The organism is Oceanimonas baumannii (assembly GCF_002245495.1).
GTDB lineage: Bacteria > Pseudomonadota > Gammaproteobacteria > Enterobacterales > Aeromonadaceae > Oceanimonas > Oceanimonas baumannii.
The window spans coordinates 1-230686 of sequence record NZ_NQJF01000004.1 but is presented as its reverse complement, the minus strand read 5'-3'; the positions used below and the strand labels follow the sequence as shown (position 1 = coordinate 230686).

The 230686-nt window shown below is 55.8% G+C and carries 206 protein-coding genes, 3 tRNA genes, 1 CRISPR repeat array and 4 riboswitches (1 of these 214 cut by a window edge); of the genes, 131 read left to right on the top strand and 78 right to left on the bottom strand.

All coding sequences use genetic code 11. From position 1 onward, the window contains the following. Nucleotides 1-3017, top strand: the 3' portion of a protein-coding gene (locus tag B6S09_RS06385; RefSeq protein ID WP_094277669.1) for an efflux RND transporter permease subunit. 46 nt of this gene lie to the left of the window's left edge; the window shows 3017 of its 3063 coding nt (coding positions 47-3063); its start codon lies beyond the left edge, outside the window; it ends in the stop codon at nt 3015-3017. Between the two features lie 93 nt (nt 3018-3110). Here the strand turns inward: B6S09_RS06385 and B6S09_RS06380 are convergent, their stop codons facing one another. The 3 genes from B6S09_RS06380 to B6S09_RS06370 form a co-directional block, all read right to left on the bottom strand. Beyond that, a complete protein-coding gene (locus tag B6S09_RS06380; RefSeq protein WP_094277668.1) occupies nt 3111-4151 on the bottom strand; it encodes a PLP-dependent cysteine synthase family protein in 1041 nt (346 codons plus the stop codon). A gap of 159 nt (nt 4152-4310) precedes the next feature. Then, nucleotides 4311-4931: a trimeric intracellular cation channel family protein gene (locus tag B6S09_RS06375; RefSeq protein WP_094277667.1), complete on the bottom strand. Its 621-nt coding sequence runs from the start codon at nt 4929-4931 to the stop codon at nt 4311-4313. Nucleotides 4932-5052: 121 nt separating this feature from the next. Then, nucleotides 5053-5142, bottom strand: a riboswitch (glycine riboswitch). Nucleotides 5143-5201: 59 nt separating this feature from the next. Continuing rightward, on the bottom strand, nt 5202-5942 hold the full coding sequence (locus B6S09_RS06370; protein WP_243832753.1) for an AraC family transcriptional regulator: 741 nt from the start codon (nt 5940-5942) through the stop codon (nt 5202-5204). Nucleotides 5943-6110: 168 nt separating this feature from the next. Between B6S09_RS06370 and B6S09_RS06365 the strand changes: the two genes are divergently transcribed. Next, nucleotides 6111-7097, top strand: a complete 987-nt coding sequence (locus B6S09_RS06365) for a bile acid:sodium symporter family protein (protein WP_208321666.1) — start codon at nt 6111-6113, stop codon at nt 7095-7097. Here the strand turns inward: B6S09_RS06365 and B6S09_RS06360 are convergent. Together B6S09_RS06360 and B6S09_RS06355 are read right to left on the bottom strand one after the other, a co-directional pair. Next, nucleotides 7069-8007 carry a class I SAM-dependent methyltransferase gene (locus B6S09_RS06360; RefSeq protein ID WP_094277664.1) on the bottom strand — a complete coding sequence of 313 codons (939 nt, stop codon included), beginning with the start codon at nt 8005-8007 and terminating at the stop codon, nt 7069-7071. The genes B6S09_RS06365 and B6S09_RS06360 overlap by 29 nt on opposite strands. A 104-nt stretch (nt 8008-8111) precedes the next feature. Further along, entirely contained in the window at nt 8112-9275 is a 1164-nt protein-coding gene (locus B6S09_RS06355) for a Na/Pi symporter (protein WP_094277663.1), read from the bottom strand. Nucleotides 9276-9637: 362 nt separating this feature from the next. Here B6S09_RS06355 and osmY point away from each other — a divergent pair, with 362 nt between their 5' ends. From osmY to B6S09_RS06335, 4 genes are all read left to right on the top strand, one after another. Further along, nucleotides 9638-10261, top strand: coding sequence for a molecular chaperone OsmY (gene osmY, locus B6S09_RS06350; protein ID WP_094277662.1), 624 nt, complete (start codon nt 9638-9640; stop codon nt 10259-10261). 62 nt (nt 10262-10323) lie between these two features. Next, the gene (locus tag B6S09_RS06345) at nt 10324-10485 is read left to right on the top strand and encodes a DUF1328 family protein (protein WP_094277661.1); all 162 of its coding nucleotides are present in this window, start codon (nt 10324-10326) and stop codon (nt 10483-10485) included. Between the two features lie 87 nt (nt 10486-10572). Continuing rightward, the gene (locus tag B6S09_RS06340; RefSeq protein WP_243832754.1) at nt 10573-11388 is read left to right on the top strand and encodes a CLCA_X family protein; all 816 of its coding nucleotides are present in this window, start codon (nt 10573-10575) and stop codon (nt 11386-11388) included. Between the two features lie 38 nt (nt 11389-11426). Further along, nucleotides 11427-13148 carry a potassium/proton antiporter gene (locus B6S09_RS06335; protein WP_094277659.1) on the top strand — a complete coding sequence of 574 codons (1722 nt, stop codon included), beginning with the start codon at nt 11427-11429 and terminating at the stop codon, nt 13146-13148. Between the two features lie 3 nt (nt 13149-13151). On the opposite strand, the gene B6S09_RS06330 is transcribed toward B6S09_RS06335, so the two are convergent. The 3 genes from B6S09_RS06330 to B6S09_RS06320 form a co-directional block, all read right to left on the bottom strand. Continuing rightward, entirely contained in the window at nt 13152-13550 is a 399-nt protein-coding gene (locus B6S09_RS06330) for a rhodanese-like domain-containing protein (protein ID WP_094277658.1), read from the bottom strand. A gap of 155 nt (nt 13551-13705) precedes the next feature. Continuing rightward, nucleotides 13706-14155 carry a YtoQ family protein gene (locus tag B6S09_RS06325; protein ID WP_094277657.1) on the bottom strand — a complete coding sequence of 150 codons (450 nt, stop codon included), beginning with the start codon at nt 14153-14155 and terminating at the stop codon, nt 13706-13708. A gap of 85 nt (nt 14156-14240) precedes the next feature. Continuing rightward, on the bottom strand, nt 14241-15338 hold the full coding sequence (locus B6S09_RS06320; RefSeq protein WP_094277656.1) for a PQQ-dependent sugar dehydrogenase: 1098 nt from the start codon (nt 15336-15338) through the stop codon (nt 14241-14243). A gap of 179 nt (nt 15339-15517) precedes the next feature. On the opposite strand from B6S09_RS06320, the gene B6S09_RS06315 reads away from it, so the two are divergent. Then, nucleotides 15518-16525 carry an amino acid ABC transporter substrate-binding protein gene (locus B6S09_RS06315; protein WP_166670251.1) on the top strand — a complete coding sequence of 336 codons (1008 nt, stop codon included), beginning with the start codon at nt 15518-15520 and terminating at the stop codon, nt 16523-16525. 35 nt (nt 16526-16560) lie between these two features. Further along, nucleotides 16561-18246 (top strand): GGDEF domain-containing protein, encoded by a 1686-nt coding sequence (locus B6S09_RS06310; RefSeq protein ID WP_094277655.1) that lies wholly within the window; start codon nt 16561-16563, stop codon nt 18244-18246. A 4-nt stretch (nt 18247-18250) separates the two neighbouring features. Here the strand turns inward: B6S09_RS06310 and B6S09_RS06305 are convergent, their stop codons facing one another. Both B6S09_RS06305 and ppnP read right to left on the bottom strand, forming a co-directional pair. Further along, the gene (locus tag B6S09_RS06305) at nt 18251-19756 is read right to left on the bottom strand and encodes a Na+/H+ antiporter NhaC family protein (protein WP_094277654.1); all 1506 of its coding nucleotides are present in this window, start codon (nt 19754-19756) and stop codon (nt 18251-18253) included. 212 nt (nt 19757-19968) lie between these two features. After that, nucleotides 19969-20295 (bottom strand): pyrimidine/purine nucleoside phosphorylase, encoded by a 327-nt coding sequence (ppnP, locus tag B6S09_RS06300; RefSeq protein ID WP_094277653.1) that lies wholly within the window; start codon nt 20293-20295, stop codon nt 19969-19971. Between the two features lie 180 nt (nt 20296-20475). Here ppnP and ovoA point away from each other — a divergent pair, with 180 nt between their 5' ends. Then, nucleotides 20476-22590, top strand: coding sequence for a 5-histidylcysteine sulfoxide synthase (gene ovoA / locus B6S09_RS06295; RefSeq protein WP_094277652.1), 2115 nt, complete (start codon nt 20476-20478; stop codon nt 22588-22590). A gap of 35 nt (nt 22591-22625) precedes the next feature. Here the strand turns inward: ovoA and B6S09_RS06290 are convergent, their stop codons facing one another. The 3 genes from B6S09_RS06290 to ppsR form a co-directional block, all read right to left on the bottom strand. Next, on the bottom strand, nt 22626-23225 hold the full coding sequence (locus tag B6S09_RS06290; RefSeq protein ID WP_094277651.1) for a hypothetical protein: 600 nt from the start codon (nt 23223-23225) through the stop codon (nt 22626-22628). Nucleotides 23226-23528: 303 nt separating this feature from the next. Next, nucleotides 23529-24947: a uracil-xanthine permease family protein gene (locus B6S09_RS06285; protein ID WP_094277650.1), complete on the bottom strand. Its 1419-nt coding sequence runs from the start codon at nt 24945-24947 to the stop codon at nt 23529-23531. Nucleotides 24948-25220: 273 nt separating this feature from the next. Continuing rightward, the gene (ppsR, locus tag B6S09_RS06280) at nt 25221-26033 is read right to left on the bottom strand and encodes a posphoenolpyruvate synthetase regulatory kinase/phosphorylase PpsR (protein WP_094277649.1); all 813 of its coding nucleotides are present in this window, start codon (nt 26031-26033) and stop codon (nt 25221-25223) included. Nucleotides 26034-26216: 183 nt separating this feature from the next. Here ppsR and ppsA point away from each other — a divergent pair, with 183 nt between their 5' ends. The 6 genes from ppsA to B6S09_RS06250 all read left to right on the top strand — a co-directional run bounded on the left by ppsA (nt 26217) and on the right by B6S09_RS06250 (nt 32296). Continuing rightward, nucleotides 26217-28592, top strand: a complete 2376-nt coding sequence (ppsA, locus tag B6S09_RS06275) for a phosphoenolpyruvate synthase (RefSeq protein ID WP_094277648.1) — start codon at nt 26217-26219, stop codon at nt 28590-28592. Between the two features lie 160 nt (nt 28593-28752). Then, entirely contained in the window at nt 28753-29454 is a 702-nt protein-coding gene (gene queC, locus B6S09_RS06270; RefSeq protein ID WP_094277647.1) for a 7-cyano-7-deazaguanine synthase QueC, read from the top strand. Beyond that, nucleotides 29454-29810, top strand: coding sequence for a 6-carboxytetrahydropterin synthase QueD (queD, locus tag B6S09_RS06265; protein ID WP_094277646.1), 357 nt, complete (start codon nt 29454-29456; stop codon nt 29808-29810). The genes queC and queD overlap by 1 nt, the downstream gene beginning before the upstream one ends. After that, the gene (queE, locus tag B6S09_RS06260; protein WP_094277645.1) at nt 29807-30523 is read left to right on the top strand and encodes a 7-carboxy-7-deazaguanine synthase QueE; all 717 of its coding nucleotides are present in this window, start codon (nt 29807-29809) and stop codon (nt 30521-30523) included. The genes queD and queE overlap by 4 nt, the downstream gene beginning before the upstream one ends. Nucleotides 30524-30615: 92 nt before the next feature. Next, nucleotides 30616-31416 (top strand): MetQ/NlpA family ABC transporter substrate-binding protein, encoded by an 801-nt coding sequence (locus B6S09_RS06255; protein ID WP_094277644.1) that lies wholly within the window; start codon nt 30616-30618, stop codon nt 31414-31416. Further along, nucleotides 31409-32296 (top strand): alpha/beta fold hydrolase, encoded by an 888-nt coding sequence (locus tag B6S09_RS06250; RefSeq protein WP_094277643.1) that lies wholly within the window; start codon nt 31409-31411, stop codon nt 32294-32296. The genes B6S09_RS06255 and B6S09_RS06250 overlap by 8 nt, the downstream gene beginning before the upstream one ends. Nucleotides 32297-32420: 124 nt before the next feature. Here B6S09_RS06250 and B6S09_RS06245 read toward each other — a convergent pair whose 3' ends face one another. Genes B6S09_RS06245 through B6S09_RS06235 form a run of 3 tightly spaced genes read right to left on the bottom strand, consistent with a single transcriptional unit; the run spans nt 32421 to nt 35382 of the window. Continuing rightward, nucleotides 32421-32681, bottom strand: a complete 261-nt coding sequence (locus B6S09_RS06245; RefSeq protein WP_094277642.1) for a DUF1289 domain-containing protein — start codon at nt 32679-32681, stop codon at nt 32421-32423. A 49-nt stretch (nt 32682-32730) separates the two neighbouring features. Beyond that, entirely contained in the window at nt 32731-34005 is a 1275-nt protein-coding gene (locus tag B6S09_RS06240; RefSeq protein WP_094277641.1) for an NAD(P)/FAD-dependent oxidoreductase, read from the bottom strand. Between the two features lie 15 nt (nt 34006-34020). Further along, nucleotides 34021-35382: a glutamine synthetase family protein gene (locus tag B6S09_RS06235; RefSeq protein ID WP_094277640.1), complete on the bottom strand. Its 1362-nt coding sequence runs from the start codon at nt 35380-35382 to the stop codon at nt 34021-34023. Nucleotides 35383-35580: 198 nt separating this feature from the next. On the opposite strand from B6S09_RS06235, the gene B6S09_RS06230 reads away from it, so the two are divergent. The 7 genes from B6S09_RS06230 to B6S09_RS06200 all read left to right on the top strand — a co-directional run bounded on the left by B6S09_RS06230 (nt 35581) and on the right by B6S09_RS06200 (nt 43100). After that, the gene (locus B6S09_RS06230; RefSeq protein ID WP_416240419.1) at nt 35581-36939 is read left to right on the top strand and encodes a glutamine synthetase family protein; all 1359 of its coding nucleotides are present in this window, start codon (nt 35581-35583) and stop codon (nt 36937-36939) included. Between the two features lie 23 nt (nt 36940-36962). Then, on the top strand, nt 36963-38345 hold the full coding sequence (locus B6S09_RS06225) for an aspartate aminotransferase family protein (RefSeq protein ID WP_094277639.1): 1383 nt from the start codon (nt 36963-36965) through the stop codon (nt 38343-38345). Beyond that, complete coding sequence (locus B6S09_RS06220; RefSeq protein WP_094277638.1) at nt 38338-39444, top strand: extracellular solute-binding protein; 1107 nt, start codon at nt 38338-38340, stop codon at nt 39442-39444. Before B6S09_RS06225 ends, B6S09_RS06220 begins: the two co-directional genes overlap by 8 nt. A 231-nt stretch (nt 39445-39675) precedes the next feature. Beyond that, nucleotides 39676-40797 carry a putrescine ABC transporter ATP-binding subunit PotG gene (potG, locus tag B6S09_RS06215; RefSeq protein WP_094277637.1) on the top strand — a complete coding sequence of 374 codons (1122 nt, stop codon included), beginning with the start codon at nt 39676-39678 and terminating at the stop codon, nt 40795-40797. 10 nt (nt 40798-40807) lie between these two features. Then, nucleotides 40808-41698: a putrescine ABC transporter permease PotH gene (potH, locus tag B6S09_RS06210; RefSeq protein WP_094277636.1), complete on the top strand. Its 891-nt coding sequence runs from the start codon at nt 40808-40810 to the stop codon at nt 41696-41698. Between the two features lie 3 nt (nt 41699-41701). Then, entirely contained in the window at nt 41702-42547 is an 846-nt protein-coding gene (gene potI, locus B6S09_RS06205; RefSeq protein ID WP_094277635.1) for a putrescine ABC transporter permease PotI, read from the top strand. 10 nt (nt 42548-42557) lie between these two features. Then, nucleotides 42558-43100, top strand: a complete 543-nt coding sequence (locus B6S09_RS06200; protein WP_094277634.1) for a cupin domain-containing protein — start codon at nt 42558-42560, stop codon at nt 43098-43100. A gap of 1 nt (nt 43101) precedes the next feature. On the opposite strand, the gene B6S09_RS06195 is transcribed toward B6S09_RS06200, so the two are convergent. Next, nucleotides 43102-43647, bottom strand: a complete 546-nt coding sequence (locus B6S09_RS06195; RefSeq protein WP_094277633.1) for a cupin domain-containing protein — start codon at nt 43645-43647, stop codon at nt 43102-43104. Nucleotides 43648-43808: 161 nt separating this feature from the next. Between B6S09_RS06195 and ald the strand changes: the two genes are divergently transcribed. Genes ald through B6S09_RS06175 form a run of 4 tightly spaced genes read left to right on the top strand, consistent with a single transcriptional unit; the run spans nt 43809 to nt 47660 of the window. Beyond that, on the top strand, nt 43809-44930 hold the full coding sequence (gene ald / locus B6S09_RS06190; protein ID WP_094277632.1) for an alanine dehydrogenase: 1122 nt from the start codon (nt 43809-43811) through the stop codon (nt 44928-44930). Nucleotides 44931-44938: 8 nt separating this feature from the next. Beyond that, entirely contained in the window at nt 44939-45655 is a 717-nt protein-coding gene (locus tag B6S09_RS06185) for a glutamine amidotransferase-related protein (protein ID WP_094277631.1), read from the top strand. 2 nt (nt 45656-45657) lie between these two features. Next, nucleotides 45658-46353 carry a glutathione S-transferase family protein gene (locus tag B6S09_RS06180; RefSeq protein ID WP_094277630.1) on the top strand — a complete coding sequence of 232 codons (696 nt, stop codon included), beginning with the start codon at nt 45658-45660 and terminating at the stop codon, nt 46351-46353. Nucleotides 46354-46376: 23 nt separating this feature from the next. Then, on the top strand, nt 46377-47660 hold the full coding sequence (locus B6S09_RS06175) for an MgtC/SapB family protein (protein WP_094277629.1): 1284 nt from the start codon (nt 46377-46379) through the stop codon (nt 47658-47660). A 287-nt stretch (nt 47661-47947) separates the two neighbouring features. On the opposite strand, the gene B6S09_RS06170 is transcribed toward B6S09_RS06175, so the two are convergent. The 7 genes from B6S09_RS06170 to argA all read right to left on the bottom strand — a co-directional run bounded on the left by B6S09_RS06170 (nt 47948) and on the right by argA (nt 55625). Beyond that, nucleotides 47948-48748: an ABC transporter permease gene (locus tag B6S09_RS06170; RefSeq protein ID WP_208321661.1), complete on the bottom strand. Its 801-nt coding sequence runs from the start codon at nt 48746-48748 to the stop codon at nt 47948-47950. A gap of 45 nt (nt 48749-48793) precedes the next feature. Further along, entirely contained in the window at nt 48794-49870 is a 1077-nt protein-coding gene (locus tag B6S09_RS06165) for an extracellular solute-binding protein (RefSeq protein WP_094277627.1), read from the bottom strand. A gap of 13 nt (nt 49871-49883) precedes the next feature. Then, on the bottom strand, nt 49884-50897 hold the full coding sequence (locus B6S09_RS06160) for an ABC transporter ATP-binding protein (RefSeq protein ID WP_094277626.1): 1014 nt from the start codon (nt 50895-50897) through the stop codon (nt 49884-49886). Next, nucleotides 50894-51685: an ABC transporter permease gene (locus B6S09_RS06155; protein ID WP_094277625.1), complete on the bottom strand. Its 792-nt coding sequence runs from the start codon at nt 51683-51685 to the stop codon at nt 50894-50896. Before B6S09_RS06155 ends, B6S09_RS06160 begins: the two co-directional genes overlap by 4 nt. Further along, entirely contained in the window at nt 51685-52335 is a 651-nt protein-coding gene (locus B6S09_RS06150; protein WP_094277624.1) for an SLOG cluster 4 domain-containing protein, read from the bottom strand. The genes B6S09_RS06155 and B6S09_RS06150 overlap by 1 nt, the downstream gene beginning before the upstream one ends. A 308-nt stretch (nt 52336-52643) precedes the next feature. After that, nucleotides 52644-53981 carry a lysine-sensitive aspartokinase 3 gene (gene lysC, locus B6S09_RS06145; protein WP_094277623.1) on the bottom strand — a complete coding sequence of 446 codons (1338 nt, stop codon included), beginning with the start codon at nt 53979-53981 and terminating at the stop codon, nt 52644-52646. A gap of 66 nt (nt 53982-54047) precedes the next feature. Beyond that, a riboswitch (Lysine riboswitch) is annotated at nt 54048-54219 on the bottom strand. A 77-nt stretch (nt 54220-54296) separates the two neighbouring features. Next, nucleotides 54297-55625 carry an amino-acid N-acetyltransferase gene (gene argA, locus B6S09_RS06140; RefSeq protein ID WP_094277622.1) on the bottom strand — a complete coding sequence of 443 codons (1329 nt, stop codon included), beginning with the start codon at nt 55623-55625 and terminating at the stop codon, nt 54297-54299. Between the two features lie 318 nt (nt 55626-55943). Here argA and nhaD point away from each other — a divergent pair, with 318 nt between their 5' ends. Then, a complete protein-coding gene (gene nhaD / locus B6S09_RS06135; protein ID WP_094277621.1) occupies nt 55944-57389 on the top strand; it encodes a sodium:proton antiporter NhaD in 1446 nt (481 codons plus the stop codon). Nucleotides 57390-57443: 54 nt separating this feature from the next. On the opposite strand, the gene B6S09_RS06130 is transcribed toward nhaD, so the two are convergent. From B6S09_RS06130 to nagB, 5 genes are all read right to left on the bottom strand, one after another. Continuing rightward, the gene (locus tag B6S09_RS06130; RefSeq protein WP_094277620.1) at nt 57444-58007 is read right to left on the bottom strand and encodes a TMEM165/GDT1 family protein; all 564 of its coding nucleotides are present in this window, start codon (nt 58005-58007) and stop codon (nt 57444-57446) included. A 19-nt stretch (nt 58008-58026) separates the two neighbouring features. Then, a riboswitch (yybP-ykoY riboswitch) is annotated at nt 58027-58207 on the bottom strand. A 45-nt stretch (nt 58208-58252) separates the two neighbouring features. Further along, complete coding sequence (locus tag B6S09_RS06125; protein WP_094277619.1) at nt 58253-58570, bottom strand: translation initiation factor; 318 nt, start codon at nt 58568-58570, stop codon at nt 58253-58255. Further along, complete coding sequence (locus B6S09_RS06120; RefSeq protein ID WP_094277618.1) at nt 58567-59781, bottom strand: ROK family transcriptional regulator; 1215 nt, start codon at nt 59779-59781, stop codon at nt 58567-58569. Before B6S09_RS06120 ends, B6S09_RS06125 begins: the two co-directional genes overlap by 4 nt. Further along, nucleotides 59778-60920 carry an N-acetylglucosamine-6-phosphate deacetylase gene (nagA, locus tag B6S09_RS06115; RefSeq protein ID WP_094277617.1) on the bottom strand — a complete coding sequence of 381 codons (1143 nt, stop codon included), beginning with the start codon at nt 60918-60920 and terminating at the stop codon, nt 59778-59780. Before nagA ends, B6S09_RS06120 begins: the two co-directional genes overlap by 4 nt. A gap of 4 nt (nt 60921-60924) precedes the next feature. Next, nucleotides 60925-61719, bottom strand: a complete 795-nt coding sequence (nagB, locus tag B6S09_RS06110) for a glucosamine-6-phosphate deaminase (RefSeq protein WP_094277616.1) — start codon at nt 61717-61719, stop codon at nt 60925-60927. A gap of 58 nt (nt 61720-61777) precedes the next feature. On the opposite strand from nagB, the gene nagE reads away from it, so the two are divergent. Further along, complete coding sequence (gene nagE, locus B6S09_RS06105; protein WP_243832755.1) at nt 61778-63304, top strand: N-acetylglucosamine-specific PTS transporter subunit IIBC; 1527 nt, start codon at nt 61778-61780, stop codon at nt 63302-63304. Between the two features lie 242 nt (nt 63305-63546). Further along, nucleotides 63547-63729: a hypothetical protein gene (locus tag B6S09_RS06100; RefSeq protein ID WP_094277615.1), complete on the top strand. Its 183-nt coding sequence runs from the start codon at nt 63547-63549 to the stop codon at nt 63727-63729. 67 nt (nt 63730-63796) lie between these two features. Here B6S09_RS06100 and B6S09_RS06095 read toward each other — a convergent pair. After that, nucleotides 63797-63872 (bottom strand) — tRNA-Asn (locus tag B6S09_RS06095). Nucleotides 63873-64012: 140 nt separating this feature from the next. Between B6S09_RS06095 and uvrB the strand changes: the two genes are divergently transcribed. The 3 genes from uvrB to B6S09_RS06080 all read left to right on the top strand — a co-directional run bounded on the left by uvrB (nt 64013) and on the right by B6S09_RS06080 (nt 67858). Then, complete coding sequence (gene uvrB, locus B6S09_RS06090) at nt 64013-66013, top strand: excinuclease ABC subunit UvrB (RefSeq protein WP_094277614.1); 2001 nt, start codon at nt 64013-64015, stop codon at nt 66011-66013. 66 nt (nt 66014-66079) lie between these two features. Next, nucleotides 66080-66880, top strand: a complete 801-nt coding sequence (locus tag B6S09_RS06085; RefSeq protein ID WP_094277613.1) for a helix-turn-helix domain-containing protein — start codon at nt 66080-66082, stop codon at nt 66878-66880. A gap of 51 nt (nt 66881-66931) precedes the next feature. Continuing rightward, nucleotides 66932-67858, top strand: a complete 927-nt coding sequence (locus B6S09_RS06080) for a TlpA family protein disulfide reductase (protein ID WP_094277612.1) — start codon at nt 66932-66934, stop codon at nt 67856-67858. 60 nt (nt 67859-67918) lie between these two features. Here the strand turns inward: B6S09_RS06080 and B6S09_RS06075 are convergent, their stop codons facing one another. Continuing rightward, a complete protein-coding gene (locus B6S09_RS06075) occupies nt 67919-68386 on the bottom strand; it encodes a CreA family protein (protein WP_094277611.1) in 468 nt (155 codons plus the stop codon). Nucleotides 68387-68569: 183 nt separating this feature from the next. On the opposite strand from B6S09_RS06075, the gene nrdG reads away from it, so the two are divergent. After that, on the top strand, nt 68570-69025 hold the full coding sequence (nrdG, locus tag B6S09_RS06070; RefSeq protein ID WP_094277610.1) for an anaerobic ribonucleoside-triphosphate reductase activating protein: 456 nt from the start codon (nt 68570-68572) through the stop codon (nt 69023-69025). Continuing rightward, complete coding sequence (gene nrdD, locus B6S09_RS06065; RefSeq protein WP_094277609.1) at nt 69022-70794, top strand: anaerobic ribonucleoside-triphosphate reductase; 1773 nt, start codon at nt 69022-69024, stop codon at nt 70792-70794. The genes nrdG and nrdD overlap by 4 nt, the downstream gene beginning before the upstream one ends. Before the next feature lie 47 nt (nt 70795-70841). Here nrdD and corA read toward each other — a convergent pair whose 3' ends face one another. Further along, complete coding sequence (corA, locus tag B6S09_RS06060; protein ID WP_094277608.1) at nt 70842-71789, bottom strand: magnesium/cobalt transporter CorA; 948 nt, start codon at nt 71787-71789, stop codon at nt 70842-70844. A 179-nt stretch (nt 71790-71968) separates the two neighbouring features. Here corA and B6S09_RS06055 point away from each other — a divergent pair, with 179 nt between their 5' ends. After that, on the top strand, nt 71969-72466 hold the full coding sequence (locus B6S09_RS06055) for a DUF922 domain-containing protein (RefSeq protein WP_243832756.1): 498 nt from the start codon (nt 71969-71971) through the stop codon (nt 72464-72466). A gap of 128 nt (nt 72467-72594) precedes the next feature. Here the strand turns inward: B6S09_RS06055 and mnmC are convergent, their stop codons facing one another. Next, on the bottom strand, nt 72595-74586 hold the full coding sequence (gene mnmC / locus B6S09_RS06050) for a bifunctional tRNA (5-methylaminomethyl-2-thiouridine)(34)-methyltransferase MnmC2/FAD-dependent 5-carboxymethylaminomethyl-2-thiouridine(34) oxidoreductase MnmC1 (RefSeq protein WP_094277607.1): 1992 nt from the start codon (nt 74584-74586) through the stop codon (nt 72595-72597). A gap of 107 nt (nt 74587-74693) precedes the next feature. Between mnmC and fabB the strand changes: the two genes are divergently transcribed. After that, a complete protein-coding gene (gene fabB / locus B6S09_RS06045) occupies nt 74694-75908 on the top strand; it encodes a beta-ketoacyl-ACP synthase I (protein ID WP_094277606.1) in 1215 nt (404 codons plus the stop codon). Between the two features lie 161 nt (nt 75909-76069). On the opposite strand, the gene B6S09_RS06040 is transcribed toward fabB, so the two are convergent. After that, entirely contained in the window at nt 76070-76828 is a 759-nt protein-coding gene (locus B6S09_RS06040; protein ID WP_094277605.1) for a phosphatase PAP2 family protein, read from the bottom strand. A 114-nt stretch (nt 76829-76942) separates the two neighbouring features. Here B6S09_RS06040 and B6S09_RS06035 point away from each other — a divergent pair, with 114 nt between their 5' ends. The 6 genes from B6S09_RS06035 to B6S09_RS06010 all read left to right on the top strand — a co-directional run bounded on the left by B6S09_RS06035 (nt 76943) and on the right by B6S09_RS06010 (nt 84086). Beyond that, complete coding sequence (locus tag B6S09_RS06035; RefSeq protein ID WP_094277604.1) at nt 76943-78073, top strand: 4-phosphoerythronate dehydrogenase; 1131 nt, start codon at nt 76943-76945, stop codon at nt 78071-78073. Nucleotides 78074-78190: 117 nt separating this feature from the next. Beyond that, nucleotides 78191-80398 (top strand): FimV/HubP family polar landmark protein, encoded by a 2208-nt coding sequence (locus tag B6S09_RS06030; RefSeq protein WP_244900100.1) that lies wholly within the window; start codon nt 78191-78193, stop codon nt 80396-80398. A gap of 105 nt (nt 80399-80503) precedes the next feature. Further along, a complete protein-coding gene (gene truA, locus B6S09_RS06025; protein ID WP_094277602.1) occupies nt 80504-81295 on the top strand; it encodes a tRNA pseudouridine(38-40) synthase TruA in 792 nt (263 codons plus the stop codon). A 76-nt stretch (nt 81296-81371) separates the two neighbouring features. After that, nucleotides 81372-82235, top strand: coding sequence for an acetyl-CoA carboxylase, carboxyltransferase subunit beta (gene accD, locus B6S09_RS06020; protein ID WP_094277601.1), 864 nt, complete (start codon nt 81372-81374; stop codon nt 82233-82235). Further along, a complete protein-coding gene (gene folC, locus B6S09_RS06015; protein ID WP_094277600.1) occupies nt 82235-83491 on the top strand; it encodes a bifunctional tetrahydrofolate synthase/dihydrofolate synthase in 1257 nt (418 codons plus the stop codon). The genes accD and folC overlap by 1 nt, the downstream gene beginning before the upstream one ends. A gap of 1 nt (nt 83492) precedes the next feature. Continuing rightward, the gene (locus B6S09_RS06010) at nt 83493-84086 is read left to right on the top strand and encodes an SPOR domain-containing protein (RefSeq protein ID WP_094277599.1); all 594 of its coding nucleotides are present in this window, start codon (nt 83493-83495) and stop codon (nt 84084-84086) included. A 64-nt stretch (nt 84087-84150) separates the two neighbouring features. Here the strand turns inward: B6S09_RS06010 and B6S09_RS06005 are convergent, their stop codons facing one another. The 3 genes from B6S09_RS06005 to B6S09_RS05995 all read right to left on the bottom strand — a co-directional run bounded on the left by B6S09_RS06005 (nt 84151) and on the right by B6S09_RS05995 (nt 87407). Next, nucleotides 84151-84480, bottom strand: a complete 330-nt coding sequence (locus B6S09_RS06005; RefSeq protein ID WP_094277598.1) for a TusE/DsrC/DsvC family sulfur relay protein — start codon at nt 84478-84480, stop codon at nt 84151-84153. A gap of 25 nt (nt 84481-84505) precedes the next feature. Further along, nucleotides 84506-86641 carry a YccS family putative transporter gene (yccS, locus tag B6S09_RS06000; protein ID WP_094277597.1) on the bottom strand — a complete coding sequence of 712 codons (2136 nt, stop codon included), beginning with the start codon at nt 86639-86641 and terminating at the stop codon, nt 84506-84508. Between the two features lie 106 nt (nt 86642-86747). Then, entirely contained in the window at nt 86748-87407 is a 660-nt protein-coding gene (locus tag B6S09_RS05995; RefSeq protein ID WP_094277596.1) for a Bax inhibitor-1/YccA family protein, read from the bottom strand. 195 nt (nt 87408-87602) lie between these two features. On the opposite strand from B6S09_RS05995, the gene B6S09_RS05990 reads away from it, so the two are divergent. From B6S09_RS05990 to B6S09_RS05965, 6 genes are all read left to right on the top strand, one after another. Beyond that, nucleotides 87603-87693: transfer RNA gene (locus B6S09_RS05990), tRNA-Ser, on the top strand. 63 nt (nt 87694-87756) lie between these two features. Next, nucleotides 87757-88401, top strand: coding sequence for a TIGR01621 family pseudouridine synthase (locus B6S09_RS05985; RefSeq protein ID WP_094277595.1), 645 nt, complete (start codon nt 87757-87759; stop codon nt 88399-88401). A gap of 50 nt (nt 88402-88451) precedes the next feature. After that, nucleotides 88452-89141 carry an SDR family NAD(P)-dependent oxidoreductase gene (locus tag B6S09_RS05980; RefSeq protein ID WP_094277594.1) on the top strand — a complete coding sequence of 230 codons (690 nt, stop codon included), beginning with the start codon at nt 88452-88454 and terminating at the stop codon, nt 89139-89141. A gap of 240 nt (nt 89142-89381) precedes the next feature. After that, complete coding sequence (ptsP, locus tag B6S09_RS05975) at nt 89382-92207, top strand: phosphoenolpyruvate--protein phosphotransferase (RefSeq protein ID WP_094277730.1); 2826 nt, start codon at nt 89382-89384, stop codon at nt 92205-92207. Beyond that, nucleotides 92204-93151 carry a 1-phosphofructokinase gene (pfkB, locus tag B6S09_RS05970; protein ID WP_094277593.1) on the top strand — a complete coding sequence of 316 codons (948 nt, stop codon included), beginning with the start codon at nt 92204-92206 and terminating at the stop codon, nt 93149-93151. Before ptsP ends, pfkB begins: the two co-directional genes overlap by 4 nt. Continuing rightward, nucleotides 93151-94866, top strand: coding sequence for a PTS fructose-like transporter subunit IIB (locus B6S09_RS05965; RefSeq protein ID WP_094277592.1), 1716 nt, complete (start codon nt 93151-93153; stop codon nt 94864-94866). Before pfkB ends, B6S09_RS05965 begins: the two co-directional genes overlap by 1 nt. A gap of 160 nt (nt 94867-95026) precedes the next feature. Here the strand turns inward: B6S09_RS05965 and ribA are convergent, their stop codons facing one another. Further along, entirely contained in the window at nt 95027-95626 is a 600-nt protein-coding gene (gene ribA, locus B6S09_RS05960) for a GTP cyclohydrolase II (protein WP_094277591.1), read from the bottom strand. Nucleotides 95627-95829: 203 nt separating this feature from the next. Between ribA and cmk the strand changes: the two genes are divergently transcribed. From cmk to B6S09_RS05925, 7 genes are all read left to right on the top strand, one after another. Next, the gene (gene cmk, locus B6S09_RS05955; RefSeq protein ID WP_094277590.1) at nt 95830-96510 is read left to right on the top strand and encodes a (d)CMP kinase; all 681 of its coding nucleotides are present in this window, start codon (nt 95830-95832) and stop codon (nt 96508-96510) included. A gap of 108 nt (nt 96511-96618) precedes the next feature. Further along, complete coding sequence (rpsA, locus tag B6S09_RS05950) at nt 96619-98292, top strand: 30S ribosomal protein S1 (protein ID WP_094277589.1); 1674 nt, start codon at nt 96619-96621, stop codon at nt 98290-98292. Between the two features lie 67 nt (nt 98293-98359). Further along, entirely contained in the window at nt 98360-98641 is a 282-nt protein-coding gene (ihfB, locus tag B6S09_RS05945) for an integration host factor subunit beta (RefSeq protein ID WP_094277588.1), read from the top strand. Between the two features lie 90 nt (nt 98642-98731). After that, nucleotides 98732-99019, top strand: coding sequence for a LapA family protein (locus B6S09_RS05940; protein WP_094277587.1), 288 nt, complete (start codon nt 98732-98734; stop codon nt 99017-99019). An 8-nt stretch (nt 99020-99027) separates the two neighbouring features. Next, nucleotides 99028-100197, top strand: coding sequence for a lipopolysaccharide assembly protein LapB (lapB, locus tag B6S09_RS05935; protein WP_094277586.1), 1170 nt, complete (start codon nt 99028-99030; stop codon nt 100195-100197). A gap of 65 nt (nt 100198-100262) precedes the next feature. Next, complete coding sequence (pyrF, locus tag B6S09_RS05930; RefSeq protein ID WP_094277585.1) at nt 100263-100979, top strand: orotidine-5'-phosphate decarboxylase; 717 nt, start codon at nt 100263-100265, stop codon at nt 100977-100979. Then, nucleotides 100972-101211, top strand: coding sequence for a DUF3820 family protein (locus B6S09_RS05925; RefSeq protein WP_094277584.1), 240 nt, complete (start codon nt 100972-100974; stop codon nt 101209-101211). Before pyrF ends, B6S09_RS05925 begins: the two co-directional genes overlap by 8 nt. Nucleotides 101212-101262: 51 nt before the next feature. Here B6S09_RS05925 and B6S09_RS05920 read toward each other — a convergent pair whose 3' ends face one another. Beyond that, a complete protein-coding gene (locus B6S09_RS05920; RefSeq protein WP_094277583.1) occupies nt 101263-101673 on the bottom strand; it encodes an H-NS family histone-like protein in 411 nt (136 codons plus the stop codon). A gap of 370 nt (nt 101674-102043) precedes the next feature. Then, a riboswitch (Lysine riboswitch) is annotated at nt 102044-102217 on the top strand. Between the two features lie 71 nt (nt 102218-102288). Here B6S09_RS05920 and B6S09_RS05915 point away from each other — a divergent pair. Beyond that, on the top strand, nt 102289-103839 hold the full coding sequence (locus tag B6S09_RS05915) for a Na+/H+ antiporter NhaC family protein (protein WP_094277582.1): 1551 nt from the start codon (nt 102289-102291) through the stop codon (nt 103837-103839). A 153-nt stretch (nt 103840-103992) separates the two neighbouring features. Here the strand turns inward: B6S09_RS05915 and B6S09_RS05910 are convergent, their stop codons facing one another. The 5 genes from B6S09_RS05910 to B6S09_RS05890 all read right to left on the bottom strand — a co-directional run bounded on the left by B6S09_RS05910 (nt 103993) and on the right by B6S09_RS05890 (nt 109783). Beyond that, nucleotides 103993-105228 (bottom strand): EAL and HDOD domain-containing protein, encoded by a 1236-nt coding sequence (locus B6S09_RS05910; RefSeq protein ID WP_094277581.1) that lies wholly within the window; start codon nt 105226-105228, stop codon nt 103993-103995. 112 nt (nt 105229-105340) lie between these two features. Then, the gene (locus tag B6S09_RS05905; protein WP_094277580.1) at nt 105341-106642 is read right to left on the bottom strand and encodes an outer membrane protein transport protein; all 1302 of its coding nucleotides are present in this window, start codon (nt 106640-106642) and stop codon (nt 105341-105343) included. A 184-nt stretch (nt 106643-106826) separates the two neighbouring features. Further along, the gene (putP, locus tag B6S09_RS05900; RefSeq protein ID WP_094277579.1) at nt 106827-108290 is read right to left on the bottom strand and encodes a sodium/proline symporter PutP; all 1464 of its coding nucleotides are present in this window, start codon (nt 108288-108290) and stop codon (nt 106827-106829) included. Between the two features lie 259 nt (nt 108291-108549). Then, entirely contained in the window at nt 108550-109275 is a 726-nt protein-coding gene (locus B6S09_RS05895; RefSeq protein WP_094277578.1) for a DUF3379 domain-containing protein, read from the bottom strand. Beyond that, nucleotides 109268-109783 carry a sigma-70 family RNA polymerase sigma factor gene (locus B6S09_RS05890; protein WP_243832758.1) on the bottom strand — a complete coding sequence of 172 codons (516 nt, stop codon included), beginning with the start codon at nt 109781-109783 and terminating at the stop codon, nt 109268-109270. The genes B6S09_RS05895 and B6S09_RS05890 overlap by 8 nt, the downstream gene beginning before the upstream one ends. Before the next feature lie 224 nt (nt 109784-110007). On the opposite strand from B6S09_RS05890, the gene fadI reads away from it, so the two are divergent. Both fadI and fadJ read left to right on the top strand, forming a co-directional pair. Continuing rightward, the gene (fadI, locus tag B6S09_RS05885; RefSeq protein WP_094277577.1) at nt 110008-111324 is read left to right on the top strand and encodes an acetyl-CoA C-acyltransferase FadI; all 1317 of its coding nucleotides are present in this window, start codon (nt 110008-110010) and stop codon (nt 111322-111324) included. After that, nucleotides 111317-113425: a fatty acid oxidation complex subunit alpha FadJ gene (gene fadJ / locus B6S09_RS05880; protein WP_094277576.1), complete on the top strand. Its 2109-nt coding sequence runs from the start codon at nt 111317-111319 to the stop codon at nt 113423-113425. Before fadI ends, fadJ begins: the two co-directional genes overlap by 8 nt. An 84-nt stretch (nt 113426-113509) precedes the next feature. Here fadJ and asnS read toward each other — a convergent pair whose 3' ends face one another. Further along, the gene (gene asnS / locus B6S09_RS05875; RefSeq protein ID WP_094277575.1) at nt 113510-114910 is read right to left on the bottom strand and encodes an asparagine--tRNA ligase; all 1401 of its coding nucleotides are present in this window, start codon (nt 114908-114910) and stop codon (nt 113510-113512) included. Between the two features lie 113 nt (nt 114911-115023). Here asnS and B6S09_RS05870 point away from each other — a divergent pair, with 113 nt between their 5' ends. From B6S09_RS05870 to maiA, 17 genes are all read left to right on the top strand, one after another. After that, nucleotides 115024-115368, top strand: coding sequence for a hypothetical protein (locus B6S09_RS05870; protein ID WP_094277574.1), 345 nt, complete (start codon nt 115024-115026; stop codon nt 115366-115368). Between the two features lie 63 nt (nt 115369-115431). Beyond that, nucleotides 115432-116733 carry a L,D-transpeptidase family protein gene (locus B6S09_RS05865; protein ID WP_094277573.1) on the top strand — a complete coding sequence of 434 codons (1302 nt, stop codon included), beginning with the start codon at nt 115432-115434 and terminating at the stop codon, nt 116731-116733. Between the two features lie 394 nt (nt 116734-117127). Continuing rightward, a complete protein-coding gene (locus B6S09_RS05860; RefSeq protein WP_094277572.1) occupies nt 117128-117343 on the top strand; it encodes a Flp family type IVb pilin in 216 nt (71 codons plus the stop codon). Nucleotides 117344-117361: 18 nt separating this feature from the next. Beyond that, nucleotides 117362-117907 (top strand): A24 family peptidase, encoded by a 546-nt coding sequence (locus B6S09_RS05855; protein WP_243832759.1) that lies wholly within the window; start codon nt 117362-117364, stop codon nt 117905-117907. Between the two features lie 76 nt (nt 117908-117983). Beyond that, a complete protein-coding gene (locus B6S09_RS05850) occupies nt 117984-119219 on the top strand; it encodes a DUF8689 domain-containing protein (protein WP_094277571.1) in 1236 nt (411 codons plus the stop codon). A 44-nt stretch (nt 119220-119263) separates the two neighbouring features. Then, complete coding sequence (gene cpaB / locus B6S09_RS05845) at nt 119264-120067, top strand: Flp pilus assembly protein CpaB (RefSeq protein ID WP_094277570.1); 804 nt, start codon at nt 119264-119266, stop codon at nt 120065-120067. Between the two features lie 32 nt (nt 120068-120099). Further along, on the top strand, nt 120100-121509 hold the full coding sequence (locus B6S09_RS05840; protein ID WP_094277569.1) for a type II and III secretion system protein family protein: 1410 nt from the start codon (nt 120100-120102) through the stop codon (nt 121507-121509). A gap of 22 nt (nt 121510-121531) precedes the next feature. Beyond that, the gene (locus B6S09_RS05835; protein ID WP_094277568.1) at nt 121532-121801 is read left to right on the top strand and encodes an addiction module component; all 270 of its coding nucleotides are present in this window, start codon (nt 121532-121534) and stop codon (nt 121799-121801) included. Between the two features lie 39 nt (nt 121802-121840). Then, the gene (locus B6S09_RS05830; RefSeq protein ID WP_094277567.1) at nt 121841-123166 is read left to right on the top strand and encodes a pilus assembly protein TadG-related protein; all 1326 of its coding nucleotides are present in this window, start codon (nt 121841-121843) and stop codon (nt 123164-123166) included. Continuing rightward, entirely contained in the window at nt 123163-123624 is a 462-nt protein-coding gene (locus B6S09_RS05825) for a TadE/TadG family type IV pilus assembly protein (protein ID WP_094277566.1), read from the top strand. Before B6S09_RS05830 ends, B6S09_RS05825 begins: the two co-directional genes overlap by 4 nt. 8 nt (nt 123625-123632) lie before the next feature. Continuing rightward, nucleotides 123633-124094 (top strand): TadE/TadG family type IV pilus assembly protein, encoded by a 462-nt coding sequence (locus B6S09_RS05820; protein ID WP_094277565.1) that lies wholly within the window; start codon nt 123633-123635, stop codon nt 124092-124094. An 11-nt stretch (nt 124095-124105) separates the two neighbouring features. Next, nucleotides 124106-125314: a CpaE/TadZ family protein gene (locus tag B6S09_RS05815; RefSeq protein WP_094277564.1), complete on the top strand. Its 1209-nt coding sequence runs from the start codon at nt 124106-124108 to the stop codon at nt 125312-125314. A 20-nt stretch (nt 125315-125334) separates the two neighbouring features. After that, on the top strand, nt 125335-126642 hold the full coding sequence (locus B6S09_RS05810) for a TadA family conjugal transfer-associated ATPase (protein WP_094277563.1): 1308 nt from the start codon (nt 125335-125337) through the stop codon (nt 126640-126642). An 11-nt stretch (nt 126643-126653) separates the two neighbouring features. Next, nucleotides 126654-127622 carry a type II secretion system F family protein gene (locus B6S09_RS05805; RefSeq protein WP_094277562.1) on the top strand — a complete coding sequence of 323 codons (969 nt, stop codon included), beginning with the start codon at nt 126654-126656 and terminating at the stop codon, nt 127620-127622. A 2-nt stretch (nt 127623-127624) separates the two neighbouring features. Continuing rightward, the gene (locus B6S09_RS05800; protein ID WP_094277561.1) at nt 127625-128563 is read left to right on the top strand and encodes a type II secretion system F family protein; all 939 of its coding nucleotides are present in this window, start codon (nt 127625-127627) and stop codon (nt 128561-128563) included. A gap of 98 nt (nt 128564-128661) precedes the next feature. After that, entirely contained in the window at nt 128662-129603 is a 942-nt protein-coding gene (locus tag B6S09_RS05795; protein WP_094277560.1) for a tetratricopeptide repeat protein, read from the top strand. Between the two features lie 506 nt (nt 129604-130109). Further along, nucleotides 130110-130748: a maleylacetoacetate isomerase gene (gene maiA / locus B6S09_RS05790; protein ID WP_094277727.1), complete on the top strand. Its 639-nt coding sequence runs from the start codon at nt 130110-130112 to the stop codon at nt 130746-130748. Here the strand turns inward: maiA and bioA are convergent. Continuing rightward, complete coding sequence (bioA, locus tag B6S09_RS05785; RefSeq protein ID WP_094277559.1) at nt 130742-132010, bottom strand: adenosylmethionine--8-amino-7-oxononanoate transaminase; 1269 nt, start codon at nt 132008-132010, stop codon at nt 130742-130744. The genes maiA and bioA overlap by 7 nt on opposite strands. A 108-nt stretch (nt 132011-132118) precedes the next feature. On the opposite strand from bioA, the gene bioB reads away from it, so the two are divergent. From bioB to B6S09_RS05705, 17 genes are all read left to right on the top strand, one after another. Further along, on the top strand, nt 132119-133150 hold the full coding sequence (gene bioB, locus B6S09_RS05780) for a biotin synthase BioB (RefSeq protein WP_094277558.1): 1032 nt from the start codon (nt 132119-132121) through the stop codon (nt 133148-133150). A gap of 680 nt (nt 133151-133830) precedes the next feature. After that, nucleotides 133831-134973 (top strand): 8-amino-7-oxononanoate synthase, encoded by a 1143-nt coding sequence (gene bioF, locus B6S09_RS05775; RefSeq protein ID WP_094277557.1) that lies wholly within the window; start codon nt 133831-133833, stop codon nt 134971-134973. A 164-nt stretch (nt 134974-135137) separates the two neighbouring features. Beyond that, nucleotides 135138-135893, top strand: coding sequence for a malonyl-ACP O-methyltransferase BioC (gene bioC / locus B6S09_RS05770; RefSeq protein ID WP_094277556.1), 756 nt, complete (start codon nt 135138-135140; stop codon nt 135891-135893). Next, nucleotides 135886-136569 (top strand): dethiobiotin synthase, encoded by a 684-nt coding sequence (gene bioD, locus B6S09_RS05765; protein WP_094277555.1) that lies wholly within the window; start codon nt 135886-135888, stop codon nt 136567-136569. The genes bioC and bioD overlap by 8 nt, the downstream gene beginning before the upstream one ends. Nucleotides 136570-136644: 75 nt before the next feature. Next, nucleotides 136645-137520 carry a protease HtpX gene (gene htpX, locus B6S09_RS05760; RefSeq protein WP_094277554.1) on the top strand — a complete coding sequence of 292 codons (876 nt, stop codon included), beginning with the start codon at nt 136645-136647 and terminating at the stop codon, nt 137518-137520. Between the two features lie 342 nt (nt 137521-137862). Further along, complete coding sequence (locus tag B6S09_RS05755) at nt 137863-138699, top strand: helix-turn-helix transcriptional regulator (RefSeq protein WP_094277553.1); 837 nt, start codon at nt 137863-137865, stop codon at nt 138697-138699. A gap of 96 nt (nt 138700-138795) precedes the next feature. Continuing rightward, on the top strand, nt 138796-141516 hold the full coding sequence (locus tag B6S09_RS05750) for a CRISPR-associated helicase/endonuclease Cas3 (protein ID WP_094277552.1): 2721 nt from the start codon (nt 138796-138798) through the stop codon (nt 141514-141516). 368 nt (nt 141517-141884) lie between these two features. Beyond that, a complete protein-coding gene (locus B6S09_RS18730; protein WP_279586623.1) occupies nt 141885-142016 on the top strand; it encodes a hypothetical protein in 132 nt (43 codons plus the stop codon). Between the two features lie 60 nt (nt 142017-142076). Continuing rightward, on the top strand, nt 142077-143669 hold the full coding sequence (gene casA / locus B6S09_RS05745; protein ID WP_094277551.1) for a type I-E CRISPR-associated protein Cse1/CasA: 1593 nt from the start codon (nt 142077-142079) through the stop codon (nt 143667-143669). Continuing rightward, nucleotides 143669-144280, top strand: a complete 612-nt coding sequence (gene casB, locus B6S09_RS05740) for a type I-E CRISPR-associated protein Cse2/CasB (RefSeq protein ID WP_094277550.1) — start codon at nt 143669-143671, stop codon at nt 144278-144280. The genes casA and casB overlap by 1 nt, the downstream gene beginning before the upstream one ends. Nucleotides 144281-144294: 14 nt before the next feature. Next, on the top strand, nt 144295-145329 hold the full coding sequence (cas7e, locus tag B6S09_RS05735) for a type I-E CRISPR-associated protein Cas7/Cse4/CasC (protein ID WP_094277549.1): 1035 nt from the start codon (nt 144295-144297) through the stop codon (nt 145327-145329). 9 nt (nt 145330-145338) lie between these two features. Beyond that, entirely contained in the window at nt 145339-146073 is a 735-nt protein-coding gene (gene cas5e / locus B6S09_RS05730) for a type I-E CRISPR-associated protein Cas5/CasD (protein ID WP_208321662.1), read from the top strand. 1 nt (nt 146074) lies between these two features. Continuing rightward, nucleotides 146075-146896, top strand: coding sequence for a type I-E CRISPR-associated protein Cas6/Cse3/CasE (cas6e, locus tag B6S09_RS05725; protein ID WP_094277547.1), 822 nt, complete (start codon nt 146075-146077; stop codon nt 146894-146896). A gap of 27 nt (nt 146897-146923) precedes the next feature. Next, the gene (gene cas1e / locus B6S09_RS05720) at nt 146924-147841 is read left to right on the top strand and encodes a type I-E CRISPR-associated endonuclease Cas1e (protein WP_094277546.1); all 918 of its coding nucleotides are present in this window, start codon (nt 146924-146926) and stop codon (nt 147839-147841) included. Between the two features lie 2 nt (nt 147842-147843). Beyond that, on the top strand, nt 147844-148137 hold the full coding sequence (gene cas2e, locus B6S09_RS05715) for a type I-E CRISPR-associated endoribonuclease Cas2e (RefSeq protein ID WP_094277545.1): 294 nt from the start codon (nt 147844-147846) through the stop codon (nt 148135-148137). A gap of 84 nt (nt 148138-148221) precedes the next feature. Continuing rightward, nucleotides 148222-150934: a CRISPR direct-repeat array (repeat unit 29 nt; unit sequence CCGTTCCCCGCAGGCGCGGGGATAAACCG). A 134-nt stretch (nt 150935-151068) separates the two neighbouring features. Continuing rightward, nucleotides 151069-151389 carry a DUF4144 family protein gene (locus B6S09_RS05710; protein ID WP_094277544.1) on the top strand — a complete coding sequence of 107 codons (321 nt, stop codon included), beginning with the start codon at nt 151069-151071 and terminating at the stop codon, nt 151387-151389. 19 nt (nt 151390-151408) lie between these two features. Beyond that, nucleotides 151409-151801, top strand: a complete 393-nt coding sequence (locus tag B6S09_RS05705; protein ID WP_094277726.1) for a septal ring lytic transglycosylase RlpA family protein — start codon at nt 151409-151411, stop codon at nt 151799-151801. On the opposite strand, the gene B6S09_RS05700 is transcribed toward B6S09_RS05705, so the two are convergent. The 3 genes from B6S09_RS05700 to cobT are packed head-to-tail and all read right to left on the bottom strand — an operon-like array spanning nt 151779 to nt 154137. Beyond that, nucleotides 151779-152327: a histidine phosphatase family protein gene (locus tag B6S09_RS05700; protein ID WP_094277543.1), complete on the bottom strand. Its 549-nt coding sequence runs from the start codon at nt 152325-152327 to the stop codon at nt 151779-151781. The genes B6S09_RS05705 and B6S09_RS05700 overlap by 23 nt on opposite strands. Then, nucleotides 152324-153088, bottom strand: coding sequence for an adenosylcobinamide-GDP ribazoletransferase (gene cobS / locus B6S09_RS05695; RefSeq protein WP_094277542.1), 765 nt, complete (start codon nt 153086-153088; stop codon nt 152324-152326). The genes B6S09_RS05700 and cobS overlap by 4 nt, the downstream gene beginning before the upstream one ends. Continuing rightward, nucleotides 153085-154137 carry a nicotinate-nucleotide--dimethylbenzimidazole phosphoribosyltransferase gene (cobT, locus tag B6S09_RS05690; protein WP_094277541.1) on the bottom strand — a complete coding sequence of 351 codons (1053 nt, stop codon included), beginning with the start codon at nt 154135-154137 and terminating at the stop codon, nt 153085-153087. The genes cobS and cobT overlap by 4 nt, the downstream gene beginning before the upstream one ends. Before the next feature lie 81 nt (nt 154138-154218). Here cobT and B6S09_RS05685 point away from each other — a divergent pair, with 81 nt between their 5' ends. Then, nucleotides 154219-155235, top strand: coding sequence for a metal-dependent hydrolase (locus B6S09_RS05685; RefSeq protein ID WP_094277540.1), 1017 nt, complete (start codon nt 154219-154221; stop codon nt 155233-155235). Nucleotides 155236-155275: 40 nt separating this feature from the next. Here the strand turns inward: B6S09_RS05685 and B6S09_RS05680 are convergent, their stop codons facing one another. Further along, nucleotides 155276-158383: a transglycosylase domain-containing protein gene (locus B6S09_RS05680; RefSeq protein WP_094277539.1), complete on the bottom strand. Its 3108-nt coding sequence runs from the start codon at nt 158381-158383 to the stop codon at nt 155276-155278. A gap of 193 nt (nt 158384-158576) precedes the next feature. Here B6S09_RS05680 and B6S09_RS05675 point away from each other — a divergent pair, with 193 nt between their 5' ends. Then, nucleotides 158577-159128, top strand: coding sequence for a peptide-methionine (S)-S-oxide reductase (locus B6S09_RS05675; RefSeq protein WP_243832760.1), 552 nt, complete (start codon nt 158577-158579; stop codon nt 159126-159128). Here the strand turns inward: B6S09_RS05675 and mobB are convergent. Continuing rightward, nucleotides 159097-159642, bottom strand: a complete 546-nt coding sequence (mobB, locus tag B6S09_RS05670; protein ID WP_094277538.1) for a molybdopterin-guanine dinucleotide biosynthesis protein B — start codon at nt 159640-159642, stop codon at nt 159097-159099. The two genes, B6S09_RS05675 and mobB, sit on opposite strands and share 32 nt — an antisense overlap. A 102-nt stretch (nt 159643-159744) precedes the next feature. Here mobB and tamA point away from each other — a divergent pair, with 102 nt between their 5' ends. The 3 genes from tamA to B6S09_RS05655 all read left to right on the top strand — a co-directional run bounded on the left by tamA (nt 159745) and on the right by B6S09_RS05655 (nt 167128). Continuing rightward, complete coding sequence (tamA, locus tag B6S09_RS05665; RefSeq protein ID WP_094277724.1) at nt 159745-161460, top strand: autotransporter assembly complex protein TamA; 1716 nt, start codon at nt 159745-159747, stop codon at nt 161458-161460. Further along, the gene (tamB, locus tag B6S09_RS05660; RefSeq protein WP_243832761.1) at nt 161457-165149 is read left to right on the top strand and encodes an autotransporter assembly complex protein TamB; all 3693 of its coding nucleotides are present in this window, start codon (nt 161457-161459) and stop codon (nt 165147-165149) included. The genes tamA and tamB overlap by 4 nt, the downstream gene beginning before the upstream one ends. A gap of 161 nt (nt 165150-165310) precedes the next feature. Continuing rightward, nucleotides 165311-167128 (top strand): PglL family O-oligosaccharyltransferase, encoded by a 1818-nt coding sequence (locus tag B6S09_RS05655; RefSeq protein ID WP_094277536.1) that lies wholly within the window; start codon nt 165311-165313, stop codon nt 167126-167128. A 3-nt stretch (nt 167129-167131) separates the two neighbouring features. Here B6S09_RS05655 and B6S09_RS05650 read toward each other — a convergent pair whose 3' ends face one another. Together B6S09_RS05650 and B6S09_RS05645 are read right to left on the bottom strand one after the other, a co-directional pair. Beyond that, on the bottom strand, nt 167132-167524 hold the full coding sequence (locus B6S09_RS05650) for a hypothetical protein (RefSeq protein WP_094277723.1): 393 nt from the start codon (nt 167522-167524) through the stop codon (nt 167132-167134). 153 nt (nt 167525-167677) lie between these two features. After that, nucleotides 167678-167754, bottom strand: a tRNA-Pro gene (locus tag B6S09_RS05645). Between the two features lie 219 nt (nt 167755-167973). Here B6S09_RS05645 and hinT point away from each other — a divergent pair. From hinT to alr, 6 genes are all read left to right on the top strand, one after another. Beyond that, nucleotides 167974-168324: a purine nucleoside phosphoramidase gene (gene hinT, locus B6S09_RS05640; protein WP_094277535.1), complete on the top strand. Its 351-nt coding sequence runs from the start codon at nt 167974-167976 to the stop codon at nt 168322-168324. Between the two features lie 9 nt (nt 168325-168333). Continuing rightward, nucleotides 168334-168933 (top strand): LpoB-related protein, encoded by a 600-nt coding sequence (locus B6S09_RS05635; RefSeq protein WP_094277534.1) that lies wholly within the window; start codon nt 168334-168336, stop codon nt 168931-168933. Next, complete coding sequence (locus tag B6S09_RS05630; RefSeq protein ID WP_094277533.1) at nt 168923-169735, top strand: choline/ethanolamine kinase family protein; 813 nt, start codon at nt 168923-168925, stop codon at nt 169733-169735. Before B6S09_RS05635 ends, B6S09_RS05630 begins: the two co-directional genes overlap by 11 nt. Nucleotides 169736-170291: 556 nt before the next feature. Beyond that, on the top strand, nt 170292-171284 hold the full coding sequence (gene nagZ / locus B6S09_RS05620; protein WP_094277531.1) for a beta-N-acetylhexosaminidase: 993 nt from the start codon (nt 170292-170294) through the stop codon (nt 171282-171284). A gap of 138 nt (nt 171285-171422) precedes the next feature. Further along, complete coding sequence (locus B6S09_RS05615; RefSeq protein WP_094277530.1) at nt 171423-172715, top strand: NAD(P)/FAD-dependent oxidoreductase; 1293 nt, start codon at nt 171423-171425, stop codon at nt 172713-172715. Nucleotides 172716-172936: 221 nt separating this feature from the next. Continuing rightward, entirely contained in the window at nt 172937-174169 is a 1233-nt protein-coding gene (alr, locus tag B6S09_RS05610) for an alanine racemase (RefSeq protein WP_094277529.1), read from the top strand. Nucleotides 174170-174510: 341 nt separating this feature from the next. Here alr and amaA read toward each other — a convergent pair whose 3' ends face one another. The 4 genes from amaA to amaB form a co-directional block, all read right to left on the bottom strand. After that, the gene (amaA, locus tag B6S09_RS05605; protein WP_094277528.1) at nt 174511-175791 is read right to left on the bottom strand and encodes an L-pipecolate oxidase; all 1281 of its coding nucleotides are present in this window, start codon (nt 175789-175791) and stop codon (nt 174511-174513) included. A 77-nt stretch (nt 175792-175868) separates the two neighbouring features. Next, a complete protein-coding gene (locus tag B6S09_RS05600) occupies nt 175869-176162 on the bottom strand; it encodes a DUF8026 family protein (RefSeq protein ID WP_094277527.1) in 294 nt (97 codons plus the stop codon). Beyond that, entirely contained in the window at nt 176159-177610 is a 1452-nt protein-coding gene (locus B6S09_RS05595) for a sodium-dependent transporter (RefSeq protein WP_094277526.1), read from the bottom strand. Before B6S09_RS05595 ends, B6S09_RS05600 begins: the two co-directional genes overlap by 4 nt. A 71-nt stretch (nt 177611-177681) precedes the next feature. After that, nucleotides 177682-179175, bottom strand: a complete 1494-nt coding sequence (gene amaB / locus B6S09_RS05590) for an L-piperidine-6-carboxylate dehydrogenase (protein ID WP_094277525.1) — start codon at nt 179173-179175, stop codon at nt 177682-177684. A gap of 127 nt (nt 179176-179302) precedes the next feature. Between amaB and gcvA the strand changes: the two genes are divergently transcribed. The 6 genes from gcvA (at nt 179303) to B6S09_RS05560 (ending at nt 185722) form a co-directional block, all read left to right on the top strand. Continuing rightward, nucleotides 179303-180241 (top strand): transcriptional regulator GcvA, encoded by a 939-nt coding sequence (gene gcvA, locus B6S09_RS05585; protein WP_094277524.1) that lies wholly within the window; start codon nt 179303-179305, stop codon nt 180239-180241. A 153-nt stretch (nt 180242-180394) separates the two neighbouring features. Next, nucleotides 180395-181648 carry a 2-aminoadipate transaminase gene (locus tag B6S09_RS05580; RefSeq protein WP_094277523.1) on the top strand — a complete coding sequence of 418 codons (1254 nt, stop codon included), beginning with the start codon at nt 180395-180397 and terminating at the stop codon, nt 181646-181648. A 175-nt stretch (nt 181649-181823) separates the two neighbouring features. Further along, a complete protein-coding gene (gene lhpI, locus B6S09_RS05575) occupies nt 181824-182801 on the top strand; it encodes a bifunctional Delta(1)-pyrroline-2-carboxylate/Delta(1)-piperideine-2-carboxylate reductase (RefSeq protein WP_094277522.1) in 978 nt (325 codons plus the stop codon). Between the two features lie 136 nt (nt 182802-182937). Next, on the top strand, nt 182938-184467 hold the full coding sequence (locus B6S09_RS05570) for a cobyric acid synthase (RefSeq protein ID WP_166670252.1): 1530 nt from the start codon (nt 182938-182940) through the stop codon (nt 184465-184467). A 10-nt stretch (nt 184468-184477) separates the two neighbouring features. After that, nucleotides 184478-185095, top strand: a complete 618-nt coding sequence (cobO, locus tag B6S09_RS05565; protein WP_094277521.1) for a cob(I)yrinic acid a,c-diamide adenosyltransferase — start codon at nt 184478-184480, stop codon at nt 185093-185095. A 129-nt stretch (nt 185096-185224) separates the two neighbouring features. Continuing rightward, on the top strand, nt 185225-185722 hold the full coding sequence (locus B6S09_RS05560; protein WP_094277520.1) for a TIGR00645 family protein: 498 nt from the start codon (nt 185225-185227) through the stop codon (nt 185720-185722). A gap of 60 nt (nt 185723-185782) precedes the next feature. Here the strand turns inward: B6S09_RS05560 and B6S09_RS05555 are convergent, their stop codons facing one another. Both B6S09_RS05555 and B6S09_RS05550 read right to left on the bottom strand, forming a co-directional pair. Continuing rightward, nucleotides 185783-186010, bottom strand: a complete 228-nt coding sequence (locus B6S09_RS05555) for a hypothetical protein (protein WP_094277519.1) — start codon at nt 186008-186010, stop codon at nt 185783-185785. Between the two features lie 277 nt (nt 186011-186287). Further along, nucleotides 186288-186533 (bottom strand): hypothetical protein, encoded by a 246-nt coding sequence (locus B6S09_RS05550; RefSeq protein ID WP_094277518.1) that lies wholly within the window; start codon nt 186531-186533, stop codon nt 186288-186290. A gap of 276 nt (nt 186534-186809) precedes the next feature. Here B6S09_RS05550 and B6S09_RS05545 point away from each other — a divergent pair, with 276 nt between their 5' ends. Then, on the top strand, nt 186810-187085 hold the full coding sequence (locus B6S09_RS05545) for a hypothetical protein (RefSeq protein ID WP_094277517.1): 276 nt from the start codon (nt 186810-186812) through the stop codon (nt 187083-187085). Here the strand turns inward: B6S09_RS05545 and B6S09_RS05540 are convergent. Genes B6S09_RS05540 through B6S09_RS05530 form a run of 3 tightly spaced genes read right to left on the bottom strand, consistent with a single transcriptional unit; the run spans nt 187082 to nt 188405 of the window. After that, the gene (locus B6S09_RS05540; RefSeq protein ID WP_094277516.1) at nt 187082-187549 is read right to left on the bottom strand and encodes an HIT family protein; all 468 of its coding nucleotides are present in this window, start codon (nt 187547-187549) and stop codon (nt 187082-187084) included. The two genes, B6S09_RS05545 and B6S09_RS05540, sit on opposite strands and share 4 nt — an antisense overlap. Before the next feature lie 20 nt (nt 187550-187569). Next, nucleotides 187570-188178, bottom strand: coding sequence for a PepSY domain-containing protein (locus tag B6S09_RS05535; protein ID WP_094277515.1), 609 nt, complete (start codon nt 188176-188178; stop codon nt 187570-187572). Between the two features lie 32 nt (nt 188179-188210). Beyond that, nucleotides 188211-188405 (bottom strand): hypothetical protein, encoded by a 195-nt coding sequence (locus tag B6S09_RS05530; protein ID WP_094277514.1) that lies wholly within the window; start codon nt 188403-188405, stop codon nt 188211-188213. A 485-nt stretch (nt 188406-188890) separates the two neighbouring features. Between B6S09_RS05530 and B6S09_RS18430 the strand changes: the two genes are divergently transcribed. Then, nucleotides 188891-189046 carry a hypothetical protein gene (locus B6S09_RS18430; protein ID WP_166670253.1) on the top strand — a complete coding sequence of 52 codons (156 nt, stop codon included), beginning with the start codon at nt 188891-188893 and terminating at the stop codon, nt 189044-189046. Here B6S09_RS18430 and curA read toward each other — a convergent pair. The 3 genes from curA to B6S09_RS05515 all read right to left on the bottom strand — a co-directional run bounded on the left by curA (nt 189043) and on the right by B6S09_RS05515 (nt 191672). After that, nucleotides 189043-190089 carry an NADPH-dependent curcumin/dihydrocurcumin reductase gene (gene curA, locus B6S09_RS05525; protein ID WP_094277513.1) on the bottom strand — a complete coding sequence of 349 codons (1047 nt, stop codon included), beginning with the start codon at nt 190087-190089 and terminating at the stop codon, nt 189043-189045. The genes B6S09_RS18430 and curA overlap by 4 nt on opposite strands. Before the next feature lie 90 nt (nt 190090-190179). Then, nucleotides 190180-190764, bottom strand: a complete 585-nt coding sequence (locus B6S09_RS05520; RefSeq protein WP_094277512.1) for a TetR/AcrR family transcriptional regulator — start codon at nt 190762-190764, stop codon at nt 190180-190182. Between the two features lie 86 nt (nt 190765-190850). Further along, entirely contained in the window at nt 190851-191672 is an 822-nt protein-coding gene (locus B6S09_RS05515) for an AraC family transcriptional regulator (protein ID WP_094277511.1), read from the bottom strand. A gap of 115 nt (nt 191673-191787) precedes the next feature. On the opposite strand from B6S09_RS05515, the gene B6S09_RS05510 reads away from it, so the two are divergent. After that, the gene (locus tag B6S09_RS05510) at nt 191788-192609 is read left to right on the top strand and encodes a sulfite exporter TauE/SafE family protein (RefSeq protein ID WP_094277510.1); all 822 of its coding nucleotides are present in this window, start codon (nt 191788-191790) and stop codon (nt 192607-192609) included. 228 nt (nt 192610-192837) lie between these two features. Here the strand turns inward: B6S09_RS05510 and B6S09_RS05505 are convergent, their stop codons facing one another. The 5 genes from B6S09_RS05505 to B6S09_RS05485 all read right to left on the bottom strand — a co-directional run bounded on the left by B6S09_RS05505 (nt 192838) and on the right by B6S09_RS05485 (nt 200251). Further along, a complete protein-coding gene (locus tag B6S09_RS05505; RefSeq protein WP_094277509.1) occupies nt 192838-193116 on the bottom strand; it encodes a DUF4242 domain-containing protein in 279 nt (92 codons plus the stop codon). 104 nt (nt 193117-193220) lie between these two features. Beyond that, nucleotides 193221-194465 carry a DUF3422 family protein gene (locus B6S09_RS05500; protein ID WP_094277508.1) on the bottom strand — a complete coding sequence of 415 codons (1245 nt, stop codon included), beginning with the start codon at nt 194463-194465 and terminating at the stop codon, nt 193221-193223. 204 nt (nt 194466-194669) lie between these two features. Next, nucleotides 194670-196115: an FAD-dependent oxidoreductase gene (locus tag B6S09_RS05495; RefSeq protein ID WP_094277507.1), complete on the bottom strand. Its 1446-nt coding sequence runs from the start codon at nt 196113-196115 to the stop codon at nt 194670-194672. Nucleotides 196116-196250: 135 nt separating this feature from the next. Next, nucleotides 196251-199688: a transcription-repair coupling factor gene (gene mfd / locus B6S09_RS05490; protein WP_094277506.1), complete on the bottom strand. Its 3438-nt coding sequence runs from the start codon at nt 199686-199688 to the stop codon at nt 196251-196253. After that, nucleotides 199685-200251 carry a PilZ domain-containing protein gene (locus tag B6S09_RS05485; protein ID WP_094277505.1) on the bottom strand — a complete coding sequence of 189 codons (567 nt, stop codon included), beginning with the start codon at nt 200249-200251 and terminating at the stop codon, nt 199685-199687. The genes mfd and B6S09_RS05485 overlap by 4 nt, the downstream gene beginning before the upstream one ends. 92 nt (nt 200252-200343) lie before the next feature. On the opposite strand from B6S09_RS05485, the gene B6S09_RS05480 reads away from it, so the two are divergent. Genes B6S09_RS05480 through lolE form a run of 3 tightly spaced genes read left to right on the top strand, consistent with a single transcriptional unit; the run spans nt 200344 to nt 203469 of the window. Beyond that, nucleotides 200344-201555 carry a lipoprotein-releasing ABC transporter permease subunit gene (locus tag B6S09_RS05480; protein WP_094277504.1) on the top strand — a complete coding sequence of 404 codons (1212 nt, stop codon included), beginning with the start codon at nt 200344-200346 and terminating at the stop codon, nt 201553-201555. Continuing rightward, nucleotides 201548-202228, top strand: coding sequence for a lipoprotein-releasing ABC transporter ATP-binding protein LolD (gene lolD, locus B6S09_RS05475; protein WP_094277503.1), 681 nt, complete (start codon nt 201548-201550; stop codon nt 202226-202228). The genes B6S09_RS05480 and lolD overlap by 8 nt, the downstream gene beginning before the upstream one ends. Then, nucleotides 202228-203469, top strand: a complete 1242-nt coding sequence (gene lolE, locus B6S09_RS05470; protein ID WP_094277502.1) for a lipoprotein-releasing ABC transporter permease subunit LolE — start codon at nt 202228-202230, stop codon at nt 203467-203469. Before lolD ends, lolE begins: the two co-directional genes overlap by 1 nt. A gap of 445 nt (nt 203470-203914) precedes the next feature. Here the strand turns inward: lolE and B6S09_RS05465 are convergent, their stop codons facing one another. Together B6S09_RS05465 and B6S09_RS05460 are read right to left on the bottom strand one after the other, a co-directional pair. Next, entirely contained in the window at nt 203915-204394 is a 480-nt protein-coding gene (locus B6S09_RS05465; protein WP_166670254.1) for a DUF2062 domain-containing protein, read from the bottom strand. A gap of 26 nt (nt 204395-204420) precedes the next feature. Beyond that, nucleotides 204421-204933 (bottom strand): DUF2062 domain-containing protein, encoded by a 513-nt coding sequence (locus B6S09_RS05460; RefSeq protein ID WP_094277500.1) that lies wholly within the window; start codon nt 204931-204933, stop codon nt 204421-204423. Nucleotides 204934-204960: 27 nt separating this feature from the next. Between B6S09_RS05460 and B6S09_RS05455 the strand changes: the two genes are divergently transcribed. The 6 genes from B6S09_RS05455 (at nt 204961) to fbp (ending at nt 211950) form a co-directional block, all read left to right on the top strand. Further along, nucleotides 204961-207165 carry a DNA internalization-related competence protein ComEC/Rec2 gene (locus tag B6S09_RS05455; RefSeq protein ID WP_094277499.1) on the top strand — a complete coding sequence of 735 codons (2205 nt, stop codon included), beginning with the start codon at nt 204961-204963 and terminating at the stop codon, nt 207163-207165. Nucleotides 207166-207192: 27 nt separating this feature from the next. Next, complete coding sequence (gene msbA / locus B6S09_RS05450; RefSeq protein WP_094277498.1) at nt 207193-208944, top strand: lipid A ABC transporter ATP-binding protein/permease MsbA; 1752 nt, start codon at nt 207193-207195, stop codon at nt 208942-208944. Nucleotides 208945-208947: 3 nt separating this feature from the next. Further along, nucleotides 208948-209910 (top strand): tetraacyldisaccharide 4'-kinase, encoded by a 963-nt coding sequence (gene lpxK, locus B6S09_RS05445; protein WP_094277497.1) that lies wholly within the window; start codon nt 208948-208950, stop codon nt 209908-209910. Beyond that, nucleotides 209900-210088, top strand: coding sequence for a Trm112 family protein (locus tag B6S09_RS05440; protein ID WP_094277496.1), 189 nt, complete (start codon nt 209900-209902; stop codon nt 210086-210088). Before lpxK ends, B6S09_RS05440 begins: the two co-directional genes overlap by 11 nt. Continuing rightward, nucleotides 210085-210825 (top strand): 3-deoxy-manno-octulosonate cytidylyltransferase, encoded by a 741-nt coding sequence (gene kdsB, locus B6S09_RS05435; protein ID WP_094277495.1) that lies wholly within the window; start codon nt 210085-210087, stop codon nt 210823-210825. The genes B6S09_RS05440 and kdsB overlap by 4 nt, the downstream gene beginning before the upstream one ends. Nucleotides 210826-210930: 105 nt before the next feature. After that, a complete protein-coding gene (gene fbp / locus B6S09_RS05430; RefSeq protein WP_094277494.1) occupies nt 210931-211950 on the top strand; it encodes a class 1 fructose-bisphosphatase in 1020 nt (339 codons plus the stop codon). Nucleotides 211951-212068: 118 nt separating this feature from the next. Here the strand turns inward: fbp and B6S09_RS05425 are convergent, their stop codons facing one another. Beyond that, nucleotides 212069-213268 carry an IS4 family transposase gene (locus B6S09_RS05425; RefSeq protein WP_094277493.1) on the bottom strand — a complete coding sequence of 400 codons (1200 nt, stop codon included), beginning with the start codon at nt 213266-213268 and terminating at the stop codon, nt 212069-212071. Between the two features lie 156 nt (nt 213269-213424). Beyond that, nucleotides 213425-214009, bottom strand: coding sequence for a TetR/AcrR family transcriptional regulator (locus B6S09_RS05420; RefSeq protein ID WP_094277492.1), 585 nt, complete (start codon nt 214007-214009; stop codon nt 213425-213427). A 133-nt stretch (nt 214010-214142) separates the two neighbouring features. On the opposite strand from B6S09_RS05420, the gene B6S09_RS05415 reads away from it, so the two are divergent. After that, complete coding sequence (locus tag B6S09_RS05415) at nt 214143-215351, top strand: MFS transporter (protein WP_094277721.1); 1209 nt, start codon at nt 214143-214145, stop codon at nt 215349-215351. 71 nt (nt 215352-215422) lie between these two features. On the opposite strand, the gene B6S09_RS05410 is transcribed toward B6S09_RS05415, so the two are convergent. After that, a complete protein-coding gene (locus B6S09_RS05410; protein WP_094277491.1) occupies nt 215423-216712 on the bottom strand; it encodes a citrate synthase in 1290 nt (429 codons plus the stop codon). Between the two features lie 408 nt (nt 216713-217120). Between B6S09_RS05410 and sdhC the strand changes: the two genes are divergently transcribed. The 8 genes from sdhC (at nt 217121) to sucD (ending at nt 226589) form a co-directional block, all read left to right on the top strand. Then, nucleotides 217121-217510, top strand: coding sequence for a succinate dehydrogenase cytochrome b556 subunit (gene sdhC / locus B6S09_RS05405; RefSeq protein ID WP_369329050.1), 390 nt, complete (start codon nt 217121-217123; stop codon nt 217508-217510). Continuing rightward, the gene (gene sdhD, locus B6S09_RS05400) at nt 217504-217848 is read left to right on the top strand and encodes a succinate dehydrogenase, hydrophobic membrane anchor protein (protein ID WP_094277489.1); all 345 of its coding nucleotides are present in this window, start codon (nt 217504-217506) and stop codon (nt 217846-217848) included. Before sdhC ends, sdhD begins: the two co-directional genes overlap by 7 nt. A 1-nt stretch (nt 217849) precedes the next feature. Continuing rightward, on the top strand, nt 217850-219616 hold the full coding sequence (sdhA, locus tag B6S09_RS05395; RefSeq protein WP_094277488.1) for a succinate dehydrogenase flavoprotein subunit: 1767 nt from the start codon (nt 217850-217852) through the stop codon (nt 219614-219616). Between the two features lie 12 nt (nt 219617-219628). Continuing rightward, a complete protein-coding gene (locus B6S09_RS05390; protein ID WP_094277487.1) occupies nt 219629-220345 on the top strand; it encodes a succinate dehydrogenase iron-sulfur subunit in 717 nt (238 codons plus the stop codon). Between the two features lie 94 nt (nt 220346-220439). Continuing rightward, on the top strand, nt 220440-223253 hold the full coding sequence (gene sucA / locus B6S09_RS05385; protein WP_094277486.1) for a 2-oxoglutarate dehydrogenase E1 component: 2814 nt from the start codon (nt 220440-220442) through the stop codon (nt 223251-223253). Between the two features lie 19 nt (nt 223254-223272). Further along, nucleotides 223273-224475: a 2-oxoglutarate dehydrogenase complex dihydrolipoyllysine-residue succinyltransferase gene (gene odhB, locus B6S09_RS05380; RefSeq protein WP_094277485.1), complete on the top strand. Its 1203-nt coding sequence runs from the start codon at nt 223273-223275 to the stop codon at nt 224473-224475. Between the two features lie 70 nt (nt 224476-224545). After that, nucleotides 224546-225712, top strand: a complete 1167-nt coding sequence (gene sucC, locus B6S09_RS05375) for an ADP-forming succinate--CoA ligase subunit beta (protein WP_094277484.1) — start codon at nt 224546-224548, stop codon at nt 225710-225712. Nucleotides 225713-225716: 4 nt separating this feature from the next. Then, a complete protein-coding gene (sucD, locus tag B6S09_RS05370; RefSeq protein WP_094277483.1) occupies nt 225717-226589 on the top strand; it encodes a succinate--CoA ligase subunit alpha in 873 nt (290 codons plus the stop codon). 630 nt (nt 226590-227219) lie between these two features. On the opposite strand, the gene B6S09_RS05365 is transcribed toward sucD, so the two are convergent. After that, nucleotides 227220-227720 carry an aminoacyl-tRNA deacylase gene (locus B6S09_RS05365; RefSeq protein WP_094277482.1) on the bottom strand — a complete coding sequence of 167 codons (501 nt, stop codon included), beginning with the start codon at nt 227718-227720 and terminating at the stop codon, nt 227220-227222. Between the two features lie 201 nt (nt 227721-227921). Between B6S09_RS05365 and B6S09_RS05360 the strand changes: the two genes are divergently transcribed. Next, the gene (locus tag B6S09_RS05360; protein ID WP_094277481.1) at nt 227922-229586 is read left to right on the top strand and encodes a methyl-accepting chemotaxis protein; all 1665 of its coding nucleotides are present in this window, start codon (nt 227922-227924) and stop codon (nt 229584-229586) included. A 170-nt stretch (nt 229587-229756) separates the two neighbouring features. Here B6S09_RS05360 and B6S09_RS05355 read toward each other — a convergent pair whose 3' ends face one another. Both B6S09_RS05355 and B6S09_RS05350 read right to left on the bottom strand, forming a co-directional pair. Then, complete coding sequence (locus B6S09_RS05355; RefSeq protein WP_134113951.1) at nt 229757-230227, bottom strand: hypothetical protein; 471 nt, start codon at nt 230225-230227, stop codon at nt 229757-229759. Between the two features lie 39 nt (nt 230228-230266). Beyond that, nucleotides 230267-230686, bottom strand: a 420-nt coding sequence (locus B6S09_RS05350; RefSeq protein ID WP_141201987.1) for an ISAs1 family transposase, incomplete at its 5' end; no start/stop codon positions are given.

The window sequence follows — 230686 nt, the reverse complement described above, 5'->3', positions numbered from 1 at the left end:
TGTTCGCCTTTATTTTATTGCTGGCAGGGGGAGTGGGCGCGTATCTGGTGATCCCGAAAGAAGCCAATCCGGATGTCACCATTCCCATGATGTATGTGTCCATGGCACTGGAGGGCATCAGCCCGGAAGACGGAGAGCGGCTGCTGGTCCGGCCCATGGAGCAGGAGCTGCGCACCCTGGAAGGGGTGAAAAAAATGACCTCCACCGCCAGTGAAGGTCATGCCTCCGTGATGCTGGAATTCGATGCTGGTTTTGATCCGAAACTGGCACTGCAGGAAGTGCGTGAAAAAGTAGACTCGGCGCGGAGCGAGTTGCCTCAGGAAGCGGATGAGCCGATAGTGCATGAGATCAACGTGGCGTTGTTTCCGGTGCTGTCGGTGGCGCTGTCGGGTCCGCTTGCGGAAAGCGAGCTGGTGATGATTGCCCGCAGGCTGAAAGACGAAATTGAAGGCATTGCCGAAGTGCTGGAAGTGGACATTGGCGGCGATCGGGAAGACTTGCTCGAAATCCTGGTCGATCCACAGGTGCTCGACAGTTACGGCATTGACTATACGCAACTGTTTAATCTGGTCTCCCGCAACAACCGGCTGGTGGCTGCAGGCAGTCTGGACACGGGAGCCGGCCGCATGGCCATTAAGGTGCCCGGCGTTATCGAGGATCTGGATGATGTGCTGGGCCTGCCACTCCGGGTCAGTGGCGACAGAGTGGTGACCTTTGGCGATGTGGCCACTATCCGTCGTACCTTCAAGGATCCGGCGGGCTTTGCCCGTATTAATGGTCAGCCGGGTCTGGTGCTGGAGGTAAGCAAGCGCGCCGGTGCCAATATTATTCAGACCATTGAGCAGGTCAAGACACTGCTGGCTCAGGCACAGCCCTTGCTGCCCGCCGGCGTGGAAATTGACTATATCATGGATCAATCCACCCAGATTGAGACCATGCTGTCGGATCTGCTTAACAATGTGCTGACCGCCGTGGTGCTGGTGCTCATTCTTATTCTTGCCACCATGGGCGTACGCTCGGCGGTGATGGTAGGGCTGACCATTCCCGGGGCCTTTTTTGCCGGTATCCTGATCATCTGGGGTATTGGCTTTACCATGAACATTATCGTGCTGTTTGCGCTGATCCTGGTGGCGGGCATGCTGGTGGACGGGGCCATTGTCGTGAGCGAGCTGGCGGATCGCTATCTGCATGAAGGTCAGTCGACCAAAGAAGCCTGGATCAATGCGGCACACCGTATGAGCTGGCCAGTGATCGCTTCTACCATTACCACGCTGGCGGTGTTTATGCCGTTGCTGTTCTGGCCAGGTGTGGTCGGGCAGTTTATGCAATATCTGCCTGCCACTGTCATTATCTGCCTACTGGCATCGCTGGCCATGGCGCTGGTGTTTCTGCCCACCATGGGAGGGCTGGGCCGGGAGGGCCGTCAGCCCAGAACTCCGGTCGTGGTACCCGGTCTGGCGTACTACCGCAGACTGCTGGCCTGGTTGTTGCGCCGACCGGGGCTGACGCTGCTGGGCACATTGGGGCTGATTGCCCTTATTTATGCCGGTTATAGCCGCTTTAACCACGGAGTGGAGTTTTTCCCAGATATCGAGCCAGACAGTGCCCAGTTGCAGGTACGGGCCAGAGGGGATTTGTCTGTCTATGAAAAGGATGCGTTGCTGCGGGAAGTGGAAAGCCGGCTGACCGGGCTGACCGAGGTGAAGGCGCTTTATGCCCGAAGTTTTGCCATGGCGGATGGCCAGATGGGCAGTGATGTGATTGGCGTGTTGCAGTTTCAGTTTATTGACTGGTATCTACGCCGCCCTGCCAGAGCCATCCGGGAAACCATGCTGGCGCGTACCGCTGACATTCCCGGTGTTGTGCTGGAGTTTCGTGAGCAGCAGATGGGGCCTGGAGGCGGCAAGCCAGTGGAAATCCGCTTGTCAGGCAACGACGATCAACAATTGGGGCTGGCGACAGAGCAGTTGCGCAGCGCCATGAGTCAGCTCGGCGGTTTTACGGATATTGAGGATGATCGCAGCCTGCCGGGCATTGAATGGCGGCTGGAGGTGAACAGAGAGGCCGCCGCGCGGATGGGGGCGGATGTGCTCAGTGTGGGCAATGCGGTACAACTGGTGACCAATGGTCTGCGCCTGGCCAGCTACCGGCCGGAAGATGCCAGCGATGAGGTGGATATTCGTGTGCGTCTGCCTCGCCACTGGCGCTCGGTAGATCAGCTTTCCCGTCTCACGCTTCATACCCCCCGTGGTCAGGTACCTCTGAGCGAGTTTGTGGCCCTGACTCCGGCCCCCAAGGTGGGCACCTTGCACCGGGTTAATGGCCGGCGCACCGTTACCGTCAGGGCCGATATTGCCGAGGGTTTCCGGCTGGACGAACGGCTTGGTGCCCTGCAGCAAAGCGGCGTGGAGTTGCCCGAGGGGGTGGTGTTAACGCTGGCCGGGGAAAATGCAGATCAGCGGGAAGCTGCGGCATTCCTGAGCACCGCCTTTGTGGTGGCCATTTTACTGATGACGCTGATTCTGGTCACCCAGTTCAACAGCCTGTATCAGACCGCACTGGTGCTCTCGGCCATCGTGTTTTCTACCGCCGGTGTACTGATGGGGCTGTTGCTGAATGGCCAGTCTTTTGGGGTGGTGATGGTGGGCATGGGCATTATTGCGCTGGCAGGTATTGTCGTGAACAACAACATTGTGCTGATCGATACCTTTAACCAGTTGCGGGCCGATGGCATGAGCCCGGCACAAGCCGCGCTGGAAACCGGCTGTCTGCGCTTGCGGCCGGTGTTGCTGACGGCCATTACCACCATACTGGGGCTGATGCCCATGGTGTTGGGGGTGAATGTGGATTTGCCGGCTCCGGCACTGGGCATCGGTGCTCCCTCTACGCAGTGGTGGACTCAGCTGTCCAGCGCCATTGCCGGCGGACTGGCCTTTGCCACCTTGCTCACACTGCTGCTCACTCCCTGTATGCTGGTACTGAGGGCGGAGCGGAAGCCCTCTTCGAGGGAACGTTAAGCGGTCAGCTCCACGGATGGGCTTGAAGCGTGTCGGCGGAGTGCAACCGCACTGATGCTTCGCATGGTGCTCTCTTTGACGATCTGTGATTGGCTAGCCCAACCGCGCCAGCTGCTCGCTCCAGGGCGTGATATCGCCGATATGTTCGGCCACCCAGCCGGCGTTGTAGTAGGTGTCCAGATAGCGCTCGCCGCCATCGCACATCAGGGTGACCAGGGAGCCGGTTTTGCCGGCTTTTTGCATTTCCTGTGCCAGTTGCAGCACCCCCCACAAATTGGTACCGGTAGAGCCACCGGCCTTGCGCCCCAGTATCTGCTCCAGCCAGTGAATGGTGGCAATGCTGGCGGCATCGGGTACTTTTATCATGCGATCAATGACTTCTGGCAGAAAGGATGCCTCGACTTGTGGACGGCCAATGCCTTCAATCCGGCCGCTGGCCTGGCTGGTCAGTGTGCTGTCCCGTTGCTGGTAACTGTCATAAAACACCGAGTTTTCCGGATCCACCACTACCAGTTGCGTATTCAGGCCAGCGTAGCGGATATAGCGACCAAGGGTCGCGGAGGTACCGCCGGTACCGGCACTCATCACAATGGCTTCAGGCTCTGGATGAGGCTCTTCGGTCAGCTGGCGGAAAATGCTTTCGGCAATATTGTTATTGCCGCGCCAGTCGGTAGCCCGTTCGGCATAGGTGAACTGATCCATATAGTGGCCCCCGGTTTCCCGTGCCAGCTGTTCGGCAGCAGCATACACCTGAGCGGCGTGATCCACAAAATGACAGCGGCCACCTAACCGCTCGACCTGGGTGATTTTACTGCGGGTGGTGGACGCAGGCATGACGGCGGTAAAAGGCAGACCAAGCAGCTTGGCAAAATAGGCTTCCGATACCGCCGTGCTGCCGGACGATGCTTCCACCACATGGGTTCCCTCACGAACTTTGCCACTGCAGATGGCATGCAGAAACAGCGAGCGGGCCAGCCGGTGTTTAAGGCTGCCGGTGGGATGGGTACTTTCATCCTTCAGATAAATATCAATGCCTTGCAGGGCAGGGATATCCAGCCGGTACAGGTGGGTATCCGAGGTGCGCAGTTGATCGCTGGAAAGAATTTTAAGGGCGGTGCGGGTCCACTGGCTCATATGCAGGATTCCGTGAAACTGAAGTAATAATCACAATGGCATTTTCAGCCGAGAAAATGTTGCTGTAAAAGGTCGGTGATCACCCCGGGAGGTTACCGGACATCACCGACCGTCGTGTCTGTCGAGCCAACGCAAGTTCATCTGAGGAGGGTAGCGGGCTCATCCATGCCAGCGCTCTGGTGAATAGGAAAATACCGGCAGTGACCATCCCCACCGAATGGCACTTAATCTGATGGCCAGACCCACGCCAAACGAGATGAGTATATTGATGTTTTCCTCTATGCCAAGATAGCACAGCAGCAGATAGAGCAGGGCGACCAGCAGGGATACGCTGGCGTAAAGCTCATGGCGCAACACTTGGGGCGTGCGGTTACATAGCACATCACGCAGTATACCCCCGAAAATACCTGTGGTAATGCCGGCCATCACCACAATCGGCAGTGAATAGCCCAGATCCTGCGCGACATTACAGCCGATAATGGTAAAGGCAATAAGGCCGGCGGCATCAAGCAGCAGGAACAGCCGGTGCAGCCGGTGCATGATGCGGGCAATGGGAATCGTTGCCAGGCCGGCACCAATGGTGAGGTAAATATAGCCGGGGTGCTGGGTCCAGGTAATAGGAAAATTGCCGAGCATGATATCGCGTACCGTACCGCCGCCCAGTGCGGTCAGAAAGGCAACCAGGCTGACACCGAACAGATCCATATTGCGGCGTCCCGCGGCCAGTGCGCCGGACATGGCTTCGGCAGTGATGGCAATCAGATAGACAGAAATAAGCATCAGGGGTCCTGCATAGAATAATTGCCCCTCCCCCTGTCCTCTGAACCTGAGAGTTTATGCGGTGAGTGCCGCTTGCTCCTTCGGTGGGTTGCTGTTGGCAACCGCTCTCCAGTGGGCTTGTTGATGAACTGCAGTTCTTTTGCCTGAGCGTTTATGGGAGTTTGCGCCTTCGGCGGAAGCCTGACTGACTTCTCTCTCCTGCAGAGCGTGAATTGTACCAAATAGCGAGAAGGTTATGGAATAAAATATTAGGTCATATCTTGTCATCTTTTATTTATTATCGGCTCTGTGCTCTTTTCTGGACATAAAATCGCCGGGTGTGCAGCCCAGCAGCTGGCTAAAGGCGGCAATAAAGGCAGACAGACTGTCGTAGCCGCATTCCAGAGCCACGTCGGTAATACGTTGTCTTTTCTCCAGCAGAGGCAGGGCGGCCAGCAGACGGGCACGCTGACGCCACTGACGAAAATTCATGCCGGTATCACGCACAAAATAGCGACCAAGGGTCTTGTCACTGACGCCAAGCTGACGACTGAAATGCTGCATGGGCCGGCGGCAGTCCGGATGCTCGGCCAGGTAGTGGCAAATGCCGGCCAGCTTTTTATCTGCCGGCCAGGGCAGCATCAGCGCACAGGCCGGAGCCATGGCCAGCCTGTCCAGCAGCACGGACACCAGCCGGCCTTCAGCACCGGCTTCATTGTATTCCTCCTCGAAATGGCTGAACGCCAGGATAAGCTCTCTGAGTAAGGGGCTGATGTGTACCACTTCGCAAGGACGGGGAGGGATGGCGGCAGGCGCAATATACAGGCTGCGGATTTGGGTGCCGGTGGCACACTGCACTCCGTGGGTCAGACCCGGCGGGATCCACACAGCCCGGTTGGGCGGGGCCACAAAGCGCGCGTGCGGGGTGTCTACCATCAGTACGCCTTCGGCAGCATAAGACAGTTGTACCCAGGGGTGGGCGTGCTGGGTGTGAATGGCCTGATTGGGCAGAGACCACCGCTGCCCCAGCACGGGCCTGGGTAACTGCTCCAGTTGAGCAAGCTGATCAAGCAGTTGTTGCTGGATGTCCTTTTCGCGATATTTAATCTCTTTTTACCGATAAAATTACATTTATTCCCGGATTATACTGTGCATCGTATTTGCCACAACCGGGATGTTGAAATGCTCAGAGCCTTACGTCTGTTGTTTGATAACTTTACTCTTATCCTGCTGGGCGTGGTGGCCGTGGCTACCTTGCTACCGGCACAGGGGCAGGGTGCGGTGTTTTTTGATGTGCTCACCACGGCGGCCATCGCCCTGCTGTTTTTTATGCACGGAGCCAAATTGTCCCGGCAGGCCATTGTGGCCGGTGCTATGCACTGGCGCTTGCACCTGCTGGTGTTTGGCTGCACCTTCGTCATGTTTCCGTTAATTGGCGTATTGTTAAAACCGATGCTGCTTCCGCTGCTGGGTGAGCCGCTTTATATCGGCATGCTGTTTTTGTGTGTGCTGCCGGGCACGGTGCAGTCCGCCATTGCCTTTACTTCTCTGGCGGGAGGGAATGTGCCTGCAGCTGTTTGCAGTGCTTCTGCTTCCAGCATTATCGGTATTGTACTGACCCCGCTGCTGGTAGCCGCCTTGCTCAATATGCAGGCCGGTGAGGTGGTATCTCCGCTCGATTCCATTCTGTCCATCAGTGCTCAGCTGCTGCTGCCTTTTATGGCCGGTCATCTGCTGCGCCCTGTCATCGGTGGTTTTGTGGATCGTAACCGGGGCTGGCTGGGCCGGATTGATCAGGGCTCGATTCTGCTGGTGGTCTATACGGCACTGAGTGCGTCCGTGGTGGATGGTCTGTGGCAGTCGGTATCGGTGTCAAAACTGATGGTGTTAACCGCCGTATGCTGCATGCTGCTGGCGCTGGTGCTGTGGCTGACCGCCTGGCTTGGCCGGAGCCTGGGCTTTAGCCGGGAAGATTGCATCACCATTGTGTTTGCGGGCTCAAAAAAGAGCATGGCCACGGGGGTGCCCATGGCCAAGGTACTGTTCAGCGGTGCCATGCTGGGGCCGGCACTGCTGCCGCTGATGCTTTTTCATCAGATTCAGCTGATGGTATGCGCCGTACTGGCACAGAAATATGCTCGTGAAGGAGCAGCTGTCCTTAACCCCGGGCGAACACCAGTGCCTTGAGGCCGGACTCGGAGTGAATATCGGCAAATTCGGGCGGGTTGTTCAGGCGCTCTGTAAAGCGCAGTTCGGGAGCCTGCTCCTGCATGCCATCGATCAGAAACTGGCTGTCGACATCCGGATCGTTTACGCAGGCCAGCACGATCCCCTGGCTGGTCAGCAGTTCCGGCAGACGGCGCAGAATTTTGCCGTAATCTCTGGTCAGGACAAAACTGCCTTTCTGGAATGAGGGCGGATCGATAATGATCAGCTCATAAGGCCCCAGCTTGCGTACTTTGCCCCAGGATTTGAACAGCTCGTGGCCAAGAAAGCTGACCTTGCTCAGATCATGCTGGTTTAACCGGTGGTTATCCCGTCCCCGGGCCAGAGATGATTTGGCCATGTCCAGATTCACCACATGCCCGGCACCACCGGCGAGGGCGGCTACGGAAAAGCCGCAGGTATAAGCAAACAGGTTCAGCACCCGCTTGCCTCTGGCTTGCTCTTTTACCCATTGCCGGCCCAGGCGCATATCCTGAAACAGGCCATTATTCTGATTGCGGCCCAATGTTAACTGATATTTGAGCCCGTGCTCGCGTACGACCGGGTTGGGCGTCAGTTCTCCCCAAAGCACTTCCAGAGGGGAACCATCACGGCCACGGTGTTGCAGCAGCAGGGAAGTGGCCCCGCTCTGCTGCCAGGTCTGAGTCGTGACCAGCTGATTTAACAGGCTCTGTAATTCGTTGAGAAAAGCAGGCTCTGGTTCACGGAACAGACTGATCAGTAACTGCCCATCGAGCCAGTCGGCGGTTAATTGCTCCACCCCCGGCCAGCACCGGCCGCGGCCATGAAACAGGCGGCGGACTTCGGCTGGCAGGTTTTCAACGGCAGTGTGCAGATGAGCCTGAAACTCAGGCAGGGCGGAGGAGTCCATAGCGTATTGTCCGGCAATAAAAAAGCAGGCGCCATTCTAGCCGCCTGCTTTTGATAACGCCACAACCCCGGAGAGGAGTCAGAGGCCTGGGCGAATTTAAAGGCTTACAGCCATTGGCTGAGACCGACCAGACCCAGGGGCAGGACGAAGAATACGCCGCCAATATAGGCTGCCACATAAGCCTTATTACGCTGCGCCTGGGTGGCTAGCAGTTCGGCCATGTGCATGGGCAGGGCACGCAGCACGGGCAGTACATAAATCAGGGCAATGGCCAGGACATTAAACAGCAAATGTACCAAGGCAATCTGCAATGCGACCATGGCTGCATCACCGGTAATGGCAGTGGCTGCCAGCAAAGCGGTAATGGTAGTACCGATATTGCTGCCCAAAATAAAGGGGTACACCTGTTTCAGGCTGAACATGCCAGAGCCGGCCAACGGTACAATCAGGGATGTGGTGGTTGAAGAGGACTGCACCAGTACGGTAACCAGGGTGCCAGACGCCATACCTGAGACCGGGCCTCGACCCACAGCGGTGCGCAGAATACCCATGGCTTTACCTTCCATCAGGGTGCGCAACACGTTACCTATTTGAGTCACAACCATCAGAATAATGCCAATACCGAGCAGGATCAGCGCCACGCCTGACCAGACTCCCGGTAGCCAGGCAACGCTTTCCTTCATTAAGCCGGTAGCGGGAGCCAGCAGGGCTTTCATGAAGTTTATGTTGCCCATGCTCATGCTGGCATCACTGACCAGCAGACCGGCCAGCCACTCGGAAGTGCGGGCCAGCGGCTGAAACAGCAGTTCCAGGGGCAATACGATCGCGACGGCCAGCAAATTGAAGCTGTCATGGACGGTGGCGGCAGAAAAGGCACGGCGGAACTCGTCACCATTGCGCACATGTCCCAGGCTCACCAGGGTGCTGGTAAGGGACGTGCCTATATTGGCTCCCATGACCATGGGAATGGCAATGGCTACCGGCAGGCCACCGGCTACCATGCCCACAATAATGGAGGTGACGGTACTGGAGCTCTGGATCAGTGCGGTGGCAACCACACCGATAATCAGGGAAATAAGTGGATTGGAGGCAAATTCAAACAGTGCTTTGGCATTGTCACCAGCGGCTGATTTAAAGCCGGCACCAATGGCACCTACGGCCGCCAGCAGCAGGTAAACCAGTGTTGCGACCAGTAACCAGGATAGCCAGCGGGAAGTTCCCTGTACTTGCTGGGGGGAAGTGGGCAGGGCAGTGGTTTCGGTGCTCATGATATATCCTCATCATCATAATGCGCGCACTATGCCGCTTTTATGTGACGTTTTTATTACAGTCTGACAGCTCAGTGACCTGTCATCAGGCAGGTGGGTGACTATGTTTGCAGTCGAGATATTATGCTCCTTCTTAACCGGCTGATAATAAAGGCTTTTTATTTTATTTTTTGGTGTTTTAGACAGTATTAAAGAGATTGTCGTCATCATATCCCGTCAGTCTGTTTCGCAGCCGTCCTGCTCTTCCTTGAAATGATGGCGCCGGGATTTAATAGTGATAGGCACTTGGTGCAGGTGGTCATGATCATTTGCATCAATGACAAGCCCCATGGGGCAATCACGTTTACTACCGGAGGATAAGCATGAAAAAGTCTATTTTTTCTCGTTCCGTACTGGCTGTAGTGATGAGTTCCGCCATGGTGGCAGGGAGCGCCCTGGCAGAATCGTCGCTGGCTGCGAAAATGGAAGACACGGCAGAGCAGACACAGCAGAAAGCCGAGCAGGCCGCCGCTAAAGCCGGCAGTTATATGAATGACAGTGTGATTACCGGCAAGGTCAAGTCGGCACTGCTGAATGATGAAGGCGTATCCAGTGTGGATATTTCAGCTGAAACCAAAGAAGGCAAGGTGACCCTCAGTGGCTTTGTGCCGTCGCAGGAGCAGGCCGAACGTGCAGTGGAAGTGGCCGGTAACATTAAGGGAGTGACATCCGTGGATGATCAGCTTCATGTTAAAGCAGGTGGTGTTGCAGAAAAGGGTTCTCTGGCTGGCCTGGCGGGTGATGCGCTGATCACCGGCAAGGTCAAGGCTGTGCTATTGGCCGATGGCGTGGTAGCGGGCACGGAGGTCGGTGTGGAAACCGATAACGGTGTGGTGCACCTGAGCGGTGAGGTAGAAAGTGCCGAACAGGCTGAGCAGGCGGCACTGCTTGCCGGTCAGGTGGAGGGTGTCAGCACGGTGAAAAACGATCTCAAAGTGGTGAACTGAGGCAGTGGCCACCCGTTTGACGGGTGGCCACAATCATTGACAGACACCATGGGAGAAACGTTATGTTCAGCTGGGGAATTACTTTTCTGATTATTGCCATTCTTGCTGCTCTGCTTGGATTTACCGGTGTGGCCGGTACTGCCGCCGGGGCTGCCAAGCTGGTATTTGTCGTGGGCATTGTATTGTTTATTCTCAGCTTGTTTACCGGACGCCGAGGGCCCTGAAACGGGTTTTTGTCTCCGCTGTGTTGAAGCGCAGATATTTGCAGTATGCTGGTCTTATCGTCCGTAGCGCGAGAAAAGGCCGGTTACTTGCAGCAACACCCTTTTTACCGTAATGGCCCTGATCACACTCAGGGAGAGCCGGTGGATTTTGTATTGATCCGCCGGCGTTTTGATTTTCGTCGTATTGAAATCGGTCGCTGGGTTACCCGGCCTGAACGCGACGCTGCTGCCAGTCACTTTTATCATGCCCTGTGTGACCTCATGCTGATTTTGCAGGGGCCGGAGCTGCTGATCTCTCTGCGTGGCTCCCTTTCATTGCAATATGGTATCGGGGGGCGTCCGGGGATCAGTGCCCATTACCGGCCGGCTACCCGAAGCTTTGCTCTGGCAAAAAACGCCGGTCCAGGCAGTATTGCGCATGAATGGTTTCATGCTTTTGACCATTATATTTGTAGTCATGCCTTTGATGGCCTCGGCAGCAATGCATTTGCATCACATGCCTGGCTGAATGGCGCCAGTATGGTGTCTCATCCGCTCAATGATTTGCTGTTTAATTGTTTCACTGCCGTGCTGCTGGACGAAGAGGGCTGCCGGCCAAGCCCGTTGTTTCGGGCCTCTGCCGAGATGGACAAGCACCACGGCATACTTTATTACAGCCAGCCCGAGGAGCTGTGTGCCCGGGCTTTTGAAGCGTTTGTGCAAGACGCAACGCTAAAAAACAGCTTTCTGGTTAAAGGCACCAAAGCCTCTCGGGAGGCTGAGCTGGGACTGTATCCGGAGGGAGCGCAGCGTGCCCGTTGCAACGCTGCCTTCAGCCGTTATTTTTATACCCTGGGAGCAGCATTGCGCCGACAGTCGGCGCCGGTGCAGAAAAACACGGATCCTTGCCAGCCTCGGCTGTGATATAACATAACTATATAAAAAATACTGGAATCACTGTATTGGATAATATCGAACATCTGTTTCTTCTGGCCGGCGTTCTGCTGTGTCTGAGTGTACTGGCTACTCTGGTGTCGGCACGCTCCGGTATCCCCATTCTGCTTATTTTTCTGGTAATCGGCATGCTGGCCGGTGAGAGTGGCCCCGGTGGGATCAGGTTCGAAAGTTATTCTCTGGCTTATTCGGTGGGCAACCTGGCGCTGGCCATTATTTTGCTGGATGGCGGCATGCGAACGCGGATGGAGACGTTCAGGGTTGGTCTGAAGCCGGCGCTTAGCCTGGCAACTCTGGGGGTCCTGATCACCAGCGGTATTACCGGTGTGCTGGCGGTATATATTCTTGACCTGGGCTGGCTGCAGGGGCTGTTGCTGGGAGCCATTGTAGGGTCTACCGATGCGGCTGCGGTATTTTCTCTGCTGGGAGGCAGGGGAATGCAGCTTAACCAGCGGGTGGGTGCCTCGCTGGAAATTGAATCAGGCACCAACGATCCCATGGCCATTTTCCTTACCCTGACGCTGATTGCGCTGATTACCGGTGAAATGAGCGGCCCTGGTGAGGCGCTGTTGTTTTTACTGAGCCAGCTGGGGATAGGGGCTCTGGCAGGGCTACTGGGGGGGCAGTTGCTGGTGCAACTTATTCGCCGGATCAGCCTGGCATCGGGGTTATATCCGCTGCTGGTGACCGGGTTTGGCTTAACCCTGTTTGCGGTGACTGCTCTTTTGCAAGGCAGTGGTTTTCTGGCGGTTTATCTGGCAGGGCTGGTACTGGGCAATTCCCGGTTGCGTAACCTGGAGTCTATTTTGCCGGTATTTGATGGTCTGGCCTGGCTCAGCCAGATTGGCCTGTTCCTGGTGCTGGGGTTGCTGATTTCACCCACCGACATGTGGGCTATGGCCTTGCCTGCCAGCCTGATTGCCCTGGCCATGATTTTTATTGCGAGACCGGTAGCAGTATTGGCATCGTTGCTGCCATTTTTTCGTTTCAATGCCCGGGAGCTGGGATTTATCTCTTGGGTGGGGCTGCGCGGTGCCGTTCCGATTGTTCTGGCCATATTCCCGCTAATGGCCGGCATTGAGGAAGGCGGCATGCTATTTAATGTAGCTTTCTTTGTGGTGCTGATTTCGTTGCTGGTACAGGGCTCCAGTCTGCCGCCCATGGCCCGCTGGCTGGAAGTGGAAGTACCGCCCGAGCCGGCTCCCAAACGTCGCTCCATGCTGGGTATTTTTAAGGAAGATGACTTTGAAATGTTTCTCTATCAGGTGGAAAGTCAGTCACTCGACGGTATCGTGGTGCGCCAGCTGACTTTTCCGCCTCATTGCCGGGTCGCAGCGGTTTTTCGTGGAGAGCATCTGCTGCCTGCCTCGGGTAGCACCCGACTGGCGATGAATGACGTACTTTGTGTGATTGGGCGTAGTACCCATCTGAAAACCCTGAACAATATGTTTGGTGGCGATCTGGATGTGGCCCGGGAAAAAGCCCGTGCCTTCTTTGGTGACTTTATTCTGGATGCCGATGCCCGCATGGGAGATGTGGCGCTGATGTATGGCGTGGACGTCTCTGCCGCCGAAATGAACATGACCCTGGGTGAATTTATGCTGACTTACAGCAGTGGTCACCCGGTGGTGGGGGATCACTTTGAACGTTATGGCATGGTATGGACGGTGGCCGACGTGGACGGAGACCGTGTGCTGAAAGCCGGCCTGCGGGAGTTTGAAGCGGGTTAAGGCTTACTCGCCGGTAATATGGTGGCTGACTGTCTGCAACACGGCAGCCGGGGCTGGCTCAATACCACGAATGGTGTTCAGACTGCCAAAATCCTCCACCCGGTTATAGCCCAGGGCCTGCAGGGCTTCCATGGCCATACGTGAGCGGGGGCCGCCGGCACCATAAAGGTTAATGGGGGTGTTCCGGTTCGGATAGTGTTCGCTGACTCCCCGGGCAATGCGAGTGTGGGGGATCAGCACGGCACCTGGCAGGTGATCCTGCTGATATTCTTCCGCACTTCTCACATCTATCCAGACGGAACCATTACCGGTACGAGCCTGCTGCGCAGGCTCGCTGTGGACCAGGGCTGGGACCATCAGCGGGCTGGCCAATGTAAACAGTAGCACGGCAAACCGGATCATTTTAGATGCCTTCTTTTTCTCAATAGATTCATTGTTAAGTGTAAGGCAGAAGAGAAAGGAAAAAGGCAGATACGGTATACACACCGACAAAACCCGGCACATGGAAATAAAAACGGAGCCATTAAGGCTCCGTTTGGATACGATCTACGCAAAAATCAGGACATCAGGTAAGCCAGAATGTCCACCACCTGTGCGGGATGACGACAGGTTGCCTTGGCGGCTTCGTCGACTTCTTTCAGCGGGTGATCATTTTCCGCATCGTGCAAGGTGATAATGGGAACACCGGAAGCCACGGCAAAGCCGGCATCAAAGGCGGCGTTCCATTGTTTGTATTTGGGGCCAAAGCGAACCACGACCAGATCTGCTTCCCTGATGTGAGTTGAAGTACGAATACTGTTAATTCCGGAGGACTTGCGGTCACGCCAGAAGTTATCTTCTTCAGAGCCCAGAATGTTGACACCGACCATGTCGCTGGCATCGTGATCGGTTACGGCGGAGCTGAAGCGTACTTTCAGACCTTTGGTTTCACAGCCTGTTATAATTTGTTCGCGCCAGTCAGTATGGATTTCACCGGACAGATAGACATTCCAGATCTTGTCGCTCATATTGTCTTCCTTATTGTTTACAAAGGTAACCGAAATAAAAAACAGTTGTTACAGGTTACCCCATTTTACGTTCAAGGTCAGCCCTTCACCTGTCCGGCAGCAGCTTAAGCAGGCGGCCATTGTTTTCGTCGGTCAAAATATAAATACCGCCGTCTGCCGCCTGCAGCAGAGCCCGAATACGTGCATTCAGTTCTGTCAGTAAATGATGTTCGCCAGTGATCTGGTTTTTGTTCAGCTCCAGTCTGAGCAGTTTTCGTCCGGCCAGTGCGCCGATAAACAGGTTACCCTTCCACTGAGGAAAAGCGTCTCCGGAATAAAACAGCATGCCCGAAGGAGCGATAGAAGGAACCCATACCCAGAGCGGATCCATCATGCCGTCCTTGCGGGTCCCTTCGCCGATGCTGCCCCCGCCATATTCTTTACCGAAGGTCACCACCGGCCAGCCATAATTGCCCGCTTTCTGAATGCGATTGACTTCATCCCCTCCCTGGGGGCCGTGCTCGTGGATCCAGAGTTGGCCGGTCTCGGGGTTAATCGCGGCTCCCTGCACATTGCGGTGGCCCAGACTCCAGATTTCCGGTTGTGCTCCGGGCGTATCAACAAAAGGGTTATCGGCTGGCACGCGGCCATCATCGTGCAGGCGGATCACCTTGCCGAGGTGGTTGTCGAGTGCTTGTGCCTGCCCGCGACTGTGATAGCGATCGCCCGTGGTAATAAAAAGATAGTGCTCGTTATAAAAGCTAAGACGTGAGCCAAAGTGAGCCCGGCCATGGGTTTTGGGGACCTGCTCAAACATGATGCGCAACTCGCTTAACCGGTGCTGATGAAATTTGCCCCTGGCTACAGCCGTACCGGCTCCCCCCGGACCTGGTTGACTGAAGCTGAAATAGATCAGCCTGTTTTCGCTGAAGGCAGGGTGCAGCACAATGTCCAGCAGTCCGCCCTGACCTCCGCTGGCAATCTCCGGAAGGCCACTGACATACCTTTGCCTGCCCTCTGGCGACAGGTGCAGCAAGCGGCCTCTGCGCTCGGTGATCAGCAGGCTGCCATCGGGCAGCTCAGCCAGTCCCCAAGGGTGTTTAAGTCCTTCAACCAGGGTGACGGTTTGCCATTGTGCATTGAGCGGTACTGATATGACCCATCCTGACAACAGGATCAACAGACCTAATAAAAATCGTAACATGGTGTGGCTGCTCCTTCGCAACAGACCATGTTCAGTATGGTGGCTATTGTTTTTTTTGACAGTCATGGTGTGGCCGGGGGCCCTGCGGTCTCAGATCATAAATAACGGCAATCCTGCGTTTTTCTGTCATCATAAAATATGCAGGTGCGAGTTAATGGACGACGATATCAGGATGAAAAATGATAATAAGAACAATGGTTAGTGCTTTACTGGTGTTGATAGGTACGTGGGTTGGCTCTGTACAGGCCGGTACACTGGAGGAAGTGATGCGCCATGGCGATATTCGCTGCGGGGTGTTTCCTGACGATCCCGGGCGCAGTGCCATTGATGAAAACGGCGTCTGGCGCGGCTTCTATGTAGACTTCTGCCGTGCCGTCGCAGCGGCCCTGTTCGGTAATCCCGAGCGAGTACAATTTGTGGAAGTCGATGCCACCAGCCGCTTTACCACACTGCAACAAAAACGCAGTGATGTAGTTATGTACAGCGCGACCTGGACCCTTGAACGGGAGGATGCATATCAGGTGGCCTTCCCGGCTGTTTATCTGTTTGATGGGCAGGCGCTGATGGTACGCAAGGATTCAGACATTACCGGGCTTGCCGACCTGAATGGCAAAGCCATCTGTGTTACCGAAAACACCACAACTCACAGTAACCTACTGTTTTTGCTTAACAAGTATCAAATTAATGCCCGGGTTCAGCCGTCCAATGGCGATGCGTTTTTCAGGGGGAATTGTGAAGTTTACACTGCCGATCGTATTAATCTTGCCATTAACCGGGCACACCGGGCTGACAATCCTGATAACTATCTTATTTTGCCCGAACTGTTCTCCCGTGAGCCCATTGGCCCCATGGTGCGAAACGACGATGCCCGCTGGCAGCGGGTAATTCGTGCTGTGGTGCATGCCCTGATCCTGGCGGATGAGAAAAACATTACGCAGAAAAGCGTTGATGCTGAAGCCAGAACCAGTCCCGACAGGGAAATTCGGAACCTGCTGGGTACTGATGGTGCCTTGGGGAAGCATCTGGGGCTGCCCGCCGACTGGGCGTTGCAGGCGATTAAAAGTGTGGGAAATTACAGTGAAATCTATCAGCGGCACTTTGGCCCGGGTACGCCGGTTAACATACCGGCCGGGCTGAATCAGCCATGGTCCCGTGGGGGGCTGTTGTATGCACCCTTGTTTCGTTAACAAGGTGGCAGCGATGTGGAAGATCAGGGGGAGCGATGAGAGGTAGTCTGGGACGAAAGCTTTCTCTGGTGATTATGCTGGTCTTTGGCTTGTATCTGCTTCTGGCATCGGTATTCGTATACATTATTTACAGCCAGTATATAACCCTCAGCAGGACCATGGTCAGCCATTTTGAACGGGCGATGATTGCCGGTGAACTTACCCGGGATGCAGAAACCATTGCCGGTGAAGTCTATGAACTGCTGGTGGGCAATGATCGCTCGGTCAGTGCCGGTAACAGCCGGGTGGCGAACCTTGCCAGTCTCTATCAGGCCACCCGTGAACGGCTGGAATGGCAAGGCGGTGCCCTCAGTGAACAGGACGCCATGGCGCTGGATCGCTGGCAAACGCCTTTTTTCAGCAGTCTGGACCGATTGAGTGACCGGCTTCGCGCTGAGCAGGAGCTGGAAGCCGAACAGCTGAAACAAATGGATGAGCTGTTCCTGCTGTTGCGGCTGGTCACCGAGCTTGAGGCCGGGGCACATGATTTGTCAGGGCCGGAGCAGCGGTTTATCGGGCCGGCACTGGCGGCATTGGGCTATGCGGCGGCAGCCTTCAGTGCCGAGCGACCCGGTCATCTGGATCGTCTTGAAGCGTATTGCAGGGCACGCCTGGACGAGCTGGCGCAATTACCGCTGACGCTGGCATCTGCCACGGCATTGCGAGCCCGTATGGAGCAACAGCTGCCGGTGATTTTTAAGCGCCGTCTGCCGTTGCTGCAACATACCCGGGCCACGCTGGCCACGGCTCGTCAGACCCGGGTACTGGCGCAGAAGCTGACCAGTGCGACATTCGAGTATCATAAACGGATCAAAATATCTGCCGAACAGGCGCTGCAGCAGCAGCAGTCATTAATACAGCACTCCATCACCGGCCTGCTGGCGGCATCGGTGTTGTTGCTGCTAATCACGCTGGGTGCACTGTTCTATATTCGCCGTTCTGTTATTCAACGGATTAATGAGCTTAGCCGGTCCATGCAGGAGCACAGCAAGGGAGTATCTGTGCCTATTCCGGTGAGTGGCGATGATGAAATCAGCAGAATGGGTAAGACCTTCGAGTTTTTTGTCAATGCCAGAAGCAGAGCGGAGCAGCAACTGGCGCTGGCGAATAAGGAACTGCAGAGTATGAATCATTCTCTGCAGCGGTTAAGTGAGGTGGATGAGCTGACTCAGGTGCCAAACCGGCGATGTTTTGATCGGCATCTGGAATCGGAGTGGCGCCGGGCGCTGCGCGAACAGCGATCTCTGGGGCTGATAATGGGAGATATCGATTACTTTAAGCGCTTTAATGATGAATATGGCCATCAGCAGGGAGACGAATGTCTTCATCTTGTTGCTCAGGCGCTGGCCAGTCAACTGCACCGGGAAGGGGACATGGTGGCACGGTACGGGGGAGAGGAGTTTATCATTTTGCTGCCGGAGCAGGACCTGGGGCAAACCCGCCATGTGGCCGGGCGCCTGCTGAACGCTGTCCGTGAACTGAACATTGCACATACCCGTTCTGATCATGAAAGAGTCACTCTCAGTCTGGGGGTAGTGGCCGGCATTCCGGCTCAGCAGGACAGAATTGAGTGGTTTGTAGGAAAGGCCGACAAGGCACTTTATGCGGCCAAGGAGCAGGGGCGCAACCGCCTGTGTGTTGCGCCTCCGGAGTGTGAGGCCGGCTGCAGCCGGCCCGGTTAACCTATCAGGCTGTCTGTTGCTGCAGGCGCACGCGTTGCTGCCAGGCCAGCAGGCTGACCAGTACCAGCTGGGCCACTACGGCCGCGGCCAGGATCATCGGGCTGGCGATAAAACCAGCCAGCACGAAGCCGCCCAATGCAATGCTGCCATTGAGCAGAGCGTAGGGCAGCTGGGTACGGAAGTGCTCGAATTGATCACAGCCTGACCCGGTGGATGACAAGATGGTGGTTTCCGAAATCGGTGAGCAGTGGTCACCAAACAAGCCTCCCGACAGCACGGCACCGATGCAGGCGTAGAGCGGCGCATCAATCGCAATGGCTGTGGGAATTACCAGCGGCAGCATAATGGCAAAGGTCCCCCAGGATGAACCGGTTGCAAATGAAATGATGCCCGACAGTAAAAATGCCACTGCTGGTACCAGCCAGGCAGGAAAGCCGGCCTGGGCCTGTTCGGCAATGTAGGCGGCGGCTCCAAGCTCCTTGCCCACACTACTCAGGGTCCAGGCCAGGATCAGCACAATCGCAACCTGCATCATATTCCCCATGCCTTTGAGGTAGACAGCAATACCATCGCTGACCCGGCGTACGCCGTAGACTGCCATCAGGCTGATAAGGGTGACTGCCGCCATAAAGTAAGCGGTGGAAAGAGCGGCGCGAAATACAGATCCCGGTACTTTTTCAAAGGGAAAGCCCAGTGGCCCCAGCATGGCGGCCAGTACCGACCCCATTACCAGCAGCGGTGCCCATACAAAGCTGGCACGGGCATTGTCGTGAGTAAAGGGAGTGATGTCGAGCTGAGGGCCTGCGGCAATTTCGCCTCTTTCGGCGGCGCGTTCGGCGTCAGCCATGGGGCCGAAATCCAGCTTTTTGAAGGCGATAAGCGGCACCATGGTGACCGCCAGAACGGCATAAAACTGGAACGGAATGGCCGCAATAAAGGCTTGCCAGTCGTTCAGATCCAGCTCAAGGGCGGTAAATTCTTTTTGCAACAGGCCCATGATATAGACGCCCCAGCCAATAAAGGGCACCAGTATTGCGACCGGTGAGGCGGTGGAGTCGATAATAAAAGCCAGTTTCTGGCGGGACAGTTTGAGCTTGTCAAACAGTGGCCGGAACACGGGACCAACAATCAGTGGCGTGCCCAGATCGGAGAAGAAGATCACAATGCCACCCAGCCACGCCGATATTTGAGCACGGCACTTGCTGCTGACCCAGTGAGTAACCCGGCGGGCAAAGGCCTGCCCGCCGCCAGATTGTTCCATCAGTGCCACAAATCCACCGATAAATACCAGCAGTACCAGTACGCCGGCGTTGTAGCTGTCGGTCAGCTGGCCCACCAGGTGGTCTTTGACCAAAATGCCAAAACTGTCCAGAGGATGAAGCCAGTCGTTCAGCATGACCACGCCGCTGAGCACACCGGCAAACAGGCCAATAACGACATTACGGGTGGTAAGTGAAAGCAACAGGGTCAGAAAGATGGGGATGAGTGAACTGATATGCGGGCTGTCCATAGAAGGGGGTTCCTTTAGCTAAGGTCATCCGGACCTTGAGATACAAAGCGGAAAACTCTAACCAAGGCTGACGATGGTCGCAAGGCAAAAAGGGGGGGGAATCCGTATTTTTTGCGTTTTCACAGGAAGGGATTATATTTTTATAGATATAAAATCTTACTTTATAGATGTTTATTCTGAAAGGGCGGCAGGCACCGCCCTGTGCACGATGGTTAGCTGAAATAAGAACAGCAGTAGTCCACCAGCGTGTGAACTTTGAGATTGAAACTGGCGTTGGCCGGAACCTCAAAAGACTGGCCGCCTTGAATGCGTTGCCATTCATTGCTGCCGGGCAGTTGTACTTCCAGATCACCCGCGGTGATCTCCATCAGCTCGGCGGCGTCGGTGCCAAAGGTGTATTCACCCGGCAGCATAATGCCCAGGGTTTTGTGGCTGCCGTCGGCGAATTTGACAATCCGGCTGGTAACCTTGCCATCGTGATAAACATTGGCCTGCTTGATGACGGTAACGTTGTCGAACTGGGTATCGGCGTGAGACATGGAACTTCCTGTAAATGAGTAACAAAGAGAGTGGGTTATAGCACAGGGGCGGGCTTCAGAAAATGATTCCTGAAAAGTGAAATAAATGAGCCGCAGCCGGGTCTCGTACTGCAGCGTCAGGTTTCTTATTTGGCGTACCTCAAGGTAACGTGAACAATAAATGTGTTCAGGGACAGGTTCATGCATGCATTGTCAGATATCGTGACGAAAACGCCTTTGCTGACCGGCACGGAACCGGAGTTAAAGCGGGAAGAAATACGCCGTTATTTTCATCAGACCTATGACCTTTACGAGGCATTATTCGACTGCATCACCACGGCTGATGCTTACTATGCACGGCCCGAGCCCCTGCGTCATCCGCTTATCTTCTATTTCGGCCATACTGCGGTTTTCTTTATCAACAAGCTGGTGCTGGGTAAATTTTTGCCCGAACGGCTGGATGAGCGGCTGGAGTCCCTGTTTGCCATCGGCGTAGATGAAATGTCCTGGGATGATTTAAACGACGTTCATTATGACTGGCCAGACCTGAATCATACGCGGGACTATCGTCAGCAGGTGCGGAAAACGGTGGACACCTTTATCAGCGATATGTCGCTGACTCTGCCCATTACACCTGACAGCCCGGCCTGGATTGTGCTGATGGGCATAGAGCACGAGCGTATTCACCTGGAAACCTCATCGGTGATTATGCGCATGCTGCCGTTATCGCAGCTGCAGTCTCATCCGCTTTGGGCTGCCTGCAGCGAGCATGGCCCTGCTCCGAAAAACAGCCTGCTGCCAGTCGAAGGGGATACCATTACCCTGGGCAAACCGGCGGATGCTGCCACTTACGGCTGGGACAACGAATACGGCAGTAAAACCGTAGAGGTGCAGCCTTTTCGGGTATCGCAATATCTGGTTTCCAACGGTGAGTACCTGGCCTTCGTGCAGGATAACGGTTACCACCGGCCTGAATTCTGGACCGAAGAGGGCCGCCAGTGGCTGAATTATACGCGAGCCACCATGCCGCGGTTCTGGCTGTTAAAAAATGGTGAATATTATCAGCGCAATTTGCTGGAAGAAGTGCCTTTGCCACTGAGCTGGCCGGTGGAGGTCAACTACCTGGAGGCCAAGGCGTTCTGTAACTGGAAAGCGGCACAAACCGGCACTCATATACGGTTGCCTACAGAGTCGGAGTGGACTGTGCTGCGTAACCGCATCGACACCGATCAACCCCACTGGCAGCAGGCCCCGGGCAATATCAACCTGGAGCACTTTGCTTCTTCCTGTCCGGTAAACCGCTTTGAGCATGACGGCATTTACGACATTACCGGCAACGTCTGGCAGTGGACCGAAACGCCCATAGACGGCTTTCCGGGTTTTGAGGTGCATCCGCACTATGATGACTTCTCTACCCCCACCTTTGATAACCGGCACAACCTGTTCAAGGGCGGCTCCTGGATCTCTACCGGCAATGAAGCCACCCGTTATTCCCGCTATGCCTTTCGCCGGCATTTTTTTCAGCATGCGGGCTTTCGCTATCTTGAGTCCGACAACCCGGAGGTTCCAGTGGAGCCAGTAAATACCTATGAAACCGATGAGCTGGTCGCTCAGTATCTTGAATTTCACTATGGCGACAGTTATTTCGGTGTGCCCAATTATCCGGTGGCCTGTGTCAATACGCTGCTGGAAAAGCTGCCCGAGCTGAACCGGGGTAAAGCGCTGGATCTGGGCTGCTCGGTAGGGCGGGCCAGTTTTGAGCTGGCCCGGCACTTTAAGCAGGTAGACGGCATCGACTTCTCCGCCCGCTTTATTCAGCACGGCTTTCAGCTCAAGGAAAGCGGCCACACCCGTTTTGCCATTCCTACTGAAGGGGAGCTGGTGGAGTTCAAGGAGGCCTGCCTGGCTGACATGGGCTATGCCGAAGTGGCAGAGCGCATCGAGTTTGTGCAGGGCGATGCCCATAATCTCAAGCCGCGCTTCAGCGGTTACGATCTTATCTTCTGCGGCAACCTGATAGATCGCTTGTATGATCCGGCCGGCTTTCTGGCAAGCATTCATCAGCGTCTGAATCAGGGCGGTTTTCTGGTGCTCACCTCACCCTACACCTGGCTGGAAGAATACACGTCCAAGGAAAAATGGCTTGGCGGGGTCAAGGTCAACGGAGAGAACTACAGCACCCTGGATGGCCTGAAAGCCACGCTGAATGAACGTTTTGAACTGGTGGGGCAGCAGGATATTCCCTTTGTTATTCGGGAAACCCGGCGCAAGCACCAGCATACGGTTGCCGAAATGACCCTCTGGCGACGCAAGTAACCGACAAAGCCCGGCCAGTGCCGGGCTTTTGGTTATCAGAGAAACAGGCTGACCATAAAGGCAAAAAAGGTAATGACCAGTGCCACCAGGCCAATGGTTATCACCAGACAGCCGGCAATGGCCCCTTTGTTTACCGGAGCCTGGATCTGTGAGGGGGTTATAATCTGATTTCTGGCTCGTTCCTGCTCTTCCCAGGACTCCCAGACCATTTTCCCGGCGTGCTCCAGCATGGTGCCGGCGTGTATCCAGACACCGGTATAAAGGCTCTCGGGATAATGGATGCCGCTGGCGGGAAGTCGATAGACGCTGTCTGAAAAGAGATGGAGTGTGGCCGGGGGAGCCTGCTCATCAAGGGGCTCACCAAACAACGCTGCGTATTCGTAAGACACCTCTTGGCCTTCGAGCAGCATGCAGACCATGGTGTCTTGCTCTTCCTTCAGCAGGATCACCGGTATGCTCAGTTCGTTATGGCTGAACCGGGCCAGACAAGGAAAGCGGTTGTCTTCAAGCGAGGGGCTTATCGGCTCAACGTCAGGTTTAATCTCCAGAATAAAATTCCATTTATACAGAGAACCCATGGGAGTCAGGAGATCCCCGGCCCGGTAAAATTGGTACCATGAGAGCAGGTTTATCATCCACCTCTTCCTGCTGCGGCTCCTCCAGCCCGGTGAGTTCTGCCTTCAGTTGCTGCAGAGCCGGATCATGATATATGTTCATTTTATCCTTATGCTTTTGTCATTATTGATATTTTTGGCAAGGCCATGGTAAGGGAAAAGCAAGGATAATTATATTGAACTCAGGCGCTTCAAGGTTTGGCCTGGCTTTACACGATGGGGTCCGAATGAAGCTGTCGTATTTTGTTGCCGTCAATAAAAAAGCCGGTCCATGACCGGCTTTTTTCACTGTGGATTATCATCCTTACCCGAAGGCTTACCCTTTCAATTGTTGGCGTTGGCTTCACGCAACTGGGCATTGTCGCTGTCAGATTTGGCCGTGTCCGAGCCCTGGTTCATCTGACGTTCAATTTCTTCGCGTTCACGGGCTTCATCCTGCAGCGACTTTCTGGGCAGCAGCATGTTCAGGGTAAAGGCAACCGAGGCAGCCACAATCACCGGAGAGCCGATCAGCATGCGGGCAGTGTCACCCAGCTGGGCAATGGCTTCTGGCACGGCGTTAATACCCATAGCCAAGGCCACGGACAGTGCAACAATAGTAATGTTGCGGGAAGACAGTTCGTCTTTCACCAGTAGCTGAATACCGGTCATGGTGATCATGCCGAACACAATAATGGTGGCACCACCCAGCACCGGATAGGGGATGGTGGTCATAACGGCACCAAACTTGGGCAGAAGGCCGGCAATGATCAGGAACACGGCAGCAATGCCCAGTACATAACGGCTGATCACCTTGGTCATGGCTACAATACCGACGTTCTGGCTGAATGAAGCAGTGGGCAGAGCACCAAAAATGGATCCAATCAGTGTACAAAGTCCGTTACCCAGCAGGCCGCCGGACAGTTCTTTATCTTTCAGCTCGCGGTTCATGCCGCCCACGGTGGTGGCAGACAAGTCGCCGATGGTCTGTACCGAGTTCACAATACAGATGACCACCATGGAAATAACCGCAGACGCGTGGAACTCAATGCCCATGGAGAAGGGGGTGGGAACAATGATCCAGGGCGCTTCATGCAGACTGGTAAAGTCCACCATACCAAAGGTAAAGGCCATCACATAACCCACAAGAATACCCACAATAATGGCGGCCAGGCGCAGATAGCCCTTACCAAACTGAGAGCACAGCAGCACCACGGCCAGGGTGGTCAGACCCACCAGCCAGTTCATGCCGCTGCCAAAGCCTTCGGCGCTGGTATTACCGCTTCCGGCCATATATTTGATGGCAATGTCGTACAGCGACAGACCAATCACCAGTACCACGGTACCGGCAACAACGGGCGGGAACAGGTGGCGGATTTGCTTGATGAACAGGCCCACCACGATCATGGCGATACCGCCGGCAATCTGAGCTCCCAAAATACCGGGAATACCATAAACAGAGCCCACGGCAATCAGGCTGGGCACATAGGCAAAGCCCACACCAAAGATGGTAGGCACGCCGGCACCAAAGCGGCCAACAGGATACAGCTGAAGCAGGGTAGAGATGCCCGAGAACAGAAGAGCAAGCTGAACCAGCATCATGGTTTCTTGGCCATTGGCCCCAGCCACACCGGCAACAATAAGCGGCGGCGTCACTGCGCCCATAATCATTGCCAGAATATGCTGGAAGGAGAGCGGCAGTGCTTTACCGAAAGACGGCTTGCCGTAGTAATCGAATACCGATTTGCTTTGGCTATGTTTCATTACAGTAAGTCCCTGAGGGTTGCTCAAGTTAAATGGTTGCTAGCTGTCAGCCTTGTTATCCGTTTAGTACGGCTGGCAGAACCACATCGCAGTGTATGAGCCCTGGTCAGGGCTCAAAAGGTAACCATGTTCCGGGTTGTTTGGCCCAATGGTTAATTACAGGGACTAATGTATACATTTTTGTAAACACTAAATCAATATTTTGTTCATATTTGATGGTGTATGTGCGCGGCAGGCTACAGTTTATTGTACTGGTAGGTGCCTGCTTTTGTTTTAGTAAATCCTGCGTCTGATGCCGGTTCGTTCCAGAATTTTCACCGAAATTTCTTCAACCGAGTGAAATGTGGTGTCGATAAAAGGGATCGCTTCCATGCGGAACAGGCGTGCGACCTGGTCCAGTTCGTAGCGACACTGTTCAATGGCTGCATAGCGGCTGTCGGCACGGCGGCGCTGACGGATTTCCTGCAGGCGGCCGGCGTCAATGGTGAGCCCGAACAACTTGTGCCGGTTGGCCTTGAGGGCCGGAGGCAGGCTCACTTGTTTCATGTCCTGATCAATGAAGGGATAGTTGGCGACCCGAATGCCAAACTGTAGTGCCAGATAGAGGCTGGTGGGTGTTTTGCCACAGCGGGACACGCCCACCAGTATGATGTCGGCTTCATCATATTCCTTGGTGGTCACGCCGTCGTCGTTATCCAGTGCATAGTTGACGGCATCAATTCGCAGATCGTAATTGTGCTTGTTACTGATGCTGTGGGCCTTGTGTGCGCTGGGCTCGGCCTTTACTCCCAGCTGTTGCTCAATGGGAGCCACGAAGGTGTTAAGAAAGTCGTAGCACATGGCCTCGCTGTCGATGATGATATTGCGCAGCTTGTCATCAATGATGGTATGAAAAACCAAGGGGCGTTTGCCACTCTGGTGAAAGCTGTCGTTGATGCGGTCGCGGATGGCCCGCGCCTTCTCTTCATCCTCGACAAAGGGAAAAGTTATTTGCTCAAAGGGCAGGGGAAACTGGCTCAGCACTGCATGACCGAATACCTCGGCTGTGATCGCCGTCCCATCAGAAACATAAAAAACCGTGTGCACAGGGCCTCCAGATCTCACTTTCGCGTATTGGAGCGGGTAAGACGTTTACCCGCTTTTCCGGGCCATTGTAGAATCAAAACCGTGTACAGGCCCATATCATTACAACAATATCAAAGGTCCTGACCCTACACAGAAATCTGATGAGATACGGATATCCCAACCCCTTTTTGTGGAGACGTGGCAGTGCAGGAATATGTGATTTGGTATGAACAACTCGGCATGAACGATGTAGACCGGGTTGGTGGCAAGAATGCCTCCTTGGGCGAGATGATCAGCCAGCTGGCCGGTGCCGGTGTATCGGTACCCGGTGGCTTTGCGACGACCGCCTATGCGTTTAACGAATTTCTTGAGCAGAGCGGACTTAATGATCGTATTCACGATCTGCTCGACAAACTCGATGTGGACAACATTGCTGCTCTCGGTGAGGCAGGCAAGTCCATTCGCCAGTGGGTGATTGACACTCCTTTCCAGCCTGAGCTGGAAAACGCCATTCGCGATGCTTATGCGGAGTTGTGTGGCAAAGCCGGTGACGCTGCCTCCTTTGCGGTGCGCTCTTCTGCCACCGCCGAAGACATGCCCGACGCCTCTTTCGCAGGTCAGCAGGAAACCTTCCTCAACGTCCGCGGCCTGGATGCGGTGATGGAAGCCATCAAGCATGTGTTCGCCTCTCTGTTTAATGACCGGGCCATTTCTTACCGTGTGCACCAGGGTTATGACCACAAAGGGGTGGCACTGTCTGCCGGTATTCAGCGCATGGTGCGCTCCGACATTGCTGCCTCTGGCGTCATGTTCACTCTGGACACCGAGTCCGGCTTTGATCAGGTGGTGTTTGTGACTTCCGCCTGGGGTCTGGGTGAAATGGTGGTGCAGGGTGCTGTGAACCCCGATGAGTTTTACGTGCACAAGCCGACGCTCAAGGCCGGCCGCCCTGCGGTGGTGCGTAAAACACTGGGTTCCAAGCTGCAGAAAATGATCTACGCCGGCGGTGCCGAACTTGGCAAGCAGGTGGATATCAAGGAAACCAGCCGGGAAGAGCGCCGTCAGTTCTCCCTCACCAATGACGAAGTGATGGAGCTGGCCAAGCAGGCCATGATCATCGAAAAGCACTACCAGCGTCCGATGGACATTGAGTGGGCAAAAGATGGTGCAGACGGCAAGCTTTATATCGTACAGGCCCGTCCGGAAACGGTACGCAGCCGTCAGGATGCCAATGTGCTGGAGCGTTTTGCACTCAGTCAGCAGGGCGATGTGATTGCCGAAGGTCGGGCCATTGGTCACAAGATTGGTGCCGGTACTGCCAAGGTTATCGACTCCATTGATCAGATGGATGAAATCAAGGCCGGCGACGTTCTGGTGACTGACATGACCGACCCGGACTGGGAGCCGATCATGAAGCGGGCCGCCGCCATCGTCACCAACCGGGGTGGACGTACCTGCCATGCCGCCATTATTGCCCGTGAACTCGGTATCCCCGCTGTGGTGGGCTGTGGCAATGCCACCGAACTGGTAAAAGACGGTCAGCTGGTCACGGTTTCCTGTGCCGAAGGCGACACCGGTTTCATCTACAATGGCAAGCTGGAGTTCAGCGTGAACACCTCTGAAGTAGGCTCCATGCCTGTTTCTCCGGTGAAAGTGATGATGAATGTGGGCAACCCGGACCGGGCGTTTGACTTCGCGCAGCTGCCCAACGCCGGCGTGGGCCTGGCTCGTCTGGAGTTCATCATTAACCGCATGATTGGCGTGCACCCCAAGGCGCTGCTGAACTATGACGGTCAAAGTGCTGATCTCAAGCTCAAAATTGATGAAATTATCGCCGGTTATGACAGCCCGCGGGAGTTCTTTGTCGCCAAGCTCACAGAAGGTATCGCCACACTGGCCTCCGCCTTCTGGCCGGAGCGGGTGATCGTGCGTATGTCCGACTTCAAGTCGAATGAATACGCCAATCTGCTCGGTGGCGATGCCTACGAGCCGGATGAAGAAAACCCGATGCTGGGCTTCCGTGGTGCTTCCCGCTATATCTCCGAAGATTTCCGGGACTGCTTTGCCATGGAATGTGAAGCCATGAAGCGGGTACGCGAAGAGATGGGCCTGACCAACGTCGAGATTATGATCCCCTTCGTGCGTACACTGGATGAAGCGGCATCAGTGATCGATATCCTGGGAGAAAATGGTCTCAAGCGCGGCGAGAACGGCCTCAAGGTGATCATGATGTGCGAACTGCCGTCCAACGCCCTGCTGGCCGATAAGTTCCTGGCTCACTTTGACGGTTTCTCCATCGGCTCCAACGACATGACCCAGCTTACCCTGGGCCTGGATCGGGATTCGGGTCTGGTGGCCGGCTCCTTCGACGAGCGTGACGAGGCGGTCAAGGCACTGCTGGCCATGGCCATTCAGGCCGCCCGCAAGGCTGGCAAGTACGTGGGGATCTGCGGTCAGGGACCTTCGGATCATGCTGACTTCGCTGCCTGGCTGGTGGAGCAGGGTATTGATTCGGTCTCCCTTAACCCGGACACCGTCATCGACACCTGGCTGTACCTGGCGGAGCACGCCAAGCACTAATCCATAAAGTGGATTCAAAGGGCGCTTCGGCGCCCTTTTTTGTGGCCAGCTTCCAGCGAAACCATCTTCAGATAAAACTAGACATGTGTTACCGGACCGTTACAATGGCCTCCGATTTTTAAGCCGGTCGCAGCCTACCCGGACAAAACAAGGACACAATATGAAAGCACTGTTGATCTGCTCCGGTGGATTCGACTCCGTTACCCTGGCCTGGCGGCTGGCGGCGGAGCAGTCCCTCGGCGCTCTGCTGACCTTCGACTACGGTCAGCGTCATAAAAAAGAAATCGAGGCCGCCCGCCTGTGTGCCGAGCGCCTCGGTGTTCCTCATCTGGTTATGGACATCGCTCATATCGGTCGCCAGCTTTCCGGCTCGGCACTCACCGATGACATTGATGTGCCCCACGGTCACTACAGCGAAGAAAACATGAAGGTTACGGTGGTGCCCAACCGCAATGCCATCATGCTGACCATCGCGTTTGGCGTGGCTGCCGCCCGCGGCCTCGATACGGTGGCCCTGGCGGTGCACGGTGGCGACCATTTCATCTATCCCGATTGCCGGCCCGACTTTATCCGCCTGTTTGGCGAGATGCAGGCCCGGGCCCTCGACGGCGTGGCCGAAGTGGCGTTGCTGGCACCTTATGTGGACACCGACAAAACCGAGATCGCCCGCGATGCAGCCCGTTACCGTGTACCGGTAGCCGAGACCTGGTCCTGCTACGAAGGTGGCGAAGTGCATTGCGGCCGCTGTGGTACCTGCGTGGAGCGCATTGAGGCCATGGTGCTGGCGGGGGTGGCCGATCCTACTCCTTATAAAGACGAACAATACTGGCGCGATGCGGTGGCCAGGGTGAAGGGGGCTTAATGTACACCATTAAAAAGGAGTTTCATTTCTCCGCCTCCCACCAGCTCAAGCAAATGCCCGACTGGCATCCCTGTGCCCGGCTGCACGGCCATAACTATGTGGTGGTGATCGAGCTGCAGAGCGAACAGCTCGATCAGTACGGCTTTGTGCGTGACTACCTCGAGCTCAAGGCGTTTAAAGAGTATATCGACGACAAGCTCGACCATCGTCATCTCAACGAGGTACTGGGGAACGAGTGCACTACTGCCGAACGGCTGGCCCGGCACCTGTATGACTGGGCGAGCGTGCGCTGGCCCGAGGTCAGTGCCGTGGCGGTGTCGGAAACCCCCAAAACCTGGGCAGAGTTCCGGCCATGATTGCCATCAGCGAAATCTTTGGCCCCACCATTCAGGGGGAAGGGGCCCTGACCGGGGTTCCTACCGTCTTTGTGCGTACCGGTGGCTGTGACTTCCGCTGCAGCTGGTGCGATACCCTGTATGCGGTTGAGCCCCGTTTCAGGGCTGACTGGACACCGATGAGCGCCGGAGCGGTACTGGCTGAAGTGGAGCGTCTGAGCGGCGGCCGGCCGCTGCTGATTACCCTGTCCGGTGGCAATCCGGCGCTGCAGCCGCTGGGTGACCTGTTGCAACTGGGGCATGACAAGGGTTATACCTTTGCCATTGAAACCCAGGGCAGCAAAGCGCAGAAGTGGTTTGGCCAGCTGGATCACCTGACCCTGAGTCCCAAGCCTCCCTCGTCCGGCATGGCCTTCAGCCAAAGCAGGTTCGGTGAATGTCTGGCCGCAGCCGGTGAGCACACCCGTGTGACGCTCAAGCTGGTGATCGCCGACGAGACCGATTACCGGTGGGCGCGGGAGTTTGCTGCGCAGTACCCGCAACTGCCGCTTACCCTGCAACCCTGTAATCCTGTACCGGCTACCCCGGACGAGCCGGAGCGGGAAACCGATCTTGATGCCCTTAATGCCAGGCTGCGCTGGCTGGTGGATAAAGTAACGGCCGACGGCTGGTTTGAGGCCAGGGTGTTGCCTCAGCTGCATGTGATTATCTGGAACAATGAGCGGGGCGTTTAGCCAAGAAATCCATTGCCTGTTTGAATCCGCTTTAATATTATGGACGTCTAAACGTCTGTTTTTTGCGTTATTCAATTGCCAAAGGAGTGCTCATGTCCCGTCTTTCCCTCGCTCTGCCGTTACTGGCCCTGTGCTCTTTTCCGCTGTTGGCAGTGGACGAGAGCAAAAAAGAAATTGTGATCGGCACCACAGTGGGTGACTTTGCCGACATGGTGACCGAGTCCATCAAGCCTCAACTGGAAGCGCAGGGATACACGGTGAAGCTGGTGGAGTTCACTGACTATGTCATGCCCAATCTGGCTCTCGCTGAAGGCTCGCTGGATGTGAACTGCTTCCAGCATAAGCCTTATCTGGATACCTTCAGTCAAAGCCGGGGACTGGAACTGAGCCCCATTACGCAGGTGCCCACCGGCCCGATGGGGCTCTATTCCGGCAAATCGGACTCACTGGAACAAGTGACGGCAGGCAGCACGGTAGCCATTCCTAATGACCCCACCAATCAGGCCCGGGCGTTGCTGATGCTGGAAGAAATGGGCTGGCTGACGCTGAAAGAAGGTATTGACCCCCTGAAAGCCAGCGAGTTTGATGTGGCCGATAATCCTTACGGCATCAAGCTAATCATGCTGGAAGCGGCCCAGCTGCCGCGTTCGCGTCAGGATGTGGACTTCTCGGTGATCAACGGCAACTATGCGGCGTCGAGCGGCATTCCCTTCAGCGAAGGTTTGTTTCTCGAACGCAGCTATGACTTTATTAACTGGGTAGTGGTGCGCGGCGAAGACAAAAACAAGGATTTTGTGCAGGACGTTATTGAGGCTTATAACAGCGAGTCATTCAGAGACTATGCGGTAAAACGTTTCGAAGGCTACAAATATCCTGAATCCTGGCATGACTGAGCCTCGGGAATACCACATAGACCTTGATGGCCGCCGGCTGGCGGTCATGGAGTGGGGCAAGGCCGATGGAGTGCCGCTGGTGGCGCTGCACGGCTGGCTGGATAATGCGGCCAGCTTTACCCTGCTGGCACAGCTATTACCCGAGGTGCGGCTGATTGCACCGGATCTGGCCGGACATGGCCGCTCGGATCACCGTGCTCCCGGGCAACCCTATTACATTTGGGACAACGTAGCCGATGTGCTGGCCCTGCTCGACGCCCTGAAGCTGCAGACCGTGGCCTTGCTTGGGCATTCCATGGGGGCCAGTGTGGCCACCCTGCTGGCGGGGGCTTTTCCCGAACGGGTAAGCCGCTTGTTCCTGCTTGACGGTCTGGCCCCGCGCACTTATGCCGCTGACACGCTGCCCGAGCAAATGGCGGCGGCGCTGAAAAAAGGCAAGCGCATTCGCCGTCGCGGATGGCGGCCTTATGCCAGCTTCGACGATGCCTTACAGGCACGCATGAGCGGGCGTTACCCGGTGAGCAGGGAGGCGGCGAAATGGCTGCTGGCCCGCAGCCTTAAGCAAACCGCGGACGGCTGGTGCTGGCAACATGATATTGCGCTGTCGCAGCCGTCGGTAGTGCGCCTGTGTGACGAGCAGGTTGCGGCGTTTTTACAGAGGCTGAGCATGCCGGTGCTGCTGCTGATGGCCAAACACGGCAATGAGCTTGAGGGTGTCCGGCCGTTGCTTGATCTGGTGCCCGATCTCACCTTACAGGTGCTCGATGGTGGCCACCATATGCATCTGGAGCATGAGCCAGCGGCAAGCATTGCCGGGCTGATAAGTGAGCGTTTGGCCGTCACTCCCGTCAGCACCTTCACGAGGATGACATTGCTTTGATATCCGTCATTCCCGTGCTGACGGGAACCCAGAAACACGGCGTCTTACGGTCGAATTATGCCGGGCCATGCATGGACTCCCGTCAGCATCTTCGCGAGGGTAACAATATGCTATACGGTTCATATTACAGTGGCAGTGTGTCCTGAGGCGGTGCATTCTGCTGCTCGAGTTCCAGCTCCAGCTGTTTCTTGCGGGCGGCAGCCAGTACCCGGCGTTTGCGATCCTGACACAGGCGGATCACGTCCCGGCGCTGGGCGGGTGTATATTTCAGCCAGTTGAAGCGCTCGTCCCGGCTGCGGAAGCAGCCTTTACAGTAGCCCCTGTTGTTAACCTGGCAGACGCCAATACAGGGGCTGGGTACATCAAAAAACTCCAGTTGCTCCATCAGGCCGCCTCCTTGTTCCTGTCTTCACTGGAGCATATTCCGCTCACATTTACAACAGATCCCGCAGCCGGTACCAGGCCATGGCCAGTACCAGTGCCGGCGTGCGCAATAGCCGGCCACCGGGAAAGTCCCGGTGCGGAATGCGGGAGAACAAATCAAAGCGTTCGGCACTGCCGGCGATAGCGTCGGCCATCAGGCTGCCGGCCATACCGGTGAGGGCGATGCCGTGACCGGAGAAGCCCTGGGCAAAATAGACGTTACCATTCAGCCGGCCGAAGTGAGGTGCCCGGTTCATGGTGATGCCCACGTAGCCCCCCCAGGTGTACTGTTGTTTTACCTCCGTCAGCTGAGGGAACACATGACGCAGACGCTTGCCCATGGATGCCGCCAGGTTCACCGGATCCAGCCCGGAGTAGCTGACCCGTCCGCCGAACAGCAGCCGGTGGTCGGCACTCAGGCGGAAATAGTCGAGCACAAAGTTGATGTCGGCCACCGCCATGTTATTGGCAATGAGCGATTTGGCCCGTTGCTCACCCAGGGGCTCGGTGGCGGTAATGTAGGTGCCAACCGGCATGATTTTGCGTTCAATGTCCGGGGCGATATCTTCCAGATATGCATTACCGCATAACAGCAGGTGGCGGCAGCGCACCAGACCATGAGGGGTATGTACCACCGGATGTTCACCCTGTTCAATGCGGGTTGCGGGGGTGTATTCAAAAAAGCGTGCACCGGCCTTTGCCGCCGCACCTGCCAGCCCCAGCGTATAGTTAAGCGGGTGCACATGGCCACTGGCAGCGTCATAGAGGCCGCCAAGGTAGGCATTGCTGCTCATCTGCTCCTGTACCTGCTCCCGGCTCCACATCTGCAGCGAGTCATAACCGTAATCCCTGCGCAGGCTGTCAGCCCAGCTTTCCAGCTCTTTCATATGCCGTGGCTTGACTGCAGCATGCAGGTGGCCGTTGGCCAGATCGCACTGAATATTATGCTGTTTAATGCGCTGGCGCATTTGCTGCAGGGCTTCGGTGGAAATATCCCACAGTTGCCGGCTGACTTTGTCTCCCACGAGTCTGGTCAGAGTGGCTTGCTCACAGGCATAGCCAAAAATCATCTGGCCACCGCTGCGCCCGGAGGCCCCCCAGCCGATCCGGCGACTGTCCAGCATCGCCACACTGTAACCTCGCTCGGCCAGGTTGAGTGCGGCGGCACAGCCGGTGATTCCGGCCCCTACAATGCACACATCCACCTCCAGGTTATCGTGCAGGGCAGGGTACTCCGGCGCCGGGTGGGCAGAAGCGGCATAATAGGAATCGGCGTGAGGCTGCATAAAGGCTCCTAAATCTTAAACCAGGTGCTGATACCACTGGTATTCCAGCGGCGTGACGTGTTGATCGAACTCGGCCAGCTCAAAGCGCTTGTTGATAAGGTAGGCCCGGTGAAACTCCTTGCCCAGATATTGCGATAACCGGTGTGACTGGGCAAATCTGTCCAGGGCGTTTTGCCAGCGGTAGGGCAGCAGCGGAAGGTCCAGTTTATTGGCATCGCCCTGGATGGGGGCTGGCGGATGTAACTGTTCACTGAGACCATGATCCACCGCGGCGAGAATGGCGGCGACTACCAGATAAGGGTTGGCATCGGCACCGGCCACCCTGTGCTCCAGCCGGGTACTGGCCGGATCACCTGACGGAATACGCACCGCCACGGTGCGGTTGTCAAAGCCCCAGCTGGCGTGCAGGGGTACAAACATATGCGGCTGCAGCCGGCGAAAGGAGTTGGCATTGGGCGCAAACAGCGCCATGGATTCGGGCAGCATACTGAGGGTACCGGCAATGGCCTGGCGCAATAGTTCGTGATCGCCGGCAAACACATTATTTCCGTCGTCGTCGAGCAGGCTGACATGAATATGCATACCCGAGCCGGCCTGACCGTTGTAGGGCTTGGCCATAAAAGTGGCGTACATGCCTTGCTTGATGGCAATGGCCTTGATCGCCCGTTTGAGCAGAATGGCCTGATCGCAGGCCGCCACGGCATCGTGCTGATGGGTCAGGTTGATTTCAAACTGTCCCGGAGCATATTCGGCCACGGCGTTGTCGGCAGGGATGTGCTGCAGTTTGCATACCTCGGCCACCTGTATCAGGAAGTCTTCCCAGCTGTCGAGATCGTCGAGAGAATACACCTGAGTGTCGTGCATGCGTTCGTCGGTACCGGGCAGAATGGGGGGCTGGGGCAGGCCGTCGGCGCCTTCCTTCTGATCAACCAGATAAAACTCCAGCTCTACCGCCACGCAGGGATGCAGGCCTTTGGCTTTCAGCCGGTCCAGGACCTGCTGAAGGACATGGCGGGGATCGGCAAAGAAAGGGCTGCCATCGGTGTCTTCCATGGTCATCAGAATTTGCCCGGAGGGAATTTTATGCCAGGGGACGGGGGCCAGGGTGTGGGGCAGCAGCCGGCAGACCCGGTCGCTGTCGCCCTGTGCCAGGCCCATGCCGGTTTCTTCTACTGTCTGTCCGGTAATATCGAGGGCAAATACCGATGCGGGCAGGCTGATCCCCTGTTCCAGCGCTTTTTCAAAGGCACTGGCCTGAATACGTTTTCCGCGAATAACGCCGTTGATGTCACACAGCATTAAATCAACGGACTGATAATCAGCCCAGGGCGGGGTGTTCTTGTCAGCGGCCTTAGGCCGGTTGCGGGGTTTGGTCATGAGTGTGTCCTTAAACGATCCATCCTTGAAACTCAGCCTGTTTAATATCCATGAAATTTTGTTAAATTGTAAAGCTGCATGCACTACATGTGATTAACATTGGTTTTTTTCTTGCTCGTTAGCTATGTCTATGTCTAGCATACTTTTACATCAATATGGACTATGCTGACGAATGTGTTTTTCACCCAGAGCGTCATTATGAGTGTTCAAGATCCTGAAAATCGCGATATGGCTTGGCTGCGTCAGTGGATGCAGCAGCATGCCATCACAGAGGTTGAGTGCCTGTTACCCGATTTTACCGGTAATGCCCGGGGCAAAATATTGCCCGCCAGCAAGTTTCTGAAAGAGGGTGGCATGCGTCTGCCCGACAATATTTTTCTGCAAACGGTGAACGGCGACTGGCCCGATGATGAGCATATCGACTGGACCGAGCGGGATATGGAGCTGCATGCCGATATCAATACTCCCCGTTTAGTGCCCTGGGCCAGTGAGCCCACGGCTCAGGTGATCCACGATTGTTTTGACGCCGATGGCAACCCGGTAGAAATGGCTCCCCGCAGTGTGCTGCGCCGGGTGCTGCAACTTTACGAGCGGGAGGGCTGGCGGCCGGTGGTGGCACCGGAGCTGGAGTTCTTCCTGGTCAAGAAAAACGAAGACTGGGACTATCCGCTGGAGCCGCCTATTGGCCGCAATGGCCGGCCTGAAACTGCACGGCAGTCGTTCAGCATTGATGCGGTCAATGAATTCGATCCGATTTTTGAAGAAATGTACGACTTCTGCGAGGCGCAGGAGCTGGAGGTGGATACCCTGATCCACGAGTCGGGTGCAGCCCAGATGGAAGTCAACTTTATTCACGGTGATGCGCTGGATCTGGCCGATCAGGTGTTTTTGTTCAAGCGCACCATGCGTGAGGCGGCCATGCGGCATAATGTGTACGCCACCTTTATGGCCAAGCCGATGAAAAATGAGCCTGGCAGCGCCATGCATATTCATCAGAGTCTGGTAGATGCCAGCGGCAACAACCTGTTTGCCAACCCTGATGGCAGTCACAGTGAGCTGTTTCTGCATTTTATCGGTGGCATGCAGCGCTATATTCCCGCTGCCGTGGCGCTGTTTGCACCCAATGTTAATTCCTACCGCCGGCTGGCCTTTGGCGACTCGGCCCCCCGCAATATGGCCTGGGGTGAGGATAACCGTACCGTGGGGCTGAGGGTGCCTCGTTCGGGTCTTGCTGATCGGCGCATTGAAAACCGCTTTGCCGGTGCCGATGCCAACCCCTACCTTGCTCTGGCGGCCAGTCTTGCCTGCGGTTATCTCGGCATGAAACAGCGTATTGCACCCACGGAGGAAGTCGTTGGCAATGCTTACGATATGCCCTTTGGCCTGGCCCGAAATCTGGAAGAGGCCTTGCAGGAACTGGAGCAATGCGAGGAGTTGCGTGACATTCTGGGATCGCGTTTTGTTCAGGCCTTTATTGCGGTCAAACGCAAGGAATATGAGGCCTTTTTCACCGTGATCAGCGCCTGGGAGCGGGAGTTTCTACTGCTCAACGTATAAACAACAAGCACAGGGAGTGAAGCATGGCGGAGTTCAGCAGGGAGTCGTTACAACAACTGGATGCAGCCCATCATCTGCATCCCTTTACCGACAGCGGGGCGCTGCATCAGAAAGGTGCCAGAGTCATAGAGCGGGGAGAAGGGGCATATTTATGGGACCTTGACGGGCACCGCCTGCTCGATGGCATGGCCGGACTCTGGTGCGTCAACCTGGGTTATGGCCGGCAGGAGCTGATTGCCGCCGCCAACGCCCAGTTGCAGCAACTGCCTTACTACAATCTGTTTTTTCAGACCACGCATCCGCCGGCGGCCAAGCTTGCCGCAACCCTGGCGGAGATTCTGCCCGGTGATCTGAAGCACCTGTTCTTTACCGGCTCCGGCTCGGAGTGCAACGACACCGTGGTGCGTATGGTTCGCCACTTCTGGGCGGAGCAGGGCAGGCCGGAACGCACCGTTATCATCAGCCGTCACAATGCTTATCACGGCTCCACCCTGGCCGGGGCCTCCCTTGGGGGCATGAAGCCCATGCACCGGCAAGGCGGGCTGCCGCTGCCGGATATAGTGCATATTGATCAGCCCTATCACTTTGGTGAAGGGCAAGGCGTTGATCCCCATGCCTTTGGTCTGGAGCGGGCACAGCAACTGGAGCAGAAAATTCTGGAGCTGGGCCCGGAACGGGTGGCGGCCTTTATCGGCGAGCCGGTGCAGGGTGCGGGTGGTGTCATTATTCCCCCCGACAGCTATTGGCCGGAAATTCAGCGTATCTGCAAAAAATACGATATTTTGCTGGTGGCTGACGAAGTCATTTGCGGCTTTGGCCGAACTGGCCACTGGTTTGCCAGTGAGCATTTCGGCATCGTTCCGGACTTGCTGTGCATGGCCAAGGGAATTACCTCCGGCTACATTCCGCTGGGGGCCGTGGCAGTGAGCGGGCGAGTGGCGAACACCCTGATTGCCGGCGGCGAGTTCTTTCATGGCTTCACTTATTCCGGCCATCCGGTGGCCTGTGCAGTGGCGCAGGCCAATATAGCAGTGATGCAAAAAGAGCACATAGTGGAACGGGTGCATGAAGATATCGGCCCCTATCTGCAACAGCGCTGGGCAAGTCTGGGTGATCATCCTCTGGTTGGCGAAACCCGGGGCCTGGGGCTGGTGGCAGCCCTGGAGCTGGTGGCGGACAAAACCAGTCTGACCCGCTTTCCTGAAGAGGCCGGTGCCGGCCTTGTCTGCCGTGAACACAGCCTGGACTCTGGCCTGATCATGCGTGCCGTGGGCGACACCATGATTATTTCACCCCCCCTGATTATTACCCGTGAGCAGGTGGACGAACTGATTGAAAAGGCGCGTTGCGCCCTGGATCTGACCCTGACCACCCTCAGTAACCGACAAGGAAAGCACCATGGCTAAACACCCTGTTTTTAACACTGGCCTGCTGGCCGCCGGCGTAGCGCTGGCTCTGAATGCTCAGGCATCGGAGCCGGCCCAGGTGAATTTTTATAACTGGTCTGATTATATTGCCGAAGACACCCTGGCCAAGTTTACCCAGGCCACCGGCATTGCGGTCACTTATGATGTGTTTGACTCCAATGAAGTGCTGGAAGCCAAGTTGCTGGCAGGGAATACCGGTTTTGATGTGGTGGTACCTACCGGTGACTTTATGGGCCGGCAAATTCAGGCCGGGGCTTTTTTGCCACTGGATAAGTCCAGGCTGAGCCATTATGACAACCTGGATCCGCGCATTATGGCGTTGCTGGAAGAAAAAGATCCCGGTAACCAGTATGGTATTCCCTACCTGTGGGGGACCACCGGCATTGGTTATAACGTCGACAAGGTAAAAGAGGCATTGGGTGAGGATGCACCGGTAGATTCCTGGGATCTGGTGATGAAACCGGAAAACCTGGAAAAACTCAGCCAGTGTGGTGTGGCCTTCCTGGATGCGCCCACCGAAATCTTTGCGGCCGCGCTGAATTATCAGGGGTTGGATCCAAACAGCACCAATGCTGCGGACTATAACGGCCCTGCTACCGAGCTGATGATGCAGCTTCGCCCTCATATCACCTATTTCCATTCGTCCAAATACATCAACGATCTGGCCAATGGCGATATCTGTGTGGCGGTGGGTTGGTCCGGCGACATACTGCAGGCGCGGGACAGAGCCGATGAAGCCGACAGGGGCGTAAAGGTGGCTTACCGCATTCCCAAAGAAGGTGCCCTGATGTGGGTGGACATGCTGACCATCCCCAAAGATGCCAAGCATCCGGACAATGCCCATGCGCTGATTGATTACCTGCTGAAGCCGGAAGTGATCGGTGATATCTCCAACTATGTGGCTTATGCCAACCCCAACAAAAACGCCAATGAGTTTGTGGATGACGACATCCTGAATGATCCGGGTATCTACCCCAGCCAGGAAGTCGCAGACAAGCTCTATACCGCCAAGCTGCTGCCACAAAAGGTAAACCGGGTGATTACCCGCGCCTGGACCCGGGTGAAAACCGGAAAATAAGCAAACGGCAGCGTTGTTTTCAGAATGAACTCCCGCCTGCGCGGGAGTAACGGGGGCTGAGTCTGTGCAACAGGCCCTTATTACACAATTGTCTGCATTGTGACGGAAGCGGCAACAGCAGGATTGCCGGATTTGACGAACGTTCATTGAAGCGTGTCGAAGGAGGCTGCCCTGCTGGTGCTGCTCGCGGAGCTGCAGGGTTCACGCTGAGCAAGCAACACGGAGACAAGCATGCCAGAGCAGGAACAAGCTATTAGTGCGGTGACAGCGCCGTTTCTGAATATTCGCGGCGTCAGCAAATTTTACGACGGTCAGCCGGCGGTGGATGACGTGAGCCTGGAAGTGCAGCGGGGAGAAATTTTTGCTCTGCTCGGTGCTTCGGGCTGCGGTAAATCTACTTTGCTGCGCATGCTGGCGGGGTTTGAGCCGCCCAGCAAGGGAGAAATCTTTCTCGACGGTGTCGATATTGCCGATGTGCCGCCTTATGACAGGCCCATCAATATGATGTTTCAGTCCTATGCCTTGTTTCCGCATATGACGGTGGAAGCCAATATCGCCTTTGGCCTGAAGCAGGACAAGCTGCCCGGTGCCGAAATTGCCGAGCGGGTGGCGGAAATGCTGAAGCTGGTGCATATGGAAGACTACGCCAAACGCAAGCCACATCAGCTCTCCGGCGGCCAGCGTCAGCGGGTAGCGCTGGCACGCAGCCTGGCCAAGCGACCCAAGTTATTACTGCTGGACGAACCCATGGGCGCGCTGGACAAAAAGCTCAGGGAAGAGATGCAGCTGGAGCTGGTCAACATTATTGAAAAGGTGGGGGTGACCTGTGTGATGGTGACCCACGACCAGGAAGAGGCGATGACCATGGCCGGCCGCATTGCCATTATGAACAAGGGCCGGCTGGTGCAGGTGGGTGAGCCGCTGGATGTGTACGAATATCCCAACTGTCGTTTCAGTGCCGAATTTATCGGCTCGGTGAATGTGTTTGACGGCGTATTGGAAAGCAATGAGGCCGACAGCGCCCTGATCCGTTGTCCTGATGTGAAGCGGCCGCTGCAAATTGAGCATGGCGTTTCCATTGGTGAGGGGTTGCCGATCATGATAGCGGTGCGTCCGGAAAAAATGCATTTATCCTTTGATGAGCCGGAGCAGCCCTATAACCGTTTGCGGGGGACGGTAGACGAAATTGCTTATCTGGGGGATGTGTCCATCTACCATGTGCGCCTGCCTTCGGGCAAACGCATTCTGGCCACCCTGCCCAATGTTGAGCGTCACCGCCGTAACAGCCCCACCTGGGGTGATCATGTGTTTTTGCGCTGGGATGCAGACAGCTGCGCCGTGCTCATGACCTGAGGAGCTGACCATGAAAAAGGTGAAAACCGCCACCGGCCAGCGGCTGGTGATTGCACTGCCCTATACCTGGTTGCTGCTGTTTTTTCTGGTGCCTTTTTTGATCGTGTTCAAGATCAGTCTGTCGGAAGCGGCGCTGTCCATTCCGCCTTACAGCGAGGTGCTGAGTTTTGCCGATGAACAGCTGAAAATTGTGCTTAACTTCGGCAACTATCTGTTCCTGCTCAGTGACAGCTTGTATATCCAGTCGTACCTGCAGTCGCTTAAGGTGGCGACCATCTCGACCCTGCTTTGTCTGCTGATTGGCTTTCCCATGGCCTGGGCCATTGTTCATTCCAAACCCTCTACCCGCAATGTGTTACTGATGCTGGTGATTTTGCCATCCTGGACCTCGTTTCTGATCCGGGTATATGCCTGGATGGGGATCCTCGGCAATACCGGCTTCCTGAATAATGCCCTGATCTGGCTGGGCGCCATTGAACAGCCGCTGCAGATCCTTAACACCAATACCGCGGTTTACATTGGTATTGTGTATGCCTATCTGCCTTTTATGGTGCTGCCGTTATATACCGCGCTGATGCGGCTGGATTATTCACTGGTGGAAGCGTCTGCCGATCTGGGGGCCCGGCCGGTAACGACCCTGTTTACGGTCATCGTGCCGCTGGTAAAAGGCGGCATTATTGCCGGTGCCATGCTGGTGTTTATTCCGGCGGTGGGCGAGTTCGTGATCCCCGAGCTGCTGGGTGGCCCCGATACCTTGCTGATTGGCCGGGTGCTGTGGCAGGAATTCTTCAATAACCGGGACTGGCCGGTTGCGGCGGCAGTGGCCAGTGTGATGCTGTTGCTGTTAATGGTGCCCATTATGTGGTTCCACCGTATTCAGCGCAGAGAAATGGAGGGCTGAGCCATGAACAATATTCCCGTCAGCCGTTCCCGCCTGCGACCGCTTATTCTCTGGCTGGGGTTTGGCTTTCTGTATGCGCCCATGTTGCTGCTGATCATCTATTCCTTTAACAGCTCCCGGCTGGTGACCGTGTGGGCCGGCTGGTCCACCAAATGGTATGGTGAGTTGCTGGCCGACGACATGATGATGCAGGCGGTGGGGCTTAGCCTGACCATTGCCTTTTTTGCCGCCAGCACCGCCGTGGTGCTGGGCACGGTGGCAGGTTTTGTGCTGACCCGCATCGGCCGGTTCCGGGGGGAGGGCGGCTTTGCCTTTATGATCACAGCGCCGCTGGTTATGCCGGAGGTGATCACCGGTCTGTCACTGCTGTTGCTGTTTGTGGCCATGGGTGATCTGGTGGGCTGGCCGGCGCAGCGGGGGATCAGCACCATCTGGATTGCGCATGTCACCTTCTGTACCGCTTATGTGGCCGTGGTGGTCAGTTCCCGGCTGCGAGAGCTGGACCGTTCACTGGAAGAAGCCGCCATGGATTTGGGGGCGCGGCCGCTGAAGGTGTTTTTTGTGATCACCCTGCCGATTATTGCACCGGCCATTATTGCCGGCTGGTTGCTGGCGTTTACCCTGTCGCTGGATGATCTGGTGATTGCCAGCTTTGTCTCCGGGCCCAATGCTACTACCTTGCCGATGGTGGTGTTCTCCAGTGTCAGGCTGGGGGTGAGTCCCAAGATCAACGCACTGGCCACCATTATTATCGTGATTGTATCTCTGGTGACTTTTATCGGCTGGTGGTTGATGGCCCGTTCGGAAAAGCGCCGGGCACAGGAAGCCGCCGCCGCCCGGGCCGGCTGAGGAGCAGATCATGGACCTGCCTGAACGTCTGAAGTGGCTGCGCAACCAGCACGGCCTGACTCAGCGGGAGCTGGCCAAGCGGGCCGGGGTGAGTAACAGCCTGATTTCACAAATAGAGCAGGCAGCGGTCAATCCGTCGGTGGCAACGCTCAAGCGGGTACTGGATGGCTTTCCCATTTCCATGGGCGCTTTTTTCAGCCTGGAGCAGCGATCCGGACGGCGTGTGTTTTTCCATGCTGATGAACTGGTGAAGTGTGGCAGCAACGGGGTCACCATGTGGCTGGTGGGGCCGCTTGACGGTGATCGCCGGCTGGCGCTGCTGAAAGAGTGTTATCCGCCCGGTGCCGACACCGGCCCGGATATGCTCAGTAACGAAGCGGAGGAAGCCGGCCTGGTGCTGAGCGGGGAAATCGAGATTACCGTGGGGGAGGAATGCCGGGTGCTCAAAGCCGGTGACGGTTATTACTTTGATACCAACCAGCCCCATCGTTTTCGAAATCCGGGTACGGAAGTGTGCGAACTGATCTCGGCGGCCACGCCGCCGACATTTTAGCTCAGCGCCCCTGGGGCTGACTGGCAGAAACGATATGCAGCTCGGTATCGCCGATATTAACAAAGCGGTGGGGTTCGGTACTGTCAAAGTAATACCCGTCCCCCGGACTCAGTTCAAAGCGGCGTTCACCGACCAGCAACAGCAGCCGGCCTGCTATGACCACGCCGCATTCCTGGCCGGGATGGCTGAGCAAATCATGGCCGGTATCGCCATTTACCGGCATGGTTTCCCGCAGCAAGGTAATGTTTCGCTCGGGAAAGCCACTGCCAATCAGGCGGTAGCTGATATCGCCGGTACCCCGCTCGGGCTGCTCGCTGGCAGGGTAAATAACGGGTTTGGTGGTTTCGCTCTCTTCTTCGGCAAAAAAATCCGCCAGTGTCATGGGAAAACCATCCAGCAACTTTTTCAGTGAACCGATAGACGGACTGACCTGGTTCTTCTCAACCTGGGAAATAAAGCCGTTGGTCACGCCGGAGCGTTTGGCCAGCTCACGCTGAGACAGCTTTGCCTGCAGGCGAATGGTTTTGAGACGAAGGCCAATATCCATAATGGCGGTGTTCCTCCTGTAAGTTTCATTTGAACCTTAATTGTCGCGCAAGCAGAATGTTGCTCGGGCTTCTGTAACAGAAGAGACGATACTACATAATACAGGCGGCCGTGTTATGACGGCATTCTACTCTAAAACACGAACGCACACAGGGGGCGAACATGGATATCGCAGTACCCAAAGAAATTAAAAATCACGAATACCGGGTGGGCATGACGCCCGGCGGTGTTCGCGAGCTGGTCCGCGCCGGACATCGGGTTCGGGTGCAAACCGGTGCCGGAGACGGCGTGGGGTTCAGTGATGAGCAATATGTTGCTGCCGGTGCCGGACTGGTGGCCGATGTCGCTGAGTTATTTGCCGGGGCTGAGCTTATCGTTAAGGTAAAAGAGCCTCAACCCGAAGAGTATCGACGGCTTAAGCCTGGCCAGGTGCTGTTTACCTATTTGCATCTGGCCCCCGACGAGGCTCAGACCAAAGGTCTGCTGGCATCGGGCTGCACCGCCATTGCTTATGAAACCGTGACCGACGCGCAGGGCGGGCTGCCGTTGCTGGCACCGATGAGTGAAGTGGCCGGCCGCATGGCGGTGCAGGCTGGTGCCCATTGTCTGGAAAAAGCACAAGGGGGCAGAGGCGTGCTGCTGGGTGGCGTGCCCGGTGTGCCACCGGCACGGGTGCTGGTGCTGGGGGGCGGTGTGGTCGGCATCAACGCCGCGCGTATGGCCATGGGGCTGGGTGCCGATGTGACCATCTTCGACAAGTCGCTGCCGCGGCTGACCCAGCTGGACGCCATGTATGGTCCCGGCATCAAGACCCAGTATTCCACCGCCGACGCCATTGAGGCCGAGCTGTCCTGTGCAGATCTGGTGATTGGGGCTGTATTGATACCCGGTGCGTCGGCACCCAGGCTGGTGACCCGTGACATGCTGAAAAAGTTGCCCCAAGGGGCGGTACTGGTTGATGTGGCGATTGATCAGGGCGGCTGCTTTGAAACCAGCAGGCCGACAACTCATCAGCAACCCACCTTTGAGGTGGATGGCATAGTGCACTACTGCGTGGCCAACATGCCCGGCGGCGTGGCCCGTACCGCCACCCTGGCCCTGACCAACGCCACCCTGCCGTTCGTGCTGGCTCTGGCCAACAAGGGCTGGCGCCGGGCGTTGAACGAGGATGCGCATCTGGCCCATGGCCTGAATGTGCATAATGGCAAGATCATGTACCAGGCGGTGGCCGAGGCCCATGGCCTGGTACACACACCGCTCCAGCAGGCGCTGGCGAAACCCTGACGAGGACAATGATGCAGCTCGGCTTACTTTTGTGTGATCACATAGATCAAGGATTCAGGTGCACGGGGGGAGACTATCCGGAACTGTTTCTGGCGCGCATTCGAGAGGTGGTTCCGGAAGCGCAGCTGACGGTATTTGATGCCGAAGCCGGCGAGCTGCCGGCCCCGGATACCCGGATGGATGGCTGGATTATCAGTGGTTCCCGTCATGACGCCTTCGGTGATTATCTCTGGCTTACCCGGCTGAAGACCCGTGTCGCCGGCCTGCTGGCCGAAGGCCAGGCGGTGGCCGGGGTTTGCTTCGGCCATCAGCTGCTGGCCCTGATGCACGGGGGCAAGGTAGGCCGGGCACCGGCAGGGTGGGGGATCGGGGGACATCACTATCGCTGGCAGTCTCATCGTCATCCGTTGCCCGATTACCGGCTGCTGGTGAGCCATCAGGATCAGGTGCTGTGTCTGCCCGAAGGGTCCCGGCTAGTGGCCGGCTCGGCCTTTTGCCCTCATGCCGCCTTTACCTTGGGTGAGCGGGTGATGGGCGTGCAGGGGCACCCCGAATTTACCCCCGATTACGCCCGCTTTCTGATCGAGCAACGCCGGGAGCGGTTTGATGAGCCGCTGTACCGGCAGGCACTCGACTCCCTGTCCGCTCCTCATGACGGTGCCGCCGTGATGGGACTGATACTCGATTTCCTGCGCGGCCGGCCCTGGCCGGCACCCAAGGAGTGAGCATGCAACTTTATATTGCCAACAAGAATTATTCGTCCTGGTCACTGCGTCCCTGGCTGCTGCTGAGTGAACTGGGGATCCCGTTTGAGGAACGGCTGGTGCCCTTCGGGGAAGGCTCGAGCTGGGGCGAGTTTCGCCGTTTTTCACCGACCGGTCTGGTGCCCTGCCTGGTCGACGGGGAGCTTACGGTGTGGGACTCGCTGGCCATCACTGAGTACCTGGCCGAGACCTGTCCGGCGGTGTGGCCGGCGGCGCGGGAGGCCCGGGCCTGGGCCCGCTCGGCGGCGGCAGAAATGCACTCGGGGTTTATCGCCCTGCGCAGCTGCTGTCCGATGAACTGCGGGCTGCACATTGCCGTGTCGACGCCGGATGCAGCCTTGCATAAGGATCTGGCCCGGCTGGAAGAACTCTGGCTGGAGGGACTGACCCGCTTTGGTGGCCCCTTCCTGGCCGGTGAGCGTTTCTCCGCCGTGGATGCCTTCTATGCCCCGGTGGTGTTCCGGGTGACCAACTACCGGTTGCCGCTGACACCAAATGCTCAGGCTTATACCGAACGGATGCTGGCATTGCCCGGCATGCAGCAGTGGCTGGCGGCAGCGCTTAAGGAACCCTGGCGTGAGCCGGGGCACGAGCAGGAGTGCCGGCAGGCCGGCACCCTGCTGGCCGATCACCGGGAAGGTACGACGGATGAGGCCTGACTGGGTGGTGGCAAGGGGGTGCCATGAATGAGCTGGCCGCCGAACTGTGGCGGGATCACCAGGCGCTGGTGCGGCTGGGTATTGCTCTGCTGCTGGGGGCGCTTATCGGTATTCAGCGAGGCTGGCAGTGGCGTGATGCCGAGGCCGGACAGCGTATTGCCGGTGTCCGCACTTATGCACTGGTGGGGCTGCTGGGCGGGCTGGTCGCGTTGCTGGGCGAAAGTCTGGGGCAATGGCTGGTTGCCGCCGGCCTGCTGAGTGTGGTGGCGATAAGTCTGGTGGCCTACCGGGCTCAGGTTCGTATCCTGAATGATTTCAGCATTACCGGCAGTATCGGACTGTTGCTGACCTTCTGCTTTGGTGCTTTGGCAATGGCCGGCAGCCCGGCCATTGCTGCTACCGCAGCGGTGATTACCGTCTTTATTCTGGATAACAAGCGGGAAATACATGATCTGCTGCGTAAGTTGCAGGAACATGAGCTGGATGCCGGTCTGAAACTGTTATTGATCTCGGTGGTGATGCTGCCTTTGTTGCCCAATCAGCAAATGGGACCGGGGGGGGTGGTGAACCCCTTTGAAATCTGGTGGATGGTGGTACTGATCGCTTCTATCTCCTTTCTGGGATATTTCGCCATACGGGTGGGGGGAACCGAAAAAGGAATCCTGTTTACCAGCTTGTTTGCCGGGCTGAGCTCGTCTACCGCCCTGACCCTGCATTATTCCCGGCTGTCTCGGAGTACACCTGTGCTGTCGCCCCTGCTGGCCGCCGGGGTGCTGCTGGCCTGCGGCACCATGTTTCCCCGTATTCTGGTGTATTGCGCCCTGATAAATCCGGACCTGCTGCCGGTGTTGGGGCCACCTGTACTGGTGATGACGCTGCTGCTCTATGCGCCGGCTGCGTTTATCTGGCTACGCCACCGGACGCGGATTAATGTGGAGCAGCCCAGTCTCAATATGAACCCGCTGGACCTGAAAGCGGCGCTGCTGTTTGGCGGCCTGATCCTGCTGATTATGGTGCTGGGAGAATGGCTTGAGCAGGCGCTGGGCGATGCGGGAGTACTGCTGCTGGCGCTGGTCTCCGGGGTGACGGATGTGGATGCCATTACCCTGTCGTTAACCCGAATGTCTCAGGACACGCTGGCGCCGGGCACCGCTGTACTGGGGATTGTACTGGCGGCGTCGGTCAACAATCTGGTGAAAACGGGCATGGCATTCAGCCTGGGTGACAAGGCATTGGGCCGGCGTGTGGCCTGGCCGATGGCCGTTTCTTTGCTGGCGGGGTTGCTGACCGCCTGGGGACTCAAGTGAAAGCTTTAGGCCGTAAGCTTCCTGTCGACGCTGGTGTGCTTAGCCCTGCAGGGCATTATGCATATGGTTTGAACACATGGGGGCATCATGCAATTAGTATATGCACAGAGAGGAAACGCAGTCGATTATGCATATATTTGCATGATGAGGTACAGCCCATTATTTTGCCGTGATTAGAGTGATGCAACGGGTAAGTCCCCCATGTTAATTGATTCTTTTAATATGGGGGACTTACTCGTTTTTTCTGTATTGGACACCGCGATCCCGGCAGCCAGTAGGCTTTGGGCTTAATGGACGGTAGTAGTATCGGCTCTTGCTTTCAGCCATTCACTGAGAGCAGTTATCAGCAGGCATACGGTCAGCAAAATAATGGAGATGAGCGCCACGACAGGAAAGTCGGAACCCGCATCAGAAATACGGCTGTATAGCAGCAACGGTAGTATATTGACTTGGGTACCGGTCAAAGCCAAGGCGGTGCCATAGGCGCCGAAAGCCACGGCAAAGGTTATGCAGATAGAAGTGCCAAGTGCCGGAGCTATCTGAGGCAACAGTATGTCTTTAAATGCCTGCCAGCGGCTGGCTCCCAGACTGTAGCCAGCCAACAACTGCTTGTGGTCAAAGTTGACCAGTATAGGAAGCAGCACAAAGATGGCTCTGGGGGTCAGGTAATAACAGTAGGCAAAAGCCAGCCCCGCTGGGGAGTAGATAAAACCGCCCAGCCACGCGGGGTCTATGCCCAGCTTTGACATCAGCATGGTTACAGTGCCGGCTCGACCGAAGGCCAGGATAAACCCATAGGCGACAATCAGTCCGCTAAATACTAGGGGTAAAGAAACTAAAAACGACCAGAGCATGCGTAGTTGCGCTGGCTGTTTTGCCAGGTAGATAGCAATCATCAGCCCCACAGCTACGGAAACACCGGAGGCCATGATGGCCAGTACCAGGCTGCCAAGCAGACTTTGCCAGAAGGCGTTATCGGATATCAGCCGAGAAAGGGCCGATAGGGGTTCTTGCAGAGCTTCACCAAAGATAATGAACAGCGGCAGGAAAAAGAACCCTGCCATTAGCAGCAGGGTTGGTAGCGTCATTATCAGGCTGCTCAGGTGGTATCTCAAGAGGCCTGTCATTAAGGTTTATCCTTGTGTAAGAACTCGCTGGGTCCAGGCTGCATCAATCTGTGCCTTGCTCTGTCCGGCCTTGAGCAGATCCACAGGCTGGATCTGTGGTGCCGCTTTCAGCTTGCCGGCCACGCTCTGGGGCATAGGGGTATCTGTCAGCACGGGGCGTACAAAGCCTTCGGCAAAAGTCTGCTGACCTTCGCTGCTCATGATGTAGTTCAACCACAGTTCGGCGGCGTTAGGGTTAGGGCCGTTCTTCACTTTGGAGATAGCGTAGGGCGCAGCAGCAGAGGCCTCCTTGGGAATAACAACAGCGATATCCTCCTGCATGCCGTCGTTGACCATGGCCTTGAATCCGTCATTTTCGTAGCCGATCCAGATGGGGATTTCGCCTTTTAAAAATTGTGCATAGGGTGTGGTGCCGGTGATGCGTAACACATTACCGTTGCCGTGCAGCTTGGCCAGATATTCTATGCCCGGTTCAAAGTTGTCCATATCGCCACCAGCGCCGAAGTTGGCGGCCAACACGACGACCTGGCCTTGGCCAGTAGAGCGGGGATCCTGATAGACGATGCTGTTTTTATATTCCGGCTTGAGCAAGTCAGCCCAGCTTTCCGGCACGTTGTCGACCAGCTTCTTATTGACCAGGAAGGCCATGTTCAGAGTGTGGATAGTAAACCACTGACCGGTTTCGTGCTGGAACACGGACGGAATTTTCTCTGCGTGCAGAGGATTGAAGTCAGCGGTGAGTCCTTTGTTGGCTGCATCAATGCCAGAAGAGGCAAAATAGTAGGCGGTATCAGCCTGAGGGCGACGTTTGGCTTTATCCAGAGCCACCACCGTGGCTGCTGAACCCAGATCGTTATAGACAATATCCATGCCCTGGTAACGTTCTTTGAAACGCTTGAACATGGTGCCCCAGTTGGCCCAGGTTGGTCCTGTGTCAAATGACACGACGAGACCTTCCTCAAGGGCAGCTTCATAGAGTGTTGCCTCTCCCGGATACAGCTCGGTCCCCGGAAGTTTGGCGGCGTAGGTCATGCTCGGCAGCAGCAAGCTGAAGGCGATGGCAGAGGTAATTTTTTTAAGCATGTTGATGTCGCTCCTAAGAGATGAGATGAATGTGTTCGGGGTGAATTGATAGATGAGTTGGCGCAGTGTGGAACCGGCCTTCGGCCTTGATGACAGTGCCGTTGATCATCACTGTGGCCTGACAGCTTGGGCCCCAGAACACAGTGTTGAGGTGTTCAACAGCAAAGGTGTTGTATTCGTCCGGTATGGGGCGCCAGTGTTCGGGGCGGATCATGATATGTAGCGGCTGCCCAGCCTTGAGTTCGGGGGCATGAACCTGTAGCTGTCCCAAGGCACATTCAATTCGATGTGCTCCTAGCGCCATGGCCGGTAGGATATTCGCTCTGCCAACAAAATTGGCAACATCCACTGTTTTGGGCTTGTGATAGAGGTTGGTTGGATGGTCGACCTGTAACAGGCAGCCGTTTTTCATTACTGCAACCTGATCGGCCATGGACATGGCCTCTTCCTGATCATGAGTGATCAGTATGGTGGTGATACCCAGCTGCTGTTGCAGCTGACGGATTTCCTGACGCATCTCCTCTCGTAGTCCGGCATCCAGTGCAGACAGGGGTTCATCGAGCAAGAGCGCTGCCGGCTCAAAAATCAACGCACGGGCAAGAGCGACTCTCTGTTGCTGACCACCGGAGAGGTTGGCAGGGCGCATCTGCTCCTTGCCCGAGAGGCCGGTTTTCTGCACCATGGCTGCAGCCCTAGCCAACCGGGAATCCTTATCAATATTTTTCAGTTTCAGCGGGTAGGCGATATTTTCCAGAACCGTCATATGAGGAAAGAGCGCATAGTCCTGAAAAACAATGCCCAGATTGCGTTGCTGGCAGCTTAATGGGGTGATGTCTTTGTTATTTACTCTGATAATGCCACTGTCCGGCTTTTCGAATCCGGCTATCAGTTTTAACAGGGTCGTTTTACCTGAACCGCTTTGACCAAGTATTGCCAGCAATTCCCCCTTGTTTATCTTCAGATTTATGTCATTCAGCCCGCTGTTCGAACCGGGGTAACGGAAGGATATATTGTTGAATTCAATCATGACACTGGCTCTGGATGCTTGGAAGAGGAGGTCAGTAGTTGTCTGGAGGTGGACAGCAGCGCAAACAGTATCGCCAACAGGAGTAGGATAACCGTTGCCGCGCAGGCAAAACCGGCTGCACCATAAAACGCCTGCAGAAGAACTACTGGATAAGTACGAGACATAAATCCGGCAATCAGATTGCTGAGCTGGAACTCACCGATGGAAATGGCAGCCACGGTAATCAACCCGGTCAGCAAAGACTGACTGACGAGGGGCAGGTAAACGTCAAAGAAGCTATGCAGCGCATTTCCGCCCAGGCTTCGAGTCACCTGATCCAGACGGAAGAGTGAGGACTTTTCCAGATCGGTAAGGATGTTGTAAACAAGGTAGGGCAGGGTTATGACAATATGCCCCATAACCAGCAGCCAGCTGTTGCCCAGCCAAGGCAAAGTATCGCTACTGAAGACCAGTATAAAGCCAAACCCCAACACCAGCTCCGGCACGGCAATCGGCAGCATGATCAGCAGACGTGACGCTACCTTGCCTCTGCGAGACATCTTGATATGCACTGCGTAGCAGAAAGGAAGGGCGAGGAGAGCACCGGCGACACAGGTTAAAAAGGTGACCCAGATGCTGGTTTTAAAGGCTCGAATAAAGCTACTGTCAGTCCAAACCTGATGGTACCAGTCCAGTGTAAATCCGGATGGGAATAGGGTGTTGGTCCAGGCTTCCCCGAAAGAGCCGATAAACAGCAATATGATCGGCGTTAAAAGGTACAACAGATATAACCAGGCGGTGGCGCGCATTAACTCTGTACCTCGAGTCCAAAGAGGGCTGCTGCCACTGCGGCCAACGCATCGTCAACGCTGGCGAGCCGCAGGCATCCGGGGATCTTAGGGTAGTCGGACAGGGTGAATACCTGTTTGTCGTAATGTTTGCCAAAGGCCATCTCGGTCATGGTGCCGTGACTGCCACCGATCGCAACCAGACAGGCTGCTGCTTGAGCAATGATGGAATTTCTAGCCTTGCCGATACCGGTGGCGATGACGGTGGTGATCCAAGGGTTGGCGTGGTGCGCTTCCTCATCGGGTAACAGGCCTATAACCTGTCCAGCCTTGATGGCTGCGCCCTTGGCTACTGCCTCCATAACGCCGGTACGTCCTCCACAGATAATCGGGATACCGTACCCGGCCAGAGCCTTACCCAGATCCTCGGCCAGCTTATATTCCTCTTCCGTTGCTATATTTGGGCCGATAACCGCGACTGGAGAGCGCTGATATATCTCCCCGCTGGCGGCCAGCAAAGTCAATGCTGTCAGTGGAGTGAGGGTTTGGCCGATAAGCGAGTCCGGCCAGCATTGATCAGCTAGTGGCCGGATAGCAGATGGCAGAAGGTGGCTATTACTGTCTGTGACCTGTCGGTCATTGAAAGTGATTTTCTGTTCAAAAAACGTCATGGATTCATGTTCTTTTTCAAGTTGGCGCTGAATGCTTTACCGATGTGCGTGCCGCCAAAGCTTTCAGACATCCTTCTTTTCAGAGCTGGCTGATGCATCTCGGTAAACAGCTTCTAATAAGCCGGCAAGTTAATGAATACATATGACATTACGATGACGAAAAACTGGAAGTGAAGTATTGAAGAGAGCTAACGACGCTCTCAAATAGATAGAGGGAACAAACGTTACTCGATGTTCTGAAAGAAAAAGCAGCGTTGATGAGTGCAACGCTGCTTCTTAAAGTTTTATAGCTCCGGCCGAAGGCCGGGTTACGCCGGCAACAGTTCCTTATGCAGATCGGCAATCACCTGATTGGCGTTCTCTTCGTCTACCAGGAAGCAGAAGTTGTGCGGGCTGGCACCGTAGCAGATCATGCGAATATTGACGTCATTCACCGCCTGGAACACCCGAGTAGCGGTGCCGCCGGCTTCGCTCATGCGGTTGCCAATCAGGGCCACCAGCGCCAGACCGTCTTCCACCTTGAGGTGGCAGTGCCTGGCCAGTTCATCCTGAACTTCCTGGGTCAGCAGCTCGGCACCGGCGTCCAGGGTCAGGGATACACTGATCTCTGAGGTGGTGATCAGATCCACTGAAATTTTGTGCTTGGCCAGAATGCCGAACACTTCGGCCAGAAAACCGTGGGCCTGGAACATACTCTGGCTGGTCAGGGTCAGCAGCACCTGGTTACGGCGCAGGGCCAGAGCCCGGAACAGCGGCTGGCTGGGAGTGCTGTTACGGATCCAGGTGCCACCTTCTTCCGGTGCCCGGCTGGATCCTACGAACACCGGGATCTGACAGCGTACTGCCGGCTGCAGGGTGGCAGGATGCAGCACCTTGGCACCAAAGGTGGCCATTTCCGAGGCTTCGCTGAAGCTGATTTCGGGAATGGCGCGGGCATCGCTGACCAAGCGCGGGTCCGTGGTGTAAATGCCGGGTACGTCGGTCCAGATCTGTACGGCAGCGGCGCCCAGGGCCTCTCCCAGCAGCGCGGCGGAGTAGTCGCTGCCACCCCGGCCCAGGGTGGTGGTGCGGCCATCGGGCGCGGCACCGATAAAGCCTTGGGTCACCACCAGTTGCTTGTCGCACAAGGGGGCCAGCTCTTTTTCCACTTCTGCCTTGAGGGTGGCCAGATCCGGGGTGGCACGACTGAAGCGGTCGTCAGTGCGCATGACCTTGCGGATATCAAACCATACCGCGTTAGTGCCCCGGTGGCGCAGCAGCTCCACAAACAGGCGGGTTGACATCAGTTCGCCCTGGGCCACTATCTCGTCGGCGAGGGCTTTAGTCGGACTGATGGCTGCGCTGTCGGCCAGTTCACGAATGTGACCCAGAATATCTTCAATGTGTCGGGTCAGCATCTCGGGCCGCTGCAGGCTGTCGAGAATGCCGTGTTGAATGTGGGTCAGCTGTTGCAGCATCTGTTCACGTTCTTCCGGGCCATGTGTGCCCGAGGCCAGTGCCACCAGCAGGTTAGTCACGCCGGAGCTGGCGCTCAGTACGGCCAGACGGGTATCTGCATTTTGCTCAAGAATAGCGGCACAACGGCTCATGGCTTCGGCGTCGGCAACACTGGTTCCACCGAATTTGGCTACAACGGGTTGGTTCAAGGCAAGCTCCTTGCTTTGCTTATTAGTTCAAATTTCAGGGGGAACGGCTGAGAAGACATGGAAAGGTCATCAGGAAGCACTCCACCCAACAGGTGACAGCCCGAAGGATTCAGCCTTCGCAGCCGACAACTACCGCAACGCCCACGATAATCGTCTCGGCATTGTTCCCCTGACCGGCGATCATCGGAGTGGCGACTCCTGCTGCCGGCTGCCTGAACAACGCGCCTCTTCTTGTTGCGCCAGCACATTGTACTGGCGCGGCCCTATAACTACTGACTTATGGCATTACTGTCAACGATTATAAGGTGAAATCGTTCAGTTAAGCGCCTTAACCATAATTTTGGAACGGCGTTGAAAGTTATACAGCTTTTGTTTACTCATGGGCAGGGCATTCACATCGTCCGGCTTAAACCCCCGCTCCTGAAACCAGTGAATAGAGCGGGTGGTCAGAATAAACAGCCGGCTCATGCCGCGCTGGCGGGCCTGCTCTTCAATTCTCTGCAGCAGCATATCGCCCCGGCTGCCCTTGCGGTAGTCGGGATGAATGGCCACACAGGCCATTTCTGCCATGCCTTCTTCAGGAAAAGGATACAGGGCCGCGCAACCGATAATGGCACCGTCTTTTTCTATGATGGTGAACTGATCGACTTCCATTTCCAGCTGCTCGCGGGAGCGGCGTACCAGCACACCTTCTTCCTCCATTGGCCGGATCAAATCGAGAATGCCGCCGATGTCATCGATCCGTGCCTGACGGGCCTGCTCGGCGCTCAGACTGACTATCTGGGTGCCCAGACCATCGCGGGTAAACAGTTCCTGAATAAGGGCACCGTCTTCCCGGTAACTGACCAGATGACTGCGGGGTACACCGCCCCGGCAGCTGGAAATCGCGGCACGCAGATAGCGGGCGGTGCCCGACAGGCTTTCGCCATCTTCCAGCAGTTGTTGCAGATGTTCTTCTGCCTGCTCCGGGAACAACTCGGCGATGGCCTCTCCGTTCTCGCTCAGCACGCCGCGCTGGGAACAAAAACCAATCAGCTTATCGGCCTTGAGCTCCACGGCCAGCCGTCGTGCCAGCTCTTCTGAAGACAGGTTAAAACTTTCTCCGGTCACCGAAAAGCCAATGGGAGAGATCAGCACGGTGGCACCATTGGCCAGCTGATGATGAATGGTGTCGGTATGAATGCGACGTACCCGGCCAGAGTGAATGTAGTCAACGCCATCGTCGACCCCCAGGGGCTGGGCGATAACAAAGTTACCGGTCACGACGTTAATACGGGCATTTTGCATGGGGGTGTTTACCAGTCCCATGGACAGGCGGGCAGTAATGTCCATCTGCAGTCCGCCGCAAACGTCTTTGATCACCCGGAAGCTGGGCTCGTCAGTTACCCGGGTATGTTTGTGAAACACGCCACTTAGGCCGGCTTCTGTCAGGCCGCGATCAATCTGGGGGCGGGCACCGAACACGATGACCAGACGGATCCCCAGGCTGGTCAGCAGTGCAATATCACTGATGATGTTGGGAAAGTTGTCCTGATCAATGGCTTCGCCACCCAGCATAATGACAAAAGTAGAACCACGATGGAGATTCACATAAGGGCTGGATTGACGAAACGCCTTGACCAGGGCGGCATCATTTTCGCGCACGGGCTTGTCCTTGCTTGCCTGAAAAACACGGCTTCATCATCGTGAAAATTAATGCAAAAAACAAGACTAAATATACACTTTGTGTCATTCGCTATGATTTATTATTCCGCTTGTATTTATGATGCGGAAAAAGCATGACAGTTGTACGGTCGATCCTGCTGTCCGGGACATAAGGTGCTGCTTTTATGCAAAACTGAGAGCCAGGTCGGCAAACGGATCCGCGCATGACACCCTGCTTTATGTTAGCCTTTTTAAAGAGCTTTGCTGTCGGTAAAAGCTCGTAACTATAGCCAAAACAATATAAAAGCGAGAATAACAATGACAAGGAAACTGTGCCTGTTAACGGGCGGTCTGGCGGCATTTGCGAGTGCCCCGGCCTTTGCGGCCGCCACCGGACAACTGGATCTTACCAGCTCCGGCGTGGGTGTGTTTGCGGTGGCCATTTTTGTGGTGGCCTACCTGCTGGTCATGGGTGAAGAATATCTGCATCTGCGAAAGTCCAAGCCTGTTCTTATTGCCGCTGGTGTTATCTGGACCGTTATAGGCTGGACCTATATGAATAACGGTATTCCCGGTGTTACGGAAGCAGCATTCCGGCAGAATTTGCTTGAATATGCAGAATTGCTGTTGTTCCTGCTGGTGGCCATGACCTATATCAACGCCATGGAAGAGCGGCGGCTGTTCGATGCGCTGAGAGCCTGGATGATACGCCGGGGGTTCAGCTATAAATCGCTGTTCTGGCTGACCGGTTTTCTGGCATTTTTTATCTCCCCTATCGCCGATAACCTGACTACCGCGTTGTTGATGTGCGCTGTGGTCACCAAGGTGGCGGAAGGAGACAGGCGCTTCATCAATTTGTGTTGTGTGAATATCGTGATTGCCGCCAATGCCGGCGGTGCCTTCAGTCCTTTTGGTGATATTACCACTCTGATGGTGTGGCAGGCCGGCATCGTTAAATTCAACGAGTTTTTCATCCTGTTTATTCCCTCTCTGGTTAATTACCTGGTGCCAGCACTGGTAATGAACTTCTTTATTGAAAATCGTAAGCCGGCCGCTCAGTATGAAGACGTAGAGCTGAAGCGCGGTGCCATCCGCATTGTGATGCTGTTCCTGCTGACCATTGCTTCTGCGGTGGCTTGTCATAGCCTGCTGCATCTGCCGCCAGTACTTGGCATGATGACCGGTCTGGGTTATCTGCAGTTTTTCGGGTATTACCTGCGCCAGACCTTGCCGGGCTCACTGGCCCGCAAACGGGCCATGGCTCGCAAGCGTGGCGATGACGAAGCCCTGAAGCGACTGGGCAGCGTGGTGCCCTTTGATGTATTCAGCCGGGTTGCCCGGGCCGAGTGGGATACGTTGTTGTTCTTCTACGGCGTGGTGATGTGTGTCGGTGGCCTGGGGTATATGGGCTACCTGGCGCTGGTCTCTGATTTGCTTTACACCAGTTGGGATGCCGTTTACGCCAACATTACTCTCGGTGTGCTGTCGGCGATTGTGGATAACATTCCGGTGATGTTTGCGGTGCTGACCATGCAGCCGGAAATGTCTCATGGCAACTGGTTACTGATTACCCTGAGTGCCGGTGTTGGCGGCAGCCTGCTGTCCATTGGCTCCGCTGCCGGTGTGGCACTGATGGGGCAGGCCAGAGGCATGTATACCTTTGCCGGCCACCTGAAATGGACCCCGGTGATTGCCTTGGGTTATGTGGCAAGTATTGTGGTGCATCTGTGGCTGAATGCAGGCAGTTTTAATATATACGGCTGATTGCAAAAGGCCCCGCTTGGCGGGGCCTTTTCATCACAGCGGTCCAAAGACTGCCTACCATGGCCACCATAAAGTGCTGATGCCCAGAGCCAGAAAAATGAGTGCACTGATGCCGTGAACCCAGTGCATCGGAATGCGACCGGCCCCTTTGTGACCGATCAGCACCGCCGGCAGGTTTGCAATCATCATGCCCAGTGTTGTACCGGCCACCACCCACCAGAAGTCATCCACAAAACGCGCGGCCAGCAAGGTGGTCGCAATCTGTGTTTTATCGCCAATCTCAGCAATAAAGAAGAGGATAAAGGTCGCGACAAACGGCCCCAGACGATAGAAGCGGTTATCTTCATTGTCGGGTTTGTCGGGGATCATCATCCACACCGCCATGGCGAAGAAAGAGGTCGCCAGCAACCAGCGTAACCAGCGCGGATCCAGCCAGCCTTGTAGCCAGACACCGACACTGCCAGCGAGAGCATGGTTGATGACGGTGGCCAGAAAAATACCGGCAATAATAGGCACCGGCTTTTTAAACCGGCAGGCGAGAACCAGTGCGAGCAGCTGGGTTTTATCACCAATCTCGGCAATCGAGACGGCGAAGGTTGAAGTGGTCAGAGCTTCCAAAGTGATACCAGAGGGGGACAGGTTTGATGATTACCAATGAGCAGACAAGCGGCCGCCCGTCCCCGGTATCGGCTTTTGTCTGTCAAAGGTCTCGTCAAGTCTGTATCAGACCACGGCCACCATGGTGATTTTGCACCAAATATGTTGATGACCGTCTTCGGGCTGGTGCCCGACAGCGACTACTCCCCCTTGAGCAGGGAATGGGTATTCTAGTGATTTGAAGAGCAAGTTCAAGCCGGTTATGTTCAGCCTCCGGCCTGCTTCACATTAAAACCGGCTTTTTCCAGCCATTGTTTTATCTGGTCAAGGCGATCGCCCTGAATTTCGATAACGCCCTTTTTAACCGCACCGCCCGTGCCCAGTTGCTTTTTCAGCTTTTTGGCAACGTCTCCTACCTGGTCAGGGCCAATGCCATATACGCAAATTACCCCGGCTCCTTTACGGCCTTTGGTTTCCCGACGTAAACGTATTATGCCATCGTCAGGAAAGAGGCTGTTCTGCTGACGGTCATTATCCTGTTCCGGCTGCCAGCCGGGATCGGTACTGAATACGATATGACTCATTTTTTATTCTCCAGAATACGTTGTAATAACTCACCTTCCAGCAGCGCGCGTTTGACCAGTGCCAGACCGCCAATGGTCTGGTCATGCTGAAAGCAGGCGCGGATAATGGGCTGGCCCTGATGAAACCCCGGTAAGGACTGATGGGTGATGGCCTGGTTAATAATGGGAAAGACAATGTCTTCTGCGTTGCACAGGGCACCGCTAAGCAAGACTCGCTGAGGGTTGAACAGGTTCACCACGATGGCCAGTGCCTGGCCCAGTCGCTCGGCGGCCCGGCGTAAAATGGCAAGGGCCAGCTGATCGCCTTTGTTTGCGGCTTCACACAGGACATCCATGGTCAGTGTCCGGCCGGCCAGGGTGCTGCAATAACCCTGATCCAGCATCCGGCGGGCCTGACGCAATAATGCGGCATCGGCCACCATGGTTTCCAGGCAGCCGACGTTGCCACAGTCACAGCGTTCCCCCAGCGGGTCTACGTGAATATGACCAATCTCGGCTACATCACGGCCCTGGCTTTTAAAAATGCGGCCCTCGGTGACAATGCCGGCGCCGACACCGTGGTGCACCCTTACCAGCACGGAATCCAGACAATCTTTGGAGGCCCCGAAATAATGCTCGGCCAGGGCCTGAGCCCGGGTGTCGTTACCAATAAAAACGGGTAGTCCGAGCTGACTGCCAAGCTGGCCGGCCAGCGGCACATCGGCCAGTGGGTAGCTGGGATGATAGATAACCCGGCCGTGTTGGGCATCTGTCAGCCCGGGCATGATGACCGCGACGGCCACAATACGGCGCTCGCCGCCGGTTTCTGCGATAAAGTCGGCAATGTGGTGGTGCAGCGCCGCCAGCAGGTTATTCAGTTCACGACGGGGGAAAGGGAGTATCTGCCGGCCGAATTCCTGCCCTGCCAGATTATACAGCGTCAGCCTCAGCTCTTCGCGGCCCAGTTTGACCGACACCAGATAAAAGGGCTGAGTGACTGTGGCCAGCGAAATGGCCCGCCGGCCACCGGTGGAAGCCTGGTGCGCCAGCTCTTGTATCAGTCCTTGCTCCAGCAGGGCCCGGGTAATTTTGGTTACGCTGGCCGGAGCCAGGTGACTGAGTTCGGCAATGCGTACCCGGGAAATCGGGCCAGCATGGTCAATCAGCCGGTATACGGCGGCACTGTTGACCTGCTTAACCAGATCAACGTTGGCAATTTGTCCCCGGGTCATAATGAAAGTCGTCCGTGCTCAATGGTGTTTAATACCCGAAACTGGCTGTCGAGGGCAACCAGATTGGCAATGCGGCCGGGCAGGGCCAGACCAATCTGTTGCTCAAGTCCCAGTACCCGAGCAGGGTTGCAGCTTGCCATGGCCAGGGCATGACCTACAGAAAAACCTGCGTGCTGCACCAGGTTTTTCACCCCTTCCGCCATGGTCAGTGACGAGCCTCCGAGGGTGCCGTCAGCATCCACGCATTTGCCGTTCTGCAAGTACACGGTGGCACCGCAAAAGCTGAACTGGTTAAAACCGTCAGGTGCACCGGCAGCGGCGGTGGCATCGGTTACCAGACACAGTCGATCGCCCAGTACACGATGAGCCAGCCGTACATTGGCATAGTGCACATGGTGGCCGTCCGCGATAATGCCGGCCGCCACACCGGGGGCGTCATATACGGCTCCCACGGCACCGGGCTGGCGGCCGTTGGCGGTGGGGGTCATGGCATTGTAAAGATGAGTGGCAAAGGTGATGCCCGCATCAAAGCCGGCCATGGCGTCGTCATAACTTGCGCCGGTGTGGCCCATCGACAGCCGGATGCCGGCCTGCTTCAGCCGGGTCAGGGTGGCCGGCGGATTCACTTCCGGCGCCAGGGTCAGCATGGCGATAGTGGCGGCGTTATCACATAAAAACGTCAGCATTTCCGTGCTCAGCGGCCGGATCTGTGCTGCCGGGTGAATGCCTCTGCGGGCCTCATTGGTATAGGGGCCTTCCAGATGCAGGCCCGGCACCCGCAACGGATGACGGTAGCGGTACGCGGCCACCATCGATACGGCCTGGCGCATATCCCGGTCGGGGCTGCTGATCAGTGTCGGTAAAAAGGTGGTGGTTCCGGATTTAAGGTTGGTGGCGTGCATATGATCCAGCGTCTCTGCACTGATGTCGTCATTCAGCATGACACCGCCACAGCCATTCAGCTGCAGATCAATAAAGCCGGCACACAGCAGGGCTCCCGGCAAGGCGATTTGTTGTATATCCGCATCCAGATCCTGTTCGGGCAGCAGGGCGTGAATGTGCTCGCCCTGAATAACCACAGCGGTGTTCCGGTGCAGGGCCGTGCCATCAAATACCGTGCATTGGGTCAGGGCATACATATGTTCAGGCTCCGGCTTGAGATTCACGCTGCTGAAAATAACGCAAGGTGCCGACTTTCAGCTCCAGGGTGGCGTCGTCGTCACAGAAGATCAGGCTGTTCGGATGCAGTTGCAGTGCCGATACGGTCCAGAGGTGGTTGACCGGTCCTTCTACTGCGGCCTGCAGGGCCCGGGCCTTGTGGGCCCCGGTGACCAGCAGCACGATTTCTTCCGCTTCAAGCAAATTGGCCACTCCCACGGTTAGTGCGCTGGCGGGCACCTGATCCGGGTCATTATCAAAAAAGCGGGCATTGGCCCGGCGGGTGGAATCGGTCAGTGCCATGACCCGGGTGCGCGAGGCCAGTGAAGAGGCGGCTTCGTTAAAGGCAATATGGCCATCACTGCCCACGCCGCCGAGGAACAGATGTACCGGCCCGTATTGGGCCATTTTTTCCTCGTAGCGGCGGCATTCTGCCGGCAGATCCGGTGCCATGCCATCCAGCAAATGGATGTTTTCCGGCGCAATATCAAGGTGCCGAAACAGATGCTCATGCATAAAGGCATGATAGCTCTGCGGATGTGACGGAGGCAGGCCGGCATATTCATCCATATTAAAGGTGATCACATGACGAAAACTGACCTCACCGGCCCGGTACAGGCGGACCAGCTCGCGGTAGGTGCCGAGCGGAGTGCTGCCGGTAGGTAACCCCAGCACAAAGGGGCGATCTTCGGCAGGAGCAAAACGGTTAATGCGGTCAACAATATAGCGGGCGGCGCGTTGGCCGAGTTGTTCGGGGCTGGCCAGGGGGATCAGGCGCATGTTTAAACCTATAGTGATGGTGTTGTTTCTATCATAAAAAAAGTGTCGTTTTCTTACCATGGCCAATCGTCTGGCACCGGAATATCGGGAGAGCACCATGATGGGATATCTGCAAACCCTCGGAAAAGCACTGATGCTGCCCATCGCCACCTTGCCGGTTGCAGCATTGCTGCTGCGTCTGGGCCAGCCGGATCTGCTGAGTATACCTTTTATGGCCGCCGCGGGCGGCGCCATCTTTGATCAGTTGCCGCTTCTTTTTGGCCTGGGCATTGCCGTGGGGCTGGCCAAGGATGATGCCGGCTCGGCCGCGCTGGCAGGGGCGGTGGGTTACTTTGTGCTGACCGGGGCTGCGGTCACCATTAATGACGCGCTGGATCTGTCCTTTTTCGGCGGCATTATGGCCGGCGTTATCGCCGGGCACAGCTATAACCGTTTTCATAAGGTGCGGCTGCCGGATTACCTGGGCTTTTTTGGCGGTAAGCGACTGGTGCCGGTGATGACCGGCCTGTTTTGCCTGCTGGCAGCCTTCATTGTCGGCTATGTGTGGCCGCCGGTGCAGCAGGCCATCGATACCTTTGGCCATGGCGTGGCGGACTCCGGTTCACTGGGGCAGTTTGTGTACGGGGTGCTGAACCGGGCCTTGATCCCGCTGGGGTTGCATCATGTGCTTAACTCACTGTTCTGGTTCGGGCTGGGTGAGTGCGTGAAGATCAGCTATGAGATGGCCGGCAGTCTGCACAATATTTGTCTGGCCCCGGCGCTGGCGGACACGTTCAGGGTGGGAGGGGCCGTTCCCGGTGTGAGCGGCGGCACCATTACGCAGATTGCCGCTGAGGTAACCCGGGGAGATCTGAACCGTTTCTTTTCCGGCGACCCGATGGCCGGGGTGTTTATGTCCGGCTTCTTTCCGATCATGATGTTCGGGTTGCCGGCAGCGGCGCTGGCCATGATAGCGGCCGCTCCCAAAGGAAAGCGGGCCCGGACCGGCGGCTTGTTGCTGTCGTTGGCATTGACCTCGTTTCTGACCGGCATTACCGAACCACTGGAGTTTACCTTTATGTTTCTGGCTCCGGTGCTTTATGGCATTCACGCCCTGTTGACCGGGTTGTCGCTGGTGGCGGCCAATGCGCTGGGCACATTGCATGGTTTTGGTTTTTCCGCCGGCCTGTTCGATCTGGTGCTGAACTGGGGGATGGCTACCCACCCCTGGCGTCTGCTCGGACTGGGGCTTGTCAGCGGTGTGGTGTATTTCACTGTCTTTTACGTGGTGAGCCGCCGCCTTGGTCTGGTAATGCCCGGACAGGAGCCTGCTGCTGCTGATCAGCTGCCGAGCCGGACCGGCTGCGAGCAGGCCGACGCTTTCATTGCTGCCCTGGGCGGTGCCGGTAATCTGGAGCATGTTGAGGCCTGCATTACCCGGCTGAGACTCCGGCTGAAAGATCCGGCTCTGGTTAATGACAGCAGGCTGAAAGCGTTGGGTGCCCGGGGCGTTATTCACCTTGGCGGGCAGGGAGTGCAAGTGGTGCTGGGAGCGCAGGCCGAGCCGGTGGCAGCGGCAATCCGCAACCGGATAACATCAACATAATGATGTTTTTGAGTATTTGAGCAGGCATTGCATCTCAACTGGAGGAAATTACGTATTATGTGGGCGTTTCCAGTGCCGGAAGGTCCATTATGTTTGTTAAAAGACAAGAATTATTCTTCCGTTTTTGGCGGCATCACCAGTGGAAAATCTTTGTTCCGTTCGGCGCTCACTGAAACCCGGGTTATGCACAGCGCCCGGAAGCCTTGTACTCACAGGGGTCGCGAAGGTTATCCACGGATTCTGTGGATAAGGTTGTGGATTTTATGATTGAAACCGGTGAGAAGCCAGACAGGGCGCGGCTTTCAATTGAAGCGGTAAAAAAACAGTCAAAAAATAAATTGAGTAAAATCAAGGGTTTAATTAATGCAGCAAAAAAATCCCGCTCGGTTTTTAAGCACCGGCGAGGATTGGAGCAAAAGCACTAGCATGTGGTTTTTGCAAATAAAATCGTGTTGATGAAGTGGATAACTCAGGTGCCCTGGAGGCAGAAGTTGGCTCCCCCTGCTGGACTTGAACCAGCGACATACGGATTAACAGTCCGCCGTTCTACCGACTGAACTAAGGGGGAATCTCGTGAAGAGGACGCGAATAATACGCTTCCGATTTGTCAGGGTCAAGCCCCCGAATGAATTTTTAGGTTCGGGGCTGCTTTTTGCCTGAAACCTCGGTTCAGAGGTACACTGAACCGGCATTCGAGGAGGCAGGCACATGAGTAAAACATTTCAACTGGTGAGCGATTATCAACCCGGCGGTGACCAGCCTGCCGCCATTTCACAGCTGCTTGACGGCATCGAGTCCGGGCTGGCGCACCAGACCCTGCTGGGGGTCACCGGCTCGGGCAAAACCTTTACCATGGCCAATGTGATTGCCACTCTTAACCGGCCGACCATGGTGCTGGCGCCCAACAAGACGCTGGCGGCCCAGCTCTACGGTGAGATGAAAGAGTTTTTCCCCCATAACTCGGTGGAGTATTTCGTTTCCTATTACGATTACTACCAGCCCGAGGCCTATGTGCCCACCACCGACACCTTTATTGAAAAGGACGCTTCGATTAACGATCACATCGAGCAGATGCGGCTGTCGGCTACCAAGGCGCTGATGGAACGGCGTGACGTGATTATTGTGGCCTCGGTATCGGCCATCTATGGTCTGGGGGATCCCCAGTCTTACCTCAGCATGATGTTGCACCTGCGCACCGGTGATGTGCTGGAGCAGCGGGACATGCTGCGCCGGCTGGCGGAGCTGCAATACAGCCGTAATGACGCCGCTTTTCAGCGCGGTACCTTTCGTGTCCGTGGCGAGGTCATCGACATCTTTCCTGCCGAGTCTGACGATCAGGCGGTGCGGGTGGAATTATTTGACGACGAAATCGAACGCATCAGCCTGTTCGATCCGCTGACCGGTGCCGTGTTGCAGACGCTGGCACGCTTCACCATCTACCCCAAAACCCACTACGTGACCCCGCGGGAAACCCTGATGGCGGCCATTGAGCACATTAAAACCGAGCTAAAGGATCGCAAGGCACAGTTGCTCTCGGCCAATAAGCTGCTGGAAGAGCAGCGCATCAGCCAGCGAACCCAGTTCGATATCGAAATGATCCAGGAGCTGGGCTATTGTTCCGGCATCGAGAACTACTCCCGCTATCTCTCGGGCCGGGCCGAAGGTGAGCCGCCGCCGACCCTGTTTGACTACTTGCCGGGCGATGGGCTGCTGATTATTGATGAGTCCCATGTGACCGTGCCCCAGATAGGGGGGATGTACAAGGGCGACCGCTCGCGCAAGGAAACCCTGGTGGAATACGGCTTCCGGCTGCCGTCGGCGCTGGATAACCGGCCCCTGCGTTTTGAAGAATTCGAAGCTTTGATGCCGCAAACGGTGTTTGTATCGGCCACCCCTGGCCCTTATGAGCTTGACAAATCCGGCGATGATATCGCCGAGCAGGTGGTACGGCCTACTGGCCTGCTCGACCCTGAACTGGAAGTGCGCCCGGTGGCCACTCAAGTGGATGATCTGCTGTCGGAAGCCAGGCTCCGGGTGGAACGGGGAGAACGGGTACTGGTGACCACACTGACCAAGCGTATGGCAGAGGATCTTACCGAGTACCTGAATGAGCACGGCGTCAAGGTGCGCTACCTGCACTCTGATATTGATACCGTGGAGCGGATGGAGATCATTCGCGATCTGCGACTGGGTGAGTTCGATGTGCTGGTGGGCATCAACCTGCTGCGGGAGGGTCTGGACATGCCGGAAGTGTCCTTGGTGGCCATTCTCGATGCGGACAAAGAGGGCTTTTTACGCTCCGAGCGCTCCCTTATTCAGACCATCGGCCGGGCTGCCCGAAACCTCAACGGCAAGGCGATTCTGTACGCCGATCGTATTACCCGCTCCATGGCTGCCGCTATCGGGGAAACCGAACGCCGGCGGGCCAGGCAGCAGGCCTTTAACGAGGAAAACGGTATCGTGCCGAGGGGGCTCAATAAACGCATCACGGATGTGATGGATCTGGATGGCACCAAACGGGTGGGATCCAAACGGGCGAAAGAGAAAACGCCGCTGCCGGAGCACCTGCCCAGCGCCAAAGAGCTTAGCCACCAGATTGATGAGCTGGAACAGCAGATGCTGGCTCACGCCCAGAATCTGGAGTTTGAGCAGGCGGCCGACATGCGGGATCGTATTCATGCATTGCGCGAGCAGTTAATACGAAGCTGAGCGGTACATTCATGAAATGGAGCCAGTCCCTGCCGGTGGCCCGTACACCGGGCAGGGTAACCAATAATGCGTGAGCAGCGGCAGCAGGCCTTTCGCTACCTGGGCTTTCGGCGCTTTTTGCCAGCCCCGGGATTGAGTGACTGGGTAGCCTGTTTCTGGGCCATCGGGGAGGGAAGCGATTTTCCTTATGGCTCCGTTGAAACCACCTATCCGGATGGCGGTTGCAGTCTGACAGTGATCCTGGACGGTCCTCAGCGTGGTGCCCGGATCGAGTTCAATCGTCAGACCGAACGCTCGCTGTTCCTGGCCGGCCCCCGCTGTATCAGTGCCCGGCTCAGGCCCGGTGCGCTGTTTCACCTGTTTGGCGTATCGCCCACCGAGTTGCCCACGGGCACGGTGGATGCGTGCCAGTTGTTGCCTTTGGCCGCCGGGGCCCGGTTGAGCCGGTTACTGGCGATGATGTCAGGCCTGGCTGTGGTCCCGGCTATCGCGCTGCTGGAGCAATGGCTGAGTGGCGAAGTGCAGCGGGCGGGCTGCCTGCCGCGCACGGCCCAGGTGTTGTCCTGGTTGCAGCAACCGGATATGCGGGTGGCTGAGGTGGCATGCCGGCTCGGCCTCAGCAACCGCACTCTGGAGCGGCGAATGATGCAGCAGGTTGGGCTGACCCCGGGATTTTACCAGCTGTGCCTGCGTATGCTGGCGGCGCGGCAACAGCTGGCCCGGCCGGACACGCCGTTATCGCAGGTGGCACTGACGTGCGGTTATTACGATCAGGCCCACTTCACCCATGCTTTTCGCCGTTTTACCGGCAGTACTCCGGCCGGATACCGTAAGCGCAAGTTGTCGCAAATTTACAAGGCACCCTGATGGCGTTCGTTCACACTCAGCGTGAACGTATCACCACGGAGAGTCTTTGCAATGACAGCTACCCTCGCGCGCCTTTGTCTGGCGCTTTGTCTGACCTTGTCTTTACCCGCCTGGAGTCAGGTTCCGGACTATCAGCATATCGAACTGACCGATTTTGCCACCGGGACGCCAGCCCGTCTGGCAGAGCTGGATTCTGACAAACCCCTGTACATCAAGCTTTGGGCAACCTGGTGTCAGCCCTGCATGCAACAGATGCCCCATTTTGAGGAGCTGCAAAAGCGCTTTGGCGAGCAGATCAACTTTGTGGCGGTGAACATCAATATCAATGAGCGGCCGGGCCGGATAAAAAGCGTGATCAGCAAGTTCGGGCTGACCATGCCGGTCTGGCTGGATAAAAAAGGCCATCTGGCGCTGGCATTGGGACTGGAAGGAACACCTTATTCGGTATTGCTTAACACCCGGGGAGAGACCGTGTACACGACCCATGAGTCGGATGCCGCGCTTGATGATGTCCTTGCGCAACTGGCGGACGGACAGCCTTTGCCTGCCGTCGCCACCGGGGTGATTGACGCCGGGCAAAAGGCGCGTCTGCTGACACCCTGGCAGCAGGGGGAACATCTGGTGTTTTTTAGCGCGACCTGGTGTGACTGGTATCTGGAAGCATCACGACCCAATATGGCACAGCGTTGTAAGGTGGTGCAGCAAGGGCTGAGTGAACTGGTGCAGCAATTGCCCGATGCGTCCTGGCAGGGGGTGGTGAGTCATCTGTGGACCGATGACAAAACGATGAACGATTTCGTGGCCCAGTATCAAATGACGATCCCCTTCCTGATCGACCACCATGGTGTGCTGTTTCATGAATTTGGCGTGCGTGAACTGCCGGTATTGTTAAAAATACGGGACGGTAACGTGGTGGCCACCGTTGATGATTTCTCCTCCATCGCAGCGATCAGGGAGCAGCTCGCGACATCTCGGTAGGCACCAGGCCAGGGTGCGCCACAGTGGATTAACCGGGGGCCGTTGGCCCCCTTGTGATGTTCAGGGGGTAACGGGGGGCTGGTAGGCCGCAGTACCCCACAGGGGCACAGTAGACATGGAATGCTTGTAGCTGCCGCTGGTTTCCTTGGTGCTGTAGGCGATATACAGCAGACTCTGGCTGGTCTCATCATAGATCCGGCGAATCTTCAGGCTTTTCAGAAAAATACTTTTGGATTTTTTGAAAACGATTTCACCGCTTTTGGAGCGATCAATGCCGGCAATCATGGCCGGTGTGACTTCCCCGGTCTGACGGCAGCTGATGGACATGTCGGAGGGATCAGCCAGATCCAGGTCGGCCACGATGTTGGACATATGGCAGGTCACACCGGGCACCTGCGGATCGGTCAGTACCTCTATCTTGATGTCTTTGGTGGTAAACAGCCCCAGCGACACGTCACCCACCTCGTTGTTATCACAGCCGGACAGCCCCAGCGCCACTGCCAGCACGGTCAAATATCTGTATTTCATGCCATTTCCTGTTGGTAATGATAGTGACTTGATAACACATGAGCGGCTTGTGGGCCAGCCGCTCGCGTTACTGTACAAGCTTGATCCAGATCAGTGAAAGGAAGGATCGCATTATTGCGGAATTACAATATGTAGTGTGTTGGGTTATGTTTCTGGCACAACATATAGTTATTTGGGCAATTTATGCTGAACGCTTTTGAACCCAGAGTGGTCCTGCAGGAAGTGCCGGGGGAAGTCAGCCTGGCCTGGCTGGTGACCGGCTGTCCGCTGGCCTGCCCCGGCTGTCACAGTCAGGACAGCTGGGATCCCGGAGCCGGCACGCCATTAACACCGGAGCGGCTGGATTACTGGCTTGAGCATTATCGTTCCCTGGTGAGCTGTGTGTTGTTCTTTGGCGGAGAATGGGATCGTCACGCTCTGCTGGCGTTGCTACGGCAATGTCGCAGCCAGGGGCTTAAAACCTGTCTTTATACCGGTAAGGAACATGTATCCGGCCTGCTGATGGCCGAGCTGGATTACCTTAAAACCGGTGCCTGGCAGGCGGAGCTTGGCGGACTTGGTTCTCCTGATACCAATCAGCAACTGCGCTGCCTGAACAGCGGCGAGTTGCTTAATCATCATTTCCGGAGAGCACCATGATCCGTCTGCAACCCGAGCAGCTGCAAGGCAAACTGGACAGTTTTTATCGTTATATGATGGCGGCCAATGCCGCCGATGCATCCGGCATGGATCCCAATGCCAATGTGACCCACAAGAATATTGCCACTGCCGAAGCAGAGCTGATGAAGGACTTCTTTGTGCAGGTAAACCGGGGGCTGGTGAAGAACAAGATTGCCGCCTTGTTCGGCGAGGCGCTGGCGGCCGAGTATGAGCGTCAGATTGAAGACCACGAAATCTACGTGCATGACGAAACCAGTCTCAAGCCTTACTGCGTGTCCATGACCATGTATCCCTTTTTGCTTGATGGCCTGACCAGGCTGGGCGGGGAAAGCCGGGCACCGCGCCATCTGGAATCCTTCTGTGGTGCCTTTGTGAATCTGGTGTTTGCCGTCAGCGCCCAGTTCGCCGGTGCGGTGGCCACGGTGGAGTTTCTTGCTTATTTCGATTATTTCGCCCGCAAGGATTACGGTGACGATTACCTGAACCAGCATGCAAAGGCCATCGATAATCACCTGCAGCATGTGGTGTATGCGATTAACCAGCCGGCGGCGGCCCGGGGCTACCAGAGTGTATTCTGGAATATCTCCCTGTTCGATAAAGACTATTTTGCCAGTCTGTTTGAGCATTTTGTCTTTCCTGATGGCACTGCACCCGATGCCGGCTCGGTGCGGCGGTTACAGGCTTATTTTCTGAACTGGTTTAATGAGGAGCGCCGGCGGGCTGTGCTGACCTTTCCGGTGGTCACCGCCGCCATGCTGACCAGAGACGGTGCACCCGCTGACGATGAGTTTGCCGCTTTGTGTGCCGGGGAAATGAGCCGGGGGAACAGCTTTTTTATTTACATGTCGGACAGCGCCGACTCGCTGGCATCCTGTTGCCGGCTGCGCAATGAAATGAGTGACAACACCTTTTCCTACACCCTGGGGGCCGGAGGAGTGGCCACCGGCTCCATTAATGTGATCACCCTGAACATGAACCGGCTGGAGCAGGATGATCGAGATCTGGATACCGAGGTACGGAAAATTCAGCGTTATCAGGTGGCCTATCGCCGCTTGATGGAGGAGTTTCAGCAGCAGGGGTTGCTGAGCGTGTATGACGCCGGTTTTATCAGCCTCGACAAGCAGTTTCTGACCATTGGCGTAAACGGCATGGTGGAAGCGGCGGAGTTCCGGGGGATCCGTGCCGGCAACAACCCCGGGTACCGGACGTTTGTGCGGGAGCGGCTGAAAGTGATCTATGACGCCAACCGGCAGGCGCGGCAGGAATACGGTTATCTGTTTAATACCGAATTTGTACCCGCCGAAAATCTGGGGGTGAAAAACGCCAAGTGGGACAAAGCCGACGGATATGTGGTGCCCCGGGATTGCTACAACTCTTACTTTTATGTGGTGGAAGATGATGACACGCAGGTCCCTGACAAGTTTGTGCTGCATGGCAGCGAGCTGGTGCAGTTTCTGGATGGCGGCTCTGCGTTACACCTGAACCTGGATGAACACCTGTCTCAGCAGGGGTATTTGCAGCTGTACCGGCTGGCGGCACAAACCGGCTGTCATTATTTTACCGTGAACGTGCGCAGCACCCTGTGTAATGACTGTGGTCATATCAGCAAGCATACCGACTGGGAGTGCAGCGAGTGCGGCAGTCACAATATTGATCATGCTACCCGGGTTATCGGCTATCTGAAGCGGGTGTCGGCCTTCAGTACCGGTCGCCAGCAGGAGCACGGCCGTCGCTTCTATCACCTATAAGGCGAAGGCCGGGGAGATGTGGTCATCATGCTCCCCGGCCCGTGTCGTCAGAGCCAGCCTTTGCGTTTAAAGAAGTAATAGGTGCCGCAGGCCGACAGCAGCATCAGCACCAGCGACATCGGGTAACCGTATTTCAGCGCCAGCTCGGGCATAAACGCAAAGTTCATGCCGTAGATGCTGGCAATCAGGGTGGGCGGCAGAAACACCACCGCGGCCACCGAGAAAATCTTGATCACCTTGCTTTGCTCCAGGCTGGTGAAGCCCATGGCTGCTTCCAGCTGGAAGTTGATCTTGTCGAACAAAAACTGAGTATGAGGCAGCAGCGACTCAATGTCGTAGAGCAGCTCGTCTATCCATCTGCGCTGTTCGTCGCCCGCCAGCTTGCGTAATGAACGGCGGATAAAACGCAGTGCCCGACGGGTGTCATACAGTGCCAGACGAATATGCCCGTTGCCGTCTTCCTGCAGCATCAGGTTCGACATGGTTTCACGCAGATCTTCAACGTGCAGCACTTCCTTGGCAGTGTCTTCCAAGGTTTTGTAGCCGTCTTCGATCAGGTCGGAAATATACTCGATTTTCAGCTGAAAAATTTCCAGCAGTAAATCGAGGGCATCTTCTACTTCCAGCCGGTCGTGGCGCATGTAATGGCGCAGCAGTCGCATCAGGCCCAGATCGTCTTCCCGGAAGCTGATCAGCATGTTCTGTCGCAGCGTGAACAACACGTTAATGCCATCAATTTCCTTGCCCAGCCGCTGAGGAAACAGGGAATGAATGTGCAGGCCGTCTTTATCGCGATAAAAACGGGCCGACGCTTCAATATCATCCAGTTCGTCAAGCTCGGGCACTTCTTCCACGAACAACTGCTTCATCCAGCTCTGTTCTTGTTCATCGGGCTTGTGAATATCCAGCCACAGGGTATTGGCCGGCGGTTTGTCGCTCAGGCTCAGAGGCTGAATTTCAAGGGATTTACCATTCAAGGTATAGGCTGTGATCATGCAGTACTCCAACCAGTCATACTTGTTTGCACTATATCGGGCTGTGCGGTGCTTGTCAGGCTGAGGACACAGCCGGCACCGTCAATTGCGGTCTTTTCGACCGTAGACTCAAATGACTTGAGACGTCAGCGGGTTTATAATCATCCTATCCGTTTCTGCGCCGTACGGGAGAAAGCGTGGTGAAAGTCGTTTCTTTTGCGTTGCTTACATTGCTTGCCTTGCCGGCGTTTGGTGCCATGGAGCTGAAGGCCCGGCAAACCGTGGACGTATACGGTTCAGCAGCGCTGCAGCCCAGTCTGGCTGATGTAGATTACAGAATGTCGTGGCAGCTGAGCGGAGAGCAGTATGAAGCGGGCTGTGTGCCGTCTCAGGTGCTGGTCTCACTGACCGCGACCGTGACCGAACCGCTGGAATGGCCTCAAACGCCCGAATGGCAAAACTACCGGCTGGCGCTGACTGCCTACGAACGGCTGGTCCGGGAACGCGCCTTGCTGGCGGCCGAATGGCTTGAGCGCTCCCTGTTTGAGATTGCCCCTCAGGCCGATTGTGCACGACTGCACCAGGTGGCCGACAATGTGGGCTACCACCAGCTCGGTATTGCTCAGAGCCTGCTGCAGGACTTTCAGCGCCGGCACGACTTTGGCCGTCAGCTCGGCCTGATCCGCCCGGCAGAATAACCCCTTCGGGGAGCTGTAAGCCGGCTTGTCTATGGTTGGTTGGCGATGAGCGAAGCGAATCCCAACATTGGCACCGGCGCGGGCAGCAAGAATGTTGGGACAGGTCCCAACCTACCCGCTTACAGCTTTTATAAAGGTTTTCCTTTCAGCAATTTTCGCAGCCAGTGCCGGTTCGGGTTAAGCGCATCCAGCACATGGCGGCCCAGTGGCAGGGGCTCATTTAACAGTTGTGAAGCCAGCAACTCTGCCAGCAAGGGGGCCGAACACAATCCCCGGGAGCCCAGACCGGCCAGTACATACAGGCCGGCATGATCCACTGCCAGAGGGAACGCCTGATCCGCCCGTTTGGGCATATCTTCATAATCAGCGAGATGGGCCAGGTGGTCAGGAGCGGCACCGGCCAGCGGCAGGTGATCCCGGCAGGCGGCACGAATACCCACCCGGCCGGCACCGGGCAGTGCCTTGAGATCTGCCAGGGCGGGCAGGGTGGCACGCAGTTTTTCCAGGTTATCGGCTTCATCGTCGTCACGGTAATCGAGCCCGGCATCACGGCGATCGTAGCTGGCACCCACGCAATGCATGTCTTGCCAGGCAGGGGTAAGGTAGCCTTCATAGCACACGACGGTATTCAGCCCCTGCAGTGAAGGGGCCGTGGGCTGATGGTTGACCTGACCGCGCACCGGATAAAGTGCCAGTGCCGCAGTTTGCTCAAGGGCGGTCAGGGCATGGCCATTGGCGAGCACCACATTGCCGGCACTGAATGTCTGCTCGCCGTCTGCTCCGTGCGCCTGCACAAGCCAGCCGGTCTCCGTGCGCGCAAGACGGGTGACGGTGGTATTGAAATGGCATTCAACATTATCGGCATCTGCCAGCAGGGCGCCAGTCAGTTCATAAGGGCACACCCAACCTCCCAGCGGATAGTCCACACCACTCAGGTTGGCCTTGATGCCGGTGCGGGCATTGACCTCGTCTGCAGATAGTGAAGTGACCAGTTCATCCGGAAAGCCTCCTGCCATCAGCTTGTCGATTTTTTTACCGCTTTTATCATCGTGAGACAGTTGCACTACGCCGCACCAGTCGTGGGTAAAAGGCTGGCGCTGAGCCAGGCGCTCAAGTTCGCGCCGGCCATAAAGAAACGCGGGCAGATAGAATTGGCTCAGGGTGTCGTGATCACCATTTAATAAAGGATAAATGGCACCCTGCCTGTTACCCGAGGCTCCCTGAGCGGTTTGGCTGGCCTGTTCCAGCAGGGTCACTCTGTGACCGCGGCGAGAGAGTGTGCGGGCCAGCGCCGCTCCGGCCACGCCGGCACCCACAATCAGCGTATGCTCACTCTGGCCGGGTCGCCGCCAGTACCAGGGAGCAGGGCAGGGCAGGCGCGGGTTGGTACGGCGATAACCGGCCAGCATTTCCCGTTTGCGGCCAAAGCCTTTTACCCGTTTTACATCAAACCCGGCTTCAATCAGCCCCCGACGTACAAAGCCCGCTGCGGTAAACGTGGCCAGTGTTGCGCCGTTGCGGGCCAGTCTGGCCAGCTCGCCAAACAATTCGGGGGTCCACATGTCCGGATTTTTCCCCGGGGCAAAGCCATCCAGGTACCAGGCATCGACTCTTCCGGCCAGGCCGGCATCCATTTGTGGCAAAACGTCGGCCACATCGCCCAGCCACAGATCCAGGCAAACATCACCCGCAAGCTGCAATCTGTGACAACCGTCAACTAGCACCGGATATTCAGCTAACATATGTTCACTTAAAATGGTAAGCTCTGGCCATTGGCGCAGGGCGAGCTGCAAATCGTCGCGGGAAAGCGGAAACTTTTCTACGCTGATGAAGTGCAGCCGGCGTGTACGACCCTGAGGATGCTGCCGTTTGTAGTCGGTAAAGGCTTTCCAGGTTGCCAGGAAATTCAAGCCGGTCCCGAAGCCGGTTTCCGCCACCACGAACAGGTCGCGGTCGTGGCTGGCAAAGCGTTGTGGCAAGCCGTTATTACCAATAAACACATAACGGGTTTCAGCCAGGCCGTTATCGTTGGAAAAATACACATCGTCAAAGGCGGTGGCGACCGGGGTTCCCTGGTCATTCCAGTCGAGATGGGCGGTGGTAATAAAGCGGTGAGACACTGAGCGCTCCGGGGCCGGAAAAAACGGTCATTTTATGTGAAAGCTGACCAGTTTGGCCATGCTTTGTGGTTAGAATTGGCACCAAATTGAAACAGTAGGAACGATAGATGAGAAGAGCAGTCATTACCGGTATCGGTGTGGTCTCCAGCATTGGTAACAACAAGGAAGAGGTGCTTGAGTCTCTCAAAGCCGGCCGCTCCGGCATTTCTTTTTCCCAGCAGTTTGCCGACCATAAACTGCGCAGCCAGGTCTGGGGCGACATCAAACTGAACCCGTCCGAACACATCGATCGTAAAGTGATGCGCTTTATGGGCGACGCAGCCGCGTTTGCCTACCTGTCCATGGAACAGGCTATTGCCGACGCTGGTCTGGACGAAACTCAGGTGTCAAATGAACGCACCGGCCTGGTCACCGGCTCCGGCGGCGCATCCTCCAAAAACCAGATTGAAGCCTGTGACATTCTGCGTGAAAAAGGCGTACGTCGTGTGGGTCCTTACATGGTACCGCGTACCATGTCGTCCACCACCTCGGCCTGTCTGGCTACTCCCTTCAAGATCAAGGGTATCAATTACACCATCAGTTCCGCCTGTGCTACTTCCGCGCACTGCATTGGCCATGCGCTGGAGCAAATCCAGATGGGCAAACAGGATGTGGTCTTTGCCGGTGGTGGTGAAGAAGTAGACTGGACCCTGGCTCTGCAGTTTGACGCCATGGGTGCTCTGTCCAGCAAATATAACGACACTCCCGAGCTGGCTTCACGTACCTACGACGCCGGCCGCGACGGTTTTGTTATATCCGGTGGCGGCGGCATGGTTGTTGTGGAAGAACTGGAGCACGCGCTGGCCCGCGGTGCCAAGATTTACGCTGAAATCACCGGCTACGGTGCCACTTCCGACGGCTACGATATGGTGGCTCCGTCCGGCGAAGGTGCAGTACGCTGCATGAAGCAGGCCATGGCGACGGCTGCTCATCCGGTGCAATACATCAACACGCACGGCACCTCTACTCCGGTAGGCGATGTCAAAGAGCTGGAAGCCATTCACAGCCTGTTCGGCGACAAGGCTCCCTACATCTCTGCTACCAAGGCCATGACCGGTCATGCTCTGGGTGCTGCCGGTGTGCACGAGGCGGTTTACTCTCTGCTGATGCTGGAGCACGGCTTTATCGCGCCGAGCATCAACATCACCGAGCTGGATGAAAAGGCCCAGGGGCTGCCCATTGTTACCGAATATCAGGAAGCCGAGCTGGATACCGTGATGTCCAACAGCTTTGGTTTTGGCGGTACCAACGCCAGCCTGGTGTTCAGCAAGTACAAGGGCTGAGCCCTGCAGTCATAAAAAAGCGCCTGCGGGCGCTTTTTTATTTTTCGTGATTAAGCGATGAATGCTAAAAGGGTTGGGACTCGTCCCAACACTGCGCCGATGTTGACTGAAGCAACAGTGGGGATTGCCGAGCGTCCCAGGGGGGCTCGAAGCGTGTCGGCTTAGCGCGCGTTCTCAGGCTGACTGCTCAGCCGCTTATCCAGCACCACAAAGGCCCAGGCGCCGGCACTGCCGAACAGCACACCCAGCACGCTGCTGGCAAGAATATCCACCGGCCAGTGCAGGCCCAGCAGCAGGCGTGAATAACAGACAGCAACGGCCCAGCCGGCAAGGGTGAGCATCATCCAGAGCGGTTTATGGCGATAGCCCAGCATCAGGCAAAAAAAGCCGGCAATGGTCATGGCCGCAATGGAGTGGCCGGAAGGAAAGGAATAGTTGACCTCTTGCTGCCAGTGATGTTTCAGCCAGCCCGGTATCTGGGCTTCACTGACGTTGCTCAGGCTTTGCTGGAGTTGTTGTTCCCGCTCTGCTTCGGGGCTGGCATAAAAACGGTTGCTGTCGGCCAGTTTTCCCTGTTGCACCAGCCAGAGTACATAGGGTCTGGGCTCTTTAAAATAAAGCTTGGCGGCGGTCTTGGTCACAAAAGCCCCGCCCAATGCGGCAAACAGGCAGAAAAAAAACACCAGTAGTTGCCTCGGCTGGCTGCGCCAGCGGTGTAATATCAACACACTCAGCCCAAGCAGGGTAAAGCCAATGCCCAGCTTGCCTACGGTCAGGGTCATGGCGTAGGCGAGCAAGGCAGGCAGCTCGTCCAGATCCAGCAGCGGAAACCAGTGCCATTCCCACTGCCAGGCAAGGCTGGCCAAGGCTACCGGCAGAATCAGCAATACGGCAACATACAACAGCAAACGCAGAGTCATTGATGAACCTCAAAAAAATGCAGGGCAGCAGCTTAGCAGAAAGCCGTGAACGGTATCAGTGAAGCGGTATCAAGGACAGAGTACAATGGCCTCGGATTTGACAAGGAGATAACCATGAGAGTGCTGGCCGATGAAAATATGCCCTTTGTTCAGGAGCTGTTCGGGGAATGGGCCGAGGTAATAACGCGTCCGGGGCGACAGCTGCAGGCGGCCGACTTGCATGATATTGATGCCTTGCTGGTGCGCTCAGTCACCCATGTCAATGAAGCGCTGCTGAGTGACGCCCGCCGGTTGTCGTTTGTGGGCACGGCTACCATTGGTTGCGACCATATTGACACCCACTTGCTGCAGCAAAGGGGCATTGTCTTTGCCAGTGCCCCAGGGTGTAACAAAGTTGCCGTGGGCGATTATGTGCTGGCGGCGCTGTTGCGTATTGCTACGCATAAAAACTGGCAACTGAAAGACAAAACTCTGGCGGTGGTGGGGGCTGGTAACACCGGCTCAGAAGTGGCACGCCGGGCGGAAGGGCTGGGTATGCGGGTATGGCGTTGTGATCCGCCCCGGGCCGATGCCGGTGCGTCGGGTCTTGTCGATTATGCACAGGCGTTAACCGCCGATGTCATCAGTTTTCATGTGCCCATTACCCACGAAGGGCCTTACGCTACACACCATTTGCTGAATGCGCAGCACATTGCCCGACTGAATGAGCATCAGGTGCTGATTAATGCCTGCCGGGGGGATACCTGGGACAACCAGACGTTGCTTGCGCGCCAGCAAGGGGAAAAGCCCCTGACGCTGGTGATGGACGTATGGGAGCATGAGCCCAGGCTGCTGGCTGAGCTGGTGCCGCATGTGCTGATAGCCACGCCCCACATCGCCGGTTATAGCCTGGAGGGCAAGGCCCGGGGCACGTTTGCCCTCTACCGGGCCCTGTGTCAGCATATCGGGCAACCTGAACGGCACTCGCTCAGTGACTTGCTGCCGCCGCCGGGCGTCCGTGCCGTCAGCTTGCAGGCCGCGCCGGAGCAGCACCGGCTGGAGCAGCTGGTGCGACTGGTCTATGACATTGAGCTGGATGATCGCCGCTTTCGCCGTGGCCTGGCCTCGGGGCACGCAGGCTTTTTTGATCAATTACGCAAGGAATATGCGGAGCGCAGGGAGCTGGGATCCTTGTTATTAAGCGATGGATGGGTGGATGCACGCCTGGGATTTAAGACTTTGGCGTCAGCGGCCGATAACCATTAACGTAATATGCTGACAGATAAGTTCCTATTGGCACTGTTTTTTTCTACACTTGTGCCATGGTCAGCCGGGTAGCTCTTCATGCCGGCCAGAGTCAGAATAAGGGATATCAACGATATAATGAAAAGACGCCGACCACCGCTTTATTCCGTGCTGGCCCTGTGGCTGTGCTGTACCCTGCCGGTAACAGCACAGGAATTTTATATTGAGCTCAGGGGCCCCGAAACACCAGTGGCGCAAACTGCCGCTGAGACGCCTGCAGCGCCAGTGACGGTGCAGGCCCGCCGGCACGGGCCTATCCGCTCCACCGATACGCTCTGGTCTATTGCTGCTCAGCATACGCGGGCACCAGCTACTGTACAGCAGACCATGGTGGCACTTTACTACCTTAATCCCGGAGCCTTTGTGCGAGGGAACATCAATTACCTGCAGCGGGGGGCAATGCTCACTTTGCCCACGCTCAGCCAGGCACAGCAACGCTCCCCCCGTGAAGCAGAAACCGAATTTCGCCGTCTGAGTCGCCAGGGTAACCGTGCCGTTACCCGGGCACCGGTCAGTGAGTCCAACACCAGAGCCGCAGCTGCACCGAAAGAAGCCAAACCGGCCCCGTCGCCTGCTCCGGCCACTGCACCAGCAGTCGCTTCCCCCCCGGTGGTGGCGAAAAACGCCCCCCAGCCAGCTGACAATGGACTGAGCGAGCCCCGTGCGGCCAGCCCTCGGGCACCGCAGCAAACCACGGCGGAGCAAGCGCCATCCGAGACGGTGCTCCGGCAGGCTTCTGCTCCTGTTACAGAAGATATGCCGGCGGGTAACCCGGAGCGGTCCGAGCAGGTTGCGCTGGAGCGTTTGCAGGCGCAACTGCTGGATGAGCTTCGTGAGCAGGTGGCCATGTCCAATGAACAACTGGCTGAGCTTGCCGATAATAATCAGGTATTGCGCCGGCGTCTTGGGCAGCTCACTGCCGAGGTAAATGAGCTGAAACTGACCAGAGTCGATGAAGCCGCAGCCCCGGCAGTTGCGACTGGGGAAAGCGCTGGCTGGCTTTCCCAGATCCTGAAACAGCCGGTCAATCTGGCCATGCTGCTGACCTTGCCGGCCTTACTGCTGCTGGCGCTGTTTACCCTGTGGTGGCGCAAGCACACTAAAGAGGATCTGGCAGAGCAGGAAAAGACGTCTTCTGAGCTGATGATGGATGAAGACAATAACGACTTTGACGATCTGTTCGCGGTTGATTTCAACACCGATGAGCAGCAGAAGGAGAAAGACGCCGAACTGCAGTCTGAACCCGAAGCTGAAATTGATGAAGATGCTTTTGCCCGTTTTCTGGAAGAGCAGCAACAACTGGAAGAGCAGGAAGCGGCAATGGGGCAGGTGGCTGAGCCGGCTGAAGAGGCTCTGTCTGATGAGATAAGACCGGAGGATGAGCCCGAAGCACTGTTCGATGATGCGGCCAGCGGCGAACAGGCCGATGCGCTGTTTGATGATGCGGCCAGCCGTGAGCAGGCCGATGCGCTGTTCGATGATGCGGCCCGCCGTGAGCAGGCCGATGCGCTGTTCGATGATGCGGCCAGCGGCGAACAGGCCGATGCGCTGTTCGATGATGCGGCCCGCCGCGAGCAGGCCGATGCGCTGTTCGATGATGCGGCCAGCCGTGAACAGGCCGATGCGCTGTTCGATGATGCGGCCCGCCGTGAGCAGGCCGATGTGTTGTTCGATGATGCAGCCGGTCGTGATCAGACCGAGACCTTGATGGATGATCAAACCGTCCAGGATGAAATGCTCAGCGACGACAAGCCGTTATCGTCAGAGCTGGCCAACGACGTGGCGGACTTTTCCCGGGCCGGTGACAATATCACTTCTGATGATATTAATGCCGCCTTTGATAACGAGCTGTTTAATCTGGATGAGACGGCAGCGGTGCCTGCAAGTGAGCGCCCTGCACCGGACTCTCTGGCCGGGCAGGGAGCTTTCAGTGATTCCGTGGCCGGTGATTTTGACGATATCCTGGCTGAAACCCTGTCAGACAGGGAAGCCGACGCCTTGTTGTCGATGCAGGCCACGGATAATGGCACGACGTTAACACCGCAGCGGGATCCCATGCTGCGTCAGGAGCTGGATGATTACGCCGATCTGCTGGGGAACGCCCAGGGTGTGGATATCGACGTTGATGAAGGGGGCATGGGTGCCAAGCTGGATCTGGCCCGGGCCTACATTGAAATCGATGACTTCGACAGTGCCCGTGAGCTGCTTAACGAAGCGCTGGAAAGAGGCAATGAGCAGCATCAGAGTGATGCCCGCAAACTGTTGCAGCGCCTGGACAAGCGCTGAGTGGACAGGATGATTTAATGCTGACGCTGCCGGCCGCTTGCGGCCGGTTCTTCATTTTGCGGTAGCAACGGTTATAATTGTCCTCTTTTTTTCTTGGAACTGAATATGCGCATCGCCCTTGGCATAGAGTACGACGGCAGCCGTTATTACGGCTGGCAACGGCAGCGGGAAGTTCCCAGTGTCCAGGAAGAGGTGGAAAAAGCCCTTTCAAAAATTGCCGATCATCCGGTAGAGGTGCAATGCGCCGGACGCACCGATGCCGGCGTGCATGGCACTGCGCAAGTGGTGCATTTCGATACTCGCGCCAGCCGTCCTGATGGTGCCTGGACTCTGGGGATGAATGCCAACCTGCCGCCGGACATCGCCGTGCGTTGGGTAAAGGCCGTACCCGACGATTTTCACGCCCGCTTCAGCGCCACCGCCCGTCGCTATCGCTATATTATTTTCAACCATAATATGCGTCCGGCCATTCATGGTGCCGGCGTCAGTCATTATGCCGGTCATATTGATGCCGGCAAGATGCATGAAGCCGGTCAGTGCCTGCTGGGCGAACGGGACTTCAGTGCCTTCCGGGCCGTACAGTGTCAGTCTAAAAGTCCGTTTCGCAATATTATGCACCTTAACGTGCAGCGCTTTGGCCACTATATTGTGCTCGATATCAAGGCCAATGCCTTTTTGCATCATATGGTGCGAAACATTACCGGCACCCTGCTGAAAGTAGGCATGGGTGAAGCCGATGGTGCCTGGGTACAGCAGGTGCTGGAAGGGCGTGATCGCAATCTTGCCGGGGTCACGGCCAAGGCCGGTGGCCTCTATCTGGTAGAGGTGGATTACCCGGCGGAGTTTGCGCTGCCTGCGGCCATTCCCGGGCCGTTGTGGCTGCCGGACCAACTGTAATTTTTATCAACCCGCAGCCAAATGTATGATTTAATGACCGCTGCGCGACAACCACGAACCATGATTAAGGATTTCCATGAGCTGGCTTGAGAAAATTCTCCCCAAGAACAAGAACATCGGCGTTCGTCGCCATAATATTCCGGAAGGAGTCTGGACCAAGTGCGCCCAATGTGAGCAGGTACTTTACCGTGCCGAGCTGGAGCGCAATCTGGAAGTCTGTCCCAAATGTGATCACCACATGCGTATCAGTGCCCGCAACCGCCTCGACAAGTTTCTTGATCAGGACGGCCGGGAAGAGCTGGGGGCCGAGCTGGAGCCTCAGGACATTCTGAAGTTTAAAGACTCCAAACGTTACAAAGACCGCATTTCTGCCGCGCAGAAGAGCAGTAATGAAAAAGACGCCATGGTGGTGATGAAGGGTACGCTGCGTGGTCTGCCGGTGGTGGCCTGCTCCTTCGAATTTGCCTTTATGGGGGGCTCCATGGCTTCTGTGGTAGGTGCCCGTTTTGTCAAAGCGGTTGAGGCTTGTCTGGAAGAAAACCGTGCCCTGGTCTGTTTTTCTGCCTCCGGCGGTGCGCGTATGCAGGAAGCCTTGATGTCGCTGATGCAGATGGCTAAAACCAGTGCAGCCCTTAACCGGCTGTCTGCCGCAGGCCTGCCTTATATTTCGGTACTGACCGATCCCACCATGGGAGGCGTGTCTGCCAGTCTTGCCATGCTGGGGGATGTTAACGTGGGCGAGCCCAAAGCCCTGATCGGGTTTGCCGGTCCCCGGGTGATCGAGCAGACCGTGCGGGAAAAACTGCCCGAAGGCTTTCAGCGCAGTGAGTTTTTGCTCGAGCATGGTGCCATCGATATGATCATTGATCGCCGTGAAATGCGTGATCGCCTGGCCGGACTGATTGGCAAGCTGATGAACCAGGAGCCGCTGGAAATCTGATGTCACACTCCGTCGCCAAGCCGCACAGTCGGTCGCTGGCCGAGTGGCTGCATGTGCTCGAGAACCTGAATATGGCTCACATTGAGCTGGGGCTGGAGCGCATGCAGCAAGTTGCAGCCCGGCTCGGCTTACTGTGCCTGCCGTCCTATGTGATCACCGTCGGTGGGACCAATGGTAAGGGCTCTACCTGTGCGCTGCTTGAAAGCATGCTGCGGGCGGGCAGCCATAGTGTCGGCGTCTATTCTTCCCCTCATTTGCTCGACTACCGGGAGCGGGTGCGCATTAATGGCCGCTTTCCTGAAGAGCAGGCCTTTTGCGATGCCTTTGCCGCTGTGGAAGCCGCCAGGGGTGACATTGCGCTCACCTACTTTGAATTTGGCACGCTGGCGGCACTCTGGTTGTTTCGTGCCGTGCAGCCCGATGTGGTATTGCTCGAAGTGGGGTTGGGGGGCAGGCTTGACGCGACCAATGTGGTGGAGTCGGATCAAACGGTAATCACCACCATTGCGCTTGACCATACGGACTGGCTGGGCAGTGATCGTGAAGTGATCGGTTTTGAAAAAGCCGGCATTCTGCGAGCAGGCAAGCCCGCCGTTTGTGGGGACCCCGATCCCCCTGCCAGCATCGCCAGACAGGCTGACAGGCTTGGCACGCCGATGGCGTTCAGTGGTCGTGATTTTCACTGGCAACGGCAGGGTGAGCACTGGTCATTTACCAGCCCGCAAGGGACGCTGCAGCACTTGCCGGTACCCGGGCTGCCACTGATGAATGCCGCCACGGCGTTGGCCACCCTGGCCGCTTCTCCTTTTAAGTTGGGGCAGGATGCCATTGCTGAAGGCTTGCGGGAGGCCAGACTTGCCGGCCGGCTGACTGAGCTTGAACCCGGCTTGTGGGTGGATGTGGCCCATAACCCCGAGTCGGCAACTTATCTGGCATCGCAGTTGCCTGGCGGAAAAGGCAACATTCATGCTGTGGTGGGGATGCTCAAGGACAAAGACATGACGGCAACACTGGCGGCATTGCAGCCGCTGGTAACGCACTGGTATCCGGCCTCTCTGACAGGCCCGCGTGGGGCCAGCGGTACAGAACTGGCCACGCTGCTAAAACGGGAGCATCATCATTTTGACTCGGTGACAGCAGCATTGCAGGCAGCGTTGGCGGCCCGAGCCCCCGGCGACAGCGTGATTGTGTTTGGTTCGTTTTTTACCGTCGCCGAGGCTCTGGCCTGGCACGGTACTCAACAGAAGGAGTGCTGAGGTGGCAACACAGTTTCAGCATCGCCTGGTGGGTACCATTATTCTGGTGGCACTGGGGGTTATTTTTTTACCTGATCTGCTGGATGGCAAGCAGCCGGACATGCCTGAAGAAGTGGTATCCATTCCGTTGCGGCCGGAGCTTGAACCAGCACAAGCTGTGGTGGCCAAGCCTGCTGCCAGCGCTGAAACCTGGACACTGGAAGAGGTCAAGGAAGCACCTCCCGAGCCGCCTGCTGTTGTTGAGCCGCCGCCAAGAGTGGTACAGGTTACTCCACCGGCTCCGGCAGCGGAGCCCGTCAGACCTGCACCGGCACCCAAACCCGTGATTGAGAAAACACCTGCCCCGGCCAAGCCGGCACCTGCGGGTGGCGACTTTATTGTGCAATTGGGTGCGTTTCGCAATGCCGATAATGTAAACGCGCTGGTGCGGAAGCTGAAGGCTGCCGGCTACCGGGTGCAGACTGCTCCTGCCGTTCCCCGCCAAGGGGAGCTGAACCGGGTATGGGTGGGGCCGGATGCCAAAGCCAGGTTGGAGCAGCAGTTGCCGGCACTGGAGCGTCTTACCGGGTTGAAGGGAAGGGTGATGGCCAAATAAACCGGCCTGGTCAGTATTGTGACTCCGGCTTGTCAGCCGGGATCACGATACTGATACCCGTCACTTATATACACTTCACCGGTTTGGGCAGACCGGCCAGCTTGGTTGCCTGCTTGGCAGGGCCTTTGGGAAATAACCGGTATAAATAACGACTGTTGCCTTTATCTTCCCCCAGCTCTTTGGCCATGGCTTTAACCAGTGCCCGAATGGCCGGCGAGGTTTTGTACTTCAGGTAAAACTGACGCACAAACAGGATCACTTCCCGGTGCTCCGATGTCAGGTTAATCCCCTCGGCTGCTGCCAGCAGCTCAATCATGGCAGGGCACCAGTCTTCATGGTTTTTTAAATAGCCCTGCGTATCAGTTTCAACAGGGCGGCCTTCAAATTCAAACATGCAGTCTCCTTTTTCCGGCATTATTTTACCCGGACAGGCGGGGTTGTGCATCCTGCTCCACACTTTCTGCCAGCTGATACAAATCGTTCACCAGCAGCACCATATTGTTATGCAGTTGCCTGGCCAGAATGTCCTGCTCTTGCTCTCCTTCTATTGCTATTACCGGCAAGGGGGGCTGCTTTAACAAGCCGTTTTTATTTGCAAGGGCGTCGGCTGCGGCACACAGTCTTCCGTTCAGCTCGTCAACAAAGCGGGGAGGCAATACCAATCCCTGATCCCGGTGCACACCCAGCGTGGATAAATAGGACAGCAAGGTATGATTGCGATAGGCAATTTCAAAACAGGCATTCAGCCAGTGCCGGGATACCGGCTCCACCCGGATGTTTTGCCAGGCCTGAGCCAGCTTATTGTCAGCGAGATGTGCTTGTTTACGGGCAATACGGTAAGACAGGCTGTTTTTGTGCTCGCCAGGGGAGTGCTGGCTGATGGCGTTAAGGTAACCTGCATTGGCCCGCATGGCCTCGGCCAGCAGCTGAGGCAGGTGCCGGCGTTGCCAGTCGGGCCAGATATACCATACCGCCAGATAAGCCAGTGCACAGCCAGCCAGAGTATCAAGAAGTCGGGGGAGCAACACCGGTGCGCGTTCGGTTCCTTGCAGGTTGAAGGCCAGCAGTACAAACAAAGTAATAAAGAAGACGGCCCAGCTGTAATGCACTCTGACCTGGGTAAAAAAGACAAAGGCGCAAACAAGCAGAATCACCAGCTGGCTTTCTACTGATGGGAACAGCCATAGCAACGGCAGCGCCGCGACAATGCCGGCCAGTGTGCCCAGAGTTCGCTCACTGAGACGCTGACGAGTGGCGCTGAAACTGGGCTGACAAACAAACAGGCTGGTCAGCAATATCCAGTATCCTCGCTCCAGCTCAAGGATGGTGATCATGGCGTACCCCAGTGCAACGCACACGCTAAGGCGGACGCCGTGACGAAACAGAATGGCATTGGGATTTAATAATGCCCGGAGTCGCTCGCCAAGAGGCTGTTGCACCGGGCGAGCCAGCTCAACACCGGCACTGCCGGCATCAGCGGAGGGGGGGCGGGCTGTCAGTGCCTGAGCTTGCAACAACGCCTGATGAACACGCGCCATATTGCGGGTTAAAAAGCGCAGCGGGCTCATCAGTTCGGAAGAATAGTGGCGACGTAAATGACTGTAATCGAGCTGATCTCTCAGTGCTGACAACTCCCAGCCGATGCGTTTTCCGGCGTCATAAGGACGATGGGTAAGAATAGCCAGACCCAGTCGGTAACAGGCTTCGCCCAGCTCAGCCAGCAACACCTGGTAGCCGGTCAGCACTTCTGCTTGGCTCAGGGCGTGATTCAGTTGGCGGTAAGAATAATGACTGGAAGCAGCCTGCTCGTGCATGCTTTGTACCAGTAAGTATAAATCCAGCAGTCGTGCCAGCTCAGTGTCTTCCTTGTCCTTTTGTAAACGCCGGTTCAGCATCTGCTTGGTCAGTTCCAGGCTATTTACCAGCTGAATGTTGAGTTGTGCCAGCTGGTGACGAAGCCCCTGATGCAACTCATCCGGGCTGTCAAAAAAGCGTGATTTGGCCAGCAAATAGCGGGAGAGCGCAAAATAGCATTGTGCCAGTTGTTCATGGACTGGCTTGTAGGGGAGCAGTATCAGGATCAGCCACGATAATATTCCATACCAGGCTGCACCGGCGGTAAGCAACAGCGGCTGATACCAGAAATAGGGGCTGTCTATGTGTCCCTGCATGGCATAAATGGATACCAGCAGGGTACCAAAACCGAGTTTGCCTGCTGCCTGGCCCCAGGCACCGGCCAGGATCAGGCAAAAGGTGGCCAGTACCAGTACCGGACCAAATAGCCAGGGAATATCAATCAGCACGGTAACTCCGGTTACGGCGCCAAAAAAACAGAGCAGTCCCACTGTCAGCTGAGCCAGTCTTGGCCCGGGGCGGTGATCGATTTCGCTCAGGGCTCCGGCCATGGCCCCCAGGCTCAGAGTGACTGCCGCCGGGACCTGTTCTAACCACCAGCCGCCCAGCAGCAAACTGGCCATTGCCAGCATCACCTTGAGAGCAAAGAAAAAATGACTGTCGGTAAAGATGCGTCTCAGCCATTGGCTGAAAGAGGGCATGGTATGTCTCTAGTAAAAAACCAGCTTTAATTATACTGGATTGTCCGGTGAAACGGAGGGATAAAAAAGGCGGCTTACGCCGCCTTTGATGGTTCTGGCCGGAGGGTTAATCGCGGCTCATACCCAGCAGTTGCAGCAGGCTCAGGAAAATATTGAAAATGGACACGTACAGGGTCACTGTGGCTGAAATGTAGTTTTGTTCACCGCCATGGATAATGGCGCTGGTCTGCATCAGAATGGCACCAGATGAGAACAGAATGAACAGGGCGCTAAGGGCCAGGCTCAGTGCCGGTAGTGCCAGGAATATATTGGCGACAAAGCCGACCAGAATAACAACAAAGCCGGCCATCATCATGCCACCCAGAAACGACATGTCCTTTTTGGTGGTCAGCACATAGGCCGACAGCGCCAGAAAGGTAAGTGCGGTGCCACCCAGGGCCAGCATCACGGTTTCGGTACCCGTACTGGTACTCAGGTAATAATTAAGGATAGGGCCAATGGTGTAACCGGTAAAAGCGGTAAAAGCAAAAATAAACAGAAGGCCCAGACCGCTGTTGCGGTTGCGCTCAGTCAGGTACATCAGACCGTAAAACCCGACCAGGGTAATAATCAGGCCTGGGTGCGGCAGGTTCATCATGGCGCTGATGCCTGCAGACAGAGACGCGACCACCAGGGTCATACCCAGCAGCATGTAGGTATTGCGTAATACCTTGTTGGTTTCCAGAGCACCGCTCTGAGTGCGGGAAAGGGTATTGTTGTAACGCATGATCCAGACTCCTTACGTATCTGACTCAAAGTAACTCAAATGAATTTGCTCTATTCTGGACATATTATGACCCGAATGTCGAGTCTTCTGTTTCACTACCACCTGGTATTCTGGTGGTTTATTGGGCACTTGAGCAGAATAACACATATAACAGTTTACAAGGTTTTTAAGGCCCAGTAATATTGGCGCCCGTCAGGAGGGGTGGCAGAGTGGTTGAATGCACCGGTCTTGAAAACCGGCGTAGGTTAATAGCCTACCGTGGGTTCAAATCCCACCTCCTCCGCCATACACGAAAAGCCCGCTGCATTTGCAGCGGGCTTTTTTGCTTTATTGTCTGCCGGAATCCGCCATGACTATTTTACTTGAGCACGCCGACTTTTATGTGATCAATAAGCCCGCCGGCATCGGCATGCATCAGGAAGGAGAGGAGCCCGGTCTGGTACGTGTGCTCAGCGAGCGGTTGAATGAACCACTTTATCCGGTGCACCGGCTCGACAAGATGACCACGGGTGCCTTGTTGCTGGCTCGTAACCCAGACGCCAACCGGTTGCTCAGTGCCCAGTTTGCCGAACGTACCACCCGCAAATGCTACCTTGCCTTAAGTGATCGCAAGCCGCTTAAAAAGCAGGGGCTGATTAAAGGCGGTATGGAAAAATCCCGCAATGGTAGCTGGAAACTGACCCGAGACACCCGGTATCTGGCGGTGACCCGGTTTGTCAGTACCTCGCTTGCCCCCGGGTTGAGAGGCTTTGTACTGCAACCGCAAACCGGCCGTACTCATCAGTTGCGAGTTGCCCTGAAAAGCATTGGTTGTCCTATTATCGGTGATGTCCGCTATGGCGGCACGGTCGCCGAGCGGGGGTACTTGCATGCCTGGAAGCTTGCTTTTGACTGTCAGGGAGAGCGCATTGAGGTGACAGCTCCGGCAACTGAAGGCGAGTTGTTTGTGCAATGGTATGCGGCTCTGGCCCAATGGGGGAAAAGCTGTAAGTAAATGTGTTTTTAATCGGTCCCGATCCTGACTGTTTTTATCAGGGGAACTGTATGCAGTATTGGATCATGGGCGGAGGCGGTATTGGCCGGGCGCTGGCAGCGGAGTGTATCGGGCGGGGCGATGAAGTAAGAGTGTTTAGTCGGAGTAACCCTGAGCTTGCCGGCGTAGCCTGGCATGAACTAGACAATACTGATGACGTGGCTATGCATGAGGTTTGTGCCAGGCTGTCGTTGCCGGATCGGGTTATTAATACCGTAGGGATGCTGCATAACAGTCATCACCAGCCGGAAAAGCGCATAGAGCAGCTCTCTGGGGAGATGTTATCTGAACATATAAAAGTGAATACCTGGCCCACGCTGGCGTTGGCAAAGCTGTTATCCTCTCGCATGATGCGGCATCAGCCGCTACTGTTGGTCACATTATCGGCGCGGGTAGGCAGTATCAGTGATAACCGCAGCGGTGGTTGGTACAGCTACCGCATCAGTAAAGCAGCACTGAACATGGCTATTAAAAACCTTGGTATAGAATGGGCAAGACGCTTTCCGGCCGCTTGTGTAGCTGGTTTACATCCGGGCACGGTGGCTACTGGGTTGTCGGCTCCGTTTCGTGCCGGGCTGCCTTCTGGCCAGCTTCAGACACCGGAACAGGCGGCCGGGCACTTGCTTACGCTGCTCGGTACGCTTACACCGGAGCATTCCGGACGCCTTTTTGCTTGGAATGGCAGGGAATTTGCTCCTTGAACGAAATGATGGTTTGCGGCACTGATGCGGCTTTGAGGGCGCCATCATGATTTCACTGATTTTAACATCTCTACTCAGCTCATCAGAATGTGCAGTGGATCATCCTGTTGAAACAACAGTTAGCAAGGCGCTTGTTTGCGTAACTAAAACGATTCAGCATAAATGTATCGGGTAAACAGCTCCGTTTGACCCGGAAGGAGGGTAGGGGTCGAATACCCTGATTTGCTGACAGGTGATGCCATGTTTCCCATGACCACGCAAGATATAAAAATGAACCAGACCCTGGCCAGCAAACAGGCGGCCATTGTGGCACTTTCCCGGTGGCTGGAGCAGGATGGTTATGTGAAGGCGGGTTATGAAGCCGGTATGCTGGAGCGGGAAGCTCAGGCCGCCACCTATCTTGGGCAGGGCATCGCCATCCCTCACGGCACCCGGGAATGTCGCCATCTGGTCCAAAAAACCGGCATCAAGGCACTGCACGTCCCCGAGGGCATTGACTGGGATGACGGTGAAAAAGCGTACCTGATCCTGGGGATTGCTGCGAGCTCCGGTGAACACCTGGCTCTGTTGCGCCAGCTGGCCCGGGTACTGTCACGGGACGATCTGGCGGAGACGGTGCGCAAGGCACAGCATGGCGAAGATATTTTCAACTTACTGCATGAGTATCCTGTTTCACCGTTGCTGGCGTGGCACAGCGATGCCATCTATATACAGCAGCCGGCAGCCACGATGGATGAGTTGCTGCACGCGGCAGCAAGGCGGTTGCAGGCCTCGGCGCAAGAGCTGGAGCAGTTACAGAACAATATCTTGCACCTGGGGCAGGGCTGGTGGCTGAGCGAGAGCGTTACCACGGACATACCCCGGGCGGCGGTGTTGACGACCACCGGCTTTGAATACCGGGGGCAGCCGGTTAGAGCGCTGCTGGCCCTTAAAGCCCGTGGCCGCGATCATAAAAAACTATTGGTACAGCTGGCCGACTGGCTGGTAACGGGTAAGGCTGCAGAACTGACCACACTGAATAATGCCCAGGCTCTGCAACAGGCACTGAGCCGCGGACCACGGCCGTCTGGAGAGCCCACCAGCAACCAGTGCCTGGTGACGGTACGCAATCATCAGGGGCTGCATGCCCGGCCAGGTGCTTTGCTGGTGCAGGCTGCCAAGGCGTTTGACGCTGATATCCTGGTGCGTAACCTGGACGGAGACGGGCATGATGTGAACGCCAAAAGCCTGATGAAGCTGATAAGCCTGGGAGTGCGGCCCGGCCACCGTTTGCTGTTTACCGCCACCGGTCCCGATTCCGGGGCTGCTCTTGCCAGGTTACAGGCAGTGATCAATGAAGGACTGGGAGAGCTGGTTGCCCCGCTGGTCCCCATTGCTGCAGCCAGTCATCCGGAGCCGGTGGGGCTGTTGAAAGGAGCCAGCGCCTCGCCAGGTATCGCCATTGGTCCCCTTTATGTTGAAGCACCGGTCCATTTTGACTACGCCGATGTGGCCTGCGATGCCGTTGCCGAGCAGCGACGGTTTGAACAAGCACTGCAACTGGCAGACTGTCACCTGGCTGACGCTGCTGCGCGAGCACAAGGCCAGGCGCAGGAGATCCTTGGCATGCACCGTGAATTGCTCAAAGACCCGGGATTGACGGAAAACGTATTGCAGCGGGTGCGGCAAGGCGTATCGGCCCCGGCCGCCTGGTGGGCGGCAATCGACTCTGCCGCCACCCGGCAGGCGTCCAGCGACAATAGCACACTGGCGGAGCGAGCTGCCGATATTCGTGATATTGGCCGGCAGGTGATGGCCATTTTGTGTAATACGGCGCTGCCTGACACACCGGAAGCCCCCTATATCTGGGTAGCGGAAGACATTGGCCCCTCTGATATCGTGAATATGGACACCGCTAAGGTGCTGGGGCTGGTAACGGCCGGTGGTGGTGTCTCGTCTCACAGTGCCATTCTGGCGCGGGCGTTGGACATCCCTGCGCTGGTGGCCATGGGAGGGAAGGTGATGGCGCTGAAAACCGGTACCTGCGCCATTCTCAACGGAGACACGGGCACTCTGCATGTTGATCCCGGCGAGGCGGTGCTGAGCCGGGCCCTGGAAGTACAGCTGCGGGAGCGTGAACTGGCATGGCAGGCCTGGGAGCAGCGAATGCAACCGGCCATCACCACCGATGGTTACCGGCTGGAGGTGGGGGCCAATCTGGGGGATGCAGGTCAAGCCGCTGAGGCCATGGCTGGCGGTGCGGAAGGTGTCGGATTGCTGCGTACCGAATTTGCCTTTATGGGCCACAGTCAGTTGCCCGCTATACAGCAACAAATAGAAGAATACCAGCATGTGTTCAGCGCATTGGGCGGCAGACCACTGGTCGCGCGGACGCTTGATGCAGGCGGCGATAAGCCACTGTCTTACTGGCTGCGTCCGAAAGAAGATAATCCTTTTCTTGGTGTGCGAGGCATCCGCTTATGCATGCAACAGCCTGAACTGCTGGAAACCCAGCTTCGCGCACTGCTCGCTGCCGCCGGCGACCAGCCCCTGCGCATCATGTTTCCCATGGTGGCCGACTGGTCAGAATGGCGTTTTGGCAAAGAGATGTTCGATCGCATTCAGGCCGATATACAGGCTCCTGATGTGCAACTGGGGATGATGGTTGAGGTCCCTTCGGCGGCGCTCAATGCGCGCCAGTTTGCCAGAGAGGCCGACTTTTTCAGTATTGGCACCAATGATTTAACGCAATATACCCTCGCCGCCGACAGGGGCAACGGTGAGCTGGCGGCACTGTCCGACGGCCTGCACCCTGCCGTGCTGAGGTTGATTGCCATGACCGTTGAGGCTGCCCATGCCGAGGGCAAGTGGGTGGGTGTATGTGGTGAACTGGGGGCGGATCCACAGGCGTTACCCGTGCTGCTGGGGTTGGGCATAGACGAAGTGTCGGTCAGCCCAAAGCGAATACCTCTGGTAAAGGCCCGGGTACGAGAACTCAGTCTGGCTAAATGCAAACAACTGGCCGGCCGCGCGCTTGAAGCAAGCTGTGCCGGGGCGGTGCGGATCCTGGCAGGAGAAAAACAATGAGTGTGTTAACCCTGACCCTGAACCCGGCACTGGATTTGACGGTATCGCTGCCGCAACTGAACGCCGGCCAGGTCAATATCGCCAGTGCCGGCCAGCTGGGAGCCGCCGGCAAAGGCATCAACGTGGCCCGTGTGCTGGCAGATCTGGGCCACAGGCCTTATGTGAGCGGCTTTCTTGGTCTGGATAATGACGCGTCCTTTCGTACGCTGTTTGACCGTTATGGCATTTATGATGATGTTGTGCGCCTGCCCGGCAGTACCCGGATAAATGTGAAGGTCAGTGAAACGGGAGGACGCGTTACCGATATTAATTTGCCCGGCCTGAAAGTCGGCAAGGGTGACTGGGCCCGGTTGCTGGCCAGACTGGAAACGCTGGCGGGCCGGTTTGACTACCTCATCGTGGCAGGCAGCTTACCTCCCGGGGTCAGTCCGGCGCAGCTGGAAGGCATGCTCGAAATGTGGCGGGACCGGGGCAAGCGGGTTTGGCTTGATACCAGCGGAGAGGCACTGAGCGCCGGGATCCGGGGGATGCCCGAGCTGATTAAGCCGAATCTTGCAGAGCTGGAAGAACTGACTGGCTCAGCCATTAACGGCGAGCAGGCCCTTGCCGGCTGTGTTGGCCAGCTGCAGCAAAGCGGCATTGCGCAGGTGGTGGTGTCTGCTGGTGCCGGGGGAGTGTACTGGTTTGGCCCGGAAAGACACTGGCGTGCCCATGTCCCGGCGGTGGAGGTGATTAGCACTGTCGGTGCCGGTGATTCGCTGGTGGCAGGCTTGTGTGCTGGTATGCTGGAAGGTTTGAGTGCCCCCGACAATCTTCGCCGGGCGGTGGCCTTGTCGTTGATGGCGGTCACGCAAGTTGGGGTGGGCATCTATTGCCGGAAAACCCTGGAGGTATTTCAGCAGAAGATTCATATAGAGCCTCTGGTGCTCGGGGGAGCGCAATAATGAAGGTGCTTATCATCACTGCCAGCCCCGATGGTATGTCCGGCAGCTACATGGCTGCGCGGATGCTGGAGCAGGCAGCGACGCTACTGGGCTGGCAGGTTGCGGTGGAGTGCCATAGCGAGCTGGCGCCGGTGATCCCTTTTACCCAGACGCAGGTCGCAGAAGCCGGGCTGGTGGTAGTGGCTGCCTGTCATCTCCCTGAGTTGTCCCGGTTTGCCGGTAAGCCCTGCTTTATAGGGGAACTTGAAGACGCACTGAATGATCCGCAAGGCTGGCTGGAGCGGGCATCAGCTGACGCCGTACCGCTGGAAATACCCGCTCATGGCCCTGGCCAACCGGCACGGCTGGTCGCGATTACCGCCTGTCCGACCGGGGTGGCGCATACCTTTATGTCGGCAGAAGCACTCATCGGCGCGGCGAAAAGACTGGGGCACAGTATCAAGGTGGAAACCCAGGGCTCGGTCGGGGTCCAGAATACCCTGACGGCCACCGACATTCGTGAGGCTGACTGCGTGATTGTGGCCGCCGATATCGAGGTTAACCTGAGCCGTTTCAATGACAAGCGGCTGTATCGCACCGGCACCGGAACCGCACTCAAGCACCCCCGGGAAACCATCGAAACAGCCTTGAATGAAGCGGCGGTTTGGCAAGATCACAGTGAACAATCCGGAGATAGCGGTGAACAGGCTCCCGGCCCCTATCAGCACCTGCTGACCGGGGTGTCTTTCATGTTACCCATGGTGGTGGCCGGTGGTCTGATTATTGCGCTGTCATTTATGTTCGGTATTGAGGCATTCAGGGAAGAAGGCACACTGGCGGCGGCTTTGATGAAAATTGGCGACAACGCGGCTTTTGCCCTGATGATCCCGGTGCTGTCAGGTTACATTGCTTACTCCATTGCCGATCGTCCCGGTATTGCGCCGGGTATGATTGGCGGCATGCTGGCCAGCTCGCTGGGAGCGGGGTTTATCGGTGGCATAATTGCCGGGTTTCTTGCCGGTTACAGTGCCGTCTTGCTTGCCCGTCGTCTTCCCATGCCCAAAAGCCTGGCATCATTAACTCCGATCCTGCTAATTCCCTTACTTGCCAGCCTGTTTACCGGTCTGGTGATGATTTATGTCGTGGGTGAGCCGGTGGCCAGTATCATGACGGTGATGACCGGATTTCTGAATAACATGGGATCGGCCAATGCGGTGTTACTGGGGGTTATTATCGGAGCCATGATGTGCTTTGACATGGGCGGGCCGGTCAACAAGGCCGCCTATGCTTTTTCCGTGGGGTTACTGGCGTCACAAACCTACGCTCCCATGGCGGCCGCCATGGCGGCGGGCATGGTGCCGGCACTGGGAATGGGCATCGCCACCGTGCTGGCCCGGCGCAAGTTCAGCGTCAGTGAACAGGAAGCGGGTAAGGCTTCTTTTGTGCTGGGGCTGTGTTTTATTTCCGAGGGCGCCATTCCCTTTGCTGCCCGGGATCCGCTCAGGGTGATCCCAAGCTGTATGGCTGGGGGAGCGCTCACCGGCGCGCTCTCAATGGTGTTTGGTGCCAAGCTGCTGGCCCCTCATGGCGGGGTGTTTGTATTGATGATCCCCGGTGCCGTTCAGCAACCGGGCTGGTATGGATTGGCCATTGCTGCCGGTGCACTGTTGACCGGGCTGGTCTATGCCGTGCTCAAACGAGGTAATGTTCATATGTTGGCACAGGCGGGTAGCTGAGAGTCGGCATGTGGGAATCGCCCTCTGAAACAGAGGTTGTTAATACAAAGCTGGGGTATTTGGATAAAGGCATGGGCCATGTATTGCACTGCGCTGCAGTACCATGGATTCCGGCCTTAAGGCCGGAATGGCGACATCCTTTGTCTGATGTAATTAAGGGTCAGTCCTGCTCTTTCAGCATATGACCCAGTTTACCGGCCTTGGTATCAAGGTAATGTTCATTGAAGGGGTTGCGGCCTTCCTGCAGAGGCAGGCGTTCCGTCACCCTGATGCCAAAGTTTTCCATTGCCTTTACTTTGCGCGGATTGTTGGTCATCAGCTTCAGCCCGGTTACCCCCAGGCTGTGCAGCATATCGGCACAGATAGTGTAATCGCGCATATCGGCGGCAAAACCCAGCTCTACGTTGGCTTCCACCGTATCCTTACCCTGATCCTGCAAATGATAGGCATGAATTTTGTTCAGCAGGCCGATGCCACGACCTTCCTGGCGTACGTACAGCAGAACGCCCCGGCCTTCCTTGGCAATCCGCTCCAGCGCTGCCTGTAACTGAAAACCGCAATCGCAGCGCAGGCTGAACAGGGCATCACCGGTCAAACACTCGGAATGAATGCGGGCCAGCACCGGTTCGCCGTTCTCAATATCACCCATTACCAGAGCGGCATGATCTTTCCCGGTTCCCTTTTCTTCAAACCCGACCAGGGTGAAAGTGCCCCAGGGCGTTGGCAGTTTGGAGTTTGCCATACGGGTAACACTGCTCATGGCCTTCCTCTTTTAAGTTATTTATCAATAAAAAATGGCCGTTATTGTAAAGCGGATGTGCTGGCAGGTATAGGTTCAATAGAAAGGGAATGTTTTGTTAAATGTTTGTAATGCCTGTCTTTGACCTTCAACTTGGTTATAATGCCCGCCGCAAGGCAACCGCTTCGGCGGTGTGTCCGGACTTATGATTTACCGGAGGATGTATGTCTGAACAAGCTCCCGTCATTACTGTTGATGGCCCGGGCGGGGCTGGCAAAGGCACCCTGTGCCAGCTGCTGGCCGAGCAACTGGAGTGGAATCTGCTCGATTCTGGTGCCATCTATCGGGTGCTGGCACTGGCTGCTCTGCACCACAATGTGGATCTGAATGACGAAGCGGGCCTGATGCCTCTGGCAGCTCATCTGGACGTGCAGTTTCCGACAGCGGGTGGTGAAATCCGCGTGATTCTGGAAGGCGAAGACGTTTCCCGTGATATCCGTACTCAGCAAGTCGCCGATGCGGCCAGCAAGGTGGCGGCCTTCCCCAGAGTGCGCGAAGCACTGCTGCGTCGCCAGCGCGCCTTTCGCAGCAAACCTGGTCTGATTGCTGACGGCCGTGACATGGGTACGGTGGTATTCCCGGATGCCGAGGTCAAAATTTTTCTTGATGCCAGTGCCGAAGAGCGGGCCAGCCGGCGCTTTAAGCAGTTGCAAGAAAAGGGTTTTGATGTTAGTTTTGACCGCCTTTTAAGCGAAATACAGGAGCGTGACGACCGGGATCGCAACCGGGCCGTGGCGCCACTCAAGGCGGCCGAGGATGCCTTGGTAATTGACTCTACCGATCTGACCATCGCTGAAGTGCTGGACAGGGTGCTGAGTCATACTAAGGTTAAACTTGGTCGTTAAGCCATTTGGCAATGCCGCCTTCAGGGAAGAAGCGCGGAATGTGTTAGTCACCCCACGAGTGCCGGATTGCCCCGTGGATGTTCAACTTAAACAGTGTATTCATTAAACATGACTGAATCTTTTGCTCAACTCTTTGAAGAGTCTCTGAAAGAACTCGAAACCCGTCCGGGCTCCATCGTCAAGGGCACCGTTGTTGCCATCGAGAACGGTATCGTTCTGGTTGACGCCGGCCTGAAATCTGAGTCTGCCATTCCTGCCGAGCAGTTCAAAAATGCCCAGGGCGAGCTGGAAATCAGCGTTGGCGACGAAGTAGACGTAGCGCTGGATGCCGTAGAAGACGGCTTCGGTGAGACTCAGCTGTCCCGTGAAAAAGCCAAGCGCCATGAAGCCTGGCTGCAGCTGGAAAAAGCGTACGAAGACGAAGAAACCGTCATCGGCGTTATCAACGGCAAAGTTAAGGGTGGTTTCACTGTAGAAGTGAACAGCATCCGCGCTTTCCTGCCGGGATCTCTGGTCGACGTGCGTCCGGTTCGCGACACCACTCACCTGGAAGGCAAAGAGCTTGAGTTCAAGGTTATCAAGCTGGACCAGAAGCGTAACAACGTTGTTGTTTCCCGCCGTGCCGTGATCGAAACCGAAAACAGCGCCGAGCGTGAGCAGTTGCTCGAGAACCTGCAGGAAGGCCAGGAAGTTAAAGGTATCGTTAAGAACCTGACTGACTACGGTGCTTTCGTAGACCTGGGCGGCGTAGACGGCCTGCTGCACATCACCGACATGGCCTGGAAGCGCGTTAAGCATCCTTCCGAGATCGTGAACGTAGGCGATGAAATCAACGTTAAAGTCCTGAAGTTCGATCGTGAGCGCACTCGTGTGTCTCTGGGTCTGAAGCAGCTGGGCGAAGATCCGTGGGTAGATATCGCTAACCGTTACCCGGAAGGCACCCGTCTGGCCGGCCGTGTAACCAACCTGACCGACTACGGCTGCTTCGTTGAAATCGAAGAAGGCGTTGAAGGCCTGGTACACGTGTCTGAAATGGACTGGACCAACAAGAACATCCACCCGTCCAAGGTTGTATCCGTGGGCGACAACGTAGATGTAATGGTTCTGGACATCGACGAAGAGCGTCGTCGTATCTCCCTGGGTCTGAAGCAGTGCAAATCCAACCCGTGGCAGCTGTTTGCTGAAACCCACAACAAGGGCGACCGCGTTTCCGGTAAGATCAAGTCTATCACTGACTTCGGTATCTTCATCGGTCTGGACGGCGGCATCGACGGTCTGGTTCACCTGTCCGACATTTCCTGGAACGCCAACGGTGACGAAGCCGTTCGTGAGTTCAAGAAAGGCGAAGAAATTGAAGCCGTGGTTCTGCAGGTTGACCCTGAGCGCGAGCGTATCAGCCTGGGCGTGAAGCAAATCGACGAAGATCCTTTCAATAAGTACCTGTCTGACAACAAGAAAGGTACTATTGTTAAGGGTACCATCACTGCTGTTGACGCCAAAGGTGCCGTGGTTGAGCTGGAAGAAGGCGTGGAAGGTTACATCCGCGTTGCCGACATTTCCCGCGACCGCATCGAAGACGCCTCCACCGTGCTGAATGCCGGTGAAGAAGTTGAAGCTCGCTTCATGGGCATCGATCGCAAAAACCGTACCGTCAGCCTGTCTATCCGTGCGAAAGACGAAGCTGAAGAGAAGGCAGCCATCGACACCCTGAACCAGCAGCAAGACGAAGTTGTTGGTCTGAGTGCCATGGCCGAAGCATTCAAGGCGGCCAAAGGCGAATAAGCCAAGCCGTATTGAAACAAGGGGCCTTCACGGCCCCTTTTTGTTTTGTATTGCGGAGACTTGAATCATGACAAAATCCGACCTGATTGAACGTATGGCCGAGCAGTATGCCCACCTTTCCGCCAAGGAAGTGGAAAACGCCATCAAGGAAATTCTGGAACAAATGGCGTCTACGCTGCAATCGGGAGATCGCATTGAAATTCGTGGCTTTGGCAGCTTTTCACTGCACTATCGGGCACCGCGCCAAGGGCGAAATCCTAAAACCGGCGAGAAAGTCGAGCTGAACGGAAAATATGTACCGCACTTTAAGCCGGGCAAGGAATTGCGTGAACGGGTAAACCCGGCGTAAGTTCACTTTTCCCATGGGCTACGGTGGCGCAACCGGTGCTTTTTCGGGATAATGCCGAATACTCAAAAATCAGGATGTTGAGAGGATAAGGTGAAAATAATTTTTGGCCTGATTATTCTGGCGATCCTTTTTGCGGTGGGTCTGACATTGGGCTCCCAGAACGATCAGCTGGTACACGTTAATTATTTACTGGCACAAGGCGATTATCGTCTTTCTTCCTTACTGGCCGTGGTATTTACGGGTGGTTTTCTACTGGGCTGGCTGGTGTTTGGCCTGGTTATGCTGCGCCTTAAAATGTCCAACAAGGGCCTGAATAAAAAGGTGGCACGTCAGCAGCGGGAACTGGAAGAGCTCAGAGCGCTGCCGGTTAAGGATTAACATACTTCATGCTGGAATTGTTGTTTCTGCTGCTTCCGGTGGCAGCGGCCTACGGCTGGTATATGGGGCGCCGAAGTGTGCGTCAGGATACGCAGAAACAATCCAGTCAGTTCTCCCGGCAATATGTTGCCGGGCTGAACTTTTTGCTTTCCGATGAGCCTGATAAAGCCGTTGATCTTTTTATTCAGCTGCTACAGGTAGACAGTGAAACCATAGAAACCCATCTGGCTTTGGGGAACCTGTTCCGCTCCCGCGGTGAGGTCGACAGGGCTATACGCATTCATCAAAACCTGATTGCCCGTACTAATCTGTCCCTTGAGCAGCGCCATCTTGCCATGCTTGAGCTGGCCCGGGATTTTTTTGCCGCCGGTTTGCTGGACAGGGCCGAGCAGATTTTATCCGAACTGAAAAATGATCCCGACTATGAGCAGGATGCGCTTGAATTACTGATGATCCTTTATCAGCAATTACGCGACTGGGAGCAGGCTATTGCGGTAGCCGGGCGTCTTAAAAAGAAACCGGATACCAAAGCGCTGGTGCCCATGGGGCATTTTTATTGTGAACTTGCCGAGCAAAAATGGAAACGGCAAGACAGTAAAGGTGCCGTTAACGATTTAAAAAAAGCTCTCAGGGCCGATCCGGGGTGTGTACGCGCCAATATACGTTTGGGTGCCATTTATATGGCAAACGGTGAATGGCGTCATGCGGCAGCCTGTTTGCAGGATGTGGCAAAGCAGGACAGAGGCTTTCTCAGTGAAGTGCTGTCCGATTTGCAACACTGTTATCACCAGCTGGGGCAGGATGATGCCTTTACTGCCTTACTTGAACAGTGGGTAGCCGAAGACAGTGGTGCCAGTGAGGTATTAATGCTGGCCGACCATATCGCCGCCCGGGAGGGGCAAGTCAGTGCCGAACAACTGGTGCTGTCTCATCTGCAGCGTCATCCCACTATGAAAGGCTTTTACCGGCTGATGTCCTATCATTCGGCGAATGCGGGCCAGGGCAGGGCCAAGGCCAGTCTCGAAATGCTGAAGGCGCTGGTTGCCGAGCAGATCAAGGCCAAGCCTAGTCACCGGTGTGGCCACTGTGGTTTTTCTTCCCGTAGCTTGTTCTGGCAGTGTCCATCATGCAAGCAGTGGGGTACCATCCGGCCAGTGCGAGGACTGGATGGCGAATAATGTAAAGCCAGGATGAAATACTGGCTGACAGCGGCGTTATAAAAAGAACTTAAGGTAATCATTCAATGCAACAGACAACCCACAATGACGATCCCAAAATACTGATCGCGCTCGACTTTGCTAATGAACAGCAGGCCAAGGCCCTGATAGTACAGCTGGACCCGGCCTGTTGCCGGCTGAAAGTGGGCAAAGAAATGTTCACCCTGTTTGGCCCGGAATTCGTACGTTATCTGGTGGCTCAGGGTTTTGATGTATTTCTGGATCTCAAGTTTCATGATATACCCAATACGGTTGCCAAGGCTGTGGCTGCAGCCGCTGAGCTGGGGGTGTGGATGGTCAATGTTCACGCCAGCGGTGGCAGCCGCATGATGGAGGCGGCCAAAGCCGCGCTGGGACCTTACGGCGAGAAGGCCCCCTTGCTGATTGCAGTGACCGTGCTGACCAGCATGACCGCTGATGAGCTTAATCAGACAGGTGTTCTGCGCTCTCCTGCTGAGCAGGTGCTGGCGCTGGCCAGACTCACTCAGCAGGCCGGGCTTGATGGTGTGGTGTGTTCGGCTCAGGAGGCCAGTCTGCTGAAAAGTGAACTGGGTCCGTCGTTTAAACTGGTTACGCCGGGTATTCGTCCGGCGGGCAGCGATGCTGGCGATCAGCGTCGTATTATGACGCCTGAGCTGGCTCTAAAAGCAGGCAGTGACTACCTGGTTATCGGCCGTCCCATTACCCAGGCAGAAGACCCTGCTGCGGCGTTAAAAGCCATTAACGCCAGCTTACATGGCTGAGTCAGGTTTTCCCGGCCTGGATCAGGCCGGGTTGCTGCGTATTATTCGAAAACCCATGCCCTATGGTAAATACCGGGGGCAGCCATTGCTGCGGTTGCCTCTGGCATATTTATGCTGGATGGAGCGGAAAGGCTGGCCGGAAGGCACCCTGGGAGCAGAGCTGGCACTGATATATGAGCTTAAACACAATGGTCTTGATCAGCCGTTATACGGTCTGTTAACGCCAGTCTAAATAAAAAAACGGGGCTATTAGCCCCGTTTTTGGTCGTTGTGTAATTCTTCATTACTTGTTGATCAGGAAGTCTTCCAGCGTTTTGCCTTCATTTTCAATGGCGTGTTTGATGGTAGAAGGCTGACGGCCCTGGCCAGTCCAGGTTTTCCATTCACCACCATCCTGATATTCATATTTGGGCGGACGCTTGGCACGCGGAGCGGAGGACTTTTTGGCTGCGGGCTCAACGGCTTCGAGCAAATCGCTTAATTCAATGCCATCTGCGGCCAGCATATCAGCATATTCTTTCAGCTTACGTTCTTTTTCAGCCGCTTTGGCACGTTCTTCGGCTTCTGACTCACGGCGCTCTTCAACAACGACAGTGAGTTTGCTCAGGCCTTCTTCGAGCTGTTCCAGAGACAGTTCACGACCAGCAGCGCGCAGGCTGCGAATATTGAGCAGAGTTTTCAGAAAGTCAGACATTGTGTTCACCTGTAGTATCTTTGATTTTGTTTTAATAAATTAAATTTACAACCTGAATTGCAGGGTTGCAAGTAAATTGACATATTTATCATTCATTCGACTCAATAATGGGAGGCTTACCTGATATCAAGGTCAAACTGTTTTCGCATTTTGCAATAATATTCTTTTCGCGCAACTCAAATTAAATCCTTACGAATACTAAGCAGAACGCAGAAGCGTTTAAAAGCGCTCTTTAACTTTATCAATAATAATGTCGCTGCCAGCACAGGGTTTACCAAATGTTGAGAACAATGATGTCAACCTAACAAAATAGCAACATAACAGATGAATGTGTTGATCTTTACGTCTGAGGCAGTAAAATCCACCAACTTACCTGCGTAGAGGCGCAGCGCTTATCAGTAAGCCGGAACAGGGTGATACCAATGACCCCGGCCTAAAGGAAGTGCTGCCGAAGCTGTGGTTCTTATCAACAGACCATGGCTGGGATCAGTACCTAAAGGGCTGATACTGTCGCGATTTGCTATCGCGATGCGCTACTGCTGGGAAAGAAAGGATAAGTCTGTGCTGCTTTCCTGCTCCTGGTAGTTTTTTATTACTTAACATTCAGGTGCCGCTGTGGAAGCTCATCCGTTTATTCAGACTTTCTGGTCAGTATTGCCCCCGCTAATAGCCATTGTGCTGGCTATTGTCACTCGTAAAGTATTGTTATCATTAGGTCTGGGCATTGTGCTGGCTGCGCTATTGTTGCAGCAATTCAACCCGTTGACTTCCCTGTCACATCTTTCCTCTAAAGTGTTTTCACTGTTCTGGAGCGAAGGTGCGCTCAATGAATGGAATGTAAATATATTGCTGTTCCTGTTGTTGCTGGGCTGCATTATCAGCATGCTGAGCAAGGCAGGGGCGACCCATGCTTTTGCCGAATGGGCGCAGGCGCGCATTAAGAGCCGGCGCCAGGCCAAGGCCATGACCGGTTTGCTGGTATTTGTTTTTTTTATCGATGATTACTTTCACAGTCTGTCGGTAGGTACCATTTGTCGCCCGGTGACCGACCGGTTTGGCATATCCCGCGCTAAACTTGCCTATTTACTGGATTCTACTGCCGCTCCTATTTGCGTATTAATGCCGGTATCGTCATGGGGGGCGTATATTATTGCCCTGATCGGTGGCATTCTGGCTGGCTATGGCATCACCGGACAAAGTCCGTTAGCGGCTTTTATCACCATGGGAGCGATGAATTTCTATGCCATTTTTACACTGTTAATGGTGATTCTGGTGATCCGCGGCGGTTGGGATTTGGGATTAATGCAACAGCATGAAAGCCGGGCACTGCAGGGTGAGCTGTTTGATAAAAGCAAGGGCACCCCTCCGGGGGTGCATGATCATGAAGTAGCCGGTGGCCGTGTTACCGATCTGCTGTTTGCTATCGGTGGGCTGACGTTGGTGACTGTAGCAGGCCTGCTTTGGACCGGTACTCAGGCTCTGAATGAAGCGGGAGAGTCGTTTAGCCTGCTGGGAGCACTGGAGAATACCAATGTGGGCCGCTCATTGGTGGCTGGCGGTGTGGCCGGACTACTGATCTGTGCAGGTGCGCTGATACGCGAACGTACTTCCGCTGCCGGCTGGGCTCATACCATTATGGTGGGTCTGAAGGGTATGTTGCCTGCCATTTACATTCTGTTGTTTGCCTGGACCATTGCCGGGCTTATCAGTGAGCTGGAAACCGGCAAGTATCTGGCGTCATTGGTACAGCAGAGCCTGCCGCTTTATCTGTTACCGGCCATTTTGTTTGTACTGGCTGGCGTGATGGCATTTGCCACCGGTACCAGTTGGGGGACGTTTGGCGTTATGCTGCCCATTGCTGCCGATATGACCATGGCGATAGACCCACAAATGCTGCTGCCCGGCATGGCGGCGGTGATGGCCGGTGCCGTCTTTGGTGATCACTGCTCACCCATCTCCGATACCACCATTCTTTCTTCTACCGGGGCGTCCTGTCATCATATTGATCATGTGATGACTCAACTACCCTATGCGCTTTCAATGGCGTTGGTGAGTATTGCCGGTTTTCTTGCGCTGGGAATTACCACCAGCTTGTTGACAGGGCTTCTGGTATCGGCAATCACATTTGCTGCCGTTCTGGGATTCTGGTCGTTGTTCCGCCGTTAAGCCTATTTGCCCGGCGGGAGCCGGGCTTAAAGGCCGGAGCCGACTGGAGGAGCGCTCAGAGTCTGCTGAGCGGCTTCGTAGCGGTCATGCTGAAGGTGACTTGGTCCCGGCGTGATGCTGCTGACAGTTTTCCGTTTTAATGGAGAAAAATATTTACGGGGTGTTATTGCGGCTGGCCTCAAGCTGGTTACTCCAGCAGATGGCTTTTTCATAACAGTCGGCGTTTATCTTTTCTTCCATCCCTATAAAATCGAGCCGCTGTTTCAAATTGTTCCAATTGGCTCTTTCATGATTGTCCATTAAGCCCAGCAGAAAACCAAGTTGACCTTTGCCCTGTCCCAGGGCCTGTTTTACTTCTTCTGAAACAGGAAGTTGTGGCAAAATTTCGGCAATAGGGCGTTCCAGCAGTACATCCAGTAATGAAAATAACCCACACATAAATGCATCGTTAGTCATACTGTTATTCAGCTGCTCTGCCAGCAGTTCACACCAGCGGGCGCGGACAATGGACAGACGATACAGCTCACGGTTTTTCTTCTTGCTGATATAAGCGGTCATCACCATGGCGGTAAACCGCTTCAGCTGCTCCTGGCCAAGATAAACAATGGCATTGCGCAGGTTTTCGATACTCTGGCGTTTATAACCAAGGTGCAGGCTGTTTACATAGCGCAGCAGGTTATAGGTAAGCGGCAGATCCCGGCTGAATAAGGCGGTGAGCCGGTCGTAGTCGATATGTTTCTCGCTGACCGCTGATAACAGTTCAAAAGCGGTCAGTTCGTCAGTGGTCAGCAGACGGCGTTGAATCACCTGAGGTTGCTGAAAATAGTAGCCCTGAAAATAGTCAAAACCCGCCTCCCGGGCCGCGTTGAATTCTTCCCGTGTTTCTACTTTTTCGGCAATAAATCGTAAAGCAGTGTATTCTGTACACTGTTCAATAATAGAGCGGCATTCATCCAGTGGCAGATGACGCAAGTCGAGTTTGATAAAGTCAACATATGGAAAAAATGCACTCCAGCCCTTACCGGGCACATGATCATCCAGTGCTACTTTAATGCCGGCAGCTTTCAGCTTTTTCACCTGTTCCAGCAATTGCGGAGTGGGCCGGGCATCTTCAAGAATTTCAATGACCATGTTTTTGTGGTTCAGAGCCGTTGCCAGCCCTTCTTCCAGCAGCGTGTCAGGAAAATTCACAAAACACATGGCGGAGCCGACCAGATCGTCGATCTTATCGCTTAAAAATTGCTCTGCGATCAGCCGGCGGGTAGCTTGCTCGGCATCAATATCGGGAAAGCGATTTTCAAGTCCAAGCCGGAACAGCAATTCATAGCCCAATGGGACACCATTTACATCAAGAATGGCCTGGCGTGCGACAAAGCTGTATGCGTTCATGAAAAAACCAACAAAAAACTGGTCAGGGTAATATACAGTAATCGACCGGAGCGGGCCAAACCTCAAAGGCAAAATAAAAGCGCCGGGTGGCGCTTTATTGTCATATTCAGGGTCAGAACCGGTAGTTCATTTGCAGGCCCATCAGCCAGGCATCGCCACCGGATGAAAACTGGTAGGGGGCTTCATTAACATCTACCTTGCCACCATCCAGAAACGCCAGCGCGGCGTCCAGACTCAGGTTCTGATTAACCGCGTAAGTGGCTCCCAGGGTATACCAGGTACGATCCACATCAGGTATGGAAATACTGCGGGTGGCTTCCGGCACCGGTGATTCATCATAAGCCAGGCCACCACGTACTGCCCACTGATCGTTCAGCTGGTGGGTCAGCCCGGCACTGATCCGCCAGCTATTATTAAATTTTTCATCTTTCTGGAACAGGGTGTTGCCATCCGTGCCCAGCGCCCGCAGCTCTTCAAAGCTGCTCCACTCGCTCCACATAATGCCGTAATGCACAGACCAGGCCGGGGCTACCTGATGAAAGCCTGATAATTCGGCAATGGCTGGTAGGGTCAGATCCAGGCTGCCGGGTTTCACCATGCTGCCGGTGCCGACCGGTAAGCCGGGCTGCACCGGCATATTACCGGGCAACTGGGGCAGGGCGCTGGAATAATGTCCTTCCAGAGACAGTTCCACTTCAGAGCGGTAGGTCAGAGCCCACCGGTTATGCTCATCGGCTTCCAGCAGCAGACCAATGTTCCAGCCATAGCCCCAGTCGTCGCCGGTCAGTCGAACAAATTCAGAGCCCGGTTGCAGCCCTAATCCCGGAGTCAGTGCGGCAACGCCTGAGTGTCTGATTAACTCTGCATCGGCATACACCGCATTAAAGCCGGCACCCAATGACAGATGCTGATTAATCCGGTAGGCAATACTGGGATTAAGGTTAATGGTTGTCAGTGCTGTTTTGCCTGCTACCGGTCCGGCATAGTGATTATCCTGGTAGGTCGTTGACAGTCCATAGTTGGTAAATATGCCGAGGCCGGCAGCCCACTGCTCATTAATGGGTTGTACATAATAGAAGAACGGCACAATAGCATCGTTAGCAATATCATCTGACTGAGTGGGCAGACCGGCCATATTGGCACCAGCGGCCTGCATGGCGGTGGGTTTGCCTTCAACGTCTACTTTCGGGTTGACATAGACGGCACCGGCCGACAGTGACGTTTGTTCAAACAAGGTCATGGCGGCCGGGTTGCGGCCCAGCACTGCGGCATTGTCGGCGGCAGCACCTTCGCCAGCGTAGGCCCGTCCCAGGCCGGAAGTGCTCTGTTCTGCGAGCTGAAAGGCAGCAGCCTGTACCTGGCTTGTGGTGATGGCAGCAGCCAGCATTGACAGGGTCAATGTCTTTTTGTTCATAGATTCCTCTCATGTGTCCGGGAGACAAGGGGCGAGACAACATAACACCGCCGGTATAAAGACGAAGTGTCTCCGGAAGATTAAAAATAAGTCACTAAAAAGTAAAACAAGTGTTTCAAAAAAAGAGGCCTTACGGCCTCTTTTGTGAAAAAATCAAAACGTAAGCAGGTATACCCGCTTCGGATTACAGCTCAGACTCCATGCGGCGGAAACCCAGCTCCACAGATTTAGAGGGGGCCTTGTCATAGCGGCTGACGAGGATACAGGCCAGGCCGCAAATAATAAAGCCGGGCACAATTTCGTAAAGGTCAAACAGGCCACCTTCCAGTTGTTTCCAGCCAATCACGGTTAAGGCGCCCAGAATAATACCGGCAAGGGCCCCGTTACGGGTAAGGCGTGGCCAGAATACCGACAGAATCATCACCGGGCCAAAGGCCGCACCAAAGCCGGCCCAGGCGTAACTGACCAGATCCAGTACCGTCGCATTTCTGTCGGTGGCAATGATCAGTGCCAGCACCGCCACAGCCAACACGGCAAACCGGCCTACCCACACCAGCTCATAGTCACTGGCCCGGGGGCGCAGCCAGCGTTTATAAAAGTCTTCGGTAATGGCCGAGGAGCACACCAGCAGCTGTGAGTCGATGGTGCTCATAATGGCTGACATAATGGCGGCAATCAGAAAACCCGCTACCCAGGGGTTAAATATTGCATTGGCCAGTGCCAGGAATACCGTTTCGGAATTTTCCAGCGGAGCATCGGTGAAATAAACGGCTCCGGACAGGCCCACGCCGAGCGCACCAATCAGAGACAAGATCATCCAGCTCATGGCAATACGGCGCGACAGCGGCACCGACTTCGGTGAGTCGATGGCCATAAAGCGGGCCAGGATATGAGGCTGTCCAAAATAACCCAGACCCCAGGCCAGCAGGCTAAGACCGCTCAGCAGTGAAAAGTCATGGAAAAGATCCAGTTTGTGTTCGCCCATGGCATCCAGTGTGGTCAGGGTCTGCTCAACACCACCAAGCTCGTTCATTACTGCCCAGGGCATAACGATTAATGCCAGCAGCATCAGAATACCCTGGAAAAAGTCAGTCCAGGACACGGCCAGAAAGCCACCCATAAAGGTGTAGGAAACAATGACAGCACCACCAATAAACAGGGCGGTCAGATAGGGCAGGCCAAAGACTTTTTCAAATAAAATGGCACCACCTACCAGGCCTGATGATGTGTAAAACACAAAAAAGATCAGAATGGTCAGTGCCGAGATTGCCCGGATAAGTCCGCTGCGATCGTCAAGCCGGTTTTCCAGAAAGTCGGGCAGGGTTAATGAGTCGTTGGCCTGTTCGGTATATACCCGCAGGCGCTTGGCCACAAACAGCCAGTTAAGCCAGGCACCCAGCACCAGCCCGATGCCGATCCATGCCTGGTTCAGGCCATACATATAAACCGCACCGGGCAGTCCCAGCAGCAGCCAGCCGCTCATGTCCGAGGCTCCGACACTCAGTGCCGCCACACCGGGCCCGAGGCGGCGGCCACCCAGAATGTAATCACTCAGCGAGCTGGTTGCTTTATAAGCCACCACACCAATCAGCATGGTCAGCACCAGATAGCCGACAAAGGTTATTAAAATAGGGAGTTCAATGGTCATAGCGCGTTCCTGTCGTTGCAAACAGCATTAATGGCTTCCGTGTAATCAGGTCAGGATCTTACACTAAAAGTGCTTACAACTCTTATAGTAGATGGTGCCGAACGGGAGCGGAGCTGAAAACCGTGAAGTATCATGTGATGACTGAAGCGATACCGCTATTTCCGCGACGGAGCGTCATTTTCGCGAAGGCGGTGTCCATAGTGCAGCTTTCAGAGGTGGCTGGATGCCCGCTTGCGCGGGCATGACGGTGATTGAAGGGTTAAATCGACTTTTCCAAAGACGCCTTAACCTGCTCGGCCATGCGGCTTACGTTTTCGCTGCGATCGCTGACGACTACCAGGCGGTTGTAACTCATGGACAGCACCTCGCCGTGAAGGTTGTCTTCACTGAAGCGATCCTGCAACCGCAGGGCACGCTCCATGGGCACCAGAAACACATGTACCCGTTCGTGCTCGCCCTGTATCACCAGGTGGGCCGCCGGACCGCCGGCAAACATGCAATGGTTGGCATAATACACTTTACCAAGGCTGTTCAGGCTCTGCAGCCGGGTGCCATAAGGGCGCAGTTTGGCGTTCACCGTGTTCAGCGTTACCTCTTCATCCACGTAATGTGTGAACGGTATTTCCTGCAGCACATGGCTGACTGCCACCTGAGCCACCGACGGCGGCTCGGCAACCGCCTGGGGTGAAAAGGTAATAAAACGAGTGGCAAACCCCAGAGCAAAGGCGACTGAGGCCGCCACCGCCAATGGCTGCCAGCGCCGTGTTTCTCTGTCGGGCTGACGCAGTAGGTGAGACAGCATCAGCTTGTCGGGCAGGGCATCAGGCACCGGTTCTTCCAGAGCCTTGCTCAGCTTGTGGTTAAAGACTTTCAGCTCATCCAGAAACTGACGGTTGCTCAGGCAACTGGCAGAGGCAGAGAGAAATTCGGGGCTTTTGTCATCAGGATCCGCATAGGCCCGCCGGCGGAACTCCAGATCATCCATTACTGCGACCTCTTGGTGAGTTGTTTTGCTCCATCGCCTCTTTAAGCTGATTACGGGCGCGAAAGAGGCGGGTCATCACGGTGTTCTTGTTCAGATCCAGTATTCCGGCAATTTCCTCTCCGCTGAAGCCACCTATCACCTGTAATAACAGCGGCTCCCGATACTCAGGGGCCAGGTCGGCAATGTGCCGGCGCAGCCACTCATTTTCCATGTTCTGCTCGGGGCCCGGTGATTTTTTGTCGGGCACGGCAGTGGTTTCCACATCGACCAGATCGAACTGCTTGCGCTCAAACCGGCGGGCATTTTCCCGGCGCAATATAGTAATAAGCCATGCCTTGGCGGCTTTCTCTTCCTTAAGGCTGTCGAGCGCCTTCCAGGCACGCAAAAAGGTTTCCTGCACCAAATCTTCAGCCACCTGCCGGTCGTGGCACAGCCAGAAGGCATAGCGAAACAGGTCACCATGCAGGGCATACACCAGCGCCTCATAACGTTTTTGTTTTATCATCATGTCTTTAGAGACCGTTGGCTGCCCTTGTTGCTTTCGCTTAAATATGGAAATCATCATTTTCCCCAGATGGGCATCTGCTCTTCAGTCTAACCATTGTTGCCACTCGCTGCGACTGCGGTGTATTGATATAGCTACCGGTAAAAATTTAATCGCCTGTTTGAAACCTAGAATGCCATTGCTACTATGCATGCAGGTCCGACCTCTTGCTGATCCAAGGAGCGTTCATGTCACCGACATTTCCTCTCGCTACGCCCCGGGGTGATCGCATTGCCTTCGTTACCGGGCTGCGCACTCCCTTTGCTCGTCAGGCCACGGCCTTTAAGGACATGGCCGCGCTTGATCTGGGCCGTATACTGGTCTCTGAACTGCTGGCGCGCGCGCCGGTAGACGCCGGCTGCATTGAACAACTGGTATTTGGTCAGGTGATTCAGATGCCCAGTGCCCCTAATATTGCCCGGGAAATCGTGCTGGGCACCGAGTTGCCCGTCAGCACCGATGCTTACAGTGTTACCCGAGCCTGTGCTACCAGTTTCCAGGCCGTGTCGAGTCTTGCCGAGTCCATGTTGGCGGGCAGGGTAGAGGTGGGTATCGCCGGAGGGGCAGATTCTTCTTCCGTACTGCCCATCGGCGTATCGCGGCACCTGGCTGCCGCACTGCTGGAGTTGAGCAGGGCGAAAAGCCTGAAACAAAAGCTGACGATTTTGCGGAAACTGAAACTGAAGGATCTGGCTCCGGTGCCGCCGGCGGTGGCGGAATATTCCACCGGTCTCACCATGGGACAAACCGCCGAGCAAATGGCCAAAAGTTACGGCATTTCCCGCCGGGATCAGGATGAGTTTGCCCGCCGTTCGCATCAGCTTGCTGCCAATGCCTGGCAACAGGGCTGGCTGAATGACGAAGTCATGACCGCCTTTGTGCCGCCTTTTAAGGAGCCGTTCGGGCAAGACAACACCTTGCGTGCCGATACTCGTCCAGAAGACTATCAACGCCTCAGGCCCGCTTTTGATAAACGCCATGGTACCGTTACCGCTGGCAACAGCTCGGCCCTGACCGACGGTGCCGCCGCTGTGCTGATGATGACCGAAAGCCGTGCCAGGGCGCTGGGGTTAGCCCCACTTGGCTATCTGCGCAGCCATGCCTATGCTGCCATTGATGTGCATCATGACATGCTGCTGGGACCAAGTTATGCCAGCCCCAAGGCGCTGGCGCAGGCGGGCTGCACGCTGGCAGACATGGATCTGATCGACATGCACGAAGCCTTTGCGGCTCAGACACTGGCCAATATTCAATGTTTTGAAAGCCGGCACTTTGCCGAACATGAGCTGGGCCAGGACAAAGCCATCGGCAGTATTGATATGAACAAATTCAATGTACTGGGCGGCTCCCTGGCCTTTGGTCACCCCTTTGCCGCCACCGGCGCACGGATGATTACCCAAACCCTGAATGAGCTTAACCGCCGGGGCGGCGGTCTGGCCCTGGCCACTGCCTGTGCCGCCGGCGGTCTGGGCGTAGCCATGGTACTGGAGGCCGCTGATGACTGAAGCAACTTTTAGCCTGAGCATGGATGACGGCATTGGCATTATCACCATAGACGTGCCCGGTGAGCGCATGAATACATTGCGCGAGAGTTTTGCCGGCGAATTGCGGGCACTGCTGGCTGACATTCGCAATAACCCCGCCATTCAGGGGCTGGTGCTGCGCTCGGGCAAGCCCGGCTCCTTTATTGCCGGAGCCGATGTGCGCATGCTGGACAGCTGCACCAGCGCCGGAGCGGCAGAAGCGCTGGCCCGTACCGGTCAGCAAATATTCAGTGAGCTGGAAAGTCTGGAGCTGCCGGTTATTGCTGCTATTCACGGCCCTTGTCTGGGTGGCGGGCTGGAGCTGGCGCTGGCCTGTCATGGCCGGGTGTGCAGTGATGCCGATATTACCCGTTTAGGGTTACCCGAGGTGCAACTGGGGCTGATCCCTGGCTCTGGAGGGACTCAGCGCCTGCCACGGCTGGTGGGGCTGATGCGTGCCCTCGATATGATGCTGACCGGCAAGCAGCTACGACCCAAACAGGCACAAAAGGCGGGGTTAGTGCACGACTGTGTGCCCGAGAGCATTTTGCTGCGTACTGCCGTGGCCATGGCTAAAAAAGGCAAGCCAGCCAACACCCGTAAAACAGATCTTAAAACCCGTGTTCTTGAGGGCAATCCGCTTGGGCGCAAACTCATTGTTGATCAGGCTCTCAGTAAATTGCGCCGCAAAACCCAGGGTAATTATCCGGCCCCGGAAAAGTTGCTGGAGGTGGTGCATACCGGCCTGGAGCACGGCAGTGAGGCCGGTTACAACGCAGAGGCTGCGGCGTTTGGCGAGCTGGTGATGACGGCGGAGTCTGCCTCTTTGCGCCGGCTGTTTTTTGCCACCACCGAAATGAAAAAGGAAACCGAGTATCAGGGAGTCGAACCTGGCCCGCTGCACCGGGTCGGGGTGCTGGGCGGTGGGCTGATGGGCGGGGGCATTGCCTTTGTGACGGCCACCAAAGCCGGTTTTCCGGTGCGTATCAAAGACATTAACCATAAGGGCATTAATCAGGCCATGGCCACTGCCCACCGTTTGCTGAATGACAAGGTAAAGAAAAAGCACCTGAGCAGAATGGCCATGAACCGGCAACTGGCCGGGCTCACCGGTACCCTGAATTACAGCGGCTTTGAGCGGGCAGACGTGGTAGTGGAAGCGGTCTTTGAAGACGTTAACATTAAACGGCAGATGGTGGAGCAGGTGCAGGCTAATTGCCCGGTGCACACTATTTTTGCTACCAACACCTCGTCCATTCCCATTCACCACATTGCCGAAGGTGCGGCCGATCCTTCCCGGGTAGTAGGGCTGCACTATTTCAGCCCGGTAGAGAAAATGCCGCTGGCCGAAATCATTCCCCATGCCGGCACCAGTGCAGTCACGGTGGCGACAGCGCTGAAACTGGCCCGGGCCCAGGGCAAAACACCCATTGTGGTAAAAGACAGTGCCGGCTTTTATGTAAACCGTATTCTGGCACCTTACATCAACGAAGCGGCTCGTCTGCTGCTGGAAGGTGAGCCCGTTGAATCTATTGATCGGGCGCTGGTGAAATACGGCTTTCCGGTCGGGCCCATTACGCTGCTGGATGAAGTGGGCATTGATGTGGCGGTAAAAATTGCCCCCGTGCTGGAGCAGGAGCTGGGCAGCCGCTTTAAGGCGCCTTCAGCCTTTGGCAAGCTGCTGGATGACAAGCGTCATGGCAAAAAGAACGGCCGCGGTTTTTATGCCTTCAATAAAAAGGGCAAGCCTGCCGATCCCGATATGTATCGCTTGCTTGGCATTAGTCCGCAAGCACGGCTGCCGGCCCAGGACCTTGCCGAGCGGTGTGTCTTGTTAATGCTGAATGAAGCGGCGCAGGCGCTGCACGATGGTGTGGTGGCATCTGCTCGCGACGGTGATATCGGCGCGGTGTTTGGTATTGGCTTCCCGCCCTTTACCGGTGGCCCTTTCCATTATATGCATCAGCAGAGCATCGCTAACATAGTGGCGAAGATGGAAGAGTACTCGCGCAAATACGGCGAACGCTTTAAACCCTGTGAACCGCTGCTGGAAATGGCAAAGCAAGGCCAGAGTTATTATTAACAGCTGACAGGTGTGCCTGGTTGTTGCCGGGCTTACACAAAAAAGCCCCGGTCCCGGGGCTTTTTTATCGTTGCTGGCCAGTCATTAAAACTCGGCGTGGCGCGGGGTGCGGGGGAAGGGGATAACATCACGCACGTTGCCCATACCGGTGACATAGGCCACCAGGCGCTCAAATCCCAGGCCAAAGCCGGCGTGCGGCACGGTGCCGTAACGGCGCAGATCCCGGTACCAGCCGTAATCCTCCTTGTTCAGGCCCATTTCTTCCAGACGGGCGTCCAGCACTTCCAGCACTTCTTCACGCTGGGAGCCGCCGATGATTTCACCAATGCCGGGAGCCAGTACGTCCATGGCAGCCACGGTTTTGCCGTCGGCGTTCAGCTTCATATAGAAGGCTTTAATGTCTTTCGGATAGTTCTTCACGACAACCGGAGCCTTGAAGTGTTCTTCCGCCAGGTAGCGCTCATGCTCGGAGGACAAATCGATACCCCATTCCACCGGGAACTCAAAGGTTTTGCCGGATTTCAGCAGAATGTCTACCGCATCGGTGTAGTCCACCTGGGCAAAGTCTTTCTCAACAAAATCCTGCAGGCGGGTAATGGCGTCTTTATCTACCCGCTGGGCAAAGAAGGTCATGTCGTCCATGCGCTCTTCCAGCACAGCGCGGAATACATATTTCAGCATGTCTTCAGCAAGCTTGGCGGCATCGTCCAGATCGGCAAAGGCCAGCTCCGGCTCTACCATCCAGAACTCGGCCAGGTGGCGGCTGGTGTTGGAGTTTTCGGCGCGGAAAGTCGGGCCAAAAGTGTAGACCTTGCTCAGGGCACAGGCATAGGTCTCGGCGTTCAGCTGGCCAGACACAGTAAGAAAGGCTTCTTTACCGAAAAAGTCTTCATCAAAGTTGACATCACCCTTGTCGGTACGGGGCAGGTTTTGCAGATCCAGGGTCGATACCCGGAACATCTCACCGGCACCTTCACAGTCGGAGGCGGTGACGATGGGAGTGGCTACCCACATATAGCCGTTTTCATGAAAGAAGCGGTGCAGCGCCTGAGACAAGCAGTTACGCACCCGGGCCACGGCACCAATCAGGTTGGTACGCGGGCGCAGATGAGCGTATTCTCGCAAATATTCAATGGAGTGGCGTTTGGCGGCCATCGGGTAGGAGTCGGGATCGTCCACCCAGCCAACGACCTTAACCGCAGTGGCCTGCAGTTCAAAATCCTGGCCCTGACCCTGAGACTCGGTGACGGTGCCGGTGACTTCCACCGAGCAGCCGGTGGTTACACGCACCACTTCAGACTGATAATTCGCCACGCTGTTGGGCACCACGGCCTGCACCGGATTAAAGCAGCTACCATCGTGAATGGCCAAAAACGAAATGCCCGCCTTGGAGTCACGGCGGGTGCGAATCCACCCCTTTACAGTGAGGGTGGTGCCAACGGCATATTTGCCAGCCAGCACATCTGTTACGGATGCGTGGGTCATGTAAATCGCTCTCCAGCTTTGAACTAAACCGGCCCTTGGCCGATACACTATATGTAGGGGAACCAATGTTACCCTTGTGGTTTCAGGACTCAAGCAAAAGATGGGAGGCGGCCATGGCGAAACACCGTAAAGACCCCTTTGGGGCCCTGCTTTCGGCCCTTACCGCCGGTGGCTGGACACTTTATGCACTGCTGCTCATCTTGTTTCATTACGGCCGGCCCGAGCAGCAATATGGTTATATGCGCTACCTGGAGGTAGAAGTGCGCACCGGCTGGCTGACCCTGCCGGCGCTGTGGTTTCATCTGGGAGTCTGGGGAGCCCTGGGGCTGGCGGTGACGACCTTAACCCTGGTGCACCTTAAAGGCCGCCGGCAAAGCCAGTATCTTAAAACCTATCTGGCCATGCTGGCCGCCACTGCCGTACTGACGCTGCTGTTGTTTTACTTTTATCCGGTTTGATACCGGCGCTCTGTATTCCTTGACCCATAATGATTAAAAGCATGAGCCAGGGAGGGAGCCCATATGCGTGTGCTGCTATTGCTGTTTTCACTGTTCAGCATGCCGGCCATGGCCGAGTGGTTATGGCATCATAACCAGCAACTGAACGAAGCCGGACAACAACTGCAGCAGCTGCTGTTGCCGGATCAACACACTTTTAATGCCATGAGCACCAACGAGCGAGATGCCTGGTTAACGCAACAATGGCGGCAAGTATTAACCGAGCGGGAGCGTTTTGCCCAATATACGCTGCCTGCACACTGGCGCACTCAGGGCTTTGAACAGGCCATCGCGCAGCAGAGCCTGGCGGCCTACATGGCGGGTCAGGTACCTGACTATAACGGTTATCGTGAGTTGTACCGGCATTACCAGCGGCTGAGTAACCAGCCGGCTTACACGCCGCTGCCTGCCGGACCGGCCATACGCCCCGGCGAGCGTGATGCGGCCATTCCGGCATTACGGGCAAGGCTGACTGAGCTGGGCCGGGCGGTGCCGGCCCCGGTGGGGCGGCCCGATGTGCTGGACCCTCCGCTGGCAAACCAACTGAAAAAACTGCAACAGGCCGGCGGCCTGAATGTGACCGGCGAGCTGAACAAGCCCACCCGGACTTTGCTTGATCGCACCCCAGCCGGAGTGAGACAGGAAATAAAAACCAACCTGCACCGCTGGCTGTATTTACCCCCGGCCACGGCAAGCTATGTGCTGATTAATATTCCTTCTTATCGCCTTACCCTGGTGCGCAACGACCGGCCGCAACTGGCCATGAAGGTCATTGTTGGCCGGCCCGACTGGCCCACGCCTGAACTGGCTACCCATATCAGTGCGCTGAAAGTGAATCCGGACTGGACACCCACCGCCAACATCATGCGGGAAGAATTGCTGCCGGCACAGCGCAAGGACGGCGGTTTTCTGGATCGCAATGGTTTTATGGCCTGGCTGCCGGGCCAGAGTACGCCGGTGCTGCCATCCAGTGTGAACTGGCAAAGCCCGCCACCCGGGTTGCGCCTGGTGCAGCAGCCCGGTCCTGCCAATGCTCTTGGCAGGCTCAAGTTTGAAATGCAAAACCGCCACAGTGTGTACCTGCACGATACCCCCGACAAGGCTTTGTTCAGCCATGATCAGCGTGCGCTCAGCCATGGCTGCGTGCGCCTGGCCGAGCCGGAGGCGCTGGCCACAGGCCTGGGCTGGCAACTGCCGGAACACAAGCATACCCAAGTGTTGCCGCCGCCGGAACGACTGCCGGTGTATATGGTGTACTTCACCACCTGGACCGAGGGCAACAGCCTGGTGTTTGCCCACGATATCTATCGAAAAAACAGAATATAGCCAAGGGAAAAGGGCGAAAACGTTCGGAAACTTGCATGCATAAAGTACTACCTACCGGCTGAAACTGAGCTATAAATAATAATAAGCAGATTGCTTAAGGCCCGGCACTTAAAACTTAAAGTGTTAAAGTAAGTACTGAACGTAAGTACTTAACGTAAAAGCTTACAGTAAAGGCTTGCAGTAACAATTTACAGTAAACAAAGTGGCGGAACATATAATCGAGCAGAAAGGAGGCCGCGCGACTATATGACTGAATCAGGCACAGGCAGTGCCGCAAGTAAAAGCAAATGTAAATTTTTTGCATAAAGTAGGCTTTTATTTGTAATTGCTATAACCAGGAAGGTTTTCTGTAAAACAGGGACCTGAAAACACAAGCAAGGAAGAGGGTTTTCTTATGTTTATTGCCAAAGAATTACTGCGTCTGGTAAATGATGAAGATGGTCTGACTATTGTGGAATATGCAATAGCAGGTGGTTTGGTTGCTGCAGGGGTTGTGGCAGCATTTACCAATTTAGGTACTAACGTTGATACTGTTATCACTGGTCTCTGTGATGCTGTTGGTGATGGTGCTGCAAATGTTTCCGGTGGCTCTAAGACTGCTTGTTCGTGATGTTTTTTTGGCGAGCATATGCTCGCCAAATTTAATGGTGATGCTATGGAACAGCTACCACTGATAATATTTTTGATGGCGGCATGCTGGATGGATCTGGCCCGCCAAAAAATTCCCAACTGGTTAACGCTAAACTTTATTATTCTCGCACTGGCTTATCATGGAGTAGTTAACGGAGATGTCGCCTTTGCATTAACCGGCCTTGTTTATTCCTTTCTTATTCTTTTCCCATTTTTTGTGCTTCGTTTTCTGGCGGGTGGTGATGTTAAGTTGGGTATGGCTATTGCCACTTTTACCGGCTGGCAGATATTTCTGGAAGGGCTACTTTACGGGTTAATCATTGGTTTGCCGCTGGTATTGCTACTGGCCTGGCGAAAAGTGGGTTGGCAGGGGGTTAAAGCCAGCTTTAACCGTTACGTAATAATATTAGGTTCCCGCCGTTATCTGGCACCGGCAAAAGGTGAGCTGGCCGGCTTAAAGGTGCCCTACGGCCCGGCTTTGGCTATGGGGGCGGCATTGGCGGTAATTCTGAATGAATTCCAGATATTTACCCTGGTCTCCTGATAATCAGCTATCAGGCAGTGTTGTTTAATTTACAGTTGACAGCTTAAAGCTGGCGGCTAAACAGGGGGTAACAAGGATGTTTCTGCCCAAACCCAAAACCCTGGCCGATACCGGCCTCTCCAAAGAACTGTTGTTCCGTCTGGTGTTGCGCCATTTACAGGAAGAGGCCTCATTATCGTTGCCAATGCTGGCTGAGCGTTTGTGCTTGCGTGGCAGCATTGTGGAACCGCTGCTGCAGGAGCTGAAAAGTCTGCAACTGGTTGAGGTGCGGGCCTCCGGACGAATGGACGAGCCCATTCGTTTTGCTCTTACTCAAAAAGGCCAGTACGAAGCCCAGGTACTGAATGAACGTGATGGCTATATCGGCCCGGCACCTATTCCGCTTGCCGATTATAACCGGCTGGTGCTGGCACAGTCGTTGGGTGAGCGTAGTATAAAAAGGGAGCAACTGGAAACCGCGCTTTCCGATATGGTGATAAGCCAGGAGCTGGTGAATGCTCTGGGGCCGGCGCTTAACTCACGCCGGCCTTTGCTTATTTATGGTCATGCCGGTACCGGTAAAAGTTTTTTGTGTCATCGCTTTAATAAAGTGTTTGATGAAAATATCTTTGTGCCCCACGCCATTGCGGTGCAGAACACCATTATTCCCTTGTTCGATCCGCTCTATCACTGGCGAGTAGAGCATAATACTGAAGATCAGGATGCCCGTTATATCCCTTGTAAACGCCCGTTGGTGATGGTAGGTGGCGAGCTGAAGCTTGATATGCTGGAAGTACATTTTGACCGGCAGTCCCGGCAATATAGTGCCCCCTTACAAATGAAAGCCAATAATGGCGTGTTTCTTATTGATGACTTGGGCCGGCAGAGTTTTTCCGCTGACGAATTGTTTAACCGCTGGATTGTGCCGATGGAAGAACGGCGGGACTTTCTTTCACTGCCCAATGGCCTTCACTTTGATATCCCCTTTGAACAGATACTGGTATTTTCCACCAACCTGGACCCCGAAACCATTGCCGATGAGGCATTTTTACGCCGGCTGGGCTATAAGCTGCATTTAAGTGCCATGCCGGAAAATTTGTACCGGGATATATGGAATATGAACCTGGATAAATACCAGTTGTCCGCAGATGAGTCTGTATTCAGATTTATGATAGACAAATTGCATGGCGGAAGTGACAAGCCGCTTATTGCCTGCTACCCACGCGATATTCTGGGTATTGCCCGGGATATTATGCATTTTAATGGTCAGGCCGGCATGCCATTAAATGAAGAAATTCTCGATAAAGCCTGGCGCATGTATTGTGTGCACTGACTATACTCCCTTTATGGAGTTAATCGTTAACCAAGGATCAGGTTATGAAAACACGCACATTATTACTGTTTGTTCTTTCGGTTGTATTTGGCGTGGCTGCGGCTTATATGGCCAATAACTGGCTTAGTCAGCAAAGTCAGGCCGCCAAGGCACAGGCCGAAGGAAAAACCACACAAGTGGTAGTGGCCGCTGTGGATCTGACTCCCGGTGCCCCCATCGAGCCCATTCATGTGCAGCTTAAAAACATAGATACCCGCCTGGTGCCGCCCGGGGCGCTTACCAGTCTGGAGCAGGCCCAGAGCATGGTGGCCAAAAATAACCTTTACCGGGGTGATGTGCTGCGCATAGAGCGACTGGCCCCGGCCGGAGAGGGCAGCACCTTGTCTGTGTTGCTGGAGCCAGGTATGAGAGCGGTGACCGTTCGGGTAAACGACGTGATCGGCGTGGCCGGTTTTCTGCTGCCGGGTAACCGGGTTGATATTTTGTTTACCGAAGGCAGCAGTACCCGCACTGTGCTTAAAAACCTGAAGGTACTGGCCGTAGACCAGACCCAGCATACCGATGAAAACCGCCCCAAGTTGGTGCGAGCCGTCACCCTTGAGGTAAACCCCGAGCAGGCCGAGCGGCTGGTAAACGCCAGCTCCAATGGCCGCATTCAGCTGGCATTGCGCAACCCCAACGACGAACAGGATCCGGTTATTGAAACCACTGTGGCGGCGGTGGCCGAGCAGCCGAAGCCTGAAGTGACTGAACCGGAGCCGGCCCCTAAACCGGTGGTGCGCCCCCGAGCCTCCACCATTGATCTTATTAAAGGTACCAGTCAGCAACAGGTGCCGGTAAAAAGCTGATAAAACCCGATTTTAGTGCACAGGAGGTGGCTATGAAAACCCTGACAGGATGTATTCTGGGGTTAACGTTACTGGCAGCAACCGGCCCGGTCATGGCCGGTGGCAGCCTGAACCGGGCGGGCAACGAAATGCAGTTGCCTATTCATAAATCCCGCTCGATGATGCTCGACCGGCCAGCCAGCCGGGTCTCGGTGGGTAACCCTGCCATCGCAGACGTGCTGGTGCTGCAGGATCGTGAACTTTATCTGGTGGGCAAGTCGCTCGGCCATACCAACCTGATGGTGTGGGACATGAACGACAATCTGATGCAGGTTTACGATATTGAAGTCAGCCATGATCTGCAGGGCCTTAAAGAGCGGCTTTATCGCTTTCTGCCCAATGAACCCATTCAGGTACATACCTCCCAGGGCCAACTGGTGGTCAGCGGTGAAGTATCCAACCTCGACCGGCTGAATGCCGCTTATGAACTGGCCCGGGGCTATGTGGTGGCCGCCGAAGGGGGCGTGGCCCGCTCCGAAGTGATGAACATGATGAGTGTGGGCGGTGGCCAGCAGGTGATGCTGGAAGTGACCGTGGCCGAAGTGGCCCGCGACACCTCCCGCAGTTGGGAATCGGCCTTTGAGTTGCTCGAAAGTTCCGGCAACTGGGGGTTTTCATTACTGCGCGACAGCGTAAGCCAGCTGCAGAACTTTGGTACCAATACCATTATTGGTGGTTTTGCCAGTGCTGACACCGTGTTTAATGTGGCACTCGATTTGGCCAAAACCCGGGGCCTGGCCAGAGTGCTGGCTGAGCCGCGCATTACCGCCATTAGCGGTCAGTCGGCCGAGTTTCTCTCCGGCGGGGAATATCCTGTACCGGTGCCCACCGAAGACGGCATCGCCATTGAATTCAAGGAATTCGGCGTGGGGCTCAAGTTTACCCCAGTGGTGCTGGGCAGTGGAAAAATCAATCTTAATCTCAATGTCAGCGTCAGTGAGCCGGTGGTGGCCAATTCTGCCAATGTACCGCTGTTCGGTGACATCACCGCACTCAGCAAGCGCAGCGCTGGCACCACGGTAGAGTTGGGTGATGGCCAGACCATCAGCATTGCCGGCCTGCTGAGTGAAAGCACTCGTGAGCAGGTAAGTCAGCTGCCTTTTGCCGGCGACATCCCCATTCTGGGCAACCTGTTCACCAGCCGTAGCTTTGCCAAAGGTGAGTCGGAACTGGTGATTATGGTGACGCCACGGTTGGTACGCCCTTTCAACAGGCAGCATGTGTCTTTGCCCACCGACGGATTTATAGAGCCTAATGATCTTGAGTTTTATCTGCTGGGCCGCATGTCGCAGCGGGCCCGTGTTACCGATGAAGCTCCGGCAACAGAGCAGAGCAATAACAGCGGTGTTAACCCGGCCATGAACGAAGGTGGCATGGAACAGACCTATGGCCAGTCGCTGTAGCAGCAGAATAAGGAGAAACATAATGAAGTTACCACTACTGACCCTGCTGGCTGCCGGCTTGCTCACAGGCTGTGCCAATGAACTTCACTACGGTTTTGATATGGGGCAGGACACCCGTCAGCTCGACACCTTGCAGGTGCTGGACCCCGGCGCTGCCGAACGGAGTGACGGCAAGCTGACAGCTCTCACTCTTAACGGTGAATATGGTGTGTCGCTGCACGATAAATACGTAAAAGGGGCTGAAACGCCAAGTGAGGGGAAAACCCAGGTCACTCTTAACTTTGGTGATTAACCCGAATAGATCAATGAGTATGTAAACGAGGACAACATCATGAAAGCGCTGCCAACCCAAAGGAAACAGAAAGGAGCCGTACTGATCCTGGTGACGGTAGCGCTCTTTGTCTTACTAGGCTTTACCGCTCTGGCACTGGATGGCGGGTATTTATTGTTAAACAAGAGTCGCCTGCAGGATGCGGTGGATGCGGCGGCGTTAAGTGGTGCTAAAACAATGTCCTCGGATGATGCCAGTATCAGCACTCATGCCAATGCTGAAGCGGCTGCACTGGATACATTGCAGTTAATTTTATCTAAAGACGGTTATGGTTTTATTAATGTGGATACCACCGCATTAGCGGCAGCCGTAGTGGTTGAATTTTCTGATGATCCTGTTCCCTTTCAGCCCACGAATAACCCCGGTGCAGAGTATATAAGGGTAAGAATGGAGTCGGTTCCTGTAACCCAGTTTCTTTCTCAGATAGCTACTAATATCTGGCAGGTTAGGGTCTCTGCTTTAGCCGGGCCATTGGCACCGGAAAACTCAAACAAAGTTTGTGATGTGATCCCACTTTTAATGTGCGCATTAAGTGATGCCGATAATTTTGGGTATACAGCGGCAGATGTAGACAATCTGGACGACGATAGTAAAAATAAAGGTGATGTTATCGTTATCAAATCACCGGCTCCGGGCTCCAGTGAAATGGGACCCGGTAATTTTAAAGCCATCAGAATTGGAGACTCTAAAGGTGCTGACGATTTTAGAGATGGACTAGCAGGTGGCCATTGTATTGAAATAGGAGAGACTCCTGAGTTTGAAGTTGACTCTACTGAGCCGGGTAATATACATGGTCCAACAAAGCAAGGTTTGAATTCTAGGTTTGGTATTTACAAGGGGAAGATAAAAGAGCCTAATGCGCCTCCGCCTGGGGTTAGTGGTGATTACTACTCTGATGGAATATTGTCGAGCCTGCCAATTGTTGATTTTTCAAAAACACCTCTGGATGATGGCGAAAGCATTAAGTTGAGCCCTGGTGATTTACTCGATAATGATGGAAATCAGACATTGCAGATGTATAAAGATTATGTAAAAAAAGACTTGGGTTATGGATATAAAGCTGCTTCTGGATATTCAATAGATAACCGCAGGCTGGTAAAAGTTCCGGTTGCAAACTGCTCTGATGCCGGAGGTAATGCACCAGTTGAAACAGTGGGTGTTGCCTGTATGTTTCTAAACCAAGAAGCAGATGGAAAAGGTAATGATATGTATATTGCCGCAGAATTTGTCAGTAAGTGCCCATCAGGAGGATCTGGTAGCGGCGGTACTGGGGGTGAGAACTTCAGGCTGGTATTGTTTGATGACTCAGATAGTGGAGACTCATGATGAAAAAGTATCAAAAGGGTCTTGCTGCTGTTGAAGCAACCATTGTTCTTCCATTTCTGCTGTTGTTAATGTTGGCATCAGGGGAGTTTGGCAGGGCTTTATATCAATATTCAATGCTTTCCAAGGCAATGAGAGCTGGCGCGTTATCTATAGAGCGATCCGGAGATTTTTACAGTAACTCTGGCTCCAGAGCTCAGCGTGAGAGCGAAGCCAAAAACCTGATTGTGTACGGAAGTACGAGCGCGGCAGGAAGCTCAGTGTTGCCAGGTTTAACGACCAGCGATGTAACCATTGTCACCGATTATGAATATCCTTTTGGAAGTGGGAATTTTTATACTGAACTGATGGTGGAGTATGACTGGACGCCAGTGTTTGGTGATAACTTTAATACCTTTTTTGGTAACTCGCTATCACTGAACTTTCCCATGAGAACCAGCATGGTTGTAAGAGTAATGTGAGGCAGTGTATGAGCACCTTAAAAAACGGGCAGAAGGGTACAACAATAGTTGAGTTTGCTATTGTCGGCGCTGTAGTTTTTTTTGTGTTGTTTGCTGTTATAGAAATCAGCAGGTTGCTCTACACTTGGAATATTCTTAATGAAACGACCCGGCAAGCAGCCAGAGTAGCTGCTGTATGCGCACCCGGTGAAAGTGCGGATGTTGCCAGTGATGTCGCTGCCAGGTTAGGGGGAAGTATACCGGGGTTTTCCGGAAGCAATATTGGTATTGAATATCTCAAGGATGATTTTTCACCGGTAACAGGCACCGAAGTCCCTTTTTACATCAGAGCCGGCATTATCAACTTTCAGTTTGAAATGATTTTGCCTCTGTCCATCGACCTTTCCATGTTCAGTCCGGATTTCTCAACCGTAGTCAGAGCTGAAAGTTTGGGAGAAACACCAGACGGTGTCGTGCCCTGTTTCCCTTAAATGGAGTTGCTATGACCGATGCAAAAATAGTAGATCTGGAGCGAGAGAGCATGCAAACATTGCCGGCACTTTCCTGCCCCTTGCTGCTGAATGTAATGGACCCGGACGAGCAGTTATGGCCTTTGCTTAAAATAAAGCTGCATAACAGCAGTCAGCTGCAGTTAAAAAAACTGAGCGATCAGGATTTACTACCCAAAGGGGATAGGCAGGTGCTGCTGCTGGTCGATCACCCGGTAGTGGCCCCGGTGTATGACGAGCTGGAACGCAAAGCCGGTGAAAGCCGCCACCTTATCTTTATGGGAAACCCGGCCAACACTGGTTTGGTACGCCGGGCCATGCGTATGGGAGCGGCCGACTTCTTGCCGCAAGACAGCGAACTCACCGAGTTGTGGAGTGCCTTGGTGCGCATTTCTGCCAGTGTGTCGGCCAGCATCAGTCTGGCACCGGTCACCGTGGTGGTCAATGGCAAAAGCGGCTCTGGTGCCAGCTTTGTGTGTGCCAACCTGGGCCATGCCTTTCAGGCAGATCATGAGAAGGTGCTGCTGCTGGATGCCAACCGTCACTATGGCTCACTGGCCGACTATCTCAATATCCGGGAAAGGCAGGGTGGTCTTACCGATGCATTGCTTAAATCCAGCGAGATGGATGCCATGGCGCTGGCCGGCATGGTCAGCAAGGCTCGGGATGGCATGGATGTGTTGCCGGCGTCAGTTGTCCAGTTGCACGATGAAAGTACCGTGACTGCCCGCCAGTGTGCCCAGTTGCTGCATCTGGTGCGGGGGCAATATCAGCGGGTGGTGATTGATATGTCACGCGGCCCTGAAACCTGGAGTTTACCCCTGCTGGAAAATGCCGGCCAGGTGGTGGTGGTGATGCAGCAAAGCCTGAGTGCGCTGCGCGAAACCATTTTTCTGTTGCGTCAGTTGCGCCACGAACTGGGCATGGGCAAAGACCGCATTCTGTTGTTGGTGAACCGTTACGATAAAAAAAAGGATGTGTCGCTTCAGGAAATTGAAAAAGCCACTGAAATTAAAAATATAGCAACTTTACCTAATGACTTTAGCATGGCTGAAACCTGTACCGATCTGGGCCGTCTGGTGGCAGAAGAAAAGCGTAACCACAAGCTGGTATCTGCGTTTAATGAGTTGAGCAATGCACTGCAACCCGAGGCAGATAAACGCAAACAGCCAGGATTATTCAAGCGACTGTTCGGTCACTGACCGGGCAAAGGGGGTCATGGATGAACCTTGAAGACTATATCCTTAATCAGGAAGAGCAGAACCACAAACAGCGTTTGCACGAAAAACTGATGGACATGCTCGACCTGCCCATGCTGCAAACCGTGTCTGTTGATCAAGCCAGCGAGCAGATTGAACGGCTGGCGCATCAGTTAATGCAAGACTCGCCGGTGCCGCTTTCCATGAGCTCGCGCCAGAGAATAGTGCGGCAAATTCTGGATGAAGTGCTGGGCTTGGGGCCACTGGAGCCCTTGCTGGCTGATGCCGGCATTGCCGATATCATGGTGAACGGGGCCAAAAGCATTTATGTCGAGCGCCGTGGCCGCATTGAGCGGGTGCCGCTTACCTTTACTGATGACGAACACCTTATGGGAGTGATTGAGCGTATTGTGTCGAGTGTGGGCCGGCGCATAGACGAGCTTTCTCCCATGGTGGATGCCCGCCTTAAAGACGGCTCCCGGGTGAATGCCATTATTCCGCCGCTGGCTCTGAACGGCCCTACCTTGTCCATTCGTCGTTTTACCGTGGAAAAACTGGCTGTAGACACCCTGATCGACTTTGGCACTATTACTCCGGCCATTGCCGAGGTCATGGAGGCGGTGGTAAAGGGCAAGCTGAATATTCTGATTTCTGGCGGTACCGGTACCGGTAAAACCACCTTTCTGAATATTTTGTCCAGCTTTATTCCATCCAATCAGCGCATTATCACGGTGGAAGACTCCGCCGAGCTGCAATTGCAGCAGCCCCATGTGGTACAGCTGGAAAGCCGCCCTTCCAACATAGAAGGCAAAGGGGAGATAAGCCTGCGCGATCTGGTAAAAAATACCTTGCGTATGCGCCCCGACCGAATTGTGGTAGGGGAGGTGCGTGGTGTGGAAGCCTTCGACATGCTTACTGCCATGAACACCGGTCATGAAGGCTCGCTGACCACCATCCACGCCAACACCCCGCGGGATGCGCTGGGCCGTCTTGAGAACATGGTGTCCATGACCGGCTTCGACATGCCGGTAAAAAACATTCGTACTCAGGTAGCTTCGGCGTTGGATCTCATTATTCAGCTGGAACGTCAGGAAGACGGCAAGCGGCGGATGATCAGCATGCAGGAAGTACATGGCATGGAAGGTGAAACCATTACCATGTCAGAAATTTTTACCTTTGAGCGCACCGGCATAGACAGTGAAGGCAATGTGACCGGCCGGCACAAGGCGACCGGCGTTATGCCCAACTTTTATGACAGGCTGGCCCGCCGGGGCATGGTGTTGCCCCGCAGCCTGTTTGGTGACGATGAACTGCACAAGGGCATTTTTTAAGGGAGGCGCTTATGAATATGCTGATTTTTCTGGCGCTGGTGGGGCTGGCCGTAGTGTGTCTGAGCATGGCCATGTTTGTGCCCATCAGTCAGCCCCGCCTTAAATATTCCGCCATGCTGAAGCGCCGGGTACAGGCTCTGGCCGATGAAAACCGCGAACAGGCACAGGCATCCATTTTTCGTACCAAAAAGCTGGATGCCCTGTCGCCGGCTCTGCGCCGCATAGAAACCCTGCCTGCAATGGAGCGGGTGGCGTTTTCACTGGAGCTGGCTGGCTCCAGGCTGTATGCCTATCAGCTGGTATTTAGGGTGGGGATTATCACGTTGCTATTGGCAGGAGGAAGCTGGTTGTGGCTGCACAACCTGTGGCTGAGTTTAATCATGCTGGTAGTGCCGTCTCTGATTGTATGGCTGAAGTTACGGCGTAACTACCTGCAACGGCTGGCACTGTATGAACAGCAAATGCCCGAAGCACTGGACATCATGAAACGAGGGTTGCAGGCAGGTTATTCTTTTGCCGATACCATCAAGCTTATCAGCGAACAAATGCCGGATCCCATTGGCCGTGAATTTGCACTGGTGTTTGCCGACATTAACTACAGGAAAGATGTGCGCAAGGCCATGACCGGCCTGCTGGAGCGGGTGCCCAGCATTTCCAATATGGCGCTGGTCAGTGCCGTACAGGTGCAGCGGGAAACCGGCGGTAACCTGGTAGAAAATATCGATAAGCTGGCGAAAATTATTCGGGATCGCTTTAAGTTTAACCGCCAGTTACGCACCCTGTCGGCAGAAGGGCGCATGTCGGGCTGGGTACTGGTGCTGACGCCGTTTGCCTTGTTTGCCGTGATATTTTTAACCACGCCCAGCTATATTGTTGAACTGGTGAACACGGCTGAAGGGAACAAGCTGCTGATTGGCGGGGCCATAGGCATGATCTTGGGCACCTGGTGGATCAGCCAAATCATCAAGATAGAGGTGTAGCCATGGACACACTCAGTCAATTGCTGGGCCAGATGTTGGCCGATCCGCAAATGCGCCAGTGGGTGCTGGTGGGCGGGGTGGCGCTGAGCGTGATGACCCTGTTCTGGGGCGTGACTCTGGTCGCCAGCGGAATGAACAGTCCTTACCGTCGTCAGTTGAAAGATATTCAGCAAGAGGCAGAAGACGAGCAGTCACTCGAGCAGCGCCTGGTACTGGCTAAAAAACATGGCAGCGGCTTTAATGGCCACCGCATTCGTACCCTGCTGGTACATGCCGGTTTTCAGAAAGGATCTGCCTACAGTGTGTTTACCGGCATTCGTGTGATAACGGTGCTGGGCTCGCTGCTGGTGGTATTTGTGGTCTTTAACCTGTTCACTCAGCTACCCCTGAATATGATTTTAATGGTGCTGCTGGGTGTGGGCTATATCGCCTATATTGTGCCGGTCTTTATACTGGAGCGGCTGGCGAAAAAACGCATGACCCGGATGAAACTGGCCATGCCCGATGCCCTCGATTTATTGGTGGTGTGCACCGAAGCCGGTCTGGGCTTTAAGGCAGCCTTGCAGCGGGTGGCCGGAGAAATAAGCATGAGCCATGAAGAGTTGGCAGAAGAGCTGAACCTGATTTCTGCCAAACTCAGAGCCGGTTTTACCATGCAGCAGGCGTTTGATGAATTTATTCTGCGCACCGGTCTGGAGGATTTTCGCAGCCTGAACGTGGCCATTAACCAGTGTATTCAGTTGGGCACCAGTATTGCCGAAACCCTGCGGGTGTATGCCGATGAATATCGTATTAAGCGCAAGCAGGAGGCGGAAGAGCTGGCTGCCAAGGTGGGCACCAAAATGATCTTTCCGTTGGTACTGTTTATCTGGCCGTCTTTTTTTATTGTGGCCATAGGCCCTGCTCTTATTAAGATATTTCGGGTATTCAGCAATATGTAGTTTATCTATCGGAGCTGGCTCGAATGAGGCACACCTACTAGCATAAAAGTACCAAGAACGCTTTCTTACGCCACGGATACGGCATGAGGATAAACAAGATGAAACACATTGTACTGGCATTAACATTGGTGTTGCTGTCCGGCTGCTCGGCCATGTCCGGCTCAGGCGACGAAGAGCCGGGCCCGGTTAACACGCCGGGAGCCGGCGCCATTAAACCCACCAACGGCCAGGAAGCTCAAATGCTGATTGCCCAGTCGCAAACTTCCGGTGATATCGATGCCATGGTATATGCATACACCCAGGCACTGGCATTTCGTGAGTTTGAACCGGGTGAGCTGTACCTCAATATTGCCGGGCTGGAACGTCAGCGAAATAACAACTCCCGGGCAGAGCAGGCCTATCGCAGTGCCTTGCGGGATGCTCCAAACCGTCTGGAGGCCAAAGAAGGGCTGGCGTTGCTGTTAATTGACATGAAACGCCATCACGAGGCTGAAACTCTGCTACAGGAAGTGATTGCGGCTGACAGAAGCCGTCTTGGCCAGCCGGCTACCGGTGAGTGCATGACCGATGCTAAATCACCGTGGCGCAGTTACAATGGCCTTGGCTTGCTGGCCGATATTCTTGAACAGGGCCCGCTGGCCCGGGAATATTACCGTTGTGCACTGCAGGTGCAGCCAGGTCTGGCCATGTTGCATACCAACCTTGGTTTTTCTTATTATTTGCAGGGGGAATATCCCCAGGCCGAGCGTGCCATGTTGCGGGCCGTGAATCAGGAGCCGGAATATGAGCGTGCCTGGAGTAACCTCGGGTTGTTGTATTATCGCTGGGGCCGGAACTCGGAGGCCTTGATGGCTCTGCGCAAGGTGATGCCTCAGGCTGAAGCGCTGAATGATTTGGGCTATATCGCGCTGATGGAAGGGGAATATGAGGCGGCACAAAGTCTTTTTCAGCGCGCCATTGATGCTTCCCCCCGTTACTACCCCAAAGCGGTAGAGAATCTTAATCAGGCCAAATCCATGCAGTCGGCAAACAACCGGTAGGGTATCGTCACTCCTGCGTTATAAATCCGTCACTCCGGCGCAGGCCGGAGTCCATTCAGCAGGCTACGGCGATGTTTGCGGTATGGATTCCGGGTTAAACCCGGAATGACGTTGGTACGTTTTTGTAGGCCGTGCTTTATGTGGGGCAGGGTAAACAATTAACCCTCTCTTCATTTCGGCGCTATAACTCGTCACTCCGGCGCAGGCCGGAGTCCATTCAGCAGGCTACGGCGATGTTTGCGGTATGGATTCCGGGTTAAACCCGGAATGACGTTGGTACGTTTTTGCAGGCCGTGCTTTATGTGGGGCAGGGTAAACAATTAACCCTCTCGTCATTTCGGCGCTACAACTCGTCACTCCGGCGCAGGCCGGAGTCCATTCAGCAGGCTACGGCGATGTTTGCGGTATGGATTCCGGGTTAAACCCGGAATGACGTTGACATGTTTTTGCAGGCCGTGCTTTATGCGCGGCAAACCCATTCTCGGTCAAAAAAGGAATTCAGCGCCATGCAGCTTTACAGCTTTTTTAACAGTTCCACCTCTTATCGGGTACGTATTGCGCTGGCCATCAAGGGCATTGATGTTGACTATTTTGGGGTAGATCTGCGTGCAGGCGCACATCGGGAGCAAAGCTTTAAGGCGCAAAACCCTGCCGGTGGCGTCCCTATGTTAATAGACAACCAGGGCAATGCGTTGGGTCAGTCCTTGGCCATTATGGATTATCTTGAATGCTTGCATCCCGAGCCTTCCTTGTTTCCCGCTGAGCCTTTGCTGCGGGCACGGGTGCTGGAGCTGGCCAATCTGGTTGCTTGTGATATGCATCCGCTTAACAACCTGCGGGTACGCAACTATCTGGCTAATGAGCTGGCACTGAGTGACGAGCAACAGCAGAGCTGGATCCGTCATTGGACGGCCGAAGGCCTGAGTGCCGCCGAAACCTTGCTGAACCGGTATGGTTTTGGTGATTACTGTTTTGGTGATTCGCCCACCTTGGCCGACTGCTGCCTGGTACCTCAGGTGGCCAACGGAATTCGTACAAACTGCGATCTTACGCCTTATCCCAGGGTGATGGCTGTATATCACCACTGCCAGCAACAGCCCGCTTTTCAGCAGGCTGCCCCGGCCCGGCAACCGGATTATCAATAACCTTTACACACCGCTACCATAGCCGACGTTAACCTGCTCAGCTCTTCCGGTTGGATGATATACGGCGGCATAATGTAAAACAGCTTGCCAAAGGGGCGGATCCATACGCCCAGGTCCACCAGCTGTTTTTGTACATCGGCAACGTTCAACGGCTGGTGCAGTTCAATCACGCCAATGCCGCCCAGCACCCGTACATCAGCCACCGCATCAAGCTCACATGCCGGTGTCAGTTCGCGCTTCATTTGCTCTTCTATGGCGCTGATACGCTGTTGCCAGGGAGAACAGAGCAGTAACTTCAGGCTGGCCAGTGCTACTGCACAGGCCAGGGGGTTAGCCATAAAAGTGGGGCCGTGCATCAGTACGCCGGCAGGGCCATTACAGATGGTGTCGGCCACCGCTTTTGTGGTAACGGTAGCGGCCATGGTCATATATCCACCGGTAAGGGCTTTGCCAATGCAAATGATGTCCGGCGAAATACCGGCCCACTCGCAGGCAAACAGCTTGCCGGTGCGGCCAAAGCCGGTGGCAATTTCATCGGCAATCAGCAGCACGCCATAGCGGTCGCACAGTTCCCGGGCTCCTTTAAGGTAGTCGGGGTGATAAAAGCGCATGCCGCCTGCTCCCTGAACCAAGGGCTCCAGAATAAACGCAGCCAGCTCCTGATGGTGTTGCTCAAAGACCGCTTCAAGGGCGAGCAGATCAGCCGGATCAAATTCTCCGTCAAACCGGCTCTGGGGCGTGGGCACAAAAATATGCTCCGGCAAAAAACCTTTGTAGAGGCTGTGCATTCCGCCGTTAGGGTCGCATACGCTCATGGCACCGAAGGTATCACCATGATAGCCACGGCTTAATGCTGCAAAACGGGTTCTGGGAGTGCCTTTGCCATGCCAGTACTGAATGGCCATCTTTAATGCCACTTCTACCGACACCGAACCTGAATCCGCCAGGAAAAACCGATCCAGCCCCTCGGGTAGAATGTTGCTGAGTGCAGCGCACAGCTCAATGGCTGGTTCGTGCGTCAGGCCGCCAAACATCACGTGCGCCATTTTGCCAAGCTGGGCAGAGGCGGCAGCGTTCAGCTCCGGCACATTATAGCCATGCAAACAGGCCCACCAGGACGACATGCCATCCACCAGGCTACGACCATCTTTTAGCTGCAGGTATACGCCGTTAGCGCTTTCCACTTCATAGCAAGGGAGGGGACGGGTCAGGGAAGTGTAGGGATGCCACAGGTGATGCAGGTCAAACTCTTGGTTGTTCATAAAACAATCTAATGTAAACCTTTGGTGTCTTTTATGATTGACAGGCTAACACTGGCCTTTAAACTTGGCCAGCAAACGCCGAATCACTTTTAATAAAAAGGCCACCTTATGAGCCGTACTCTCTGGACTCGCGAGCAGGTGCTCGAGCTGTTTAACCGTCCGTTTTTTGATCTGCTGTTTGAAGCCCAGCAGGTGCACAGAGCCAACTTTGATGCCAATGAAGTGCAGGTGAGCACCTTGCTGTCCATTAAAACCGGTGCCTGCCCCGAAGATTGTAAATATTGCCCTCAGAGTGCCCGTTACAGCACCGGGCTGGAAACCGAGCAGCTGATGGAAGTGGAAAAGGTACTGGAGCGAGCCCGCGAGGCGAAAAGCAACGGTTCCAGCCGGTTCTGCATGGGGGCGGCCTGGCGCAACCCCAAAGAGCGGGACATGCCCTATTTGCTGAAAATGGTGCAGGAAGTCAAAGCCATGGGGCTGGAGACCTGCATGACCTTGGGGATGCTTAATGCCGACCAGGCCGGCCGGCTGGCTGAGGCGGGACTTGATTATTACAACCACAATCTCGACACCAGCCCAGAGTTTTATGGTGACATCATTACTACCCGTACCTATGCCGACCGGCTCAATACCCTGGAAAATGTACGCGAAGCGGGGATGAAAGTGTGCTCCGGCGGCATTGTGGGTTTGGGAGAAAGCCCGGAAGATCGCGCCGGCCTGCTGCTGGCGCTGGCCAACCTGCCTCGCCAGCCCGAAAGCGTGCCCATTAATATGTTGGTTAAGGTAAAAGGGACGCCACTGGAAAACCAGGAAGAACTGGACGATTTTGATTTTATTCGCACCATTGCCGTGGCCCGTATTCTAATGCCCCAGAGCCATGTGCGGCTTTCAGCCGGCCGTGAAAAAATGAACGAGCAAATGCAGGCCCTGTGCTTTATGGCTGGTGCCAATTCCATCTTTTATGGCTGCAAGCTGCTTACCACCCCTAACCCCGATGAAAACAGCGACATGCAGTTGTTCCGGCGTCTGGGCATTCGCCCCAGCGGTGTAAGCCAGAAACCCGACGAAATGACGGAAATAGAATTGCATGAGCAGATAGCCGAGCAGAATGCTCCCAAACCGCTTTATTACCAAGCCTGAATATTCATCGGGAAGTTTTGCTCTGAGTGCCCGTTATTTCACGACTTTCCGGTCATCTTGCGAGCTTCCCGTCATCCCGCGACGTTCCCGTCACCTCGTGACTTACCCGTCTTCCCGCGACTTTCCCGTCATCCCCGCGAAGGCGGGGATCCAGAGGCAGCCGGCTCGGTATATAGCGGATTCGGTTCGGTAATGAAGGCGCAGACTGTGAGTGCAAATGGACTCCCGCTTGCGCGGGAGTGACGAAGTATCGGGTAGTGTGCCTGGGCTTCTGCTTGCGCGGGAGTGACGGGGTGTGGGGCAGATGTGTCTTCCCGTCTTCCCGCGACTTTCCTGTCATCCCCGCGAAGGCGGGGATCCAGAGGCAGCCTACTTGGTATATAGCGGATTCGGTTCGGTAATGAAGGCGCAGACTGTGAGTGCAAATGGACTCCCGCCTGCGCGGGAGTGACGGAGTATTGGGTAGTGTGCCTGGGCTCCTGCTTGCGCGGGAGTGACGGAGTATCGGGTAGTGTGCCTGGGCTTCTGCCTGCGCGGTAGTGACGGGGTGTGGGGCAGATGTGTCTTCCCGTCTTCCCGTCTTCCCGCGACTTCCCCGTCATCCCCGCGAAGGCGGGGATCCAGAGGCAGCCAACTCGGTGTGCAGCAGATTTGATTCGGTATTTTAGGAGAGCACCATCATGCCCTTTAACCTGAGCCTTGCCGAGCGTGAACACGCCGGCCTGAAACGTGTTTTGCCGGCCATCGACCGGGTGGACGGTCGATGGCTGCATGCGGGGGGCAGACAATACCTCAATTTTGCCGGTAATGATTATCTGGGACTGAGTCGCGCACCCGAACTGCTGGCTGCCACCAGCCAGGCGGCACGGGACTATGGTGCGGGGGCAGTGGCTTCACCGTTGGTGGCAGGTCATCAGACCATACACCGCCAGCTTGAGCATGAGCTGTGTGACTGGCTGGGGCTGGAGGCGGTGATGCTGTTCAGCTCGGGCTTTTCTGCCAATCAGGCCGTGATCAAGGCATTAGCCGGCAAGGAACACACGCTGTGGCAAGACAAGCTGAACCATGCATCGTTGCAGGAAGCGGGGTGGCTCAGCCCGGCGCGCATGGTGCGATTTGCCCATAACGACATGTCCGCGCTTGAGAAAAAACTGAAGCCAGCAGCGGGACTGATTATCTCGGAAGGGGTGTTCAGCATGGACGGCGACACCGCCCCCTGGCCCGGGTTGGTGGAGCTGGCAAGGCAAACCGGCAACTGGCTGATGATTGACGATGCTCATGGCTTGGGCGTGCTGGGCAGTGAGGGCAGAGGAACGCTGGATGAGCAGGGGCTTGCTGCCAGCGATGTGAATATTTTTATGGGGACCTTTGGCAAGGCGCTGGGAGTCAGCGGGGCCTTTGTGGGCGGCAGCCGGGCGCTGATTGACTATTTGCACAACCTTGGTCGCAGCTACATTTACAGTACTCACCTGCCGCCCCCCCAAGCCGCCGCTGTGCTGGCCGCCGTGCGTCTGGTGCGCAGTGCCAATGACCGGCGCGAACATCTGCGCGCACGGGTCGCTCAGTTTCGAGAGGGAGTGGCGGCACTGCCGTTACAGCTGTTGCCTTCCGCCACCGCCATTCAGCCCCTGGTGGTCGGGGAGGAAACCGCAACCCTCCGGCTTGCCGCTGCTCTTAAAGAGCAGGGACTGTGGACCGGTGCCATTCGTCCGCCCACGGTGCCCAAGGGATCTGCCCGGCTGCGCATTACCCTGAGCGCAGCTCACACCCGGGCAGACGTACAACGGCTGCTCGACACCCTGCACTGTGTCTTGCAGGCATAACAGCGTTACTCCCGCGAAGGAACGTCATTCCCGCGAAGGCAGGGACGGGGGCCGCAGCAAGAAGCACGGTATAAGGTGGAATGCACCGCCGCCCGCAGAATGGATTCCGGCTCAAAGGCCGGAATGACTTTACTAACAGTTGACAGCCGACTTCCGGAGAATCCATGCAACAGGTCGACAAACATAAAGTGGCCCGGGCTTTCAGCCGCGCGGCGCTCAGTTATGATCGCCACAATACACTGCAACGACGCACCGGTGAGGCTTTGCTGGCGTATTTGCCTGACCAGGCCCGTACCGGGTTGGATCTGGGGTGTGGCAGTGGCTGGTTTATACCTGCACTAAAACAGCGTACGCAGCAGTTACTGGCGCTGGATCTGTCTACGGCCATGTTGCAACAGGCCGCCAGCCGGGCCGATATCATGCCTTTGTGCGCCGATATGGACGCGCCTCCTGTTGCCGAGCACAGCCTTGATTTTATTTTTGCCAATCTGTGCATGCAGTGGAGTAACCATCCTGCGGCCTGGCTGAGCAACTGGAGCCAGAGGCTTAAACCCGGCGGTGTGATGGTGTTTTCCACTTTGCTCAACGGCAGCCTGGCGGAGCTGGCTGAAAGCTGGCGGACCCTTGATAATCATCGCCATATCAATCGCTTTACCGAAACGCCTTTGCTGCAGCAATACCTCGCTGCCACCAACCGGCGCTGGCAACTGCATACCGCCACCGAGCAATTGTTTTATCCCGAGCTGAAAGCCCTGCTGCAGGATCTTAAAGGCATTGGTGCCAACCAGATCAACGACAACCGGCGCACGGGGCTGCTGGGTAAAAATGCCTGGCAGCAGCTTAATTTCATCTATCCTAAAAACCAGCAGGGCCAATGTGTGGCGACCTACCGGCTGGCATATGGAGTAATTCATGGCTAAAACCTTTTTTGTGACCGGCACGGATACCGAAACCGGCAAAACCTTTGTGACCCGTGCTTTGATGCGGGCTGCTAAAGAAGCAGGCAAACAGGTACTGGGTTATAAGCCGGTGGCCTCGGGATGTGAGCTGATAAACGGTGAGCTGAAAAACGAAGATGCCCTTACCCTGAAGGCGGAATCCAGCATTGAGTTGCCTTACTCTATGCACAACCCCTATGCATTTGCCCCTGCCATTGCTCCTCACATTGCTGCTGAACAGGCCGGTGAAGGTATCGAGTTGCCTCGCATTGCCGAAGGGCTGGCACGTCTGCAAGAAACCTCTGCCGACTGGATTTTTGTGGAAGGAGCCGGCGGCTGGCGGTTGCCTCTGGGGCAGGGGCGGTTTTTATCCGACTGGGTAAAACGAGAACACCTGCCGGTTATTCTGGTGGTAGGTGCGCGCCTGGGCTGCATTAATCATGCACTGCTTACTCTGGAAGCGATTCGTCATGATGGCCTGGTGGTAGCTGGTTGGGTACTGAATCGGGTAGATGCTCACATGAGTCACTATGAAGAGAACGCAGTCACTCTTAAACAGCTTATCCGCGCTCCCTTCCTGGGAGAGGTGCCAAGGCTGACGGAAGGCGAAGCAGAAACGGCCGAGAGCTTTATTGATCTGGCTCCCCTGCTTAAATAATTCATCATCAGCACCTTGAAATTCCCATCGCCAGACATATTATGTCTGTAGTTCCCTGATGTAAGGAAAGGTTTGATGAAACGCGTATTGTTGTTTATTGCCACCAACCTGGCTGTGGTGCTGGTGCTGGGTGTGGTGCTGAACATCGTATTTTCCGTGCTGGGTATCAACAGCCGCAGCATTGGCGGCATGCTGGTATTCTGTGCCGTATTTGGTTTTGGCGGCGCTATTATTTCGCTGCTTATCTCCAAGTGGATGGCCAAGCGCAGCTATGGCGTGCAGGTGATTGAACAGCCCCGCAACGAAATGGAGCACTGGCTGCTTTCTACCGTACAACGTCAGGCACAGCAGGCCGGTATTGGCATGCCGGAAGTGGGTATTTACGACTCGCCCGACATGAACGCCTTTGCTACCGGAGCAAGCCGTAACAACTCGTTGGTAGCGGTGTCTACCGGGTTGATGTACAGCATGAGCCGGGATGAAGCCGAAGCCGTACTGGCGCACGAGGTAAGCCACATTGCCAACGGTGATATGGTCACCCTTACTCTTATTCAGGGTGTAGTGAACACCTTTGTTATGTTCTTCGCCCGTATTGTGGCCAACGTGATCAGCGGCTTCTTCAGTAACAGTGAAGAGGAAGAAGGCGGTGGAATGGGTGGCATTGCCTACTTTATTACCGTGATGGTGCTCGAGATGCTGTTTGGTATTCTGGCTTCCATTATTGTGATGTGGTTCAGCCGCCAGCGTGAATACCGTGCCGACGAAGGCGGTGCCCGCCTGGCCGGCCGTGAAAAAATGATCGCTGCCCTTGAGCGTTTGCGCCATGGTCATGAATCTCAGCTTGAAGGCTCTCTGGCCGCTTTTGGTATTAATGGCAAGCAACAAAGTGAACTGCTGATGAGCCATCCGCCGCTGGAAAAACGTATTCACGTGCTGCGAACCCAGCGCTGATTGTTGCAATAACCCTGTAGTTTGGTCTCTTTAACCCCGGCATGCCGGGGTTTTTTTATTGGAGCGCAGGCGGCTCGCCTGAAAATTGGCGCGAAGCGGCAACCCAGGGCCACGCCTAAGCGGGATAACCTTTAAAAAGCGTTATTATTGCGTCATCTCCGCGCAGGCGGAGATCTAGGGCATAGTGCACCGGGGGCATCCTTCAGGTGGCCAAAAAAGTGATGGACTACCAGCATCCTTAATCAAGCCCATTTTTTAGTAGTTTCGCCCTTCCTGAAGAAGAGTCTTGTTATTTCCGTGCTAAATGCTTCTAATGATAAAAAACTAAAAAGCACGGACGTTATGATAAAACCCGAACTTTATCGCCGCTATTGGCTGACAGAGCTTATTTGTTATTGGGAAGGCAGGCTCACCACCAACCATTTACAGCAATTTTTTGGTCTGAGCCGGCAGCAGGCCAGCAAAGCCATTAATCAATATCAGCAAGAGTATGCCGGCAACCTCATTTACAGCCCGTCACGCAAAGGCTATTTACCCTCCGAGAATTTTCATCCTGCTCATATTTCTGCTGATGTAACCGAATATCTCAACTGGATGACCGGGCAAAGTGCCCGTGCCATGCCCGCCGAACCAGGCTACCGGCTGGAACATGCCATTCTGGCTCTGCCGGCCCGGCAGGTGGATCCCGGGGTTATTCAGCAACTAGTGCGGGCACTGCGCAACAATGAGCGGCTGGATGTGGACTATGGTGCGGTAAGCAATACCGATCGGGACGGCCGTATTATTGTTCCGGTGCGCTTTGTTAATACCGGCAGTCGCTGGCACCTGCGTGCCTGGTGTGAAAAAGCGCAGGATTACCGTGATTTTGTGCTAAGCCGCTTTCACGGCACGCCCGTACCGGAAGGTAAACTGCTGGCCCCACTTCCTCCCGACACGCGCTGGAATACGCATATCACTCTCACCATCAAACCCGATCCCCGTTTAAGCCCCGAGCAACAACAAGCCCTGATCCACGACTACGCCATGGAAAACGGCCAGCTGAAAATAAATGTCCGCGCCGCCCTGGCCGGATATTTACTACGGGAAATGCAGATAAACACCAAATGGCTCGACGGCAATCCCGCCGCCCAGCAGTTAATTCTGGCTAATTACGATGTGGTGAAGGAATGGTTGTTTTGAGCTCACCTGTAAAGTGAGGCGACATGTTTTTTGTACAGGGTTGGCTGAAGAGCCGGAATGCACCAGAGTAAGCGCAGTCAACAAAAGGAAAACAGAATGAATGCTAGTTATTTTCTGTATTGGGGCAAGGCCAGTAAGGATGAAAAAAAGTCCGGGGCAGAGTATCACTTGTTGCCTTATCACTGCCTCGATGTAGCAGCGGTGGGCTGGTGGCTGCTGGATGAACACGATCCCCTTACCAAAAGCCTGGCGGATTTCCTCAATATTTCTCCCGCGCAACTGCGGCTGCTGTTTACCTTTTTTCTCATGCTGCACGATCTTGGCAAGTTTGCATCGGCATTCCAAAATCTGGCCGATTTCCCAGATTCTCCGCTGGTTAACCATCAACCAAGGTTTGGTTATGACAGCCATCAGGCCAGACACGACAGGCTGGGTTATTTTTTCTGGTTGCAGGCCAGCCGGGGCAGGCATTTATCAGGCACCGAGCTTGGACTTAAGCAAACCGAACTTACTCAAGTCAGTCCGGCTCTGGACAGCCTGAACGCCATGTTTGATGTGGTATTTGGCCACCATGGTTACCCCATTAACCGGAGCAACCAGACGAGGGCGATGAAAAACTACTGTCATGAGGAAGATATCAGCGCAGCCTGTGACTTTATTCGGGACTGTGCGGCATTGCTGCAAGTTGAGTGGCCGGAGCAGCAAATGGCCGATAAAGAGTGGCTGGCACGCTTTCGGCAGGTGAGCTGGCACTTATCCGGCCTGGCTATTTTAAGTGACTGGATTGGCTCCGACACAAACCATTTTGAGTATCAAACCGGTGGTTATACGCTCGAGGAGTATTGGCCTGTTGCACAGGACAAGGCCCGGCAAGCACTGGCGGCAACGGAGCTGAACCAGCCTGTTAGTGTACAGCCGTTTATCTCTGTCCAGTCTCATTTTGGTTTTGAACCGACCCCTTTGCAGGCATGGGCAGAGTCGGTGCCTCTGGCTGCCGGCCCCCAGTTATTTATTCTTGAAGACGTAACTGGCGCTGGCAAAACAGAGGCGGCACTGGCCTTGACCCACCGGTTGTTGCAGCAGGGTGAGGCTGATGGTTTTTATTTTGGTTTGCCCACCATGGCGACTTCCAATGCCATGTTCTCTCGCGTGGCTGGCCACTATCTGCAGATGTTATCGGTGCAAGACAGTCGCCCCAGTATAGTGCTGGCCCATGGTGCCCGAGAAATGAACGAGCAATTTCAGGAAGCCTTGCTCCCCGCTGACAAAGCCGGCACTCCTTATGCGCAAGGCGACGATACCGCCAGTCTGTATTGTAATCAGTGGCTGGCAGACTCCCGCAAGAAAGCGCTGCTGGCCTCGGTGGGAGTGGGCACTATTGATCAGGCGTTAATGGCGGTGCTGCCACGCAAGCACCAACCCTTAAGGCTGATAGGGCTGCACCGGAAAGTGCTGATTTTTGATGAGGTGCATGCGGCCGACGCCTTCATGTTTGAATTGCTGGATGACTTGTTACAGGTTCATTTGCGCCAGGGGGGCAGCGTCATCCTGCTCACTGCCACCTTGGCACAGCAACAACGGGAACGATTGTGCCGGATCTGGCAACAAGCTGGGGGGATTGCTCCTTTGCTGTTGCCGGAGAAAGCTGATTTTCCCTTGGCGACACACATTAGCTTTGAGCAAGGCCTTAAAGAAACACCGGTTGCCAGCAGAAAGTCAGTTAGCCGGGAGCTGAACGTTGCCTTTGTGCATAGCGAACAAGCCTGTGCCGAAAAAATTCTGAATGCACACAAAAGTGACCAGTGTGTGGTGTGGATTCGCAACTCGGTGGACGATGCCATCCGTGCCTATCAAATGCTCGCTGAACAACTTGGCTCTGATGAAGCGCTGACACTGTTTCACAGCCGTTTTACCTTGAAGGATCGCAAAGCGATAGAAAACAGGGTGCTGGCTATCTTCGGTAAACAGGGCGGTCAGGATGTTCGGCAGGGGCAAATCCTGATTGCTACCCAGGTTTTTCAGGAAAGTCTTGATGCAGATGCCGACCTGATGGTTTCCGATCTGTGTCCTATTGATGATCTCATTCAGCGAGCCGGCCGGCTTCATCGTCATATTCGGGACACATGGGGTAATCGCACAGATAAAACTCAGGATGAGCGTTCGTCTCCACTTTTGTTGGTTCATGCGCCTGAGTGGCAGGAACAACCCAATGCTGACTGGCTGCTCAATCATTTGCCCAATACCGAATACGTTTATCGCTCTCCCGGCAGGCTGTGGCTGGGCATGCAGATATTGCGCAAGCAGGGAGCGATCCGCATGCCGGGTGAGGCAAGAACATTAATAGAAGCGGTTTATGACAAAACCGCATTTGAGCGTATGCCACCAGCGCTGCAGAAAAAGGAAGACCAATATTTTGGTGAAATGCGTGGTCAGGCTGCCCGGGCCAAAAGCCAGTTAATTGAGTGGAATAAAGGTTACAACCAGACCAGTGCCAAAGCCTGGCACGACGACAACATCGAGATCAGCACGCGTTTTTCGGACAGAGAAACCGTTCAGGTGTTGGTGTTCAGGCTCGATCCCTATGGCCGGATTCAGTTGTGGGCAGAAGGTGAGCCTTATGCCTTGCAGAATAGTGTGGTGAAGCTTGCCAAGCATCGTTTCGCCGACAAGCTGGCAGCTTTGCCTGGTGAGTTTGTCGCAGACTTTGAGAAGCTGACACAGCGCTATCCCCAGGCAAAGTTTCTGCAGCCCTGGTTGCCGGATAGCGATCAAGGATTTGGGTACTGTGCTCAGCTGGGAGTGGTAGAGAAGAAGTAAATCCCCGCCGAAGCGGGGAACAGAATAGAACCGAGGGAGCAGTCTCTCTCTAGAGTGGTTCATCTCCGAGTGTCGGAGAAACAGCGCGGAGAGTACGTGAGTTTGAGGGGGATCGCCAGTTCTGAAAGAGAGCTTTCGATAAATCAATTTTAACAGTTTCTCTGTAGAGCTTTTATTTTTTGATATTCTTGTTTGGGTGTGGTTTACTTGAGTCCAGTATTGAATCCATCAGAGGAGGTGGGCGTAATTGAGGCAGCGAACTACTCCCAATACACCCGAGCGTAGCAACGAGGATGGTATTAGGGTTCGGTACTGGGCGCAAGAGCGTTCTCTGATGAAGTGCCTCATCAATGACGCGAGGAATGACCATGTCAGATCAACCCGAGCAGGACTATGTTGTGATTTTCCGGCGGTTCATCAAAGGAAAAGACGGCCGTCTGCTGGATGCAAGGCAGTATGGGAAGAAGGCTTGGCCGATAAAAGTACCGGCGAAAAAGTAAGCTCGAGGGGCGACTTACGCCCCTCATTCTCATATTTTACGAAATTAAGGAGCAATATTGATGAATCTGTTAACCGCTCCCTGGCTGAGCTACCGGTTCAGGGATGGCAGCGAGGAGCAGTTGCCACTCACTGCCATTGCCAACCCTGATGTGGTGGACTTTGCCTTGCCAAGGGCTGATTTCCATGGTGCCGCTTACCAGTTTGCCATTGGCTTGTTACAAACCGTTCTGGCACCGCAGGATAAAGATGACTGGCACAAACAGTATCTGTCGCCGCCCGATGAGGCCGAGCTGGCCGCCGCGTTTGCCAAGGTAGAGCATGCTTTTGAGCTGAACGGAGACAGTCCGCGCTTTATGCAGGATTCGGATCCGCTGGATGCCGCCAGTCCTGTTCCGGTTTCCGGCCTCTTGATAGAGGCGCCGGGCGGCAACACCCTGAAGCTGAATACTGATCATTTCATTAAACGCGGTATTGCGGAAACGCTGTCGCCGGAAATGGCTGCGCTGGCGCTGTTTACCCTGCAGATCAATGCCCCATCGGGTGGCCAGGGACACAGAACCGGCCTGCGAGGTGGAGGCCCGCTGACCACCCTGGTGTTGCCTCATGAAGATGACGCCAGCTTGTGGCAGAAGCTGTGGCTGAATGTTCAGAGTCGTGAGTCTTGGACGTATAAAGACCCCGATTATCACAGTGCAGAGCTGTTCCCCTGGCTGGGAAAAACACGCATTAGCAAAAACAAGGGCAGTGACATCTATGCACACGATGTGCATCCGCTTGCCATGTTCTGGGCCATGCCGCGACGGATCCGGCTGCTGTTTGAACAGCAGGAAGGCACTTGCCAGTTAAGTCTTAAAGCATGTTCCTCTGTTTGCCGGCAATACCGTACCAGCAATTACGGCAATAACTATGTGGGCACCTGGCTACATCCGCTGACCCATTACCGCTCTAACCCCAAAAAGCCGGATGAGGATTATCTATCCACCAAAGGGCAGCCCGGCGGAATTCAGTATAAGCAGTGGCACAGCCTCAGCTTTGTCGATGCTGCGGAAGGCAGTCATCCAGCCCAGGTGGTACAGGACTTTCTTCTTCGCAAGTCTGAATATTTCGATGTGAACTGGGGGGAAGCCCCCAGATTGTGGGCCTTTGGATTCGATATGGACAATATGAAAGCCAGAGGCTGGTACAACAGCGAATTTCCGCTGATTCGGCTGGAACCCGAGCTCAGGGATGAGCTGCTTCATGAGATCAAGGCCATGCAAACTCTGGCGCAAGAAGTGCTGTGGCACTGCCGGACCCAGATAAAGGCAGCCTGGTTTGACAAACCCGCCGATGCCAAAGGCGATACCAGTCACATCGACTTACAGTTCTGGCAGCGAACACAAAATGACTTTTTCCAGATGGTGGCAGCGCTGCTGAATGCACCGGATGGCCGGTTAACACCGGAAGCTGCCGCGCGCTGGCTGTGGGCATTGTCCCGGCATGCCAGGGCTTTGTTTGACGATCTGGCACTGTCCAATCTGTATCCCGACCGGAAAATGTATAAAAAAATCCGAGCCCGCCGTCAGCTCACAGGCTGGCTGGCTGGCAGCAAACGTATTCGGCAATTCAGTCAGGATTACCGACTCGACACCTTAACCGAGGAGCTGGCGTGATGACAGACACAGAGCAAGCCGTAACACCCAAAGCACTCTTTGCCGGCGAGGGTGCATTAATGCGCTGGTGGCAAGCAATGATGTTGACCGAGCAGGAACTCAACACATTGAATATTCGGCCCGCGCCCACAGTGTATCGAGCCGAGCTGAAATGGGCCGGCACACCGGAAGCAGCCTTGATGACCCAGGGGTTCAGAGCCTTGTGGCTGGCGCTGCCGGATTCGGCCCGGGAGCGTAAACCCTGGAGCATGCTTGCATGGGCTGCTCTGGCAGGCGTGCTGAGTCATGTAAAACAGCAGGATGACAGCAGGAGTTTTGCGGCGTCACTGGGCAAAATTAATCCCGATATCGATAAACCCAAAGTCAGTGAATTGCGCTTTCAGCAACTGCAGGGGGCGAGAACCCCGGAGGACTTTTACCGTCGCCTGCACCGCTTGATAAAGCAGGTAAATGGTAAAACCCATGTGGCTTCTCTGGCCAGAGGCATACTCGACTGGTTTGATGAACATCATGGCCAGCAGGCAGTGCGTCCCGATAAAAAAATCGCCGTACGCTGGGCAATGGATTACTACCAGGCCGCCGAGCCGGCACTGGCAAAAAACAAGGATTAAACAAGGAGATTATGATGAGCAAATTTATTCAACTGCACCTGCTGACCTCTTATGCCCCCTCCAATCTTAACCGTGACGATCTGGGCCGGCCTAAAACCGCCCGTATGGGAGGAACTGAACGTTTACGAGTCAGCTCACAGAGTCTGAAGCGTCATTGGCGTACTTCCGATGTGTTTGAACAGACTCTGGGCCAGCATATTGGTACCCGTACCAAACGCCTGGGCGTGGAAGTATTTAATCAGCTGTGTGAGCTGGGCGTGTCTGAGAAGCAGGCCAAAACCTGGGCAATAGCCATTGCGGGTGTGTTTGGTAAAGGCAAAAAAGACAGTCTGGAAATTGAACAGCTTGCCCATATCAGTCCGGAAGAGCTGGCAGCAGTAGATGCCTTGGTGAAGACCCTGGCTGCAGAAAACCGCGCGCCGGAAAAAGATGATCTTGCCTTGTTGCGCCGGAATGCCGCAGCAGCCGATATTGCCATGTTTGGTCGTATGCTGGCGTCCTCCCCTGAGTTTAACTGTGAAGCTGCCTGTCAGGTTGCCCATGCCATCAGTGTGCATGGCGTTGCGGTAGAAGAAGATTACTTTACTGCCGTGGATGACCTTAACCGGGGCGACTCGGATCTTGGTGCGGCGCATATTGGTGAAGCGGCCTTTTCTGCTGCCTTGTTTTACAGCTACATCTGTATCGATAAAGAGTTGCTCGTCAGTAATCTGGGCGGTGATATTGAACTCGCCAATAAAGCCATTACAGCATTGGTAGAAGCTGCGGTGAAGGTGTCTCCGAAAGGTAAGCAGAACAGCTTTGCTTCCCGTGCTTATGCCTCTTATGTGCTGGCCGAAAAAGGTGATCAGCAGCCTCGTTCTCTGTCGGTCGCCTTTCTGAAGCCCATTATCGGTGAAAACCAGGCGGAAGACGCGGTTAAGGCACTGCAGCGGCAGGTTGAAAATTTTGACAAGGTGTATGGAGCCTGTGCCGATGACCGCTACTCCGTTAATGCGCTGGAAGGCGAGGGCAGCTTTGAGCAGTTAAAAGCATTTGCCGCAGATTAAGGAGGCATTATGCAATATCTGGTTTTTCGGCTTTATGGTCCCATGGCCAGCTGGGGAGAAGCCGCAGTGGGTGGAGACAGACCTTCTGGTCTGACTCCCAGTCGCTCTGCAGTGCTGGGGTTGCTTGGTGCCGCGCTGGGTATTAAACGAGACGATGTGAGCAGGCTTGAAGCGCTGCGGGCCGCGGTGGGGATCGCTGTTAAGGCTTATTCCTGCGGCAGCCTGATGCGGGACTATCATACTGCTCAGGTACCTTCACAGGACAGAAAGCGTACATTTTACAGCCGAAAAGATGAGCTGAGTGTAGACAAAGACAAGCTGAATACGGTCTTGTCCAGCCGTGATTATCGCAGTGATGGATATTGGATAGTGGCAGTGTGGTTGTGGCAGCAAAGCGAGTTCACGCTTGAGATGCTGGAAGCTGCATTAAAAAAACCGATATTTACACCGTATCTTGGGCGAAAGGCCTGCCCGCTGGCCCTTCCCGTAACTCCACAATTAGTTGAGTCTGAGTTAAAAGAAGCGCTCGATACGCCATTCCCGCCGATTTTATTCAGCCATGAGCAGGATCGGCGCTGGCTTGGCCTGGGTAACACCGTCACTTATCTGTGGCAGGGAACGGCCGGTGACTTGGGCGAATCTGAAAGTGTGCAGAGCAGCCAAGTATGGGATGAGCCGATAAGCAGGGAGCCCTGGCAGTTTTCGGCACGGCAGGTGCATCAGCTGACTCTGGTGGAGGAATAACATGTATTTATCCCGCGTAACCCTGGCTGATGCACCATCGGCCAGAGCCGAGTTAATTAAGTCCATGCACAAAGGTGTGTATGGCTATCATCAGCTGCTGTGGCGGCTTTTCACCCAGCAAAGTGAACGCAGCTTTTTATTTCGTCACGAGCAGAGTGATGGTCGTCTGGTCCCTCAGGGAGAGCCTGTTTTTTATGTGCTTTCCCGCGAGCAGCCTGATAATGCCGAGCAGCTGTTTCAGGTGGAAAGCAGGCCATTTTTACCTCAGCTTAAGTCAGGAGAACAACTTGGCTTTCAACTCAGGGTAAACCCAACGGTGTGCCGTAACGGAAAACGGCATGATGTTTTGATGGATGCCCAGCAGAAATGGCTGTATCAGGAAGCACAGTTGCTGGAGTTGTCCACTGAGGGTACCAAAAAAAACCTGAAGCACCGGTTGCTGGATATGGCGACAGATGAAGATATTCATCGCTGGAATACAGTGATTGAAAACGGTCGCTATTGTGGCGAGCTGGAAGCGAGATTGGGCAGAAGCTCAGCGCTTGAACTGGCATTAAAAACCATATCCGAGCGGGCTTTACTGACCTGGTGGCAACAGCGTAGTCAACAAATTGGTATTCAGTGCTCTGATGATGCCATGCAAGCCGATGGATATTTGCAGCACCATATCAAGGGCAAAGGTACTGGTGCCATGTTCAGCTCAATTAACCTCAGCGGTTCTCTTACTGTTGATAAACCGGAAACTTTTATTGAGAGTCTTGCGAGAGGAGTCGGAAGATCCAAGGCCTTCGGCTGTGGCCTGATGTTAATTCGAAGGATTTAATTCGCGGAACTTTTAGGGAGCTGATGCATGGCCTTTATTCCCCTCAAACCGATACCGCTTAAAAACAGAGCTTCCATGATCTTTCTGCAATATGGACAGATTGATGTGATTGACGGTGCCTTTGTGCTGATTGATAAAAGTGGTGTGCGCACTCACATTCCCGTTGGCTCGGTGGCTTGCATTATGCTGGAGCCCGGCACCCGGGTTTCTCATGCCGCTGCCAAATTGGCTGCCACTGTCGGGACCTTGTTGGTATGGGTTGGCGAAGCGGGTGTACGTCTTTATGCCTCCGGGCAGCCAGGCGGAGCCCGTTCCGATAAGCTGTTATATCAGGCCAAGCTGGCCCTGGAGGAAGATCTTCGTCTTAAAGTAGTGCGTAAAATGTTTGAGTTGCGCTTTGGCGAAGAAGCACCCAGCCGCCGTTCCGTGGATCAACTCAGGGGCATTGAAGGCAGTCGGGTACGGGCTACTTACGCCATGCTGGCAAAACAGTACGGCGTTAAGTGGAACGGTCGCCGTTATGATCCGAAAGACTGGTCTAAAGGTGATAAGGTTAATCAGTGCATCAGTGCTGCCACCTCCTGCCTGTATGGCATTACTGAGGCCGCCATTTTGGCGGCCGGATATGCACCGGCGATTGGGTTTATTCATACAGGAAAGCCATTATCTTTTGTGTATGACATCGCTGATATCATCAAATTTGATGATGTGGTTCCCAAAGCCTTTGAGATAGCGAGCAAGTCTCCTGCCAGTCCCGATAGAGAAGTACGAATTGCCTGCCGGGATATTTTTCGAAGCAGCAATACGCTGGGAAAGCTCATCCCTCTTATTGAAGAAGTGCTGGCCGCTGGTGAAATAGAGCCACCGCCGCCTCCAAAAGATGCTCAGCCCATTGCGATTCCCGAGCCAAAGCCGTTGGGTGAAGAAGGACACAGGAGTGGCTGATAATGAGCATGCTAGTGGTGGTTACTGAAAGTGTGCCCTTCCGTCTCAGGGGCCGGCTTGCCGTCTGGATGCTTGAAGTAAGGGCGGGAGTGTATGTGGGTGATGTATCCAAGCGGATCAGAGAAATGATTTGGGAGCAGATCACCGAACTGGCTGAACAAGGCAACGTGGTAATGGCCTGGGCGACTAACTCAGAGTCGGGATTTGAATTCCAGACCTATGGCCAGAATCGGCGCATGCCGGTGGACTTGGATGGGCTGCGCTTAGTGTCTTTCTATCCTGTTGAAAATCAGTAGGTTATAGATCTTTAAAAACATGGAATAGTTGGTGGCTTTTTCATGCCTGGAAAAAGTCATCTAAATCAGTAATATACGTTTAGTCCGTTCCCCGCAGGCGCGGGGATAAACCGACTACGATGAATCTGAATGGAGCATCTGTCAGCCGTTCCCCGCAGGCGCGGGGATAAACCGGATTGAATGAGGAGGACGAGCGTCTGCGTAAGCCGTTCCCCGCAGGCGCGGGGATAAACCGGTAACTCCCAAGCCCGAACTGCACTCAGCCTACCGTTCCCCGCAGGCGCGGGGATAAACCGCACAAGGCGCGCACCGCCCAGTTCCGGCGACACCGTTCCCCGCAGGCGCGGGGATAAACCGCGGCAGCAGCTTCGGCATGCTCACCCCCCTGTCCGTTCCCCGCAGGCGCGGGGATAAACCGTAGGCCGCCCACTCTTTTGCCTCAATACTTTCCCGTTCCCCGCAGGCGCGGGGATAAACCGATAATATCAATTGGGCGGTGGACTTCATTGAACCGTTCCCCGCAGGCGCGGGGATAAACCGCAACTGTGCGTAAGAACACAACCGAATGGCTACCGTTCCCCGCAGGCGCGGGGATAAACCGAACTACGGCCTGCTTAATGACCCGTCGCTGAACCGTTCCCCGCAGGCGCGGGGATAAACCGGATACAGATGCCCGTTACGACACCCGGGACCACCGTTCCCCGCAGGCGCGGGGATAAACCGTTACTTACTTTCGCAGTGAAAGGTACAACCGCCCGTTCCCCGCAGGCGCGGGGATAAACCGTGGAACTGGGACGCTACAGTAAGTCATCAGGCCCGTTCCCCGCAGGCGCGGGGATAAACCGGACTTTGATGCCTGGATGCAGAACGGCACCCTCCGTTCCCCGCAGGCGCGGGGATAAACCGGCCTGCTGCCGGCTCAGGTGGCTGACTACCTGCCGTTCCCCGCAGGCGCGGGGATAAACCGCATTACCGCTACCCGCACCTTTAAGCGCCAGGCCGTTCCCCGCAGGCGCGGGGATAAACCGCAGGGTGGGTTTATTCATCCAGGCCCCCCATGCCGTTCCCCGCAGGCGCGGGGATAAACCGGCGGTATCGGCATTTATTATTGATGCCATGGTCCGTTCCCCGCAGGCGCGGGGATAAACCGGGTGACTCGCCAGCCAGTTTCCCCGTTTTCGTCCGTTCCCCGCAGGCGCGGGGATAAACCGACGGCAACATTGTGGCCAGACTCAACAAAATGCCGTTCCCCGCAGGCGCGGGGATAAACCGCCTCGATAAACTGTTCACCAGCCTGAAGGGTGCCGTTCCCCGCAGGCGCGGGGATAAACCGTGCGTGTCCATGCGGCTGTTTGAGGGGCTGGACCGTTCCCCGCAGGCGCGGGGATAAACCGGCTCGGGCAATCAGCTGGGCGTGGGTGGCAGCCCGTTCCCCGCAGGCGCGGGGATAAACCGCCACAAGGTCTGGTCGCGAACAGCTCAAGCAGCCGTTCCCCGCAGGCGCGGGGATAAACCGGGCGTGAAAATGTGGCAACGGTATATCTTGGGCCGTTCCCCGCAGGCGCGGGGATAAACCAGCGTCAGGGCGTCGCCTTCTTGTACGTAGTTCCCGTTCCCCGCAGGCGCGGGGATAAACCGCCACCTGCGGTTAGCCAGATTCTACTGCCCGACCGTTCCCCGCAGGCGCGGGGATAAACCGCAGCCAGCGTTCTCGGGAAATATTTCCGAATCCCGTTCCCCGCAGGCGCGGGGATAAACCGGTAAAAAAATAGTGGTAGCTCGTCGTCGGGTCCCGTTCCCCGCAGGCGCGGGGATAAACCGCTGCCCTGCTCTACGACGTATGCTGTGGCTACCCGTTCCCCGCAGGCGCGGGGATAAACCGGGATATGCACCAACCGGAAAGGATAGGGGCAACCGTTCCCCGCAGGCGCGGGGATAAACCGACGTGGGATAGCTTCGTTCCGGGCCCTGCAACCCGTTCCCCGCAGGCGCGGGGATAAACCGGCCGCGCCGATTACCCGCTGTGGGTGAAGGACCCGTTCCCCGCAGGCGCGGGGATAAACCGGCAGAGTCCGTCGAGATAAAGGGCATCAAAGGCCGTTCCCCGCAGGCGCGGGGATAAACCGGGCGAGTGAAGTAGGTGCCAAAGAAACAACTACCGTTCCCCGCAGGCGCGGGGATAAACCGCGGGCTATCTAACCCCGGAGCTGCGTCCCGAGCCGTTCCCCGCAGGCGCGGGGATAAACCGGACTTTCCCGAGTGGGCCCCGGAGCTGCTGCCCCGTTCCCCGCAGGCGCGGGGATAAACCGGCCGACTGCTTCGCCATCTGCCTGCAGGCCATCCGTTCCCCGCAGGCGCGGGGATAAACCGATGTGTCGGACAAGTTCGGTGATTACCTGGCCCCGTTCCCCGCAGGCGCGGGGATAAACCGGCCGGCCTGTGCCGCTGTGTTACGGCGAGATGCCGTTCCCCGCAGGCGCGGGGATAAACCGCGTCCAGCGGCGCAGCAGGTCACGCTTCAGCGCCGTTCCCCGCAGGCGCGGGGATAAACCGAATGGCGAATCGACGTGTTCCGCACGCACGGCCCGTTCCCCGCAGGCGCGGGGATAAACCGGTTGTCGTAATTGATATTACAGATCCTGGCAACCGTTCCCCGCAGGCGCGGGGATAAACCGGTCGTGTCTGCCAGAGGATCCGCCGCCGGTTCCCGTTCCCCGCAGGCGCGGGGATAAACCGGGCTGATGGACGACAAGCTGACGCACCGACCTCCGTTCCCCGCAGGCGCGGGGATAAACCGTGAGCGCCGCGTTCACCACAGTTGCACTTATCCCGTTCCCCGTAGGAATTACCGGGTCTTCCTCCGTGGCGGCCCTTCTTACCTGCTTTCCTGCCTGCTATAGTTCCGCTTTTGCACCGTACCGTGGTTTATCTATGAGCTGCCAGTTTCCTGCTATTGTCTATTGCACGGATACCCATGATTTTATTCATATTACTGAAGCCGAAGAGCTGAATGAGCATCACTGGCATGCCGGAGATCGGCTTATCGACAGTGCTGGTCGGGTGCATGTTTTATCGCAAAATGAACAGCTGGGGCTGTACTGGAAGGGGCTGCCGGATCTAATATGCCTGTCGGAACTGAACGCCGGCCTGCGCCAATTTGCTGCGGGGCTGGGTATTTGCTGCATTCCCAAACTGACAATCCGCTCGGCCAAAGAGGCGGTGGCGCTGGTCGTCTGGTTGGAAATGCAATAATTAACGTGGTGATATGATCATGCGTTTATTCTTGCGTTGTTGTTTGGTGTTTTTATTGCTGGGGGTGTCGGCGTGTGCCTCCCAGTCCGGTGCCAGCTCGCCGTCATCGCGGCAGGTGATGCTGCTGGGTGAGGGCAAGGCATCCTATTATGGTGGGCGTCATCATGGCCTGAAAACAGCCAGTGGAGAACGTTTTAATAAAAACGATCTCACCGCTGCCCATAAAACCCTGCCATTTGGCACCCGGGTAAAGGTGACTAACCTGAACAATAACCGGGTGGTGGTGGTGCGTATTAACGACAGAGGCCCCTATGCCCACGGGCGGGTTATCGATCTGTCCGAACGAGCGGCTCGGGAAGTGGGCATGCTCAGGGCCGGAGTGGCATCGGTCAAGCTGGAGTTACTGAAATAACTATTTGCTGCCGGTAGGCTACCGATGCTGGCCAAAGAGATGGGCTGTCCGGAGTATGGTGGCCCTGAGCCAACAGGCGGGCGGCGTTCATCCAGCCGGCATGTCCCACCGCCAGTACTGGCTTATCCGGCAGTTGGCTGAGCCAGCTGCTTACTCTGCCAAATAGCTGCTGCAGGCTTTCGCCGCCGGTCGGTGCAAAGCCTGCAAAATTGTTACACCAAGCGTCAATTTCCGTTTTTTCTATTTCATTCCAGGGACGGCCGTCCCAGTGGCCGAAATTGATTTCTTTTAACTCTGTTACTGAATGCCATTGCCATCCTTGTGCCGCCAGCAAGGTTCCCACCCCGGCTGCACGTTGCAGCGGACTGGTGTAAATGACTTTAGGCAGCCGGTGCCGGCGGGCAAACCGCTGGATCTGACCTGCCAGCCGTTTTAGTTTACGCTGTTCAGCGGGGGCATCGGTATGGCCAAGGCAAAGGCCCTGAACATGTAACGGTTTGGGATGACGCCAGATGTAGAGTGTCATAGCTGTGCTGCCAGCCCGGCATAAATAGCGATTTCTGCCAGTTGCTGGGTGGCGCCAAGTCCGTCCCCGGTATAGCCATTCAGCCGGCGTTTAAGCAAACGATACATATAGGCGGTGGCCAGGGCAGCTAGCAGAACGGCCAGCACTATCTGCACAGAGTCAAATACCGGGCCAAGCAGCCACAATGGTGGCAGCAGCCACAGGCTGGCCATTCCCCACTGAAAAGGCGTTAACCGCTGTGCCATGGGTTTGGCTTTGGCATGCTCAATGTCTCCGCCATAGGGTAACAGGGTGATCAAACTGATACAGGCCAGCCGCGATCCGCTATGGGCCAGCATCAGTGCTGCCATGGCCGCTACCGGTATCATGCTGGCCAGCAGCGCTATTTTTAATAGCAATGCCAGAACCAGTCCCAGGGTACCAAAGGTTCCCAGGCGCGAGTCTTTCATGATGGTCAGGGCCCGAGCCTTGGTGAGACCGCCGCCCAGGCCGTCGCAGGTGTCGGCCAGGCCATCTTCATGAAAGGCTCCGGTAATATAAATGCCAAAGGCGGTACTGAGCACAGCTGCCGGCACGACACCCAAAGCGAGGTCCGCCAGCCAGTAAATCAGGGCGCATAATGCGCCCACCAACAACCCTACCGCCGGAAAATGCCGGCTGCTCTGATGCAGCCAGTCGGGGTTAAAGTGCTTCAGTGCCGGCAGTGGCAGACGAGTCAGAAACTGGGTGGCCACCAGCAGCAGGGTCAGTTCGTGCTTCATGAGCTGGCTCCGCTGATGCCGGCATCTTCAAAGCTGGCCATTTCGTTTATAAAAGCACAGGCAGACTGCAACAGCGGGTAAGCCAGGGCGGCACCGCTGCCTTCGCCAAGGCGCAGGTTCAGTTCGAGCAAGGGGGTGGCGTTCAGTAATTGCAGCACATAACGATGGCCGGGTTCGGCTGAGCCATGCCCGAACACGGCATAGTCGCAGGTGCCCGGTGCCAGCCTGTTGGCCACCAGTAGGGCCACACCGGCAATAAAGCCGTCCATCAGTAAAATGCGCCGCTCCGCTGCCCCCTGGATCAGAGCCCCGGCCATCATGGCAATTTCCAGCCCGCCCAGCGCAGTCAGTACGTCGAGTGGAGTTTGTGCGCTGGCATGGCGGCTCAGCACTGCCTGAAGCACCCGGGTTTTATGGTGCAGGCCGTTATTATTCAGTCCGGTACCGCGGCCGGTACATTTCGCTACCGGCAGTTTGCCTAGCCGTGCCAGCAGCAAGCTGGCGGACGAGGTATTGCCAATGCCCATTTCACCGGTCAGCAGCAGGTTACCGGGCAGAGTTTGCACCAGCTCCATGCCAGCTTGCAGGGCCTGGATACATTCGTCGCGGGTCATGGCCGGCGTATGCAGAGCATTGCGGGTGCCTTTGCGTACTTTTTTATCGATAAGCCGGGCATGGGGAGTAAAATCGGCGTTAACTCCGGCGTCCACGGCTTGCAGCGCCAGGTTGTGCTGGCGGGCAAATACATTGATGGCGGCACCGCCTTGCAAAAAGTTATGCACCATCTGAGGGGTCACAGCGGCAGGAAAGGCGGAAACGCCTTCATCGGTGAGGCCATGATCGGCGGCAAATACTGCTACCTGAGGATGATGAATGGCGGGTGTCAGGCTTTGCTGAATCAGCCCCAGCCGGATGGCCAACGACTCCAGTGTGCCGAGGGAACCGGGTGGTTTGGTTTTGTTACTGACCTTTTGCTGCAACTGTTGTTGCAGGGCAGGGTTGGCAATGAGGGGAATGGCAGGCAGAGTAAGCTGGCTGGTCACTGGCATGGCGATGAGTGCATAAAAATCAAGGACTCACATGCTATCAGACTGTATGGTAAAAACTGATTTTATTTCGGATGAGGCAGCATGGACTCGGTTTCTCAAATAGCATTGGGCGCTGCCGTAGGGGTGGCCGTGATGGGACGGACAGTCGGCATGGGCAGAGCGGCGTTGGCCGGTGCGGCATTTGGCACCTTGCCGGATCTGGATGTCATCTTTGATTATGGTGACCCCGTCAGCAATATGACCAAACACAGAGGGGCCAGCCATGCACTGTTTTATCTTACCTTGTGTGCACCTGTGTGTGGCTGGTTGCTGGGCCGGCAGGCGCACTGGCAACGCTGGACGCTGGCCATCTGGCTGATATTAATGACCCATGTGGGTATTGATTTTATGACGGTATACGGCACCCAGCTGGGGCAGCCGTTTACCTATTACCCCTTCGGGGCCGGCAGCATTTTCATTATAGATCCGCTTTATACCTTGCCATTACTGGCGGGGCTGTGGTTTGCCCTGCGCCGTAAAAGCACCAGCGCCAACCGGCTGGGGCTGGTGGTCAGCACGCTCTACCTGGGCTGGAGTCTGGTGGCACAGGGGCTGGCGGAGGAGAAAGCCCACACTCTGCTGGCACAGCAGCAGGTTGCTGCAGAGCGGGTGCTGGTAACGCCGGCACCGCTTAATACCCTGCTGTGGCGGGTGCTGGTCATGACCCCGGACGGATATTGGGAAGGACATGTGTCGTTGCTGGATACCGAGCCCACTCCCTTGGTGTTTCATACTGTGGACTCGATCCTGCTCAGGGAATGGCAAACCCAGCCATATGTGGCACGTATGATCTGGTTTACCAAAGGGTTTTTCCGGCTGAGTGAACACAATCATGAGCTGGTGGTCACCGACTTGCGCATGGGGCAGGAGCCGGGGTACGTGTTTAACTTTGCGGTGGCCCGGCGTAATACACAGGGCGAGTGGCAGGCCCTTGATGTCCCCCGTCAGTTCAGTGAAGGCCATAACAGCACCGCGCTTTCCTGGTTGTGGCGGCGGGCTCTGGGTCAGCCGGTTATGCCACCCGGCGTCTCAGCGGTAACGGTTAACGCACTGCGTTGACCCTGCTTAAACCATATGGTTTACCGCTTATCGCCTTGTATTACCCCTCATTGCGCGGGACATGTTCACTGGCAGCAAATTGTTGGTGGCACAGTGTTTGTGCACCGGGTTGCAGGTAGGGACGCAGAATGGGCTCCATGCCTTTCAGCACCTGTACCGGCAGGGCGGAGGTAAAGTGGAAGTTGTCGGCCTGCTCACCTGGCACATAGGCGGTGAGGGTGCCAAAGTGGCGGTCTCCCAGATAAAACACAAAGGTAGCAGTGCGGTTGCGGGCTTCGGACTTGATGACCTGACCATAGCGGGTCACGGTTTCTATGCGGTTGTCGCCGGTGCCGGTTTTTCCGCCCAGCACCAGTGGCGAGCCATCGGTCAGGCTGAAGCTGCCCTGCAAGCGGCGGGCGGTGCCGCCTTCAACCACCTGAGACAGGGCATAGCGCAGGGCGGTGGCGACCTCGGCTGGCATCACCCGCTGCCCACGATTAGGGTCCGGACCAAGGTGGACCTCATAGGGGGTACGATCGGCAAAACGCAGTGAGTTAATGCGCACCACCGGCACACGCACGCCATCGTTTAGAATAATGCCAATCAGTTCGGCCAGGGCGGCAGGTCTGTCACCCGAGCTGCCAATGGCGGTGGCCAGTGAGGGCACCAGCTGATCAAACGGAAAGCCCAGTTGTTGCCAGCGTTCATGGATTTCACTGAACACTTCAATTTCCAGCATGGTACGCATCCGGCTGTCCCGGGCACTACGGTGTCGGGTTTTAAACAGCCAGCCATAAACTTCCTGACGGGGCTCGGCACTGGCGGCCACTGCATCACTGAAACTGGCCTCTGGGTGCTGACGCAAATAGCCCAACAGCCACATTTCCAACGGGTGCTTACGGGCAATATAGCCCTGATCAGGCAGGCTCCATGCGCCGGGACCATGCTGGTGATACAGTTTTTCTATCCGGCTGTCGGTCAGTTTATGATCCAGGGGCAGTTGCCTGCGCATAAAGGCATTGAACTCATCCAGGCCGGCTTCGGGCTGCAAATAGCGGTGCGCGGCGGCCATCCGGCTGCGCAGAGGGCGTACACTGGCAAAAAAGGCGTCGAGCCGCTCTTCATGAGTTTTGTTCTGATATTTATTCCAGAAACGGCGCAGAAATACGGTCCCCTCTTTATCGGCAAACTGTCGTAAATAGGTGAGCCGTTGGGGGTCTTTGTCATCACTTAGTAATCGTGCCCTTTGCTCGTCCTGGTAAAGAGCGTGGCGCACCAGCTCGCGCATCAGGCGTATAAAGGGCAGGTTAATCGATTCACGCAGGGATTCAATCATGGTCGGACGCCGGCCATTGTCCTGTTTACGGAAGTTGGCAAAGGTGTGCAGGCCGCCACCGGTAAAAAAGCGTTCATGGGGGCTGGCTGAAAAGCGCCGCTCCAGTGCCGCGGCCAGCATGCTGTTCAGGTCGCGATCAGCATGATGACGCATCAGATAATCAAGGGCCCAGCGGCTGAGGGTGTCGTTGCGGTGAGGCGTAAGCTCTTTGAGGGCTGGCAGGGTTTTGTCGGCATGGAGCCGGTGTAATTCGGCCACCATTTGCAAATAGGTGGTCAGCACTCTGAGTTTGGCGGTAGAGCCCAGCTCCAGCTTGCTGCTGTCATTAATATCAAATGGCTGGCCGGTATTGTCGGTCTGTACCCTGACATTAAAGCTGTGTTCACCCCGTTCAAACAGCGTAAAACTGTAACGTACATCGGCGGTTTTTTCCGGCGAGAGCAGGCGCTTGCCATAAAGTCCGGCAGTGCGCGCCACCTCCGGATCGGCCAGCTCGTTCAGATAGCGGCTGACTTTTTGTTGCAGCTCGGCATTCAGGGTGGTTTCTGCCTGCAAATCGAGCCGGTCCAGCTCGTAGTAGCCAAGGCCCAGCAGGCCCGCCAGCCGGCCGCGGGATGCATGCAGCAGCTTGCTGCCTTCAACCCGCTGCAGCACCGGATTGTCACTAAAGTCGCGAAAGTGCAGCTGCCTGGCCAGCGCGGCATCGCGCAGGGCGGGTGTAATTAACCCGGCATCGGCCTGCAGTCGTAAATAGCTGTCGGTGATGCTTTCCAGCTCATTGCGGCCGGCGAATAAATAATATGATGGCCGGCGCTGGGCAATCATTAATGCCATGACCCGGCGCAGGGCCAGTCCCTGTTCGTCCATAGGCAAACCGGCATTCTGTGCAGGATCAAGCAGAGTGTTTACCCGCTCAAGACGGGTGTCGAACCATACCCATAAGCCATCGCCCAGACCATGCACCTCACCATGACCGGGGGCGGCTGCCAGCGGAACTGAGTTCAGGTAAGACAGGGCGACCCGCTGGCGGGCAGCCAGGGTTTCGGGGCCTTGTTGATAGGCGCGGACGCTGGCCGAGATCATCTGACGTAATTTCTCACTGGCGGAGTGAGTCAATCCCCCGGGAGAATGACGGAACTTTTCAATTTGCGTGGCCAGGGTGCTGCCGCCGGCGGAGTCATCCTGTAACGCGAGTGCCCGGCCTAGTTGCGACAGCGCCGCTTTTACAAAGCGGGGCCAGTCTACTGCCGGATTGGCCAGCGGTTGCTCGGTGTTCAGCAGCGCCCGGTTTTCAATAAACAACAGGGTATTCAGAATTTGCGGTGCAATGTCGTGGAAGTGAGCAAAATGGCGCTGCGGATAAAAATGCTCATAAACAGGTTCGGCCCGGCAGTCGCTCAGACCCAGCCCGGCCCGGTGTTTTTCGGGGTAAGGAATGAAAAAGCCGCGCTGGCTGTAGCTGAGCAGGGCGTTTGAGAACTGGGTTTGTTGCTCCACCACAAAGTGCTGCTGTTCCAGCCTGGCCAGCAGTGCCGGCAGCCGGGTGTAGCCCAAGCGCTGGTCAAAGGGGCCGTCTTGCGGAAATTGCACTGTCTGGCTCGGTCCCGGTTCCAGCTGATAGGTCAGTGTGGCAGCGTAGCGGGAGAGTTCCCGGCTTTGCAGGCGGGATGTGCGCAATTCATCAAGCACGGCCAGTGTTAAGGCACCCAGCAGCATGAATAAAAAAAGCCACAACATCCAGCGCCAGCGTCGCCTGGCGGTATGCTGTACCTCGGGCTGCTGATCCGTCAGACGGCCCGGAGAATGTTCCGAGTGCGGTATCACATCCATAATCTGCCTCTGCGCCCCGTTTCAGGGGTTCTTATGTAAACAGTTTAGCTGCACCGCCATGGTTTTGTGTTTGCGCCGTTATTATTCAGGCCAAGTTTTATTACCATCATAAGTCTTGGGGTTTTCAAATGGTTTCAATCGGTTAGCATAGTAGCCTGGAAAAAGAGGCTGAAACGTCAGAAAAAGGAATGGTGTGTCTCGATTTGTAATGCTGATGGTTATTTCCATTTTGCCTGTTTTTTATACCCAGGCGGGCACGGCTGTGTTTGGCGGTGGCAGTTTCTGGGTGATGGAGTCCCTGTTTGCCGGCCGGCCCGGCATTGAACGTGTCGAGCCGGGCTGGATGCAGGGGGAGACCCGGCAACCACGGCGCCAGGTAGTGCGGGTGCACTATGACCATAAGGTGCTGACCTATGGCGATTTGCTGACCCTTTACTGGCAGGCAGTGGATACAAAAGACAGCACGGGCCAGTTTTGTGATCGCGGTCAGGAATACAGCCCGGCACTGTTTGTACAGGGTTCACTGCAGTTAAAGTGGGCCAGACAAAGCCGCTCACGACTCTGGCTGGAACAGAGCCAGTCGCTGGCGGTGCGTATTTTACCGGTGAGCCGGTTTGTGCCGGCTGAGGCACGTCACCGTCAGTTTTATCAGCAGCATCCCTTGCTGTTTTTTGCTTACCGAAAGGTATGTGGTTATCCGGACGGAGCCGGGCTTAGCATGCAACCACTGTTAGCCGGCCGGTAGTGAGCCAGTCGAGAATACAGGCAGTAATCATGTGAGGCTGGTTCAGGTCAAGCAATGGCACGGGGGCCGGTAAGGCAGGATCGTCGGTGGCAACGGCCAGGATATGCCGGTCGTGCTGGCATAACAGCGGCTTTTGATGGGCGGGGCGGTGAATTTCCAGCTTGCTCACCGGTTCATCACGAAAGCCTTCTACCAGCACCAGATCGAGCACGGAAGTATCAAGCATGGCCAGTGATGCCGTCAGGGTTGGCTCCTGCGGCCGGGGGGACTCAAGCGTTAAAATGCTGCGTTCAGGGCCGGCCAGTAAGGTCTGCGAGGCACCAGCATGGCGCAGCTCATAGCTGTCTTTGCCCGGCGTGTCCTGCTCTACGTTGTGGTGCGTATGCTTAATCACTGCCAGACGAAGGCCCTCGGCACGCAACTGAGGAAGCAGCGCTCTGAGCAGGGTTGTTTTGCCGCTGCCGCTGAAACCGGCCATCCCCAGCAGATGGCAGGGTGTTGAAACAGAAGACATAGATTGGCTCCGGCCATGATAAAAGAATGCGCAAGTGTGCCATGTTTGGGGCAGTTCGCCGATGCACAGGATAAATAATTAATGAAAAAAGCGGGTGGCGCTATGAAACGAGCAAGTTGGGGGCTGGCGGCGCTGATGTTGCTTGTCCTGCCGGCGCAGGCCGATGAGGTGGACTTGCGCCTGCGTGGTCTTGAAGGTGAGCTGAAAGACAATACGCAGATCTACCTTGATCAGTTGCCGGACATCGAAGTGGAGCAGTTGTCCCGTTTTCGCAAGCAGATTATGGGTGCGGTTACCGACAGTTTGCAGGCGCTGGGCTATTACAATCCGGAAATAGAGCTGGAGCAAAGCGAAGAAAGCCCAAAAGACGTGACCGTACAGGTCAGGGCCGGCGAGCCGGTGCGCATCCGCTCATTAAATGTATTGCTTCACGGGGATGCCGAAACCGATCCGGCCTTTGCCGAATTGCGGCAGAACTTTGCCATCAAGGAAGGCGACATACTGCATCACAATACCTATGAGCAGGCCAAGGGCAGCTTGCTCAGTCTGGCCCTGCGCCGGGGGTATTTCGATGCCGCTTATCGTGCCAGCCAGGTAAAAGTCATGCCTTGGGACAAGGCCGCCGAGGTGGTGCTCGATTTTGATTCCGGAGCGCGTTATCGCTTTGGTGAACTGGAGGTCGATTCCGACAGACCGGCCGATCGGCTGATTGAGCCGCTGATCACATTACATGCCGGCGAGCCTTATCATGCCAATAAACTGGCAGAACTGAGCCGTTCGCTGTCGTCTACCCGCTATTTCAAACAAGTAGAAGTGTTGCCCAGGGTAGCCGACGCCGATGAGCAGAACCAGGTGCCCTTATCGGTATTGCTGCAGGCCAGAGCCGATAATGAAGTGGAGCTGGGCCTGGGCGTGTCTACCGATGAAGGGCCCCGGGCGTCGGTGACCTGGGAAAAACCCTGGATTAACAGCCTGGGCCACAGCCTAAGCACCAGTCTGAAAGTGTCGGCACCATCCCAGGATGTCACCTTGGTATATAAAATTCCTCGCGGCCATCCACTGGAAGAGTATTACACCATTCAGGGGGGCTATCAGCGGCTGGATCAGAACGACACTGAAAGTGACCGGCTGGTAGCAGGGGTGCATCGCTGGAATATTGATGACAACGACTGGACCCGCGATGTGTTTCTGCGTACCGAGTATGAGTCATATACCCAGGGCAAGCAGGAAGACTCCAGCTTTTTGCTGATCCCCGGCGCTACCGTCAGCCGTACCCGTCTTCGCGGCGGCATAGATCCTTACTGGGGTGACAGTCAGAGCCTGACCCTGGAGTTTTCCGAGCCGTGGTGGGGGTCCGATACCCGCTTTGTACGTTTCTGGGGGCGCAGCAAATGGTTGCGGACCCTGGCGGAAGATCACCGCTTGCTGGCCCGGGCCGAGCAAGGAGCAGTGTGGGTGGACAGTGTTAACGATCTGCCACCGTCATTACGGTTCTTTACCGGTGGCGATACCACGGTGCGTGGGTACAGCTACGAGTCGATTACACCGCTGGATGAGAACGGTGACCGGCTGGGGGCCAAATACAGTACGGCGCTGAGTCTGGAATATGACTATCGTTTTGCCCCCAAATGGCGGGTGGCTACCTTTGTTGATGCCGGTACCGCCACCAACGATTATCAGGATGACTGGAAAATAGGCACGGGACTTGGGTTACGCTGGCTGACCCCGGTAGGCCCGGTGCGCCTGGATGTGGCGTTTGCGGTGAGTGAAGAAGACACTCCCTGGCGTCTGCACTTTACACTTGGACCGGAATTATGATGCGACTGAAACGCCTGCTGCTGGGGCTGTTGGTTACGGTTTGCCTGCTGTTGATGCTGGTGGCCAGTTTATTGTTTACGCACACCGGTAACCAGTGGCTGTGGGGCATGGCCAAAAAGCAGCTTGCAGGGCTGGAAGGCACCATGGTATCGGGCCAGCTGCTGAGTGGCTGGACATTTTCCGAGCTGGCTTATGAGCAGGACTCGCTGGCGTTTCGTGCCAGTCAGGTCACACTTGACTGGCAACTGGGCAAAATGGTGGATGGCCGTTTCTGGCTGCGTCGGCTGGACGCCGCCGATATTGAAGTAGAGGTGCGGGACGTGGCTGAGAGTGATCCGGCTGCCGACAGCGAACCGCTGACCAGCCTGAGCCCGCCGTTTACTATCGATCTGGATGAAATAAACGCTGACCGGGTCAATATTGTGTTGCCCGGTCAGCGCATTGGCTGGCAAAGCCTGAAGGTGGCAGCCCACTGGAACGACGATGGCATGGTGATTACCGGACCGCAAATGAGCGGCCTGCGTATTGAAATGACCCCGGTGACGGGTGCCGATGACACCCCGCCGGCACCGGCCGCCGAAAAGCAGGCCATTGTACTGCCGGAAATCGTGCTGCCATTTCCGGTTAAGATTGAGCAGCTGGCGCTGACCGACAGTACCCTGGTGCAGAGCGGTCAGACACAGGACATTCATCGGCTGGCCGTTGAGCTGGAAGGTGAAGGCAGTGTGGTGCGGATAGCGCAGCTGGAGCTGGCTCATCCTTTTGCCGATGCCAGCCTGAGCGCAGAAGTTACCTTAAACGGGGACTATCCGCTGGCTGCGACCCTGAATGCCACCCTGCACGAACCTCTGCTCGACGGCCAGCTTAATGGCCAGCAGGTAGTGCTTTCGTTACGGGACAGCCTGGCCAGGCTGGCCGCTGAGCTGACCCTGAGTGGGCCGGTCACCGCCGAGGCCACCGTGCAGGCTGAGCCATTGAAACCGGAATTGCCCCTGAGCGTGAATTTAAGCTGGAAGCAGCTGGGCTGGCCCCTGACAGTGCCGGAGTGGAAGTTAACGGAAGGTAACCTGGCACTGACCGGCGCGCTGGAGGATTACCGGATGACATTCAGCTCAACCGCCAGTGGGCCGGGAGTACTGCCACTGGGGCTGGATCTGAATGTCAGTGGTAACCTGGAGCAGGCTCGTATTGAACCACTGACGGTGACCCTGCCTCAGGGGGAAACCCGTCTGACCGGTGAGATCGGCTGGAGCAATGGGGTACGCTGGCAGGGTGAACTGGCGCTGAATGAGCTGGATCCGTCGGCCTTTGCGGAAGGCTTTGAAGGCCGGCTTAACGGTGCCATTGCCAGCCGGTTTGAGCTCAGCGGTGAGCAGTGGCAGCTGACCGCCACTCCCGATATCACCGGTGTTCTACGCAATCATCCTCTGTCGCTGACCGGTGCACTGAACCTGAATCAGGATCTGGAAGGTGATATCAACAACCTGGTGCTGGCCAATGGTGATAACCGGTTAACGGCCAATGGCCGTATTGATCAGAACTGGGCATTGGATGGCAGTCTGACGGCTCCCAAGCTGGCGGTGTATGCGCCCGGGTTGTTTGGTGATCTTAAAGGAAACTTCAAGGTCAGCGGCGCGCGCACGGCACCGCAGGTACAGGCCAGTTTCAACAGTGAACTGGCCGGTTTTAATGAAACCAAAGCCAGCAGACTGGCGCTGAAGGCTAATATGGTGCTGGGAGAGGCACCAGCCGGGGATCTGAGCCTGACGGTGAATAAACTGAATGCCGGCACCATGCAGTTGTCCGATATGGCCCTGAACGCCGGTGGTAACCAGCAGTCTCACCGGCTGACCCTGACCGCTGATGGCGAACCGCTGGCGCTTGAGCTGGCGCTGGCTGGTGGCCTGAACGACAGTGGCTGGCGTGGCCAGCTGCAGCAGGCTGAGCTGAACACGCCACTGGATAGCTGGGCGGCTTCCGGCCCGGTGGCACTGGCCTGGCGTCAGGCCGAAGGTCAGTTTTCCGCGGCTGCGCATTGCTGGCGCTCACTGGATGCGTCTGTGTGTATCAATGAAGTCCTGGCCGGCAGTAAAGGCGGGCAGGCCGGGCTGTCCATTCAGGACTTTGATCTGGCGCGTCTTGAGCCGTTTTTCCCGGATGACTTTGCCTGGGAAGCCATGCTGGAAGGTCGGGTAAACGCCAGCTGGAAAACAGGTGAAGCGCCAAGGGTGAATGCGGACATCGGCACCACGGCGGGCACTTTTGTCAGCGGTGACACTCGTCTTGGCTACGAACGGCTGCAGTTGCAGAGTGAGGTGGTGAATAACCGGCTGATCAGTGAAATTGACTTTGACTCTGAGCCGTTGGGCCGGCTGCGTCTGGATGCCCGGGTCAGTGCGCTGGACGGTGCCCGCAACCTTGAGGGGAATCTGCGTATCAGTGAACTGCAGCTGAACTGGCTGGTACCCTTGTTGCCGGAAGTGGCTCGGCTGGAAGGCGCACTGGCCGGTGATGTGCGTCTGGCAGGCACCCTTGATCAGCCGCTGATGTATGGTGATATTGCTCTGACCGGGGGCGAGGTGGACACCTATGCCGACATGGTAAAAGTGAGGGATCTCACTACCCGGCTGTCGGTGCAGGGGAGCCGGGCGGCTCTTGACGGCAGCTTGCTGGTCGGCAAGGGGCCACTGAATATCGGCGGCGAGCTGGACTGGAGCGCCATGCCGGTCAGCGGGGAGATTCGTCTGAAAGGGGATGGACTGGAAGCGGGTTATCCGGGGATGGGACGGGTGCGAGTCAGCCCGGATCTGCAGATTACCCTGGGGGAGCAGGCAAAGGTACGGGGTGACATTTTCATTCCCTGGGCGCGCATCAAGGTGAAAGAGCTGCCTGCCAGTGCCGTGTCCAAATCATCGGATGTGGTGATTGTGCAGCCGTCGGGCACCATTCCTGAAACCGGTCCCTCCCTGCCGCTGGATATTCGTTTGCGGGTGCGGTTGGGTGACAATGTGCGCTTGCAGGCCTTTGGCCTTAATACCCTGCTGGCAGGCCAGTTGCGGGTCGTGCAGCCTCCCGGGCGGATTATGCGGGCCAACGGTGAAATTCGTCTGGAGGAGGGGAAATTCCAGTCCTATGGTCAGAGCCTGCTGATCCGCGACGGCAGTATTTTGTTCAGCGGCCCGCTGGATCAACCTAACCTGCGGGTGGAAGCGATCCGTAATCCGTCCAGTATGTCGGACAGCAGTGTGGTGGTGGGGGTACGGGTAACCGGCAATGCCTCGCAGCCCGAGCTGGAGGTATTCTCGGAGCCGGGTATGCCTCAGGCCGAACAGCTGTCCTGGCTGCTACGCGGACGCGGACTGGAAGGAGGCGACGGCAGTGACGGCAATGCGCTGGTGCAGTCCATGTTGCTGGGAGCCGGAGTAGGGCAAGTAGGTGGCCTGGTCAGTGGTGTTGGCGAGGCGTTGGGATTGCAGGATGTAGCGCTGGATACCAGCGGCTCGGGAGAAAGCACCGCGGTAAACATCAGTGCTTATGTTCTGCCAGGCCTGCAAATTGGCTACGGTGTGGGGGTCTTTTCCTCTATTGGTGAGCTGCGCCTGCGCTACGAGCTGCTGCCACGGCTGTATCTGCAGGCTACCAGTGGCTTGAGCCAGGCGATTGATCTGTTCTATAAGTTCGAGTTCTGAGCGACGAGTGGAGTTCATGATGGGCCGGAGACACTCCGGCCCATTTGTTTTTGCGCCGGTTTTTGCCCGTCAGTCACCGTCAGCATCATGCTTTTTCAGGTGCGCTTGGGTAAAGTAGGGAATCTGTTATCGCTAACCGGTTCGCGAGTGTCTGCCCTTTGATGAAGTATGTGCAACTGCTTAAGCAAGAGCGTCTGGCCAAGACCATGCTGGTGTGCATGGCGGTATTTACGCTGGTTGGTATGCATCTGTATTTACCTCATCTGTTTGGCACCGGGCTACAGCTGCCGTTTAATATTGCCGGTTGGTTTTTTGTTGGCCTGATGACCACGCTGGGGCTGTGGAACTGGCACCGGAGACGCCTGCTCACCAGCCGCTTCTGGCTTGGGCTGACGGCCTCCAGCCTGTTGCTGTGGCTGCCATTTTTTTACTGGCACAATAATTCGGTGGCGGGCCAGGCGTTGCCACGCATGCTCGGACTGACCGGCGGATTACTGTTCTTTCTGGCTTTGCAGCAGTGCCGTTTCAGTGAGCGGGGACGTCGCTGGCTGCTCTACTGTCTGCTGCTGGCCATCAGCATGGAAATGCTGCTGGGGCTGGTGCAATTCTTTGTGCTGGAGCCGGGCAATGTCTTTGGTTACAACACCGATGTCCGCTCTCCCTACGGTATTTTCCAGCACCGCAATGTGATGGCCAGCTTTGTGGCGACGGGCATGATACTGGCGGTGTATTTATGGCTGAATGAGGCCAAGTATCCGCGTCGTCCGTTCTTGCTGAAGTCGTGCTGGTTTGCCGTGGTATTAGGAGCCGGTGCCATGCTGGTGGTGTTGCTGCAGTCCCGGGCCGGGCAGCTGGGGTTGTTGCTGGGGCTGTTGTTGCTGTTACCGCTGATCTGGCAAACCCTGTTGCGCAGCCGCTCCAAACGACTGCTGGCCAGTCTGTTGCTGATACCCCTTGGGATCGGCGTGGGCGTATTCGGACTCGATATATTCGACATGAGCAAGCGCAGCCTGAATATTTATACTCAGGTGGATGGTCGGTTTGATATTTATGCCCATGGTTTACGTATGTGGCTGGAGCAGCCGCTGGCGGGGTATGGCTATGGCAGTTTTGAGTCAGCTTTTTACCGGACTTATGCCGACTGGCGTGAGCTGACCCCTGATGCCCTGCCGCTGTTTACCGAGATGGGGCATCCTCATAATGAGTTTTTGTTATGGGCAATTGAGGGGGGAGCCGCCCCCTTACTGGGGTTAATTATCATGATCTGGCTGGCCATGCGTTTGTTAAGCCAGGCTCCCTTTGCCCAAGCGCTGGCCTGGACGGGCATTCTGATGCCGGTGTTTGTACACAGCCAGACCGAGTTTCCCATGTATCACTCGCTGCCGCACTGGTTTATGGTGCTGGTACTCCTTTATGTCATTGATGCCGGGCACGGCCGGCGAGTGATGTTGCCGGCACCACCATCCTGGAGCCGCTGGCCGGTGAGAGCCTGGGGGCTGGGTGTTATGCTGTTTATGGCAACCGGCTTGGTTGCCAGCCAGCAGATTACCGCTTATGCCCAGTCGCCGGAACGGGAGACATCGTCACTCCGGCATGTGCTTAATCCTCTTATCTGGCACGACAGGACGGCGTTTTATCGTCACCATGCCGAGCTGGAAAAGGCGCTGCAGAGCCGTGATCGGGAAGCACTATTGGATTATGCCGGCTGGGCCAGACGTTTTCTGCTGCATACGCCCAGATCGGGCATTTATTACAATGCTTACCTGGCGTTAATGCGGGCAGATGAGCAGGAGAGGGCAGCTCTGGTGCTGACTGAAGCGAGGCGGATCTATCCCAACGTGTTGTTGTTGCGTAAGGCCAGCATCAGCCGGGCACTTACGCATCTTGAACAAATTAACCAGAGTATGAGCAGCAGTGAACTGAACAAGTTCATACCGCTGTATGACAATTTACGGCCTGCTATTGGCGGCGCTTATTAAGGTTCAGCCTTGTGCTGGCATCAGTTCAAAGCCAGCGAACGCATCATGGCTTTGCAGCGAGGTGATGGTAATGTCCTGTTGTGACCAGTCTACCTGCTTGCCGGTGGCGGCGTAGAGGATGTTATTAATGTTGTCGGGGGTCAGCTCGGGTTGATGTTCGGCCCGTCCACCTGGCAGATAAATGGTACCGTTGGTAAAATCCACGGCAAAGGCGATGACCCCGGGTACCAGGAAGAATAACAGCCCCACGCCGTTGGCGATGGCAACCACAGGATCGATGCGGCCACTGTGCTGTCCTTTGCGCTCCGGATAGAACACGGTGCCACAGGCGGCCAGTTGTGTGGTGATGATGCCGGCCAGTGCCAGCGCCAGGGTTTTGCGTCTGAATGTTGTCATGGACGTTGCTCCGTCAGTGAGACCAATACACAGAAGTGTATAGAATAACGGAGCAGACTGAATCTTAATGGTGATGGTAACGGACAGAGACTGGCGAATAGAAATGCCGAAAAACAAAAAGCCCACCATAAGGTGGGCTTTTTGAGGATGATTTGGTCGGCGTGAGAGGATTTGAACCTCCGACCCCTGACACCCCATGACAGTGCGCTACCAGGCTGCGCTACACGCCGAGAAGGTCATTCGTGATGACGGGGCGCATAATAGATAAAGGCGGGCGGTGCTGTCAATATGGATTATGGATAAGTTATTTCAAGTGCTGCTAATTTGTTCGTTTTGGCCCGTTCTGTACGTTATGCATCAAGGGGTTACCCATTCACTTGTGGGCATGGCAGGCTATAATGTCTGGTCTGCCCACCTTTTGGCAGGCCATTTATTGAAGGAGACAGGCAATGGCAGAAGAGACGATTTTCAGCAAAATTATCCGTAAGGAAATTCCCGCCGATATTCTGTATCAGGATGAGCTGGTCACTGCATTCCGGGATATTTCTCCCAAGGCTCCCACTCATATTCTGATCATTCCCAATGTGCTGATCCCGACGGTGAATGAGGTAGAAGCCGAGCATGAGCTGGCTCTGGGCCGGTTATTTACCGTTGCCCGCAAGCTGGCTGCCGACGCCGGTATTGCCGAAGACGGCTATCGTCTGCTGGTAAACTGTAATCGTCATGGTGGTCAGGAGGTATACCATATTCACATGCATTTGCTGGGTGGCCGGCCACTGGGCCCCATGCTGGCGCAATAAGGAGCAGAAATGACCGCTTTTCGCATTGCTACCCTGGCGACTGCGGTGCTGGCACTGAGTGCCTGTACCCTGCCAAACCCGTATTCTTCCCAGCCAGCTCCGGTCAGGCCAGCGACGCCTCAACCTCCGCCTGTGCAGCCGTCAACACCGACGCCACCGCCGGTCATCGATTTACCTGAGCCGCCGCCGGCTCCGATGCCGGAAGTCAGCAATGCGACCATGCAGCGGCTGGCCGACAATCTGGCGGCACGGCTTAAGTCCAGCCCCGCCATAAGTGAAGTGAACGGCCCTGTGCTGCTGGATGATATCCGTAACCAGGCCGGCAGTCCGGTAGATACCCGGGGCCTGACCGAACGGCTGCAGGCACAGCTGAGTGACTCGGTGAACTTTGTGTCTGGTCCTCAGGTCAACAGCCTGCGGCAACAGCTGGCGTTTCAGCACGGACGGGCCGACATTGCCTCGCTGGTACGGCTGGGCAAGCAAAGTGGTGCCGCCTATCTGTTGTCCGGTAACCTGAACCGTGCCGGCAGTGGTTTTAAATTGCAGGCTCAGCTGATGGAGCTGGCCAGCGGTGAAGTGCTGTGGTCCGATAGCGTAAGTGGACGCTGAGCAGTTGCTGACCAGCCTGCCGCCGGTATGGCACGGCAGGCTGGTTGCACTGAAGGGTGGCCAGACCAATCATTGTTTCCGGCTGGAGACCGGGCAGGGTTGTTACTGGTTGCGGCTGGGCTGTCAGACACCTGCCCGCCTGGGCATTAACCGCCATCACGAGCTTATTATTCATCAGGCCGCCTCCCGCGCCGGGCTGGCGCCGCTTATCCGTTATTCCGATACCCGCACCGGCCTGCTGATCCTTGACTGGCTGAGTGAGCCTGACTGGCGGCAAACGCCGGGCTCGCTGACGGCACTGATGAACAGGGTGGCCCGCCTGCACCGGCTTGAGGTACGAGGCCCGGGGCGGCTGAACCTCCATCATCGGGCGCAGCACTATCTTGAGCAGCTGACTCACCAGCCGGCCTGGCTCACGGCGACCCTTGCCCAGTTCAGCCAGCCGGAACTGAACCCTGATTTTACCCCTGTGCTGTGTCATTGCGACTTAACTGCCGGCAACCTGATGGGGCCTCGCCCCTGGTTACTGGACTGGGAATATGCCTGTCTGGCCGATGCGGCCTTTGAGCTGGCGGTTATCGCCGATGACAGAGCGCTGGACGATAACGGCTGTGCCGCCTTGCTGGCTGCTTATAATGCCGCCGGTGGTCAGGTCAGCCTTGCCCGTCTGCGGGCCCGCTTGCCCTGGGTGCAGTTACTGACCCTGCTGTGGGCCATGGTGCAATATCAGCATACGCAAAAGGCATCATACCAGGTGTGGCTGGAGTCGGCGCGGGCGAAGCTGACGAACAGACTTGGGTAGCATTTGCACTGCCACTCAGAGCGGGATGACGGATCAGGGGCATTCCCACCAAGGTGGGAATGCAGCACAGGGCGCAAGATACGAACGGCAACGCCTGATCCGCAGAAGTGCATGGACCCCGTTCCCGCGCGGAATGATGGTGCGGTGGTCATTCCCACGAAGGTGGGAATCCAGCACAAGGTGCAAGATTCGAACGGCAACGGCTGATCTGCAGAAGAATATGAACCCGCCCCCGCGCGAGATGATAGTGCGGTGGTCATTCCCACGAAGGTGGGAATCCAGCACAAGGTGCAAGATTCGAATGGTAACGGCTGATCTGCAGAAGAATATGAACCCGCCCCCGCGCGAGATGATAGTGCGGTGGTCATTCCCACGAAGGTGGGAATCCAGTACAGGGCGCAAGATACGAACGGCAACGCCTGATCCGCAGAAGTGCATGGACCCGCCCCTGCTGGGGATGACGTTCCTTCACGGGGTGACGTTTTTTGGCGGCAATATCGTATTCTGACAATGATAAATACATTCAACACGGCCGCAATGCGGCTCCGGAGCAAACATGGGACCTTTTCTTCTTGATGTAAACGGCTGTGAGCTGGATGCCGAAGAGCGAGAGCTGCTGGCACACCCCACGGTGGGCGGGGTGATTTTTTTCGCCAGAAATTATCATGATCGCCGCCAGCTCAGTGCCCTGGTCAAGGCCATCAGGGCCGTCAAACCCGGCTTGCTGCTCACGGTGGATCACGAGGGCGGCCGGGTACAACGTTTTCGTGATGGCTTTTTTCCGTTGCCGGCACCGGGCCGGCTGGCCGGACTCGCTCATCCCGAGCGGCAGCAGTTGCTGGCCGACGCCGGCTGGGTGATGGCAGCCGAGCTGCTGGCGCATGACATTGATCTCAGCTTTGCCCCCGTACTGGATCTGGAGCGGGGCAGTGAAGTGATTGGTGATCGTAGCTTTGGTTCCGATCCCGAGCCGGTGATCGCGAACGCCGGGGCTTATATCAGCGGCATGAAAGAAGCAGGTATGGCGGCGGTGGCCAAGCATTTTCCCGGCCATGGCAGCGTACGTGCCGATTCGCATAAAGAAAGCCCGGTTGATGAGCGGCCACTGGCAGACATTGAACAGGCTGATATGGTGCCTTTTAAAGCCCTGATTGCGCAGGGGATCATCCAGGGAGTGATGCCGGCGCATGTGATTTACAGCCAGGCAGACGAACGTCCGGCGGGTTTTTCCGAGTTCTGGTTAAAACACGTGCTGCGCCGGCAGCTGGGATTTAATGGCATTATTTTCAGTGACGATCTCACCATGGAAGGGGCTGCAGTGGCCGGCGGCTACGCCGAGCGTGCCGCACAGGCCCTGGCAGCCGGTTGTGATCTGCTGCTGGCCTGCAACAACAGGGCCGGGGCGGTCAGCATTATCGACAGCCTGCCGCATGATCTGCAGCGCGATCTGTCCGTATTGCGTAAAAAGGATAATGCCGGCCCCGATCATCTTTACCACAGCCGGCGCTGGCGTGACGCCGCAGATCGCCTTCAGCGCACTAGCCTGTAGTTATTTTTATGTAAAAATAAAGTTGTGGATTCGCTTACAACTTTTACAATGGTGACGCCTCAGTTGAGGCGTCACTACAAGAGTCTTCCGCTATGGACAGGCCATAGCCGCAGACTTTTATTTTTACGAGGTTAAGGAATGACACGCATCATTGTAGTTGGTGGAGGTGCCGGCGGACTTGAGCTGGTGACCAAACTGGGCCGGCAGCTGGGTCGCAAAGGCAAGGCGGAGGTGATCCTGGTAGACCGCAACCGGACTCATCTGTGGAAACCTTTGCTGCATGAAGTGGCCACCGGTGCCATGGATACCGGTATCGACGGACTCAGTTATCGCTCTCAGGCCCATAACCATGGTTTCAGCTTTCACCTTGGCACCCTTACCGATATTGATCGGGAGCAGAAACTGATCAGGCTTGCCCCGCTGGCCGATGACAACGGCAAGCCGGTGGTGGGTGAGCGCACCCTGAATTACGATATTCTGGTGATGGCACTGGGCTCAGTATCCAACGACTTCGGTACTCAGGGTGTGAGTGAACACTGCATTTTCCTGGACAGTCCGCAGCAGGCCGAACGCTTTCACGATGAGCTGATGAACCGTTTTCTGCAATATGCCGAGAGCGACACCGTGGATGAAAAAGTGGATATCGCCATTGTGGGCGGTGGTGCTACCGGGGTGGAGCTGTCTGCCGAGTTGTTCAATGCGGTGGAGCACCTGAATGCCTATGGTTTCAAAAAACTGAACCGCAACTGCCTGCGGTTGACCCTGGTCGAAGCCGGGCCGCGTATTTTGCCGGCGCTGCCGGAGCGGATTTCTGCCATGGCGCACAAAGAGCTGCGTGCACTCGGGGTAGATGTCCGGGTGGGCACCATGGTGGTGGAAGCCACCGACAAGGGCCTTAAAACAAAAAGTGATGAACTGATCCCGGCGGATCTGATGGTGTGGGCGGCAGGCATTAAAGCGCCTGACTTTATGAAAGACATTGCCGGGCTGGAGACGAACCGTATTAACCAGCTGGTGGTAAAAGACACCCTGCAGACTAGCCGGGATGACAGTATATTCGTGATTGGTGATTGTGCCTTCTGTCTGCAGGCTGACGGCAAGCCGGTGCCGCCCCGGGCGCAGTCGGCTCACCAGATGGCAAGCCTGGCTTTTGACAACATCATCGCCAGCCTCAATGGCAAGCCCCTTAAACCCTATGTTTATAAAGATCATGGCTCACTGGTGAACCTGAGTCGCTACAGCACGGTGGGTTCACTGATGGGCAATCTGATGCGTGGCTCCATGATGGTGGAAGGGCGCATTGCCCGTACCGTGTATGTGTCGCTTTACCGCATGCACCAGGTGGCGCTGCACGGTTACACTCGTACCGGCCTGATGATGCTGGTGGGCCGCATCAACCGCTTTCTGCGACCGCGACTGAAGCTACACTGATGGCATAACAATGTAGCGCTGCGTCGCTGATGATCCGATGGCCGGCATTGCCGGCCATTTTTTTGCTTAAATATTCTGGTTGTAACCATTTATATTCGGGATTTGTGCTGAGTGTTTAATGTTCGGTAGAGTTTAATTTTAACAAAAAATTAATATTTGCTATTAAGTTTTTTACTTCTCCTTGTATAGTCGGGTTTCATCTCATAACAAGGAGTATCTTGATGAAAACGACCCCTACCTTGCTGGCCCTGTCGCTGGCTGCCTGCCTCAGCCAGACCGCCACCGCTGCCCCCGAACTGCCGGTGACCGGCCTGAACACCAGTCATGCCATTCAGCAAACTACCAATGCCTGGGTTGAAGTGGATCAGGCTGCTTTTGAACACAACGTGCGTACCCTGCAGGCCCTGCTCGACGGCCAGTCACAGATCTGTGCCATCATGAAGGCCGATGCCTATGGTCACGGTATTGCCAACCTGATGCCTTCGGTCATGGCCGCCGGCATTCCCTGTGTGGGCATTACCAGCAACGAGGAAGCCCGGGTAGTACGCGAAAGTGGCTATGAGGGTCGTATTCTGCGGGTGCGCAGCGCCACGCCGGCGGAAGTACGTGATGGCCTGCAATATGATATGGAAGAGCTCTTTGGCGATGTGACGGCGGCACGGGAAGCGGCCGCGCTGGCGCGGGCCGAGGGCAAGATCCTGCGCTATCACCTGGGGCTGAATGCCGGCGGCATGAGCCGTAACGGTCTGGAGCTGGCGAGTGAGGCCGGCAAGCAGGAAGCGCTCGACCTGCTGGCGGAGCCAGATCTGGAACTGGTGGGCATCATGACTCATTTCCAGTTTGAGGACGCTGACTTCGTGCGTGCCGGCCTGGCCAAATTCAACGAGCAGTCGGCCTGGCTGATTGAGCATGGCAAGCTGGATCGCAGCAAGCTGACCCTGCATACCGCCAATTCGTTCACCACCCTGGAAGTGCCGGAAGCCCGGCTGGACATGGTGCGTCCGGGCGGCATCATCTATGGCGATACCCTGCCCAGTTACACCGAATATAAAAAGGTGATGTCGTTCAAGACCCGGGTGGCCTCGGTAAACGATTACCCGGCGGGCAGCAAAGTGGGCTATGACGGTACCTTTACCCTGGAGCGTGATTCCCTGCTGGCCAACCTGCCCATGGGCTATTCCGACGGCTATCGCAGGGTGTTTACCAACAACGCCCATGTGGTGGTAAACGGCCACCGGGCACCGGTAGTGGGTAAGGTGTCGATGAACACCACCATGATCGACGTTACCGACATTCCCGGTGTAAAACCCGGTGATGAAGTGGTGCTGTTTGGCAAACAGGGAGAGGCGGAAGTGACCCAGTCCGAGCTGGAAGACGCCAACGGTGCCCTGCTGGCGGATCTCTATACCGTGTGGGGCAACTCCAACCCCAAGGTCCTCAAGCGCACCAACTAAGTAATGTTGCATGGCCGATGTGGCTCTATCGTCATTCCCGTGCAGACGGGAATCCAGGGCTGGTTACATAGAATGTGCAAACTACAGAGAGCTTGCAAAGACACTGGCTCCGCCTTTGCGGGGGCGACGGTAAAGGCAAGCCAGCCTCATAACATTAGTTACAGTATATGATTTAAGCGGGAAGGGCGACCTTCCCGCTTTTTTGTTTGTCCAGCGGCAGGTCTGAAGGAAGCTATAGGAGGTCAGATGTAGTGGTCAACTAAGTCTTGGCCCAGGAAGCGCGTCAGTGATGAAGGTTATTTCCCCAATACTGCGAGTATATCGGGGAAATAGGTGTAGGGTTATGCCAGTAAACGCAGGCACTGTCCGGTGTGGTAGAGTGTAAATCCGCTTTCGTATCCGGCTGCCCATAGCGACTTGGCCTTGATGGGGGAGTGAGAGCGTATTGGCATGGGCAGCAAGGCATCGTCACCACAAGTGAGGTACCTGGCAAAGCCTTTGCCTACTACTGTACCCGTGGTAACTCCCCGACCGTTATAGCCCGTTACCGCCACAATTCCCGGGGCAGGCTCGAATAAGCGGCAGGTATTATCCGGTGTAAAAGCGATGCGCCCTGTCCAAGTGTACTGCCAGTCTATTTTACCCAACTGCGGGAAATAGTATTGCTGCACACGATTGGCCCAGCAGCGAATATAAGACAAGGGCTTGCCTTCTCCTTTACCCAGACTACCCAGCAACAAGCGGCCATGAGCGTCACGACGTATGCTACTTAGAACAGTACGGGTATCCCAGGCACCTTGTTTTCCGGGCAAGATATCACCTGCCACCTTATCGGGCAGGGGAGGTGATGCCACCTGAAAATAATGGCCGGCGAAGAAATGCCGGCGTACCTGATTCCAGTCACTATCGGTATAAGCATTGGTCGCTAGCACGACTCGTGAGGCTTTTACACTTCCTTTGGGTGTCATGACCTGCCAGTCATCGCCTTGGCGGATGACGCCGGTGGCGGGAGTCTGTGTATGCATTTTTACGCCAAGGCCATGAGCGGCTCTGGCCAGACCGCGCGTATAGGAGGTGGGGTTGATGGTTCCGGCACGGCGATCGAGCAGGGCTTTTTTTATACGTTGTGTGCCTACATGCTGATGACACAGATCGTCTTCCAGCAGTTCTACCGGCGCGCCTCGGCGTTGAAACTGTTCGACACGCCTTGCCAGCTCTTTTTCACCCTGGCGGTTATGCGCTAAATGCAAGGTGCCGGTGCGGGTGGCGTTACAGTCAATGTCATAACGCTCAATCAGCGAAAATACCTCTGCGGGCGCATCGCCCAATAGCGTATTCACCCGTTCGCCATCGGCTTTGCCCAATGCATTGACGATGTCCTCCGGCGGAATCCATAGCCCCGCATTAACAAAACCGACGTTCCGGCCAGAACCACCACTGGGTATATCTCCCGCTTCAATGAGCGTGACGCTGACGCCAATTTCCGCAAGATGCAAGGCGGTGCTTAATCCGGTAATGCCGCCGCCAATAACGACGACTTCGCAAGTATCGTGTCCCTCAAGTTGCGCTAACGGTAATGCCGGCTCGGGCGACGTGTCGTACCACAAGCATCTTTTCTGCATGATGTCTCCTTGTCTTGCCCCCTCACATCAATGTGAGAGGCAAGTTTTTATGCGTTTATACAATGCGTAATCGACATTTACTTTTTATGTTCCGACCAATCATAGAAGTATTCGGGGTGTTTCTGCAGAGCCTGATTTTGCATGGCCAATAGCGCTCGCATCTCTTCAGCATGTTCGCTGGATGGATTGTTTTTGAGCCAGTTCTCAATGTCGTTTTGGGCAACAGGAGAAAACGGCTCAAATCCATTCTGCTTTTGTACCAGCTCCAGTTTATAATCTTCTTTTCTCATAGAGTACACTAACGCAGTAGTAGCGACACCCCATAATGCGATCATAGACATGACCATGACAATAATAGCGGCAATGCTCATGACGTTTTCTCCTCATAAACGTAATTTTCATTCATGTTTATTTCGCGCTTGTTCATGATCCACATGCACAAGGGGATGGTGAGCGTCAGTACTATTAAGCCACTGATGGTTTTCCATGGTGAATCGCTGAGGTTGCTGTATAGGAAGTAGCTCATTATACCCAGCATAATCAGCGGTATTTGATAGCGAATAACCGACTCCCAGATACTGGGGATATAAAGGTCTGCACCACGATTCAGGCTGACAAGACGCAATCGCTTGGCATCGAACTTCCAGCCAATGGTAACCATGATTATAAAGGTTGCCAGCGGCAGTCCCCAGTTCCCCAGTACAAAATCCAGGTAGCCTAAAATGTCGGCATTCATCGCGCTGGGAATACCTAACAGCCACACAATACCGCAAATGGTTAGAACGGCTTTGCTTCGAGAGGTATTACGCTCTTCCTTATAGGTTGTAACACCGACTTCGGTAATGGCAATGGCGGTAGTCATGTTGGCGAAGAAGAAACCAATAAAGAATAACAATGCCCAGAAGTAACCACCGGACATGTTGCCAAAGGCACTCGCCAACGCCACAAAGGCTAGGGCTGGGCCTGAGGTCGGCTCTATACCGTAGGCAAATACGATAGGAAAGACAGCAAAAATGGCGAGTAGACCAAAGCTGGTATTTCCCACGGCAGTAAAGATGCCGCCGCCCAAAGGCAAGTCATCGTTACGGCCCAGGTAACTGCCATAGGTAAGGGCGATACCCCAACCCAGGCCGGTAGAAAACAAGGCTTGGCCCAAGGCGGCAAGCCAGGTTTCTCCACGCGCCAAATACTCCCAGTTGGGTGAAAAGCTGAACTCAAGTCCGGCCATGGCTCCAGGCAAGGTTAATCCTCTAATGGCGATAGCAATCAAAGACAGGGTGAGAATGGGCATCATCCACTTAGATAAACGCTCAATACCATTTTTAATGCCAAATAGCAGGGTGCCGGTGATCATTAACATGGAAAGAGTATGCATGCCTACATTAAGCGTCTTATTTTCACTAAAAGCTTGCCATAAAGCGGCAGTATCAAAGCCGGTCTGGGTGAAAGTGCCAACTATCGCGTGATAGGCATAATAAATAGTCCAGCCTACCACCGAGGAATAGTAGGACATCAATAAAACATTGAATATTACAATGGCCAGCCCCAGCCCAACCATTTTATTGTTGCCGTAAATTTTTCTAAAAGTACCGAGCAAACCCTGGCGGGTATAACGGCCCAGGCTGGTTTCTCCCATCAGACCTGGTACGGCAATCAGGTAAAGTAGCAAGAAGTAGGCAATAAGAAAGGCGCCCCCGCCGTTTTCTCCGGTAACATAGGGCATTCGCCAAATATTACCTGCACCGACCATGGCGCCAATAACGGCCATCAGGTAGCCAAAACGGCTACCCCACTGTTCGCGGGAAATAGTTGCTGTCATTCCATGACTCCTTAACGGAAGTTAAGAGAAACTAATGAAGCCGCCACCCGGCAGGGTGGCGGTTATTATTGTCAATCAAATTTTATACCCTGAGCCAATGGTAGCTCGCGAGAATAGTTTACGGTGTTGGTTTGACGACGCATATAACTCTTCCATACGTCCGAACCTGATTCGCGACCACCGCCAGTTTCCTTTTCGCCACCAAAGGCACCGCCAATTTCGGCACCGCTGGGGCCTATATTCACGTTGGCAATGCCACAGTCACTGCCCATATCCGAGACAAAGGATTCTGCCTCTCGAACGTCTGTGGTAAAGATGCAGGAGGACAGGCCCTGGGGCACGCCATTATTCAATGCCAGAGCTTCATCAAAGTCCTTGTAGCTGAGCACATACAGAATGGGTGCAAAGGTTTCACTTTTAACCAGCTCGTTTTGCTCCGACATTTCTACAATAGCGGGTGCCACATAGTAGCCATCAGGGTAGGTTCCGACCAATTGACGCTCACCACCAAACACCGGAGCGCCGAGATCCCGCGCTTTGCTGAGAGCAGTTTGCATTTGATTGAAGGAGTCTTCGTCTATCAGTGGGCCCACCAGATGGCCTTCCATCGGATCACCAACACTAATGCCCGCATAGGACTTCTTCAAGCGCGCCAGTACATCGTCATGAATGGACTCATGTACAATCAGACGTCGTAAGGTGGTGCAGCGTTGTCCTGCAGTGCCCACGGCCGAGAACAGAATGGCACGTATCGCCATGTCGATGTCGGCGCTGGGAGCCAAAATCATAGCATTATTGCCGCCTAGCTCCAGAATGCTGCGGCCAAAACGTGTGGCTACTTTAGGCGCAATTTCACGACCCATACGAGTACTTCCGGTTGCACTCACCAAAGGAATACGCGAGTCGTCGACAAGACGCTCGCCGGCTTTCCGGTCGCCAATAATGACCTGGCTCAGTCCTTCGGGAGCATCATCACCAAATTCGGTAATGGCCTTTTCCAGTAAGGCCTGACAAGCCAGGGCGCTCAGGGGAGTTTTCTCTGACGGTTTCCACAGCAGGCTGTTGCCACAAACCAGGGCCAGAGCAGCGTTCCAGGCCCAGGGAGCGACCGGAAAGTTAAAGGCGGTGATAATGGCGACCGGACCTAGCGGGTGCCAGCTTTCTCGCATGTGGTGCCCTGAGCGTTCAGAGGCAATCGTCAAACCGTATAACTGGCGAGACTGACCCACAGCCAGATCGCAAATATCGATCATTTCTTGCACTTCACCCAGGCCTTCCTGAAGGATTTTGCCACATTCCAATGTTACCAAGGCGCCCAAATCTTCTTTGTGCTTGCGCAGTTGCTCGCCAAATAGACGTACCAGTTCACCCCGACGAGGTGCCGGGATCTGGCGCCATTTGGTAAAAGCCTGATCGGCTTTATCAATTCGCTTTGCTACCTCTTCAGCGCCTTCGAGGGTGACCTTGCCGATAACGGCACCATCGGTGGGGGAGGTTATTGCGTAATCTCCTTCACGGTATAACGAGTCTGCTACCCCAAGACGCTTCATGATGGATTCAATCATTTTCCCTCCTGACTACTATTGTTAATGAGTTGATCATGAACAAGCGCAGTATCGTCCTGGGTCTTGATTTCTATCAAGCGAGACTTTATAACGACTTCATTCATTTTTTTCATGAAGTGGTGTTGTTATGGCCCGTCGCTCACTGCCTACTCTCACATCGATGCAGTGTTTTGAAGCATCGGCGCGTCATCTGAGTTTTACGCGCGCCGCCGACGAGCTGAATCTCACGCAAAGTGCGGTCAGCAAGCAAGTGGCTCAGCTGGAGTATATTGTCGATCAACCGCTGTTTCGTCGTGTACGCAAGCGATTACAGATAACGCCGGAAGGCTCCCTCTATTTAGCCGAAGTACGTAAAACCTTGGCCCTGGTCGAGATGTCAACCCGTTACATGCAATCTTACGGCGGCCAGAGTGAGGTGCTGAATGTAACCACCCCCATGACTTTTGGTGCCCGTTGGCTGGTGCCGCGCCTCAATGGTTTTCGCTTTCGGCACCCCAATGTTTATTTGAACATCAGTAACAGAACCAAGTCGTTCGACTTCGATACCGAGAGCGTGGATGTGGCGTTTTTTTACGGCCGAGGAGCCTGGCCCAGATCGGAATGCATCAAATTACAGGACGAGGAAATGGTGCCTGTCTGTTCACCGGCAATTATTCCACCAGCCGGTATCAATGCGCCACTCGATTTGGTGTCATTGGTACTGCTACAAAATGCGACGCGTCCCGAGGCTTGGCATGACTGGTTTCAAAAGCAGGAGTGTTACACCAGCTACAGTTATCACGGCCCGCGATTTGACAGTTTCTACATGGCCCTGCAAGCGGCCAGATCCGGCTGTGGCGTTACTCTGGTACCCCGCTTTCTGGCCGAAGAAGAGCTGGGTAACGGTCAGTTGGTGATTCCCTGGTCTTATTCTCTTTATAGCGATAATGCTTACTATCTGGCTTATCCTGAACACAAGGCTGAGGTAGTGAAAGTCAAAAATTTTGTCACCTGGATTTTGGATAAAAAGGACAAAACGCCCGACCTCCGCTTGCCCTCGGACAGCTGTGTTGCGAATAACACCTAGTGTCAATCAGCGTTCGGGACAGAGATTGAATATTAAGGCAACTCTGATCATTCAGTCCTTTTGGGAATGTTGTGGTGGCTTTTTTTCGTTTGAAGCCTGATGCCTTGCCTGATGTGATATCCACACACTTGTATTTCTTAACGGTGTTGCAATATGGATTTTTCACACGTTAGTCAATCTCTAGGCATAGTTCATCCTGTTTGCCTGGCTCACGGACTGAACGCTGAAGTATGGGACGAGCAGGGAAGGCGCTATATCGATTTTGTAGGCGGTATAGGGGTGCTTAATCTAGGACACAGGCACCCTTTGGTAGTCGAAGCGGTAAAAGCGCAGCTTGATACCCTGATGCATTCGGCTTTTAATGCTATTCCTCATCGTGGCTATCTGGATCTTACCCGACAACTGGCCAACTTTATCCCCGTGTCATATCCCCTGTCATGCATGCTGACTAACAGTGGTGCCGAGGCTACAGAAAATGCGCTTAAGGTAGCGCGAGCCTTTACCCAACGGCAGGGAGTGATTGCCTTTGATGACGGGTTTCACGGGCGCACTCTGGCCGCCTTGAATCTGAACGGTAAAGTGGCCCCTTACAAGCAACAGTTAGGCACTTTGCCCGGACCCGTTTATCACCTTCCTTTTCCCAGTACTGACGGTGAGGTGACCTGCCAGTACGCTAGGAAGGCTCTGGAACGTTTGTTTGCAGTAGAAATTCCGGCCAGTGAAGTCGCCTGCATTATTGTTGAGCCGGTACAAGGTGAAGGCGGGTTTCGTTTCTTATGTCCCGAATTTGCATCTCATTTGGCTCAGGTATGTGAAGCCAACGGCATAGTATTGATTTTTGATGAGGTGCAGTCAGGCTTTGGTCGCACCGGCAGTCGTTTTGCGTTTACGCACCTGGATATAGAGCCCGACTTGATCTTAATGGGGAAAAGCATGGCGGCCGGTTTACCGCTGGCAGCGGTGGCAGGGCGCGCAGAGATAATGAATGTACTTCCCAAAGGCGGCCTGGGTGGAACCTATTCTGGTAATGCCCTGGCCTGTGCCGCTGCAAGCGCGGTCATCAAGCTGATGACCGGCGATAAACTGGCACGTTGGGGAGAACAACAAGAACGGGCGATTCAGCAGGCTTATGATAAGTGGCGCGTGTCGGGGCGTTATCCCATGCTGGGATTGCTCACCGGGGTTGGCGCAATGCGAGGTATAGTGTTTGAAGATACGGCTCATGCCACGGGCGCAGAACATCTGGCCAAGCTGCTGACGGCAGCGCGAACAGCAGGAGTGTTGTTGATGCCTAGTGGCCGGCATCGCAATGTGTTGCGTTTATTGGCGCCGTTAACCACAGAGCCCGCCATCATGGCAGAAGGCCTGAATTGTCTTGAGCGCGCGCTCGATTCTCTTATTGCCTGAGTATCGAGGGAGCGGAAAATACAGCTCATCAGTAAAAATGAACCGAGATCTGTCATGGCCATCTCCGATGTTGAAGCCAAACGGTGTCGTCAGGGCTCACTCTTTTTGAAGGGTTAACTCTGCTTGTCTGACTGAATTTCAGAGAAGCAGTGACGGTATATTTACAGAGGTGTGTATGCAGATAATATCCGCAGAGCAGATAGCCCACCAGCTACCCTGGGATGCACTGATAGATAAGATTGAGCATAGTTTTCGCCACAATGACGTGGTATCTCCACCACGGCATCATCATACGCTGCCCGGTTCAAAAGATGACGCTACCCTGCTGCTGATGCCTGCGTGGCAAAATCAGAAATATATAGGGGTTAAACTGATTAATGTGTTCCCCAATAACTCAGACAATGAATTACCCGCTATATCAGGTGCTTACTTGCTTAGTGATGGTCAGACGGGATTACCGTTGGCCTGTATCGATGGGGCCGAGCTGACTCGCAGGCGTACCGCTGCGGCTTCGGCATTAGCGGCTCGTTATTTAGTGTGCGATGACGCTGATACTCTTCTGGTAGTGGGAACTGGTCGGTTGGCTCCCATGCTGATAGAGGCTCATTCCGCCATACGACCTATCCGCCGGGTGCGCATTTGGGGCCGTAACCACGAAAAAGCACGGGAATTGGCAAAGCAATACCAGGGTTATCAGGGGGGGTGTGAACCCTTTAGCAGTGTGGAAGCCGTTATGGATCTGGCTGCTGCATGCACAGACGCCGACATTATCAGTTGTGCGACTCTGTCTACTGAACCACTGATTAAAGGTGAGTGGTTATCACCGGGCTGTCATCTTGATCTGGTGGGCGCGTTTCGCCCCGATATGCGAGAAACCGACGCCGCTTGCGTAGAGAAAGCCCGCGTATTTGTTGACACCTATGCGGGCGCTGCAGATGAAGCGGGTGACTTGCATCATGCGATTAACGAGGGTCAATTCACCATGTTGGATATTTGTGCCGACTTGTACCAGCTCACGGGGGAGCAGCACCCTGGACGCGAGAGTGCGCAGGATATCACCCTGTTTAAATCGGTAGGCGCTTCACTGGAAGACCTGGCTGCGGCTATTTGCTTGTGGGAAGTTGCGGCAGAGCCGAGTAAGATTGAAAGATAAGGTTTGTCGGCCTGCTTTATCACTTGGTGTTGAACGCCGTTGACATGAGTCGTAACGGGCAGGATATGCTACACCTTAAGTGCAACGCCCATTCGTGCTAAGGTGCTGGCAGTGTCAAACAAGCCCAACTCCTGTCATGACTCCATCCGCTTCCAGCGCCTTGACCCTGATGGTGCAGGGCACTGCCTCTGATGCCGGCAAAACCACCCTGGTAGCCGGGCTGTGCCGGGTATTTGCCCGCCGTGGTCTGCGTGTGGCCCCGTTCAAACCGCAGAATATGGCGCTCAACAGTGCCGTGACCAGCGACGGCGGTGAAATTGGCCGGGCCCAGGCGCTGCAGGCCATAGCCTGCGGGGTGCCGGCCCATACCGACTTTAATCCGGTGCTGCTCAAGCCCCAGAGCGACACCGGTGCCCAGGTGATTGTGCAGGGCAGGGCGCTGTCGGTGGTGGAGGCGAAAGACTTTTTCGGCCCCGGTGCCCGTCACTACAAGCAAAAAATGATGGCGGCCATACTCGATTCCTTTGAACGCCTGCGAGGGGATTATCAGCGGATAGTGGTGGAAGGGGCGGGCAGTCCCGCCGAGATCAACCTGCGTGACAACGACATTGCCAATATGGGCTTTGCCGAAGTCGCTGATTGTCCGGTGATCCTGGTGGCCGACATCGACAAGGGCGGGGTGTTTGCCCAGCTTTACGGCACCCTGATGCTGCTGAGCGAGTCGGAGCAGGCGCGGGTAAAGGGGCTGGTGATCAACCGTTTCCGTGGTGATATCGGCCTGCTGGAAAGCGGCCTGACCATGATTGAAGAGCTGACCGGCAAACCGGTGCTGGGGGTGGTGCCTTACCTCGACAACCTGGTGCTGGATGCCGAAGACGCCATTACCCGGCATACAGTGGCCAGCAGTGACGAACGTCCGCTCAGGGTAGTAGTGCTGGTGACTCCGCGCATCAGCAACCACACCGACTTCGATGCCCTGCGTCTGCATCCGAGGGTGGAACTGACATGGGTACACGTCGGCTCGGCTCCCGCTCAGTGTCTGGCTGCCGATCTGGTTATTTTGCCCGGCAGCAAGGCGGTGCGTGATGACCTGACCGTACTCAAGACCAATGGCTGGCAACAATGGCTGAATCGCCACCTGCGTTATGGCGGCAAGCTGATGGGTATTTGCGGCGGTTACCAGATGCTGGGGCAATGCATTGATGATCCGCAGGGCATTGAAAGTGCGGCCGGCAGCAGTGAAGGCCTGGGCTATCTGCCGATGACCACCCGGCTGGAAATTGGCAAGCAGCTGCGCAATGTCACCGGCATCCTGCACCTGGAAGGCGAGCCCTGCGCCGTTCAGGGTTATGAAATTCACTGTGGCCAGAGCGAAGCGCTGGCGGAGCATCCTCCCCTTTTGCTGCTGACAACCAATGGCGGTGAGCCGCAGCCGGATGGTATGGTGTCAGATGATAACCAGGTGCTGGGCACTTATCTGCACGGTGTGTTTGACAGCACAGAGGCCTGCAATGCCTTGCTGGCCTGGGCCGGCCTTGAACACAGCCGGCAGGCGGTGGCGCTGGACCAACAGCGTGAAGCCAGCATCAACCGGTTGGCCGATACCCTTGAAACGCACCTCAACCTGGATTTACTCGAACAACAGATGAACCCGCACAAGCCATAAGGAAACCACCATGGGCAATGAGCAGAGCCGTGAGCAGGTAAAAGCCGAACGTCACCAGCAGCGTCAGCAAAAAGTAAAGGAAGCGGTCGATGCCAAAGTGGCGGCGGCCACCGAAGAACGCGGTGTGCTGATGGTGATTACGGGTAACGGCAAAGGAAAGAGTACTGCCGGTTTTGGCACTGTGGCGCGGGCCGTGGGACATGGCAAAAAGGCTGCCGTGGTGCAGTTTATCAAAGGCGGCTGGGACTGTGGTGAGCGCAATTTGTTGCAAAAGGTGGGCGTACCCTTTGTGGTGATGAACACCGGTTTTACCTGGGAAACCCAGAACCGGGAAAAAGACATGGAAGCCTGCGAGCAAACCTGGTTGCCGGCGGAACAAATGCTGGCCGACCCGAGCATCGACCTGGTGCTGCTCGACGAGCTTACCTACATGGTGGCCTATCACTACCTGGATCTGGAGCGGGTGCTGACTGCGCTGAAAAACCGTCCGGCTCACCAGCATGTGGTGATTACCGGCCGCGGCTGTCACCGCGCCATCACTGAACTGGCTGATACTGTCAGTGAAGTACAATCGCTCAAGCACGCCTTTGAAGCTGGTGTAAAGGCCCAGCAAGGATTTGATTACTGAAGTGATGGCAGAGCAGAAGTGTTTTTGTCTTGCAGCAGAGCTGGACTCAGATTTACATTAACGTTTTTGGCTGGCTGCCGGCCACGATACTCTGAACGCTTCTTCCGCCTATGCACAGGTAAAATAATAATGGAAAAACAGATAGAAAAGCTGATGTATGCATCCCGCTGGATCATGGCTCCCATTTACCTGGGGCTGAGCCTGGTATTGCTGGCGCTGGGCATTAAGTTCTTTCAGGAGATCTTCCACATTCTGCCCAATGTACTGCAGATGAAGGAAGTGGACCTGGTGCTGGTAACGTTGTCGTTGATCGATATCACGCTGGTGGGAGGGCTGATCATCATGGTGATGTTCTCGGGCTACGAGAACTTTGTTTCACAGCTGGATGTGGATGAAAATGACGACAAGCTGGGCTGGTTGGGCAAACTGGATGCCGGCTCGCTCAAGAACAAGGTAGCGGCGTCGATTGTCGCCATCTCGTCGATTCACCTGCTGAAGATATTTATGAATACCGAGAATATTTCTAACGATAAGATCCTGTGGTATTTGCTTATCCACATTACTTTTGTGCTTTCGGCCTTTGCAATGGGTTATCTCGACAAACTGACCCGCGACAAGGACAAGTAAGGCCGGAATCGATGACGGCGGGTGCCCCGGAGATGTTGCCCGCCCGCGAGTGCTCGCGGATCAGGAAGAATGCTCGTTTTCCCGCTTCATCAGCACGAAGGTGAGGTACATTTTGGTCGGCAGGGACAGAGCCATGCCAATGGCCACACAACCGGCACTAACAAGAATGCCTTTCACTCCCAGTACTTCCATATAGCGGCTGTTATGCAGGTAAACCCCCAGTAAAATAAGGGTAATGCCAATAAGCATGACGATTTTAAGTACCCGGATCAGCATGATGTCGGACATAACGCCTCTCCCTGTTTTTGATCTGCATATTCATTAGCCTAGTTCACATCAGCTGGCGCGGGCTTGATACAGATCAGGGGACACAAAACCAGCAGATCCATGATGAGCTGATTTTCTTATATCACTGCAGTTCTGCTGCATAAGAGTCTGGCGGTTTATCTGCTGGTGTAGGGGGACTTCCGATGTGGTCAAAATACTAAACGGCTCCGCAGGGAGCCGTTTAGTATTTGGTTGCGGTTTTCAGCCGCTTGCCGAGGGTGCTGGCAGACGCTCGGGCTTAAAGCTTGCTCATTTCCGCATCGAAAAAACTGGCGGCTGCTTCGGTAAACGGGAAGTTTTCGCGAATGTAACTCAGGGTTTCCCGTTCGGTGGTGGTTACACTCTGGCCATCATTGGCCGACTTCAGCAATTCGGCCGCTTCCTCTTTGGAAATCTTTCCTTCACCTCGTCCGGTGGTGTGGGCCCGGGCCAGCTCGATCAGTTCTTTTTCGTATTTTTTACCGTCTATGTTGATATACGCCATGGTGTGTTCCCTTGTTGGCTGCATTGAACGGAAGGCTGTGTCAGCGGATCTCAATCCGGCAGACACAAGACCCAATGTAGACCAGGAAGGGATATCTGGCAGTAACGGAGGCGTAAAAATAAGCAGCTCGGCCAGCGCTGTACCGGGCCGGGTAGAGCAGGGAGCCGCTCTGGATAACCTGAGCTGGCTTGACGCAGATCAGGGTGAACAGCGCCGGCGGGCGTATGCTGGCAAGAGTATTCAGTCAGTCACCGCAGACGGCGGCAGGAGAGTAGCATGCCTCGCAAGCCCGATCGGCTTACCGCGATGAGCGAGCTTATCGAACAGGCTAAAGTCACGTTTCCTCTTTATGAATCCGACACCTTTGTGTGCGGCACCGGCAACAACTGCATTGGCTGCCCCAAAAAGCTGATGGAGTTGCTCGACTCCGAGCTCAGCTACTGGGAGCACCAGGTCAAGCGGGGAATTCCACCTCACTTCGATGAAATCCGCCGCTTTGGCAAGTTGTGTAACAGTGTAAAGCGTGGTCTGGTGCGCAACAGCCTTCTTTAATCCTGTTCAGCAATGCTGCGGATATGGGCCGCCAGGGCGGCCAGCCCGGCATCATCGGCCCGGTGGCTGTCATGAGACGATAAATAGCCTTCGTAACGCTCGAAGTATTTATCCCGCACCGATTCAATGGCCTGAAATGCCGAGTTGCTGCCGGTGCCATGCATGGGGAACAGCTTGCTGTGCAGGTGATCGACTCCATATCCCTCAAAAAACAGGCCGGTGCGAGCTACATCGTCAAAGGACTGATCCAGCAGCTGCGCTACGTGCTTGGTTGCAATGATGAGCTTGCTCAGCACGTCATCGGGGGCGTCAAAGGCATAGCTGGGGTAGTGCTCTTTGGGGATCACCACGGTGAAGCCTTTGGTATTGGGAAAGATCGATAAAAATGCCAGATGATCGTCGTCTTCCCATATTTTGTGGCAGGGGGCTTTGCCCGCCACGATATCGCAGAAAATGCAGCTCATGAATGTCTCCTGTGATGATGTTAACGAGGTGTCGGCCGCCGCCAGCACAGTCTGAGCCCCAGCAGGGCCATGCTCATCAGCAACCCCAGCCCCAGCAGCCCCAGCCCCTGATTGAGTAGGCCTGATGGCAGCCATTGCAGGTAATGCACCCGGTACAATCCATTGATAAGTCGGGTGTCTTTACCTTCCTGCTGCAGAGACAGGGTGTTCCAGTTCAGGCGGATATTTACCCCTGTGCTGGTACGGGCACGGGTGCCGTCAAGGTCAACAATATGACCATAACGCTCCGGGTTTGAAGTCATGGCGTCCTGTAACAGCAACCTGATCTGGGTCTCTGCGGGTAACGCCATAGGCGTATTGTGCTCTGGTTGCAGATGCTGCCACTGGCCGTTATGTTGCACCAGCAAATGCCGCCCCAGTACCGTTTTGACTAGCTTCACTTGCTGCCAGTCTGCACCGGGCGTAATAATGGTATTTTGCTGCAACGGATAGGTTTTGATCGTGAGCGGCTCAAAGGCGCTTTTGTATCCGGGCTTGATAAAAAACACAGCACCGGTCAGTGCCCACCCGAACAGTGGCAGTAGCAGCAGACACCCCAGCAGGCGGTGCAGTTTTCTGGTTCTGGTCATGTGGGCTCTTTGGCTGACATATTACGCCGTGCTCAGTAACTGTCCATCATTCCCATGCCGTGGAAAATGCCGCCGAATACCATTGCCAGCAGGCCGAAGATGACCGACAGAATAAGAAAGGCGGGGATGGATGCGATGGCAAACTTCACCATAAATATCACCATGGATATAAATGGCATTTTGATATTTACTACGGTGACTTGCTGATTATTGGATGGTTCTGACATGGTTGTTCTCCTTGTTATGAGGATGGCTGGCCAGTGGCATATTAATAGCGGGCCGGACCTGTTTTAGTGATTTTTTGTAATATCCGGCCCAAGCTGCGGCCACGTAATGCCGGATTAATCACGATTTCATCGAGCAAGGCGACCTGGCCACAGCTGGCCAAGTTGACATGCCGGTACCCCGAGGCTGACATGCCGGTACCCCGAGGCATAGCCAACCACTTCCGAGTCTGTCTCGATGACGAGGCTCACGCAGTACGGTAGTAAAAACCGCCTCAAATTGCGTTTTTTCTACCGAGATCGATTCGTGCAGCTGGTTAACCAGGGTGAATAAAGCAAATTCATCACTGGCCATTGCCGGGCGGATATTCGGTTCAGGCTGCATATGCTCTTTTTCTTATCCCGTTATATGGCGCATTCGGCGTTTTATTTGTACTACGCTGCCGCCCGATGGTGTCAGGCCGCCAGTCTGGGCCTGAGGTTTTCAAATGCGTCTATTTTGGTGGCTGGAGCAGGAAAGGGCAATGGTAAAAACGAAGAGAGTAAAAAACGGGCAGGTGAATGGTTTGGATATGGGATATGAAAAAAATGCCGGCTTATCGGCCGGCATCACGATGCTTAAATTGCTGCTCCTGGTTTATTAAGCCAGTTCATCATCGCCGACCCGGATGACCAGCTTGCCGAAGTTTTTGCCTTCCAGCAAACCTCTGAAGGCTTCCGGCGCGTTTTCGAGACCATCAACCACCTGCTCTTTATAGTGCATTTTGCCTTCCGCCAGCCAGTTGGCCATATCGGATGCAAACTCAGAGTAGCGATGCCCATAGTCATCGAAAATAATAAAGCCCTTGACCGTGAGACGCTTGACCAGAATGGTCGACATCAGCAGGCCAAGCCTGTCCGGCCCGGCGGGAAGGCCGGTGGCATTATAGGTGGCAATGGTGCCACAAACCGGGATACGTGCGTTGGTGTTCAGTAACGGAAGTACGGCGTCAAATACTTTTCCGCCCACATTTTCGAAATAAATGTCTATGCCATCGGGGCAGGCCTGAGCGAGTTGAGTGGCAAAGTCGTCCGCTTTGTGATCGATACAGGCGTCGACGCCCAGGTTTTCCAGGGCAAACCGGCATTTCTGCTCTCCACCGGCAATGGCCACCACTTTGCAACCCATCAGCTTGCCAATCTGTGCCACGGTTGCGCCTACCGGGCCTGTCGCTGCTGCCACAACCAGGGTTTCACCGGCCTTGGGCTGACCAATATCTTTCAGCCCCATGTAGGCGGTAAAACCAGGCATGCCCAGCATGCCCAGGGCGTAACTGACAGGGGCTTGGGCAGGATCCAGTTTTACCAGATCAGTACCGTCTGATACGCCGTAATCCTGCCAGCCCACCACGTAGCTCAGCACCCAGTCGCCTTTGGAAAAACCGGCATGTCTGGAGCTCTCCACCCGGTTGATGGTACCGCCAATCATGGTAGCTCCCAGTGCAACCGGCTCGGCGTAAGACTCGGCATCACTCATACGGCCGCGCATATAAGGGTCCAGGCTGAGATATACGGTTCTCAGCAGTACCTGACCGTCCTGAATCTCAGGGATGGCGGTGACGTTCAGCGCAAAATTATCATTGTGGGGTGAGCCCTGGGGGCGTGACGCCAGGGTTATCTGACGGTTTTCCAGTTTGCTTTGTTGCATCTCTAATCCTTACTAGACCGGTCGTCTAGTTCTTGCTGGTAAAAAAAGCCCACCACAGGGCTTCATTTCTATTCAGGCCGGCAACGGGCGCTATGCTGCCAGCAGCTTGTAAGTCAGCTGCATTGCCTGTCTGATTTGTTCGTCGTCACGGCGCAGTTTGGTTAACAGACTGGCCCCCAGCCATAGCTGATACAAGTTGCTGGCCAGGGCGCGTACATCCTGAACCGGCACCGAGCCTTCGGCGATTGCCTCATCAATGCAGTCCATGAGTCTGGTCATTACCCGCTCGGTCCCTTCTTTCAGGGTTAAGCGCATCGCTTCAGACAAGTCTGCGACTTCGGCGCTCAGTTTTACCACCAGGCAGTCACAGCGGCCTTGTTCCGGGGTAAAACGCTGTAACCATAGTGAAAAATAGTTGAACAAGCGTTCTTTGGCGCCGATACCGGACTGACCGAGTAACGCTTCCATCTCTTGTAAGTAGGTGCTGAAGTAATCTTCCAGCAACGCCTGGCCGTAGTGTTCCTTGGACTTGAAGTAGTGATAAAACGACCCTTTGGGTACACCGGCCTGCTGTAACAGGGTGCTGAGCCCCACGGAGCTGAAGCCTTGCTCGGCCAGTATGATGCGTCCGGTATCCAGCAAATGCTGGCGGGTATCCTGATATTTTGTTTTCATGGTCAGCACTCTAAACCAAACTAGACCGGTCGTCTATATTTTATTTGATATGTCACCTTCGGCTACCACGTTAGCCACGCGTGGGTTCATAAACCGCCCAACGATCTGGTGGCATTCTGTACGGGTTTCCCGCAGGAAAAGTAGCGTGCGGGCGAATCCCCCATTGCCTTTTTAAACATGGCGATAAAGTTGCTCGGTGTAGCGTAGCCCAGAGCAAAAGCGACATTCCCTACCGTCTCCCCTTGTGCCAGCAGGGCCAGCGCATGGTTCAACTGCGCCAGCTTGCGCCACTGTGCAAAACTCAACCCTGTTTCGGCGAGCATCAAACGCCTTAATGAGCGTGCCGACAAGGCACCCACTTCGGCCCACTGCTCTATGTTGTTCTGGCTGCCAGGGTGACTTAACACCGACTCGGCCACGCGCACCAGCCTGGGATCAGTTGGCATGGGCAGATAGAGTTTTTCCGTTACAGCAGAACGGATCTCATCCGTCATCACCGCAGCAATACGTTGATTCTCCGGGGTAAGCTGCTCTTTGCTCCAGGCTGTGCTGCGACTCACCATCGCCTCCAGCAGCGGGTTTAACCCCAGTACCCGGGGCTGGTCTGGCAAGACTTCGCACAATTGTGGCTGCAACAAAACCGAGTATCCAGACACCGTACTGCAAAACAGCACACTGTGCAGTGCACCAGGAGGGATCCAGCCGGCACGATAGGGCGGTAATATCCACGTTCCTGCACGGGTCTTTATCTGTGCAAGACCTGACTGGATACACAATAGCTGTCCCCGCAGGTGATGATGCCAGCGATAGGGTTTTTGTGCCTTGTCGCCTTCATGGGCATCATGTGACCATTGGCAAGTAATCAGCGCTGCGCCTGATGTTCTCTCGCTGAAGTCCCGAACACGCATTTCATCTCCCTTGTTTGGCCAGTTGGCATTACTTTAAGGCCAGACATCATTAATATGCCAGCACAGCAGCACCTTAAAATAGGCTTTCTATTTAGCAAACAGCAGGAAGCTTTACATGATTGATTTAACGTTCGCACTCTATTATGCGTTGCTGGGGGTGGGTGTCGGTTTTATTGCCGGTCTGGTGGGTGTTGGAGGAGGTGGTTTAACCGTTCCTGCATTTACGCTGTTATTCACGGCGCAGGGTATTGCCGGCCAAGAGGTGGTGCATATGGCACTGGGAACCTCGATGGCGGCCATGATTTTTACCACATTCAGCAGTATGCGGGCGCACTACACCCAAGGTCATGTGAATGCCTCCCTGGTAACCAGAATGGCGGTAGGCGCGATGGTCGGTACGCTTATTGCCACCACTATTGCTGCTGCAGTGAACGGGGTTGCTCTGGCGGTATTTTTTAGCTTATTTATGCTCTATGTTGCCTACAAAATGTTCCAGACCAAAAGCGAAAAAACTAACCCAAAGCCGCATACGGCGGTAGCCAACATCAGCGTTGGCTCGCTAATTGGCATGGTATCCGCGCTGGTCTCTGTGAGCGGGGCGGGTATGATAGTACCTTATCTGATGGGCCAGAACCTTAACGTGAAACAGGCCGTGGGAACCTCGGCCGCCATTGGCTTCCCACTCGCTGTGGCCGGCACTCTGGGCTACCTTGTTAACGGCTGGCAGCACACCAGTCTTGAGCAACTGACATTTGGTTATGTCTATCTTCCTGCGGTTGCACTGTTCTCGTTAGCGAGCTACTTCTCGGCTCCGCTTGGCGTTGCATACGCAACCCGTCTTCCTGCAGCCAGTCTGAAGAAGGTACTCGGCGTACTTTCACTGTTGCTGAGCCTGAAAATGCTGACGCATATAGTGGGGGAGATGGGATTAGTTTGAGTAAGAAGAGGTAAGTCCTGTTGCCTTGGTAAATTACAACTAATCCAAGTCTTTGCCGAATATTTTGGATAATAGCGTAACAATACCGCGCTCCTTATTACTTACTAGCCTGGTTTAGTCAGTGGTAGTTGCGAATGCCAAAGAGAAAACGAGCGGACCACGACACGTTGCTGGCTGAAAGTAAGGGCGCTCCGGACAGCGGATGCTCGGAACGCCCCTGGGTGATGATCAAGGGCCTTCGGATGTGGTGGGATCGATAACGCAGCCGACCTCGCTGATCGAGGTAATGGGGAACTCTCCCATTTCGGCGTGTTTGCGGATCATGGCTTCATCGGGGGCGATGTAAACGCAGTAAATCTTGCTGGGGGTCACAAAGCTTTCCACCCACTGGATTTTAGGACCGAGTTGTTCCAGCACATCGCAGGACTTTCTGGAGATGTTTCTGAGATCATCGGCACTGAGAGCGCCGGCGTTTTCCACATCCCGTTCAATGACGTATTTGGGCATAACAACCTCCTTGCTATTGCACCGTTAATTGTAGTTCGGTACAGGAGGTGCAAGTGGCTGAAGGTGCCGTGGGCAGAAAACCGGCCCGGGGGCCGGTACCAGTGTCAGTCTTCGCCTACGCCGTGTAGCAGGCGGCGAATATAAAGCCAGAGCAGCAGGGCAATAAAGGGGACCGAGATGCTCAGTCCTGCCTCCATCAAGTGGCGATGCTCTTCGTTCTCTACCAGGTTGCGCAGGGTACGGTCAATCAGGTCAAAGGCATAGTAGGTGACCACGATAATGGAGAAACTTTCCAGTTTGGCCTGCAGGCGTAGCTGCTCGCCGGCACGTTTGCTGAGAGAGGTCAGCATGTCGCGGTTTTGCTGCTCAACGGACAAGTCCACCTGAGAGCGTACCAGCTGGGTGGTACGGGCCAGCCGGCGGGAAAGTTGTTCAATACGCTGTCCGGCTGCACGGCAGGTGCGGGTAGCGGGATCGAGCCGGCGATCCATAAATTGCTCTACGGTCTGGCGTCCTTCAATACGGGTTTCCCTCAGCTCGGCAATGCGTTTGTTTACCAGGGTAAAATAGGCTTCTGCTGCGGAAAAGCGGTTGGAGGTTTGCGCCGATAAGGCTTCCAGCTGCTCTGCCAGATCCATCAGCCGGTGCAGCAACACCGAAGGGTCTTCCGATGCCACCCGGGTGGAAAGCTCTGCCAGCTCGGTTTCCAGCCGGTTAATGTCGGGCACGACCTTATTGGCCAGTGGCAGGGCCAGCAGGGCCACATGACGGTAGGTTTCAATTTCGCAGATGCGTTGCAGCAAACGGCCGGCTTGGCGTAGTTGCAGGCCGCGATCCTCCACCAGCACCCGTACCATGCCGCTGTCTGGCCGGGGATAAAAATCGGTCCAGATCTGGCCCACCTCCGACATGACCATGGAGCTGTTCACCTGATTTTCTCCAAAGTGTTGCTCTGGCCAGGCGTTTTCATCCTGTTCGTGGTGATAAGTGCGAAACAGAATTTCGGCACCACATAACAAGCTGCCGGGCGCGGTGCTGAGCCACGGCTGTGGCAGTTGTGGCAGCTCCAGCCTGTTGAGTGCGGTCAGGGTAAGGGTATAAAACTCGTGGTGTGCTTCGAAACGCAATGCCAGCTGTTCATTCTCCCCCTGCCAGAAGCGGGATTTGTTGATGGTGTTGGTCAGCTTCAGCGTGTCACTTAACCGGTAAATATGTTGCCGCAGCTCTTCAAGCGGGGTGTCGTCATACACCACGGCAAGGTGAAGCATGGCCAGCGGTGCCTGCAACATCTGAAACGGCCGGGCGTGTACCTCGGCAATAATCTGCTCCCGCAGAGGGTGACTGCGCATTCATACTCCTTTATGTGCCGTCAGTCTTAAAGGGAGTAATCTAACAGAGTTTTGTGACGGGGCTCATATTTTTTGGACGAATGCAGCTCCGGCATTAACCGCAAGCATGTGTCATGCCCGCACGGGCGGGCATCCAGAGCAGAGTGCACGGCGATGGCCTTCCTTTGCGGGAGTGGCTATCACCATTGCAACTTTCTTCACGTCTTACCAGCCGTTTTCCGCCAGCTCTCTGGGGTAGCCGCGGGCTTCGGCCAGCTGAATGGCGGTGTTTTCCACCTCGGCGGCGGTTTGCCGGCCTACCAGAGTCAGATCCGGGCTGAGCGGGCCTGAAGAGTCCAGCCAGCCCAAACCGCTCAGTTTGTCGATAATACGGTCGGCGGCGGTCAATGCCGATGATGCCTTTACAATTTCCACCCGGGCGTAGTGATGCCCTTCAAAAGACACATCGGCGGCTCGCAGTTTGGGATCGCTGCCCGGAATTTGCTGGGCACCAAACAGCGGTTTGCCGGCAGGGGTGGCTCGGGCAAAATCCGGCAGCAGCCGGGCCAGGTGATCGATGGCACGTTGGGTGCGTGTTTCGGCATCATCCCGATTCCAGCCTTGGTTCAGTTGCTGTCGATAGGCTTCGGGTAATGTCGGCTGGGCACTGTGTCCGGGGCTGGCTACCAGGCCGTTCTTGAACAGGGTAATGGTATCGGTCATGCCGTGCAGCTGAAACAGGCCGCCGGGGTAGGGAGTGAGCTGGGCCATGCCCCGGGGGGTACCCCGTTCACCGTGAAAAATGACTTCGGGCCAGTCGGCGGTGTCGGGCCAGCGGGCCAGATAGGCGGCTTTATATTCCACCAGCCGCTCGCGGCGGTAGCCGGCCATGTCGTCTACCAGGCCGGTACGAAAACCGCAGGCGTTAACCAGAAAGTCCACTTCATCCACGCACTCTCCCTGTGGGCCCACGCTCTGTACCAGCCAGCTGCACTCGCGCTGCTCCAGGTGAGTGGCCCGGGTATTCAGGCGCAGGTCGCACAGCGGGGAATTATTCAAGGCCAGTGTAGCGGTGGCGGCCATACGGAACAGGCTCCAGCCATATTCTTGCACCAGGATAAGAGGAAATTTCAGTTTGTCGGCATCCAGCTGGCGGGCCAGGGGGATGATCCAGTCATCGTGGCAGTGGGCGCGGGCTGGCTGTGGTTTGCTGGCCAGCGCTTCGAATTGTTCCCGGCTATAGCAGCGGTAATAATCCTCCGGCTCGCCCAGCACCTTGTTGGCGGGGTCTTCATCTGCCAGTAACTGATATTCCCGTACAACCTGGTGCAGACGGGGTAACAAGGCGAGCGGATCGCCGGGATCGGTCGCCGGCACGGCAATCACGGTAGGGCGGCGGTTAATGCTGTGAGGGTAGGCACGCACGGAAGCAATGGACTGGCGCAGCAGGGTCAGGCATTGCTCGTCACTGATTTCACGATACAGGTTGCCCCCTGCATGCAAATGGCAGATAGGCGGGCCGTTAACCAGGCCGGTGCTGCTTTCCAGCAGCAAGGTGTGAATGCCCATGTCGGTGAGGCGCAGCGCCACGGTGGCACCGGCGATACCACCTCCCAGAATGCCCACTCTGAGCGGGCGTGTGGCCCAGGCGGCACAAGATGTTGTGTTCATCACTTCTCGGTCAGGATGTCATACAAAACAGATGGGTCATTGGTCACCTCTGTCATACCGGGGCAAGCCCGGTATGACAGATTTCAAAGCGAGTGACTTCATCTGTTACTTCTATCCCGTCCCTGGGAGTGCGCATCAGGCCTGATGCGCCGCAAATTCGTTAAGCATATCGCCCACCAGCGACAGCCGGGCTTTGGCATCATTGCTCGGAATAGCAAAGCGCAGTTTGGTGGGGCCCTCCATTTTGTAGATGCGGGGCTGACTTTGCAACAGGCTCACCAGATAGCCGGGATCGACCCTGGCGTCCTGGCCAAAGTTGATGGTGCCTCCTTGCGGACCGGCGTCGATTTTCTCAATGCCAAGTTCACTGGCTTTGCTCTTGAGCGCGGAAAGGGCAATCAGGTTTTTGCCCGGCTCCGGCAGCAGGCCAAAGCGGTCAATCAGCTCCACCTGCAGTTCACGCAGGGCTGCATCATTTTCGGCGGCAGCAATGCGCTTATACATGGAAAGGCGCATGTTCACGTCGGGAATATAATCGTCCGGCAGCAGCGCAGGCAGGCGCAGTTCAATGTCGGCCTGGCTGTTGAGCAGTTTGTCCAGTGTCGGCTCCTTGCCTGACTGCAGCGCCTTCACAGCCTGCTCCAGCATTTCCATATAGAGGCTGAAGCCAATGGCGGTGATCTGGCCGCTTTGCTCGTCGCCGAGCAGCTCGCCGGCACCACGGATTTCCAGATCATGGGTGGCCAGGGCAAAGCCGGCACCCAGATCTTCCAGCGCGGCAATGGCTTCCAGCCGCTTTTTGGCATCCGTGGTCATGCGCTTGGGGTGCGGGGTCAGCAAATAGGCGTAGGCCTGATGATGAGAGCGACCTACCCGGCCCCGCAGCTGATGCAATTGCGCCAGGCCCAGCTTGTCGGCACGGTCCATGATAATGGTGTTGGCGCTGGGCACGTCGATGCCGGTTTCAATGATGGTGGAGCACAGCAACACGTTAAAGCGTTGGTGGTAGAAGTCCGACATCACCTTTTCCAGTTCGCGCTCGCGCATCTGGCCGTGGGCAATGCCAAGACGGGCCTCGGGCACCAGGGTGCGCAGGGCGTCCGCGCTGTTCTCGATGGTCTGTACTTCGTTGTGCAGATAATAGACCTGACCGCCCCGTTTCAGCTCCCGCAAAATGGCCTCGCGCACCACAGTCGGATCCGACTCGCGCACAAAGGTCTTTACCGCCAGCCGTTTGGCCGGCGGGGTCGCAATAATGGAGAGATCCCGCATGCCGCCCATGGCCATGTTCAGGGTGCGGGGGATGGGGGTGGCAGTCAGGGTTAAAATGTCCACATCGGCCCGCAATGCCTTGATTTTGTCTTTCTGACGCACGCCAAAGCGGTGCTCCTCATCCACAATCAGCAGGCCGAGATCTTTAAAGCGCACATCCTGGCTCAGCAGCTTGTGAGTACCGATCACAATATCGATGCTGCCATCCGCCAGTCCTTCCAGCGCCTTGTCCTGCTCCTTGCCGGTTTTAAAGCGGCTGATGAGTTCTACCTTGACCGGCCAGTTGGCAAAACGGTCGCGGAAGTTGTCGTAATGCTGCTGGGCCAGCAGGGTGGTGGGCACCAGCACCGCCACCTGCTTGCTGCCGTGCACCGCCACAAAGGCGGCGCGCATGGCCACTTCGGTTTTGCCGAAGCCCACATCGCCGCACACCAGCCGGTCCATGGCCTTGGCCTGGGTCATATCGGTCAGCACGGCATTAATGGCTTTCAGCTGATCGTCGGTTTCTTCAAAGGGGAAGGCATCGCAGAACTGACGATACGCCTGTTTGTCGTGGGCAATGGCCTGTCCCGGCTGTGCAGCCCGGCGGGCATACACATCCAGTAACTCGGCGGCCACGTCGCGTACCTTCTCGGCGGCTTTGCGCTTGGCTTTGGCCCAGGCATCGTTGCCCAGCCGGTTGAGGGTCGGATCATCGGCACCGCTGTAGCGGCCTACCAGGTGTAAGGCGGTGACCGGCACATACAGCTTGTCTCCGGCGGCATATTCCAGCGTCAGGTACTCCGACTTCATGCCCCCGGCATCCAGGCTCTGCAGGCCCATATAACGGCCGACACCGTGATCCAGGTGCACCACCGGCTGACCGATGGACAGCTCCGCCAGATTCCGGATCAGCGTGTCGGGGCTGAGGGCGGCAGACTTTTCCCGCCGCCGGCGCTGAATGACGCGACCGCCGAGCAAATCGCCTTCACAGATCAGGGCGAATTCATTGCCCAGTACAAACCCCTGTGTCAGCGGGCCGACGACCAGGCCGAGCTTGTCTTCGCCGGTGGCAAATTCGTTCAGACTGTTTACTGGCGAGAGTTTGAGGGGAGAGCCTGCCAGCAGCTCGGTCAGTGCTTCACGCCGGCCGGCGCTTTCCACCGAGAACAACACGCGCCCGGCAAAGGACTGGCAAAAATCCAGCAGTCGCGCCAGCGGCACGGTTTTTTGGTGCTCTACTTCAAGCTCGGGCAAGGCTTGCACCGGGGCGTTCATGCGCTCGCCTTTTTCCGGTACCGTGCTCTGGCTCAGCTGCAGCCGGGGCCAGCGGTTCAGCTCGTGCATCAGGGCGTCAGGCTTTAAATAGAGCTCATCCGGGGCCAGCAGCGGACGCAGCATGTCGTGGCGGCGATCTTCATAACGTTCATTGATGTCGCGCCAGAAGCTCTGGGCTGCAGGTTCTGCATCGCCCACGGCCAGCACCAGCATGGTGTCGGGCAGGGCATCGAACAGGGTCTGGGTCTGTTCAAAAAACAGCGGGAAGTAATATTCAATGCCCGCCGGCAGCTGGCCCTGGCTCACTCTGTGATAGAGCGACTCCGGTTCGTTGCGCAGGGCAAAGCGTTCCCGGTACTGACCGCGGAACATCTCAATGGCGGCGCTGTCGGTGGGAAATTCCCGGGCCGGCAGCAGCCGAACTTCCTTAATTTTGTCTCTGGAGCGCTGGCTGTCAGGATCAAAGGGACGCAGGGTATCGATTTCATCATCAAAAAAATCGATGCGTACCGGCTCGTCGGCTCCCATGGGGAACAGGTCCAGCAAGGCCCCCCGGGCGGCAAACTCGCCGTGCTCCAGCACCTGCTCCACTGCGCGGTAGCCGGCCTGCTCCAGGCGCTGGCGCAAGTGGTGCATGTTCAGCCGGTCACCGACCTTCAGCAGCAGGCTGTTCTGCTCCAGCCAGTGTCGTGGCGGTGTGCGCAGCATGAGCGTGGTCACCGGCACGATCAGCAAGCCCCGGTTCAGCTCCGGCAAACCGTAAAGGGTTTCCAGTCGTTGGGAAATAATGTCCTGATGCGGCGAAAATTGATCAAAGGGCAGGGTTTCCCAGTCGGGCAGTAACTGTACCGGCAATGCGTCATCGGCCAGCAGATAAGCGACTTCCTGCTCCAGGCGCAGGGCGGTAGGCGTGTCGGGTACCACCAGCAGCACCCGCTGAGATTGTTGTTTAACCTGACCGGCGATGGCCAGAGCCAGGCTGCTGCCAATCAGGCCACCCAGGCTGGCCCTGGGTTTGGGAACGGGACTGGAAATATCGATCATGAGTCTTTGCTGTGTTGGGCGCGCTGCTCGGCGCGGGCTTTAAGTTGTTTGGCCTGCAACTGCAGGCTGGCGCGAATAAGGGCGTCTCTGTCCTGCTCACGAATGCGGGTAAAACGGCAATGGCAATGCTGTTCGCCGGGGCCGGTCTGCACTTCACCATAGGCATAAACCGCCACCGAATATTCGGGTAAAAACAGCTTGATACGAACTGGCTGGCCATCGGTCATAGGCTGTCGCGGCACAAAGTCAAAACCGCTGCCTCCCAGAGAAAGGGTGTCATAGCGGCAATCCGGGTCGTCCTGACCTGCTAACAAATAGCTCAGCATCAGATCAATTTTGCGGGACTGCTGATTGATGATGTCCACCAGTTCACTGGCATGGTCATCAAGATTGCGCAACAGGCGGGCCTGATGAGTATCGATGCGGGTGACTTCACTGATCAGCCGGAATGGTGCCGGAATGTCGGCTTCAAACTGCTCAGCATCAGGCACGGTTTCATCCTGCTCAAGAGGGAGCAGGTTCACCTGGGCACGGTATTCCACACTGAAATAAGGATCTGTCATGCTGTACTGCTCTTGTTGCGCCTGTCACAAGCCTTTATTATTCCGCAACTTGCGGGTGACGTAAAACCCTTTGAAAAACGGAAGATTATGCCATGTTTCAACCCCTGACGCTGATGCTGGGTCTGCGCTATGCCGGAGCCCGGGGACGGCGCAGTTTCGCTTCTTTTGTATCCGGCTTTTCCACCATCGGCATTTTGCTGGGGGTGGCAGCACTGATGCTGGTGTCGTCGGTAATGAACGGCTTCGAACAGCAGTTAAAAGACAATTTGCTGGGGGTGATACCTCATGCACTGGTAACGAATGACGCCCGTCGCCTGAACATGCCAGCGGAGCAGGCCGGGCAGCTGGCCCATGTGCCCGGGGTGGTGGCCAGTTCGCCCTTTATCAGTGCCGAAGCCATGGTACAGGGCCCGGCGGCGCTGACCGGTGCCGAGCTTTACGGTGTGGATCCGGCCAACCCGGCAGACCGGCTGCTGAATATGCTGGACGAGCAGACGCTGGGATATTTCCGCGATTTGCCTTATGGCCTGGTGATGGGGGCGGGGCTGGCCCGGGAGCTGGGGGTGAGCCCCGGCGACAAGATACGGCTGACCGTAACCGAAGGCAGCCGTTTTACCCCATTGGGCAGAGTGCCCAGCCAGCGGCTGTTTACCCTGGTGGGCACCTTTGCCACCGGACAGGATGTGGACCGGCAGGTTGTGCTGACCCGGCTGGAAGATGCCGGCCGGTTACTGCGTTACCGGCCGGAGCAGGTGTCCGGTTTGCGGCTTTGGCTGGCAGATCCCTTTCAAGTGGACAAGCTACCGGCGCTTGATAACGGTCTTCGCTATGAAACCTGGCAGCACAGTCGGGGTGAGCTGTTCCAGGCGGTAGCCATGGAGAAGCGGCTGATGAGCCTGATGCTGGCACTGATTATTCTGGTGGCCGCGTTTAATATTCTGTCTGCCATGGTGATGGTGGTAACCGACAAGGAAGCCGAAATTGCCATGCTACAGACGCTGGGGCTGAGTCGTGCCCGGGTGATGGCGGTGTTTATGATCCAGGGAGGGTTCAGCGGCGTGCTGGGCAGCCTGCTGGGCTTCGGGCTGGGGCTGCTGCTTACCCTTAATCTGGATGCCGTGCTCAATGTGCTCGGCATTAACTTTTATTCCTCTGCCGGTGGTAGCCAGCTGCCGGTGCTGCTGAACTCTGCTCAGCTTGTGATTATTTTGTTTTCCACCCTTGCCCTGTGCGTGCTGGCCAGCCTGTATCCGGCCTGGCGGGCATCTCGGGTGCAACCTGCCGAGGCCCTGCGCTATGAGTAATTCGTTGTTGACGGTTGAGAACCTGACCAAAACCCACCGTGACGGCGAGCGCTCGGTGAGCATTCTGCATGGGGTCAGCCTGGGACTGAATGCCGGCGAAAGTCTGGCGGTGGTGGGCAGCTCCGGCTCGGGAAAAAGTACCTTGCTGCATTTGTTAGGCAGCCTGGATACCCCTACCTCCGGCCGGGTGCTGGTGGAAGGGGAAGATCTGCACCAACTGCCCAATCGGGCTCAGGCTCGCTTTCGTAACCAGAAAATGGGCTTCGTGTATCAGTTCCATCATCTGCTGGGCGAGTTCAGTGCGCTGGAAAATGCCGCCATGCCGCTGCTGATTGCCGGCCGTCCGGTGGCCGAAGCCCGTTCCCGCGCCGAAACCCTGCTGGGCAAGGTGGGGCTCTCGCACCGGCTTGATCATCGCCCGGCCCAGCTTTCCGGCGGTGAGCGTCAGCGGGTGGCCATTGCCCGGGCGCTGGTCAATAACCCCAGGCTGGTGCTGGCGGATGAGCCTACTGGCAACCTGGATGCGCACAGTGCGGCGGATGTGTTTGAACTGCTTGCTGAGCTGCAGAGTGAACTGGGGACGGGGCTGGTAGTGGTGACGCACGATCTGGCACTGGCCGGACGGCTGAACCGTCAGGCCCGGTTGGTGGACGGTCACCTGGAGGAACAATAATGTTTCGGCCATTACCGGTTTATCTGGGCTGGCGTTTCAGCCGGGCGCGGCGGCGTAACCGCTTTATTTCGTTTATTTCGGTAGCTTCCATTCTGGGCATTGCCATCGGAGTCAGTGCGTTGATTCTCGGGTTGTCTGCCATGAATGGCTTTCAACGGGAGCTGGAAAACCGCATTTTGTCGGTGTTACCCCATGGTCAGCTTTATGCTGCCGATGGGCCGGTGGCCAACTGGCAACCGATGCAGCGTCAGCTGGAAAGCGCTCCCGGTGTGGAAGCCGTTGCGCCGTTTGTGCCACTGGAAGGCTTGCTCAGTAAAGGGGCCATGCTCAAGGCGGTGCAGCTGCAGGGAGTTGATCCCGCACGGGAACTGCGCATTTCGGCACTGGGTCCTTATCTGGATGGAGGCAACCTGGATGCACTTGAGCCCGGTGAGCGAGGCATTATTCTGGGGCAGGCCATTGCCGACAAACTGAAACTTCAGCTCGGGGACAAGGTATCGCTGTTGTTACCGTCTCCTGGTGAGCAGGGGTTTGGCTCTCCTCGCCGGCACGCATTTACACTGGTAGGTGTGCTGCGTCTTGGTGGCCAGCTCGACAGCGTACTGGGCTATACCCACATCCAGGATGCGCAGGAGTTGCGTGAGCTCGGCGACAGTATCAGCGGTTTTCATTTAAAGGTGAATGAAGTGCTGCGAGCTGATCGCATCAGTTTTGATGCCGCTATGCCGCTGCCGGCAAGCTTTTATGTGACCAGCTGGATGAACAGCCAGGGCAATATATACCGGGATATTCAGCTGGTACGTACCCTGATGATAGTGGTGCTGCTGTTGGTCATGGCGGTGGCCAGCTTTAATATTGTGTCTACGCTGGTGATGGCGGTGAACGAAAAGAAAGGGGACATTGCCATTCTGAAAACCATGGGGGCCGGCCCCTGGCAAATTCGTGGAGCCTTTGTGGTGCAGGGCATGCTTAATGGGGTGACCGGTGTACTGGTCGGCGGCTTGCTCGGTGCCTTGCTGGCCAGCCGGCTGTCGGAGCTGGTAGCCGGTTATGAAAAGCTGACCGGTCACCGGATGCTGAATCCGGATGTGTACTTTATTGATTTTATTCCCACCGAGTTTCACTGGGCGGACCTGTGGCTGGTGACCGGCTCGGCGCTGGTGCTGATCTTTATTGCGACCCTCTATCCCGCCTGGCGGGCAGGTCGCTTGCTGCCAAGGCAATTGCTGGGCGAAGCCTGATCTTCTCTTCGCCCTGTCATGCCCCCGCCTTCGCTGGGGCGATGTTTTTTCCTGTCATCTCCGCGCAGGCGGAGATCCAGAGCAGACGTGCACGGCCTGGATTATGGTGTGGGCTGCCATATGGACCCCCGCCTGCGCGGGGGCGATGGCTTTTTTGTTGTCATGCCCGTGCAGACGGGCATCCATAGCAGATGTGCATGGCCTGGAATATGGCGTGGGCTGCCATATGGACCCCCGCCTGCGCGGGGGTGACAAAATAAGCGCGGAGACGACGGTTTTTTTTGCTGTCCTGCCCGTGCAGACGGGCATCCATAGCAGATGTGCATGGCCTGGACTATGGCGTGGGGTGCAGCATGGACACCGTCTTCGCGGGAATGGCAGTCGGGTACATGGATTCCCGTCCCTGCCTGCGTGAGGATACCGTTCCTTCGTGGAAATAATCCGATTATCTTTCGCGCTTGTACCGCCGGTGCCATGCCAGTTGCACCTTCCAGCGCCAGCCCAGGCGGGTGAGCAGCCAGCCGAGGAGGGCGGAGGCCAGTGCCAGTATCAGGCTGCCGGTAAACAGTGGCACGGCCACGGCCAGCGCCTCGTGTTCCAGCGAAAAATGGGTGTTGAATTCCACTTCGGGCTGGCCCAGCAGCTGCCGGCCCAGCTGGTAGGCAAAATAAAACATGGGAGCGATGGTCAGCGGATTATTCACCCATACCATGGCAACGGCCAAAGGCAGGTAACCGCGCATCAGTACTGCCAGAGCGATCGCCACCAGGGTATGCATGGGCAGGGGCAGCCAGGCGGCAAACAGGCCGGCGGCCACGGCTACGGCAGCAGAGTGGCGATTGCAGAACCAATAGTCCGGATCCAGCAGGCGATCCCCGAACAGACGAAGGGCCTTGTTGCCACGCAGAGCTTCCTGGCTGGGCATTTTGCTCCGAACCCACTGGCGTAGCATCAACGCCCCTGCCGCCGTCGTTTCCACTGGCGCGATACCGACCAGCGCCACAAACCGTGAATAAACATATACCCGATGGCTGAGCTGACCAGTCCCAGCACCAGGCTGCCCAGTAAAAAGGGAGGTCCCACCGTGCTCATAGCACCGGCCAGCCAACTCAGACTGACTTCAAAATGCTCATAATGATGGGGGCGGTTCAGCAAGAAGGAACCCAGCCGGTAGGCAAAATAAAACATGGGGGGCATGGTCAATGGATTGGTAAACCATACCAATACCGCCGACAGTGGCAAATTCACACGAAACAGCATGGCTCCGGCCGCGGCCACGACCATCTGAAACGGAATGGGCAGCCAGGCACAAAACAGGCCTACAGCAAACGCGCCGGCGGCAGAATGGCGGTTTAAATGCCACAGGTTGCTGTCGTGTAAACGGCTGCCAAACATACGCAGGTATTTATGGTCTCTGATGGAGCCATGCTCGGGCATCAGACGTTTTAGGATCTTTCTTGGCATTTGCTCCAGGTCCGCAATACTTACCGGATGGACAAGCGGCTGTTTTTCTTATGTGCTGGCATCAGCAGTTGCCTGTGGTGGCCCTGGTTGCCGGCCGTGGATTTATGGTTACCACTGGCAATACTGTGTGTTGCCGGCTGGCGTACCCACCCCGCTGTTACCGCTTTTATACTGGGGGTGGCATGGGTACTGTGTTTCAGCCATTGGCAGCTGAGCTGGCTGAAAACCACTCATGCTGTCGATAACAGTCATATTATTACCGGACGGGTTATCGATGTTGAGACTCAGCAGAGCGGTGCCAGCCGACTGATTGTCGGTCTGACGCACCTGCAGGGTCAAGCACTTTCACCAGCTCCCCGTATTCTGCTCAGCTGGTATGGTCATTCGTCACCACCGGAACCGAATGACACTTTCAGTGCCATTACCCGGCTTTACCCTCCTCACTCGCTTGCTAATCCGGGCAGTTTTAACAGTGCCCGCTGGTTGTTGGGGCAGGGCATTACCGCCCGGGGATACCTTACCGGCACACTCACTCATGATGCCGCGCAGCCGGATATCAGGGATCGTTTACTCGCACGCTTTAACCAAAGCACGCATGGCTTAACCACGCAAGGCTGGCTCAGGGCGCTGAGCTTTGGGGAACGCAACGGGCTGACGCCGGATGACTGGAATATGCTGCGGGCACTGGGCATCAGCCATCTGTTTGCGATATCCGGTTTGCATATCGGTCTGATGGCCGGCCTGGGATGGCTGGCAGGCAGATTAACCGGGCATTACACCGCCGGGCTGCTGACTGCATTGGTGCTGGCCGCCGGTTATGCCTGGCTGGCCGGGTTTGGGGTGGCCACGCAGCGGGCCCTGTTAATGCTGGTCGTGTGGCTGAGCCTGCTGTGGTGGGGCCGTTACTGGAATGGCAGACGTATTTTGCTGGTCACCATGACCCTGCTGCTGATGGTGAACCCCTGGCTGGTGCTTAATCTGGGGTTCTGGATGTCGGTGCTGGCGGTCGCGGCGTTATTACTGCTGGCCGGCGGCCGGGGGCGGTATCGGCTGATCCGCCTGCAACTGGGGCTTGGGGTATTGTTACTGCCGTTGGTAATGGTGTTGTTCGGAGGTATCAGCTGGTTGTCGGTGCCGGTTAACCTGTTGCTGATCCCGCTGTTTTCTCTGGTGCTGATCCCTTTGTTGTTGCTGGGATGCGGTTTATTGCTGCTGTGGCCTGCGATGGCGGTACCGGTTTTCCAGCTACTGGATCATGTATTCACCGGGTTAACAGGTGGCCTGCACTGGCTTGCCGGACATTTTTCTCCCTGGTCCGAGTTGCCGGCCACCTGGCAGGGGCTGGTTTTGTTGCTGATGTTGTTACCCTTGTTGTTGCTGCTGCCCGGTGCGCGCTGGCTGGCGCTTGCCTTGGGTATGCTGGTCGTGCTGGCGTTATGGCCCGGACCGGCCTGGCAGGTGCGGGTGCTTGATGTGGGGCAGGGGTTGTCAGTGCTGGTGACACAAGGTGATCGGGCGCTGTTATATGACACCGGCAACCGGTTCACATCGGGCTTTAATATGGCAGATGGCGTTATTCTGCCCCTGCTGTCGCGGCTGGGGATTACCCGGCTCGACTATCTGGTGGTGAGCCACGAAGACAGCGATCACAGTGCCAACCGTCACTATCTGGCCACCCAGATGCCGGTTGTCCATCGTTGGGGAGCCTGGGCCCGCGGCATGCCTTGCCGGGCCGGCCAGCAACGGCAATGGGGACGGCTCACACTGCAAATGCTCTGGCCCGTGAGCCCCGGCGGTCATCGTAATAATGACTCCTGTGTGCTGCGCATCACCGACGGGCAACTGGCTGTTCTGCTGACCGGTGATATTGAGCGCAGTGCTGAGCTGGCCCTGGTCGGCCGGCAGCCGGTCCTGCAGTCACAACTGCTGTTAAGCCCGCACCACGGTAGCCGAAGCTCATCGGGCACGGGATTCATTCAGGCGGTATCGCCGGAGTGGGTGGTGCATACCGCCGGTTTTGCCAATCGCTGGGGATTTCCTGCTGCTGAGGTGGAGGCCCGCTACCGGAACGCCGGCACTCGCCAGCTGGTAACCGGCCGGGAGGGGATGATCCATCTGGTGGCGGAAGGCGCGCACTGGCGCAGAATCGGACAGGGCAGGGCCGGCCCCTGGTATCAGCATCTGGCGACCTGGCGTGAAACTGGCAGAAATCCGGTCAGACCGTTAGAATAGCGCCTCGTTTTCTACGGCAGAGTTTTTATGTCCACAGATGCACACTCCTCATCCTGGCCGGTGCTTAAGCGCCTGCTGGTTTATGTTAAGGAGCGCAAGCTCGGCCTTGTGGCCGCCATTATCGGCATGGCCGGCTATGCCGCCGTTGATACCGCCTTTGTCTATTCCATCAAGCCGCTGATTGATGAGGGGCTTACCGGCCAGGATCCGGCTGTACTGAAGTGGATGCCGTTTTTTGTTATCGGCATTGTGTTTTTACGCGGGATCTGCACGTTCTTATCGGGTTATTGCATGGCCTGGGTGGGCAACCATGTGGTGATGGCGCTGCAGCAGCAGGTGTTCGACAAACTGATGGCCATGCCGGTGTCGTTTTTTGACAAACATAACACCGGTAATTTGCTCTCCAAGGTGACCTATGATGCTTCTCAGGTGTCATCGGCAGCGAGCTCTACCCTGGTGACACTGGTGCGGGAAGGAGCGACCGTTATCGGACTGCTGGGACTGATGTTTTATCACTCCTGGGAGTTGTCGCTGATCTTTTTTGTGGTGGGCCCGGTAGTGGGGGTGATGATTGCCGTGATCAGCCGGCGTTTTCGCCGTGTCAGCAAAGGCATTCAGGCGGCCATGGGCAACATTACCAGCAGCACCGAGCAAATGCTGAAAGGTCACAAGGAAGTTTTGATGTTTAACGGTCAGAAAGTGGAAAGTGGTCGTTTCTTCAATGTGAGTAACAAGGTTCGTCAGCAGAATATGAAAATGGTGGCTGCCGATGCGGTGGGGACGCCGCTGGTGCAGATCATCGCGTCTACGGCGCTGGCCATTCTGCTTTATGTCGCCAGCTTTGATGGTATTCAGGAATCACTTACACCGGGCACCTTTACTGTGATAGTGACCTCCATGATGATGCTGATGCGACCGCTGAAAAGCCTGACCCAGGTCAACGGTCCTTACCAGCGCGGCATTGCCGCCTGCCAAAGTCTGTTTGAATTACTCGACAGCGACGCTGAAACCGACAAGGGGACTCAGCCTTTGCAGCGTGCTCAGGGACGTATCGAATTCGACAAGGTCACCTTCTGTTACCCGACCAAAGACACGCCGGCGCTGAAGAGTGTCAGCTTTACCCTGGAGCCGGGCAAGACCATTGCGCTGGTGGGCCGTTCTGGCTCGGGGAAAAGTACCATTGCCAGTCTGCTGACCCGTTTCTACGATATTAACGATGGCGAGATCCGGCTGGACGGGATCAATATTCAGGACTACAGACTCAGCGATTTACGCCGCCAGTTTGCCCTGGTATCACAGCATGTTCACCTGTTTAACGATACCATTGCCAACAACATTGCCTATGCAGCCGAGGGTCAGTACAGCCGCGAGCAGATTGAAGCAGCGGCGAAGCTGGCCTATGCCGATGAATTTATCAGCAAGCTGGATCAGGGCTTTGATACCGTGATTGGCGAGAACGGGGCCAGCCTTTCCGGCGGTCAGCGTCAGCGTATTGCCATTGCCCGTGCATTGTTGCGCAATGCTCCGCTGCTGATCCTTGATGAAGCCACCTCGGCGCTGGATACCGAGTCTGAACGCCATATTCAGGCCGCGCTCGATGAGCTGCGTAAAGACAGAACAGCGCTGGTGATTGCTCACCGGCTGTCCACCATTGAAAATGCGGATGAAATACTGGTAATCGATGAAGGGCGCATTGTTGAACGGGGCAGTCATGGTGATCTGATGGCTCTGAATGGGGCTTATGCCCAGCTCAGAACCATTCAGTTCGGCGAGCAATAAAGTATGCAGGGCTGGTACCGGAACGCCCGCTGGTTGTGGCTGCTCTGGCCATTAAGTGTACTGTTTGGTGTTATCAGCGGTCTGCGTCGCCGGTTGTTTTCGCTTGGCCTGAAGCGTGCTTACCGGGCACCTGTGCCGGTGATTGTCGTGGGCAACCTCACGGTGGGGGGGAATGGCAAAACCCCCATGGTAGTGTGGCTGGTAGAGTGGTTGCGCACGCAGGGCTATACCCCGGGGGTGATCAGCCGGGGCTATGGCGGCCGTAGTGAACATTATCCGCTGGTATTGAATGGCAACACCACAGCGGCACAGGCGGGTGATGAGCCCGTGCTTATTTACCGGCGCACCGGCTGCCCGGTAGTGGTGGGGCCCAAGCGGGCAGAGGCGGCTGCCAGGCTGGCAAGCCTGGGAGCCGATATCATCATCAGTGACGATGGCCTGCAGCATTATGCGTTGTCCCGGGACATTGAACTGGTGGTGGTGGATGGCAAGCGCCGTTACGGTAACGGGCATCTGTTGCCGATGGGGCCACTGCGGGAAGGCGAGTGGCGGCTGGCCGGGGTGGATGCCATCATCAACAATGGCGGTCCGGCCGGACCCGGTGAATACCTGATGACATTGACTCCCGGCAACCTGCAGCCGGTGACCGGGCAGGGTGAGGCTCCTCAGTCAGGTAGCAAGGTGCATGCCCTGGCCGGTATTGGCCATCCTCCCCGTTTTTTTAGCACCCTTGAAACACTGGGCTTTATACTGGATAAGCAGGTGGCGCTGGCTGATCATCAGGCCATGGTGCCGGAACAACTGGCTGAGCTTGGCGACAAGCCGTTGCTGATCACCGAAAAAGATGCGGTAAAATGGCCGGGTGGCCACAAGCAGTGCTGGTATTTACCGGTACGGGCCACGTTGCCGACCGAATTTGAACACATGCTGTCAAATCGACTTAAGGAGCTGAATCATGGCGATTGACGCCAAACTGGTGGAAATCATTGCCTGCCCGGTATGCAAGGGCAAACTGCAACTGGACCGGGAGCACAACGAGCTGGTATGCCGTTTTGACCGACTGGCTTATCCGATCACCGAAAATATTCCGGTGTTGCTGGAAACCCGGGCCCGCCGCCTGGATCCGGATGAGTTGCCAGGATGAGCTTTATTGTTGTTATCCCCGCTCGCATGCAGTCTACTCGGCTGCCGGGAAAACCGCTGGCCGATATTCATGGCAAGTCCATGATCGAACGGGTGGCAGAGCAGGCGCTGAAAAGCGGTGCTGAGCGTGTGGTGGTGGCCACCGATGACCACCGCATTGGTGATGCGCTGGCTCACTGCCCGGTTGAAATCTGCCTTACTGGCAGCCACCACGAGTCCGGCACGGAACGGCTGGCGGAAGTGGTGACCCGGCTGCAGCTTGCGCCTGATGATATCGTGGTTAACGTACAAGGTGATGAGCCGTTATTGCCACCGGCGCTGATCAATGAAGTGGCCGCGTTGCTGGCGACCGGTGATGCTCCCATGGCCACGCTGGCTACTCCTTTGCTGCGTGCTGACGAGCTGACGGACCCGAATGTAGTAAAAGTGGTGCACAGCCTGCAGGGCAGGGCGCTGTACTTCAGCCGGGCACCGATTCCTTTCGATCGGGATGATAACAACACTGCCCTTGATCACTGTCTGCGACATATCGGCATTTATGCTTACCGGGCGGGTTTTATCAGCCGCTATGTGGCCTTGCCGGCCGGTCCGCTGGAGCAACTGGAAAAGCTGGAACAATTACGGGTGCTCTGGCACGGAGAACCGATCGCTCTGGGTGTGGCCAGTGAGGTACCGCCTGCTGGTGTGGACACACCGGCAGATCTGGAAGCCGTGCGCAGGCATCTGGCAGCAGGCTGATACTTGCTTTGCTGACTAAATTAACTGCATAAAACAAGTTTAATGAGTACATTGCCCGCAACAAGGTGATGCCGCCGCTTAATCAAGGAAACGTTTGAGGAAATTATGATTACCCTGGGTGAATACATTGTAAAAACACAGGCTGAATACCCCGGCGCCACCGGCGAGCTGTCGTCGCTGCTGTCGTCCATTCGTCGTGCTGCCAAAATAGTAAACCGAGAAATCAACCGGGCCGGTCTGGCTACCGATATTATCGGTGGCAGTAACGGCAGCCAGAATGTGCAGGGGGAAGTTCAGCAAAAGCTGGATGTATTCGCCAATGACAAATTCAAGGCAGCACTGGAGGCGCGCGGTGAAGTGTGCGGTATTGCCTCGGAAGAAGAAGACTACTTTGTCTGCTTCGACAGTGCCAAACGCAGCGATGCCAAATATGTGGTGCTGATGGATCCGCTCGACGGCTCCTCCAACATTGATGTGAATGTTTCGGTAGGCACGATTTTCTCCATCTATCGCCGTATCAGCGAGCCGGGTACGCCGGTGGTGATGGAAGACTTCCTGCAGCCGGGCGTTAACCAGGTCGCCGCTGGCTATGTGGTATACGGCTCTTCCACCATGCTGGTGTATACCACTGGCAACGGAGTGCACGGCTTTACTTATGATCCTTCCCTGGGTTCATTCGGCCTGTCTCACGAAAACATTCGTATCCCCGAGAGCGGCTCCATTTATTCCGTGAACGAGGGTAACTACATCAAGTTCCCCGAAGGCGTGAAGAAATACATCAAGTATTGTCAGGAGCAGGATGAGGCTACTCAGCGTCCTTACACCTCCCGCTACATCGGCTCTCTGGTATCCGATTTTCACCGTAATATGCTGAAAGGCGGTATTTACATTTACCCGTCAGGTACCAGTGCTCCCAATGGCAAGCTGCGCCTGTTGTACGAGTGCAATCCGCTGGCATTTCTGGCCGAGCAGGCCGGTGGCAAGGCCAGTGACGGCTATCAACGTATCATGGAAATCAAACCCACCGAGCTGCATCAGCGCACCCCCTATTTTGTGGGCTCCATCTCCATGGTAGAGAAAGCCGAAAGCTATATGGCGGAGTTTTCTGCCGACGAACGCAAATAAGTCGTATGGATGATAAAAAAGGCGCTGCGGCGCCTTTTTTATTGTCTGTAACGGAGTGGCAGGGCAGGGAGTCCGGTCATCCCCGCGAAGGCGCTGAGGGCTCCCCAGTTTTTATGCGTCATGCCGACACACCCGGTGAGCGCAAGTAGAGGCGATTCAATCGTGACAAGGCTCGCTCCAGTAGCGAGCCTGTGACTCGCCGGGGTTCATGAAACAGCATTTGCTTGCCCAAGCTCAGAAAGGACAGTACCCGGCGTTGCTCCGTGTTGGCCTGATAGCGCCGGTGCCGCCCCTGGTGCTCACATTCAAATCCCACCAGCCACAACATCAGCGTGGCAACCTGGGCTATCAGGCATAACACTGCAATCCGTTTTTCCCCGAAAGTTTTGCTGTTGCTCCAGCCAAAACCGTAGCGCTGACTCTTGTCATCCCGGAAGTTTTGCTCAATTTGCATGCGAGTCTGGTAGATGGAGACCACTTCTTTGGCGCTCAACCGTTCATCTGAGGTCACCAACAGCCAGGGCTCCTTGGCCAGCGCACGGCAACGCGCCTCTGCTTGCGGATACAGCGGCTGCTTCTTACCCCGCTTTTTATGCCGTCCCTTGGAGGGGCCGTGATATTGATGGAAGTAAACCGGGCAACGCCGCTTCACCGACTTGCCTAACAGACCCGCTCCCAGCGCCTCGGGGGTAGCGCTTGCCTGCTGGGCCAGTTTGGTCGCTGAATGCCATTCCAGCTCGCTCTCCAGCTTGCCGTAGATACGTCCGCGAACCCGGCCCACATACTCCCAACCCAGTGCGCGAACCTGTCGTAACCACGGTGTTTTGAAACCGGCATCCGTCACAATCACCACACGGCGTTGTGTCCCCAGCAAGGCCTGCAGGTCGAGGAGAAACTGCTGATGCTCTTCGGTATGCTCCTGTCGCTCGGAGACCACCACCCGGTTCAACAAGGGCAACCCACGACCGTCATACACCAGACTGGCGCGCAGTACATGGAAGTCCTGGCTGCAGCAGCCACTCCAGTCAATGGCAATGACACAACTGGGCAGGCATGCCGTGATGCGACGGGCGAGAGCGGCACTGATGGCGGTGTTCTCATTGTGCAGTTTTTCATTGCCAATAAACCGGTCTACCCGCTTTATCTTGTGTTTAACTTTGGCCTTTCCCGGAAGATGGCGACCAATTCGCGTCAGAGACAGCGTGTTACCTGCAATCAACCCTTCGGCGCAAGACAGCAGGGTTTTGGTGCGGGCCTGATGGAAAGAAGCAAGAGCAGTGCGGAAGAAGTTATGGCAAACTGTGCGGACGGCAGGCATGGCGGATCCTCTTTGTTTTTTTGGCGATTAACAAAAGAGAAAATCTACCATGCCTGCCTATTTTTTGGGGATCCCTCAGCGCGAAGGCGGGGATCCAGCGGCAGCCGGCTCGGTGTACAGCGGACTTGATTCGGTAATCACCCTGCGGTCAGGCTATTACTTGACCAGCACGCCACGCAGCAACAAATCCAGCGCCTGGCTGGCTACTGCCAGCCGGGCTTTGCCGTCTTCCCCTTCGGAAATCCAGAATGCCGCCTCAGCCAGGCTACCGTAGATCAGTGATGCAAGTGCCTGTGCGTCGGTGTGCTCCACAATACCCTGGCGCATAAGGCTGTCGAGCAGATGCTGCATGGAGGCGATGCAGTGCCGTTGCGACTCGGGGGAGGTGCCGCCCAGTACCGCTCTGGCATCGCGCAGCACGATGCGCTGGATTTCGGGCTCCAGGGCCATCTCCAGGTAGACATGACAGCGACGGAGAAAGCCTTCCCAGGCATCCTCTGCCGTGTCGGAAATGGTTTGCAGACGCTGATCCATCTCGGCGTCTATTTGCCCGACCACGGCGGCCAGCAATCCCTTCTTGTCACCGAAGTGATGGTAAAGGGCACCCCGGGTCAGGTTAGCCTGTGCGGTGAGATCATCCATGGAGCTAGCGGCGTAGCCGTGCTCGCTGAAGACCTTGCGGGCGGTGGCCAGCAGTGTGGCGCGGGTTTGTTCCATCTCGGCACGAGTGCGGCGAACCATTTATCTCTCCTTACATACAGTGAGTATGATTGTTTACAAACAATGCGTATGAATATAATCTCTTTTCATACGTAGTGTTTGTATTTTCACTGCATCGCGATGCCGAGGCAAGCAATGCATATTGGAGAACGAAATGGCTCATTCTTATCGCACACTCTTTGCTGCACCGGGCAGTAAAGGTTTTACCCTGGCTGGCCTGCTGGCGAGGATGTCGTTGCCGATGACAGGCATCGGCATCATCACCATGCTGTCGCAGCTACGCGGCAGCTATGCACTGGCAGGGGCTGTATCCGCTACTTTTGTGCTGGCCTATGCACTGATGTCACCGCAGATCTCCAGGCTGGTGGATCGGTACGGTCAACGTCGTGTGCTGCCGGCTGCCACGGCCATCAGCGTCGTTGGCCTGCTGCTGCTCCTTGCCGGCTCCCGCTGGGCGGCCCCCGACGGCGTCCTGTTCCTCGGGGCATGCCTGAGCGGTGTTATGCCCAGCATGTCTGCCATGGTCAGGGCTCGCTGGACACGGCTGTACCGGGGACAGTCACGCTTGCAGACCGCCTATTCACTGGAAACGGTGCTCGATGAGGTGTCCTTCATTGCCGGGCCGCCGTTGTCAGTGGGATTGTCCGTGGCGCTGTTTCCTCAGGCGGGTCTGCTGGCGGCGGCGACGTTGCTGATGCTGGGGGTGTTTGCCTTCGTTATGCAGCGTGGTACCGAGCCGCCGGTAGAGGCACCCAAAGCCGTTACCGCCGGGGAGAGAGCGGTGATCCGGCTGGTGAATATGCAGTTGCTGGCCCTGCTGATGGTGGCGATGGGAGTTATCGTCGGCACCGTGGATATTGTGAGCGTGGCCTTCGCCGAACAGCAGGGACAGCCATATGCGGCCAGTCTGGTGCTATCGGCCTATGCTCTGGGCTCTTGTGCCTCCGGATTGCTATTTGGTGCATTCAGGCTGCAGATGCCATTGCATCGGCTGTTGCTGGTGGGAGGGGGAGCCACGGCGGTGACCACATTGCCTCTGCTGCTGGTCGGCAGTCTTCCGGCCCTGGCCGGTGCGGTATTGGTGGCGGGAGTGTTCTTCGCGCCCACCATGATCGTGGCCATGTCGCTGGTCGAACGTCTGGTGCCGGAATGTCGTCTGACGGAAGGGATGACCTGGCTACTGGCCGGGCTGAATGTCGGAGTGGCGCTGGGTGCGGCGGTATCCGGGCAGGTGGTAGACGCAGAAGGCGTACGCTCCGGATCCCAGGTTGCGTTATGTGGCGGTGTGGTGGTGCTGTTGCTGGCACTGTGGGGATATCAGCGTCTGCGCAGACAAGGTGCGCCGGTATCCAATGCCGCCTGATATGCACCGGAAATAACGGGCACAAAAAAGCCGGCGAATTGCCGGCTTTGACCGTTTACTTAAACCACGGGTTACTTTTCGGTGACCTGGGTTTTGAACTCACGCTCGGGAGCACCGGTATACAGCTGGCGCGGACGACCGATCTTCTGCTTGGGATCAGACATCATTTCGTTCCAGTGAGACATCCAGCCAACAGTACGGGCCAGTGCGAAGATCACGGTAAACATGCTGGTCGGAATACCGATGGCCTTCAGGATGATGCCGGAGTAGAAGTCAACGTTCGGATACAGCTTACGCTCGACAAAGTACTCGTCAGACAGGGCAATGCGCTCGAGCTCCATGGCCACATCCAGCAGCGGATCTTCAATTTTCAGATCGTCCAGCACTTCATGGCAGGTTTCACGCATTACCTTGGCACGGGGGTCAAAGTTTTTGTATACCCGGTGACCAAAGCCCATCAGACGGAAGGGGTCGTCCTTGTCTTTGGCACGTTCGATAAACTCGGGGATACGATCCACAGAGCCGATCTCTTCCAGCATGCGCAGGCAGGCCTCGTTGGCACCACCGTGAGCCGGACCCCACAGGGAGGCGATACCGGCAGCGATACAGGCGAACGGGTTGGCACCGCTGGAGCCGGACAGACGTACGGTAGAAGTAGAAGCGTTTTGCTCATGATCTGCATGCAGCGTAAAGATGCGGTCCATGGCTTTTTCAACCACCGGATTCACCCGGTAGTCTTCGCAGGGCACGGCAAACATCATTTGCAGGAAGTTGCCGGCATAGCCCAGATCGTTACGCGGATACACGAACGGCTGGCCTACGGAATATTTGTATGCCATGGCGGCAATGGTCGGCATTTTGGCGATCAGGCGCTGAGCGGCCAGTTCGCGATGCACAGGATCATTGATGTCCATGGGGTCATGATAGAAGGCAGACAGGCCGGCGATCACACCACATACAATGGCCATGGGGTGAGCGTCGCGGCGATAGCCTTTGAAGAAGGAAGACAGCTGCTCGTGCACCATGGTATGGCGCATGATGTTGCGGCTGAACTGTTCATACTGCTTGGCAGTGGGGGCTTCGCCGTACAGCAGCAGATAACACACTTCCAGATAGCTGGCATCCTGGGCCAGTTGTTCAATGGGGTAACCGCGATGCAGCAGAATACCCTTGTCACCGTCGATATAAGTGATATCGGACTGGCAGGAAGCGGTCGCCAGGAAGCCGGGATCGTAGGTGAAATAACCGTGTGAGCCGAGTGAACTGATGTCGATCACATCGTAGCCGGCGGTGCCGGAGGCAATCGGAAGCTCAACGGGTTCCTTGCCGGGCAGATGCAGAGTGGCCTTTTGGTCAGCCATAGCACGTCTCCTTTGCTTTTATAATTAGGTCCATGAGTAAGATTTTTATACAGAGCAGCTGAATTTATCGGCATTTCTGCTTCTCATGGTGCCGGCATATTGAAAACAAAGCAGGGGGTAATGTCAATTTCCCTCGCCGCCCGCAACAGGCCGTTAACGCCGTTGTGCGATCAACTTTACAGAATTCGCAATTGATTCAGGTGCTTCGTTGTATTTGTCGATTCCCTCCTTATACTGGGTTTCCGAGGGTATAGAACGCAGTTGTGGCAGTGCCGTAGTCACACTGCTTACATGCTGTATCAGCCAGTCTGGTGAGATAGTAAAAGCAGCTTGTTCTCGGTGATGTCCACAGTTCATATATCCGGGTAATGTCTGTCAAAACAATAACTAACGTGCTCAATGGAGCTAGTGGGCAAGACCGTGACTAAAAAACAGAGACCTGTAAACCTCGACCTGCGGACTATTCGCCAGCCCGTCGCCGCCATTTCATCCATCCTGCACCGGGTTTCCGGCGTGATCACCCTGTTCGCGCTTGCCATCCTGTTGTGGCTGCTCAGTGAGTCCCTCTCTTCCGAGCAGGGCTTTAATACTGTTATGGATATCATGGACGGATTTTTTGTCGGCTTCATCCTCTGGGGTGTGCTGACAGCTCTGGCCTACCACATTGTAGGCGGCATTCGCCACCTCATCATGGATCTGGGCTATTGCGAAGAGATTGAATCGGGTGCACTGAGTGCCAAAGTGGCATTTGGCGTAACCATTGTTCTGTCACTGCTGGCGGGAGTACTGGTATGGTAAGCAATTCTGCAACATTCGGCCGCAGCGGTGTGCATGACTTTTTGCTGCTTCGCGCAACGGCTGTCATTTTGACCCTTTATACCCTTTATCTGGTTGGCTTTATTGCCTTTAACGACATCAGCTATCAGGTCTGGACGGGCTTTTTCGATCGCACCTTTACCAAGGTGTTCACTTTGCTGGCGTTGTTCAGTGTGCTGATGCACGGCTGGATTGGTGCCTGGCAGGTGCTGTCCGACTATGTAAAACCCGCGCTGTGGCGGGGCATTGCCCAGTTTGCTGTGGTGGTGATGCTGCTGTCCTATCTGCTGACCGGTATTGTTGTGTTGTGGGGTGTATAAGGTGACTATTGCTATTCGAGAATTCGACGCCGTGGTAATCGGCGCCGGCGGTGCCGGCATGCGCGCCGCCCTTCAGATTGCTGAATCGGGCAAAAGCTGTGCGCTGTTGTCCAAAGTATTTCCAACCCGTTCTCATACCGTATCTGCCCAGGGCGGCATTACGGTAGCGCTGGGCAACGCCCACGACGATAACTGGGAATGGCACATGTATGACACCGTTAAGGGATCCGATTACATCGGTGACCAGGATGCCATCGAATTTATGTGTCAGACCGGCCCCGAGGCTATCCTCGAGCTGGAAAAAATGGGTCTGCCGTTCTCCCGTTTTGACAACGGTAAAGTATATCAGCGCCCGTTTGGCGGTCAGTCCAAAGCCTTTGGCGGTGAGCAGGCAGCCCGTACTGCGGCGGCGTCCGACCGTACCGGCCACGCCCTGCTGCACACTCTGTACCAGCAGAACGTCAAGCATCAGACCACCGTGTTCTCCGAGTGGTACGCCCTGGATCTGGTGAAGAACCAGGACGGCGATGTGGTGGGTTGTACTGCCATCGACATCGAAACTGGTGAAGTGGTTTACTTCAAAGCCAAAGCGACCATTCTGGCGACCGGCGGTGCCGGCCGTATCTTCCAGTCCACCACCAATGCTCATATCAACACCGGTGACGGTGTCGGCATGGCGCTGCGCGCCGGTGTGCCGGTGCAGGATATGGAAATGTGGCAGTTCCACCCCACCGGTATTGCCGGTGCCGGCGTGCTGGTAACCGAAGGTTGCCGGGGTGAGGGCGGTTATCTGCTGAATAAAGATGGCGAGCGCTTCATGGAGCGTTATGCTCCCAACGCCAAAGACCTCGCCGGTCGTGACGTGGTTGCCCGCTCCATGATGATCGAAATCCGTGAAGGCCGTGGCTGCGATGGCCCTTGGGGTCCGCACATCAAGCTGAAGCTGGATCATCTGGGTAAAGAAGTACTGGAAAGTCGTCTGCCCGGTATTTGCGAGCTGTCTCGTACCTTTGCCCACGTGGATCCGGTGAAAGAGCCGATCCCGGTTATCCCTACCTGTCACTACATGATGGGCGGCATTCCCACCAACGTACACGGCCAGGCGCTGAAGCAAGACGCCAACGGCAACGATGTACCGGTGAAAGGTCTGTTTGCCGTGGGCGAAATCGCCTGCGTATCGGTGCACGGTGCCAACCGTCTGGGCGGTAACTCGCTGCTGGATCTGGTGGTATTTGGTCGCGCCGTGGGTCGTCACCTGACTGAAGCCCTGAACGAGCTGGGCGACAGCCGCGCTGCCTCCGAGTCCGATCTGGAAGCCTCTCTGACCCGTTACAACCGTTGGGAAAATACCCGCAGCGGTGAAGATCCGGCCGATATCAGAAAAGACCTGCAACGCTGCATGCAGAACAACTTCTCGGTATTCCGGGAAGGTGATGCCATGGCGAGCGGTCTGGCCGAGCTGAAGGAAATTCGCGAGCGTCTGAAGACTGCCCGTCTGGATGACACCAGCCGTGATTTCAACACTCAGCGTATTGAATGTCTGGAACTGGACAACCTGATGGAAACCGCGTATGCCACCGCCGTGGCCGCGAACTTCCGTACCGAGTCCCGCGGTGCTCACTCCCGCTTCGATTATCCGGAGCGTGATGATGAGAACTGGCTGTGCCACTCACTGTACAGCCCAGAGACCGAGTCCATGACCCGGCGTTCCGTGAATATGTCACCGGTTACCCGTGACGCATTCCCGCCCAAAGCTCGTACCTACTAAGGGGAGGCGATAATGCAAGTTACCATTTCCGTTTACCGGTATAACCCGGAAACCGATGCCAAGCCCTACATGAAGGACTACCGGCTGGATGTGGCCGAAGGCTCCGACATGATGGTGCTGGATGCCCTGCTGCAACTGAAAGACGAAGATCCGAGCCTGGCCTTCCGCCGCTCCTGCCGTGAAGGTGTATGTGGCTCTGACGGTCTGAACATGAACGGCAAAAACGGCCTGGCCTGTATCACTCCGTTGTCCGACCTGCTGGGTAAAGACAACAAGGTCGTGATCCGTCCGTTGCCGGGTCTGCCGGTGGTGCGCGATCTGGTGGTCGACATGACCCAGTTCTACACCCAGTGGGAAAAGGTGAAGCCTTTCCTTATTGCTGAAGACAAACAGCCGCCGGCGCGTGAGCGCCTGCAATCTCCGGAAGAGCGTGAAAAGCTGGATGGTCTGTACGAGTGCATTCTGTGCGCCTGCTGCTCCACCTCCTGTCCGTCCTTCTGGTGGAACCCGGACAAGTTCATCGGACCGGCCGGTCTGCTGGCTGCCTATCGCTGGCTGATTGACAGCCGTGATACCGCGACCGATGAGCGTTTGTCCAATCTGGATGACGCCTTCAGCGTATTCCGCTGTCATGGCATCATGAACTGCGTGAACGTATGTCCCAAGGGCCTGAACCCCACCAAGGCTATTGGTAACATCAAGTCCATGCTGCTGAAACGGGCAGTATAAACGTCCCGAATAAAATGTTGCCGCCCGCCAGGGCGGCATTGACTCGACGACCAGAACGACAGTAGCCCTGTCGAGAAGTGACAAAGGGATAAAGATGCACAATGGCGTAATGCAAGCCTGGCTGGATTCTTCTCACCTGGCCGGTGCCAATGCGACCTATGTAGAAGATCTGTACGAAGCCTATCTGGCTGATCCCGACTCTGTTCCCGAAGAATGGCGTACCGTATTTGACGGTTTGCCATCCAGTGAAGAGCCGGTTCAGGATCAGCCCCATTCTCAAGTGAGAGATTACTTCCGCCGCCTTGCCAAAGACACCTCCCGTTATGCCACCCCAGTCAGTGATCCCCACACTGACGCCAAGCAGGTCAAGGTTCTGCAGCTGATCAACGCCTATCGTTTTCGTGGCCATCAGAATGCCAACCTGGACCCGCTGAACCTGTGGAACCGCGAGCCGGTTGCTGAGCTTGATCCGGCCTTTCATAACCTGACCGGTGCCGATCTGGACGCTACCTTCAACGTGGGCTCTTATGCCATCGGCAGCGAGACCATGAAACTGAAAGATCTGGTGGCGGCGCTGAAAAAAACCTACTGCGGCTCCGTCGGCGCAGAGTATATGCACATTACCAGCACCCGTGAAAAACGCTGGATCCAGAGTCGCCTCGAGCCGGTGGTGGGTGCTCCCCAATACACCGATGAAGACAAGGCGCGCTTCCTCGACAGCCTGACCGCTGCCGAAGGACTGGAAAAATATCTGGGCGCCAAGTTCCCGGGCGCCAAGCGCTTCTCCCTCGAAGGGGGTGATGCCCTGATCCCCATGACCAAAGAGCTGATCCGCCGTTTTGGTGAGAAAGGTGGTCGTGAAGTGGTGATCGGTATGGCTCACCGCGGTCGTCTGAACATGCTGGTCAACGTGCTGGGCAAGCGTCCTCAAGACCTGTTTGATGCTTTTGCCGGCAAATACGACACCCAGAGCTCCGGTGACGTGAAATACCACATGGGCTTCAGCTCCGATTTCGACACCCCGGGCGGTCCCGTACACCTGGCGCTGGCGTTTAACCCGTCGCACCTGGAAATCGTTAACCCGGTGGTTATCGGTTCGGTACGTGCCCGTATGGATCGTCTCGACAACCCCGATGGTCGTCAGGTACTGCCGGTGACCATTCACGGCGACTCGGCCTTTGCCGGCCAGGGCGTGGTGGCGGAAACCTTTAATATGTCGCTGACCCGGGGCTACGGGGTGGGCGGCACCGTGCGTATCGTGATCAACAACCAGGTGGGCTTTACCACCTCCGACCCGCGCGATACCCGCTCTACCGAGTACTGTACCGATATCGCCAAGATGGTGCAGGCGCCGATCTTCCACGTTAATGCCGACGATCCGGAAGCCGTGGTACAGGTGACTCAGCTGGCACTGGACTTCCGTAACGAGTTCGGTCGCGATGTGGTCATCGATCTGGTGTGTTACCGCCGTCACGGTCACAACGAGGCCGATGAGCCGAGTGCGACCCAGCCGCTGATGTACCAGAAGATTAAAAAGCACCCTACGCCGCGTAAAATCTATGCTGATCGTCTGATTGAAACGGGTACCGTCTCTGCCGAGCAGGTCACCACTCAGATCAACGAATACCGGGATGCCCTGGACCACGGTGAGTGTGTGGTGAAGGAATGGCGGCCGATGCAGAAGCATTCTGTAGACTGGTCTCCCTACCTGGGCCACGAATGGGACATGGCTTGGGACTCTACCTATGACCTTGAACAACTCAAGGAACTGGGTGACCGCCTGACCCGTTATCCGGAAACCCATACCCTGCAGCGCCAGGTGGCCAAGATTTACAATGACCGTAAATTGATGGCCCAGGGCGAAAAACTGCTGGATTGGGGCTTCGCCGAGACCTTGGCCTACGCCACCCTGTGTGACAACGGTTATGAAGTGCGTCTCACCGGTCAGGACTCCGGCCGGGGTACCTTCTTCCACCGCCATGCGGTACTGCACAACCAGAATGATGCCAGCATCTATACCCCGCTGTGCTACCTGTCCGAAGACCAGGGCCAGTTCCAGGTATACGACTCGGTACTGAGTGAAGAAGCGGTCATGGCCTTTGAATACGGCTACGCCACTGCCGAGCCGGTGGGTCTGACCGTGTGGGAAGCCCAGTTTGGTGACTTCGCCAACGGTGCCCAGGTGGTGATCGACCAGTTCCTCAGCTCCGGTGAGCAGAAATGGGGCCGTATGTGTGGCCTGACCCTGCTGCTGCCCCATGGCTATGAAGGACAAGGGCCAGAGCACTCCAGTGCCCGTCTGGAGCGTTATCTGCAGCTGTGTGCCGAGCACAACATGCAGGTCTGTGTGCCTACCACCCCGGCTCAGGTATTCCACATGCTGCGTCGTCAGGTGCTGCGCCCCATGCGTCGTCCGCTGGTGGTGATGACACCCAAGTCGCTGCTGCGCCATCCGCTGGCCGTTTCCGAGCTGGAAACCCTGGCCAACGGCACATTCCAGAACGCCATCGGAGAAATTGATGATCTGGATCCCAAAGGCGTCAAGCGTGTGATTCTTTGTTCCGGCAAGGTGTATTACGATTTGCTCGAAGCGCGTCGCAAGAACGAACAAACCGATGTGGCCATCATTCGAATCGAGCAGCTGTATCCCTTCCCGCAGGAAGAAGTGGCCGCGATTCTGGCCGATTATCAGCACGTCACTGATTTCGTCTGGTGTCAGGAAGAGCCGCAAAACCAGGGCGCCTGGTACTGCAGCCAGCATCATTTCCGGACTGCAATTCCGGAAGGCGCGAAACTGAGCTATGCCGGTCGCGAGGCTTCGGCTTCTCCGGCGGTGGGTTACACCTCGGTTCACTTACAACAACAAAAAGCGTTGGTAGCAGAAGCACTGACGCCGATCCAGGCATAATGTATTTAAGGACTTATTGATGAGCATCGAAATCAAGGTTCCCGACCTCCCCGAATCCGTTGCAGACGCCACCATTGCTACCTGGCATAAGCAACCCGGCGACAGCGTAGAGCGCGACGAAGTGATCGTCGACATTGAAACCGACAAGGTTGTCCTGGAAGTACCGGCTCCTGAAGCTGGTGTTCTGGAAGCCATTATGGAAGATGCCGGCGCTACCGTGCTGGGCCAGCAGGTGATTGGCAAGCTTAAGCAGGGTGCCAAGGCCGGTGAAGAAACCAAGGACAAGCCTGCCACCAACGGTGAAGCCAAGGCCGAATCTGTTGCTGCTGACAGCGACGATCTGAGCCCGGCGGTTCGCCGTCTGGTAGCCGAGCACAACGTTGACGTGAGCAAGGTATCCGGCTCCGGCAAGGGCGGCCGTATCACCAAAGAAGACGTGGAAGCCTTCATCAAGGGTGGCAACAAGCCTGCTCCGGCACCTGCTGCCGCCAAGGCCGAACTGCCGCTGGTTGCGCCGGGCGCACGTGAGCAAAAGCGGGTGCCGATGACCCGTCTGCGCAAGCGGGTTGCCGAGCGTCTGCTGGAAGCCAAGAACACCACCGCCATGCTGACCACCTTTAACGAGGTCAACATGAAGCCGATCATGGAACTGCGCAAGCAGTACCAGGACATCTTCGAGAAGCGTCATGGTATTCGTCTGGGCTTCATGTCCTTCTACGTGAAGGCGGTGGTTGAGTCACTCAAGCGCTTCCCGGAAGTGAACGCCTCCATCGACGGCGACGATATCGTTTACCACAACTACTTTGATGTCAGTATCGCCGTGTCCACCCCCCGTGGCCTGGTGACCCCGGTTCTGCGCGACTGCGATCGCCTGAGCCTGGCCGACATTGAGAAGAGCATCAAAGAGCTGGCCATCAAGGGTCGTGACGGCAAGCTGACCGTGGACGACATGACCGGCGGTAACTTCACCATTACCAACGGTGGCGTGTTCGGCTCCCTGATGTCTACTCCCATCATCAACCCGCCGCAGAGCGCTATTCTGGGTATGCACAAAATCCAGGATCGCCCCATGGCGGTAGATGGCAAAGTGGAAATTCTGCCGATGATGTACCTGGCCCTGTCTTACGACCATCGTCTGATCGATGGCCGTGAGTCGGTTGGCTTCCTGGTATCCATCAAGGAACTGCTGGAAGATCCGACTCGTCTGCTGTTGGACGTATAAGCCAACGATAACAAGAGGGCGGGCTTGATCCCGCCCCATGCCCTGAACCCTACAACAACGGAAACACAACATGAATTTGCATGAATATCAGGCAAAACAGCTGTTCGCCGAATACGGTCTGCCCGTGTCTGAAGGCTACGCATGTGACAACCCGCAGGAAGCGGTAGAAGCGGCCAGTAAGATTGGCGGTGACATGTGGGTAGTAAAGTGTCAGGTCCACGCAGGTGGCCGTGGTAAGGCTGGTGGTGTTAAGCTGGCCAAGAACAAGGAAGAAATCCGCGAATTCGCCGAAAACTGGCTGGGCAAAAATCTGGTGACTTACCAGACTGATGCTAAAGGTCAGCCGGTGGCAAAAATTCTGGTGGAGTCGTGCACTGACATTGACAAGGAACTTTACCTGGGTGCGGTAGTAGACCGTGCAACCCGTCGTGTAGTGTTCATGGCATCAACCGAAGGCGGTGTGGAAATTGAGAAGGTGGCTGAAGAGACCCCTGAACTTATCCACAAAGCTGCGATCGATCCGCTGGTAGGCCCTCAGGCTTATCAGGGACGTGAACTGGCATTCAAACTGGGCCTGAAAGGCGACCAGATCAAACAGTTCACCAAAATTTTCCTCGGTCTGGGACAAATGTTCCTGGACTATGATTTCGCCCTGCTTGAAATCAACCCGCTGGTGATCACCGCGGCAGGCAACCTGCATTGCCTGGACGGCAAGATCAACATCGACTCCAACGCCATGTATCGTCAGCCCAAGCTGCGTGACATGCACGATCCGACCCAGGACGACGCCCGTGAAGCGCACGCTGCCAAGTGGGAGCTGAACTATGTGGCGCTGGACGGCAACATCGGCTGCATGGTGAACGGCGCTGGCCTGGCCATGGGTACCATGGACATCGTTAACCTGCACGGCGGCTCTCCTGCCAACTTCCTCGATGTGGGTGGTGGTGCGACCAAAGAGCGGGTAACTGAAGCATTCAAGATTATTCTCTCCGACAGCAATGTAAAAGCGGTGCTGGTAAACATTTTCGGCGGTATCGTCCGCTGTGACATGATTGCCGAAGGCATTATCGGTGCGGTGAAGGAAGTGGGCGTAAAAGTGCCTGTGGTGGTGCGTCTGGAAGGCAACAATGCCGAAGCCGGCACTGCCAAGCTGGATGAATCCGGCCTTAACATTATTGCCGCCACCAGCCTGACCGACGCTGCCGTTCAGGTCGTTAACGCCGCCAAGGGGAAATAACAGCATGAGCATTCTGATCAACAAAGACACCAAGGTTATCTGCCAGGGTTTCACTGGCGGCCAGGGGACTTTCCACTCCGAGCAAGCCATTGAATATGGAACACAAATGGTCGGCGGCGTGTCTCCGGGTAAAGGTGGTACCACTCACCTTGGCCTGCCGGTGTTCAACACCGTGCGTGAAGCCGTGGAAGCCACTGGTGCCACCGCTACCGTAATTTACGTACCGGCTCCGTTCTGTAAAGACGCCATTCTGGAAGCCATCGACGCCGGTATTGAGCTGATCGTCACCATTACCGAAGGCATTCCTACCCTCGACATGCTGGACGTAAAAGTGAAGCTGGACGAAACCGGCGTACGCATGATCGGCCCCAACTGCCCGGGTGTGATCACTCCCGACGAGTGCAAGATCGGCATCATGCCCGGTCACATTCACAAGAAGGGCAAGGTGGGCATCGTGTCCCGCTCCGGCACCCTGACCTACGAAGCGGTTAAGCAAACTACCGACGAAGGTTTTGGCCAGTCCAGCTGTGTGGGCATTGGTGGTGACCCCATCCCCGGCTCCAACTTCATCGATATTCTGAAGCTGTTCCAGGAAGATCCGGAAACCGAAGCCATCGTGATGATCGGTGAAATCGGTGGTACCGCTGAAGAAGAAGCGGCTGCTTTCATCAAGGAAAACGTCACCAAACCGGTGGTATCCTACATCGCTGGTGTGACTGCTCCTCCGGGCAAGCGCATGGGCCATGCCGGTGCCATCATCTCCGGTGGCAAGGGGACTGCGGACGAAAAATTCGCCGCCCTGCAGGACGCCGGTGTAAAAACCGTCCGTTCGCTGGCCGATATCGGCTCCGCCCTGCGTGAAGTGACCGGCTGGTAAAAGAAAGCTTGAAGCTGGAAGTAAAAAGGAGCCATTACAGGCTCCTTTTTTAATGTATTGTGACCGTGACTCCTGTTTACCATTACGTCACCTCTGCGAAGGTACGTCACCCCGTGGAAACGGGAGTTCATCCCGCCGGCACCACGGGGCTTTCAAACCTATGCCAGGGCCGCAAACTCCGGAGCCGACTGCTTTGGATGCCCGTCTGCACGGGCATGACGGCCGATGCTGTCACCCCCGTATTTTCCTCGTCACTCCCGCGAAAACGGGAGTCCATCCCGCCGGCACCACGGGGCTTTCAAACCTATGCCAGGGCCGCAAACTCCGGAGCCGACTGCTTTGGATGCCCGTCTGCACGGGCATGACGGCCGATGCTGTCACCCCGTATTTTCCTCGTCACTCCCGTGGAAACGGGAGTCCATCCCGCCGGCACCACGGGGCTTTCAAACCGGCGCCAGGGCCGCAAACTCCGGAGCCGACTGCCCTGGATGCCCGTCTGCACGGGCATGACGGTCGATATTGTCACCCCCGCGAAGGCGGGGGTCCATTGCATGGTGCACAGAATGTCGGAATACCCAGTTGTCTACAGAGTGGATTCCGGCTCGTGGGCCGGAATGACTATGTTAACGGTCACATCCGTTCAACCCGGCTCCAGGGATCCGGCTTCTGGCTAAAGTGGCCATGCATCCAGTGGCTTGCCAGCCGGCGAAAGTCTTCACCGCTGATATGGACCAAGTCCCGGTTATCTCCACTTTCCAGATAAATATCGGCCATCTCCAGCAAGTCGTCGTCCACCAGAGTGTCTACCGAATAAGCATCACCTAATGCAGGAATGGCTCCGGGATCGCAATCGTCAAACCAGATACCAAGGTGATGTTCCGGTGCCAGTTGCAGCTCATCGTGCATCAGGTAACTCAGCCGGCGCATGTCAATACGGTCGGCGGCGGGGATGACGGCCATCACTGAGCGTCCCTCGACATTTTCCAGCATAATGGCCTTGGCCATTTGTGCCAGCGGCACATGCCCGGCAATGGCGCTTTGTGCGGCACCTTCGGCATAAGGGTGATGCACCATGTTGTAAGCAACATGGCTGTTATCCAGAAATTTCTTGAGTTTGAGTGACATACCCATGATTACCTCCCGAAAGCAGGCGCAACAACCCCTGCTTTCTATCACAGCCTTTCAAGTATAGTGCTCATCAGGCCGGTCAAGCAAAGACACGGCCTGCCCGCAGACTTGATCCAGATCAACGACAGCAGAGAATGGCATTCCAATGCCCGCGCTTTACTCTAAAATGACTGTCTTTCGGACCCATTCAGAGGCCCATAAGGAATGCGTAATCTTTCTCTTAACTGGAAAATTTTTTTACCGTTGCTGGTGATTTTTGTGCTTGTTTTCGCACTCTGTTACGGTATTTCTACCCAGCTTCAGCGCACTCTGGCCCTGCATCTGGCCGAAGAAAAAATAGAAACCACCGCCAACCTTTATATGGATCAGCTTAATGTGCTGATGGTAAATGGAGCCATCCATCAGCGGGGGCTGGTGCAATCCAAAATTCAGGCAGAGAAAGGGATTGAGCAGGCCCGGGTGATCCGGGCTCCCGCCGTGACCAAACTGTTTGGCCCCGGTGCACCCGATCAGGTCATTCAGGATGATCTGGATCGTCGCGCCATTGAGCAGGGTGAAACCGTGCTGGAAATGCATCTGGAAGATGACATTCCCAACCTGACATTAATCAAACCGTTCAAGGCTTATCAGGAATATCGTGGCACCGCCTGCCTGCAGTGCCATCAGGTGCCAGAAGGCACCGTGATGGGCGCGGTGCGCATCAGTTATGATCTCAGCGATACCTTCAGCCAGATCCAGAGCAATAATCTGCGCCTGGCAGCCGTGCTGATTGGCGTGTTCCTGGTGGCCTTTGCTGTGCTCTGGCTGGTGCAAAACCATTATCTCAAGCGGCCTATTCTCAACATCAGTCAGCGGGTGCAGCGGGTTGCGGCAGAACGAGATTTGTCCATTCGTCTTGCTCCACTGGGCAAAGATGAACTGGGCGGGCTGACCGAAGCAGTCAATGGCCTGCTGGGCAGTTTTCAGCACAGCCTGACCGAAGTGCATCGGGTAACCGGACGTATTTATACCGCTGCCGGCGATATTCAGCATACGGCTCAGCAAACGGATAGCTTTGCCAAGGCACAAGACAGTGAAACTGCCCTGATCGCTACCGCCATTAATGAAATGGAAGCCTCGGCCCGGGAAGTTCGGGAAAACGCACGGCTTACTGCGGAAACGTCCGAACAAAGCCATGCCTTTGCGCTGACGGCCAATGATCAGGCCCGGGTTGCCGTGGAAGGCATACAGCTGCTAAACGGCGAAATTGGCCGGATAGATAAAGTTATCAGAGAGCTGGACGGGCGTTGTGATCAGGTCGACAAGGTGCTCGACATGATTAAGGGCATTGCCGAACAAACCAACCTGCTGGCCCTTAATGCTGCTATTGAGGCGGCGAGGGCAGGGGAGTCTGGCCGTGGTTTTGCGGTGGTGGCCGATGAAGTCCGTACCCTGGCACTGCGCACTCAGCAGTCGGCGGAAGAAATTACCGGCATGATCCGTCTGTTGCAGAACGAAGCCAAAGATGCCGTACAGGCCATCGAAAAAGCCGAAGGCCAGGCCACCGACAGCGTGGCCCGTACTCAGGATGCCATGGGATCATTGCAGGCCATTATTGACCAGGTGGCCCGTATTAATGAACTTAATGCCCAGGTTTCTGCTTCAGCTGATGAGCAAAGTGCCGTGTGTGCTGAAGTGAGTCGCAACATTACCCGGGTGCGTGACTCCTCCGCTGAAACCTTATCTCAGGCAGAAGCTGCCGCCACTGCCAGTCTGCAACTGGTTGAAGAGTGCAGAGTGCTGGAGCAAATGATTGCTCATTACCGGTTGGAACAATCGGGTAACGGCGATGAACTATCCGTTTCGGGAGGGCTGGTGCCGGTGCGCTGACCAATGAAAAAGGCTGCATGGCAGCCTTTTTATATTATTTCTTGCAGCATGTATCACAGAGTAAAGGGCTTATGCCGGCATAATCCCCAAAGCCCATCAGCGTTTGCATGGACCGATGGCGGCTTTTGGGAGCGGCGGGCAGCGGGGGAATGGCGTTGCCTTTATAGCGTTTAGCGTGCATTTCGTGATTTCTTTTTCTTTCGCCAGATGGGCTGGTTGGGTTCGTTCAGATGCTTGATGGCCTTTTGGTATTGTTCATCGGTCATATCCCGCCAGAAACGTTCGGGTCGGCCGTGGGCCTGATCCCAGGCTTTGGTGGTGGGGTCCAGCGGTCGGCAAGCTTCCAGCATTAACAGGTCGGGCAGGGGGCGGGTCACATCCATAAACTGCTGCAGCATGGACCAGAGGTCAAGGCAGTGCTGACGATTGCCGTGCTGCAGCATCAGCTGGCCGAGGGCGCAGGCTTTTTTGTAATTGTGATAACGGTGCACCAGATTCAGCACATGCACCGGAAAACCCTGATGATCGGGGCCCTGGGCGAGATAGGCGTCAAACTCGGTAAAAGGATGAGAGTAATAAACGCGCCCATGGCGGTACACGGTGACCATGCCGGTACGCCGGTTCCTAGCGAATCCCCTCATAATTCTCTTCTGAATCAGAGAGGTAGACGCAGGGCAAGATTACGAAAGCCCCAGCCCTGACAGGACTTGCGACAGGTAAGCGGTATTTCGACTTGCCCGTTTTTGTTTACGTTTGATACCAGCCTTGAAGCTGGTATCACTGTTCAGGGCATTGAACGCGATATGGCGAACTGCCGCCATGTTTTCACCCGCCTGTTCACGGCGAATGCGACAGTCATCTTCCCGCATGGCCACGTCCAGCCGCCAGTGTAGTTGCGACTCGATTGACCAATGTGAGCGGGTAGCTTCCAGCATTTCTTTAGGCGACAGCTGCGCCGAGCTGATGTAGTAGCGCACCGTGATATCCAGCTCTTTCGCCGGCTGGCCACGCTCTTCGCGGATTGTCCCTACTATTCCCAGTGTTTTCAGCGCAGGCCACTCATATTCCTGATCACCCAGGATACTAAGATCGTCCATGAC

Coding starts and splice junctions, on each gene's coding strand:
- B6S09_RS06380 (WP_094277668.1), bottom strand. CDS start 4,151: ATGAGCCAGTGGACCCGCACCGCCCTTAAAATTCTTTCCAGCGATCAA.
- B6S09_RS06375 (WP_094277667.1), bottom strand. CDS start 4,931: ATGCTTATTTCTGTCTATCTGATTGCCATCACTGCCGAAGCCATGTCC.
- B6S09_RS06360 (WP_094277664.1), bottom strand. CDS start 8,007: ATGGACTCCTCCGCCCTGCCTGAGTTTCAGGCTCATCTGCACACTGCC.
- B6S09_RS06355 (WP_094277663.1), bottom strand. CDS start 9,275: ATGAGCACCGAAACCACTGCCCTGCCCACTTCCCCCCAGCAAGTACAG.
- osmY (WP_094277662.1), top strand. CDS start 9,638: ATGAAAAAGTCTATTTTTTCTCGTTCCGTACTGGCTGTAGTGATGAGT.
- B6S09_RS06345 (WP_094277661.1), top strand. CDS start 10,324: ATGTTCAGCTGGGGAATTACTTTTCTGATTATTGCCATTCTTGCTGCT.
- B6S09_RS06330 (WP_094277658.1), bottom strand. CDS start 13,550: ATGATCCGGTTTGCCGTGCTACTGTTTACATTGGCCAGCCCGCTGATG.
- B6S09_RS06325 (WP_094277657.1), bottom strand. CDS start 14,155: ATGAGCGACAAGATCTGGAATGTCTATCTGTCCGGTGAAATCCATACT.
- B6S09_RS06320 (WP_094277656.1), bottom strand. CDS start 15,338: ATGTTACGATTTTTATTAGGTCTGTTGATCCTGTTGTCAGGATGGGTC.
- B6S09_RS06315 (WP_166670251.1), top strand. CDS start 15,518: ATGATAATAAGAACAATGGTTAGTGCTTTACTGGTGTTGATAGGTACG.
- B6S09_RS06310 (WP_094277655.1), top strand. CDS start 16,561: ATGAGAGGTAGTCTGGGACGAAAGCTTTCTCTGGTGATTATGCTGGTC.
- B6S09_RS06305 (WP_094277654.1), bottom strand. CDS start 19,756: ATGGACAGCCCGCATATCAGTTCACTCATCCCCATCTTTCTGACCCTG.
- ppnP (WP_094277653.1), bottom strand. CDS start 20,295: ATGTCTCACGCCGATACCCAGTTCGACAACGTTACCGTCATCAAGCAG.
- ovoA (WP_094277652.1), top strand. CDS start 20,476: ATGCATGCATTGTCAGATATCGTGACGAAAACGCCTTTGCTGACCGGC.
- B6S09_RS06290 (WP_094277651.1), bottom strand. CDS start 23,225: ATGATAAACCTGCTCTCATGGTACCAATTTTACCGGGCCGGGGATCTC.
- B6S09_RS06285 (WP_094277650.1), bottom strand. CDS start 24,947: ATGAAACATAGCCAAAGCAAATCGGTATTCGATTACTACGGCAAGCCG.
- queC (WP_094277647.1), top strand. CDS start 28,753: ATGAAAGCACTGTTGATCTGCTCCGGTGGATTCGACTCCGTTACCCTG.
- queD (WP_094277646.1), top strand. CDS start 29,454: ATGTACACCATTAAAAAGGAGTTTCATTTCTCCGCCTCCCACCAGCTC.
- queE (WP_094277645.1), top strand. CDS start 29,807: ATGATTGCCATCAGCGAAATCTTTGGCCCCACCATTCAGGGGGAAGGG.
- B6S09_RS06255 (WP_094277644.1), top strand. CDS start 30,616: ATGTCCCGTCTTTCCCTCGCTCTGCCGTTACTGGCCCTGTGCTCTTTT.
- B6S09_RS06250 (WP_094277643.1), top strand. CDS start 31,409: ATGACTGAGCCTCGGGAATACCACATAGACCTTGATGGCCGCCGGCTG.
- B6S09_RS06245 (WP_094277642.1), bottom strand. CDS start 32,681: ATGGAGCAACTGGAGTTTTTTGATGTACCCAGCCCCTGTATTGGCGTC.
- B6S09_RS06240 (WP_094277641.1), bottom strand. CDS start 34,005: ATGCAGCCTCACGCCGATTCCTATTATGCCGCTTCTGCCCACCCGGCG.
- B6S09_RS06235 (WP_094277640.1), bottom strand. CDS start 35,382: ATGACCAAACCCCGCAACCGGCCTAAGGCCGCTGACAAGAACACCCCG.
- B6S09_RS06230 (WP_416240419.1), top strand. CDS start 35,581: ATGAGTGTTCAAGATCCTGAAAATCGCGATATGGCTTGGCTGCGTCAG.
- B6S09_RS06225 (WP_094277639.1), top strand. CDS start 36,963: ATGGCGGAGTTCAGCAGGGAGTCGTTACAACAACTGGATGCAGCCCAT.
- B6S09_RS06220 (WP_094277638.1), top strand. CDS start 38,338: ATGGCTAAACACCCTGTTTTTAACACTGGCCTGCTGGCCGCCGGCGTA.
- potG (WP_094277637.1), top strand. CDS start 39,676: ATGCCAGAGCAGGAACAAGCTATTAGTGCGGTGACAGCGCCGTTTCTG.
- potH (WP_094277636.1), top strand. CDS start 40,808: ATGAAAAAGGTGAAAACCGCCACCGGCCAGCGGCTGGTGATTGCACTG.
- potI (WP_094277635.1), top strand. CDS start 41,702: ATGAACAATATTCCCGTCAGCCGTTCCCGCCTGCGACCGCTTATTCTC.
- B6S09_RS06200 (WP_094277634.1), top strand. CDS start 42,558: ATGGACCTGCCTGAACGTCTGAAGTGGCTGCGCAACCAGCACGGCCTG.
- B6S09_RS06195 (WP_094277633.1), bottom strand. CDS start 43,647: ATGGATATTGGCCTTCGTCTCAAAACCATTCGCCTGCAGGCAAAGCTG.
- ald (WP_094277632.1), top strand. CDS start 43,809: ATGGATATCGCAGTACCCAAAGAAATTAAAAATCACGAATACCGGGTG.
- B6S09_RS06185 (WP_094277631.1), top strand. CDS start 44,939: ATGATGCAGCTCGGCTTACTTTTGTGTGATCACATAGATCAAGGATTC.
- B6S09_RS06180 (WP_094277630.1), top strand. CDS start 45,658: ATGCAACTTTATATTGCCAACAAGAATTATTCGTCCTGGTCACTGCGT.
- B6S09_RS06175 (WP_094277629.1), top strand. CDS start 46,377: ATGAATGAGCTGGCCGCCGAACTGTGGCGGGATCACCAGGCGCTGGTG.
- B6S09_RS06170 (WP_208321661.1), bottom strand. CDS start 48,748: ATGACGCTACCAACCCTGCTGCTAATGGCAGGGTTCTTTTTCCTGCCG.
- B6S09_RS06165 (WP_094277627.1), bottom strand. CDS start 49,870: ATGCTTAAAAAAATTACCTCTGCCATCGCCTTCAGCTTGCTGCTGCCG.
- B6S09_RS06160 (WP_094277626.1), bottom strand. CDS start 50,897: ATGATTGAATTCAACAATATATCCTTCCGTTACCCCGGTTCGAACAGC.
- B6S09_RS06155 (WP_094277625.1), bottom strand. CDS start 51,685: ATGCGCGCCACCGCCTGGTTATATCTGTTGTACCTTTTAACGCCGATC.
- B6S09_RS06150 (WP_094277624.1), bottom strand. CDS start 52,335: ATGACGTTTTTTGAACAGAAAATCACTTTCAATGACCGACAGGTCACA.
- nhaD (WP_094277621.1), top strand. CDS start 55,944: ATGACAAGGAAACTGTGCCTGTTAACGGGCGGTCTGGCGGCATTTGCG.
- B6S09_RS06125 (WP_094277619.1), bottom strand. CDS start 58,570: ATGAGTCATATCGTATTCAGTACCGATCCCGGCTGGCAGCCGGAACAG.
- B6S09_RS06120 (WP_094277618.1), bottom strand. CDS start 59,781: ATGACCCGGGGACAAATTGCCAACGTTGATCTGGTTAAGCAGGTCAAC.
- nagA (WP_094277617.1), bottom strand. CDS start 60,920: ATGTATGCCCTGACCCAATGCACGGTATTTGATGGCACGGCCCTGCAC.
- nagB (WP_094277616.1), bottom strand. CDS start 61,719: ATGCGCCTGATCCCCCTGGCCAGCCCCGAACAACTCGGCCAACGCGCC.
- nagE (WP_243832755.1), top strand. CDS start 61,778: ATGGCCAATCGTCTGGCACCGGAATATCGGGAGAGCACCATGATGGGA.
- uvrB (WP_094277614.1), top strand. CDS start 64,013: ATGAGTAAAACATTTCAACTGGTGAGCGATTATCAACCCGGCGGTGAC.
- B6S09_RS06085 (WP_094277613.1), top strand. CDS start 66,080: ATGCGTGAGCAGCGGCAGCAGGCCTTTCGCTACCTGGGCTTTCGGCGC.
- B6S09_RS06080 (WP_094277612.1), top strand. CDS start 66,932: ATGACAGCTACCCTCGCGCGCCTTTGTCTGGCGCTTTGTCTGACCTTG.
- B6S09_RS06075 (WP_094277611.1), bottom strand. CDS start 68,386: ATGAAATACAGATATTTGACCGTGCTGGCAGTGGCGCTGGGGCTGTCC.
- nrdG (WP_094277610.1), top strand. CDS start 68,570: ATGCTGAACGCTTTTGAACCCAGAGTGGTCCTGCAGGAAGTGCCGGGG.
- nrdD (WP_094277609.1), top strand. CDS start 69,022: ATGATCCGTCTGCAACCCGAGCAGCTGCAAGGCAAACTGGACAGTTTT.
- corA (WP_094277608.1), bottom strand. CDS start 71,789: ATGATCACAGCCTATACCTTGAATGGTAAATCCCTTGAAATTCAGCCT.
- fabB (WP_094277606.1), top strand. CDS start 74,694: ATGAGAAGAGCAGTCATTACCGGTATCGGTGTGGTCTCCAGCATTGGT.
- B6S09_RS06040 (WP_094277605.1), bottom strand. CDS start 76,828: ATGACTCTGCGTTTGCTGTTGTATGTTGCCGTATTGCTGATTCTGCCG.
- B6S09_RS06035 (WP_094277604.1), top strand. CDS start 76,943: ATGAGAGTGCTGGCCGATGAAAATATGCCCTTTGTTCAGGAGCTGTTC.
- B6S09_RS06030 (WP_244900100.1), top strand. CDS start 78,191: ATGAAAAGACGCCGACCACCGCTTTATTCCGTGCTGGCCCTGTGGCTG.
- truA (WP_094277602.1), top strand. CDS start 80,504: ATGCGCATCGCCCTTGGCATAGAGTACGACGGCAGCCGTTATTACGGC.
- accD (WP_094277601.1), top strand. CDS start 81,372: ATGAGCTGGCTTGAGAAAATTCTCCCCAAGAACAAGAACATCGGCGTT.
- folC (WP_094277600.1), top strand. CDS start 82,235: ATGTCACACTCCGTCGCCAAGCCGCACAGTCGGTCGCTGGCCGAGTGG.
- B6S09_RS06005 (WP_094277598.1), bottom strand. CDS start 84,480: ATGTTTGAATTTGAAGGCCGCCCTGTTGAAACTGATACGCAGGGCTAT.
- yccS (WP_094277597.1), bottom strand. CDS start 86,641: ATGCCCTCTTTCAGCCAATGGCTGAGACGCATCTTTACCGACAGTCAT.
- B6S09_RS05995 (WP_094277596.1), bottom strand. CDS start 87,407: ATGCGTTACAACAATACCCTTTCCCGCACTCAGAGCGGTGCTCTGGAA.
- B6S09_RS05985 (WP_094277595.1), top strand. CDS start 87,757: ATGACTATTTTACTTGAGCACGCCGACTTTTATGTGATCAATAAGCCC.
- B6S09_RS05980 (WP_094277594.1), top strand. CDS start 88,452: ATGCAGTATTGGATCATGGGCGGAGGCGGTATTGGCCGGGCGCTGGCA.
- ptsP (WP_094277730.1), top strand. CDS start 89,382: ATGTTTCCCATGACCACGCAAGATATAAAAATGAACCAGACCCTGGCC.
- pfkB (WP_094277593.1), top strand. CDS start 92,204: ATGAGTGTGTTAACCCTGACCCTGAACCCGGCACTGGATTTGACGGTA.
- B6S09_RS05965 (WP_094277592.1), top strand. CDS start 93,151: ATGAAGGTGCTTATCATCACTGCCAGCCCCGATGGTATGTCCGGCAGC.
- ribA (WP_094277591.1), bottom strand. CDS start 95,626: ATGAGCAGTGTTACCCGTATGGCAAACTCCAAACTGCCAACGCCCTGG.
- cmk (WP_094277590.1), top strand. CDS start 95,830: ATGTCTGAACAAGCTCCCGTCATTACTGTTGATGGCCCGGGCGGGGCT.
- rpsA (WP_094277589.1), top strand. CDS start 96,619: ATGACTGAATCTTTTGCTCAACTCTTTGAAGAGTCTCTGAAAGAACTC.
- ihfB (WP_094277588.1), top strand. CDS start 98,360: ATGACAAAATCCGACCTGATTGAACGTATGGCCGAGCAGTATGCCCAC.
- lapB (WP_094277586.1), top strand. CDS start 99,028: ATGCTGGAATTGTTGTTTCTGCTGCTTCCGGTGGCAGCGGCCTACGGC.
- pyrF (WP_094277585.1), top strand. CDS start 100,263: ATGCAACAGACAACCCACAATGACGATCCCAAAATACTGATCGCGCTC.
- B6S09_RS05925 (WP_094277584.1), top strand. CDS start 100,972: ATGGCTGAGTCAGGTTTTCCCGGCCTGGATCAGGCCGGGTTGCTGCGT.
- B6S09_RS05920 (WP_094277583.1), bottom strand. CDS start 101,673: ATGTCTGACTTTCTGAAAACTCTGCTCAATATTCGCAGCCTGCGCGCT.
- B6S09_RS05910 (WP_094277581.1), bottom strand. CDS start 105,228: ATGAACGCATACAGCTTTGTCGCACGCCAGGCCATTCTTGATGTAAAT.
- B6S09_RS05905 (WP_094277580.1), bottom strand. CDS start 106,642: ATGAACAAAAAGACATTGACCCTGTCAATGCTGGCTGCTGCCATCACC.
- putP (WP_094277579.1), bottom strand. CDS start 108,290: ATGACCATTGAACTCCCTATTTTAATAACCTTTGTCGGCTATCTGGTG.
- B6S09_RS05895 (WP_094277578.1), bottom strand. CDS start 109,275: ATGGATGATCTGGAGTTCCGCCGGCGGGCCTATGCGGATCCTGATGAC.
- B6S09_RS05890 (WP_243832758.1), bottom strand. CDS start 109,783: ATGATGATAAAACAAAAACGTTATGAGGCGCTGGTGTATGCCCTGCAT.
- fadI (WP_094277577.1), top strand. CDS start 110,008: ATGTCACCGACATTTCCTCTCGCTACGCCCCGGGGTGATCGCATTGCC.
- fadJ (WP_094277576.1), top strand. CDS start 111,317: ATGACTGAAGCAACTTTTAGCCTGAGCATGGATGACGGCATTGGCATT.
- asnS (WP_094277575.1), bottom strand. CDS start 114,910: ATGACCCACGCATCCGTAACAGATGTGCTGGCTGGCAAATATGCCGTT.
- B6S09_RS05870 (WP_094277574.1), top strand. CDS start 115,024: ATGGCGAAACACCGTAAAGACCCCTTTGGGGCCCTGCTTTCGGCCCTT.
- B6S09_RS05865 (WP_094277573.1), top strand. CDS start 115,432: ATGCGTGTGCTGCTATTGCTGTTTTCACTGTTCAGCATGCCGGCCATG.
- B6S09_RS05860 (WP_094277572.1), top strand. CDS start 117,128: ATGTTTATTGCCAAAGAATTACTGCGTCTGGTAAATGATGAAGATGGT.
- B6S09_RS05855 (WP_243832759.1), top strand. CDS start 117,362: ATGCTCGCCAAATTTAATGGTGATGCTATGGAACAGCTACCACTGATA.
- B6S09_RS05850 (WP_094277571.1), top strand. CDS start 117,984: ATGTTTCTGCCCAAACCCAAAACCCTGGCCGATACCGGCCTCTCCAAA.
- cpaB (WP_094277570.1), top strand. CDS start 119,264: ATGAAAACACGCACATTATTACTGTTTGTTCTTTCGGTTGTATTTGGC.
- B6S09_RS05840 (WP_094277569.1), top strand. CDS start 120,100: ATGAAAACCCTGACAGGATGTATTCTGGGGTTAACGTTACTGGCAGCA.
- B6S09_RS05835 (WP_094277568.1), top strand. CDS start 121,532: ATGAAGTTACCACTACTGACCCTGCTGGCTGCCGGCTTGCTCACAGGC.
- B6S09_RS05830 (WP_094277567.1), top strand. CDS start 121,841: ATGAAAGCGCTGCCAACCCAAAGGAAACAGAAAGGAGCCGTACTGATC.
- B6S09_RS05825 (WP_094277566.1), top strand. CDS start 123,163: ATGATGAAAAAGTATCAAAAGGGTCTTGCTGCTGTTGAAGCAACCATT.
- B6S09_RS05820 (WP_094277565.1), top strand. CDS start 123,633: ATGAGCACCTTAAAAAACGGGCAGAAGGGTACAACAATAGTTGAGTTT.
- B6S09_RS05815 (WP_094277564.1), top strand. CDS start 124,106: ATGACCGATGCAAAAATAGTAGATCTGGAGCGAGAGAGCATGCAAACA.
- B6S09_RS05810 (WP_094277563.1), top strand. CDS start 125,335: ATGAACCTTGAAGACTATATCCTTAATCAGGAAGAGCAGAACCACAAA.
- B6S09_RS05805 (WP_094277562.1), top strand. CDS start 126,654: ATGAATATGCTGATTTTTCTGGCGCTGGTGGGGCTGGCCGTAGTGTGT.
- B6S09_RS05800 (WP_094277561.1), top strand. CDS start 127,625: ATGGACACACTCAGTCAATTGCTGGGCCAGATGTTGGCCGATCCGCAA.
- B6S09_RS05795 (WP_094277560.1), top strand. CDS start 128,662: ATGAAACACATTGTACTGGCATTAACATTGGTGTTGCTGTCCGGCTGC.
- maiA (WP_094277727.1), top strand. CDS start 130,110: ATGCAGCTTTACAGCTTTTTTAACAGTTCCACCTCTTATCGGGTACGT.
- bioA (WP_094277559.1), bottom strand. CDS start 132,010: ATGAACAACCAAGAGTTTGACCTGCATCACCTGTGGCATCCCTACACT.
- bioB (WP_094277558.1), top strand. CDS start 132,119: ATGAGCCGTACTCTCTGGACTCGCGAGCAGGTGCTCGAGCTGTTTAAC.
- bioF (WP_094277557.1), top strand. CDS start 133,831: ATGCCCTTTAACCTGAGCCTTGCCGAGCGTGAACACGCCGGCCTGAAA.
- bioC (WP_094277556.1), top strand. CDS start 135,138: ATGCAACAGGTCGACAAACATAAAGTGGCCCGGGCTTTCAGCCGCGCG.
- bioD (WP_094277555.1), top strand. CDS start 135,886: ATGGCTAAAACCTTTTTTGTGACCGGCACGGATACCGAAACCGGCAAA.
- htpX (WP_094277554.1), top strand. CDS start 136,645: ATGAAACGCGTATTGTTGTTTATTGCCACCAACCTGGCTGTGGTGCTG.
- B6S09_RS05755 (WP_094277553.1), top strand. CDS start 137,863: ATGATAAAACCCGAACTTTATCGCCGCTATTGGCTGACAGAGCTTATT.
- B6S09_RS05750 (WP_094277552.1), top strand. CDS start 138,796: ATGAATGCTAGTTATTTTCTGTATTGGGGCAAGGCCAGTAAGGATGAA.
- B6S09_RS18730 (WP_279586623.1), top strand. CDS start 141,885: ATGTCAGATCAACCCGAGCAGGACTATGTTGTGATTTTCCGGCGGTTC.
- casA (WP_094277551.1), top strand. CDS start 142,077: ATGAATCTGTTAACCGCTCCCTGGCTGAGCTACCGGTTCAGGGATGGC.
- casB (WP_094277550.1), top strand. CDS start 143,669: ATGACAGACACAGAGCAAGCCGTAACACCCAAAGCACTCTTTGCCGGC.
- cas7e (WP_094277549.1), top strand. CDS start 144,295: ATGAGCAAATTTATTCAACTGCACCTGCTGACCTCTTATGCCCCCTCC.
- cas5e (WP_208321662.1), top strand. CDS start 145,339: ATGCAATATCTGGTTTTTCGGCTTTATGGTCCCATGGCCAGCTGGGGA.
- cas6e (WP_094277547.1), top strand. CDS start 146,075: ATGTATTTATCCCGCGTAACCCTGGCTGATGCACCATCGGCCAGAGCC.
- cas1e (WP_094277546.1), top strand. CDS start 146,924: ATGGCCTTTATTCCCCTCAAACCGATACCGCTTAAAAACAGAGCTTCC.
- cas2e (WP_094277545.1), top strand. CDS start 147,844: ATGAGCATGCTAGTGGTGGTTACTGAAAGTGTGCCCTTCCGTCTCAGG.
- B6S09_RS05710 (WP_094277544.1), top strand. CDS start 151,069: ATGAGCTGCCAGTTTCCTGCTATTGTCTATTGCACGGATACCCATGAT.
- B6S09_RS05705 (WP_094277726.1), top strand. CDS start 151,409: ATGCGTTTATTCTTGCGTTGTTGTTTGGTGTTTTTATTGCTGGGGGTG.
- B6S09_RS05700 (WP_094277543.1), bottom strand. CDS start 152,327: ATGACACTCTACATCTGGCGTCATCCCAAACCGTTACATGTTCAGGGC.
- cobS (WP_094277542.1), bottom strand. CDS start 153,088: ATGAAGCACGAACTGACCCTGCTGCTGGTGGCCACCCAGTTTCTGACT.
- cobT (WP_094277541.1), bottom strand. CDS start 154,137: ATGCCAGTGACCAGCCAGCTTACTCTGCCTGCCATTCCCCTCATTGCC.
- B6S09_RS05685 (WP_094277540.1), top strand. CDS start 154,219: ATGGACTCGGTTTCTCAAATAGCATTGGGCGCTGCCGTAGGGGTGGCC.
- B6S09_RS05680 (WP_094277539.1), bottom strand. CDS start 158,383: ATGGATGTGATACCGCACTCGGAACATTCTCCGGGCCGTCTGACGGAT.
- mobB (WP_094277538.1), bottom strand. CDS start 159,642: ATGTCTTCTGTTTCAACACCCTGCCATCTGCTGGGGATGGCCGGTTTC.
- tamA (WP_094277724.1), top strand. CDS start 159,745: ATGAAACGAGCAAGTTGGGGGCTGGCGGCGCTGATGTTGCTTGTCCTG.
- tamB (WP_243832761.1), top strand. CDS start 161,457: ATGATGCGACTGAAACGCCTGCTGCTGGGGCTGTTGGTTACGGTTTGC.
- B6S09_RS05655 (WP_094277536.1), top strand. CDS start 165,311: ATGAAGTATGTGCAACTGCTTAAGCAAGAGCGTCTGGCCAAGACCATG.
- B6S09_RS05650 (WP_094277723.1), bottom strand. CDS start 167,524: ATGACAACATTCAGACGCAAAACCCTGGCGCTGGCACTGGCCGGCATC.
- hinT (WP_094277535.1), top strand. CDS start 167,974: ATGGCAGAAGAGACGATTTTCAGCAAAATTATCCGTAAGGAAATTCCC.
- B6S09_RS05635 (WP_094277534.1), top strand. CDS start 168,334: ATGACCGCTTTTCGCATTGCTACCCTGGCGACTGCGGTGCTGGCACTG.
- nagZ (WP_094277531.1), top strand. CDS start 170,292: ATGGGACCTTTTCTTCTTGATGTAAACGGCTGTGAGCTGGATGCCGAA.
- B6S09_RS05615 (WP_094277530.1), top strand. CDS start 171,423: ATGACACGCATCATTGTAGTTGGTGGAGGTGCCGGCGGACTTGAGCTG.
- alr (WP_094277529.1), top strand. CDS start 172,937: ATGAAAACGACCCCTACCTTGCTGGCCCTGTCGCTGGCTGCCTGCCTC.
- amaA (WP_094277528.1), bottom strand. CDS start 175,791: ATGCAGAAAAGATGCTTGTGGTACGACACGTCGCCCGAGCCGGCATTA.
- B6S09_RS05600 (WP_094277527.1), bottom strand. CDS start 176,162: ATGAGCATTGCCGCTATTATTGTCATGGTCATGTCTATGATCGCATTA.
- B6S09_RS05595 (WP_094277526.1), bottom strand. CDS start 177,610: ATGACAGCAACTATTTCCCGCGAACAGTGGGGTAGCCGTTTTGGCTAC.
- amaB (WP_094277525.1), bottom strand. CDS start 179,175: ATGATTGAATCCATCATGAAGCGTCTTGGGGTAGCAGACTCGTTATAC.
- gcvA (WP_094277524.1), top strand. CDS start 179,303: ATGGCCCGTCGCTCACTGCCTACTCTCACATCGATGCAGTGTTTTGAA.
- B6S09_RS05580 (WP_094277523.1), top strand. CDS start 180,395: ATGGATTTTTCACACGTTAGTCAATCTCTAGGCATAGTTCATCCTGTT.
- lhpI (WP_094277522.1), top strand. CDS start 181,824: ATGCAGATAATATCCGCAGAGCAGATAGCCCACCAGCTACCCTGGGAT.
- B6S09_RS05570 (WP_166670252.1), top strand. CDS start 182,938: ATGACTCCATCCGCTTCCAGCGCCTTGACCCTGATGGTGCAGGGCACT.
- cobO (WP_094277521.1), top strand. CDS start 184,478: ATGGGCAATGAGCAGAGCCGTGAGCAGGTAAAAGCCGAACGTCACCAG.
- B6S09_RS05560 (WP_094277520.1), top strand. CDS start 185,225: ATGGAAAAACAGATAGAAAAGCTGATGTATGCATCCCGCTGGATCATG.
- B6S09_RS05555 (WP_094277519.1), bottom strand. CDS start 186,010: ATGTCCGACATCATGCTGATCCGGGTACTTAAAATCGTCATGCTTATT.
- B6S09_RS05550 (WP_094277518.1), bottom strand. CDS start 186,533: ATGGCGTATATCAACATAGACGGTAAAAAATACGAAAAAGAACTGATC.
- B6S09_RS05545 (WP_094277517.1), top strand. CDS start 186,810: ATGCCTCGCAAGCCCGATCGGCTTACCGCGATGAGCGAGCTTATCGAA.
- B6S09_RS05540 (WP_094277516.1), bottom strand. CDS start 187,549: ATGAGCTGCATTTTCTGCGATATCGTGGCGGGCAAAGCCCCCTGCCAC.
- B6S09_RS05535 (WP_094277515.1), bottom strand. CDS start 188,178: ATGACCAGAACCAGAAAACTGCACCGCCTGCTGGGGTGTCTGCTGCTA.
- B6S09_RS05530 (WP_094277514.1), bottom strand. CDS start 188,405: ATGTCAGAACCATCCAATAATCAGCAAGTCACCGTAGTAAATATCAAA.
- B6S09_RS18430 (WP_166670253.1), top strand. CDS start 188,891: ATGCGTCTATTTTGGTGGCTGGAGCAGGAAAGGGCAATGGTAAAAACG.
- curA (WP_094277513.1), bottom strand. CDS start 190,089: ATGCAACAAAGCAAACTGGAAAACCGTCAGATAACCCTGGCGTCACGC.
- B6S09_RS05520 (WP_094277512.1), bottom strand. CDS start 190,764: ATGAAAACAAAATATCAGGATACCCGCCAGCATTTGCTGGATACCGGA.
- B6S09_RS05515 (WP_094277511.1), bottom strand. CDS start 191,672: ATGCGTGTTCGGGACTTCAGCGAGAGAACATCAGGCGCAGCGCTGATT.
- B6S09_RS05510 (WP_094277510.1), top strand. CDS start 191,788: ATGATTGATTTAACGTTCGCACTCTATTATGCGTTGCTGGGGGTGGGT.
- B6S09_RS05505 (WP_094277509.1), bottom strand. CDS start 193,116: ATGCCCAAATACGTCATTGAACGGGATGTGGAAAACGCCGGCGCTCTC.
- B6S09_RS05500 (WP_094277508.1), bottom strand. CDS start 194,465: ATGCGCAGTCACCCTCTGCGGGAGCAGATTATTGCCGAGGTACACGCC.
- B6S09_RS05495 (WP_094277507.1), bottom strand. CDS start 196,115: ATGAACACAACATCTTGTGCCGCCTGGGCCACACGCCCGCTCAGAGTG.
- mfd (WP_094277506.1), bottom strand. CDS start 199,688: ATGATCGATATTTCCAGTCCCGTTCCCAAACCCAGGGCCAGCCTGGGT.
- B6S09_RS05485 (WP_094277505.1), bottom strand. CDS start 200,251: ATGACAGATCCTTATTTCAGTGTGGAATACCGTGCCCAGGTGAACCTG.
- B6S09_RS05480 (WP_094277504.1), top strand. CDS start 200,344: ATGTTTCAACCCCTGACGCTGATGCTGGGTCTGCGCTATGCCGGAGCC.
- lolD (WP_094277503.1), top strand. CDS start 201,548: ATGAGTAATTCGTTGTTGACGGTTGAGAACCTGACCAAAACCCACCGT.
- lolE (WP_094277502.1), top strand. CDS start 202,228: ATGTTTCGGCCATTACCGGTTTATCTGGGCTGGCGTTTCAGCCGGGCG.
- B6S09_RS05465 (WP_166670254.1), bottom strand. CDS start 204,394: ATGCCCAGCCAGGAAGCTCTGCGTGGCAACAAGGCCCTTCGTCTGTTC.
- B6S09_RS05460 (WP_094277500.1), bottom strand. CDS start 204,933: ATGCCAAGAAAGATCCTAAAACGTCTGATGCCCGAGCATGGCTCCATC.
- B6S09_RS05455 (WP_094277499.1), top strand. CDS start 204,961: ATGGACAAGCGGCTGTTTTTCTTATGTGCTGGCATCAGCAGTTGCCTG.
- msbA (WP_094277498.1), top strand. CDS start 207,193: ATGTCCACAGATGCACACTCCTCATCCTGGCCGGTGCTTAAGCGCCTG.
- lpxK (WP_094277497.1), top strand. CDS start 208,948: ATGCAGGGCTGGTACCGGAACGCCCGCTGGTTGTGGCTGCTCTGGCCA.
- B6S09_RS05440 (WP_094277496.1), top strand. CDS start 209,900: ATGGCGATTGACGCCAAACTGGTGGAAATCATTGCCTGCCCGGTATGC.
- kdsB (WP_094277495.1), top strand. CDS start 210,085: ATGAGCTTTATTGTTGTTATCCCCGCTCGCATGCAGTCTACTCGGCTG.
- fbp (WP_094277494.1), top strand. CDS start 210,931: ATGATTACCCTGGGTGAATACATTGTAAAAACACAGGCTGAATACCCC.
- B6S09_RS05425 (WP_094277493.1), bottom strand. CDS start 213,268: ATGCCTGCCGTCCGCACAGTTTGCCATAACTTCTTCCGCACTGCTCTT.
- B6S09_RS05420 (WP_094277492.1), bottom strand. CDS start 214,009: ATGGTTCGCCGCACTCGTGCCGAGATGGAACAAACCCGCGCCACACTG.
- B6S09_RS05415 (WP_094277721.1), top strand. CDS start 214,143: ATGGCTCATTCTTATCGCACACTCTTTGCTGCACCGGGCAGTAAAGGT.
- B6S09_RS05410 (WP_094277491.1), bottom strand. CDS start 216,712: ATGGCTGACCAAAAGGCCACTCTGCATCTGCCCGGCAAGGAACCCGTT.
- sdhD (WP_094277489.1), top strand. CDS start 217,504: ATGGTAAGCAATTCTGCAACATTCGGCCGCAGCGGTGTGCATGACTTT.
- B6S09_RS05390 (WP_094277487.1), top strand. CDS start 219,629: ATGCAAGTTACCATTTCCGTTTACCGGTATAACCCGGAAACCGATGCC.
- sucA (WP_094277486.1), top strand. CDS start 220,440: ATGCACAATGGCGTAATGCAAGCCTGGCTGGATTCTTCTCACCTGGCC.
- odhB (WP_094277485.1), top strand. CDS start 223,273: ATGAGCATCGAAATCAAGGTTCCCGACCTCCCCGAATCCGTTGCAGAC.
- sucC (WP_094277484.1), top strand. CDS start 224,546: ATGAATTTGCATGAATATCAGGCAAAACAGCTGTTCGCCGAATACGGT.
- sucD (WP_094277483.1), top strand. CDS start 225,717: ATGAGCATTCTGATCAACAAAGACACCAAGGTTATCTGCCAGGGTTTC.
- B6S09_RS05365 (WP_094277482.1), bottom strand. CDS start 227,720: ATGGGTATGTCACTCAAACTCAAGAAATTTCTGGATAACAGCCATGTT.
- B6S09_RS05360 (WP_094277481.1), top strand. CDS start 227,922: ATGCGTAATCTTTCTCTTAACTGGAAAATTTTTTTACCGTTGCTGGTG.
- B6S09_RS05355 (WP_134113951.1), bottom strand. CDS start 230,227: ATGAGGGGATTCGCTAGGAACCGGCGTACCGGCATGGTCACCGTGTAC.